The 230686-nt window shown below is 52.7% G+C and carries 220 protein-coding genes and 1 tRNA gene (2 of these 221 running past the window's edge); 149 read left to right on the top strand and 72 right to left on the bottom strand.

The features are described from left to right. The 17 genes from tagF to G006_RS0113360 form a co-directional block, all read left to right on the top strand. Window positions 1–1160 carry the 3' portion of a type VI secretion system-associated protein TagF gene (gene tagF, locus G006_RS27845; RefSeq protein WP_020483723.1) on the top strand. It extends 388 nt beyond the left edge of the window, so 1160 of the gene's 1548 nt are visible here — the last part of the coding sequence; its start codon lies beyond the left edge, outside the window; it ends in the stop codon at window positions 1158–1160. 713 nt (window positions 1161–1873) lie between these two features. Beyond that, window positions 1874–2905, top strand: coding sequence for a type VI secretion system protein TssA (tssA, locus tag G006_RS0113440; RefSeq protein ID WP_020483722.1), 1032 nt, complete (start codon window positions 1874–1876; stop codon window positions 2903–2905). Between the two features lie 45 nt (window positions 2906–2950). Then, the gene (gene tssB / locus G006_RS0113435; RefSeq protein WP_020483721.1) at window positions 2951–3481 is read left to right on the top strand and encodes a type VI secretion system contractile sheath small subunit; all 531 of its coding nucleotides are present in this window, start codon (window positions 2951–2953) and stop codon (window positions 3479–3481) included. 3 nt (window positions 3482–3484) lie between these two features. After that, window positions 3485–4972, top strand: coding sequence for a type VI secretion system contractile sheath large subunit (tssC, locus tag G006_RS0113430; protein ID WP_020483720.1), 1488 nt, complete (start codon window positions 3485–3487; stop codon window positions 4970–4972). 166 nt (window positions 4973–5138) lie between these two features. Beyond that, window positions 5139–5621 carry a type VI secretion system tube protein Hcp gene (locus tag G006_RS0113425; protein ID WP_020483719.1) on the top strand — a complete coding sequence of 161 codons (483 nt, stop codon included), beginning with the start codon at window positions 5139–5141 and terminating at the stop codon, window positions 5619–5621. Window positions 5622–5678: 57 nt separating this feature from the next. Beyond that, window positions 5679–6485: a type VI secretion system accessory protein TagJ gene (locus G006_RS0113420; RefSeq protein ID WP_020483718.1), complete on the top strand. Its 807-nt coding sequence runs from the start codon at window positions 5679–5681 to the stop codon at window positions 6483–6485. Beyond that, entirely contained in the window at window positions 6485–6988 is a 504-nt protein-coding gene (tssE, locus tag G006_RS0113415; RefSeq protein WP_020483717.1) for a type VI secretion system baseplate subunit TssE, read from the top strand. The genes G006_RS0113420 and tssE overlap by 1 nt, the downstream gene beginning before the upstream one ends. Window positions 6989–6990: 2 nt before the next feature. Further along, entirely contained in the window at window positions 6991–8877 is a 1887-nt protein-coding gene (gene tssF / locus G006_RS0113410) for a type VI secretion system baseplate subunit TssF (protein ID WP_020483716.1), read from the top strand. Continuing rightward, window positions 8859–9914, top strand: a complete 1056-nt coding sequence (gene tssG, locus G006_RS0113405) for a type VI secretion system baseplate subunit TssG (protein WP_020483715.1) — start codon at window positions 8859–8861, stop codon at window positions 9912–9914. Before tssF ends, tssG begins: the two co-directional genes overlap by 19 nt. Before the next feature lie 33 nt (window positions 9915–9947). Further along, window positions 9948–12638: a type VI secretion system ATPase TssH gene (tssH, locus tag G006_RS0113400; protein ID WP_020483714.1), complete on the top strand. Its 2691-nt coding sequence runs from the start codon at window positions 9948–9950 to the stop codon at window positions 12636–12638. Window positions 12639–12887: 249 nt separating this feature from the next. Then, window positions 12888–13475 (top strand): M35 family metallo-endopeptidase, encoded by a 588-nt coding sequence (locus G006_RS0113395; protein ID WP_020483713.1) that lies wholly within the window; start codon window positions 12888–12890, stop codon window positions 13473–13475. Window positions 13476–13878: 403 nt separating this feature from the next. Continuing rightward, entirely contained in the window at window positions 13879–14472 is a 594-nt protein-coding gene (locus G006_RS0113390; RefSeq protein ID WP_020483712.1) for a DUF6931 family protein, read from the top strand. 10 nt (window positions 14473–14482) lie between these two features. After that, complete coding sequence (locus G006_RS0113385; RefSeq protein WP_026147045.1) at window positions 14483–14776, top strand: PAAR domain-containing protein; 294 nt, start codon at window positions 14483–14485, stop codon at window positions 14774–14776. A gap of 46 nt (window positions 14777–14822) precedes the next feature. Beyond that, entirely contained in the window at window positions 14823–16775 is a 1953-nt protein-coding gene (locus tag G006_RS0113380; protein ID WP_020483710.1) for a type VI secretion system Vgr family protein, read from the top strand. 151 nt (window positions 16776–16926) lie between these two features. After that, the gene (locus G006_RS0113375; protein ID WP_020483709.1) at window positions 16927–21303 is read left to right on the top strand and encodes an RHS repeat-associated core domain-containing protein; all 4377 of its coding nucleotides are present in this window, start codon (window positions 16927–16929) and stop codon (window positions 21301–21303) included. Continuing rightward, a complete protein-coding gene (locus G006_RS0113370; RefSeq protein WP_152428861.1) occupies window positions 21293–21931 on the top strand; it encodes a hypothetical protein in 639 nt (212 codons plus the stop codon). The genes G006_RS0113375 and G006_RS0113370 overlap by 11 nt, the downstream gene beginning before the upstream one ends. A gap of 326 nt (window positions 21932–22257) precedes the next feature. After that, the gene (locus G006_RS0113360; protein ID WP_026147043.1) at window positions 22258–22536 is read left to right on the top strand and encodes a hypothetical protein; all 279 of its coding nucleotides are present in this window, start codon (window positions 22258–22260) and stop codon (window positions 22534–22536) included. Here G006_RS0113360 and G006_RS0113355 read toward each other — a convergent pair. Both G006_RS0113355 and G006_RS0113350 read right to left on the bottom strand, forming a co-directional pair. Beyond that, a complete protein-coding gene (locus G006_RS0113355) occupies window positions 22533–23729 on the bottom strand; it encodes an iron-containing alcohol dehydrogenase (protein WP_020483706.1) in 1197 nt (398 codons plus the stop codon). The genes G006_RS0113360 and G006_RS0113355 overlap by 4 nt on opposite strands. A gap of 2 nt (window positions 23730–23731) precedes the next feature. Next, the gene (locus G006_RS0113350) at window positions 23732–24028 is read right to left on the bottom strand and encodes an antibiotic biosynthesis monooxygenase (protein ID WP_026147042.1); all 297 of its coding nucleotides are present in this window, start codon (window positions 24026–24028) and stop codon (window positions 23732–23734) included. 237 nt (window positions 24029–24265) lie between these two features. On the opposite strand from G006_RS0113350, the gene tssJ reads away from it, so the two are divergent. Further along, entirely contained in the window at window positions 24266–24772 is a 507-nt protein-coding gene (gene tssJ / locus G006_RS0113345; RefSeq protein WP_020483703.1) for a type VI secretion system lipoprotein TssJ, read from the top strand. A gap of 63 nt (window positions 24773–24835) precedes the next feature. Here tssJ and G006_RS0113340 read toward each other — a convergent pair whose 3' ends face one another. The 8 genes from G006_RS0113340 to hemB form a co-directional block, all read right to left on the bottom strand. Continuing rightward, window positions 24836–25123, bottom strand: a complete 288-nt coding sequence (locus tag G006_RS0113340; RefSeq protein ID WP_020483702.1) for a hypothetical protein — start codon at window positions 25121–25123, stop codon at window positions 24836–24838. Between the two features lie 60 nt (window positions 25124–25183). Beyond that, window positions 25184–27223, bottom strand: coding sequence for an oligopeptidase A (gene prlC, locus G006_RS0113335; protein WP_020483701.1), 2040 nt, complete (start codon window positions 27221–27223; stop codon window positions 25184–25186). Window positions 27224–27257: 34 nt separating this feature from the next. After that, window positions 27258–28622, bottom strand: coding sequence for an HDOD domain-containing protein (locus tag G006_RS0113330; RefSeq protein ID WP_020483700.1), 1365 nt, complete (start codon window positions 28620–28622; stop codon window positions 27258–27260). Window position 28623: 1 nt separating this feature from the next. Further along, on the bottom strand, window positions 28624–29913 hold the full coding sequence (locus G006_RS0113325; RefSeq protein ID WP_020483699.1) for an HDOD domain-containing protein: 1290 nt from the start codon (window positions 29911–29913) through the stop codon (window positions 28624–28626). Between the two features lie 4 nt (window positions 29914–29917). After that, window positions 29918–31198 (bottom strand): HDOD domain-containing protein, encoded by a 1281-nt coding sequence (locus tag G006_RS0113320; RefSeq protein WP_020483698.1) that lies wholly within the window; start codon window positions 31196–31198, stop codon window positions 29918–29920. A gap of 73 nt (window positions 31199–31271) precedes the next feature. After that, window positions 31272–32120, bottom strand: a complete 849-nt coding sequence (gene aroE, locus G006_RS0113315) for a shikimate dehydrogenase (RefSeq protein WP_026147041.1) — start codon at window positions 32118–32120, stop codon at window positions 31272–31274. Further along, the gene (locus G006_RS0113310; RefSeq protein WP_020483696.1) at window positions 32107–32682 is read right to left on the bottom strand and encodes a hypothetical protein; all 576 of its coding nucleotides are present in this window, start codon (window positions 32680–32682) and stop codon (window positions 32107–32109) included. The genes aroE and G006_RS0113310 overlap by 14 nt, the downstream gene beginning before the upstream one ends. A gap of 22 nt (window positions 32683–32704) precedes the next feature. Further along, a complete protein-coding gene (hemB, locus tag G006_RS0113305; RefSeq protein ID WP_020483695.1) occupies window positions 32705–33721 on the bottom strand; it encodes a porphobilinogen synthase in 1017 nt (338 codons plus the stop codon). A gap of 139 nt (window positions 33722–33860) precedes the next feature. Between hemB and G006_RS0113300 the strand changes: the two genes are divergently transcribed. From G006_RS0113300 to G006_RS0113285, 4 genes are all read left to right on the top strand, one after another. Continuing rightward, on the top strand, window positions 33861–34508 hold the full coding sequence (locus tag G006_RS0113300) for an MlaC/ttg2D family ABC transporter substrate-binding protein (protein WP_026147040.1): 648 nt from the start codon (window positions 33861–33863) through the stop codon (window positions 34506–34508). 63 nt (window positions 34509–34571) lie between these two features. Then, entirely contained in the window at window positions 34572–35303 is a 732-nt protein-coding gene (cmoA, locus tag G006_RS0113295) for a carboxy-S-adenosyl-L-methionine synthase CmoA (RefSeq protein ID WP_020483693.1), read from the top strand. Continuing rightward, the gene (cmoB, locus tag G006_RS0113290) at window positions 35300–36271 is read left to right on the top strand and encodes a tRNA 5-methoxyuridine(34)/uridine 5-oxyacetic acid(34) synthase CmoB (protein WP_020483692.1); all 972 of its coding nucleotides are present in this window, start codon (window positions 35300–35302) and stop codon (window positions 36269–36271) included. The genes cmoA and cmoB overlap by 4 nt, the downstream gene beginning before the upstream one ends. A 132-nt stretch (window positions 36272–36403) precedes the next feature. After that, window positions 36404–36730, top strand: coding sequence for a ComEA family DNA-binding protein (locus tag G006_RS0113285; protein WP_020483691.1), 327 nt, complete (start codon window positions 36404–36406; stop codon window positions 36728–36730). A 96-nt stretch (window positions 36731–36826) separates the two neighbouring features. Here the strand turns inward: G006_RS0113285 and G006_RS0113280 are convergent, their stop codons facing one another. Continuing rightward, window positions 36827–37174, bottom strand: coding sequence for a phenylpyruvate tautomerase MIF-related protein (locus G006_RS0113280; RefSeq protein ID WP_020483690.1), 348 nt, complete (start codon window positions 37172–37174; stop codon window positions 36827–36829). Between the two features lie 28 nt (window positions 37175–37202). After that, entirely contained in the window at window positions 37203–37709 is a 507-nt protein-coding gene (thpR, locus tag G006_RS0113275; RefSeq protein ID WP_020483689.1) for an RNA 2',3'-cyclic phosphodiesterase, read from the bottom strand. A 425-nt stretch (window positions 37710–38134) separates the two neighbouring features. On the opposite strand from thpR, the gene hxlA (G006_RS29160) reads away from it, so the two are divergent. The 29 genes from hxlA (G006_RS29160) (at window position 38135) to G006_RS0113125 (ending at window position 64371) form a co-directional block, all read left to right on the top strand. Next, window positions 38135–38782 (top strand): 3-hexulose-6-phosphate synthase, encoded by a 648-nt coding sequence (gene hxlA, locus G006_RS29160; RefSeq protein WP_026147039.1) that lies wholly within the window; start codon window positions 38135–38137, stop codon window positions 38780–38782. Between the two features lie 3 nt (window positions 38783–38785). Continuing rightward, window positions 38786–39319: a 6-phospho-3-hexuloisomerase gene (gene hxlB / locus G006_RS29155; RefSeq protein ID WP_020483686.1), complete on the top strand. Its 534-nt coding sequence runs from the start codon at window positions 38786–38788 to the stop codon at window positions 39317–39319. 202 nt (window positions 39320–39521) lie between these two features. Beyond that, window positions 39522–41537 carry a transketolase gene (gene tkt, locus G006_RS0113255; RefSeq protein WP_020483685.1) on the top strand — a complete coding sequence of 672 codons (2016 nt, stop codon included), beginning with the start codon at window positions 39522–39524 and terminating at the stop codon, window positions 41535–41537. A gap of 71 nt (window positions 41538–41608) precedes the next feature. Next, entirely contained in the window at window positions 41609–42289 is a 681-nt protein-coding gene (locus G006_RS0113250; protein ID WP_152428860.1) for a hypothetical protein, read from the top strand. 284 nt (window positions 42290–42573) lie between these two features. Continuing rightward, window positions 42574–43560 carry a transaldolase gene (locus G006_RS0113245; protein WP_020483683.1) on the top strand — a complete coding sequence of 329 codons (987 nt, stop codon included), beginning with the start codon at window positions 42574–42576 and terminating at the stop codon, window positions 43558–43560. Between the two features lie 103 nt (window positions 43561–43663). Beyond that, window positions 43664–44743 (top strand): class II fructose-bisphosphate aldolase, encoded by a 1080-nt coding sequence (fbaA, locus tag G006_RS0113240; RefSeq protein WP_020483682.1) that lies wholly within the window; start codon window positions 43664–43666, stop codon window positions 44741–44743. Window positions 44744–45026: 283 nt separating this feature from the next. Then, the gene (locus tag G006_RS0113235; protein WP_020483681.1) at window positions 45027–45575 is read left to right on the top strand and encodes a flagellar basal body-associated FliL family protein; all 549 of its coding nucleotides are present in this window, start codon (window positions 45027–45029) and stop codon (window positions 45573–45575) included. Beyond that, on the top strand, window positions 45576–46556 hold the full coding sequence (gene fliM / locus G006_RS0113230; RefSeq protein ID WP_020483680.1) for a flagellar motor switch protein FliM: 981 nt from the start codon (window positions 45576–45578) through the stop codon (window positions 46554–46556). Window positions 46557–46574: 18 nt separating this feature from the next. After that, entirely contained in the window at window positions 46575–47027 is a 453-nt protein-coding gene (fliN, locus tag G006_RS0113225) for a flagellar motor switch protein FliN (RefSeq protein ID WP_020483679.1), read from the top strand. Then, window positions 47027–47470, top strand: a complete 444-nt coding sequence (gene fliO / locus G006_RS0113220; protein ID WP_020483678.1) for a flagellar biosynthetic protein FliO — start codon at window positions 47027–47029, stop codon at window positions 47468–47470. Before fliN ends, fliO begins: the two co-directional genes overlap by 1 nt. A gap of 19 nt (window positions 47471–47489) precedes the next feature. After that, complete coding sequence (fliP, locus tag G006_RS0113215; protein WP_442785764.1) at window positions 47490–48209, top strand: flagellar type III secretion system pore protein FliP; 720 nt, start codon at window positions 47490–47492, stop codon at window positions 48207–48209. Between the two features lie 9 nt (window positions 48210–48218). Further along, window positions 48219–48491 carry a flagellar biosynthesis protein FliQ gene (gene fliQ / locus G006_RS0113210; protein ID WP_020483676.1) on the top strand — a complete coding sequence of 91 codons (273 nt, stop codon included), beginning with the start codon at window positions 48219–48221 and terminating at the stop codon, window positions 48489–48491. Beyond that, entirely contained in the window at window positions 48488–49264 is a 777-nt protein-coding gene (fliR, locus tag G006_RS0113205; RefSeq protein WP_020483675.1) for a flagellar biosynthetic protein FliR, read from the top strand. The genes fliQ and fliR overlap by 4 nt, the downstream gene beginning before the upstream one ends. Further along, on the top strand, window positions 49265–50392 hold the full coding sequence (flhB, locus tag G006_RS0113200) for a flagellar biosynthesis protein FlhB (protein WP_020483674.1): 1128 nt from the start codon (window positions 49265–49267) through the stop codon (window positions 50390–50392). It begins immediately after the preceding gene. Window positions 50393–50411: 19 nt separating this feature from the next. Then, window positions 50412–52517 carry a flagellar biosynthesis protein FlhA gene (gene flhA / locus G006_RS0113195; protein ID WP_020483673.1) on the top strand — a complete coding sequence of 702 codons (2106 nt, stop codon included), beginning with the start codon at window positions 50412–50414 and terminating at the stop codon, window positions 52515–52517. A gap of 15 nt (window positions 52518–52532) precedes the next feature. Continuing rightward, window positions 52533–53939, top strand: a complete 1407-nt coding sequence (gene flhF / locus G006_RS0113190; protein WP_020483672.1) for a flagellar biosynthesis protein FlhF — start codon at window positions 52533–52535, stop codon at window positions 53937–53939. A 31-nt stretch (window positions 53940–53970) separates the two neighbouring features. Then, window positions 53971–54804: a MinD/ParA family protein gene (locus G006_RS0113185; RefSeq protein WP_033193931.1), complete on the top strand. Its 834-nt coding sequence runs from the start codon at window positions 53971–53973 to the stop codon at window positions 54802–54804. Then, complete coding sequence (locus G006_RS0113180) at window positions 54801–55547, top strand: RNA polymerase sigma factor FliA (RefSeq protein WP_020483670.1); 747 nt, start codon at window positions 54801–54803, stop codon at window positions 55545–55547. The genes G006_RS0113185 and G006_RS0113180 overlap by 4 nt, the downstream gene beginning before the upstream one ends. Window positions 55548–55646: 99 nt before the next feature. Then, window positions 55647–56021, top strand: a complete 375-nt coding sequence (locus G006_RS0113175) for a chemotaxis response regulator CheY (protein ID WP_033193930.1) — start codon at window positions 55647–55649, stop codon at window positions 56019–56021. 17 nt (window positions 56022–56038) lie between these two features. Continuing rightward, the gene (locus G006_RS0113170; RefSeq protein ID WP_020483668.1) at window positions 56039–56761 is read left to right on the top strand and encodes a protein phosphatase CheZ; all 723 of its coding nucleotides are present in this window, start codon (window positions 56039–56041) and stop codon (window positions 56759–56761) included. Window positions 56762–56771: 10 nt separating this feature from the next. Then, window positions 56772–58991: a chemotaxis protein CheA gene (locus tag G006_RS0113165; protein WP_020483667.1), complete on the top strand. Its 2220-nt coding sequence runs from the start codon at window positions 56772–56774 to the stop codon at window positions 58989–58991. A gap of 9 nt (window positions 58992–59000) precedes the next feature. Next, window positions 59001–60095, top strand: a complete 1095-nt coding sequence (locus G006_RS0113160) for a protein-glutamate methylesterase/protein-glutamine glutaminase (protein WP_020483666.1) — start codon at window positions 59001–59003, stop codon at window positions 60093–60095. Then, window positions 60095–60841, top strand: coding sequence for a flagellar motor protein (locus tag G006_RS0113155; RefSeq protein ID WP_020483665.1), 747 nt, complete (start codon window positions 60095–60097; stop codon window positions 60839–60841). The genes G006_RS0113160 and G006_RS0113155 overlap by 1 nt, the downstream gene beginning before the upstream one ends. 10 nt (window positions 60842–60851) lie before the next feature. After that, window positions 60852–61733 (top strand): flagellar motor protein MotD, encoded by an 882-nt coding sequence (gene motD, locus G006_RS0113150; RefSeq protein WP_020483664.1) that lies wholly within the window; start codon window positions 60852–60854, stop codon window positions 61731–61733. Continuing rightward, window positions 61730–62533 carry a ParA family protein gene (locus G006_RS0113145; RefSeq protein WP_020483663.1) on the top strand — a complete coding sequence of 268 codons (804 nt, stop codon included), beginning with the start codon at window positions 61730–61732 and terminating at the stop codon, window positions 62531–62533. The genes motD and G006_RS0113145 overlap by 4 nt, the downstream gene beginning before the upstream one ends. Beyond that, a complete protein-coding gene (locus tag G006_RS0113140; protein ID WP_020483662.1) occupies window positions 62530–63261 on the top strand; it encodes a chemotaxis protein CheW in 732 nt (243 codons plus the stop codon). Before G006_RS0113145 ends, G006_RS0113140 begins: the two co-directional genes overlap by 4 nt. 21 nt (window positions 63262–63282) lie before the next feature. Continuing rightward, window positions 63283–63756 carry a chemotaxis protein CheW gene (locus G006_RS0113135; RefSeq protein ID WP_020483661.1) on the top strand — a complete coding sequence of 158 codons (474 nt, stop codon included), beginning with the start codon at window positions 63283–63285 and terminating at the stop codon, window positions 63754–63756. Between the two features lie 28 nt (window positions 63757–63784). Continuing rightward, window positions 63785–63949: a hypothetical protein gene (locus tag G006_RS28640; RefSeq protein WP_020483660.1), complete on the top strand. Its 165-nt coding sequence runs from the start codon at window positions 63785–63787 to the stop codon at window positions 63947–63949. Next, entirely contained in the window at window positions 63949–64371 is a 423-nt protein-coding gene (locus G006_RS0113125; protein ID WP_020483659.1) for a DUF2802 domain-containing protein, read from the top strand. The genes G006_RS28640 and G006_RS0113125 overlap by 1 nt, the downstream gene beginning before the upstream one ends. On the opposite strand, the gene G006_RS0113120 is transcribed toward G006_RS0113125, so the two are convergent. The 5 genes from G006_RS0113120 to G006_RS0113100 form a co-directional block, all read right to left on the bottom strand. Continuing rightward, the gene (locus G006_RS0113120; RefSeq protein WP_020483658.1) at window positions 64368–65201 is read right to left on the bottom strand and encodes a glycosyltransferase family 2 protein; all 834 of its coding nucleotides are present in this window, start codon (window positions 65199–65201) and stop codon (window positions 64368–64370) included. The genes G006_RS0113125 and G006_RS0113120 overlap by 4 nt on opposite strands. Next, window positions 65198–65947, bottom strand: a complete 750-nt coding sequence (locus G006_RS0113115) for a glycosyltransferase family 2 protein (protein WP_020483657.1) — start codon at window positions 65945–65947, stop codon at window positions 65198–65200. The genes G006_RS0113120 and G006_RS0113115 overlap by 4 nt, the downstream gene beginning before the upstream one ends. Next, complete coding sequence (locus tag G006_RS0113110) at window positions 65940–67109, bottom strand: O-antigen ligase family protein (protein ID WP_020483656.1); 1170 nt, start codon at window positions 67107–67109, stop codon at window positions 65940–65942. The genes G006_RS0113115 and G006_RS0113110 overlap by 8 nt, the downstream gene beginning before the upstream one ends. A 62-nt stretch (window positions 67110–67171) precedes the next feature. Next, complete coding sequence (locus tag G006_RS0113105; RefSeq protein WP_020483655.1) at window positions 67172–67897, bottom strand: glycosyltransferase family 25 protein; 726 nt, start codon at window positions 67895–67897, stop codon at window positions 67172–67174. 90 nt (window positions 67898–67987) lie between these two features. Then, entirely contained in the window at window positions 67988–69112 is a 1125-nt protein-coding gene (locus G006_RS0113100) for a glycosyltransferase family 9 protein (protein WP_020483654.1), read from the bottom strand. 57 nt (window positions 69113–69169) lie between these two features. Between G006_RS0113100 and msbA the strand changes: the two genes are divergently transcribed. Then, complete coding sequence (gene msbA / locus G006_RS0113095; RefSeq protein ID WP_020483653.1) at window positions 69170–70942, top strand: lipid A export permease/ATP-binding protein MsbA; 1773 nt, start codon at window positions 69170–69172, stop codon at window positions 70940–70942. Window positions 70943–70991: 49 nt separating this feature from the next. Here the strand turns inward: msbA and pqqE are convergent, their stop codons facing one another. From pqqE to G006_RS0113065, 7 genes are all read right to left on the bottom strand, one after another. Beyond that, the gene (gene pqqE, locus G006_RS0113090; protein WP_020483652.1) at window positions 70992–72116 is read right to left on the bottom strand and encodes a pyrroloquinoline quinone biosynthesis protein PqqE; all 1125 of its coding nucleotides are present in this window, start codon (window positions 72114–72116) and stop codon (window positions 70992–70994) included. After that, window positions 72094–72366: a pyrroloquinoline quinone biosynthesis peptide chaperone PqqD gene (gene pqqD, locus G006_RS0113085; protein WP_020483651.1), complete on the bottom strand. Its 273-nt coding sequence runs from the start codon at window positions 72364–72366 to the stop codon at window positions 72094–72096. The genes pqqE and pqqD overlap by 23 nt, the downstream gene beginning before the upstream one ends. Window positions 72367–72399: 33 nt before the next feature. Next, entirely contained in the window at window positions 72400–72963 is a 564-nt protein-coding gene (locus G006_RS0113080) for a Uma2 family endonuclease (protein WP_020483650.1), read from the bottom strand. Window positions 72964–72968: 5 nt separating this feature from the next. Beyond that, a complete protein-coding gene (gene pqqC, locus G006_RS0113075) occupies window positions 72969–73694 on the bottom strand; it encodes a pyrroloquinoline-quinone synthase PqqC (protein WP_020483649.1) in 726 nt (241 codons plus the stop codon). Between the two features lie 12 nt (window positions 73695–73706). Further along, entirely contained in the window at window positions 73707–74618 is a 912-nt protein-coding gene (gene pqqB / locus G006_RS0113070; RefSeq protein ID WP_020483648.1) for a pyrroloquinoline quinone biosynthesis protein PqqB, read from the bottom strand. Window positions 74619–74727: 109 nt separating this feature from the next. Beyond that, entirely contained in the window at window positions 74728–74802 is a 75-nt protein-coding gene (pqqA, locus tag G006_RS27835; protein ID WP_054760176.1) for a pyrroloquinoline quinone precursor peptide PqqA, read from the bottom strand. A gap of 154 nt (window positions 74803–74956) precedes the next feature. After that, window positions 74957–75745 (bottom strand): sulfite exporter TauE/SafE family protein, encoded by a 789-nt coding sequence (locus G006_RS0113065; RefSeq protein WP_020483647.1) that lies wholly within the window; start codon window positions 75743–75745, stop codon window positions 74957–74959. Between the two features lie 93 nt (window positions 75746–75838). On the opposite strand from G006_RS0113065, the gene G006_RS0113060 reads away from it, so the two are divergent. Genes G006_RS0113060 through pmbA form a run of 6 tightly spaced genes read left to right on the top strand, consistent with a single transcriptional unit; the run spans window position 75839 to window position 81677 of the window. Further along, entirely contained in the window at window positions 75839–77086 is a 1248-nt protein-coding gene (locus G006_RS0113060) for a multifunctional CCA addition/repair protein (RefSeq protein ID WP_020483646.1), read from the top strand. After that, entirely contained in the window at window positions 77083–77433 is a 351-nt protein-coding gene (locus G006_RS0113055; protein WP_020483645.1) for a DMT family protein, read from the top strand. Before G006_RS0113060 ends, G006_RS0113055 begins: the two co-directional genes overlap by 4 nt. 38 nt (window positions 77434–77471) lie before the next feature. Beyond that, window positions 77472–78338 (top strand): 23S rRNA (adenine(2030)-N(6))-methyltransferase RlmJ, encoded by an 867-nt coding sequence (locus tag G006_RS0113050; RefSeq protein ID WP_020483644.1) that lies wholly within the window; start codon window positions 77472–77474, stop codon window positions 78336–78338. Window positions 78339–78340: 2 nt separating this feature from the next. Further along, the gene (locus tag G006_RS0113045) at window positions 78341–78805 is read left to right on the top strand and encodes a hypothetical protein (RefSeq protein WP_020483643.1); all 465 of its coding nucleotides are present in this window, start codon (window positions 78341–78343) and stop codon (window positions 78803–78805) included. 43 nt (window positions 78806–78848) lie between these two features. Further along, the gene (gene tldD, locus G006_RS0113040; protein WP_020483642.1) at window positions 78849–80288 is read left to right on the top strand and encodes a metalloprotease TldD; all 1440 of its coding nucleotides are present in this window, start codon (window positions 78849–78851) and stop codon (window positions 80286–80288) included. 57 nt (window positions 80289–80345) lie between these two features. Continuing rightward, window positions 80346–81677, top strand: a complete 1332-nt coding sequence (gene pmbA, locus G006_RS0113035) for a metalloprotease PmbA (RefSeq protein ID WP_020483641.1) — start codon at window positions 80346–80348, stop codon at window positions 81675–81677. Window positions 81678–81779: 102 nt separating this feature from the next. On the opposite strand, the gene G006_RS0113030 is transcribed toward pmbA, so the two are convergent. Continuing rightward, window positions 81780–82259, bottom strand: a complete 480-nt coding sequence (locus G006_RS0113030) for a tautomerase family protein (RefSeq protein ID WP_020483640.1) — start codon at window positions 82257–82259, stop codon at window positions 81780–81782. Window positions 82260–82690: 431 nt separating this feature from the next. Between G006_RS0113030 and G006_RS0113020 the strand changes: the two genes are divergently transcribed. Next, on the top strand, window positions 82691–83647 hold the full coding sequence (locus tag G006_RS0113020; RefSeq protein ID WP_020483638.1) for a LysR family transcriptional regulator: 957 nt from the start codon (window positions 82691–82693) through the stop codon (window positions 83645–83647). Here G006_RS0113020 and G006_RS0113015 read toward each other — a convergent pair. After that, window positions 83608–84333 (bottom strand): glutathione S-transferase family protein, encoded by a 726-nt coding sequence (locus tag G006_RS0113015; RefSeq protein WP_020483637.1) that lies wholly within the window; start codon window positions 84331–84333, stop codon window positions 83608–83610. The two genes, G006_RS0113020 and G006_RS0113015, sit on opposite strands and share 40 nt — an antisense overlap. A 92-nt stretch (window positions 84334–84425) precedes the next feature. After that, window positions 84426–84869, bottom strand: a complete 444-nt coding sequence (locus tag G006_RS0113010) for a winged helix-turn-helix transcriptional regulator (protein WP_026147034.1) — start codon at window positions 84867–84869, stop codon at window positions 84426–84428. Window positions 84870–84971: 102 nt separating this feature from the next. Between G006_RS0113010 and G006_RS0113005 the strand changes: the two genes are divergently transcribed. From G006_RS0113005 to G006_RS0112975, 7 genes are all read left to right on the top strand, one after another. After that, window positions 84972–85787, top strand: a complete 816-nt coding sequence (locus G006_RS0113005) for an oxidoreductase (protein WP_020483635.1) — start codon at window positions 84972–84974, stop codon at window positions 85785–85787. 96 nt (window positions 85788–85883) lie between these two features. Further along, window positions 85884–86339: a PaaI family thioesterase gene (locus tag G006_RS0113000; protein ID WP_020483634.1), complete on the top strand. Its 456-nt coding sequence runs from the start codon at window positions 85884–85886 to the stop codon at window positions 86337–86339. A gap of 144 nt (window positions 86340–86483) precedes the next feature. Next, window positions 86484–87665 (top strand): efflux RND transporter periplasmic adaptor subunit, encoded by a 1182-nt coding sequence (locus tag G006_RS0112995; RefSeq protein WP_235048856.1) that lies wholly within the window; start codon window positions 86484–86486, stop codon window positions 87663–87665. Beyond that, window positions 87662–90748 (top strand): efflux RND transporter permease subunit, encoded by a 3087-nt coding sequence (locus G006_RS0112990; RefSeq protein ID WP_020483632.1) that lies wholly within the window; start codon window positions 87662–87664, stop codon window positions 90746–90748. Before G006_RS0112995 ends, G006_RS0112990 begins: the two co-directional genes overlap by 4 nt. A gap of 120 nt (window positions 90749–90868) precedes the next feature. Continuing rightward, complete coding sequence (locus G006_RS0112985) at window positions 90869–92326, top strand: efflux transporter outer membrane subunit (protein ID WP_020483631.1); 1458 nt, start codon at window positions 90869–90871, stop codon at window positions 92324–92326. Window positions 92327–92434: 108 nt separating this feature from the next. Then, complete coding sequence (locus G006_RS0112980; RefSeq protein ID WP_020483630.1) at window positions 92435–93379, top strand: ABC transporter ATP-binding protein; 945 nt, start codon at window positions 92435–92437, stop codon at window positions 93377–93379. Then, window positions 93376–94137 carry an ABC transporter permease gene (locus G006_RS0112975; RefSeq protein ID WP_020483629.1) on the top strand — a complete coding sequence of 254 codons (762 nt, stop codon included), beginning with the start codon at window positions 93376–93378 and terminating at the stop codon, window positions 94135–94137. The genes G006_RS0112980 and G006_RS0112975 overlap by 4 nt, the downstream gene beginning before the upstream one ends. Window positions 94138–94219: 82 nt before the next feature. On the opposite strand, the gene G006_RS0112970 is transcribed toward G006_RS0112975, so the two are convergent. Then, window positions 94220–95233, bottom strand: a complete 1014-nt coding sequence (locus G006_RS0112970) for a quinone-dependent dihydroorotate dehydrogenase (protein ID WP_020483628.1) — start codon at window positions 95231–95233, stop codon at window positions 94220–94222. Then, the gene (gene thiO / locus G006_RS0112965; RefSeq protein WP_020483627.1) at window positions 95230–96333 is read right to left on the bottom strand and encodes a glycine oxidase ThiO; all 1104 of its coding nucleotides are present in this window, start codon (window positions 96331–96333) and stop codon (window positions 95230–95232) included. Before thiO ends, G006_RS0112970 begins: the two co-directional genes overlap by 4 nt. A gap of 314 nt (window positions 96334–96647) precedes the next feature. On the opposite strand from thiO, the gene G006_RS0112960 reads away from it, so the two are divergent. From G006_RS0112960 to G006_RS0112925, 8 genes are all read left to right on the top strand, one after another. Beyond that, the gene (locus G006_RS0112960) at window positions 96648–97547 is read left to right on the top strand and encodes a hypothetical protein (protein WP_020483626.1); all 900 of its coding nucleotides are present in this window, start codon (window positions 96648–96650) and stop codon (window positions 97545–97547) included. 68 nt (window positions 97548–97615) lie between these two features. After that, window positions 97616–98560, top strand: coding sequence for a prolyl aminopeptidase (gene pip / locus G006_RS0112955; protein WP_020483625.1), 945 nt, complete (start codon window positions 97616–97618; stop codon window positions 98558–98560). 11 nt (window positions 98561–98571) lie between these two features. Further along, window positions 98572–99153 (top strand): UbiX family flavin prenyltransferase, encoded by a 582-nt coding sequence (locus tag G006_RS0112950; RefSeq protein ID WP_020483624.1) that lies wholly within the window; start codon window positions 98572–98574, stop codon window positions 99151–99153. 221 nt (window positions 99154–99374) lie between these two features. After that, the gene (hxlA, locus tag G006_RS0112945; RefSeq protein WP_026147033.1) at window positions 99375–100022 is read left to right on the top strand and encodes a 3-hexulose-6-phosphate synthase; all 648 of its coding nucleotides are present in this window, start codon (window positions 99375–99377) and stop codon (window positions 100020–100022) included. Between the two features lie 151 nt (window positions 100023–100173). Further along, complete coding sequence (gene tkt / locus G006_RS0112940) at window positions 100174–102189, top strand: transketolase (protein ID WP_020483622.1); 2016 nt, start codon at window positions 100174–100176, stop codon at window positions 102187–102189. 77 nt (window positions 102190–102266) lie between these two features. After that, entirely contained in the window at window positions 102267–102551 is a 285-nt protein-coding gene (locus G006_RS0112935; RefSeq protein WP_020483621.1) for a hypothetical protein, read from the top strand. A 79-nt stretch (window positions 102552–102630) separates the two neighbouring features. Then, entirely contained in the window at window positions 102631–104028 is a 1398-nt protein-coding gene (locus G006_RS0112930) for a hypothetical protein (protein ID WP_020483620.1), read from the top strand. Between the two features lie 125 nt (window positions 104029–104153). Continuing rightward, the gene (locus tag G006_RS0112925) at window positions 104154–104543 is read left to right on the top strand and encodes a DUF2782 domain-containing protein (RefSeq protein WP_020483619.1); all 390 of its coding nucleotides are present in this window, start codon (window positions 104154–104156) and stop codon (window positions 104541–104543) included. 59 nt (window positions 104544–104602) lie between these two features. Here the strand turns inward: G006_RS0112925 and G006_RS0112920 are convergent, their stop codons facing one another. Further along, a complete protein-coding gene (locus G006_RS0112920) occupies window positions 104603–105013 on the bottom strand; it encodes a hypothetical protein (RefSeq protein ID WP_020483618.1) in 411 nt (136 codons plus the stop codon). A 175-nt stretch (window positions 105014–105188) separates the two neighbouring features. Here G006_RS0112920 and G006_RS0112915 point away from each other — a divergent pair, with 175 nt between their 5' ends. Both G006_RS0112915 and G006_RS0112910 read left to right on the top strand, forming a co-directional pair. After that, the gene (locus G006_RS0112915) at window positions 105189–105476 is read left to right on the top strand and encodes a hypothetical protein (RefSeq protein ID WP_020483617.1); all 288 of its coding nucleotides are present in this window, start codon (window positions 105189–105191) and stop codon (window positions 105474–105476) included. After that, window positions 105477–106208 (top strand): pteridine reductase, encoded by a 732-nt coding sequence (locus G006_RS0112910; protein WP_026147030.1) that lies wholly within the window; start codon window positions 105477–105479, stop codon window positions 106206–106208. 13 nt (window positions 106209–106221) lie between these two features. On the opposite strand, the gene folK is transcribed toward G006_RS0112910, so the two are convergent. After that, a complete protein-coding gene (folK, locus tag G006_RS0112905; RefSeq protein WP_020483615.1) occupies window positions 106222–106704 on the bottom strand; it encodes a 2-amino-4-hydroxy-6-hydroxymethyldihydropteridine diphosphokinase in 483 nt (160 codons plus the stop codon). 2 nt (window positions 106705–106706) lie between these two features. After that, window positions 106707–107060, bottom strand: coding sequence for a dihydroneopterin aldolase (gene folB, locus G006_RS0112900; RefSeq protein ID WP_020483614.1), 354 nt, complete (start codon window positions 107058–107060; stop codon window positions 106707–106709). Between the two features lie 89 nt (window positions 107061–107149). Here folB and plsY point away from each other — a divergent pair, with 89 nt between their 5' ends. Further along, window positions 107150–107722: a glycerol-3-phosphate 1-O-acyltransferase PlsY gene (gene plsY / locus G006_RS0112895; RefSeq protein WP_020483613.1), complete on the top strand. Its 573-nt coding sequence runs from the start codon at window positions 107150–107152 to the stop codon at window positions 107720–107722. Here the strand turns inward: plsY and tsaD are convergent, their stop codons facing one another. Beyond that, window positions 107723–108733, bottom strand: coding sequence for a tRNA (adenosine(37)-N6)-threonylcarbamoyltransferase complex transferase subunit TsaD (gene tsaD, locus G006_RS0112890; RefSeq protein WP_020483612.1), 1011 nt, complete (start codon window positions 108731–108733; stop codon window positions 107723–107725). 104 nt (window positions 108734–108837) lie between these two features. Here tsaD and rpsU point away from each other — a divergent pair, with 104 nt between their 5' ends. From rpsU to G006_RS0112835, 11 genes are all read left to right on the top strand, one after another. Next, window positions 108838–109071 carry a 30S ribosomal protein S21 gene (gene rpsU / locus G006_RS0112885; RefSeq protein ID WP_020483611.1) on the top strand — a complete coding sequence of 78 codons (234 nt, stop codon included), beginning with the start codon at window positions 108838–108840 and terminating at the stop codon, window positions 109069–109071. Between the two features lie 8 nt (window positions 109072–109079). Beyond that, entirely contained in the window at window positions 109080–109529 is a 450-nt protein-coding gene (locus G006_RS0112880) for a GatB/YqeY domain-containing protein (RefSeq protein WP_020483610.1), read from the top strand. Between the two features lie 15 nt (window positions 109530–109544). Beyond that, the gene (gene dnaG / locus G006_RS0112875) at window positions 109545–111284 is read left to right on the top strand and encodes a DNA primase (RefSeq protein ID WP_020483609.1); all 1740 of its coding nucleotides are present in this window, start codon (window positions 109545–109547) and stop codon (window positions 111282–111284) included. Between the two features lie 76 nt (window positions 111285–111360). Next, complete coding sequence (rpoD, locus tag G006_RS0112870; protein WP_020483608.1) at window positions 111361–113172, top strand: RNA polymerase sigma factor RpoD; 1812 nt, start codon at window positions 111361–111363, stop codon at window positions 113170–113172. Between the two features lie 33 nt (window positions 113173–113205). Then, window positions 113206–113282: transfer RNA gene (locus tag G006_RS0112865), tRNA-Ile, on the top strand. 68 nt (window positions 113283–113350) lie between these two features. After that, window positions 113351–114511, top strand: coding sequence for a methionine adenosyltransferase (metK, locus tag G006_RS0112860; RefSeq protein ID WP_026147029.1), 1161 nt, complete (start codon window positions 113351–113353; stop codon window positions 114509–114511). 19 nt (window positions 114512–114530) lie between these two features. Next, the gene (ahcY, locus tag G006_RS0112855) at window positions 114531–115823 is read left to right on the top strand and encodes an adenosylhomocysteinase (protein WP_026147028.1); all 1293 of its coding nucleotides are present in this window, start codon (window positions 114531–114533) and stop codon (window positions 115821–115823) included. Window positions 115824–115876: 53 nt separating this feature from the next. Further along, a complete protein-coding gene (locus G006_RS0112850) occupies window positions 115877–117247 on the top strand; it encodes an adenosylmethionine--8-amino-7-oxononanoate transaminase (RefSeq protein ID WP_026147027.1) in 1371 nt (456 codons plus the stop codon). Then, window positions 117247–117975, top strand: coding sequence for a 16S rRNA (uracil(1498)-N(3))-methyltransferase (locus G006_RS0112845; RefSeq protein ID WP_020483605.1), 729 nt, complete (start codon window positions 117247–117249; stop codon window positions 117973–117975). The genes G006_RS0112850 and G006_RS0112845 overlap by 1 nt, the downstream gene beginning before the upstream one ends. Next, window positions 117972–118868 (top strand): CPBP family intramembrane glutamic endopeptidase, encoded by an 897-nt coding sequence (locus tag G006_RS0112840; RefSeq protein WP_020483604.1) that lies wholly within the window; start codon window positions 117972–117974, stop codon window positions 118866–118868. The genes G006_RS0112845 and G006_RS0112840 overlap by 4 nt, the downstream gene beginning before the upstream one ends. A 101-nt stretch (window positions 118869–118969) precedes the next feature. Continuing rightward, window positions 118970–119275, top strand: a complete 306-nt coding sequence (locus tag G006_RS0112835; RefSeq protein ID WP_020483603.1) for a hypothetical protein — start codon at window positions 118970–118972, stop codon at window positions 119273–119275. Between the two features lie 109 nt (window positions 119276–119384). Here the strand turns inward: G006_RS0112835 and G006_RS29540 are convergent, their stop codons facing one another. Continuing rightward, on the bottom strand, window positions 119385–119603 hold the full coding sequence (locus tag G006_RS29540) for a TraR/DksA C4-type zinc finger protein (protein ID WP_442785763.1): 219 nt from the start codon (window positions 119601–119603) through the stop codon (window positions 119385–119387). A gap of 322 nt (window positions 119604–119925) precedes the next feature. On the opposite strand from G006_RS29540, the gene atpD reads away from it, so the two are divergent. The 6 genes from atpD to G006_RS0112805 all read left to right on the top strand — a co-directional run bounded on the left by atpD (window position 119926) and on the right by G006_RS0112805 (window position 124318). Further along, window positions 119926–121284 carry a F0F1 ATP synthase subunit beta gene (gene atpD, locus G006_RS0112830; RefSeq protein ID WP_020483602.1) on the top strand — a complete coding sequence of 453 codons (1359 nt, stop codon included), beginning with the start codon at window positions 119926–119928 and terminating at the stop codon, window positions 121282–121284. Further along, the gene (locus tag G006_RS0112825) at window positions 121281–121691 is read left to right on the top strand and encodes a F0F1 ATP synthase subunit epsilon (RefSeq protein WP_020483601.1); all 411 of its coding nucleotides are present in this window, start codon (window positions 121281–121283) and stop codon (window positions 121689–121691) included. Before atpD ends, G006_RS0112825 begins: the two co-directional genes overlap by 4 nt. 2 nt (window positions 121692–121693) lie before the next feature. Beyond that, entirely contained in the window at window positions 121694–121969 is a 276-nt protein-coding gene (locus G006_RS0112820) for an AtpZ/AtpI family protein (RefSeq protein WP_020483600.1), read from the top strand. Between the two features lie 136 nt (window positions 121970–122105). Next, entirely contained in the window at window positions 122106–123185 is a 1080-nt protein-coding gene (locus tag G006_RS0112815) for a lytic transglycosylase domain-containing protein (RefSeq protein ID WP_026147026.1), read from the top strand. A 174-nt stretch (window positions 123186–123359) separates the two neighbouring features. Then, complete coding sequence (locus tag G006_RS0112810; RefSeq protein WP_033193929.1) at window positions 123360–124049, top strand: F0F1 ATP synthase subunit A; 690 nt, start codon at window positions 123360–123362, stop codon at window positions 124047–124049. 2 nt (window positions 124050–124051) lie between these two features. Then, window positions 124052–124318 carry a F0F1 ATP synthase subunit C gene (locus G006_RS0112805; protein WP_020483596.1) on the top strand — a complete coding sequence of 89 codons (267 nt, stop codon included), beginning with the start codon at window positions 124052–124054 and terminating at the stop codon, window positions 124316–124318. A 33-nt stretch (window positions 124319–124351) separates the two neighbouring features. On the opposite strand, the gene G006_RS0112800 is transcribed toward G006_RS0112805, so the two are convergent. Then, window positions 124352–126460, bottom strand: a complete 2109-nt coding sequence (locus G006_RS0112800; protein ID WP_020483595.1) for an acyltransferase family protein — start codon at window positions 126458–126460, stop codon at window positions 124352–124354. A gap of 267 nt (window positions 126461–126727) precedes the next feature. On the opposite strand from G006_RS0112800, the gene G006_RS0112795 reads away from it, so the two are divergent. From G006_RS0112795 to G006_RS0112785, 3 genes are read left to right on the top strand one after another with little or no spacing between them, the layout of a single operon-like run. Next, the gene (locus tag G006_RS0112795) at window positions 126728–127483 is read left to right on the top strand and encodes a F0F1 ATP synthase subunit delta (protein ID WP_020483594.1); all 756 of its coding nucleotides are present in this window, start codon (window positions 126728–126730) and stop codon (window positions 127481–127483) included. Continuing rightward, window positions 127443–128912 (top strand): F0F1 ATP synthase subunit alpha, encoded by a 1470-nt coding sequence (locus G006_RS0112790; RefSeq protein WP_020483593.1) that lies wholly within the window; start codon window positions 127443–127445, stop codon window positions 128910–128912. Before G006_RS0112795 ends, G006_RS0112790 begins: the two co-directional genes overlap by 41 nt. Then, complete coding sequence (locus tag G006_RS0112785; protein WP_020483592.1) at window positions 128909–129697, top strand: F0F1 ATP synthase subunit gamma; 789 nt, start codon at window positions 128909–128911, stop codon at window positions 129695–129697. The genes G006_RS0112790 and G006_RS0112785 overlap by 4 nt, the downstream gene beginning before the upstream one ends. Window positions 129698–129737: 40 nt before the next feature. On the opposite strand, the gene G006_RS0112780 is transcribed toward G006_RS0112785, so the two are convergent. From G006_RS0112780 to G006_RS0112770, 3 genes are all read right to left on the bottom strand, one after another. Next, complete coding sequence (locus G006_RS0112780) at window positions 129738–130034, bottom strand: type II toxin-antitoxin system RelE/ParE family toxin (protein ID WP_020483591.1); 297 nt, start codon at window positions 130032–130034, stop codon at window positions 129738–129740. Continuing rightward, window positions 130028–130213: a hypothetical protein gene (locus G006_RS0112775; RefSeq protein WP_020483590.1), complete on the bottom strand. Its 186-nt coding sequence runs from the start codon at window positions 130211–130213 to the stop codon at window positions 130028–130030. Before G006_RS0112775 ends, G006_RS0112780 begins: the two co-directional genes overlap by 7 nt. A 108-nt stretch (window positions 130214–130321) precedes the next feature. Then, a complete protein-coding gene (locus G006_RS0112770; protein ID WP_020483589.1) occupies window positions 130322–131677 on the bottom strand; it encodes a sigma-54 interaction domain-containing protein in 1356 nt (451 codons plus the stop codon). A 295-nt stretch (window positions 131678–131972) separates the two neighbouring features. Here G006_RS0112770 and G006_RS0112765 point away from each other — a divergent pair, with 295 nt between their 5' ends. From G006_RS0112765 to G006_RS27115, 6 genes are all read left to right on the top strand, one after another. Further along, window positions 131973–132665: an MBL fold metallo-hydrolase gene (locus tag G006_RS0112765; RefSeq protein ID WP_020483588.1), complete on the top strand. Its 693-nt coding sequence runs from the start codon at window positions 131973–131975 to the stop codon at window positions 132663–132665. Between the two features lie 13 nt (window positions 132666–132678). Next, window positions 132679–133605: a sulfite exporter TauE/SafE family protein gene (locus tag G006_RS0112760; protein WP_020483587.1), complete on the top strand. Its 927-nt coding sequence runs from the start codon at window positions 132679–132681 to the stop codon at window positions 133603–133605. A 101-nt stretch (window positions 133606–133706) separates the two neighbouring features. Next, complete coding sequence (locus G006_RS0112755) at window positions 133707–135548, top strand: multicopper oxidase family protein (RefSeq protein WP_020483586.1); 1842 nt, start codon at window positions 133707–133709, stop codon at window positions 135546–135548. A 31-nt stretch (window positions 135549–135579) separates the two neighbouring features. Then, complete coding sequence (locus G006_RS0112750) at window positions 135580–136611, top strand: urease accessory protein UreH domain-containing protein (protein WP_020483585.1); 1032 nt, start codon at window positions 135580–135582, stop codon at window positions 136609–136611. 205 nt (window positions 136612–136816) lie between these two features. Next, window positions 136817–137329, top strand: a complete 513-nt coding sequence (locus G006_RS0112745; RefSeq protein ID WP_020483584.1) for a hypothetical protein — start codon at window positions 136817–136819, stop codon at window positions 137327–137329. A 180-nt stretch (window positions 137330–137509) separates the two neighbouring features. Beyond that, window positions 137510–142231, top strand: coding sequence for a YCF48-related protein (locus G006_RS27115; protein ID WP_081607935.1), 4722 nt, complete (start codon window positions 137510–137512; stop codon window positions 142229–142231). Window positions 142232–142547: 316 nt separating this feature from the next. Here the strand turns inward: G006_RS27115 and G006_RS0112735 are convergent, their stop codons facing one another. The 6 genes from G006_RS0112735 to G006_RS0112710 are packed head-to-tail and all read right to left on the bottom strand — an operon-like array spanning window position 142548 to window position 150234. Beyond that, entirely contained in the window at window positions 142548–144644 is a 2097-nt protein-coding gene (locus G006_RS0112735; protein ID WP_020483582.1) for a two-component system response regulator, read from the bottom strand. Further along, the gene (locus G006_RS27110) at window positions 144641–146293 is read right to left on the bottom strand and encodes a sensor histidine kinase (protein ID WP_020483581.1); all 1653 of its coding nucleotides are present in this window, start codon (window positions 146291–146293) and stop codon (window positions 144641–144643) included. Before G006_RS27110 ends, G006_RS0112735 begins: the two co-directional genes overlap by 4 nt. Beyond that, complete coding sequence (locus G006_RS0112725; protein WP_020483580.1) at window positions 146290–146910, bottom strand: DUF1638 domain-containing protein; 621 nt, start codon at window positions 146908–146910, stop codon at window positions 146290–146292. Before G006_RS0112725 ends, G006_RS27110 begins: the two co-directional genes overlap by 4 nt. Then, a complete protein-coding gene (locus tag G006_RS0112720) occupies window positions 146907–147935 on the bottom strand; it encodes a uroporphyrinogen decarboxylase family protein (RefSeq protein ID WP_020483579.1) in 1029 nt (342 codons plus the stop codon). Before G006_RS0112720 ends, G006_RS0112725 begins: the two co-directional genes overlap by 4 nt. Then, on the bottom strand, window positions 147932–148597 hold the full coding sequence (locus tag G006_RS0112715) for a cobalamin B12-binding domain-containing protein (protein ID WP_020483578.1): 666 nt from the start codon (window positions 148595–148597) through the stop codon (window positions 147932–147934). Before G006_RS0112715 ends, G006_RS0112720 begins: the two co-directional genes overlap by 4 nt. Beyond that, window positions 148597–150234, bottom strand: coding sequence for an ASKHA domain-containing protein (locus tag G006_RS0112710; protein WP_020483577.1), 1638 nt, complete (start codon window positions 150232–150234; stop codon window positions 148597–148599). The genes G006_RS0112715 and G006_RS0112710 overlap by 1 nt, the downstream gene beginning before the upstream one ends. Before the next feature lie 395 nt (window positions 150235–150629). Between G006_RS0112710 and G006_RS0112700 the strand changes: the two genes are divergently transcribed. Further along, a complete protein-coding gene (locus G006_RS0112700) occupies window positions 150630–151919 on the top strand; it encodes an ATP-binding protein (protein ID WP_020483575.1) in 1290 nt (429 codons plus the stop codon). A gap of 93 nt (window positions 151920–152012) precedes the next feature. Further along, entirely contained in the window at window positions 152013–152552 is a 540-nt protein-coding gene (locus G006_RS0112695; protein WP_020483574.1) for a response regulator, read from the top strand. Window positions 152553–152645: 93 nt separating this feature from the next. Here G006_RS0112695 and G006_RS0112690 read toward each other — a convergent pair whose 3' ends face one another. Beyond that, on the bottom strand, window positions 152646–153422 hold the full coding sequence (locus G006_RS0112690; RefSeq protein WP_020483573.1) for an ATP-binding protein: 777 nt from the start codon (window positions 153420–153422) through the stop codon (window positions 152646–152648). Between the two features lie 348 nt (window positions 153423–153770). Between G006_RS0112690 and G006_RS0112685 the strand changes: the two genes are divergently transcribed. Continuing rightward, window positions 153771–154652, top strand: a complete 882-nt coding sequence (locus G006_RS0112685; RefSeq protein WP_020483572.1) for a LysR substrate-binding domain-containing protein — start codon at window positions 153771–153773, stop codon at window positions 154650–154652. 434 nt (window positions 154653–155086) lie between these two features. Beyond that, window positions 155087–155755 carry a laminin B domain-containing protein gene (locus G006_RS0112680; RefSeq protein ID WP_020483571.1) on the top strand — a complete coding sequence of 223 codons (669 nt, stop codon included), beginning with the start codon at window positions 155087–155089 and terminating at the stop codon, window positions 155753–155755. 901 nt (window positions 155756–156656) lie between these two features. Here the strand turns inward: G006_RS0112680 and G006_RS0112665 are convergent. Together G006_RS0112665 and G006_RS0112660 are read right to left on the bottom strand one after the other, a co-directional pair. Further along, complete coding sequence (locus G006_RS0112665; RefSeq protein ID WP_081607933.1) at window positions 156657–157382, bottom strand: DUF2971 domain-containing protein; 726 nt, start codon at window positions 157380–157382, stop codon at window positions 156657–156659. A 39-nt stretch (window positions 157383–157421) separates the two neighbouring features. Next, window positions 157422–157988 (bottom strand): hypothetical protein, encoded by a 567-nt coding sequence (locus tag G006_RS0112660; protein WP_020483567.1) that lies wholly within the window; start codon window positions 157986–157988, stop codon window positions 157422–157424. Between the two features lie 478 nt (window positions 157989–158466). On the opposite strand from G006_RS0112660, the gene G006_RS27820 reads away from it, so the two are divergent. Both G006_RS27820 and G006_RS0112655 read left to right on the top strand, forming a co-directional pair. Then, window positions 158467–158745 carry a BrnT family toxin gene (locus G006_RS27820; protein WP_020483566.1) on the top strand — a complete coding sequence of 93 codons (279 nt, stop codon included), beginning with the start codon at window positions 158467–158469 and terminating at the stop codon, window positions 158743–158745. Next, on the top strand, window positions 158720–159016 hold the full coding sequence (locus G006_RS0112655) for a BrnA antitoxin family protein (RefSeq protein WP_033193928.1): 297 nt from the start codon (window positions 158720–158722) through the stop codon (window positions 159014–159016). Before G006_RS27820 ends, G006_RS0112655 begins: the two co-directional genes overlap by 26 nt. Window positions 159017–159066: 50 nt before the next feature. Here the strand turns inward: G006_RS0112655 and hisD are convergent, their stop codons facing one another. Genes hisD through G006_RS0112620 form a run of 7 tightly spaced genes read right to left on the bottom strand, consistent with a single transcriptional unit; the run spans window position 159067 to window position 164711 of the window. Further along, window positions 159067–160368, bottom strand: coding sequence for a histidinol dehydrogenase (gene hisD / locus G006_RS0112650; protein WP_020483564.1), 1302 nt, complete (start codon window positions 160366–160368; stop codon window positions 159067–159069). 2 nt (window positions 160369–160370) lie between these two features. Next, window positions 160371–161000: an ATP phosphoribosyltransferase gene (gene hisG / locus G006_RS0112645; protein ID WP_020483563.1), complete on the bottom strand. Its 630-nt coding sequence runs from the start codon at window positions 160998–161000 to the stop codon at window positions 160371–160373. 15 nt (window positions 161001–161015) lie between these two features. Then, a complete protein-coding gene (murA, locus tag G006_RS0112640; protein WP_020483562.1) occupies window positions 161016–162281 on the bottom strand; it encodes a UDP-N-acetylglucosamine 1-carboxyvinyltransferase in 1266 nt (421 codons plus the stop codon). 34 nt (window positions 162282–162315) lie between these two features. Continuing rightward, window positions 162316–162627: an STAS domain-containing protein gene (locus G006_RS0112635; protein WP_020483561.1), complete on the bottom strand. Its 312-nt coding sequence runs from the start codon at window positions 162625–162627 to the stop codon at window positions 162316–162318. After that, window positions 162627–163091: an outer membrane lipid asymmetry maintenance protein MlaD gene (gene mlaD, locus G006_RS0112630; protein ID WP_020483560.1), complete on the bottom strand. Its 465-nt coding sequence runs from the start codon at window positions 163089–163091 to the stop codon at window positions 162627–162629. Before mlaD ends, G006_RS0112635 begins: the two co-directional genes overlap by 1 nt. Window position 163092: 1 nt before the next feature. Further along, window positions 163093–163875 (bottom strand): lipid asymmetry maintenance ABC transporter permease subunit MlaE, encoded by a 783-nt coding sequence (mlaE, locus tag G006_RS0112625; protein WP_020483559.1) that lies wholly within the window; start codon window positions 163873–163875, stop codon window positions 163093–163095. A gap of 17 nt (window positions 163876–163892) precedes the next feature. Then, complete coding sequence (locus tag G006_RS0112620) at window positions 163893–164711, bottom strand: ABC transporter ATP-binding protein (protein WP_020483558.1); 819 nt, start codon at window positions 164709–164711, stop codon at window positions 163893–163895. Between the two features lie 144 nt (window positions 164712–164855). On the opposite strand from G006_RS0112620, the gene G006_RS0112615 reads away from it, so the two are divergent. The 16 genes from G006_RS0112615 to G006_RS0112540 all read left to right on the top strand — a co-directional run bounded on the left by G006_RS0112615 (window position 164856) and on the right by G006_RS0112540 (window position 181767). Continuing rightward, window positions 164856–165830 (top strand): KpsF/GutQ family sugar-phosphate isomerase, encoded by a 975-nt coding sequence (locus G006_RS0112615; RefSeq protein ID WP_020483557.1) that lies wholly within the window; start codon window positions 164856–164858, stop codon window positions 165828–165830. 13 nt (window positions 165831–165843) lie between these two features. Further along, entirely contained in the window at window positions 165844–166377 is a 534-nt protein-coding gene (gene kdsC / locus G006_RS0112610; RefSeq protein ID WP_020483556.1) for a 3-deoxy-manno-octulosonate-8-phosphatase KdsC, read from the top strand. Beyond that, window positions 166374–166940: an LPS export ABC transporter periplasmic protein LptC gene (gene lptC, locus G006_RS0112605; RefSeq protein WP_020483555.1), complete on the top strand. Its 567-nt coding sequence runs from the start codon at window positions 166374–166376 to the stop codon at window positions 166938–166940. Before kdsC ends, lptC begins: the two co-directional genes overlap by 4 nt. After that, the gene (lptA, locus tag G006_RS0112600; RefSeq protein WP_020483554.1) at window positions 166927–167427 is read left to right on the top strand and encodes a lipopolysaccharide transport periplasmic protein LptA; all 501 of its coding nucleotides are present in this window, start codon (window positions 166927–166929) and stop codon (window positions 167425–167427) included. The genes lptC and lptA overlap by 14 nt, the downstream gene beginning before the upstream one ends. After that, on the top strand, window positions 167427–168152 hold the full coding sequence (gene lptB, locus G006_RS0112595) for an LPS export ABC transporter ATP-binding protein (protein ID WP_020483553.1): 726 nt from the start codon (window positions 167427–167429) through the stop codon (window positions 168150–168152). Before lptA ends, lptB begins: the two co-directional genes overlap by 1 nt. Before the next feature lie 13 nt (window positions 168153–168165). Further along, window positions 168166–169602, top strand: a complete 1437-nt coding sequence (locus G006_RS0112590) for an RNA polymerase factor sigma-54 (RefSeq protein WP_020483552.1) — start codon at window positions 168166–168168, stop codon at window positions 169600–169602. A 39-nt stretch (window positions 169603–169641) separates the two neighbouring features. Next, entirely contained in the window at window positions 169642–169932 is a 291-nt protein-coding gene (hpf, locus tag G006_RS0112585; protein ID WP_020483551.1) for a ribosome hibernation-promoting factor, HPF/YfiA family, read from the top strand. 56 nt (window positions 169933–169988) lie between these two features. Further along, window positions 169989–170846, top strand: coding sequence for an RNase adapter RapZ (gene rapZ, locus G006_RS0112580; protein WP_020483550.1), 858 nt, complete (start codon window positions 169989–169991; stop codon window positions 170844–170846). Window positions 170847–170881: 35 nt separating this feature from the next. Further along, window positions 170882–172240, top strand: coding sequence for a magnesium transporter (mgtE, locus tag G006_RS0112575; RefSeq protein WP_020483549.1), 1359 nt, complete (start codon window positions 170882–170884; stop codon window positions 172238–172240). A 68-nt stretch (window positions 172241–172308) separates the two neighbouring features. Continuing rightward, window positions 172309–173049, top strand: coding sequence for a septum site-determining protein MinC (gene minC, locus G006_RS0112570; RefSeq protein WP_020483548.1), 741 nt, complete (start codon window positions 172309–172311; stop codon window positions 173047–173049). A gap of 21 nt (window positions 173050–173070) precedes the next feature. Continuing rightward, on the top strand, window positions 173071–173883 hold the full coding sequence (gene minD / locus G006_RS0112565) for a septum site-determining protein MinD (protein WP_026147021.1): 813 nt from the start codon (window positions 173071–173073) through the stop codon (window positions 173881–173883). Beyond that, window positions 173883–174137: a cell division topological specificity factor MinE gene (gene minE / locus G006_RS0112560; RefSeq protein WP_020483546.1), complete on the top strand. Its 255-nt coding sequence runs from the start codon at window positions 173883–173885 to the stop codon at window positions 174135–174137. Before minD ends, minE begins: the two co-directional genes overlap by 1 nt. A 101-nt stretch (window positions 174138–174238) precedes the next feature. Further along, window positions 174239–174436: a winged helix-turn-helix domain-containing protein gene (locus G006_RS0112555; RefSeq protein WP_020483545.1), complete on the top strand. Its 198-nt coding sequence runs from the start codon at window positions 174239–174241 to the stop codon at window positions 174434–174436. 304 nt (window positions 174437–174740) lie between these two features. Beyond that, window positions 174741–177542, top strand: coding sequence for a glycosyltransferase (locus G006_RS0112550; RefSeq protein ID WP_020483544.1), 2802 nt, complete (start codon window positions 174741–174743; stop codon window positions 177540–177542). A 415-nt stretch (window positions 177543–177957) separates the two neighbouring features. After that, window positions 177958–180387 (top strand): TonB-dependent receptor, encoded by a 2430-nt coding sequence (locus tag G006_RS0112545; protein ID WP_020483543.1) that lies wholly within the window; start codon window positions 177958–177960, stop codon window positions 180385–180387. A gap of 135 nt (window positions 180388–180522) precedes the next feature. Beyond that, on the top strand, window positions 180523–181767 hold the full coding sequence (locus G006_RS0112540; RefSeq protein ID WP_020483542.1) for a sialidase family protein: 1245 nt from the start codon (window positions 180523–180525) through the stop codon (window positions 181765–181767). A 59-nt stretch (window positions 181768–181826) separates the two neighbouring features. Here G006_RS0112540 and G006_RS0112535 read toward each other — a convergent pair whose 3' ends face one another. Next, complete coding sequence (locus tag G006_RS0112535) at window positions 181827–182723, bottom strand: phosphoribosylaminoimidazolesuccinocarboxamide synthase (RefSeq protein ID WP_020483541.1); 897 nt, start codon at window positions 182721–182723, stop codon at window positions 181827–181829. Between the two features lie 69 nt (window positions 182724–182792). Between G006_RS0112535 and djlA the strand changes: the two genes are divergently transcribed. After that, window positions 182793–183593 carry a co-chaperone DjlA gene (gene djlA / locus G006_RS0112530; protein WP_020483540.1) on the top strand — a complete coding sequence of 267 codons (801 nt, stop codon included), beginning with the start codon at window positions 182793–182795 and terminating at the stop codon, window positions 183591–183593. 84 nt (window positions 183594–183677) lie between these two features. On the opposite strand, the gene G006_RS28855 is transcribed toward djlA, so the two are convergent. From G006_RS28855 to G006_RS0112475, 11 genes are all read right to left on the bottom strand, one after another. Then, window positions 183678–183839, bottom strand: a complete 162-nt coding sequence (locus tag G006_RS28855; protein ID WP_020483539.1) for a hypothetical protein — start codon at window positions 183837–183839, stop codon at window positions 183678–183680. Between the two features lie 157 nt (window positions 183840–183996). Continuing rightward, the gene (locus G006_RS0112520) at window positions 183997–184557 is read right to left on the bottom strand and encodes an IMPACT family protein (RefSeq protein WP_020483538.1); all 561 of its coding nucleotides are present in this window, start codon (window positions 184555–184557) and stop codon (window positions 183997–183999) included. Window position 184558: 1 nt separating this feature from the next. Further along, the gene (locus G006_RS0112515; protein ID WP_020483537.1) at window positions 184559–185302 is read right to left on the bottom strand and encodes an ABC transporter ATP-binding protein; all 744 of its coding nucleotides are present in this window, start codon (window positions 185300–185302) and stop codon (window positions 184559–184561) included. Beyond that, entirely contained in the window at window positions 185299–186060 is a 762-nt protein-coding gene (locus G006_RS0112510) for an ABC transporter permease (RefSeq protein WP_020483536.1), read from the bottom strand. Before G006_RS0112510 ends, G006_RS0112515 begins: the two co-directional genes overlap by 4 nt. Beyond that, window positions 186060–187019, bottom strand: coding sequence for an ABC transporter substrate-binding protein (locus G006_RS0112505; RefSeq protein WP_020483535.1), 960 nt, complete (start codon window positions 187017–187019; stop codon window positions 186060–186062). The genes G006_RS0112510 and G006_RS0112505 overlap by 1 nt, the downstream gene beginning before the upstream one ends. A gap of 364 nt (window positions 187020–187383) precedes the next feature. Further along, window positions 187384–190683 carry an EAL domain-containing protein gene (locus G006_RS0112500; protein ID WP_020483534.1) on the bottom strand — a complete coding sequence of 1100 codons (3300 nt, stop codon included), beginning with the start codon at window positions 190681–190683 and terminating at the stop codon, window positions 187384–187386. A gap of 51 nt (window positions 190684–190734) precedes the next feature. Further along, on the bottom strand, window positions 190735–191214 hold the full coding sequence (locus tag G006_RS0112495) for a HugZ family pyridoxamine 5'-phosphate oxidase (RefSeq protein WP_020483533.1): 480 nt from the start codon (window positions 191212–191214) through the stop codon (window positions 190735–190737). Beyond that, window positions 191211–191789 (bottom strand): DNA-3-methyladenine glycosylase I, encoded by a 579-nt coding sequence (locus tag G006_RS0112490; protein ID WP_020483532.1) that lies wholly within the window; start codon window positions 191787–191789, stop codon window positions 191211–191213. The genes G006_RS0112495 and G006_RS0112490 overlap by 4 nt, the downstream gene beginning before the upstream one ends. After that, entirely contained in the window at window positions 191789–192148 is a 360-nt protein-coding gene (locus G006_RS0112485; protein ID WP_020483531.1) for a YajD family HNH nuclease, read from the bottom strand. Before G006_RS0112485 ends, G006_RS0112490 begins: the two co-directional genes overlap by 1 nt. A 15-nt stretch (window positions 192149–192163) precedes the next feature. Further along, window positions 192164–193168: a GTP 3',8-cyclase MoaA gene (gene moaA, locus G006_RS0112480; protein ID WP_033194217.1), complete on the bottom strand. Its 1005-nt coding sequence runs from the start codon at window positions 193166–193168 to the stop codon at window positions 192164–192166. 117 nt (window positions 193169–193285) lie between these two features. Continuing rightward, entirely contained in the window at window positions 193286–193732 is a 447-nt protein-coding gene (locus tag G006_RS0112475; protein ID WP_020483529.1) for an arsenate reductase/protein-tyrosine-phosphatase family protein, read from the bottom strand. Between the two features lie 118 nt (window positions 193733–193850). On the opposite strand from G006_RS0112475, the gene G006_RS0112470 reads away from it, so the two are divergent. Then, window positions 193851–194249, top strand: coding sequence for a putative toxin-antitoxin system toxin component, PIN family (locus G006_RS0112470; protein WP_026603171.1), 399 nt, complete (start codon window positions 193851–193853; stop codon window positions 194247–194249). Further along, window positions 194246–194482, top strand: coding sequence for a toxin-antitoxin system HicB family antitoxin (locus tag G006_RS0112465; protein ID WP_020483527.1), 237 nt, complete (start codon window positions 194246–194248; stop codon window positions 194480–194482). Before G006_RS0112470 ends, G006_RS0112465 begins: the two co-directional genes overlap by 4 nt. 93 nt (window positions 194483–194575) lie before the next feature. On the opposite strand, the gene G006_RS0112460 is transcribed toward G006_RS0112465, so the two are convergent. Then, a complete protein-coding gene (locus G006_RS0112460; protein WP_020483526.1) occupies window positions 194576–195571 on the bottom strand; it encodes a lysozyme inhibitor LprI family protein in 996 nt (331 codons plus the stop codon). Between the two features lie 174 nt (window positions 195572–195745). Here G006_RS0112460 and G006_RS0112455 point away from each other — a divergent pair, with 174 nt between their 5' ends. Next, the gene (locus tag G006_RS0112455; protein WP_020483525.1) at window positions 195746–196165 is read left to right on the top strand and encodes a DUF1801 domain-containing protein; all 420 of its coding nucleotides are present in this window, start codon (window positions 195746–195748) and stop codon (window positions 196163–196165) included. Window positions 196166–196179: 14 nt separating this feature from the next. On the opposite strand, the gene G006_RS0112450 is transcribed toward G006_RS0112455, so the two are convergent. Beyond that, on the bottom strand, window positions 196180–197202 hold the full coding sequence (locus G006_RS0112450) for a hydrolase (RefSeq protein ID WP_020483524.1): 1023 nt from the start codon (window positions 197200–197202) through the stop codon (window positions 196180–196182). A gap of 157 nt (window positions 197203–197359) precedes the next feature. Here G006_RS0112450 and G006_RS0112445 point away from each other — a divergent pair, with 157 nt between their 5' ends. Then, the gene (locus G006_RS0112445) at window positions 197360–198433 is read left to right on the top strand and encodes a lytic transglycosylase domain-containing protein (RefSeq protein WP_020483523.1); all 1074 of its coding nucleotides are present in this window, start codon (window positions 197360–197362) and stop codon (window positions 198431–198433) included. Between the two features lie 36 nt (window positions 198434–198469). On the opposite strand, the gene G006_RS0112440 is transcribed toward G006_RS0112445, so the two are convergent. The 4 genes from G006_RS0112440 to G006_RS0112425 form a co-directional block, all read right to left on the bottom strand. Beyond that, complete coding sequence (locus tag G006_RS0112440) at window positions 198470–198772, bottom strand: hypothetical protein (protein ID WP_020483522.1); 303 nt, start codon at window positions 198770–198772, stop codon at window positions 198470–198472. Window positions 198773–199010: 238 nt separating this feature from the next. Further along, a complete protein-coding gene (locus G006_RS27105; protein ID WP_020483521.1) occupies window positions 199011–201758 on the bottom strand; it encodes an EAL domain-containing protein in 2748 nt (915 codons plus the stop codon). Window positions 201759–201760: 2 nt separating this feature from the next. After that, complete coding sequence (locus G006_RS0112430) at window positions 201761–202672, bottom strand: phosphate/phosphite/phosphonate ABC transporter substrate-binding protein (RefSeq protein ID WP_020483520.1); 912 nt, start codon at window positions 202670–202672, stop codon at window positions 201761–201763. 229 nt (window positions 202673–202901) lie between these two features. Next, window positions 202902–203357: a sterol desaturase family protein gene (locus G006_RS0112425; protein WP_020483519.1), complete on the bottom strand. Its 456-nt coding sequence runs from the start codon at window positions 203355–203357 to the stop codon at window positions 202902–202904. A gap of 328 nt (window positions 203358–203685) precedes the next feature. Here G006_RS0112425 and G006_RS0112420 point away from each other — a divergent pair, with 328 nt between their 5' ends. From G006_RS0112420 to G006_RS0112330, 19 genes are all read left to right on the top strand, one after another. After that, a complete protein-coding gene (locus G006_RS0112420) occupies window positions 203686–204273 on the top strand; it encodes a DUF4255 domain-containing protein (protein ID WP_020483518.1) in 588 nt (195 codons plus the stop codon). Next, window positions 204270–205049: a hypothetical protein gene (locus G006_RS0112415; protein ID WP_020483517.1), complete on the top strand. Its 780-nt coding sequence runs from the start codon at window positions 204270–204272 to the stop codon at window positions 205047–205049. Before G006_RS0112420 ends, G006_RS0112415 begins: the two co-directional genes overlap by 4 nt. A 62-nt stretch (window positions 205050–205111) precedes the next feature. Next, window positions 205112–207289 (top strand): phage tail sheath family protein, encoded by a 2178-nt coding sequence (locus tag G006_RS0112410; protein WP_020483516.1) that lies wholly within the window; start codon window positions 205112–205114, stop codon window positions 207287–207289. A gap of 21 nt (window positions 207290–207310) precedes the next feature. Then, entirely contained in the window at window positions 207311–207772 is a 462-nt protein-coding gene (locus tag G006_RS0112405) for a phage tail protein (RefSeq protein ID WP_020483515.1), read from the top strand. A gap of 15 nt (window positions 207773–207787) precedes the next feature. Further along, entirely contained in the window at window positions 207788–209287 is a 1500-nt protein-coding gene (locus G006_RS0112400; protein ID WP_020483514.1) for a hypothetical protein, read from the top strand. After that, the gene (locus G006_RS0112395; protein WP_020483513.1) at window positions 209280–209792 is read left to right on the top strand and encodes a phage tail protein; all 513 of its coding nucleotides are present in this window, start codon (window positions 209280–209282) and stop codon (window positions 209790–209792) included. The genes G006_RS0112400 and G006_RS0112395 overlap by 8 nt, the downstream gene beginning before the upstream one ends. After that, entirely contained in the window at window positions 209789–211045 is a 1257-nt protein-coding gene (locus G006_RS25530) for a CIS tube protein (protein ID WP_020483512.1), read from the top strand. Before G006_RS0112395 ends, G006_RS25530 begins: the two co-directional genes overlap by 4 nt. A 13-nt stretch (window positions 211046–211058) precedes the next feature. Next, window positions 211059–211226, top strand: coding sequence for a hypothetical protein (locus tag G006_RS28635; protein WP_020483511.1), 168 nt, complete (start codon window positions 211059–211061; stop codon window positions 211224–211226). 465 nt (window positions 211227–211691) lie between these two features. Continuing rightward, entirely contained in the window at window positions 211692–212738 is a 1047-nt protein-coding gene (locus G006_RS0112380; RefSeq protein WP_020483510.1) for a phage late control D family protein, read from the top strand. After that, complete coding sequence (locus G006_RS0112375; protein ID WP_020483509.1) at window positions 212735–213376, top strand: phage baseplate assembly protein V; 642 nt, start codon at window positions 212735–212737, stop codon at window positions 213374–213376. The genes G006_RS0112380 and G006_RS0112375 overlap by 4 nt, the downstream gene beginning before the upstream one ends. Window positions 213377–213382: 6 nt before the next feature. After that, window positions 213383–215047: a hypothetical protein gene (locus G006_RS0112370; RefSeq protein WP_020483508.1), complete on the top strand. Its 1665-nt coding sequence runs from the start codon at window positions 213383–213385 to the stop codon at window positions 215045–215047. A 2-nt stretch (window positions 215048–215049) separates the two neighbouring features. Continuing rightward, entirely contained in the window at window positions 215050–215445 is a 396-nt protein-coding gene (locus tag G006_RS0112365) for a GPW/gp25 family protein (RefSeq protein ID WP_020483507.1), read from the top strand. Between the two features lie 19 nt (window positions 215446–215464). Beyond that, a complete protein-coding gene (locus tag G006_RS0112360) occupies window positions 215465–217636 on the top strand; it encodes a putative baseplate assembly protein (RefSeq protein ID WP_020483506.1) in 2172 nt (723 codons plus the stop codon). A 9-nt stretch (window positions 217637–217645) separates the two neighbouring features. Beyond that, window positions 217646–220072 carry a phage tail protein gene (locus G006_RS0112355; protein WP_020483505.1) on the top strand — a complete coding sequence of 809 codons (2427 nt, stop codon included), beginning with the start codon at window positions 217646–217648 and terminating at the stop codon, window positions 220070–220072. A gap of 291 nt (window positions 220073–220363) precedes the next feature. Then, window positions 220364–221269: a hypothetical protein gene (locus tag G006_RS0112350; RefSeq protein WP_020483504.1), complete on the top strand. Its 906-nt coding sequence runs from the start codon at window positions 220364–220366 to the stop codon at window positions 221267–221269. A 13-nt stretch (window positions 221270–221282) separates the two neighbouring features. Then, window positions 221283–222974 (top strand): hypothetical protein, encoded by a 1692-nt coding sequence (locus G006_RS25525; protein WP_020483503.1) that lies wholly within the window; start codon window positions 221283–221285, stop codon window positions 222972–222974. 494 nt (window positions 222975–223468) lie between these two features. Further along, a complete protein-coding gene (locus G006_RS27100) occupies window positions 223469–227143 on the top strand; it encodes a hypothetical protein (RefSeq protein WP_020483502.1) in 3675 nt (1224 codons plus the stop codon). Between the two features lie 9 nt (window positions 227144–227152). Further along, window positions 227153–228769: a hypothetical protein gene (locus G006_RS0112335; RefSeq protein WP_020483501.1), complete on the top strand. Its 1617-nt coding sequence runs from the start codon at window positions 227153–227155 to the stop codon at window positions 228767–228769. Further along, a protein-coding gene (locus G006_RS0112330; protein ID WP_020483500.1) for an ATP-binding protein crosses the window boundary here: on the top strand, window positions 228762–230686 show its 5' portion. It continues 55 nt past the right edge of the window; the window shows 1925 of its 1980 coding nt (coding positions 1–1925); the start codon lies at window positions 228762–228764; its stop codon lies off the right edge, out of view. The genes G006_RS0112335 and G006_RS0112330 overlap by 8 nt, the downstream gene beginning before the upstream one ends.

Genomic DNA, 230686 nt, shown 5'->3' with positions numbered 1-230686 from the left:
CCTGCGATCTGGATCGGTTTGATAAGGGGCTGATGGAAATCGGTTCGGCTGACAGCCTGACGCCGCAGCGTTTTCAAGCTGATTCTAACGGCGGCTTGGCTGCATCCAACGGCAAGCTCGCGTTTCGTTTCGATTTGGAGGGCCTGGATCAGATGGATGCAATGTTTCCACGCTTGAGTCAGAGTTTGCTGGAACGCTTTATGCCCGGTTACAGCATTTGGGCGAGTGAAGGCGGCCAGACGAATCGTCCGAGTTTGCTGGTTTGCGAAGGCTTGCCGCCTATCGATGCTTACGCGAGTTTTTTGCAGGGTATGCCGCAGGCTGGCAGATCTTGGTATGTGCAGAGTTATCGGCAAGACCAAAGTGTCAAAAAAATCGAGAGAGAGTCAAGTGCATCTGCAGTAGGCGCTGCGGCGAGTCAGGTCTTAACAACGCCTAACTCGACAATGTGGGCGTCCTACGGGGTTACAGTGGTCGGCAATAAGCGTAAGCATAATGAAGATGCCTTGCTCGATTGCCCGTCACTGGGCTTATGGGTGGTTGCTGATGGCATGGGTGGGCATCAATCCGGCGATGTTGCCAGCCGCTTGGTGGTGGATTCTTTATCGACGTTGGAATTTACCGAAAACCTGGATAATCAGGTCGAAGCGGTTTCCCGCAAATTACATAAGATCAACGAAGATTTATGCCGCTTTGCCTCGGGCATTCAGCAAGGCAGTATTGTCGGAACCACGGTAGTGGCCTTGCTGGCTAAGGGAGACAAGTGCGCGGCGATTTGGGCTGGTGACAGCCGCTTATACCAATTGCGCCAAGGCGAGTTTACGCAGATTACTCGCGACCATACCCTGATAGACGAATTGATGGATTCCGGTGTGATGACCCGGGAAGTCGCGGCCCAACAAGTTGGCGCGAATGTGATTACCCGCGCGGTGGGCGGGCAATTGACGCTGGCATTGGATGTGCTGCGCTTTCAGGCGGCCGGCGGTGATCGTTATCTGCTATGCAGCGACGGCTTGGATAAAGAGTTATCGGAAGCCGAGATTGCGGAATTGATGGGCTTAGGAAGTTGTCAGTCGGCCGCCGAAGCCCTGATTAACCAGGCGTTAAGCAGAAGCGGCCGAGATAACATTACCGTATTAGTCGCCGAATTTAGCGGTTAAGCCGAAATCAGGATGCTGTCCTTAAGTCCGGAATCTTAGGTTTCAAGTATCTTTGGGAAAATACGATTCAACAATTGTATAAACGCGTGAATTCCCGAACGGGCGGCGGTGTTCGGTGGTGTCTTTGGGTAATGTCTGTCAATGAGTGCTTAGTACCGATAGACCAAATGATGTGAAGAAGCCGATGTGATCATTAGGCGACGCTAAGACCGCGAGGTTTTAGCGCCACGAAACACTAGACGGATTTTCTCAATGGAAAACGGTATTTCCCATCTCGGTAGCCCATCCGCAAGTACCGAATATCGTATCCGTTACGAAATATCGTGCCGACTTGTCTTTGCAATGGTGTGTCCATGTTGCGATTTAATACGCTGATTCAGTTGTAAGTTATTTTATTTCAATGTCTTATAGTTTGCTTGGCGATGGGTTCATAAGTTGGCATGTTAAATGATAAAGATGAGTTACCTATTGATGAGCAAATGCAAATTGATAGGTATAAGATTCTGCGACATTTAGGGTTGTTTTAGTTTAAAGCGTGACATGAAAAACCGACTAGACTAATGCGAATTAGTTTTGGGCTTAATAAAGGCGTAACAAGTCCGGGGCAGTATAGAATTGGGTCGATTGTAAGAAACGGGGCGCCAGGCACAAGGTTTCGTTGCAGCTTTTCAATCGGTTGATGTTAACAATTGCATGACCATAGAGGCGTAAAAATGGCGGATTTGTCCGGATTACTAGAACCTGTTTCGGCCGAGCAGCCTTGTGGCGATAACCTTGAGTATGACAATGCCAGAGTGGCGTTGGACACCAATATTTTAGGGACCCCGGAAAATCAGTTTTCTGGAGAGAAAGCGCTACCGCCTAACTGGCGCGAGGTCTATAAAGAGGCCTTGGCGTTGTTGCAACGTTCCAAAGATTTGCAAGTCATTTTGTACTTGATCCGGACACTGATCAACGTTGAAGGTTGGAGAGGTTTTCGCGATGGACTGGGCTTTCTGGAAGAATCTTTGACTCGTTATTGGGATTCCATACACCCTCAGCTTGATCCCGACGACGGTATGGATCCGACGTCGCGAATCAATATTTTGGAAGAGCTTGCCAGCTTCGACCTGATAATCAGGCCTCTAAGTTTGGCGGTGCTGGTTGAGTCGAAAGCAATCGGTAGGTTTTGTTTGCGTGACATTCAGTATGCAACCGACCGGCTGGAAGTGCCCAAGGGCCTTGCAAAGCCAGACAACGGCGCTATCAACGCGGCTTTTCTGGATATGGATGACGCGGCGTTAACCGATAATTATCAGGCGGTACTCGATAGCATCAAAATTGTCGAGCGGATCGACGCTTTCGTTAACGAAAAAGTCGGAGCCAGCCAAGGCGCGGTATTGACGCCGTTGAAAGCTTTACTGAAGGAAGTCCGGGATGATTTCGATCATTACGCCGGGTCGCGGTTGTCTAGCGACGTCGAGAGCGAGGCAATCGACGATGGCAGCACGGCCGAGGCAGGTAATGATGTAAAGCCAGTTAAATCCAAAGCAGTGGGTGGTGCTATTGAGTCGCGTCAAGATGTGGTGAGAACTTTGGATGCGCTTTGTAAATATTATGCGGATTACGAGCCGTCTAGTCCCGTGCCCATTTTGTTGCGCCGGGCCAAGCATCTGGCAAACGCGGATTTCCTGGAAATCGTCCAAAACTTAATGCCGGATGCGCTTTCCCAAATAACTGCGATAAAGGGTCCCGACCCGAGTTAGAAACTGATTTTTGGTAGTCCTTCTTAATGTCAAGCGGAGAATACAATGGCTGAAAGTAGTCAGAAGTTTATACAAAGAAACCGGGCTCCCCGGGTACAGATTGAATACGATGTCGAACTCTATGGTTCCGAGAAAAAGGTGCAGTTGCCGTTCGTGATGGGCGTTATGTCGGATTTGTCCGGCAAGCCGGCTGAACCGTTGGCGCCGGTGGCTGATCGTAAATTGTTGGAAATCGATGTCGATAATTTCAACGATCGATTGAAATCGATGAAGCCGCGGGTCGCGTTTCAAGTTGCCAACACCTTGACAGGTGAAGGCAATTTGAACGTCGACATTACGTTCGAAAGTATGGATGACTTTTCTCCGGCCGCCGTTGCCAAAAAAGTGGCAGGCTTGGACAAAGTGTTGGAAGCCAGAACCCAATTGTCCAATTTGATTACCTATATGGACGGCAAAACCGGTGCCGAGGAATTAATCGCGAAGTTAGTTAACGACCCAGCATTGTTGCAAACCTTGGCTGCTTCGGCGAAACCGACGGAAGCCGGCGGTGATGCTGCCGAAGGAAAAGGGGAGTAAGCCATGGCCGAATTAGAAACTCAAGGCGGACAGGGCGCAACTCAAACTCTGGAATTGGACGATTTTTCCGCATTATTGTCCAAGGAGTTCAAGCCAGGAACAGAAGCTGCCAATCAGGTCAATACTGCGGTAACTACCTTGGCGCAATACGCATTACAGGATGTTTCAAAAGTATCCGACGACGCAATTAAAACTATCCAGTCGATTATTGCCAGCCTTGACCAGAAGATCACCGAGCAATTGAATTTAGTCATACATCATCCTGATTTTCAAAAACTGGAAGGTGCTTGGCGCGGCTTACATTACCTGGTTAACAACACCGAAACCGACGAAATGTTGAAAATTCGGGTGTTAAATATCACTAAAAATGAGTTGGGTAAAACCCTGAAAAAATTCAAGGGTACGGCTTGGGACCAAAGTCCGCTATTCAAAAAACTGTACGAAGAAGAATATGGCACGTTTGGTGGCGAACCGTTCGGTTGCTTGGTGGGCGACTACCATTTCGACCACAGTCCGCAAGATGTGGAATTGTTGGGCGAGATGGCGAAAATCAGCGCCTCTGCGCACACTCCGTTCATTTCCGGTGTGGCGCCATCCGTGCTGCAAATGGAGAGTTGGTCTGAATTGGCGAATCCACGCGATCTGACCAAAATTTTTCAAACGCCCGAATATGCGGCCTGGCGTTCATTGCGGGAATCCGAAGATTCGCGTTACCTCGGTTTGGCTATGCCGCGCTTCCTCAGCCGGTTACCGTACGGTTCGAAAACCGATCCTGTCGAGGAGTTTGATTTCGAGGAAGATACCTCGGGCGCCGACAGCAGCAAATATACATGGTCCAACGCGGCTTATGCCATGGCGGTCAATATTAATCGTTCTTTCAAGTTATACGGCTGGTGTTCGCAGATTCGCGGTATCGAGTCCGGTGGCGCGGTGGAAGGCTTGCCGGTGCATTCCTTCCCGACCGACGACGGCGGAGTCGACATGAAGTGCCCGACCGAAATCGCTATTACCGACCGGCGCGAAGCAGAGTTGGCGAAAAGTGGCTTCATGCCCTTGCTGCATAAGAAAAACACCGATTTTGCCGCGTTTATTGGTGCGCAGTCCTTACAAAAACCATTCGAGTACCAAGATCCGGATGCCAGTGCCAACGCTAATCTGGCCGCGCGTTTGCCTTATTTATTTGCGACTTGCCGTTTTGCGCATTACCTCAAATGTATCGTGCGCGACAAGATCGGTTCGTTTAAGGAGCGGCAGGATATGGAAGCTTGGCTGAATACTTGGATTAGCCAGTATGTACTAAGCAACCCGGCGGTGGCGACTGAAAAAGATAAAGCCCGGCGGCCGTTGGCTGGGGCAGAGGTGGTGGTAGAAGAGGTGGAAGGCAATCCTGGATATTATCAATCCAAGTTTTTCCTGAGACCGCACTATCAGTTGGAAGGGTTGACGGTTTCCTTGCGGCTGACGTCTAAATTACCGTCGCAAAAAGGTTAAGCCCTGTTCGCTGAATAAGGCTAGGAAGTATGCTAATTGTCGGGTCGGTAATGCGAATTTCCCGGGACTGGCGATGGTTGTTTTATATGCCGGCTTGCCGGCGCTGTAAATCTTTGGGTGAGTACCCGTTTATGTTTTTTATCAGTAACTTAGAAAGGAGAGCATTATGATCTTATTAAATTTCGCAACAGCAATTAAAGGCGATAGCACAGTCGAAGGGCACAAAGATTGGATTACCCTCGACTCTTTGCAAATGGGCGTCGGTCGCGCCATCTCAACCAGCGGTACCGGCAAAGACCGTGATACCAGCAATCCTTCGTTTTCCGAAGTGACTATTACCAAAAGTATGGACATTGCCTCCACAGAGCTTTGGAGACAAGCCATCTGCGGTAAAAGTTTGGGCACCGCTACAATACATTTCATCCAAACTGCGGGCTCAGATTCCAAGGTTCAAGTCTATTACGAAATCGAATTGGGTGAAGCCATTATTAGCGGTTACAGTGCCTCTAGTGGCGGTGATCGTCCCAGCGAGAGCATTTCCATCAACTTCAACAAGATCACTACCAAGTACAGCACTTTTGGCGAAGGCACGGCGCCGGTGGCTGGAGAACTAAAAGCTTGGGACTTGAAGCTAAACGCAGCTCCTTAAAGCGTGACCCCGGCTATTTCCTGATAGCCGGGGGTTTTTTATTTATCGGAGATTCCCATGCAGGACGTTTCACGGTTGATTGCCGACGGCGAATTGGACGCGGCATTGCAGCAGACCCAGCAACATATCAGGCAAAACCCGGCCGATCCTAAATCCCGTATCCTGCTGTTTCAGTTGTATTGCGTGCAGGGCCTATGGGACAAGGCGCTAAATCAACTCAATGTGCTGCGTGATTTGGATGCCTCCACCTTGCTGATGGTTAGTACTTACGAACAAGTTTTACTCTGCGAAGCGCTACGTAAGGATGTCTTCGCTGCGCGCAAAACGCCGCTGATCTTTGGAGAACCACCTGCGTGGTTGGCCTTGCTTCTCGAAGCGCTTATGCGGGAAAGCAGCGGTGATTTTCAGCAAGCCGTGCAGTTACGAACTCAGGCCTTGCAACAGGCGCCGGCTACTGCTGGAACGCTCGACGGCACGCCGTTTGAATGGATGGCGGATGCTGATAGCCGTTTGGGACCCGTCTTGGAGGCCATTGTCAACGGTCGATACTATTGGGTGCCGTTTATGCAGATCAGCAAGATTCAGTTGGAAAAACCCACCGATTTACGCGATTTGGTATGGATACCGGCGCAATTTACCTGGATCAATGGCGGTGAAGCAAGCGGCTTGATACCTTGCCGTTATCCGGGCTCTGAAACGGCTTCGGACGCCCGCATCCGCCTGTCCCGTTTAACCGAATGGAACGAAGTCGCCGATGGCGTAATGCATGGCACCGGACAGCGCTTACTGGCCACCGACGTCGACGATTACGCCCTGCTGGATGTCCGCACTATCGAATTTAACCCGGCGGCAGGGCTTGAATAATGGCCGATTTACTGCACGCGGAACGTCTCCAACCATCCTTGTTGGATCGGTTGACTGATGAAGCGCCGGAAAAACGCGCGGAAACCCGCGAACAACGCGTTATGTCCTTACGTCAATTACGGCAGAGCGTCTTGCGCGACTTAAGCTGGCTACTTAACACCGCAGCGTTTGAGAGCATGGTTAATTTGGCCGACTATCCGTTTGTAGCTCGGTCGGTACTGAATTACGGGACGCCGGTCTTGTCCGGCGTATCGCTGACCGGGATTGACGTTAAAAAGATTGAACGCAAAGTCAGGCAGGCGATTAACGATTTCGAGCCGAGAATCTTGGCGGATTCGCTGTCGGTGGAATTGGCGAAAGCCGATGATCAAATGAATCACAAGGCGCTGTCCTTTCGAATCGAAGGCGATTTGTGGGCGCAGCCGTTGCCGGTACATTTATACATTCGCAGCGACCTGGATCTGGAAACCGGCGAAATCAGCGTGAAGGAATTGGACGGTTAACGATGGATCCCCGGCTGCTTAAATACTATAACCGCGAATTGCAATACGTCCGCGAAGTGGGCGCGGAGTTTGCCGCCGAGTTTCCGAAAATAGCCAATCGCTTGGGTTTGGATACGTTCGAATGTTCCGACCCCTATGTAGAGCGCCTATTCGAAGGCTTTGCCTTTATGGCTGCTCGGGTGCAATTGAAGGTCGATTCCGAATTCCCCAGCTTTACCCAGCAATTATTGCAGATTATCTATCCGCACTATTTGTCGGCTACGCCATCGATGACCGTGGTGGAGTTGAAACCGGATTTTGCCGAAGCGGCTCTGGCTGACGGGGTAACGATAGCCAAAGATACGGTGCTGCGTAGTCAGATTGCCAGAGGCGAACAAACCGCCTGCGAGTACCGTACTGCGCAAGCCTTGCAACTGTTGCCGTTGCAGATTGGTCAGATTGAATATCTACCGAGTCTGGCCGCCGTTTCCAGTCGTGGCCTGACGGCTAAGCATTTTCGTGGGCCGGTGAAGGCTGCGCTGCGCATCGTCCTGAACTGTGTGGGAGGTTTGAAGTTTAATGAAATCGCCTTGGGCCGGCTGCCGCTATTTCTGCGTGGCGTCGGCAATATCCCGTATCGCTTGTATGAACAAATGCTGGCGAATACAACCGGCATCGTCGGCAGCTTCAATAATGGTGTCTCGACCGAAATTCGTGCGCTGCCCGGTGGTGCAATCCGCGGTTTGGGATTCGAGCCGGATGAGGCATTACTGAGACAGACACCGCGCTCGTTCGACGGTTATCGAATATTGCAGGAATATTTCGCTTTCCCGGATCGCTACCTGTTTGTCGAGCTCGGCGGACTGGAAGAGCTAGCGTCCACCTGCGACAGCGAACAGATTGAATTGTTCGTGCTGTTTGATCGCAGCGAACCGCAATTGATCAATGTACTGGATCAGAATAATTTGGCTTTGTTCTGTGTGCCGGCCATCAACTTGTTTCCCAAGCGCGCTGATCGGATCCATATCGACCAGCGCCAATCGGAATATCACATCGTGGTGGATCGTAGCCGGCCAATGGATTATGAAATCCATAGCGTCAATGAAGCCGTCGGATTCGGGGCCGACCAAGGCAACGAGCAAACCTTTCTACCCTTTTACGGTTCCAAGGCGTCCTATCAGCATGCCGGTGAGACCGCGTTTTTCAGCGTACGGCGCGTGAATCGTGTGTTGTCGTCGAATCAGCGTCGTAAAGGGGTGCGTTCCAGTTATATCGGTAGCGAGGTTTTCATTTCATTGGTCGATGCGGCGCAGGCGCCGTATTCCAGCAAATTGGCGCAATTGGGCCTGGATACCCTATGTACCAACCGCGATTTACCGCTGGTGATGCCTGTAGGCCAGGGTGAAACCGATTTTACCTTGCAGGTAAGTGCTCCGGTAAAATCCGTGCGCTGCATCGCCGGCCCAACTCGGCCGCTGCCGGCAGCTTATGAGGCGGATACCGTGTGGCGCCTGATCAATCATTTGTCACTGAACTATCTGTCGCTGCTGGATACCGATGCCAAGACCGGCGCGGCGGCATTGCGGGAATTATTGGGCCTGTATGCCGATCAACGTGAACCGGCCATCAAGAAGCAGATCGAGGGCGTGATTTCCGTAGCCTCCAAAAATGTAGTCAGACGCATCGATGCCAAGGGGCCGATGGTGTTCGGGCGCGGTTTGGAAATTACTGTCACGCTGGACGAGTCGGCGTTTGAAGGTGGCGGCTATTTTCTGTTGGCAACGGTATTGGAGCGCTTTTTCGCTCGGTATGTATCGATCAATTCTTTCGTCGAGACGGTGGTTCGTACCACCGACCGCGGTGAAGTGGCGCGCTGGCCTGCGAGGATGGGATGTCGGCACACGATTTAATCGGTGAATTGACGAAGGATGCGTCGCGCTTCGATTTTTTTGAGGCGGTGCGCTTGATCGAATGCATGAACAGGGACAAACCGCGTTTCGGTACCAGCGTCAAAGCGGTTGATGACGCAGTGCGTTTTTCCCAGGAGCCGGAGCTGGAATTTCCTGCTACCGCAGTCGATTACTATTCTCCAGCCGGCATCGGTTCCGCTAAACCGAGATTAGCAGTCAATTTTATGGGTTTGTTCGGTCCGAATGGTCCGCTGCCGCTACATTTGACCGAATATGCCCGGGAGCGGCAGCGCCACCATCACGATCCGACTTTCTCTCGTTTCGCCGATGTATTCCATCATCGGATGATTAGTTTGTTTTACCGGGCTTGGGCCAACGCCCGGCCTGAAGTGCATTACGACCGGCCGGACTCCGATCGCTTCGGGTTTTACGTTGGGGCCATGCTGGGTCTTTCCGGTGCGCCGTTTCAGAATCGGGACGCATTGACAGACCGGGGGAAATTGTTTTATGCCGGGCATTTTGCCGCACAGACCAAACATCCCGAAGGTTTACAGGCCATTGTCTCGGATATTTTTAAAGTGCCGGTCCGCGTTGCTGAATTCGTTGGCGAGTGGATGGACATTCAGCCCCGTGAGCAAACGCGTTTGGGCTGGAGCACAGACACCTGTTCTCTGGGGAGCTCTGTCGTAATCGGCGCCAGCGTCTGGGGTTGCCAACATAAATTTCGTGTCGTGATAGGGCCGTTGCGCCGTAGCCTGTATTTGGCGTTGCTGCCGGGAGGGGCGCTGTTGCCCAAATTGGTGGCTATTGTCCGTAATTATGCCGGTGACGAAATGGTCTGGGACGCACAATTGATTCTGGAAAAAACCGAAGTACCGGAAGAGCTGGCCTTAGGAAAACCTGAAACGACTGGTGCGAATAGCATGAACGGTGATGCTCAATTGGGTTGGAGTACTTGGTTGGGGCCGCGTCGCGATGAAAGCGATGCCGATGATTTAACGCTTAATCCGTTTATACAGGCTGATGCTGCCTGCTGAACCACACTTAAACTTTAGCGAGGAATAAACACCATGGCGGAAATTAGCCGAGTCAAGTTGTTTGGGAAATTGAACAAGGTTTGTTACAAAGCCGTCGAGGGCGCGACGGTGTTTTGCAAACTGAGAGGCAACCCCTATGTCGAGCTGGTGCATTGGTTGAGCCAACTGTTGCAACTGCAAGACTCCGATTTGCACCGCTTGGTCAAACATTACGGTTTGGATGCCTCGGTGATTGCCAAGGACGTGACGACGGCCCTGGATCGCTTGCCGCGGGGCTCCACCGCTATTTCCGACTTTTCGCCGCACATCGAAGATAGCGTAGAACGTGGCTGGGTATTCGGCACGCTGATGTTCGGCGAAGCCCAAGTACGTAGCGGCCATTTGTTGGTCGGTATGTTGAAAACCAAATCCTTGCGCAACGAGTTGCTAGGCATTTCCAAAGAGTTTGAGAAACTCAAACCGGATACCGTTTCCGACGAGCTGCCGAAGATTGTGTCGGGTTCACCGGAAGACGGTTTGGTCGCCAATGATGGTTCGTTGGTCGGTGCTACCCCCGGTGAAGCCAGCGGCGCGATTGCGCCGGCGGCGATGGGTAAGCAGGAGGCGCTGAAACAATTTACGGTCGACCTGACCGAGCAGGCGCGTAACGGCAAAATCGATCCTATCGTCGGTCGCGAGGAAGAGATTCGACAGGTCATCGATATTCTGATGCGCCGTCGGCAGAATAATCCGATTCTGACCGGTGAGGCCGGCGTCGGCAAAACTGCGGTAGTTGAGGGTTTTGCTTTGAAAATTGTCGCCGGCGATGTGCCACCGTCGTTGCGCGATGTGAGCTTGCGCACCTTGGATGTCGGTTTATTGCAGGCCGGCGCCAGTATGAAAGGCGAATTTGAAAACCGCCTGCGGCAAGTGATTGAAGAAGTGCAAGCCTCGCCCAAACCCATCATTTTGTTTATCGATGAAGCCCATACCTTGGTCGGCGCCGGCGGCGCGGCCGGTACCGGCGATGCCGCCAATCTATTAAAACCGGCGCTGGCGCGTGGACAATTGCGTACCGTGGCAGCTACGACCTGGGCGGAATATAAAAAGCATATCGAAAAAGACCCGGCTTTGACCCGGCGTTTTCAGGTCGTGCAAGTGTTGGAGCCTAGCGAAGCCAAAGCGATCGGCATGATGCGCGGCGTGGTCTCGGTGCAGGAAAAACATCACCAGGTGTTGATTCTGGATGAAGCGCTGGAAGCTGCCGTCAAATTATCCCACCGCTATATACCGGCCCGGCAATTACCGGATAAGGCCGTCAGCTTGTTGGACACCGCCTGTGCACGGGTCGGCATCAGCCAACACGCGGTGCCCGCCGAAGTGGATGACTGCCGTAAACGCATAGAAGCCTTGGAAACCGAGTTGGCGATCATCGGCCGGGAAAAAGCAGTAGGTGTCGAAGTGACTGCGCGGGAGCAGGTGGCGAATGAAAAACTGGCAGCTGAACAACAGCGCCTAAGCGGTTTGGAAGAGCGTTGGAATGCCGAGAAAGAGTTGGTCGGAAAAATTTTGGAATTGCGCGGCAAACTCAGATCGGCTGGACATGCCGTTGATGCAGCCGAGCCGTCCGGAGATGCCGATACCGCGGCCAATGACCGCGATGCCTGGCTATCTGAATTGAAAGCTTTGCAGGCCCAACTCCATGCACAACAAGGCGAGTCACCGCTAATTTTGCCAACCGTCGATCAGCAGGCTGTAGGCGCTGTTGTGCAAGATTGGACGGGCATTCCGGTTGGGCGCATGGTCAAAAATGAAATAGAAACCGTGTTGAAACTGCCGGATTTGCTGGAGCAACGCATCATTGGCCAACGCCATGCGCTGGAGATGATTGCCAAGCGCATCCAGACTTCCCGAGCCGGCCTGGATAACCCGAACAAACCCATTGGCGTATTCATGTTAGCCGGCACCTCAGGCGTCGGTAAGACCGAAACCGCGCTGGCGCTGGCCGAAACCTTATATGGCGGCGAACAAAACGTCATCACCATCAACATGAGCGAATACCAGGAAGCGCATACCGTTTCCACCTTGAAAGGTGCGCCTCCGGGCTATGTCGGTTACGGCGAAGGCGGGGTGTTGACCGAAGCGGTGCGCCGCAGGCCTTATAGCGTCGTGTTGCTGGACGAAGTGGAAAAAGCCCATCCCGACGTCCATGAAATTTTCTTCCAGGTGTTCGACAAAGGCTGGATGGAAGATGGCGAAGGCCGGGTCATCGATTTTAAAAATACCTTGATTTTGCTGACCACCAACGCTGGCACCGACCTGATCGCCAACTTGTGCAAAGACCCGGATTTAATGCCGGAGCCGGAAGGTATCGCCAAGGCTTTGCGCGAACCTTTATTGAAAGTCTTTCCGCCGGCATTGCTGGGCCGTTTGGTAGTGATTCCGTACTACCCGCTCAACGACGAAATGATAGGCGCAATCGCCCGTCTGCAATTAGGCCGGATCAAGAAGCGCGTCGAAGAATCGCACAAAGTACCGTTCACTTACGACGACGAGGTCATCAAACTTATCGCCAGCCGTTGTACCGAGTTGGAAAGCGGTGGCCGGATGATAGACGCGATCCTGACCAATACTGTGTTGCCGAAGATCAGCGAGGAATTTTTGACAAGGATGATGGAGGGTGCCGCGATTGGGCGCGTGCATGTGAAAGTCGAGAATGGAGAGTTTGGGTATGGGTTTGAATAAATATAGTACGTGATTTGCGTTACTGCGCGAATAACACCTAGCATCATTTTTGCCAGATGGTTTCTCCTTCTCGAGATTTTGTAGCTAGTCAGGTGTAGATCGGATAGAGATTTGCAAATTTTGATGCCGTTAAGTAACAAAAAAATGATAGGACTGCTTAATAATCTGCGAGGTTATGTGCATTTTATTACCTCACAAACTAGCTCCCCCTTGTCTGGAGCGGGATATTACTTCTTGGAGATTTGAATTATGTATACATTAAATTTTGAAGGCCTTAGTGAAAAGGAAATAGCTGCAATCAAAGTTTTTGTTCCAAAAGAGCTGAATGCGGTCGTTACCGCTGCTAACAGCGTTGGGGAAGCTTTAATCCAACGGTGGTTTGGATCAGAAGCAACACCAGGGCATTCTAGATACGCTGAGTTCGATTTGAAACGTAAGACCATGTCTACCTATTTGAATAATAAATGTACTCGCTTGACTTATGTTAAAAAACAAGTAGGGCAATACGTGGATAGCTGTGAAGTAGAGAATGGTGATCTTGCTCAAGTTATAAGTTCCGCTTTTGAAGATCATCCAGCTGGTTCTGTGCCCGATTTTGTTCCATCAGGTCTTCGCGTCTTTATACTAGGAGATACATTGGTTGAGCAGGTTACTCCTCGAAGGAGGTTTCACACTATGGCGCATGAGGTTACTCATCGAGTGATATCAACTTCAGATCATTGGTACGGTGAACAGAATTGTTTAGATAAGGCGAGTAAAAATTCGCCTAAGTGTTTGAGTTGCGCGGCAAACTGGGGATGGTTTTATGCCGACGTTAGGGATGCGGTGGCCAAATAGTATATTGAGAGGAATTATGCTACTGGGGGGGCAATCATTTGGGATGTGACGAGAGTATCAACCTGACAAATATTTGAGCATTATGGATCTTAATTATAAGCGAGTCACATTATCCAGCTCATTCTACGGGATATGTAAAAAATGCTAGTTGGGCTAAAGCATGGGTGGTGTGTTTCAGGTGGATGGTATACGAATCGCTTAAAAGTGCGCCGCAACATTCGAATACCGCAGTTCGTCGAAATCATCAGGTCTATGATGAATAAAGTAAGACTCCATATGGTTAATGCTTGGATATAAAAAGGAACAGAATGACGATAGCAATACTCTGCAATGAGAGAGTCGGCATAATAAGCGAGCTGTTTTTTGATTTAAATTGATAAGGTGAACGGAAAGTGGGGAATACATGGCAGGCGCGGCATCTTTAACAAAAGTATCAATTCCTAAAGCTTCGGCGATTTGCCGGGATATTCAATTGGATCAGCAGGCAGTTGCAGGTCTGGTTGCCGATCCTGCTCCGGTTGACTTTTTGAATACGCTGCTCGAGCAGAAACTTTATCCCGATGCAGTGCGGTTTTTGGCCAGAGCGTTACCCAAGCGGGAAGCGACCTGGTGGGCCTGTCTTTCCGCGCGCAGTGTGGTTAGCCCGCAAACTGCCCCTGAAGTCGTTAAAGCGCTTGATGCTGCGGAGTTATGGGTATTTAAGCCAACCGAACCGAATCGCCGGGCCGCCAACGCTGCCGCGCACAGTGCGTCGTTCGAAAATCCTGCCGCATGGGCAGCCATGGCCGCGTTTTGGAGCGACGGCAGCATGGCACCGGAAGATGCGCCATCGGTTCCGCCGGCGGACAATCTGACGGCCAAGGCGGTGGCCGGTGCGGTGATGTTGGCGGCGGTATTGACCCAGCCGGAAAAAGCCTATGAGAAATACCAGTTTTTTATCGATCAGGCTATTGATATTGCCAACGGCGGTAACGGCCGACTTTGGCAGGCCGCTTAAGGAGATTGCGATGGGACAGCCAGCTGCACGTATAACTGATATGCATGTTTGTCCGATGTTTACCGGCCCCGTGCCGCACGTCGGTGGCCCGATTTTGCCTCCTGGTGCGCCCACGGTGATGATAGGCAAAATGCCGGCAGCACGCGCTACCGACATGGCGACTTGCGTCGGTCCGCCGGATACTATTGCCAAAGGCTCGGCGACGGTTTTGATAGCCAATATGCCGGCCGCCAGGATGGGCGATATGTGCGCCCATGGCGGCACCATTGTCCTTGGTTACCCTACGGTATTGATCGGTGGCTGACGCCGGCTTTATCAAAAAATTATCGTTTTAGCGTTAGGATTTCACCATGCCACTTTCTCAAGAATCTCGCACCGCTTCGGTGGTTACGGCCGCCGGTGCGGATACCTTTGTGCTGTATCGGATGACTGGTAAAGAACAATTGAGCAGTTTGTTTGAGTACGAGTTGGAATTGCTGAGCGAGAACGGCGATATTGATCTGCAAACGGTGTTGGGCACCAGCATTACCGTCAAATTGCAACTTGATAACGGCGCGCTACGCCCGTTCAACGGCATTGTCACGCAGATTAACCAATTCGGCATGCTCGGCGATCTGTATTTCTACCGGGCTATTGTGCATCCGAAAGTGTGGTTACTGACGCAAGCCAGTAACTGCCGAGTATTATCGCCGGCGCCGGCAACAAAAAACGTGCCGGACATGGTCAAGGCTGTTCTCGCCGAGCACGGTTATACCGACGTGACGACAAAATTTTCCACCACTTACCAGCCCCGCGATTTTTGTGTGCAATACCGGGAAACCGACTTCAATTTCATTAGCCGGCTGCTCGAAGAAGAAGGTATCTACTATTACTTCACGCATACCGACAGCATTCATTCCCTGGTTTTATGCGACGACATTACCAAGTTGACGGCAGCGACACCGGCCACGGTCAAATACTACCCAGCCGCAAATCAGGGCGGGCGCGACGAGGAGCATTTTTACCAATGGCGGCTCGGACGGCAAATTCGTTCCGGCAGTTACCGCTTAAAGGATTTCGATTTCGAGGCGACGACCGCGCCTTTGGATAAAGTCACAGAGCTGCCTGGCGAACATGCTCAAGCCAGTAAGTCGGTCTACGACTATCCGGGGGAGTTCAAAGTGGATAGCGAAGGTGAACGTTACTCGCGCCTGCGTATGGAAGAGCTACGCGCGGAGCACGAGCAAACCGTTGCCCTCGGCAATATACGCACGCTGGCCGTGGGGCAAAAATTCACCTTGTCGGAATTTCCGCGCGCCGATCAAAACCGCGAATACCTGACGGTATCCACCCAATTCCAGATTCAAAATAATGATTATGGTATTGCCGAAGCGGGCGGCATGGACGAGTTTCAATGTACCTATTCCGTTATCAGTACCGAATATGCCTACCGTCCGCCGCGGCGGACCCGTGTGCCGGTGGTGCAAGGGGTGCAAACCGCGATTGTCGTCGGGGCGAGCGGCGACGAAATACTGACCGATCAATATGGCCGGGTTAAGGTGCAATTTCACTGGGATCGGCTCGGCACAAAAAATGAAAATAGCTCATTTTGGGTGCGGGTTGCGCAGATTTGGGCCGGCAATAATTGGGGGTCTATGTTTATTCCGCGCGTCGGCCAGGAAGTAATCGTCGATTTCCTGGAAGGCAATCCGGATAACCCCATCATCACCGGGCGAGTTTATAACGCCCAACAAATGCCGCCGTATGCCTTGGATGCCAACAAAACCCAAAGCGGTATCAAGACCCGCAGTACGCCGAATGGGGCTGCTGAAAACTTCAACGAAATTCGTTTCGAAGACAAAAAGGATAGCGAAGAGCTGTATATCCACGCCGAGAAAAACTTTACGCGTATCGTTGAAAACAACGATGTGCAAAAAATCGGCTTCGAGAAAAAAGATGCCGGCGACCAAACCGTGGACATCTACAATCACCGTACCATCACGTTGGACCAAGGCAACGATAAATTGACGGTCAAAACCGGCAATCACACCGTTGAAATCGACAAAGGCAACGATAGTTTGACAGTCACTCAGGGGAACCGGACCATCAAAGTCAATGCCGGCAGCATTTCCGAGGAAGCCGGGCAGTCCATAGAGCTTAAAGTGGGCTCCAACAGCATCAAAATCGACCAAAGCGGCGTAACGATCAAAGGTATGACCGTTAAAATCCAGGCAGACACCCAGGCCGAATTGAAGGGCTTGCAGACCACGGTGAGTGGTGATGGCATGCTGACCCTTAAAGGCGGGATGGTCATGATTAACTGATGGTCATTTTGCCTCCGCGCAGAACAATACGGATTGAGTAAGGATTATGCTGGGATACTTTAGGGATAAGCGGCGCCGGACCGGCGTCAGGCTGGAGCGCGAGGAGGCTTCGTCAGTCTTCTCTATCGCATTGCCTCCGAGGACGGCATAGATGGCCGGATGGAAAGACCCCAGGCCAACGGGTTCCGAGATCAGGCCGCGCAACATCGACGCCGGCACGACGATCCGCGATGCTTCGCCACGGCCGACACCCATAGGCGTATTACCCGGCCAACCGGCCAAGGCCGCGCCGCGTATAGTACCGACTCGTAGCGGTTTACCGACATTAAAGCCGGGCTCGCAAGGTGCCGAGGTTCGGCAGTTGCAAAGCTTACTTAACGCCTGTCTTAGTCCGTCGCCAAACTTGGTCCTTGATGGGCGGTTTGCTCAGGCTACTGCGAATGCCGTGCGCCAGTATCAACAAAGCGTCGGCATTAATGCCGACAGCATCGTAGGCAAAGACACCTGGTTTTATCTGCTGAAGGGGGATAAAGCGAAAGTCGCTGCACCGATGCCTCCACCGCCACCCGCAAGTGCCAGTAGTAGCGCGGTCCAACCGGCTCCCGCGCCTAACATGCCTATGCCGATACCGGTGGAAACGGTGGGGAGCTGGACGCTGGAGCGCAAATTCTCCGAAGCCTTGCGTTTAACCGCGCCGAAACTGCCCGGCAGTATGCGCCGCGAGTTTGAAGTGCTGCTCAGTCCGGAAAGCTTGGCGATCATGGCCGCAACATTGGTTATTTGGGCTGGCGCCCACGTGTTTGGGGTTGGCGAAATCGTCGATATTCTGATGCTGGTCGGCGGCATCCTGATGTTCGGGCTCGCGGTATTCGGTGTCGCCCGCGATTTGGGCGAATTTTTGGCGATCACGGCCACTGCCGGCAATGAACAAGATCTAGACGAAGCTGCCACGCATCTGGCGGACGCAATCGCGGTGATCGGTGTTGCGGCCTTCGTCGCGCTGTTGGCAAAAGTGCGTTCTTTACGCGGAAAAAAAGGCTTGGCCCGCGAATCGGGAGCCGCCTCGGAAGCAGTAACGCCATCGCAAGCAACCGGCAAATCGGCATCCGGTAAAGCGCCGGCACGCGCGGGCGCGGCGGCGGAGGGGGAAGCCGCTGGCGGGGCCTCCACCTCCAAACAAACCGCATGTCCGGGTAAGGATTGCAAAACCGCCGGCGAGCCGATCAGCATGCTCACCGGCGAGGAAATGCTGGAAAAAATCGACTTTACTTGGGATGGCCCATTGCCCTTGGCTTGGCGGCGTTATTACCGTAGCAGCCAATCCGATGTCGATCATCAATTGGGCTATGGTTGGCTGACGCCGTTGGACGAATGGCTGGAAATCGGCGAGCGCGTGACGTTCTGCAATGCCGATGGTCAGCGTATCGATTTGCCGTTGCCCAAGCCCGGAGCCTATAGCATTAATCTACCGGAACAGGTTCGCCTGTACCGGGAAAACGGCCAGTATCGCATCGTCGATCCTAGCGGTTTGGCGAAAACCTTCACCGGTCGGTCTGGCCGTTGCCCTCTGCGGGCCTGGCACAACAGCCAGGGCCAAAGCCTGTATTTTCACCGCGACGCCAACGGCGACGTCGAGCGCATCTCCGCCAGCTGGAACAAACATTTACTGTTCGAGCGCCAAGGCCGGCGCATTGTCGCGATTCGTCCCGGCAAACGTGTCGGAAGCGGATTCGAAGCGGCCGGCGAGCCGCTGGTGAGCTATCTGTATAGCGACGCAGGCGATTTAATCGGTGCTCGCGACCGGCTCGATCAAGGCGAAACCTACGCCTATCAAAACCATGTCATCGCCCGTCGCACCCTGCCCAGCGGCTTTAACTTTTATTTCGAATGGGATCAAGACACGCCGCAAGGCAAATGTCTGCACAACTGGGGCGATAACGGAATCTACGATTACCGCTTCGAATGGTTGCCGGACGGCGTCAGTCATGCCATTGACTCGCGCGGCGGCGTCGCGATTTATCGGCACGACCCGCAAGGCCTGTTACTCTCGGAGCGTAGCCCGGAAGGCCGGGAAACCCGCCACAGCTACAATGCCGATAACCAACTGGCGCAAACCGTGGCGCCCGACGGCGGTATCACGCGTTTTAGTTACGATCAGGAAGGCCGCTTGACCGGTGTGTCCGATGCGCTGGGTTTTAGTCAGCGCGTCAAGTACGACAAACAAGGCAACGCGGTCGAGTTAATCGATGCCTTGGATCAGCGTTGGCTACGCCGCTACGACGCTAATGGCCGTCTGGAAGAAACCGTCGCCGCCAATGGCGCGGTCACCCAGTATCAATACAACGCTCAAGGCGTGCCGGTGCGCATCACCGATGCGCTGGGCCGGACTCGCTCGCTGTTGTGGGACGAACAGTTGCGCCTGGTCGGCGAGATCGGCTTCGACGGCATCAAGACCCGCTACCAATACGACGATGACGATCGTGTCGTCGCGATTATCGATCAAGACAAACGCACCACCCGTTACGGCTACGATGCCGCCGGCCGGGTCACGGCCGTGCAACACGCGGACGGCAGCACTGTGCAATTGCGCTACAACGCTGCCGGCTTGTTGACTCATTACATCGACGGCCTGGGCAACACCACTGAATATCGCTACGACGACGGCCTGTCCCAGCCCACCGCCCGCATCGATCCGCTGGGTCATGAAATGCGTTATCGCTACGACAGCGAACGCAATCTGATCGGCCTGATCAACCCGAAAGGCGAAACCTACAGCCTTAACTACGACCGCGACGAAAATCTGGTCGAAGAAATCGGCTTCGACGGCCGTATCCAGCGTTACCGCTACAACGCCGCCGGTGCGCTGGAAGCCTACCTGCAACCCGGCGCCGACGGCGATTGGAGCGTCACCCACTTCGAACGCGACCGTCTCGGCCGGCTGCTAAAAAAGCATGCCGCCGACGGCAGCCTGAGCCAATACGGCTACGATCCGCTGGGCCGCTTGCAACTGGCCAAAAATGCCGACAGCCTGGTGCTGTTGGGGTACAACGCACTGGGTCAGATCAACCAGGAAAACCAGAACGGTGCCATCGTCCGCCACAAATACGACCTGCTGGGCCGGCGCATCCACACCGAAACCCCGGACCGGCATCGCATCGACTACCGTTTCGGCGAGCGCTACCTGGACAGCATCGAATTCGACGGCCAAACCCTGACCAGCCACCGCTACGACGAACTGGGCCGGGAAATCGGCCGTAGCCAAGGCCAACTCAACACCGACTACGACTACGATCCGCTGGGGCGCTTGTTGCGGCAACGCGCCGCGCTCAAAGGCCAAGCGGCGCTCATCGGTCGCCAGTACAACTACGATGCGGCCGGTAAGCTCCGCGAACTGGACGACCTGCGCCAGGGCCGCAGCCAATACCACTACGACCCCGCCGCCCGGCTGATACGCAGCGAAGGCCTCAGTCCGGAAAGCTTCGTTCACGACCCAGCCGGCAACCTATTGGGCGCCAGCGCGGAAGGCGGCCGAATCGAAGGCGACCGCTTGTTGATGATGGGCGACCGCCACTATGCCTACGACGCCGCCGGCAACCTGATCGAGGAAAAACGCGGCAAAGCCGGCCAAATCGTCACCCGTTACCAATACGATGGCGACAACCGCCTGATCCGCGCCGAAACCCCAAACTGCGTCAGCCATTATCGCTACGACGCCTTGGGCCGGCGCATCGCCAAGCACACCGCGCAAGGCGAAACCCGTTTTCAATACGACGGCCCGCGCCTGCTGGCGGAAACCGACCGCCAGCGCAGCCGCACCTACTTATTCGAACCCGGCAGCTTCCGACCCTTGGCGCTGCACGAACAGGACCACACCCAAGCCGGCGGAACCACCTACCACTACCACCTGGATCATCTCGGCACCCCTAGGGAGCTGACCGACAGCCAAGGCCACATCGTCTGGTCTGCCAGCTACCGCGCCTACGGCAACCTAGCCCTGGCAGATATTGAGGAAATCGACAATCCGCTACGCTTTCAAGGCCAGTACTACGACGCCGAAACCGGTTTGCATTACAACCTGAACCGGTATTACGATCCTAATGCGGGGCGGTTTATTCATCAGGATCCGATTGGGTTGGCCGGTGGAAGTAATCTTTACCAATATGTTCAGAATCCAGTGAACTGGATTGATCCTTTAGGATTGACCGGAAAGGATTGCGGGCTTCAGAACGAGACAAGGCCTCCCAACATGAGCCCCCGTGGTTCAGGACGGAGCGGCGCTTTCAATGAGGCTAAGCGTCAATCGGGTGTTCCGACGAGTCAACAACCGAGCCGGGTACTGCCGAATGTGGATCGGCGGGGTAACACCCAACCAGGTCGGATATACGAATATGAGGTTCCCACATCGGGTGGAGGTACTAAAACCGTTAGGATTCGTGATGACGCAGGTGGTCATGATTTCGGAGTTGGCAACTCTCAAAATCGGGGGGCGCACTTCAATGACGAAGCAGGTAACCATTATGACTACTGAAATCATGGTTGGGGTTACTGATGATCTATCAGAAAAAAACGAAGTTTTTAATTTCAAGGAAGGTGTATGGCCGAGCGACCATGTTGTTGCAGGGGCCAGTTGGACTGTTAAGAATGTTCCTTCCCGTGACTCGCTTTGTATGATTTTGCGCTTTATTTTTGGTTTATTTTCGAAAAATATTCCGGAATACGGTGTTTGGCTATTGATCGGTAATTCCGCTTGGCAGCCCGATACGCGTGTTGTTCGTTATCGAAAGCTTTGGGGAGCACTGAAAGCTAGGGGAATGGTTATACCTGATTCAGAAAATTCACTTGAGATTCTCATGGAAAGCAATGGGAAAGTGAAATTTTTTGGAGCAACTCAATTCTATGAACATGCAATCGAGGATGTTATTAAGGCTATTGCGGATGAGCGTTGCGCTTATATTGTTGCCTTCCCTGGTCATTGTGGAATTCGAGATGTGCTAGAAATGGGATGGAGCGGTGACCTTAACGAGGATTCTAAAATGCTTGTTTCCTTACAAAATAAGGGTGCATTGATTTTTAAGAAAATTGGTGAATTTGATGATTGCGAGGTCGGGTTTTTGGTGCTTGGTAATCCGGAACTTGTAAGAACATTGCTGAATTAATTCAGACCTATAATTTGTAGTGGTTGAAACTTAATCTGGTAGTTACTGGATTTTTATAGGTGTCTGTCAGGCTAAGGGGATATTCGGCTCACCTTGTGCTTTAGATTGTAGCTATGTAAGCCTCCATCTGCCCCACCTCGCCAGGCATTCAGCCCGCAGGTACGGTTAGCGTCAGCGTAATCGTGCGCAAGGAAGTGCACTGATTCGCAGTTAAGCCCTGAATCAGAAAGCTTGGTTCTCGTTCGGACGGCAACCGAATATAAGAAAAACGCGGCAAGGCCGGCCACATTGTCACCCGCTACCAATACGACAGCGACAACCGCCTGGTGCGCGTCGAAACCCCGCAAGGCGCCACTCATTACCGCTACGACGCCCTGGGCCGGTGCATCGCCAAGCACACCGCGCAAGGCGAAACCCGTTTTCAATACGACGGCCCGCGCCTGCTGGCGGAAACCGATCACCAGCGCAGCCGCACCTATCTATTCGAACCCGGCAGCTTCCGGACCTTGGCGCTGCACGAACAGGACAACACCCAAGCCAGCGGGAATGCCTCTACCACTACCATCTGGATCATCTCGGCATTCATCAAGGCTAGCCAGAATTAAAGTCTTTTTCGTAAAATTTCACCAATCTCCTCATCCGCCAACACAATCGGATTGGTCTGCATGCTGCTGCCGCGCGCATTGGCGATGACGTGCGGGAAGTCGGCCTCGGTAATACCGTAGACGCTAAGACGGTCCAGTTTCAGCCTATTACTCCAGTCGGCCAGCAGCGCGATCAATGCGTCGCGGGCCAATTGGTCGTCTAGTTCGTTTTGGCCGCTTAGTAACCGGCCGACTGCGGCGTATTTGGCGAGGGCCGGATTGGCCGGTTCGCGGGCTTGCATTGCGCGGATGTTGACGTCGGTTGCGACAGCGACTAGCGTGCCGCATACCACGCCGTGCGGGATCGGGAAGAAGGCGCCCAGGGGGGATGCCAAGCCGTGCACGGAACCCAAGCCCACTTGTGCCAACGTGATGCCGGACAACAGCGCGGCGTAAGCCATCGCAGCGCGGCCTTCGCCGGCTTCCGGTTCGGCTCCGTGCCAGGCTGCGAAAAAGCCGTCTTTGACGGCCTGCATGCCACTCCAGGCCAACGCGTCGGTGAACGGATTGGCCTTGGCCGAGACGTAGGATTCCAGCAATTGCGTCAATGCGTCCATGCCGTCGGCGGCGAGTAGTGCCGGCGAACAGCTGGCCAACAAGTCCGGGTCGAGGATGGCGTATTCTGGTACCAGGCATTCGTCGCGGAACGATTTTTTGAAGCCTTGCGGGCCTTGCACACTGAGCACCGAATTTTTGGTGGCTTCGCTGCCGGTGCCGGCGGTGGTCGGCACCGCGATGAACGGTGTGCTGGGGCCGCGATACGGTTTGTTGCGGCCTACGCCTTCCAAATAATCCATCACCGAGTCACCACTGGGGAGCAAGCCGGCGATGGCCTTGGCGGCATCCAATACGCTGCCGCCGCCAATAGCGACCACGACTTCGATATGCTCGTTACGGAATTGGTCCACCGTGTCGTCGATCAATTGCGGCGAGGGTTCGCCGGACACTATGCAATGCCGCCATTCGACGCCTTGCCCGGCCAAATCGTCAATAAAGCGTTGCCAGCGCTGCGTGCCGAAAAACGACTGCTTGCCTGTGACCAGCAGTGCTTTGCGGCCGTATCCGGCGATCAGCGCCGGCGCTTCGTTTAAACGGCTGCGGCCGAACAAAATCCTGGGCAAGCGGGCAATATAAAACGGTTTGAAAGCCTGCATGCTCAAGCCTCCGGAAACAAGGCTTTATATGGAACGCCTTGGCGCGGCTGGGCCATCCAGTCGGCGACCGCGTCGCGCCAGGCCAGATAATGTTCGGTTTGTTTGTGCGCCGCCGCATCTTCCGCGGTTGCGTAGACTTCGTACAGGATAAACTGGCTGGGGTTGTCCGGGACTTGCAGTACATCGAAGCGGCGGTTGCCGGATTCCCGTACCGAAGCTAAATGGTTCAAGCGGGTGGCGGCGATGAAGTCGTCGATATGCTCGGGTTTGACGTGGACGTGAACGAGGGTAACGTGCATGGCTTAACGAATGAAGAAGTGATACCAGCCGCTAAGCATAGGCCAAAACTGGCGGCGATGGCAATGCTAGGCTGGGTATTAGGGTTTTGGGCGAACTCTAATTTGCAGGCTGCCCAAGCCCCGATCTTGCAATAATTTTGAATACGGTTGTTTGTGGATCCTTTGATCGAATCCTTACGCCAACTACGGACGTCTATGGCAGAATGTATTCATTTATGTTTTTTAAGGGATGATCGTATGTTGTTAACCAGAATACTGCCGATTTTGTTTGCTTCCATCCTGGCGTCGTGTGCGGATGTGCCCGAGCAGCCGGCCCCACCACCGCCTACTGTTGTTGAGTTGACGCTAAACAGCACCGCTTCTATTAACCCCGATGCCGACGGTAAGGCGTCGCCGGTGGTGCTAAGAATCTATGAGTTACGAGAGCAAAGCGGTTTTAACGGTGCCGATTTTTTTGCCATATTCGATAAAGAGCAGGCCACATTGGGCGCGGATTTGGTACGTAAGCAAGAGTTGGTGTTAAAACCCGGCGAGAATAAAACCTTGCGGATCGAACCAGCCGCCGATACCCGGATACTGGGTTTTTTCGCGGCTTTTCGTAAACTGGATAATGCCGGCTGGCGCACGTTGACCGAGTTGAAGGCGCATCAGAACAATGCGGTTGTACTGAAACTGGATGCGAATGCTTTAACCGTCACCAATACGCCAACCGAGCCACCGCCCCCCGCACCTAAGGAAGACTAACCGAAGAAAAAATTTGCGGGACTATGGGTTGCCAAATCCTTAGTCCCTGATCGTTGAAAGTGCTTAAAAAATCGGCACGACCAGCACAAATACGAACGCTACTACCGTCCAAATCACGATCTTGGTTTTTAAAGGGGTGTGGCGCCACAGGGTTTTCAGTTCATCTCGCATAGCTTGCAAGCGTTCTTCGGCGGCGCGAATGCGTTTAAACGCGCCTTTTAGCGTCTGGCTTTCCTGTTTTTGCTGTTCTTCATACAGCAATTCGTCGAGCTGGGAATAGAACACATCGCAATGCGGACACTTAAACTCCTCGCCTAATCTGGGCTGGCCGCATTGCGGGCAGTTTTTCATGCTAACTCCTTAGAAACTCGCTTGCCTTGATGGCCCCCATCAAGGCAATGCGGGAAAAATTTACGCAGCGATACCGTTATGTCTGAGCAGGGCGTCGATATTGGGTTCGCGGCCGCGGAAGTTTTTGAATAGTGTCATCGCGTCGCTACTGCCACCTTGCTCCAGGATGTTGTGCAAGAACGCCTCGCCTGTGGTTTGGTCGAAGATACCTTTTTCTTCAAACAAGGAAAACGCGTCCGCCGATAACACTTCCGCCCATTTGTAGCTATAGTATCCGGCCGCGTAACCGCCGGCGAAAATATGCGAAAAGCTGTGGGCGAAGCGGTTGAAGTCCGGGACCTTGACTACGGCCACTTGATCGCGCACCTGTTTCAGGATGCTGTAAATCTGGCCGCCCTTGGCCGGGTCGTAATGTTGGTGCATCTTGAAATCGAATAAGCTAAATTCCAATTGGCGCACCATCATCATGCCGGCTTGGAAGTTCTTGGCGGCCAGCATTTTGTCGTACAAGGCATCGGGCAGAGGTTCGCCGGTTTGGTAATGGCCGGAGATCAGGCCCAGTGCTTCTTTTTCCCAGCACCAGTTTTCCATGAACTGGCTGGGCAGTTCCACCGCATCCCATTCGACGCCATTGATACCGGATACGCCAAGATGATCGATTTGGGTCAACATATGATGTAGGCCATGGCCGAACTCGTGAAACAGGGTTTCTACTTCGTCGTGCGTCAGCAAAGCCGGGTCGTTGCCGGTCGGTGGGGTAAAGTTGCAAGTCAGGTAAGCCACTGGTGTTTGCAATTCGTCGCCTATTTTTTTGCGGCAGACACAATCATCCATCCAGGCGCCACCACGTTTTTTGGCGCGGGCGTATAAGTCCAGGAAGAAGCGACCGCGCAATTGGCCGTTTTTATCCAGGATTTGGTAAAAGCGCGCGTCTGGGTGCCAGGTGTCGAAATCTTTGATTTCACTGATTTGCAAGCCGTAGAGTTTCTCGACTATGGCAAACAGGCCGGGTACGGCCTTGCTGTCGGGGAAATAGGCTTTCACTTCTTCTTGCGATAGTTGGTAGAAATGCTGACGCATTTTTTCCGAGTAATAACCGATGTCCCAAGCTTGCAAGTCGTTTAGGCCGTGTTCGGCGGCGGCAAACTCTTTTAGTTCGGTCAAATCTCGGCGGGCCTGGCGCCAGGATTTGTCGGCCAGGTCTTCCAAAAACTTCACGACGTCGTCGGTAGATTTGGCCATTTTGGTGGCCAGCGAATATTCGGCGTAGTTGTTAAAGCCTAGCAGTTGGGCTTTTTCGTGGCGCAAGGCCAGAATTTGCTCCATGATCTCCGAGTTGTCCCATCGGCCGGCATGTGGACCTTGATCGGAGGCGCGGGTGCAAAAGGCTTCGTAGTGTTCGCGGCGCAGTTCCCGATTATCAGCGTAGGTCATTACCGCCAGGTAGGATGGAAATTGCAGATTGATCAGCCAACCCTCCTTGCCTTCCGCTTCGGCGGCTTGTTTGGCTTGTGCCAGGGCCGATTCCGGCAGGCCCGCCAAGTCGGCGATATGGGTAATCTGCTTGTGCCAGGCATTGGTGGCATCCAGCAGATTTTCTTCGTACTGGCTGGCCAGCTTGGATAATTGCTGATTGATGTCTTTGTAGCGAGCTTGTTGCTCGGTAGGCAAGTCCACGCCGGATAAATGAAAATCGCGCAGGGCGTTATTGACGATTTTTTGTTGGGCACGGTCGAGTTCGGCAAAGTCGGCGCTGTCGTGGATGGCCTGATAAGCCTCGTATAAAGCCCGGTTCTGGCCGGTTTCGGTGGCATATTCGCTGAGTTTGCCCAGGCAGGCATTGTAGGCGTCGCGCATCGCTTCGCTGTTGACCACCGAATTCATGTGGCTGACCGGCGACCACGCTTTGTTGAGGCGGTCCTCGGCGGCTTCGATGGGCTCGATCAGGTTTTGCCAGGTGTAAGGGCCGCCGGCTTCCAGCTGGCGTGCGATGGTTTGCCGGGCGTCGCTCAGCAACTGATTGATCGCAGGTTCTACGTGTTCGGGCAGGATTTTAGAAAATTGCGGCAGTTCGGTGTTTTCTAGCAAGGGATTGGTCATGTCGGCAGCCAGTCTGATATGAATATCGGGATGATTAGGATAATAAATGCATGGCGGCGTTGACCCGGTTTTGGGCTTTTTTCAACACCATCAAGGAAAAGTCAGGATTCAGTTTACCGTGATTTAGTTTGCTGTAAGCCGGAATCGAGTTGATATAAGGCAGATCCCGGGCATTGCCGGAACCGAAATAGCTGTGCAATTTGGCGAGGATGACGATGTCGGTCATCGTTAGTTCCGGGCCGCTGTCGTACAGCCAGTTTTCTGCTTGATGCGGAATGTTGCCCAGTTGTTCGGGAAATCCGAGGGTATGCAGCATCAGCACACCTACCGGGCCGCGCAAATAGGGCAGCGCGGTTTTTAGTTCCTGAAAGCTGGGGCCGCCGTCGGGAAATTGTTCGGCAAAATGCAGTAAGGGAATCGCGCCGATGTCGGCAATCAAACCGCCCAGCAGGGCGTCCTCCGGGTTGATGTTGCTGCACTCCTGTGCCAACACGAAGCTTAAACTTGAGACATACAGGCTGTTTTTCCATAATGTCTGCATGCCTTTCATGAGTTCCGGGTCGGTGCAGCTGAATAATTGTTTCATGCTGATGCCCATCACCAGATTCCGCGTCGCATTCAGGCCGATGCGGGCTACCGCGTCATGGCAATTGTTGATCGGTATTTCTGTGGCATACAAGGGGCTGTTCGCCACCTGGATTAATTTTGCCACGATAGGCGGGTCCAGTTGAATAATGTCAGCGGCCCCACGGATACCGATGTCTTTTTGCACCGCATCTTTCAGTTTCAGTGCTACGTCAGGTAAGGAGGGCAGGCGGAGTTTGTTTTCCCGATAGGCTTGGGCGAAGCTGTTGAAGAAGCGGCTGCCATTAATCGGTTCCGGCAGTTGAATATCGACCAGCTCCACGCAATTGGCGCTTTCCTGGCTTTTATCCGTCCACAAACGGTTGAGTTGGATAGGGATTTCCAAAATGCGCACATCGCTGAGCGCCGTGGCGGTAGCGCCGCAGCGGCTACCGCTGTTCAGCGGCAGATTGGCTAACGTGGAATCGGCGTCGATTTGATAGCGGCTAGCACTATCCGGCTGCATAGACAGTTGTCCGGCCAACAAATACAGGACGCTGCTGGTCGGTTGCCCCAGGGTAAAAATAATCGCCCCCTTGGCGTAGGCCAAACTGAGATGCGGCAATGAGCTTAAGGCGGCGTCATCCAGATCACGCAAGGGAGCGAATTTTTTCAGTTGTGCGACTGTAAGAGTTTGCTGATGGGTGGTGTTGGGTTTGGATGCCGCGCTGTCGGTTGGCTGACTATACGGTTGTTCAGCGCCAGATGTCACTGCTCTCGGGGTTGACTTTTTGGCGGCGGTATTTTTTTCCAGTAGCTTGGAAAACCAGTTCATCTTATGTCCTGAAAAAGTTTATGGCCTCGGCAATTTGTTGTTTTGCGTCCTGTAGTGCTTTCAGCGACATGTCTGGCGTCAGTGCGCTATCGTCCAGTTTTTGAAAGGCAGGCAAGGTGTTGAGTGGCGGCAGTTTTTGGGTGTTGGCACCGCCGAGTTGGCTGTGAAATTTGGCTAACAAAACGACGTCATACAACTGCAAACCCTGGCCGTCGTCGAAGTACCAATTTGTGGTATTGACGGGAATTTGCTGAAAACTATCGGGGAAATGCCATTTTTTCAAAATATAGGTGCCTAACAAACCTTGCAGACAGGCGATGCTGGCCTGTAATTCTTCTTCGGTATACTTTGAAATATCAAGGCTTTCGGCAAAGGTGACGATAGGTAAAGCACCAATATTGTGAATTAACCCGGCCAGTAAGGCTTCGTCGGCGTTTACTTTTCGGGTTAGTCCGGCCAAGGTGTGGCTGAGGCTGGCAATCTGGATGCTTTGTTTCCAAAGTGTCTGAATAATGTTGTTCAATTGCCGGTTGCGGCTTCTGAACAACTGGTGCAGGCTGATGCTGGTCACCAGGTTTTGCGTGGTTTTAAAGCCTAGCCGATTCACTGCATCATGACTGCTGGTGATCGGGTTGCTGCCACGGTAGATCGGGCTATTGGCCACCTGAATCAGTTTGGAGGATATAACCGGGTCCAGGTTTAAAATCTTCACCGCATCGGCGATGCTGATGTCTTTTTGCAAGGCGCTGCGCAAACGCAAGGCAACATCCGGTAGGCTGGGAACATGCAGATTGTCGGCTCTGAACGCATCGCAAAAGCTGTCGAAAAAAAAGCTGTCTCGCAGCTTGGGCGGAATGCTCTCCGGGTTGATCAGCGGATTGTTGATGGGTTTGCTGCTGCGCTGCAAGTTGGACAGCGGCATGTAGATGATTTGGGTCGGTGATTTGGCAATCGCGCTGAAGGCGTGTTCGCCGGATGTTGCCAGCGGATAACAGGCTTTAAAAGTATCGGCTTCGACCGTATAACCGGCGCCATTATTCGCTTCCAGATAGACGTTGCCGGTGTACAGATAGCTTAATTGTTCGGCCTCGGCGCCGCGGTTAAATATGATGTCGCCGGGGTTGAAGTTCCGCATGGTCACCGGTATTGCCAACAAGTCCGCCGCCGGCAAGTCCCCCAGCGGGATGAGCTTTTGCAGGTAGCTCAAGGGCAATTGGTTGACGGTTGCTGCGGGGGGGCTGCTCTCTGTCGGCGTTTTGTCCGGTGATTTTTTTAAAAATTTCCAGATCATGCGGCTAGGACGAAAAGATGCTCAATGCTTCGTGAATTTTAGTTTTGGCATCGTGCAAGATTGCCAGCGTATTTTCCGGAGACAAAGAGAAGTTTTTCAATTTGGCCGCGGCGGGGATGGCGGTAATCGCCGGCAGATCGGCGGTGGCTTTTTTGCCGATCAAGGCATGGAGTCTGGACAGGACTACTATATCGGTCACCGTCAAGGTATCGCCGCTGTTTTGAAACCAGTCGCTGGACGACTTGGCCACGTCGATGAATTCTTCGGCAAAATCCCATTCTTTCAACACCACGGCGCCGACCGGGCCTTTGATGATGGGCATGGCTTCCATGATTTCGGCGTCGTTATGGTATTCGGGTGGTAAGTTGGCGGTAAAACTCAGAAAGGGAATCACGCCGATGTCGCAGACCAATCCGGCCAGTAAGGCATTCTCAGGATTTTGCTGCATGCTGTGGCTGGCCAGCACATGGCTCAGGCCGGACAGATAAAGGCTTTGCTTCCACAGATCTTCCAAATGATTTTTAATCAGCGGCGATTTGCTTTTGAAAATCTGCTTCATACTCAGCGCGGTTACCAGGTTGCGCGTGGCATTCAAGCCGATACGCACGACAGCGTCCTTACAGTTTTTCGCGGGTACGTTGGTTAGATATAGTGGACAATTGGCAACTTCGATCAATTTGGCGGAGATGGCCGGATCCAGCTGGATGATCTTGACTGCTTCGTCGATGTTGACATCTCTTTGGATGGCTTTGCGCAAATTGATCGCCACTTCAGGCAGCGAGGGGATTTCTATCTCGTGGTCGTTATTCTCAAAGTGTTCGACGAATAAGCTCAATAGCCGGTTGTCATGCAAACCTTCCGGAATGGACAATTTGCCGTGGTCTTGGCGGCTCGGCGTCAGCATGATTTTCAGGGATACCCGCAACAGGTCTATCTCGGTTTTGGCGGTCGCGGTGGCGGTGTGCTTGATACCGCTGCATATCGGGAATTTGGCTTGTGCGCTGCCTGCCGATATTTCATAGCTTTTGCCGTTGTGGTCGGCCAGGATCACTGTGCCGCGCAACAAATACATTGCGCAAGTCGCCTGCTGATTGACGCTGAACAAGGTGCTGCCGGCTGGCAGGGTTTCGACGTGATTTTCAGTGGCGAAAGTTTGTAATATCTCGTCGCTTAAATTCCTGATGGGGAATAACTGTTTTAGAGTTTCCGGCGTAATGCGTTGCCCACCGCTCTGCGGTTTGCCTTTAGCTTGGGATTTTTCAAAAAAAGCTCTAATTCCACTCATAGTATTCCAGTAAACGTTAATGGCGGGCGGTTTGGGGAGATTGTTACCATGGACATCGCCCCGGTCAATAATTTCATCCGTTCGTGTTGTGCAATTCTCTTTCGGCGTTTAACAGGCCAATTACGGGCGATGTGTGCGGACGCACGCCTCGCCAAATAAAGAACGCTTCGGCGGCCTGCTCTACCAACATGCCCAAGCCGTCCAGGCTGTGCGCGGCGTTATTCGCCAAGCCCCATGTCACAAATGCGGTGGCTTGGTTGGCATAAGCCAGATCGTAGCAACTACCGCCCGCTTTCAACAGCGCGGCGGGCAAGGGCGGCAAATCGCCGCTGAGGCTGGCCGACGTGGCGTTGATGATCAAATCGAATTGGCGATCTATAAGATTAGCGTAATCGCAAGCTTGCACCGCGCCTAGTTCCGCGAAGTCCTCGGCAATAGCTTGGGCTTTGCCCGCATTGCGATTGACGATGACCAATGTCGATGGCCGTTGTTCCAGTAGGGGAGGGACGATGCCGCGTGTGGCGCCTCCTGCCCCTAGAATCAAAATCTTGGCGTCCTTCAGCGTGATGGCATGGTTTATTGTTAAGTCGTTAAGCAAGCCGATGCCGTCGGTGTTGTCGCCCAAAATGCTGTCATCCGCTTGGCGGACTAAGGTGTTGACGGCTTTTGCTTGACGAGCGCGCTCTGTCAGTTGGTCGGCATATTGCCAAGCCAGTTCCTTGAGCGGGACGGTGCAATTCAGGCCTTTGCCGCCTTCGGTGAAAAAATGGGTGGTAGCCGCTGCAAAAGTTTCCGCAGGGACCTCCTGGGCGACGTAGTCCATGAGTTGGCCGGTTTGCTCGGCAAATAATTTATGGATGCGCGGTGATTTACTGTGGCTGATCGGTTGGCCGAATACCGCGTAATTATCAATTTTCATCATCGGTACTGTATTTGCTGCGCCAATATTCCCAGAGGAAGGTGCAGGCTGTCACCAGCACACCCAGTCCTATACTGATAGGCATAAAGTTCTCAAAATAGGCGACGATCAGCGCGCAGGTCGCGAGGAAAAAGCCGAGTAAGCTGTATTGCCAGCCGATGCGTATGCCATCCAGCATCGTCGCCAAGGCCAGGATCAACAAAATCACCAAGCTGGCGCTTCTGTCGGACAACTCTTCGGATTTGTTAAGCAATGCGGCGGCTATCACCACAACCAGTGTATGCAGCCAATGCAGGCCTTGGGCTTTGACGATGTCGCCAAAGTCGTTGTCGTTGGTTCTGGTTTGCAGCCAGGACACGAAAATAGATAGCATGCCAAACACGATCACCATAAATAACCAATAGCCATAGCCATCGTGCGGGTTGAATTCAGTGATAGCGATGCCTAACAGCGACAAAACGACCAGTAGGATAAATACCGCCTGTTCCAGGCCGAAGTAACGTCGGCGCTGTTCAGGCGGTTCGTCGGTCGAGTTGTTGTCATCGAAATCTAGGTCGTCGTTCATGCCGAGTCCATTTGTGTAGTTGTTATTGTTGTTTTAGCCACTGGGCAGCGGATTTGGCGTAGTAAGTCAGTATGGCGTCGCAGCCGGCACGCTTGAATGCTAGCAGGGATTCCATCACCACTTGTTGTTCGTTTAGCCAGCCGTTTTGCGATGCCGCTTTCAGCATCGCATATTCGCCGCTGACCTGATAGGCAAAGGTCGGTACGCCGAATTGATCCTTGGCGCGGCGGATGATGTCCAGATAGGGCATGCCGGGTTTGACCATGATCATATCGGCGCCTTCGCGTAAATCCAGAGCAATTTCCCGCAAGGCTTCATCGGAATTGGCCGGATCCATTTGATAGCTGTATTTATTGCCGCCGCCGAGATTACCGGCTGAGCCAACCGCATCGCGGAACGGGCCGTAGAAGCTGGAGGCGTATTTGGCCGAATAGGCCAGAATTCGGGTGTTGCTATGGCCATGCGATTCCAGGGCGGTTCTGATTGCACCGATGCGGCCGTCCATCATGTCGGAAGGGGCGACGATGTCGGCGCCGGCTTCGGCATGCGACAAGGCCTGTTTGCAGAGAACTTCAACAGTTTCGTCGTTGACGACGTAGCCTTGGTCGTTTAGCAATCCATCCTGGCCGTGTGAAGTAAAAGGGTCTAGCGCCACATCGGTGATTACCCCCAATTCCGGCAGCGCATCTTTCAAAGCCCGAACGCAACGTTGTGCCAGGCCGTGAGGGTTATAAGCTTCTTCCGCGCTTAAGGATTTTTTGTCCGGATCGGTCACCGGGAATAGGGCAATGGCGGGTACGCCCAGATTTAATAAGGTTTCGGCTTCGCGTAGCACCAGGTCGATGGATAATCTATTGACGCCCGGCATGGAAGCGACGGCTTCTTGTTTATTATTGCCCTCGATAACAAATAGCGGGCAGATTAAGTCGTCGCTACTTAAGCGATTTTCCCGCATCAACCGTCGGGAAAATGCCTGATAACGCATCCGGCGCATCCGGGTGGCCGGGAAAAAGTCGTTAGGGTATGACATCTCTTCCATAGTAATATAGTGGGGTACTTGCCGGCCCCGTGGGCTGGCTAGAATCTGGAGCCGGTTTAGTGCTTCGGCCTTTATTTTAGCAGTGTATCGAATGAAGGCGGTTGAAATTAGCCGGCGATACTTTTTTGAGATGGTTTTTATGAATATCAAACGTCATATGCATTTTATATTTGTAGTGGTTTTTAGCTTGTTTGTCGGCATGTTTTTGTCTTTGCCTGCTGCCGCGGCTGATCTGAGCGAGCCGCAACGCACTATTGAGGAGGCGTCCAACAAGTTGAAGCAACGCTTGCAGGATCCTGCATTTCCACACGATTTCCAAAAAATCAATGCCTTCGTCCAGGAAGTGATTTATCCAAATGTGGATTTCGATCTGATTTCTTCGCTAGTGTTGGGGAAAATGTGGAAGGATGCTTCCCCGGCCGAAAAAGAAAGCTTTAAAAAAGAGTTTCAGGTGTTGTTGATCAGGACCTATTCCCGAGCTTTCTTTGAATTTAAAGATTGGTCCGTGCGGTTTTTGCCGATCACCCCGGAAGAAGACGAAAGAAAAGTTCTGATCAAAACCGAAGTGCTGCAACCCGGGTTGCAGCCTATCGCTGTTAACTATCGGATGCTGAACGTCAAAGGCCAATGGAAAGCTTACGACATCATGATCGAAGGCGTAAGTTTGGTGACCAACTATCGCACCAGCTTCAAAAACGAAGTGGAGCGCACCGGTTCGTTGCAAGAGGTTATCAACCAATTGGCCAAGCGTAATACCGAAGCGTTAAACAGCAAGAATAATTCATAAGTTTTTCCCCTTCTTAAATGTTCCCGGTTGTGCTGTTCACGGCAGCCGGGAATCGCCATCTGTATGCAATCCGCTAAAGACTCTCTGTACGCCAGTCCGCTGGGCGAAATTGGCGCTTTTTCCTTCGACGAAGCTGTCGTCAAAGTCTTTCCAGACATGATCCAGCGCTCGGTTCCCGGTTACAGCACCATCATCTCGGCTATCGGTTTATTGGCGGCACGCTTTGCCAAGGAAGATAGCGTTTGCTACGATTTGGGCTGCTCGTTGGGGGCGGCGACCTTGGCTATGCATCAGCAAATCACCACTAAGAATTGCCGAATCGTTGCTGTGGATTGTTCGGCTGCAATGGTTCAGCAATGCCGACAAAATCTGTCGGGTGTGTCCGGCGGAGCCGAGATAGAAATCGTCTGTGCTGATATTCGCGACATGGCGATTAGCAATGCCTCGGTGGTTGTGCTGAATTTTACGTTGCAGTTTATTCCGTTGGCTGATCGGCAGGCTTTTTTGACCACGATCTATCGCGGTTTGTTGCCGGGCGGGATTTTGATTTTGTCAGAAAAGCTGGCGTTCGACGATGCTCGACAGCAGGCTTTGCAGATTGATATGCATCATTTATTTAAAAAAGCCCAAGGCTATAGCGAGCTGGAAATCAGCCAAAAGCGCAGCGCCCTCGAGAATGTGTTGATACCGGAAGCCTTTGCTGCGCATCAACAGCGCCTGAAAGCGGCGGGGTTCGCCAGCGCGGAAGTTTGGTTTCAGTATTTCAACTTCGCTTCGATGATTGCATTGAAATGACGCTTTACGAAGGTCTTTATCAAACATTGGCGGCGGCCGGCGACGAAGTCTGGGTAAACCGTTTGCCTGAGCAATTGGCGGCGGCTTTTGCGGATTCGTCGCATGGCGATCTAAAGCGCTGGCAACAGGCAGTAGAGGATTTGCCGGACTTGATGCCGTCCAGTGTCGATTTGTTGGAGAGTGTCAGAATAGGTCAGGCAGAGGATATTTCCGAAGAGGTGCGGGCCGGTTTACGCGAACAATTGATGCAGCTGCATCCTTGGCGGAAAGGGCCTTATCGGATATTTGGCATCGACATCGATACCGAATGGCGCTCGGATTGGAAATGGAATAGGCTGAAAGAACAGATTGCACCACTACGGAATCGACTGGTTTTGGATGTCGGGTGTGGCAATGGTTATCATTGTTGGCGCACGCTCGGTGCGGGAGCGAGACTGGTGGTTGGCATTGACCCTACTTTGCTCAGCGTGATGCAGTTTCAGGCTATCCGTAAGCTGCACGGCGAAGCGCCGATTTATCTATTGCCGCTGGGGATAGAAGATGTGCCGCCCAACATGGGGTTGTTCGATACGGTGTTTTCGATGGGGGTGTTGTATCACCGTCGCTCGCCTATCGATCATTTGCTGGAATTAAAGGGCTGTTTGCGTTCGGGCGGCGAATTGATTTTGGAGACTCTGGTGGTTGAAGGCAATTCGGAACAAGTGTTGGTGCCGGAGGGGCGTTATGCGCAAATGCGCAATGTGTGGTTTTTACCTAGCTGCGCAGCTTTGATGTTATGGATGCGTCGTTGCGGATTTAAAAATATTCGCCTAGCCGATGTTTCCAAAACCTCTGTCGAGGAGCAACGCAGTACCGAATGGATGCGGTTTCATTCTTTGGCGGAATTTTTGGATCCGCATACTCCGGATTTGACTTGCGAAGGCTTGCCGGCGCCGGTTCGGGCGGTGATTGTGGCTAGCGTCGACTAATCAGCGGATTTTTGTTTTTGAATTGTAAAATTGAAAGAAAGGGCTAAGATTGCCTAGCCCACAAGATCAGCTGATTTTTCATGAGCTGATTCGTCCGGGCGTTCTTTATTTATCTTAAGTCGGAGAAAATCCATGAAAAAGTTATTTATGCTTTTAATGCTGTGTTCTTTTGTCGTTTTGGCCGATCCTATCAATATCAACCAAGCTGATGCTGACACTATTGCCAAGACGCTGACCGGCATAGGTCCGAAGAAGGCCGAGGCCGTGGTCCAATACAGGAAGGAGCATGGTGATTTTAAATCATTGAAAGATCTGGAAAATGTGCCGGGAATTGGTGAGAAAACCATCCAGCAGAATGAAAAGAATATCTTGATTGGCGATCCTGCCCCCGCTACTGCAGTGAAAACCGATAAGCCAGAGAAGCCGGAAAAACCCCAAGAAGCCAAAAAATCAAAATAAGGCGACTGAGTTGGCGTGCTTGGGTTTGGCCTGCCAACTCATTTGAGTCTGTTTTGTCTGAAATACACACTCGTACATATTCGACGTCCGGGTGGTTTAGCCAAATGTCGAGCCGTTCCAGCCCCAAAAATCAGCCGGACAGTTACTGAACTCGATATATATCCGATCTTGAGGGATTGAAAGCCGGGTATTGAGCAATTGGCATATTGATGCGGACAAGTTTTTGGCTTGGCTACTGCTCAGGCCAATGCTCTTGCATTCCAGATATGCTAGGGGCGATGTGTTGCCGGCAAACAGCATGGCGTTGTGTTCCTCAATACTAATCATGACATAGCGCTCTGGTTTGCCTGTCTCTTTGGACACCAGTTGCGATAGCTCGCCTAGCAATTTTGATTTCAGTTCCTTGTCCAGCGTTGAGTTGGTGTTCAATTTTAAAAAGGGCATGATTAGTCTCCTGTTTTTTTATGGGGGGCTAGATTGCCGGCCAGTGCTGAATGATCCGGTATTCGACACCATCCGATCCTGAGCAGGATTCTACCAAGCAGAAGCCGTTTGATCGCCAAAGAATGGGGACGAAATCGAGATCGATTGCCGAATTAGCCTTTTTAACTAAAGTGACGTGCGGCTTGAATGGTCTGTTTTCGATGGGTATGCCTTGTTGTTTGGCTATGCGGGCCAAGTTTTTGTTTAATATCGACACGCTTTGATCGAATTGACAGGCAGTCAGGCATAGTACGGCAGGTTTTTTCCAGAAACTCAGGCGGTCAAAACTCAACGTTATCGGCGGCGATGGCAGTTTTCCCGCTTCCCCGGTGATTCCGGCCTGTTGTTCTGGAGAAATTCTCCCTAAAAACAACACGGTGACATGTAAATTTGCTTCTTTAACAGGTTTTCCGGTCCGGTTTAGTTTGTTGATTAACGCCGCGCATTGTTGTCTGCCGTTTTGTTCCGGCCATAAGGCAAAAAAGAGACGTTTCAAGCTGTCCTTCTCCGGTTGTTGTTAGATGGAGGTATGACTTTTTCATATTTTCGATGGTAGGTAAAATACTGGGGTTTGGGTGCCGAGAGCAGGCTAAAGGGGGCTGTTTTATTGCTACGAGGATAGGCAATTAGCCAAAAAAAAATCAAGATTTATCAGCTCGTAAGCGGTGAATCCTAAAATGGAAATTGAATTTTGCTCGGCTTGCCTTTGGGTTTGTTCAGCTTTAGGTTCCGTCGCGGAATTGTCTAGTAACAATTTGTCCGCATAAGCTATAGACTGCGCGTAGTTGCTAAGCATTGACATATATCCCATTTCTACCTTACAGTTACAAATGCATCACACGTACGTGACAAGCCTAGCGGGTTGTGGCAATTTGCAAGAATCGGCTATTACTAAAAATTAAAACTTTCGGAGCACATCACATGGCAAGACCATTAATTCAAATGGCGTTGGATTCACTGGATTTCAACCAAACAGTTGCATTGGCAGATCAAGTAGCACCCTATGTCGACATTTTTGAAATCGGCACTCCTTGCATTAAATACAACGGTATCAACTTGGTTAAAGAACTGAGACAACGCTACCCAGATAAATTGTTGTTGGTTGACCTGAAAACCATGGACGCAGGCGAATACGAAGCCGGTGCTTTTTATGCTGCTGGCGCGGATATCTGCACCGTGTTGGGCGTATCCGGTTTGGCTACTATCGCAGGCGTTATCAAGGCTGCGAAAAAACATGGCGCTGAAACTCAAATCGACTTGATCAACGTGGCCGACAAAGCCGAATGCGCGAGAGAGTCTGTTAAATTGGGCGCGCAAATCGTTGGTATTCACACAGGTCTCGACGCACAAGCAGCCGGTCACACGCCATTTACCGATCTGAACGACATCGCTCGTTTGGGCCTGAATGTGCGTATCTCTGTCGCTGGCGGTATCAAACAAGCGACTGTACAACAAGTCGTTGAAGCTGGCGCCAACATCATCGTTGTTGGTGCTGCTATTTACGGTGCTCCTTCACCTGCTGAAGCTGCTCGTGAAATCCGTGAATTGGTTGACGCAGCGGCGGTATAAGTCATGCATCAGCAGTTAATTATTGACAAAATCTCAGGGATTCTGGAAGCGACACCCGACTCGCATGACAAAACCTTGGTGGACATGCTGGATCAGGCTAAGCGCATTTTTATATCGGGCGCTGGCCGTTCAAAGCTAGTCGGCAATTTCTTTGCTATGCGTTTGATGCATGGCGGCTATGACGTTAGCGTTGTCGGTGAAATTGTTACGCCAAGCATCAAAGCTGGCGATTTGTTGATCATTATTTCCGGCTCTGGTGAAACCGAGCAGTTGATTGCCTTTACCAAAAAAGCCAAAGAAGTCGGCGCAAAGATTGTGTTGATTTCGGCTAAGGACGATTCAACGATTGGCGACATGGCTGATGTCACTTTGCAAATCGGCAGATCCGAACAATACGGTAAAGTCAAAGGCATGCCTATGGGTACTGTGTTTGAATTGTCTACCTTGTTTTTCCTGGAAGCGACAATTTCGCATGTAATCCATGACAAAGGCATTGCAGAAGAAGAGATGAGATCAAGACACGCCAATTTGGAATAACTTAGCGTGTGAACCTGTGGCCGGAGAGATTCGGTCACGGGTTTTTTACATTACATTCGGGTGTCAAGGCGATACCGATTCCAGCAGTCTGAATGAACGAGAGTGTGGTTTTGGTCTTCCTTGTATTTACCAGCCTCAGCCAGAGTGATGTTTGAGTAATCAAATGTCGCAACTAAAATAACAAAATAAAAAGGAGACCAACATGCCTTCGCGCCGAGACTTAGCGAACGCCATCCGCGCACTTAGCATGGACGCCGTACAGAAAGCCAACTCCGGGCACCCCGGTGCACCGATGGGGATGGCCGACATCGCAGAAGTATTGTGGAACGATTTTCTGCAACACAACCCCAGCAACCCCAAATGGCCCAACCGCGACCGCTTCATCCTGTCCAACGGTCATGGCTCCATGCTGATTTATTCCTTGCTGCACTTGGCCGGCTACAATCTGCCGATTGAAGAACTGAAACAGTTCCGCCAACTGCACTCGCAAACCCCAGGACACCCTGAATACGGTTACACCGACGGCGTCGAAACCACCACGGGTCCCTTGGGACAAGGTATCACCAACGCGGTCGGTTTTGCCCTGGCAGAACGCACCCTGGCCGGTCAATTCAACCGTCCGGGCCACGACATCGTCGACCACCACACCTACGTCTTCCTGGGTGACGGCTGCTTGATGGAAGGTATCTCCCACGAAGCCTGCTCCCTGGCCGGCTCCATGAAACTGGGCAAACTGATCGCCTTCTACGACGACAACAACATCTCCATCGACGGCGAAGTCCGCGGTCATGGCAACGTCGCCGGCTGGTTCCTGGACGACACGCCCAAACGTTTCGAAGCCTACGGCTGGCACGTCATCCCCAAAGTCGACGGTCACGACGCCGATGCAGTGAAAGCTGCTATCGAAGCTGCGAAAAAAGTCACTGACAAACCGAGCATCATCTGCTGCCAAACCACCATCGGTTTCGGTTCGCCGAACAAACAAGGCAAAGAAGAATGCCACGGTGCGGCCTTAGGTGAAGCGGAAATCGCCCTGACCCGTGAAAATCTGGGTTGGTCGCATGCGCCGTTCGACATTCCTGCCGACATCAAAGCCGGTTGGGATGCCAACGCCAAAGGTGCCCAACTGGAAAGCGCCTGGAACGCCAAATTTGCTGCGTATCAAGCCGCACATCCGGAATTGGCAGCCGAATTCGAACGTCGGGTCATCAAAAATGAACTGCCGGCCGATTGGGCGGCAAAATCCAACGCCTTCATTGCGGCCGTCAACGAAAAAGGCGAAACCATCGCCAGCCGTAAAGCGTCGCAAAACACCCTGAACGGCTTTGGCCCCTTGTTGCCCGAACTGCTGGGCGGCTCTGCCGACTTGGCCGGCTCCAACCTGACCCTGTGGTCCGGCTGCAAAGACGTCAACCAACCGGGCTTCGACGGCAACTACGTCTACTACGGTGTGCGTGAATTCGGTATGTCCGCCATCATGAACGGCATCACCCTGCACGGTGGCTTCAAACCCTACGGCGCTACCTTCCTGATGTTCAGTGAATACGCCCGTAACGCCCTGCGCATGGCCGCGTTGATGAAAATTCCGACCATCTTCGTTTACACCCACGACTCTATCGGTCTGGGCGAAGACGGTCCGACTCACCAACCCGTCGAACAAACCGCCACCCTGCGCATGATTCCGAACATGCAGGTCTGGCGCCCTTGCGACGCCGTCGAGTCGGCCGTGTGCTGGAAAGCCGCGATCGAACGTCAAGATGGACCGAGCACCCTGATCTTTTCCCGGCAAAACCTGGCGCACATGGCGCGCAGCCAAGCCCAGATTGACGGCATCAGTAAAGGTGGCTACATCCTGAAAGACAGTGCCGGTACCCCGGATGCCATCATCATTGCCACCGGCTCTGAAGTGGAATTGGCGGTTAAAGCCGCTGAAGCGCTGGAAGCCAAAGGCAAAAACATCCGCGTGGTGTCCTTGCCATCGACCAATGTCTTTGAAGCGCAAGACCAAGCGTACAAAGACAGCGTATTGCCGCCAAGCGTTACCAAGCGCGTGGTAGTAGAAGCGGGAGTAACCGACAGCTGGTGGAAATATGCCGGCAGCGCGGGTAGAGTCGTAGGATTGGACCGTTTCGGCGAATCGGCCCCGGCAGGTCAACTCTTCAAAGAGTTCGGCTTTACCGTGGACAATGTCGTCGCTAATGTGGAAGCCGTTCTTTAATTTTGTAAACTTAGGTGAGGCTTGGGTTAAATGACCGAAGCCTCACGTTTCTAACAGCATAGGTGATAGACGTGAAAAGAAATGAATTAACGAAAGGCGTGATGGCAGCTCTAATGCTGACCAGTTCCTTAGCTATGGCGGGATCGGATTATCCGGCGGCTGATTATCAGCCAAAGGTGCTCTATACCAATCCTGAATATAACGACAGCAAATCGGCGCCAGTTGCTGCTCCAGCACCAGCGGCGAAACCTGCTGCAAAAGAAGTTGAAGCGGATCCAGCTTTCCCTGCGACGAATTTTCAACCTAAAGTGTTATACAGCGATGCTGAGTATAAGCACAGCGCAGCAGCGCCCAGTGCGGCTAAATCGTCAAGCTCATCTGCCTCCACAACTTCTGCGGAAGCAGCGGTAGATGTTATACAAACGGAAAAAGCTGCGTCCTCAGATTTTTCCTACATTGGCTTGGTTTTGCTGGCGGTAGCAGGATTTTTTATTTACAACAAAAAATCGCCTAAAAGTGCCAAAGGTTCTTCAGCTAATGATTACCAAGTTGCATCTGGTGCAACCGGCGTGGAAAAGTATTTGGAAAAGATGGGTGCGAATAAAACCGGTGTTGCCAAATACTTGGAAAAACAAGATTCCAATCCTGCTACAGGCGTTGCCAAATACATGGCAAAGCAAATCGTAAGAGATCGGGAAGCTGCCGCTGCGAAAGCGACTGGCGTGGAAAAGTATTTACGTGATAAAGCTTAATAGCATCTGATTTATGATGCTGATCGCGGGAACTTAAGGGTTAAGCGTTAACTCTTATCCGGCAGATTTAAATGATCGCCACTTCGTATGTTTTAAAGCGTTTGTTTCGGCTTTGAATATATGCCAAGTGGCGATTCAGTCTTATCAAAATATCTAAAAATAGAGTTTCATCACCAGGGACTCTTTTGCAATCAATCTCCTGCAAGAATTGCTGAACATCTTTTACTTGTAAAGCTCGGTTCAAACGAGGGGGAAAAATTAACAACACATCTGAGGATAATCCTATGGCAAAAAATTTACTCGAACAACTCCGCGAAATGACTGTTGTTGTTGCCGACACCGGTGACATTCAAGCGATTGAAACATTTAAACCACGCGATGCGACCACTAATCCATCATTGATTACCGCTGCCGCGCAAATGCCGCAGTATCAAGGTATCGTTGATGATACGTTGAAAGGTGCAAGAGCAACCTTGGGTGCTGCCGCCGCTGCCGCGGATGTCGTTTCTTTGGCATTTGACCGTTTGGCGGTATCTTTTGGCCTAAAAATACTGGAAATCATCGAGGGTCGTGTATCAACCGAAGTAGATGCGCGCTTATCTTTCGATACTGAAGGTACCATTGCCAAAGGCCGGGACCTGATTAAACAATACGAAGCCGCCGGTATTTCTAAAGAGCGCGTGCTGATCAAAATTGCTGCAACATGGGAAGGTATCCAAGCTGCTGCTGTATTGGAAAAAGAAGGCATTCACACCAACCTGACGCTGTTGTTTGGCTTGCACCAAGCGATTGCTTGCGCAGAAAACGGCATCACACTGATTTCGCCATTCGTCGGTCGCATTCTGGATTGGTACAAAAAAGACACCGGCCGCGACTCTTATGCCCCGACTGAAGATCCAGGGGTATTGTCAGTAACTGAAATCTACAACTACTACAAAAAGTTCGGTTACAAAACCGAAGTAATGGGTGCAAGTTTCAGAAACATCGGTGAAATTACCGAACTGGCCGGTAGTGATTTGTTGACTATTGCTCCGTCGCTGTTGGCTGAACTGCAATCCGTTGAAGGTGACCTGCCGCGTAAACTGGATCCTGCTAATGCAGCAAACGCCGCAATCGAAAAAATCACTGTCGATAAAGCAACTTTTGAGCGGATGCACGAAGAAAACCGTATGGCCAAAGAAAAATTGGCTGAAGGTATCGACGGCTTTGCCAAAGCTTTGGAAGCTTTGGAAAAATTGTTGTCAGAGCGTTTGGCTAGTCTGGAAGCTTAAAAAGATAGCTGGCAGCGAGTTGGTCTCGTTGCCAGCGTTCCATTACGAATTTCTCGGGTTGCCTGTTTATTGAGCAACCCGATTTCTAAGCAGGATTTATGGCATGTCTCAAAAAATATTAGATGTTGTTAAGCCCGGTGTCGTAACCGGTGAAGATGTACAAAAAATCTTTGCAATTTGCAAAGAAAATAAATTTGCTTTACCTGCTGTGAACGTGATCAGCACCGATACTATCAATTCGGTGTTGGAAGCGGCGGCGAAAGTAAGGTCGCCGGTTGTGATTCAGTTCTCCAATGGTGGTGCGGCATTTGTTGCCGGTAAAGGCTTGAAGTTGGAAGGGCAAGGTTGTTCAATTGTTGGTGCGATCTCTGGCGCTCATCACGTGCATGCTTTGGCTGAGCATTATGGCGTACCGGTTATTTTACATACCGACCATGCTGCGAAGAAATTGCTGCCGTGGGTTGATGGCATGTTGGATGCGGGCGAAAAGCACTTCGCTGCAACCGGCAAGCCATTGTTCAGCTCGCACATGCTGGATCTTTCCGAGGAAAGCTTGCAAGAAAACATTGAAATCTGCGGTAAATATCTGGAGCGCATGTCCAAAATGGGTATGACTCTGGAAATCGAACTGGGTTGTACCGGTGGTGAGGAAGACGGTGTCGACAACAGCGGTATGGATCATTCTGCTTTGTATACCCAGCCGGAAGACGTTGCTTACGCTTACGAGCAACTGAGCAAAATCAGCCACAGGTTTACTATTGCTGCGTCGTTCGGTAATGTTCATGGCGTTTACTCTCCAGGCAACGTTAAATTGACGCCGACAATTTTGGCTAACTCGCAAAAATACGTTTCAGAAAAATTCGGCTTGCCGCAAAATTCATTAAACTTCGTGTTCCATGGCGGATCAGGCTCCTCTCCAGAAGAGATTAAAGAATCTATCAGCTACGGCGTCGTTAAAATGAACATCGATACCGACACACAATGGGCATCTTGGGCTGGCGTGATGGAGTTTTACAAGAAAAACGAAGCTTATTTGCAAGGCCAAATCGGTAACCCGGAAGGTGCCGATAAGCCGAACAAAAAATACTATGACCCACGGGTTTGGCAACGTGCCGGCCAAGTTGGCATGGTGACTCGTTTAGAGCAAGCCTTCCAAGAATTAAACGCCGTTAATTCGCTGTAATATCTTGATAAAACTGCAAAGGCCATGAGGTCTTTGCAGTCCTTTCTGTAAAACATTCACAATCTGAGTCAAAAATTTGACTTAGGAGCTACAATTCTTCCAGGTATATTTTGCATACCTGAACTCCGCTTTATGCCTAACTGCTTTCAAGTGACGGCTATACTATTATTCTAAAACGATGTTTTTTCTTGTATGATCAAATCCAGCTGTTTTTAGGGCTGTGGTCTGATTGAACTTGAGTATTTTGGCGCGTATTGTGCTGTAAAAATTTAAAAGGTGGAAAATGGCAGAAGCCCATGGGAAAGACGAAGGTAAGAAGTCTTCCAAGAAAATAATCATAATAATCGCTGCGGTTATATTGATTTTGGTTGGCGCAGGAGGTGGGGCTTATTTCTTTCTGAATAAGCCAGCTGACGCCGAGCATAAAGAAGAAGGTGATGCCAAGCACGGCAAGGAGGAGCACAAGGAAGAAGCCGCGCATGAAGAAGAAGCCGACCATGAAAAAGTCGCTGAGCCTGATGTTTATTATGATTTACCAAGTCCCTTATTGGTTAATTTTCCCGCCGGCTCTGGCGCAAAAGTGATCAGAATTTCCCTGACAATACTGATGAAAGGCGAGGCGAGTAAGGATGCAATGAAAAAACATGAGCCGATGATACGCAATAACTTGTTGATGGCCATTAGTGCGGTGGGTGCGGAAAAAGCGAAAACCTTGGAAGGAAAGCAAGAACTAAAAGCTATGATGCAGGCAGAAATTGGCAAAGTTTTGGAAAAAATGGCCGGTAAAAATACCGTTAAAGATGTGTACTTCACTGAATTTGTAATGCAATAAATGTCAACCGCCGATCTATTATCACAAGACGAAATCGATGCGTTACTGCATGGCGTGGACGACGGTGATGTCGATACAGGAGTTGATGATGACTATAGTCGGGGCACGGCTAGAGTCTACGATTTTAATAGTCAGGAACGGATTGTCCGGGGGCGGATGCCCACCTTGGAAATGGTCAATGAGCGTTTTGCTCGCCATTTCCGGATAGCGTTATTTAATTTTTTAAGGCGCGCTGCGGAAATCTCCGTTTCCGGGATTCAGGTACAGAAGTTTTCTGAATTCATTCAGGGCTTATTCGTACCCACAAATTTGAATGTTATTCGGATGTCGCCTTTACGCGGCCGGGCATTAATCGTAATGGAACCGCGTTTGGTTTTTACCGCTGTCGATAACTTTTTCGGCGGTGGCGGTCAGTTTTATAACAAGGTTGAGGGCAGGGAGTTTACCCCAACCGAAATGCGCATTATTCGGCTGATTATCGATATGATTTTCAAGGATTTGGCTGAAGCCTGGAAGCCGGTAATGGATATCGACTTTGAATACATCAATTCGGAAGTGAATCCGCAGTTTGCTAACATCGTCAGTCCTTCGGAAATTGTGGTGATTTCCACTATCCATGTGGAATTGGAAGGCGGCGGCGGCGATATCAATATTGCGATGCCTTATTCCATGATTGAGCCGATTAGAGAGTTGCTGGATGCTGTAACCAGCGACCGAGGTGAGGTCGATGGCCGTTGGCAAGATTCGCTAAGAGTCGAAATTATGCGTAGCGAAGTGATCGTCAACAGTAAACTGATAGAAAAAGAAATGTCTATCAGTGAAGTGATTGAACTTAAAAAGGGCGACGTGATTCCTATAGAAATGCCGGAAACCGTATTACTCGAAGTTGAAGACGTACCGGTTTTTCGAGGCAAATTGGGTCTTTCGGATGGTAACTACGCCATCGAAATTACAGAAAAAATGACGCTGGATAATATTTAACAGCAGGGAAGGATAAGCATGAGTGAAAACGACGAAATCGGCGACGACTGGGCCGCAGCGATGAACGAGCAAGCCGATGCTGAAGCTGATTGGGGCGACGCGCTGAAGGAACAAGCAAACGCCGCCAAGAGCTCTCAGCAAGGTTTTGCCGCCGCCGAGTTCCCCGAGTTTAGCGAGCAAAAATCCAGAAATAACGGTCCTAGCAGTGATGAAGTCAAACTGGACGTCATTCTCGATGTGCCGGTGACGGTGTCGCTGGAGATCGGTCGAACCAAAATCAATATCCGAAATTTGTTGCAGCTAAACCAGGGCTCAGTTGTGGAGTTGGATCGTTTTGCCGGCGAACCGATGGATGTGCTGGTGAATGGTACTTTAGTCGCTCACGGCGAAGTAGTGGTGGTCAACGACAAGTTTGGTATTCGGCTGACCGACATTATCAGTCCGTCGGAACGGGTCAGAAAGCTAGGCTGATGTCTTTATCTCGCTTGGCTACCCAAATTATTTCGGTATTAATTGCACCTGCTGTATGGGCTGACGAAACCGCTACGTTGCCCAGGCAGACCGCGAAAGTAGTGACTTCCGGAGATGTCGCACAATGGCTGTTGGCATTGTTATTGGTATTGGCGCTATTTTTTCTGTCGGTGTGGCTATTACGTAAAAGCGGTAGTTTGGCTTTTGTCGGTAAAAGTCAGCTAGCGGTGTTGGCCGGATTGTCGTTGGGTATGCGCGAAAAATTGGTGTTGGTTAAAGTCGGTGAGAAACAGCTACTGTTAGGTGTTAGTAGCGGACGTATCGATAAACTGCTTGAGCTCGAAGGCGACCAGCGCTTGTTTATGAATAGCGCAGAGGGGCAGGAAACCAGCGTATTTGCCAAGAAATTGCTGCAAGTCATGCAAAGTAAGCACCATGATTAAGTTGATTTTTTCGTGCCTGATGATCGGCTTACTGTTTTTACCGGAAGTTGTTTACGCCGCAGTAGGCATAGATGCCATTACGGTGACCAGCAACGCTAAAGGCGGCGAAACCTACACGGTCACCATCCAGATTTTAGCGTTGATGACGATGCTGACCTTGTTGCCGGCATTGTTATTATCCATGACTTCGTTTACTCGCATCATGATCGTACTGGGCCTGCTGCGCCAAGCCATAGGTGCCGCGCAAGCGCCAAGCAATCAAGTGTTATTGGGGCTATCTCTATTTCTAACTATTTTCATCATGATGCCGGTGTTGGAAAAGGTTAATGAAACGGCCGTGCAGCCTTACATGGAAGAAAAAATTGACGCCGTGACCGCTTTGCAAAAAGCCTCGGAGCCGTTCAAACAGTTTATGCTCAAACAAACCCGCGAGGCGGATTTGGATACTTTTGTGCGCATCTCGGGCCGTGAGCAAATCGATAAACCGGAAGATGTGCCGTTTTCCTTGTTGGTGCCGGCTTATGTGACCAGTGAGTTGAAAACTGCTTTTCAGATAGGATTCCTGATTTTTCTGCCGTTCCTGGTCATCGATCTGGTGGTAGCCAGTGTATTGATGTCCATGGGTATGATGATGCTGTCGCCGATGATCGTCTCGTTGCCGTTCAAGATTATGTTGTTTGTGCTGGCGGACGGCTGGACCATGGTGATGGAAATGCTGGCAGCCAGCTTTTACGTATAGGCCAAGCCGATGATGACACCGGAAACCATCTCGGCAATAGCCCAGGATACCGTATTGATTTCCTTGAAATTAATGGGACCCATCCTGATTGCTTCCTTGGTTGTTGGCTTGCTGGTGTCCATGTTTCAGGCCGCAACCTCGATTCAAGAACAGACTCTGACATTTATCCCCAAACTGGCGACGATTATCGCGGTGTTGATGATAGCCGGTCCCGGCATGTTGCAAATGCTCATCGATTATTTCCAAGATTTGATGCGCGATATTCCTACACTAATAGGATGAACTTCGGCGAAGACGAGTTACTGCGGTATCTTGCTTCGTTTGTCTGGCCATTCTTTCGCATCAGTTCCATGTTCATCACGGTGCCGGTTTTTAGCGTCAAAGCGGTGCCGGCCAAAGTAAGATTAATCGCCAGCCTATTGATTACCTGGGTAATTATGCCAACCTTGCCGACAATGCCGGATATTGAAATGTTCGGCTACCAAGGGTTTATGGTGGCTGTACAGCAGGTCGCCTTGGGCTTGACCACAGGCTTTATCCTACAAATGGTGTTTTCCATTATGTTATTTGCCGGGCAGACTATCGCTTACAGCATGGGTTTGGGCTTTGCATCCATGGTCGATCCGGCAACTGGGGTGCAGGTGCCGGTGATTGCCCAATTATTTGTAATTAGCGGCAGCTTGTTATTTCTCGCGGTGGATGGTCATTTATTGCTGATCGAGATGTTGGCGCAAAGCTTCCATACTTTGCCGGTGGGTAGTATCGGTATGGATAAGACTGACTTGTGGCGCGTAATCAGTTGGAGCAGTCTGATATTTGCTGACGGCCTGCTGCTGGCCATGCCGGTGATGGCGACATTGTTATTCGTCAACATCAGTTTCGGCGTTGCGTCAAAAGCGGCGCCGCAGTTACAGATATTCGGTGTCGGTTTCCCAATCACCATCATGCTGGGTATGGGCTTAATCTGGATTGGCCTGCCGACCATGCTGGAAGGCTTTAGCGATATGCTGCACAAAGGCTTCGCGCTGGTCGGTGCATTGTTGAGGTTGCAATAAATGGCAGAAGATTCCGGTCAAGATAAAACCGAAGACCCCACCGGTAAGCGACTTACCGATTCACGTAAAAAAGGCCAGGTTCCGCGGTCCAAGGAACTCAACACCTTTGTGACCTTAATTACCAGTGCCGCGCTGTTTTTCTATTCCGGTCAAGGTATGTGGCGCAGCATGCTGGAGATGATGAGGCATCCTTTACAGTTGTCGCGGGAGGCCGTGTTCGATCCGGCGACGCCTTTGATTTATTTGAAGGCGGCGTTTGCCGAAGGTTTGTGGGTAATTCTGCCGTTTTTGGTGGTATTGGTGGTTGCCGATTTGGCGGCGGCGATGATGTTGGGCGGTTGGAACTTTACCAGCGAAGCCTTCGAGGTGAAGTTTTCCAAGCTCAATCCGCTGACTGGGATAAAAAAAATCATCGGAATTCAAGGCTTGGTCGAACTGGTCAAGGCCATCATCAAAACCTTACTGGTTGCGATTGTCTCCTGGAATTTGTTCAAACTGTACTTCGACGATTTTATGGGCTTGAGCCGCTTGCCCCTCGATCAAGCCATCCATCATGTCGGCGATATTATTTCCTTCTGTTTGGTGATTTTAAGCGCTACCTTTTTGCTGTTGGTGATGCTGGATGCGCCCTATCAATTGTGGAATCACCAGCGCCAATTGAAAATGACCAAGCAGGAGGTTCGCGATGAAGCCAAGGATCAAGAGGGTAATCCGGAAGTTAAAGGCAAAATTCGCAGGATGCAGATGGAGGCCGCACAACGGCGGATGATGGATGCAGTGCCTAGTGCCGATGTCATCGTCACCAACCCCACCCATTTCGCGGTAGCCTTAAAATACGATCAGAGCGGCAATGGCGCACCCTTGCTGGTTGCCAAAGGTACCGATTTAGTTGCCGCGCAGATTCGGCAGCTGGCAATGGCCTCGCAAGTACCCTTGGTTGCAGCCCCTTCGCTGGCGAGAGCTTTATATTATTCCACCGACCTGAATCAGGAAATACCGCGCGGCTTATTCTTGGCGGTCGCCCAAGTATTGGCCTACGTTTTTCAATTACGGGCTTCGACGCAATACGGCTGGAACAAACCGGTTCCGCCTACCGATGTGCAAGTACCCGACGACTTTAAGCAATAGCCCGGTATCGAGCTGAATTATGGATTTTACGAAACTACTCAACGCACTTAAAGCACTGACAGGCTTGGGCTTGGGCGCGCCACTATTGATTGTGATGTTGCTGGCATTGTTGATTTTGCCGCTGCCGCCGTTTGTGCTGGATTTGTTTTTTACCTTCAATATTGCGTTCTCGCTGATTATCCTGCTGGTGGTGATTTACACCCTCAAGCCGCTGGAGTTTGCGTCCTTCCCCACTGTGATTTTGGTGGCAACCTTGTTGCGGCTGTCCTTGAACGTGGCTTCCACCCGGGTGGTGTTGATTCGCGGCCATGAGGGCGGGGATGCCGCCGGCAAAGTCATCGAAGCCTTCGGTTCATTCGTCATCGGCGGCAATTTTGCGGTGGGTATCGTAGTGTTTGCGATCTTGGTGGTCATCAATTTTATGGTGGTAACCAAAGGTGCCGGACGGGTAGCGGAGGTGAGCGCCCGTTTTACTTTGGACGCGATGCCGGGCAAGCAGATGGCTATCGACGCTGATTTGAATTCCGGGTTGATCAACCAAGATGAAGCTCGTGCCCGCCGCGAAGAAGTGGCTGCCGAAGCCGATTTTTACGGATCGATGGATGGCGCCAGTAAATTCGTGCGCGGCGACGCGGTAGCGGGCATCATCATTTTGTTCGTGAACATGATAGGCGGTTTGGCGATAGGCGTGGGTCAACACGGCATGAGCTTTGCCGACGCCGCCAATGTTTATGTGTTGCTGACTATCGGTGACGGGTTGGTGGCGCAGATTCCGTCGCTGCTATTATCGGTCGCTGCCGCGATGGTGGTCACGCGGGTCCGCGGCAGCAAACAAGACATTGGCAAACAGTTGAGTTCGCAACTGTTTGAAGATCCCCGAACGCTGCTGGTGACTGCGGCGGTTATGGGCATCTTAGGCATCATTCCCGGCATGCCGAATCTAGTGTTCATCTTGCTGGCGTTGACACTGGTCGGCGGTGCTTATCTTATCGATAGGCGGCGTAAGCTGGAGGAAGAAAAAGCCCTGGAAATGGAGCGCATCGTCTCGCCGCAACAACTAGCCAAAACCGAAATCAAGGAATTAGGCTGGGACGATGTGATGCCGGTCGATGCGATTGGTCTGGAAGTGGGGTATCGCTTGATTCCGCTGGTGGATAGGAATCAGGGCGGCCAATTGATGATGCGCATCAAGGGTGTGCGCAAGAAATTGTCGCAAGAGCTGGGTTTTCTAATTCCTTCGGTGCATATTCGGGATAACCTGGATTTGTCGCCTACCGAATACCGGATTTCCTTGATGGGCGTGAGCGTCGGCGAAGCCAATATCATGCCCGAGAAAGAAATGGCGATTAACCCAGGCCGGGTGTTCGGCACATTGCAAGGCGCGCCGTGCAAGGATCCTGCGTTTGGTTTGGATGCGATCTGGATCGATGCCAATCAAAAAGACCAGGCGCAAACCCTGGGTTACACGGTAGTCGACCCCAGCACGGTGGTGGCCACGCATCTCAGTCATATTCTACAAAGCAATGCGCACGAATTATTTGGTTACGAAGAGGCGCAGCAGTTGCTGGACAATCTATCGAAAGTGGCGCCGAAGCTGGTCGAGGATTTGGTACCGAAAACCTTGCCCTTGGGTATTTTGGTGAAGGTTTTACAAAATTTGCTGCAAGAGCGGGTTTCGATTCGCGATTTACGGACCATCGCCGAAACTTTGGCGGAGTACGGGGTGAAGAGTCAAGATCCGGACATCTTGACTTCGGCGGTACGGGCGGCCTTGGGACGCTCAATTGTCCATGAAATCAATGGGGTACAGACAGAGATTCCGGTTATAACCCTAGATCCTGGGTTGGAACAGATATTGCATAGGTCATTGCAGACGGCGGGCGAAGGTGGTGCCGGTTTAGAACCGGGCCTGGCTGAGCAGATGCACAAATCCTTGGAGGAAAGTGCGCAAAGGATGGAAATGGAAGGACAGACCGCAGTGTTGTTGGTGTCTTCTTATATTCGTCCCTGGTTGGCTCGCTTCGTTCGTCATTCGATATCCGGCTTACATGTGCTGGCCTATAATGAAATCCCCCAAGATCGGCAGATCAGGGTGGTTTCCACAGTGGGACAGCGTGGACAATAAAATAGAGGTTGCGCGATGAAAATTAAACGCTTTTTTGCAGCAGACATACGGCAGGCCATGCGCATGGTCAAAGAAGAATTGGGCGCCGATGCAGTGATTATGTCCAACCGTTCGGTGGATGGCGGCGTGGAAATCGTTGCGGCCCGCGACTTTGACGAGCAAGTCATTCATAAAAATCTCAAGCAACGCGAAGACGAAAAATCGCCGCCCAATGAAGTTAAAAAAGTCGATTTGCCAGATCTCGAAGCCGAAAAAAAATCGCTGCATGTTTTAAGCAGCGCCAGAAAACGCGGCGCGGAAGGCAGTATTCCGGAAAACCCGATCCGCCGTAACCTGGATCAATACGTCGGTTATGCCGAAAAACTCCAGGTTGGTCATAACAACGCGCAGAAAATCTCCGAAAAAGTTCGCCAAGTCGAAAAACCAGCGTGGGCGAATGCCGATCCAAAATTAAAACCGTTAACCGAGCCTCGGCCGGTTCAAGCGCACAATGGCGATAAATTCATCGACGAAATGCGTGCGGAAATGAAAGAACTGCGGACCATGTTGGACAGTAAGTTGTCGAATATAGTCATGCAAATGCCGCAACACGGGCTACCTTTACACGATGATTTGCGCGACCGGATGTTGGAGTGCGGTTTTTCGAAAAATTTGGCGGGCAAGATAGCCAATCGGCTGGGCAGCCATAAACAATTCGATTTGGCTATTGGCAAAGCTCAAGAAATGTTGGCCAGACTGGTGCCGATAGCCGACGACAATTTGCTGGATCAAGGCGGGATCGCCGCATTGGTCGGCTCGACCGGCGTTGGTAAAACCACCACAGTCGCTAAATTGGCTGCGCAGTTTATTTTAAAACACGGCTCCCGGCAGATCGCGCTGATTACCACGGACAATTATCGGATCGGTGCGCACGAGCAAATCAATACTTACGGCAGAATTCTGGATGTGCCGGTCAGAGTGGCGGGCGATGCGGAGGAATTGCGCAGGCATATCAACAGTTTTTCCGATAAACGCCTGATTTTGATCGACACCGCAGGCATGAGTCAGCGCGATATGCGCTTGGCGGAGCAGCTGAAAACCTTGCAACACGGCGATTTGCCTATACGCTCCTATTTGGTGATGTCCGCAACCACGCAATATAAAGCAATGCTGGAAATTATGGACGCGTTCCGAATACTCGAACCACAAGCGACTATACTAACCAAGTTTGATGAGGCAGTTAGCAAAGGTACCGCGTTGTCGGCGATTATCGAGCGGCGCATGCCATTGTCATTTATCACTGACGGTCAGCAGGTTCCGGAAGATATTTACTTACCCGATGCCGATGCCTTGATTCAGCAGTGTATGGAAAGTGTCGATCAGGACCGTGGCTATGGCGACGATGTGAATGTTGAAGACTGGCTGGCGGAAAGTCATGCATAAGTCATTCGATCAGGCAGCTGGAATTAGACAAATGAGACATATGAAACCGGTGCGAGTAATCGCGGTAACAAGTGGCAAGGGTGGGGTTGGTAAAACCAATCTTTCCGTGAATATCGGTGTAGCGCTGTCCAAAATGGGCAGGCGGGTGGCGATACTCGATGCCGATATGGGTTTGGCCAATGTCGATATTTTGTTGGGCATGTTTCCCGAATTCAATTTGTCGCATGTATTGAGCGGCGAAAAAAGCTTGAAGGACATCATGATGACCGGGCCTTCCGGGCTAAAAATCATTCCGGCTTCGTCGGGTATTCAGCGGATGTCCGATTTGTCGAGTATCGAGCAAGCCGGCGTGATACGGGCTTTTAGCGAAATCGACCGAGAGTTGGATGTGTTGATCGTCGATACCGCTGCCGGTATTTCGGCAAGCGTGGTGAATTTTGCCCGTGCTTGTCAGGAAATCATTGTGGTGGTTTGCGATGAGCCGACTTCACTGGCCGACGCCTATGCTTACATCAAATTGTTGAATAGAGATTACGGGCTTAACAGCTTTCACATCATTACGAATATGGTGCAGTCCGCAGAACATGGACAGGCTTTGTTCAATAAGTTGAGTAAAGTGACCGACCGTTATTTGGACGTCGCCTTGCATTTTGTCGGCGCAGTACCGCAGGACGAATATTTGAAAAAGTCCGTGCAAAAGCAAACCCCGGTGGTGGAAGCGTTCCCGCAAAGTAAAGCGGCACTGGCCATCAAGAATCTGGCGCGGAAAATCGACAGCTGGCCCATCAAGCCCAAAGCGGGCGGCTACCTGGAGTTTTTTGTCGAACGGATGATCCAGTACAGCGCGAAAGAGGATGTTGCATGAGCGGAGCGGCAATGTATGCTGCCGTGCAGGCTGGAAATGTTGATGCTTTAGTCATTCAACATGCGCCGCTGGTAAAACGCATTGCCTACCACTTGATGGGCCGGTTGCCCGATACGGTGCAGCTCGATGATTTGATTCAATCCGGCATGCTGGGGTTGCTGGAAGCGCTGAAACATTATGACGCCGGCCAGGGTGCCAGCTTTGATACTTACGCCGGCATCCGCATTCGCGGGGCTATGCTGGATGAATTGCGCCGTTCGGATTGGACGCCTCGTTCGGTGCACAAGAAAGCCAGGATGGTGGCGGAGGCGATACGCGAGGTTGAAAACCATCTGGGTCGCGACGCCAAGGATACCGAAGTGGCCGGGCATATGGGTATCGATCTGACCGAATACCATCATATTCTGCAAGACGCGGTGTCTTGCAAGACCTTTAGCGTCGAAGAATTGGTGCAAGGCGAAGACAGCGTCATTGACGATGTGCACGGCAATCAGCAGCCGGATGAGGTGCTGATCCAACAGCATTTTCAAAAAGCCCTGGCCAAGGCCATCTCGGAATTACCGGAGCGCGAACGCCTAGTCATATCGCTGTATTACGATGAAGAGCTGAATTTGCGTGAAATTGGCAAGGTGCTGGATGTTAGCGAATCGCGGGTTAGCCAAATTTGTAGTCAGGCGATGTTGCGCTTACGCGCTAGACTTGCGGATTGGGTGGAAGGGAAAGATAATGAAAAGTGCAGCTAATATGTGGTTATTGCAGGAATTTTTCGCAATTATTAGCCACAAATTAGAGGTTTCTTAACAATAAAGTAATCTGGGTGGAGATTATCCTTGGATAAAAATATGCGTATTCTGGTTGTCGATGACTTTTCGACAATGCGGAGAATAGTAAAAAACCTGTTGAAAGATCTGGGTTTTACCAACACTGTGGAAGCTGACGACGGTAAAACGGCACTGCCTATTTTGGAAAAAGGCGGTATCGATTTTTTGATTACTGACTGGAATATGCCGGGTATGACCGGCATCGATTTATTGAAGGCCGTCAGGTCTACTCCCAGTTTGGCCAATCTGCCGGTGTTGATGGTCACAGCCGAAGCCAAGCGCGAGCAAATCATTATGGCTGCGCAGGCCGGTGTAAATGGGTATGTCATCAAGCCTTTTACTGCTGCTACGCTTAAAGAGAAAATCGAAAAGATTTTTGAACGCATCGACGGCTGAAGCACAGGGAGATTACGATGAATACTGACCTGCTGAGTTTGGCCCGAGATTTGGTCGCAGCATTAGAAAAATGCGACGAAGCGGCTGCCGACGAAATTCTCGATCAAGTAGCCGGATTAAGAGAAACACAATTGTTTAAAGAAATTGGCCGCCTAACTCGCCAATTGCACGACACCATGGTTAGTTTTTCCGTCGATTCTAAAATAGCGGCCATGGCTGAGCACGATATCCCGGACGCCAAGGAGCGCCTGCATTATGTGATCGCCATGACCGAACAAGCCGCGGATCAGACGCTAACCGCCGTTGAAGAGTTGTTGCCGGTATCGGATGAGCTGAACGGGCAGGTTAAACAATTGTCGGCGCAATGGAATCGCTTTTTGGATCGGGAAATGCCGTTCGACGAGTTTAAGGCGATGAGCGCCGACCTCAGTCAATATTTTGAGCAATCGCAAGTGTCTCTGGAAAAAATCCAGGCGGGTTTAAACGATATTTTGATGGCGCAAGGGTTTCAAGATATTACCGGGCAGATTATCCGCCGGGTTATCGATTTGGTGCAGGATCTAGAAGGCAGCATGGTTAATCTGATCAAAATTTCCAGTCGCAAAATCACGCCAAGCAGCGGAGCGGCGTTGCAGCCCGAAGTGCCCGGACCGGTTGTCCCCGGAGTAGATGACAGAGCCGGCGATGTCGCCACAAGTCAGGTCGATGTTGATGATTTACTGTCTAGTCTAGGTTTCTGAGGAAAACAACATGGCGATCGATCTGGACGACGAAATATTGCAGGACTTTCTGGTCGAGGCCGGGGAGATTCTCGATTCACTGGGTGAACAACTGGTAGAACTGGAGCAATCACCCGGCGATCTTGATCTCCTCAACTCGATATTTCGCGGGTTCCACACCATAAAGGGCGGTGCCGGTTTTCTGGCTATCAGCGCTCTGGTCGATGTTTGTCATAACGCCGAAGACGTTTTTAACGTGCTCAGGCAGGGTGATCGCCAAGTCACCCCGGATTTGATGGATGTGATTTTGCAAGTAGTTGACATCGTCAACGAGATGTTTGGGCAAGTCCGTTCGGGCAATACGCCAAAATCGGCGGATCAAGGTCTATTGAAACGCTTGAAATCTTACGCGGGGCCGGCCGAAGTTGCTGCATCCGCGCCTGCTGAGATTGCGGTTGAAACCGCTGTAATTAACGAAACTTACGAATCCACTCGGCAGCAGCTATCCCCTCAAGAATCCGCAGCTCAAGACTACGATGCGATGCTCGATCCCGAGGAGTTATTGGCTAGCGAATCCGCCTCGGAAGATGCCGACGAAATTACCGAACAGGAATTCGAAGATTTGCTGGATGCTTTGCATGGTAAAGGTGGTTCTCCTACTGTACACATAGCGCCGCAATCGGCAGCCCCGGCGGCGGATGACGAAATTAGTGAAGACGAGTTTGAAAATTTACTCGACGAGTTGCATGGCAAAGGCAAGTTTTCGGTAAAAGCCGAGGCGCCTGTTCAAGCCAACGATTCGGGGGATATTACCGACGAGGAGTTCGATAAAGTACTCGATGCTTTACACGGTAAAGGTAAGTTCGATGCTGCCAATTTGGGCAAGATTGACGAGCAAGCTGCGGGTGAAAAAGACGCACCAATTAAAAATGTGGCGGCGCCTGTCGAGAAACCGGTGGTGGCTGCTAAACCCGAGCCGGTCGAGAAACCGCCCGCCGATGTGGAGCCCGAAAATAACCTCGGCAAAGTAGCGCCGGTAGTAGATTCCGTTTCCGACAAAAGTAAAGCCGCAACACCGCAAGCCGATACCACGGTCAGGGTAGATACCCAGATTTTGGACGATATTATGAATATGGTCGGGGAGTTGGTGCTGGTACGCAATCGCTTCCAAACCCTTAAAGCCAATGCCGAAGCTGGCGAACAGTTGTCCAAGGCTATATCCAATCTGGATGTGGTGACCGCCGATTTACAACTGGCGGTGATGAAAACGCGGATGCAGCCTATCAAAAAAGTCTTCGGGCGTTTTCCGCGTGTGGTACGCGATTTGGCTAGAAGTCTGAAAAAAGAAATCAGGCTGGAGTTGGTGGGTGAAGAAACCGATCTCGACAAAAATCTGGTCGAGGCCCTGGCGGATCCTTTGGTGCATTTGGTCAGAAACGCGGTAGATCACGGTATCGAATCGCCGGATGAGCGCGAAGCCAACGGCAAACCTCGGGAAGGCGTGGTGATATTGAAAGCTTCTCAGGAAGGCGATCATATCCAGTTGTCCATCAAAGACGACGGCAAAGGTATGAACCCCGACATACTGCGCGCCAAAGTAGTGGAAAAAGGCTTGATGGATGAAGAAAGCGCCGCCCGTCTTGACGATAAGGAATGTTACAACCTGATTTTTCTACCCGGCTTTTCCACCAAAACCGAAATTTCCGACGTATCCGGTCGCGGTGTCGGCATGGACGTGGTGAAGACCCGTATCGCGCAAATGAACGGCGTGGTGGAAATCGATTCGGTGGAAGGCAAGGGCAGCACTATTCTGATCAAGGTGCCTCTGACTTTGGCTATCATGCCGACCCTTATGGTGAAGCTGCGCGGACAGGCTTTCGCGTTGCCCTTGGCCAGCGTTCTGGAAATACTCGATCTGGATTTGAGCAAAACCAATAAGGTAGATGGTCAATTGGTGGTAATGGTCAGAAACAAGGCCTTACCGCTGTTTTATTTAAGCGAATGGCTGGTCAGAGGTTCTTATTTCACAGGCGAAACGCAGCCGACCAATCATGTGGTGGTGGTGAACGCCGGCGGCAGGCATGTTGGTTTTGTGGTGGATCAATTGATCGGTCAGGAAGAGGTGGTGATTAAAGCGCTGGGTGCCAAGTTACATGGATTGGAAGGGCTGGCGGGAGCCACCATTACCGGTGACGGCAAGATAGCGCTGATACTCGATGTGCCGGGTCTGATGAAGAAGTATGCGATGTGACGCGGCAATATGACCATTCGGGTGCTGATCGTCGACGACTCCAATTTTATCTGTAAAAGAATTCGGGAAATTTTAGAAGAGGATCAAGAGTTTAAAGTGATAGGCGTCGCCCATGACGGTCGCGAAGCCATAGAGCTTGCGGCAAGTCTGCAACCGGATGTTATAACCATGGACGTGGAGATGCCAATCATGGATGGTATCACGGCAGTCAAAAAAATCATGGGTACCCGGCCCTGCCCGATTCTGATGTTTTCGGCAATGACACAAGTCGGCGCTCAAGCCACTCTGGATGCGTTAAATGCCGGCGCTATCGACTTTTTGCCCAAGCAGTTGGAAGACATCGATGCTAATCGTGAAACGGCCCGCTACTTGCTGAGATATCGGGTGAGGATGGTGGCTTCTCAGGCGACTAGAATGACTTCCCCTAGACCTCTGGCGCGCACGAGCCTAGAAGAGCATCAGAGCTCAACCGCAGAAAAACCCGTAGCCAAGCCGATGCGCGCTGCGTCGGCATGGTCCAAGACAGCAACTAGTGGCAAAATCGAGCTTTTAGTGGTTGCCGCCTCGACCGGCGGTCCGGTCGCCATGCAATACGTGCTGAGCAAAATTCCGGCTGAGTGTTCGATACCCATATTGCTGGTGCAACACATGCCGCCTAATTTCACCAAAAGCTTTGCCGAACGCTTGAATTTGCTGTGCAACATTAATGTCAGGGAAGCGCGAGATGGTGACGTATTGCAGCCGGGTACCGCATTATTAGGGCCAGGGGCAATGCAGATGCAAGTAAAGCAAGTAGCCGGTGAGCGGCGGATTGCATTGAGGGCCAAGCAAAGCGGGGAAATTTATAGTCCCAGCGTCGATATTACTTTTGACTCGCTTGCCGAGGTGTTCGCCGGGCATGTGTTGGCGGTGGTGTTGACCGGCATGGGGGCCGACGGCAAGGCTGGTGCTATGAAGTTAAGGCAGCGCGGCGCGCAAATTTGGGCGCAGGACGAGGCGACAAGTACTATCTATGGCATGCCGAAAGCCATCGCAGAAGCCGGTCTGGCGGATCATATTTATTCTCTGGAAGAGATTGCCAACCAATTTAAAAAATTACATTGATGGATATTCTCAGTATTTTGGGCGTGTTGATAGGTTTTTCCGCGATTATCGGCGGTAACCTAATGGGCGGAGGAGAGCTCGGGTCCCTAATCAATTTTCATGCCTTCATTATTGTGGTGGGGGGTACGCTGGGAGCCACGCTGTTGCAATTTCCGCCCAAGGTATTTCTGCGCAGTTTACGAATTTTGAGTTGGATCTTTGTGCCGCAAAATTTGCAGCTTAAAAAGCAAATCGACAAGATCGTACGCTGGAGCTCTCTGGCGCGCAAGGAAGGCTTGCTGGGGTTGGAATCCGTTATCGAAACCGAAAAAGACAGTTTTGCCAAAAAAGGTTTGCAGTTGCTGGTCGATGGTAACGAGCCGGAAGTGATACGCGATTGCCTTGAGGTTGAGCTAACGACAAAAGAGCATCTGGATATCCAGGCTGCCAGGGTTTTCGAGGCAATGGGCGGGTATGCGCCGACTATCGGCATTATCGGCGCGGTAATAGGCTTGATTCATGTCATGCAGAATTTAGCCAAACCGGAGTTGTTGGGTAGCGGCATCGCGACAGCCTTCGTCGCGACTATTTACGGTGTCGGCCTAGCCAATCTATTGTTTATTCCCATAGCCAATAAGCTGAAGAGTCTGATTTTCGAAGCATCGCAAGCCAGGGAGATGGTGATAGAAGGCATTTCCTCGATAGCCGAGGGCGAAAACCCGCGTAATATCGAATTGAAATTATCCGGTTTTTTATTGGAAAAATAATGGAGGCCTTATGAGTCGGCGCAGACGCAGGCCATTGCAAGAGGCCGATAATCACGATCGCTGGATGGTGTCTTACGCTGATTTTGTGACCTTGCTCTTTGCCTTTTTTGTGGTGATGTATTCGATTTCTTCGGTTAATAAGGGTAAATACGAAACATTCTCCGAATCGCTGGACCAGGCCCTGTTTCACAACGAGAAGATTCAAAAGGAAGCCGAGCCGATTCAGATCGGTGTGATTCCTACTACGATCCAACCTATCGAGCTGCCTAATTTGGCTACAGCCGAAGAGCGTGAACTAAGCGAGGAGATTTTGCAAGAAAAGCAGCGGCTTAGCGAAGTCTCCGAACAGTTTCAAGGCGCTTTGCAGCCTTATGTCGAAAGCAAGCTCGTCGGTATTAAAAAGCACGATTTCTGGGTGGAATTGGAAATGAACAGCGAATTGCTGTTCGCCAGCGGCAAGGCCGAACTGTCCGCTAAAGCGCTCCCCGTGCTGGCAAAAGTCGCGGAAGTGATACGAGATGTGCCTAATGTGATTAACGTGGAGGGTTACACGGATAACGTGCCTATTTCCACCGGCTTTTACCCGTCCAATTGGGACTTATCCTCGGCCAGAGCGACCAGCGTGGTCAAGGAGTTGGTAAAAAACAATATTCCGGCGACAAGATTATCGGCGGTGGGCTATGGAGAATTTCATCCGATCGCCGATAACAAAGACGAAGAAGGGCGCTTTAAGAATCGGCGAGTTGTATTAGTGCTGATGTCGCAAGCCTTTGCTCGTTACGGCATGACTGACGACGAACGCGCGAAAGTGCTGAATTTGGCGCCGTCGCAGCCCAGCTCGCCACCTGAAACCGCAGTTGAAAAGACGCCGGAACTGCCGGCTCAGTTATGAAAATATGGTCAGTTTCCAATCAAAAAGGCGGAGTCGGTAAAACGACTACCGTGGTGACGCTGGGTGGCTTGCTGTCTTCCTGGGGGTTTAGGACTCTGCTGGTCGATTTGGATCCGCACGGTTCGTTGACCAGCTATTTCAAGATGAATCCAGATGAGATCGAGCTTGGTGTTTACAATTTATTTCTCGATGCCAGCGAGAAAAAGAAAAACATCGATCCTCAGGTCTATATCGCCAAGACCGACTTTGATGGAATCGATGTCTTGCCCGCATCGACTGCTATCGCCACTTTGGATAGGCAGGTCGCCGCAATCGGCGGCATGGGCTTGGTGGTTGCTACCGCATTAAACAAAGTGGCCGACCAATACGATTACGTGATTATCGATAGTCCGCCGATGTTGGGGGTTTTAATGATCAATGCGCTGGCGGCTTGCGATCATTTAATTATTCCGGTTTTAGCCGAATTTCTGGCCTTAAAAGGTCTGGATAGAATGGTGCACACCATAAAAATGGTGTTCCATTCCCGGAAAACGCCGCCTAAATTCACTATCGTGCCGACCATGTTTGACAAACGCACCAAGGCGGCCCGTGACAGTTTAGCGGCGTTACATCAGCAGTACCCGGACAATGCCTGGAGTTCGGTGGTACCGGTAGATACTAAAGTGCGGGATGCTAGCCAGGCCGGTATTCCATTACCCCTGTATGACAAAAGTGCACGTGCAGCGGAAGCGTATGCCGAATTGTTGGAACTGTTATTGCTTGATAAGAGTCCAGACAAAAACTTGGCGCCGCATAAATGACTCAGGCAAAACCACCCCCCAGTATCGTTCATCAACAGTTAGCGCTCGATGTTTACTTACAGACGCTGTTGGATGAGGTGCCCGAAGCAGAGGAAACTGTTAGCGTAAAACCGGCGATAGCGCGGGAACCGCTTGTCGTTGAGGAGCCGATCAAGTTGCCGGATCCTGTTCCGATCTTGACCGGCAGTCCGAAATCAACTTCCAAATCACTGGTTAGGAACCGACAAACCAAGCTTGTAGAGCCGGAAATCCCGGCTAAACTACAGGCACTGTCTATAATGCCGGATTGGTCGCAGTACGAGTTTCAGGCTTTGTTTTTTAAGGTTGATAAGCTGATATTGGCAACGCCGCTGATCGAGTTGTCGAGAACTATCAAAATTGATCGCAAACCCACGAAAATTCCCGGACAACCCTCTTGGTTCTTGGGTTTGCTGGACGAGCATGATAGCCGTATCGGCGTGCTTGATACTCGGCAGTTGATTTTCGGCAAAAGCCGAGGCTTGCAGCCCGATAGTGAAGAATATCCGTTCGAGCGCATTTTAATAACCCAGGATAAAAAATGGGGTTTGGTGTGTGATGAAATTCTCTCCATCGGAAAAGTTAAGCCCGATGGGGTCAGATGGCGAACGGCCAGACAAAAAAAGCCATGGTTAATCGGTACGGTAATAGACGAGTTGACAGCGATTATCGATGTTAAACAGCTAGTACCGCATAGAAAAAATAGTTAAACAGCATCTGGATACAGCAAAATGAGCGAAGATAAAAAACAAGGCGACCCTATCATGCAATGGGTGACTTTTTGTCTAGGCGACGAAAAGTACGGCATCAATGTCATGCAAGTGCAAGAGGTGTTGCGTATTACCGAGATTGCCCCGGTGCCCGGCGCGCCTTCCTACGTATTGGGGATCATCAATTTACGCGGTAATGTGGTCACCGTCATCGATACGCGTAACCGTTTCGGCTTGCCGTCCAAAGACACGGACGATGCGTCGCGGGTAGTGATCATCGAAACCGACCGGCATATCATCGGTATTTTGGTGGATAGCGTCGCTGAAGTCGTGGAAATGCGCGCTTCCGAGATTGAAACCGCGCCTAACGTCGGTAATGAAGAAAGCTCAAAATACATTCAAGGTGTCACCAGTCGCGACAATCATTTGTTAATTCTGGTAGATTTGAATAAATTCCTTAGCGACGACGAAAAAGCCGAGCTGGATATGTTTTGATTGCCTAACTAGGTATGCGAGGTGCAACATGGCCGAGATAACACCGATCACGCCTTTTTCTCCAGTGCATACGATATACAAGGTCGAGCGGGAAGAGCGCGAAAAACGCCCTCCGCAAAAACAACCGCAAACCAAGCCCGACCCGAACAAAGACAATAAACAGCCTGCCGAGCATGTTGACGAAATAGTGTGATGAGCGAATATTTATTGCTGGTTTTGGCGGGGGTAGTCGTATTTGTCTTAGCGATGTTAGTGTGGCTGTTGCGGCAGCAGCAAACACTAAAACAACAGTTTCAAAGCCTTGACGAGCGGGTACAGCGTAGCAACGAGGACGTCGCCGGCCTTTGTTCCGCCGCGGTGGCTGTTGATCGGCGGCTGGCCGCGAACGACTCGCGCCTAAATAGCATTGTGGATCAAGTCAATACGCAGCGGCAAACTGTTACTAACGTCGCGCCCGCAGAACCTATCCCCGCAAGCGGCTATGAAGATGTGATCCAAAAAATCCGCAATGGCGTCGGTATTGAAGAATTGGTCAGGGATTGCGGGCTAACCCGCGACGAAGCGGTTTTATTGATGCGCTTACATGGCGGAGGTAGGCGTTCCGGCTTGGGTTAGCTGCGGATCGTTTCCATATACTGATCCACCCCCAGTTCCGCGCGAATCATCGTTGTATCCGCAACTCGCTGTAATAAACGCTGATAGTTTTCATCGTGTTGGCTTCTATCGTTATGTCGGTGCCAAAGATGTAAAACCGGCACCGCGAAGCGGCCCTCCTTGCGTTTGACGCCGTAATGAATCAAACGGATCACCAGATCCGAGTCTTCATATCCCCAGCCTTCGAAGACTTCATCAAAACCATTTGTTGCCAGGAAATCGTCTTTCCAGACCGCCAGATTGCAGGTCATGGCTTTTTGCCAATTCTGCGGTTGCCAAGAACGCCAGCCGTATAGCGGTAAATACAGCAAAGGCAACAGACGATTGATGCGGCCTCGCAGCCATTGGCGTAAAAAAAAGCCAAGGGACTGTTCATGCAGCGGTATTTTTTGCCCTAATACCAGTGATGTGTAAGCTTCGTTCAATAACACCCGGTTGCCCGGAACGAAATAACCGGTTTCCGCCAATTGTCGATGATGACTAATAAAATCCGGTAGCGCTACGCAATCGCCGTCCATAAATAGCAGATAATCGCCGCGACTGTCGGCAACCGCCTTGTTACGAATGGTGCCGGCCCTAAATCCCTTATCCTCATGCCAAACGTGCCGTACTGGAATTTCGCAGGTTTCGATAAAGTCTTTGATCAGTTCCTGCGTTGCAGTGCCGGAACCGTCGTCGGCGACGATGATTTCAAACCGGCGATCTTGTTGAGCCATCAGCGCGAGTAAGCAGGTGGAAAGCGCTTCCGGCCAGTTATAGGTGGTGACGATGACCGAGATCAAGCCGTTCATTTGCTTGCTGTTTTGCGGCAAAGCTGGCGTAGTTTCAGGTATTTGTAATAACTGCCCTCGGCGTTGGAGATGGCAAGAGTCAGGCCTTCCGCACCATCCAAAATGGCTGCCTGGATGAAGTAAGTGCGGATGAACGTCCACAAACCCTTGCCAATGGCTTTACCCAAGCTGGCGCGCTTACCGTTAGTGAACAGTTTCTCGGCGCCCAGCGAAGAATAAGCGTTGATCTTATGCAGTACCTCCGCCGGGTCTACGAAGGCTTCATGCAAGAGTGGATTGTTAAGTTGACGGATAGTCCCCTTAACTTCAATACGCTCGTGCACGACTTCGCTACTGAAATGTCCGGCATCGCGGCGAAATAGTCGTAACACATAATCGGGCCACCAACCGCCATGCTTGATTTGCTTGCCGCAGTAGCTGGATAAACGCGGAATTTCGAAGCCTTGCACCTCGTTTTGCTGCATGGCTTGCAGGATTTCGGCTTTTAGCGCCGGGCCGACTTCCTCGTCGGCATCAATAGATAACACCCAGTCTCCTTGTGCCTTGTCCAATGCCCGCTGCTTTTGCGGCCCAAATCCAGGCCAGTCGGTAATGAAGACTTTATCGGTAAATTGTCGGCAAATCGCCACGGTTTCGTCGCTACTACCCGAGTCGAGCACGATGATTTCATCGGCCCAAGCTACCGATGCCAGACAGCGGCCGATATGTTGCGCCTCGTTTTTGGTGATGACGATAACGCTAAGCATCGGCCTGACGAAGGCTGGAATCGGCTGGACGACTTAGCAAGGCGCCGAGAAAAAACGCCAGCAAATAACCTTCAGCAAAAGTTTTGAAATGCGAGTTGAACAGGCTTGAAGCACAGATGGCTACTAAAAAACTGGCGGCAATTGGACCGTAGGGTAGGTTATTCATACCTTGGCGCAATGCGACATAAATGTAAGCAAAAAACAGCAGTAAGCCGACCAAGCCATTTTCCAGCCAAATGAACAGGTATTGATTATGCGGATCGCTGGTGCTGGTACCCTGCCATCCCTGGCTTTTGGCCGAGGCATAATTACTGTAAGTCGCTTTGAACGATGAGGTGCCGTACCCGAACCAAGGCGCTTTCTCGATGAGTTCCACGGTGTTTTGGTAAAAGACCACTCGAATGCCTACTGAGGTTAAATCCTGGCTGCTTTGATAACTAGCTTGTTCGTCCCAAGCCAGTCTGAATCGTTCTTGCAATGTGCTGGAACTAAGGCCAAATGCCACCAGCACGATGGCGGCTATCCCAATAATCTGTGGTAGTTTGCTGTAGCCATATATTGAGCCCAATGCAAAAACTGCGGCGATGGGTACGGCTAAATAGCCACTTCTACCCGTACTAACGAAGAAAATATTGAATAGAAAGATGGCTATTCCGGCCCAAACTGCATATTTTTGCCGGGTGTTTAGCGGTTCTTGCACCAGGAAGATAGCGCAGAGCAGGGCTGCCACAAAAGCAGTGCTCTGTGTGGCATGATTGGTCATGAAAATACCTGCTTCCCGGCCGTCCCTAACGATAAGATCCATGCCCCAAAGTGGTATCGCAACAATGCCGGCTACCACCATGGCGATGAAATAGCTGTAGATAAAACGTTTTTGCCATTCCGATTGCTGAAAAACGCCAAGTAGAAGGAATACATAGAGCAGTTTTTTCCAGCTGGATAAAGTCTCCAATTTGCTGTGCCAGTCTGTATCCGCGTAAAGAGTGCCGATCAGCAGCCAGGCAATGAATAGCAAGATCATTTTTCCAACAGGCTGTTGCCAGGATAACTTAAGGGTCTGCACTGCCTGGCCTGAGAGTAGCCAGAATACTAACAAAGCCACACTGGCTATGCTCGCGATGGCCGTGGAAATGGGCGCGGCGATGGCTGCAACAATAGTCATGCTGCGACAGATATTGAGTGATGTCTCGGACGTCTGGGGGGATGCAAACATGTTTTGTGGTCTTAACGCCATAATTGGTAGATATGTTTACGCTTGAGTTTTTCCCAGCGGAAAAACAGTCCTTTCAGCCAGGTGGGCGGATCGGCTTCCAATGCGCTTTTGAATAAGCCGTTTTTGCTGCCTTGTTCGATGACCGGTTCCTCCAGCCAAATCATTTGAATGCCGAGCTGTTTGTCGATCTTTTCGAATTGATTGTCTATCGGTTCAGCGATTTTGTGAGCTTTAATCCAGTCCAGTCGCCGGCGAGCGGTACTGGCATCGATCAAGTACGAGTCGGCAAAACGACCGCGATGACCTAGATAAAGGTATTGACCGGGTTTGCGTTGGCTCTTGGGGGTAAAAAAATTACCGCCGGAGCCAATGTAGATCACTTTGTCACCCGGAAAGCGAGCGCTTTGGGCGATAGCCCGCTCTAAACCAAGCTTAATATCCTTGCCAAACACCGCGTCGTCTTCCAGCACTAATGAATAGCCCTGTCCGCCAGCATCGGCAATTTTTTGTAAAGCTGCCACATGTTTTAATGCGCAGGATTGTTGGCCGGCCGTAAGCTGGTTGTCGCGGAAAAATTCGGCCATTACGCTGTCAGTCAAGTCGTCAATGTCCCAGTCGAAAATAAATTCGGCCGATAAGCCGAATTTGCGCAACTGTTGTTCCATGAAAATACGGCGTTGAGCGAATTTCTTAACATTCAAAACCAAAATGCGGTCAAGGCTTGGCGATAGCATCATGCGAATTTGGAATCAGGTAGCTGACGAAAAGCCGCGATTATCGACGGTTTTGCGGAAAATAACATCATCGTTCTTACTGTTAAGCGGTAGTCAACCTGATGTTACGGGTGGTTTGGCTTGTAAAGCCTGAGCGATAACGTCGATTACTCGGGCCCCGGATAACTGATCGAGGCAGGCACTGTGACTATTGCGGTTCCTATCGCAACCTTCCAGTTGGCAGGGTAGGCAATTTTGTTCGGTTTGGCCTTGCAGCAGATACACATTATGTACTTGGCCCGAACCACGAGACGGGAAAGGCGTTTTATTCTCACTGTATCCATACGGCCAGGGTGCCCATTTCTCCGGGTCGGTGGGACCGAACAAGGCAAAAGTCAGTGTGCCGGTGGCCGCAGCCAAGTGGGTGATACCGGTGTCGGGACCCACGAATAATCTGGCTTTGCCGATCAAGGCGGACAATTGCCCGAGTGACAGTTGACCGGCAAGATTGATTACATCCGATGGCAGTCGTTGCTGTAATTCTCGCAACGCGTCGAGTTCGGCGGGGTTGCCACTGCCGGTCAATACGATTTGGAGGTCTTGCCGGCCTAAAAAGGCGACGAGCTCCCGCCAGCCGTCGGCATGCCACTGTTTATAGCGCCATTGCGGCATAATATGCAGAACGGCATAGGGATTGGTTATGCTGGGTATCGGCGTCGAACTTTGCGGCGGGGTCAGTCGATAGCAAGGTGCTATTCCGAGTAGTTTGCAGAAGCGCAAATTCTCCAGTACGGCATGATCGTAATCGGCACCAAATACCAGCCAGCGGTTTAGCAGCACTTTTTTCCACCAAGCCTTAGTCGCATCGTCAGGCACAAAGCCGATGCCGGTCTTGCCGGTTATCGCCGCGCACAAAGTTGGCCGGTCGCCAGCCTGGGTGGAAATGGCTAAATCGTAACGGCGAAACAGGCTAAGTAACAATTTCCCGAAGGCCAAGCCGCCGAGTTTACCCGTCACGGGCAGTAAGCGATGGATGTCGGGATTGCCTTCCAGCATGCCCGCGTTACTTGCCGGCAATAAAACATCGATTTCCGCATCCGGATAGGCTTGCTTCAGCGAAGAAATTAATGGCGTCACCAGTAGGGTATCGCCCAGATAACGCAGCGTTATCACCAAAATGCGTTTAGGTTGTATATTGAGCGGTTTTTGGTTGGGCATGGAGCGCTGGCTGATCAACATGGCTTTACATTTTAAAGGTAAACAGTATTGAACACGTTAGAAAATTCGCGCAAAACAATGACGGACAGCCAGGTGTACAAGCGTTTGCTGGCGTTTGTGGTGCCGTATTGGCGTTTATTTGTGGTCTGCGCCATCGGTTTTGCGATCTACGCCGCGACCGAGCCGGCGGTGGTGATGATTATTCAGCGTATCATCGACAGCTTTGGCGCGCCGGACAGGAGTGATATTCAGTATTTGCCGCTGGCCTTCGTGGTGTTGTTTTTGGTACGCGGTATAGGCTCATTTTTGGGCAATTACTATCTGGCACGGATTTCCGGCAATTTGATTCACAAGCTGCGTTGCGAGATTTTTAATCAGTACACCCGTTTGTCGGTGCAATATTTCGATGCGCATAACAGCGGCTACATGATTTCGCGGATTACCAATAATATTGGCGAAGTCACGCGTGCTACATCCGATTCGATCCGCTCTTTCGTGCGGGAAGGCTTTACGGCAGTGGGTTTGCTGGGTTATCTGGCTTATACCAACTGGCAGCTATCCTTGGTTTTTTTGGCGATTGCGCCAGTAGTCGCGGTGATGGTGCGTTATGTTGGCAAGCGCTTGAAAAGATTGAGCCGCAACATGCAAGATACCGTCGGCGATTTGACTCACATCACTTCGGAAATGGTCTCCGGAAACCGCATCGTGAAAAGTTTCGGCGGTGAAAATTACGAGCGGCAGCGTTTTAAATCGGCCAGCCTGGATAACCGTACTCAGTACCGCAAGCTGATCATGACGGTGTCGCTGAATAACCCGCTGATGCAGCTAGTCATTTCTTTCGCGCTGGCCGGCATGATGTATCTGGCCTTGATCATGATGAAATCGTCCAGTCCGGGCGAATTTGTCGGTTTTTTTACAGCCGCGTTCTTATTACCCAAACCGATCCGCCAATTAAGCGATGCGAATTCCGAGATCTTGCGCGGCATCGCGGCGGCTGAGTCTTTGTTTGAAGTGTTGGACGAGCCGGCCGAAATCGACGGTGGTGATTATCAGGTCGAGCGCAGTCAGGGGCGCATCGAATTCAAAAATCTCAGTTTCAGTTATCCCGGCAGCGAAACGCCGGCATTGAATAATATAAACGTGACTATCGAGCCCGGTCAGACTGTGGCGTTGGTCGGTGCTTCGGGTGGTGGCAAAAGCACGATGATTAACTTGTTGCCACGTTTTTACGAGTACGAGCAGGGCGAGATTTTGATTGACGGCGTGGAGTTAAAACGCTACCGCCTGGACAGTTTGCGCCGGCAGATTGCCTTGGTCACGCAGAACGTCACCTTGTTCAACGCCTCCGTCGCGAACAATATCGCCTATGGCGCGTTACAAGGTGCGGCCAGAGAGCAAATAGAGCAGGCCGCGGTCGATGCTTATGCGATGGACTTTATCAGCAAAATGCCGCAAGGGCTGGAGACAGAAATTGGCGAGAATGGCGTTAAATTGTCCGGCGGCCAGCGTCAACGCTTAGCGCTGGCGCGAGCATTATTGAAGGATGCGCCGATTTTGATTTTGGATGAGGCGACTTCGGCCTTGGACACCGAATCCGAACGTTACATCCAGGCCGCGCTGAATCGCGTGATGCAGGGCCGTACTACCTTGGTGGTGGCGCATCGCTTATCCACTATAGAAAGTGCTGACGTGATTTTGGTGATGGATAAGGGCCGGATAGTCGAACAAGGTTCGCATCGCGAACTCTTGGCGCGTGATGGTGCCTACGCCAAATTGCACAAGATGCAGTTTCAGGATGTCGGCCAAACTAAACCAGTGGAGCAATCGGCAAGCCTTGCTTCGCCAGAGTGATGAATCAGTCAGTGACTCGGCTTATCCGATCCGCCGACTGAGATAGGTATTAAAATTGTTTGGAATTTTTGCTATTGCGAAACACCAGCGGTTTTTCTCGGTCCGACAGGGCCAGTTCGCGCGCTGAATTGATCGCCGCGTCAATTCGGTGCCGTTGCGGAGATTTGCTGCATACCGGATCGGTGCTGTACATATCGCCGTTGAACAAGAACGCCTGGCAGCGACAGCCGCCAAAGTCTTTGAGTTTCTCGTCGCAGCTGCGGCAAGGCTCCTGCATCCACTCAGTGCCGCGGAAGAAATTGAAGGTTTTCGATTCGTTCCAGATTTCGGCTATGCTGAAATCCTTCACGTTGGGGCAATCCAGGCCGGGCAGTTCGCGCGCTGAATGGCAGGGTAGCGCCGTGCCATCCGGGGCGATGGTCAAAAATGTCGTGCCCCAACCGTTCATGCAGGCTTTCGGCCGGTCTTCGTAGTAATCCGGCACCACGTAATAAATCTTCATCTTGCCGGCCACTTTTTCTTTATAAGCCTGGGCAATTTTTTCCGCTTCTTCGAACTGCTCGCGTGTGGGTAGCAAGGCGTCACGATTCAAATGGGCCCAGCCGTAATATTGGGTGTTGGCCAGTTCCAGATAATCGGCGCCGAGGTTTTCGGCCATCTCCAAAATTTGCGGCATTTGGTGAATGTTTTCGCGGTGGATTACCACACACAGCACCATCGGATAGCCGTGTTTTTTAATCAGTTTCGCCACGTCCTGTTTGTGCTGGTAAGTGGCGGTGCCGGCGATATGATCGTTCAGTTCCTGGGTGCTGGCCTGGATGCTGATTTGGATATGGTCTAAACCGGCTTGCTTTAATTCGACGATTTTTTCTTCGCTCAAGCCGTAGCCGGAAGTGATGAGGTTGGAGTAATAGCCCAGTTCGCGCGCGTATCCGACCAGTTCAGTCAAATCCTGGCGGGTCAGAGGTTCGCCGCCGGAAAACCCCAACTGCACCGCACCCATTTTGCGGGCTTGGCTTAATACGCGTTTCCAATCCTCGGTACTTAATTCGTCCGGATATTTAGCGTAATCCAGCGGATTGGAGCAATACGGGCATTGCAGCGGGCACTTGTAGCTCAGCTCGGCCAACAGCCAGCGGGGCGGGGTGATATTAAGCTTGCTTGATCCAGCCATTTTGTAATGCTACGTTTAAAAAGTTAGTGATGTCATTGGTCAGTCCGGACGTGGCGAATTTTTCTTCCAATTCGGCGACGATTTGCCCCAACATCCGGCTACCGTCGCACAGCTTGAGTATTTCCGCCGAGCTTTGGTTCAACTCGACCATACCTTCGGGATACAGAATCACGTATTTTTGCTGGGCTTCTTCCCACTGCAGCCGGTGCAGCGGCGAGAATTGGATAAGTTGATCGGGGGTGATGGTCATAGAGTTCCGGTATGTAAGCAAACGGCTGGGGAATCAAGCGGTTTCGATGTCTTCAAAAATTTCCGCCAGCGGCAGGTTGAGGCTCAAACTATGCAGTTGGCAATCCACGTCGCCTATGTAGTCGTGCAACAGCCAATCGTTGTCTGGAGTGCGGCGGAAGCATTCCACTCGGCGGGCGTCGATGTCAACGATCAGATACTCTTGAAGCGATTCCAGCTTGCGGTAAGCGACGAATTTGCCGCCTCTGTCGTAGTCTGCTGTTGAATCGGACAGTACTTCGACAATTAATGTCGGCTGCGAAATAAATTGTTTGGCTTTGTTATCTTCCGGGTGACAGGACACCATCACGTCCGGGTAAAAGAAAGCATCGGCGGCCTCGACACGTAGTTTCAGATCGGCAATGTAGGCTTGGCAGGGTGAACCGCGTAATCTCTGTTTTAAGGCCGAGGCAATATTTAGGCTGACGACAACATGTTCACGCCGAGCGCCCGTCATCGCAAACACTTCTCCCGCGACGAACTCGTGCTTTTCGGTTTGGGATTCCTCCCAAGCCAAAAAGTCGGCGGCGCTAAAACGAAGCTGTTCGGCGGTTTGCATTTCTATCACTCGATATTGAAATACGGCGGCATATCCGCCACATAAGCCAGATACATCGCATCGGCCATGCTCCACAACACATCCAGTTTAAATTTCAGAATTTGCACCATGCGTTCTTGCTGCTCGCGGGTTTTGTACCAGTCCAACGTCAGTTCCAGGCCGTGTTCCACGTCGCGGCGGGCTTCGGTCAGGCGCTTGCGGAAGTAAGTGTAACCCTCTTGTTCGACCCATGGATAGACATCTGGCCAGTTATCCAAGCGTTGTTGATGAATTTTGGGGGCGAATAGTTCCGTCAGTGATGAACTGGCAGCTTCGTGCCATTCGGCGCGGCGGGCGAAGTTGACATAGGCATCGACTGCAAAACGCACGCCGGGTAGCACGTATTCCAGGGAAGTGATCTCTTCGCGGGTTAGCCCAACTGCGATGCCCAGACGTATCCAGGCTTCGATGCCACCGGGGTCGCCGGGGTGGCCGTCGTGGTCGAGAATGCGTTGTACCCATTTGGCGCGAGTTTCGCGGTCCGGGCAATTGGCCATGATGTTGGCGTCTTTGATCGGAATCATCACCTGGTAATAAAAGCGATTGGCGACCCAACCTTGCAATTGCTGTTTGGTCAGCTTGCCTTCATTCATCAATGTGTGCATCGGATGATGAATGTGGTAGAACTTTTCCATGCCGCGCAGTTTGGCTTCGAATTCTTCGCGGCTCCAGGGTTGATTATCAGCAGTCATGTAACACCTTTGTTATAAGTCAATTTCCAGTCCGTCGTAAGCCACTTCGATGCTGTTGGCATCCAGGGTTTTACGCTCCGGCGAATCTTCGTCGAGAATCGGGTTGGTGTTGTTGATATGAATCAAAATTTTCCGGGCGCTTGGTACGCCATTCAAAACTTCAATCATGCCGCCAGGGCCGGATTGCGGTAGATGGCCGATTTCCCGAGCATGTTTGTGGCTGATGCCGCGCGTAACCATTTCATCGTCGGTCCAAAACGTGCCATCTACCATTAGGCAATCTACATTCAGCATGGCTTGCAAAACATGTGGCTCGATTTCGCCAAGGCCCGGCGAGTAATACAGTTTTTTGCCGGTGGATATTTGTTCGACGATCACGCCGATGTTGTCGCCGTCGTGCGGGTCGTGGCGGTGCGGTGAATAGGGCGGCGCTTTGCTTTTCAGGGCATGGGCATAAATGCGGATGTCATCAATGCCGGGAATCTCGAAGGGTGTTTCGTCGCAGGCAATCGGATGATGATTGACTGTGCAATAGTCTTTCAGCATATTGAATAGCGGAAAGCCGCTGGTCAGATCCTGCTTGACCATGTCGGTGCAGTACACGTTTAACGGTTTGCCTTCGCGCAGCATCAGCATGCCGGTGGTGTGGTCGATTTGGCTGTCGATCAACAGTACAGCCTTGATGCCGGTATCGCGGATACCTTCTTTGGGCTGTATGGCAGGAAAGGCTTCCAATTGGGCGCGAATGTCTGGTGAGGTGTTAAACAGCAGCCAGTTGCGGTTGTCGGTGCTGATTGCTATGGACGATTGGGTGCGGGCTTTGCCGTTGAATTGGCCGTTACGCAAGCGTCGGCAATTGTCGCAGTTGCAGTTCCATTGCGGAAAACCGCCGCCGGCACCGGCGCCGAGAACTCTTATCTTCATGTTCGCTTATAAGGGTTGGTGAACGAGCGAGGCATGATACGGGATTAAAAAACGCCAGGCAAAAAAAAGGGGCAGGAAAATGCCCCTTTCTTATCGTCAACCCTAAGGATTAACGGTTGTAGATGTACATGGTAACTTCAAAACCGAAACGCATGTCGTTATAAGCTGGTGTTTCCCATTTCATTTATATACCCTCCAGAGGTTTTGTTGTTGTGTGCGATAGCTTGATCGAGAAAGCTGCGCCGAAGTATACGATGAAGTTTTTCTTTGCGCAACAGAGCAATCAAACCGAAACTAGCGGTGATGTGAGCTGTGTCTCGGCGCTTTAGTTCCCTAGCTTACCAAGCCATTTTTAAAGCAAGTGCCAACAGCACAATCGCAAAGTAACGTTTCAATTTTTGCGCCGGCAAACGGTGGGCTAACTTGGCACCCAAAGGTGCGGTAAATATGCTGGTCAAAACGATGCCGGCGAAGGCTGGGAGATACAGGTAGCCGAGGCTGCCAGCCGGTAATTGATCTTCTTGCCAACCCAAGATGGCATAACTGGTTGCAGCCGACAGGGCGATGGGGATTGCGCAAGTGCTGGAGGTGGCGACCGCGTTTTTCATGATCAGACCGTTGTTCACTAGGTAAGGTACGGTCATGGTGCCGCCGCCGATGCCTAAAATAGCCGATAACACACCAATCAACAGACCCATCGGATAATCCAGAAAGGATCTGGCGGGGTGGGATGAGGCTTTGATTGGCTTGGGCATTGCCATTTGTACGCTGGTATAAAGTAGATAGGCAACGAAAAACCAGCGCAGTAAATCCGCGCTGATATATTCGGCCAACACCGCGCCGCCGCCGGCGCCCAGCAGCATGCTTGGGGCTAAGTGCCTTGCTCGTCGCCAATCGATATTGCCTAGTTTATGGTGCGTGCGCACCGAAGCCACCGACGTAAATATCGCGGTTGCCAAGGACGTAGCGACGGCAATCAGCATGATTTGCTCTGTATTGAATTCTTGAGCCTGGAAGAGCCAGACCAGGACCGGCACGATCAATGCGCCGCCGCCTATACCGAATAAACCGGCGGAGAGTCCGGCGAGAATGCCCAATAAAAGGCTGGCTAAAAAAATTTCCGTCATGATGAATAATGGCTGGGGAATAAGCAAAGCACTATGATAGCGACTCATTTATACTGTGTCTTTTGATCCATTTAGCAGGCGAGTTAGTAAGGCATGAAAACGTATCTGGTCGGCGGCGCAGTTCGCGACCGTTTGCTGGATTATCCGGTTAAGGAGCGTGACTGGCTGGTGGTCGGTGAGACTGTGGACAGCATGCTGGCCGCCGGTTTTCGGCCGGTTGGCAAAGACTTTCCGGTATTTTTGCATCCTATCGATCACGAAGAATATGCCTTGGCGCGCACCGAACGTAAAACTGCCCCCGGTTACAAGGGATTTGCGGTGCATGCGGCTACGGATGTGACATTGGAAGAGGATCTGTTGCGACGGGATTTAACCGTCAATGCAATGGCAATTGATGCCGACGGCGCATTGATCGACCCCTACAACGGGCGGCGGGATTTGGATAGTCGGATTCTGCGACATGTGTCTGCGGCATTTGTGGAAGATCCTGTGCGGATTTTGCGCGTGGCCCGCTTTGCGGCCCGGTACGCCCATTTGGGCTTTTCTGTCGCTGAGGAAACACTGCAACTGATGCGCGAGATGGTCTCCGCTGGCGAAACTGATTTTTTGGTTGCCGAGCGAGTGTGGGCGGAATTGCATAAAGCCTTGCTGGAGCGGACGCCGGCGGCATTTTTTCAGGTGTTGAGAGATTGCGGCGCCTTGCAGGTGGTTTTTCCGGAGATCTATGCTTTATTCGGGGTGCCGCAACCGGAGAAATATCATCCGGAAATCGATACCGGCGTGCATTCATTGATGGTGCTGGAGCAAGCCGCGCGGCTTTCCGATAAGGCCGAGGTGCGCTTGGCGGCCTTGTTGCATGATTTAGGCAAGGCCTTGACGCCCAGCCAGCATTGGCCTAGCCATCACGGCCACGAGCAAAAAGGTTTGCCGGTGCTGACCAAACTGTGCGAAAGATTGCGGGTGCCGAATCATTTTAAATCGCTGTGCGGGCAGGTCATGCAATATCACACACATTGCCACAGGGCTTTGGAATTACGTGCGGATACCTTGGCCGATATGTTGCAAACCCTGGGCGCGTTCAAGCCCGATAGTCGCTTGGAGGAATTTTTGCAGGCTTGCGAAGCCGACGCGCGCGGCCGAACCGGATTCGAAGACAGGCCCTACCCGCAAGCTGAATACATTCGTTCGGCGGCCATGGCGGCCTTGGCTGTCGATACCTCGGCGGCTTTGCTGAAAGGCTTGCAAGGCGAACAGATTGGTATCGCCATCCGCAAGTTGCGGTCCCAAGCCATCAGCGATTACAAGCAAGGCTATCAGCACCTAACAGTAGAATCAGCATGAATGCCATCCTGATCTCCGCCGGCTTATTGATTTGCAGCAATGTCTTTATGACTTTTGCCTGGTACGCGCACCTGAAGGAACTGAATAACAAACCCTGGTTGTTGGCGGCACTCGTCAGTTGGGGGATAGCTCTATTCGAATATTTGTTACAAGTACCGGCCAATCGTATCGGTTACACGCAGTGCAGTGTGGCGCAGTTGAAAATTATGCAGGAGGTGATCGCGCTTAGCGTATTCGTACCCTTCTCGGTTTATTACATGAAAGAACCGCTGAAACTGGATTATCTCTGGGCCGGTTTATGTTTGCTGGGTGCGGTGTTTTTTATGTTCAGGGCCAAATTAAGCTGAATTTGAACGGATTGGAATAATAAAAATGGGTAGACAGCATGCTTAGTTATCGTCACGGGTTCCACGCCGGCAATTTTGCCGATGTGTTAAAGCACAGTCTGCTGACGCTGGCGATCAACGCACTAAAGCAGAAAGATAAGCCTTTTGTTTACATCGATACCCACGCCGGCGCCGGTAAATATTCTTTTAAATCCGAATTTGCCCAAAAAACCGGCGAATATCAGCAAGGCATAGCCAAGCTTTGGGATATTCAAAGTGCGCCGCCGGAATTAAAAGATTATCTGTCCGCGGTGCGCGCGGAAAATACCGGTCAGCAACTGGTGCGCTATCCCGGCTCGCCGCAATTGGTTAAACGCTTGGTCAGGGCGCAAGATCGCTTAGTATTGTCGGAATTGCACAGTAGCGATGTCGAAGCCCTTCAGCAATTATTTGCCGGCGACAAACAGGTGAGTGTCGCCAAGGAAGATGGCTTGCAAACCTTGAGCAAGAAATTGCCGCCTATCCAAAAGCGCGGTTTGATTTTGATTGACCCCAGTTATGAAATGCGAGACGAATATAAAAAAATCGTAGCGGCTCTGACAACCGCATACAAGCACTTCGCTACCGGTGTCTATGTGCTGTGGTATCCGGTCATCGACCGCGCGGCGACCGAAAACTTTATGCGGCAATTGGCGCAAACCGGCATGCCTCGCCAGTTGCGGATCGAGCACTGCATAGCCCACGACGGGCCGGGACGCGGCATGACCGGTTCCGGCATGTTGTTCATCAATCCGCCGTGGCAGTTGGATAGTCAAGCGGAAGCCCTGCTACCTTGCTTGAATCAAGCCTTGGCGGACGGTAAGGGGTCTTGGAAAGTCGAATGGCAGGTGCCGGAGTCGATAGCGGTGAGTGCGGTAAGGAATTAGCCATGATTAGAAAGAATCTCGACTTGATCATCGTCGGTTTTGTGGTACTCGCTATCGTCATGTACGATGTGACGCTGGAACTGCTGGGTGAATTGATGCATCTGGTGTTCGAAGGTTTTCACGTGGCCTTCGAGTATGTCGAATTAGGTATTGAAGAAGCGGTAGAACTGGTATTCCACGTTTTGGATATCGGTGAAATCATCGAGTATCTATTCGAATCCGACCGCCACGGTAGCCAGGTGGTGACGTTCTATATATTGGTCACCATCGCCTGGTTTGGTTTTTATCGACTCTCAAAATTAGTACCCCGGCTTTGGGCATCTTTTAAACAAATGGTGCTGAATACCTGGGTGCGGCGGAAAACCGAGTTAGAGTTGTATTGGTTGTCACTTACCATAAGGGATAAGGTGACTCTTGCCGTCACTGCCGTGGCCGTTGCTTATATCGCTTCATTTTTCGTGATGTGATTGTGCGCATCCTTGACGAAACCGTTTTATTTTTAATTTTCTTATGCCATTACTAGAACAAGTTACCCAATCCATTCTTGCCGTCAATGGCTTGCAAACCCAGGATATAGATCGAGTGATGGCCGCGCTGCTCAGCGTGCCGGTCGATGCGGCGGACATTTATTTTCAGTCCAGCCATTTCGAATCCTGGTCCATGGAAGGCGGGATTATCAAGGAAGGTAGTCATTCCATAGAGCACGGTGCCGGTGTGCGCGTCGTCAGCGGCGACAAAACCGGCTTTGCTTACAGTGACCGCATCGAATTGCCGATTTTGCTGGAAGCCGCTAACAATGTAAAAGCCATTGTCAGGCAAGGACAGCAGGCGCAGCGCCAGATCGAAGTCGCCAAGAGCTGGCCGCAGCTGTACCAGCCGCTCAATCCTTTAAAGTCCCTGGACGATCAGGAAAAAATCGATTTACTGAAGCGCGTCGACAGCGAAACTCGCAAGCTGGACAGCCGCATCGAAGAAGTGATGGTCAGCCTGATTGCGGCTTACGACAGTGTCTTGATTGCCAATCAGGATGGTTCTCTGGCTGCGGATGTGCGGCCCTTGGTGCGGATGAACGTGACGGTCATCATGGTCGAAAATGGCCGGCGCGAGCAGGGTAGCATGGGCGGCGGCGGGCGCAGCGATTACAGTTTCTTTCTGGACAACGACCGAGCTTTTGAATACGGCCGCGAAGCGGTGCGTTTGGCTCAGGTTAATCTACAGGCCCAGGAAGCGCCGGCCGGTAATATGACCGTGGTGTTGGGTCCGGGGTGGCCGGGGATTTTGCTGCACGAAGCCATTGGTCACGGCTTGGAAGGCGACTTCAACCGCAAGGGCACTTCCGCATTTAGCGGTCGGGTCGGCGAGCGGGTGGCGTCGGATTTATGCACCGTAGTCGACGACGGCACCTTGGTTGGACGGCGCGGTTCCTTGAATATCGACGACGAGGGCACGCCCACCGAAAACACCGTATTGATTGAAAAAGGCATTTTGAAAGGCTATATGCAGGACAAGCTCAATGCCCGCTTGATGGGCGTGAAACCCACCGGCAATGGCCGCCGCGAATCGTATGCGCATTTGCCGATGCCGCGCATGACCAATACCTACATGTTGCCCGGCAGCAGCGATCCGGAGGAGATTATCCGCTCGGTCAAAAAAGGTTTGTATGCGCGTAACTTCGGTGGCGGGCAGGTGGATATTACCTCCGGCAAATTTGTGTTTTCCACCAGCGAAGCCTATTTGATCGAAAACGGCCAAATTACCCGGCCGGTAAAAGGTGCGACGCTGATCGGTAACGGTCCCGACGTATTGACGAAAGTATCGATGGTCGGCAACGACATGGCCCTGGATAGCGGCGTCGGCACCTGCGGCAAGGATGGGCAAAGTGTGCCGGTCGGCGTCGGTCAGCCCACCTTGAAAATCGACGGCTTGACCGTCGGCGGCACTAGCGTTTAATGCCTCGGGCCGTTATGTTGCGGCCCACACAAGTAATCGAATTCTAAGAGACTTACCGTGCAAAATCAGGAAGAAATTAATCGCTTAAAAAATGTCGTTCAGCAATTATTGGACGAAGCCAAACAACAAGGCGCAAGCGGCGCCGAAGCGGCGTTCAGCGTTGATAACGGTTTGTCCGTGTCGGCACGTCTGGGTGAAGTGGAAACCGTAGAATATCACTGCGACCAAGGTATAGGGGTTACCGTCTATTTCGGCCAGAAAAAGGGCTCGGCCAGTACCAACGATATCTCTTCTGATTCATTGAAAGAAACCGTCAAGGCCGCCTGTAGTATCGCCCGTTACGCCAGCGACGACGCCTATTCCGGCTTGCCCGATGCCGAATTATTGGCAACCGAGTTTCCGGATCTGGACTTGAATCATCCTTGGGGTATTAACGCCGAACAAGCCATAAACATCGCCATCGAATGCGAAAATATCGCGCGCGGCTACGATAAGGCGATTAGCAATTCCGAAGGTGCTTCGGTCAATACGCATCAAGGTACGCGGGTATTCGGTAATTCGCTGGGCTTTTTACAAGGTTACCAGTCAAGCAGGCATTCTTTGAGCTGTTCGGTGCTGGCCGGCAGCGGCGATGCGATGCAGCGCGATTATTGGTATAGCGTGGCCCGCAATGCGAACGGTCTGGAATCGGCTAGACAAGTCGGCGAAAAAACCGCGCAACGCACCATAGCCCGCCTCAATGCGCGTAGTCTCAGTACACGGCAATGTCCGGTATTATTCGCGTCGGAAATGGCGTCCGGTTTGATCGGCGCGTTGATCGGTGCGATCAGCGGCGGCAGTTTATATCGCAAATCCTCGTTTTTGCTCGATACGCTGGATACGCAAATCTTGCCGGACTTCGTGCGGATTCATGAGCAACCGTTCCTGCGCGGTGCGCTGGGCAGTGCCAGTTACGACTCCGAAGGTGTCGCGACCAGGGCCAGAGATATTGTCAGCGACGGTATTTTAAGATCGTACGTGCTCAGCACCTACTCGGCCCGTAAGTTGGGCATGCAAACCACCGGCAATGCCGGCGGGGTGCACAATCTGACCGTCGAGCCCGGCAGTCAGGATTTTGCCGGCATGCTGAAATTGCTGGATACCGGTTTGTTGGTGACCGAATTGATGGGGCAGGGCGTAAATCGCGTGACCGGCGATTATTCGCGCGGCGCTTCCGGCTTTTGGGTGGAAAACGGCGTAGTCCAGTATCCGGTGCAAGAGATTACAATCGCCGGCAATTTAAAGTCCATGCTGCGCAATATCGTCGCCATCGGCAACGATGTGGATTTGCGCGGCAATATCCGGGTTGGTTCGATCTTGCTGGAGCGGATGGCGATTGCGGGCGAGTAAATGTCCTCTGGGTTCTCTGTGCGGCCGATAATATATGTCTAAGCGCCCCAGCCCCCTTTGGAATTATTTACCCAGCCCTATTTATCACGGGTTAATCATCAATCAACCCGTTACGCCTGGGGTCAATAAAAAGTGACCTGAGGGTAGTTTTTCTTGGTACGTGTAAGGGCTGGCCTTGTTTTCTTCAACCCAGCGCTTTTCCGCTATCGATTCGAAGGGCGGAGGCAATTCGCCCTGTAGTGACCAAAGATCAAATGGGGTTTCGTCAATCGAAATTTCCCAATCGAAACCGCGTTCTTTAACAAAGGGTGCAATGACTTCGTCAAGCGTTCGCATCCACCATTCTCGTATGATGGGACCCGGTAGCGTTCGAGCGATTTGGTCGACCTTGAAGCGAATAAACTTGTCATTCCGCACACCACCGACGAAACAATTGCCTTTAATCACTCCTTCGAAAATGACTACCGCGTAAAATCTTGGGATTGGTACAGCCGCATATATGTTTACGATGCGTTCAGCCAGCTCTTGTTTGTCGTCCGCGCTGAAGGCTGCGCTGGGATGATAGACTTTCCACAAAGGCATGATGATTCTCCTGTATTTGAAATTAAGTTTTGGCGATCTTACTGACCACCTTGTTTTTCTGAATTGGCGTTCCGGCAAAACCCGACGCTGATCGCCAATGTTTTGCTAGCGCCATCTCTTCGCCCATCGTCTCAACATCATGATTGGCAAATGCGTTTGCCAAATACCGCCCGGCAATATCAGACGCTTACTGCACGATAGAGCGCGAGGCGACGCCGCAGCCACGTTAACTTGCAAGTTCCTTGGGGGGAAACTGATGCAGGTTCCTTGGGTAGAAACTAAACGTCGGCGGCTGCGTCGGGGATAAATCTATGCCTGAGAAGGCAAACGGTAAAATGCTTTCTATTCATGCGCCTATGAAAATATTTGATGCCAAACACCCCAGGTATTTTCGATAACATAACCCGCGTTTACATTTTGGAATCCCAGCCATGGCCAACTTAAAAACGTTTGATATGAATCTATTGATCGCCTTCGATCTGCTGATGAAGGAACGCAATGTGTCGCGGGCGGCGGAAAAAATGTTTATTAGCCAATCGGCGATGAGCCACGTACTACAGCGTTTGCGGCAACAATTGGAAGACCCGTTGTTGGTAAAAACTCCGGCGGGCATGACGCCGACGCTGCGGGCCCTGTCTTTGGTGGAACCCGTGGCGGCGGTACTTAAAGAGGTGGAAAGTTTGATTCGCGCGCCGGCGCCGTTCGATCCCGCCACTTGCCGGCGCGCCTTTAATATTGCGGCGACGGATTACGTGGAAGCCTTGTTGTTGCCCATACTGGCGCCGCGTATTGCCAGACAAGCACCGGGCGTGGATATCCACTTCAAACGCACCAGCAGCCGTTTTCCTTTCAATGCACTGGAGCAAGGCGATATAGACCTGATACTGGGTTTTGACGTGATGCTGAATGCGCCCAAGCATCTAAATTCCGAACGCTTGTTCGACGATTTCATGGTCTGCATGGCTCGCATTGGTCACCCCCGGGTCACTGCGGCATTAGCGCTGGAAGACTATATAGATCTGCCGCATATTCTGGTATCCAGAACCGGGGCCAGCACGGGGCAAGTAGACGCCTGGTTAGCGGAACACGGTCGCGAGCGGCGTGTGGCGCTGACTGTGTCGCATTTTCTGTCCGCGTTGTTGATCGTGGCGCAAACGGATATGGTCATGGCTTTTCCTAAACGCACTGCCGAGCAATTCGCCCGGAACTTGCCGCTACAATTGGTGCCCTTGCCGTTAGATTTGCCGCATTACGACACGGTCATGGTCTGGCATCCGCTACAAGACCAGGATCTTGCCAATCGTTGGCTACGCGATGAAATTCGCGCCGCTTGCGCCGCGCTGGACCATCATTCGCCAAACTTCGGTTCGCCCAGCTCGGGAAAATAGCGAGTCTGGATGTGCCGGCAATAATCGACTAACGAAGATTGCGTTAAGGCATAGTCCTTAACCGGCGAGCTGACTGGACAGGCCAATAGATTGATCAATACGCCGAAGGCCGAGGCATCGATACTGCTGGGCCGGTTTCCCAACAAAAACGTCTTGCCGTCAAGCGCGGCGGAAAGAGCCGCCACATCGTGCTTGCCCAATTCGAAAATGTCGGCGGCGGCTAGCCGGCCAATCCCATGGCCGCGTATCTGTCCGCGAATCCGCAGCCTATAGATCGCGGCTACCATGTCCGCCATGGGTTGCGGCAGGCCTTGGAAGATCGCCTGCTTATTGATTTGCCAGTTCTCCGCTCCGTATTGCCAACGGCTATACATGCATACCCAATACAAATGTTCTTCCAATAAGCGTTGCCAAGCCAGGGCCAGGGCGTTTTGCTCGGCTGACAGATGCGCATCCAGGCTATCGCCATAATGTTGTTGCAGATAGCGGATAATCATCCGGCTATCGGCAAGTTTATAGCCGTTGTCTTCTATGAAAGGTAGCTTGCCCAAGGGCGCATAAAGCGGCAGGGTTTCGGCGATTCGATATTCGATGCCGACCATGCGCAGATACGTTTCCAGCTTTACGCAAAACTGGCCCGGATTGGGAATGCTCCAGGCTCTGGGAAATTGATACAACGTAATCATGCGGAACTTTGTTTATGCCTCTCTAAAAATCGGCGACATGTCTCTTAGAAATGTTAGACATAGCCAGCCAATACTGAAAAATCGGCCAAAAATTAGCCATTTTCCGGCAGCACAAAGCGTATCGGCCGAGAACCGATCTTTGCGCCCGTGACCTCGTCGATGGCCACCGGTTTAATTTCCTGCCCGGTTTCGGCGTCCTCGATATATACCAGCTTGCCGCCGCTACGGTATTGGCGACCCCAGGCGCCTATCATGATCAGCACCGGCAGGAAATCGCGGCCGGCGGCGGTCAACACATACTCCTCACGCGGCGGCCGCTCCGAATACAGCCGTTTTTCCAACATGCCTTCCTCCGTCAGCGTCGCCAAGCGCCGGGTCAGCATCGTCGGTGCGATGCCGAGACTTTTCCGAAATTGATCGAATCGGGTTAAACCGAAATGGGCGTCTCGTAGGATTAATAAGCTCCATTCATCGCCGAGGAAAGTCAGGCAACGCGCGATTGGACACGGCTCATCACAAATATTTTTATCGTTCATACGTTTTTAGTAGTGACTTGGTTTCATTTTGATAGTAACATTGCTTTCAAAATGATAGTAACACTTAGTCGGCAGACTATCCACCCCACAAGGAGATTTGATATGAGCAATAAAGACATTGGCGTAGCCCTGATCACTGGCGCATCGTCGGGCATTGGGCTGGTAACCGCCAAGGCCCTGCAACAAGCAGGTTATCGAGTATTTGGAACCAGCCGCAAAGCGCTTGCCAGCGCTGACGGCATCACGATGTTGACCTGCGACGTCACCGACGAAGCGTCGGTAAGCAACATGGTCGCCGAGGTCATGAAGCAGGCCGGACGCATCGATCTGCTGGTCAACAATGCCGGTGTCGGCCTACTCGGCGGCGCGGAAGAGTCCTCCACCGCGCAGGCTCAGGCTTTGTTTGACGTGAATGTGTTCGGCATAACCCGCGTCACTAATGCCGTGTTGCCGACCATGCGCAGGCAGGGGAAAGGCCGCATCATCAATATCAGCTCGGTATTGGGTCTGATTCCGTCTCCCTACAACGCTCTGTATGCCGCCACGAAGCATGCGGTCGAAGGTTACTCCGAATCGCTAGACCACGAACTGCGCACCTTCGGCATCCGGGTGGTGCTGGTTGAACCGGCGTTTACCCGCACCGCATTCGAAGCAAGCTTAACCAAGCCCGATCAACCGCTTGCCGTCTATGACTCTGTGCGTAGCGACATGGCGGCACTGATGCATAAAGGGGTGAATGCGGGCGATGCGCCGGACGTAGTGGCCAGTACGATATTAAAAGCCGCGACTGACGCACTACCCAGAAGACGTTACACCGCCGGAAAACAGGCAAGCCAAGTGCGTTTCCTGCGTCGTTTCCTCCCGGAAGCCTTGGTAGACAAGAGCTTACGCAAGTTTAACCAACTGCCGATAGTCTGAATAACGGAAGGATAAGGACATGATTCATCGTTCAAACAATGCCAAGTCGACTGTACCCGCCACGGTCCTGCATATCGGAGAAGGGACGGTAGCTATATGAATTTTCTGATCAAAACCGATGTTGAGCGCAATGGCCTTGACCAGTTGCGGGCGCTGATGGTCTCGGGGCATAAGCCAGGGATACTGGTGTCGCTGGATTTTGAGCTGGTGGAAGTCGACTTGGGCAAAGCCGTGTTTGCCGGCAAGCCCGGCGAACATGCTTATAACCCTCTGGGCACCGTTCACGGCGGCTATGCGGCCACATTGCTGGATTCCGCCTGCGCCTGTGCCGTCCATTCCAGACTAACCGAGAGACAGGCCTACACCACCTTGGAGTTGAAGGTTTCCTATCACAAGGCCATGACCAAGAACACGGGCTTAGTCAGAGCGGAAGGCAGGGTTTTGTCGTTAGGGAGGCGGGCTGCTTTTGCGGAGGCACGTCTCATTGATACTGAAGACCGACTCTATGCCTCGGCCACATCGACATTATTGATCTTCGGGCGAAGAGGCTAAGTGATGACCATTTCTTTTCCGAACAATTACAGCGCCATTTCGGCGCGGCTATTGATGCCAGTTGGCCGCCGAGATACTGATAGCAAACAGCATCGAATGATTATTTCGAATAGTACCGAACCTTTTGTCGAAGGAGGAAGCAACATGCCGAAACCCAACATCCCGTTAATGCCCACCCGCCGTGACCGGCTTCAGTTCCGATGCACAGCCAATGCCCGGTTGTTGGCCGTGTTGTTGCTGCCACTGACGATTAGCGTCGGATGCAGCGATCAGGACAAACCAGCGCCAGCGGTTGCCCGCCCGGTGAAAGTGTTTCGGATCGAGGACCATGCCGTTGCAGATGCTAGAAGCTTTGCCGGCGAAGTTAGAGCAAGAATCGAGACGCCGTTATCCTTCCGGGTGGGCGGTAAACTGCTGGAGCGCAAAGTTGATGTTGGCGACTCGGTACGTAAAGGCCAACTGCTGGCCATACTGGACGGCAACGATTACCACCTTGCCGTGCAAGGTCTAAAGGCTCAACTGGCTGCCGCGCAGGCCGACAGCACTTTCTTGCGGGACGATCTGGTGAGATACCGCGAATTGCTGACCCAGCAAGTCATCAGTCCGCCGGAGTTCGAGCGGCACGAAACCGCGTATACCACGGCGCGGGAGCGGGCGGCGGCGCTGGAAACGCAATTGGCCGAGGCGAACAACCAGCTGAGCTATACCGAATTGCATGCCGACCGCGACGGTGTGGTCACGGCCTTGGCTGTCGAGGCCGGGCAGGTGTTGGCTGTCGGCCAGGCAGTGGTGACACTGGCCCAGCTGGAAGAAAAGGAAATCCATTTCGACGTGCCCGAGCATCGCCTGACGGAAATCCAACGCCAACAAGAAGTTAATGTTTCGTTGTGGGCCGACGAAGATAGGCTACTCAAGGCTAAAATCCGCGAAATCGCCTCGTCCGCCGACCCGGTCAGCCGCACCTATCGCATCAAGGCCACCTTGCTGGAAGACCCGGACGCCGCGCAATTGGGCATGACGGCGACCGTTCATGTCGCGGCGAACACTGCTTCCCGCATCGCTGTCCCGCTTTCCGCCGTCTATACCCCGCAAAATCAGCCGGATCATCCTTTAGTCTGGTTGGTCGACGAGCAGGCGGCCACCGTCAAATCAGCGCCGGTGCGGCTGGGAGAAACATTGGCCGGCGAACGCATTGCCGTCGAGGGCCTCGCCGCCGGCCAATTGCTGGTCAGCGCAGGCGTGCAACGTCTGGCCGAGGGGCAAGCTGTTCGGTTGCCGGATCAACAGGGGCTGCCTAAGGGGCGCGGTAGCGAGGGGCAGCTATGAAATCATTCAACCTCAGCGAATGGGTGCTCAAGCATCGTTCTTTCACCGGCTTTATGCTGGCATTGGTGGTGCTCGGTGGGCTATTCGCTTATTTCAAGCTGGGTCAGCAGGAAGATCCGCCGTTCACGTTTCGAATCATGGTGGTTAAAACCCTCTACCCCGGCGCCACTGCGCTGGAAGTCGAGCAACAGTTGACCGACAGGCTGGAAAAGAAAATTCAGGAGCTGCCCAATCTGGATTATCTGCGCAGTTACTCCAAACCCGGCGAATCGGTGATTTTCGTCACCCCTCGAGAGGATACGCCGCCCAAGGACATTCCCGAGCTTTGGTATCAGGTGCGCAAGAAGGTCGACGACATTCGCATGACCTTGCCGCCCGGCAGCATAGGGCCGTTTTTCAACGACGAATTCGGCGATACCTACAGCCTGATCTACGCATTCTCCGGCGAGGGTTTTAGTTATGCCGATCTGAAACAGGCGGCCGATTCGGTCCGGCAACAGCTGTTGCGGGTCAAGGCTGTTGAGAAGGTTGATCTGATCGGCGTACAGGACGAAAAGATTTTCGTCGAATTTTCGGACAAAAAGCTGGCCGAACTGGGCCTGGATACGGCGGCGGTTGCCCAGGCCTTGCAGGCGCAGAACGGCATGGCACCGGCCGGCACGGTATTTTCCGCGCAGCGCAACCTGCCGATACGCCTGACCGGCTCGTTCGACTCGGAAGATAGCGTCGCCAATATGGCGGTGCGCATCGCTGATCGCACCTTCAAGGTCAAGGATTTCGCCAAGGTGACGCGAGGCTATGTCGATCCTGCCGAGTTCAAGATGCGTTTCAACGGCAAACCGGCCCTTGGCCTAGGCGTGACGATGAACAAACAAGGCAACGTTATAGCCCTGGGAAAAAACCTGGAAGACGCGCTGGCCGTCATCAGAAACGAGTTGCCGTTGGGCATGGACGTAGAACCGGTAGCCAATCAAGCGCACGTCGTTAAAAACCAGATGGCGGAATTCGGCCAAACCTTCTTCGAAGCCCTGGCCACCGTGTTGGTGGTCAGCTTCTTGAGCCTGGGTTGGCGCACCGGGTCCGTGGTGGCGCTGACCGTGCCGCTGGTGCTGGCCGCCACCTTGCTGGTCATGCTGCTGTGCGGCATCGATCTGCAACGTATTTCCTTGGGGGCTTTGATTCTGGCGTTGGGCCTGTTGGTGGACGACGCGATGATTGCCGTGGAGATGATGGCCCGCAAGCTGGAAGAAGGTTGGGACCGGATGCGCGCCGCGACCTATGCCTATACTGCCACGGCCTTTCCGATGCTGACCGGCACCTTGATCACCATCGCCGGTTTCCTCCCGGTGGGTTTGGCGCAATCCTCGGCCGGCGAATATACCGTGGCGATTTTTCAGGTGGTCGGCATTTCGCTGATACTGTCGTGGATAGGCGCGGTGGTGTTCACTCCGTATTTGGGATTTTTGATTCTTAAGGTGCATGCCAACGGCGACCAAGCGGCCCACGACTTGTTCGACACGCCGTTCTACAACCGCTTGCGGCGTTGGGTGGATGCCTGCGTGGCGCACCGTAAGAAAGTGATTGTCGCCACGCTGGCCTTGTTCGGTCTCGGTGTAGTGGCTTTAACCCATGTCCCCGAGCAGTTTTTCCCGTTGTCCAACCGCCCGGAAGTCATCGTCAATCTGTGGCTGCCGGAGGGCAGTGCCTTCGAGCAAACTGAAGCCGCCGCCAAGCGCATGGAAGCGCTATTAGCCAAGGACGAGGACGTGGAACACGTCGCCAGCTATGTCGGCAGCGGCACGCCGAGATTTTTCATGTTGATCGTGCAGCAATTGGCAAACACTAATCTGGCCGAATTGGTGGTGATGACCAAGGATAACGTGGCCCGCGAACGGGTGATGCAGCGCGTCCGGCAGATTCTTGAGACGGATTTTCCGAATGTCAGAGGCCGGGTGAAGCGTCTCAATGTCGGGCCGCCGATGGATTATCCCTTGGCGTTCAGGGTGCTCGGCGAAAACCCCAACATCGTACGCGACATTGCCGAGCGGGTGGCCGAAGTCGTGCGTAACCATCCCGGCACCGTGGATGTCAACGACGACTGGCATGACCGCGTGCCGTCGTTCCGCCTGGCATTGGATCAGGACAAGGCACGCGCGCTCGGCGTTTCGACGGCCAGTCTGTCGCAAGCCTTGCAGGCGCATTACGCCGGCATCCCGGTCGGGCAATTGCGCGAGCAGGATAAATTGATCGACATCGTCTGGCGAGCCAGCCCCGAACTGCGCACCGCCGCCGACGAATTGCCGGATGTCGCGGTTCGCACCGCTAATGGCAAGTCGGTATCGCTGTCGCAGTTCGTCAAGTTCGAAACCGTGTTCGAGGACGGCGTGCGTTGGCGGCGCAACCGCTTCCCGGCCATTTCGGTGCGCGCCGACGTGGCCGACGGCAAGATGGCCCCGGACGTGGCGGCGGAAATCGTCCCGAAATTTAAATCCATACAGGATAGCCTGCCGGCCGGTTATTTCATCGAAACCGGCGGCTCCAAGGAAGATGCGGTGACCGCGCAGAAGTCGATTCTGATCTGGATTCCGCTGGTGCTGATCGTCACGCTGATCTTGTTGATGATGCAGTTGCAGAATCTGTCCAGGACTTTCATGGTGTTCAGCACCGCGCCGCTGGGCGTGATCGGCGCGGCCTTCGCCTTGCTGTTGTTCCGGGCGCCGTTCGGCTTCGTGGCCTTGCTCGGCATCCTGGCGCTGGCCGGCATGATCATGCGCAACTCGGTGATCTTGGTGGATCAAATCGATCAGGACGAACAATCAGGACTCGACACCTGGTCGGCCATCGTCGAATCGACGGTGCGGCGTTTCCGGCCGATCATGCTGACCGCAGCGGCGGCCATCCTGGCGATGATACCGCTGTCGCGCAACGATTTCTTCGGCCCGCAGGCCATCGCGATCATGGGCGGGCTGACGGTGGCGACCGCGCTGACGGTGTTCTTCCTGCCGGCGTTGTATGCGGCTTGGTTCAGGGTGGAGCGTACCGACGCAAAAACTCCCTCTCCCGCCGGGAGAGGGTTGGGGTGAGGGGATAAGGCTTTGTTTTATATGCCCTCATCCTAACCTTCTCCCAAGGGGAGAAGGAATAAACCCCGCTTTTACGATAATCCTCGCGGGTACCGCGCGATGCGACCACGGAGTTTTACAATGAATAATCGATATTTAACACCACTGACCATACTGTCCCTGGCTAGTCTAATCGCCTGTACGCCGACCCGCGTCGGGGACCAGGTAGCGCTCAACAGCCCGGCAACATGGCAACACGCGCCCAATGCCCAAACCGCCGAAACGGCGGACCTGAAGACTTGGTGGCAAGGATTCAACGACCCCTTGCTGAACGAGTTGATAGACAAAGCCTTGGCCGCCAACCACGATCTGAAGATCGCCTCCGCTCGCGTCCGCGAAGCCAACGCGATGGTCACCGTCGCCGAAGCCGCGCTGTATCCCAGCCTCGATTTCTCGCTGTTCGGCGGTCGGGAAAAACGCATCGACCGCATCGTCGGCGTACCGAGCGAGCAAGGTATCAAATTGATTACACCTACCGCCGATGCGGTCAGCGGCGGCTTGGCGGCGCGCTGGGAAATCGACTTGTTCGGCAGTCGGCATTTGGAAGCGGAAGCCGCCGCCGCACAAGCCAAAGGCAGCCAGGAAGGCTTGCATGCGGCGCAAGTCGGTCTGCTGGCCCAGGTGGCGACCCACTATCTGGAGCTGCGCGGCGTGCAGCAACGTACCGGCATTCTGCAAAAAAACATAGCCTTGCAACGCGAACGATTGAGGACTTTACAGGTATTTCTTAAAGCCGGACTGGCTAACGAGGCAGACCTTGCCCGCCAGCAATCGCTCTTACAGGGCACCGAAGCGACGCTGCCACAACTGGCCAACGCCGAGCAAAACCTGATCCATCGTTTGGGCGTGTTATTGGGCGAGCCGCCGGAAAGCCTAGGAAACCGTTTGGCGGCTGTTGGCCCGTTACCGAAACAAGCGCCGGTCCTGCCAAATCTGCTGCCGGCCGATATACTCGCGCAACGTCCCGATTTACGCCTGGCACAAACCGAAGTCAGTGCGGCAGCAGCCAGCCTGGGTTCGGCGCAGGCCGATCTCTATCCCAAGCTGGTGCTGTCGGCCAGCGGCGGTGTCGGCGCGCTGGCGGTCGGCGGTTTTCCGAGTCTGGCCGATAGCGTTTATGCGCTGGGCTCTGGCCTTTCGGCGCCGATCTTCAACGCCGGACGCATCCGCGCCCATATCACCGCCGCAGATGCGCGGCTGGAGCAAGTCGCGGCCAATTACGAGAAGACTTTTTTGTTGGCTTTGGAGGATGTGGAAAACGCCTTCGTCGCCCATCGTGCCGCGACCGATAGCTTCGGCCGATTGACTGAAGCGGAAGCCTCGGCGGAAAAAGCTTACCGGCTGGTCGATGCGTTGTATAGTCGCGGAGCGGGGAATTATCTGGCCGTTCTGGATGCCCAACGCGGTAAGCTCGCCGCCGGCGACGAACGCGCCAAAGCCGAAACCGCGGTCGGTGTAGCGATGGTGTCGCTGTACCGAGCTTTTGGGGGTGGTTGGACGGTCGATTCATCGGTGGGCGGATCGACAAGGTCTCGATAGCTAGCCGTTACCAGTAATAGCAATATCAACGAAAGTCATCTCAAGATCATATATACAGGAAAACCACATGACGAAACCTTATCGGCAACCCTTAAACTCGAACTGTCCATGAATGCCGACCCCATTATTTCCATACGCGGCGTAAACAAGACCTATGCCGGCGGTTTTCAAGCCCTGAAAAACATCAACCTGGACATAAAACGCGGTGAGATATTTGCTTTGCTCGGCGCCAATGGCGCTGGCAAAACCACGTTGATCGGCGTCATCTGCGGCATCGTCAACGCCAGTGCCGGCAGCATCATCGCCGACGGCCACGACACCGTGCGGGACTACCGCGCCGTGCGCGCCGCCATCGGCCTGGTGCCTCAGGAACTGCACACCGACGCCTTCGAGTCGGTGTGGGCCACGGTTAATTTCAGCCGCGGACTGTTTGGCAAGCCGCCCAACCATGCTTATGTGGAAAAAGTGCTGCGCGATTTATCGTTGTGGGACAAGCGCGATGCGAAAATCATGTCGCTGTCGGGCGGTATGAAACGCCGCGTGCTGATCGCCAAGGCTCTGGCGCATGAGCCGACGATATTGTTTTTGGATGAGCCTAGCGCCGGCGTCGATGTGGAGTTGCGGCACGACATGTGGCGCATGGTGCGCGAACTGCGCGCCAATGGCACTACCATCATTTTAACTACCCACTACATCGAAGAAGCCGAAGATATGGCGGACCGCATCGGCGTCATCAATAAGGGCGAACTGATCGTCGTGGAAGACAAAGCCGTACTGATGCGTAAGCTTGGCAAGAAACAACTCACGCTGACTTTGCGCCAGCCCATGACCGAGATCCCGGTTGAGCTTGACGCCTGGGCGTTAACGCTGACAGAAGACGGCCAACGCTTAGTCTATAGCTTCGACACTCAGGAAGAAGAGACCGGTATTGCCGAACTGCTGCGCCGGCTAAGCGAGCACGGTATCGATTTCAAAGACCTTAGCTCCAGCGAAAGCTCGCTGGAAGACATTTTCGTCAGCCTGGTCCACCAATCACAAGGGACGCAATCATGAACATCTACGGCATCCGCGCCATTTACCGCTTCGAAATGGCCCGCACCTTTCGTACGCTGGCGCAAAGCATCGCCGCGCCGGTGTTGACCACCTCGCTGTACTTCATCGTCTTCGGCAAAGCCATTGGCTCGCGGATGGGCGACATCGACAGCGTTAGCTACGGGGCCTTCATCATTCCCGGCCTCGTGATGCTGAATCTGCTCAACGAAAGCATCTCCAACGCCTCGTTCGGCATTTACATGCCCAAATGGGCGGGTACGATATACGAGTTGCTGTCGGCACCGGTGTCCTGGATCGAAGTGCTGTTGGGTTACGTAGGGGCGGCGGCGACCAAGTCGGTGCTGTTGGGTCTGCTGATTTTGGGCACAGCCCGCCTATTCGTGCCCTACGAGATAGCTCATCCGCTGTGGATGATCGGCTTTTTGCTGCTGACGGCCGTGACTTTCAGTCTGTTCGGTTTCATTATCGGCCTGTGGGCCGACAGTTTTCAGAAGCTGCAGGTGGTGCCGATGTTGGTTGTGACTCCGCTAACTTTCTTGGGCGGCGCGTTTTACTCGATCAATATGCTGCCGCCCTTGTGGCAGAACGTCACCTTGTTCAATCCGGTGGTGTATTTGATCAGCGGCTTTCGTTGGAGCTTTTATGGCATGGCCGATGTGGATGTGGCGATGAGCATAGGCATGACGTTTGGTTTTCTGACCGTTTGTTTGATTTTTGTCTGGTGGGTATTTAAAACCGGGTACAAGATCAGAAATTAAGTCTGAAGCAACCTAGACGGTGCTTCATCACTCCATCAAAGAATAGCTTGTTAGGGTACGCAGCCGCGTACCCTTTGACTGATCAGATTACGCTCAATATTTCTTCGATCAACGCCGGGCCTTTATAGATCAAGCCGCTGTAGATTTGCACCAGGCTGGCGCCGACTGCGAGCTTTTCCTGGGCGTCTGCGCTACTGAGAATGCCGCCGGCCGCGATAATCGGCAGTTTGCCGTTCAATTCCGCCGCCAAGCCTTTCACTACCCGAGTCGAACTGTCTTTAACCGGTGCGCCGCTCAAGCCGCCGGCTTCGTTGGCGTGGATATGGCCCTGGATTTTATCGCGGGCGATGGTGGTGTTGGTGGCAATCACCCCGTCCATGGCAAATTCCACCAGCAATGCCGCGATGTGGCTAATTTCCTCATCGCTTAAATCCGGCGCGATTTTCACCGCGATGGGTGTGTATTTGCCCAGCGCCGTCTGAAGTTTCAGTTGTTCTTCCTTCAAAGCGTTTAACAATTGCTTGATCTCGTCACCTTGCTGCAATTGGCGCAAATTCTTGGTGTTGGGCGAGGAAATGTTGATGGTGATATAGCTCGCCGCCGCGTAGCTTTTCCTTAGACCGATCAAATAATCTTCAGTGGCGTTTTCCAATGGCGTATCGGCGTTCTTGCCGATATTAATTCCCAAAATGCCGCGATACTGGCAGGTGCCGACTTGTTCCAGCAAATGTTCGATACCCAGATTGTTAAAGCCCATCCGGTTAATGATGGCTTGATGTTCTGGTAGGCGGAATAGGCGTGGCTTGGGGTTGCCGGGTTGCGGGCGCGGGGTGACGGTGCCGATTTCGATAAAGCCAAAACCCAGCTCGGCCAAGGCGTCGATATAGTCACCGTTTTTATCCAGGCCCGCCGCCAGTCCTAGCGGGTTTTTAAAGTCCAAGCCCATCACCTTAACCGGCTTTCCGCTGGATCTTGGTCTGCTCAAAGCCGACAAGCCGGTTTGCTTGGCCAGCTTCAGTAAATCCAGCGTCACATGATGCGCTGTTTCCGGGTCTAAGGAAAAAAGTAACGGGCGTAAAATAGGGTATAGATTCATGGCGCGCTTGCTCGAGTTAGCGAATACGGTGTCGGGTCTATTTCGGTGGGGCGATGCAGAATCAGGTCGGCCAACAATTTTGCGGATGCCGGGCCCATCACTAAACCATTTCTGAAGTGGCCGGCGTTGATGCTGAGGTTATCAATGTCGGGATGCTGTCCAATAGTGGGTATGCCTTGCGGACTGCCGGGGCGCAAGCCTGCCCAATGATGGCAAACCGGATAGTTTTTCAAGGTCGGCAGCAATTCGGTGGCGAATTGGTAAAGCTGTTGTTTGGCGTCTTCGGTGGTGATCTTATTAAAGCCGGCTTGCTCCACGGTGCTGCCCGCCAGGATTTTCCCATCTCGGCGGGGGATCAAATATTGATCGCCGTCCAACACCATGTAAGGCAAGGTGGTTGGTGTGGCGTCGAACAGCAGCATTTGGCCTCTGACCGGCTTGATGTGCAAGTCTATCGGCCAATCCGGCAATAAATCCCGCATCAAATCGGTGGTCCAGGCGCCGGCGCTAACGATCAGGTGCTGAGCGGTGTAGCTACCGTTGCTGGTTTCAATGCTCTCAACTTGGCGGTTGGCGATGCCGATCTTGCGAACTTCGGTGCTATCCAGAAATTTCACGCCTGATTGTATTAGGTAAGCGAGGAGCGATTTTAATAATCTGGGATTGCGGGCTTGGGCAATTCCCGGCAGCCACAGCGCTTGGTCGAGATCGCTGGTAAACGGCTCGGTCAATTCTGTTGCTGCCGGCTGGTAGTCGATGTGGTACTGCTCGCACCACTGTATAGCTTGTTCGTAGTCCGGGTTTTTGCAGATCAGCATGCCGCAGGCATACCATTCCGGATCGATACCGGTAGCGGCGAGCAGTTCCTGGCTTAAGGCAGGGTATTTTTTTAAGCTATTGACGGCTAATTCGGAGATCGCTGCGGCTTGGCGCCAGGGATAAATCGGCAGCAAAATGCCGCCGCCGGCCCATGAGGATTCCAGAGCCGGTTTGGATTTGTCGAGGATCGTCACGTCGCGGCCGGCAAGGCGCAGTTCTCGTGCGGCTAATAGGCCGCTGATACCGCCGCCGATGATCAGAATATCCAGGTGTTTGGTCATGCAAATGCTGAGGAAAACGGGTGTAAGAAGGCTTTTTTAAGGTAACACGAAGCCGGCGTATTTAGATAGGGTTTGCCGATTGTCGATGGGTGTGTAAAAAAGCAAATGGCTGTTGTTAGTTTTTGACAAACATGGATTATAGTTTACAAAGTATTCGTATCTTATTGATATAAAACAATGTTTTTGATGAAAAAAAATAGACTTAAAACTTGTAAGGCTAGTGTTTTGCTGCTATTATTGCCCACGTGAAGAAATCCTGTGTTGCTATAAAGCCAATTCAGTCTTAACAATAACTACCCTTGGGGGGAACAACAATGAGTTTTACTAAAACCAAATTAGCGCTGGGCGTTGCCGCGGCGACTTTGACAATGGCTGGAGCATTCATTGCCCCACAAGCCCAAGCTGCTGGTTCCAGTGCCGAGCGCGTAGCCGACGCTGCCGCCAGAAAAACCGAAGCTCTGGAAGCGCAAATGCAACAAATGGCCGAGCAAATGCAAGCCATGCAAGCAGAATTGAGCCGGGTTAAATCTTCATCTGCCAGCTCCACTGCTGCGAATGCGAAAGTTCAAGAGCTGGATCAATGGATGGCGTCTGTTAAATCAACTCCAGCGCAAGCGTCTGCAAAAGACAATTTGGTTGCGGTTCGTGGCGGTTGGTCAGCGCTGGATCATGCACGTGGCAGTTCAACAGGACCTTTAGGCGGTGCTACTCAAAACGGTGCGTTGTTGTCCAACAATCCAAATGGTGACGGTTTTTACTTCGGTGGTGCGTTCGACTTTAACGTCAACAATGATTTGTTCGGCCTAATGGACGATACCTCCTTCGGAATCGAGCTTGGGGTTGAATATGCCGAATACGGTACCGGTAAAAACTCAGCTGCCACTCTTTGGGGGGTGGCGGGGGTGCCTAATACCGAAACATCAACAGATGCCCGCTTGAGAATCAACGCTTCGCCAAAAATCAAATTTATGCATGACAGCAAGCTGCGTCCATGGATTATTCCAGTGGGTTTAGATATCAACATCTTAGGCGTGCCTTCCAACGCGGTTTCTGTGTTGAACGCCGGCATGAACTTTGGTGCCGGTGTCGAGTATGACCTGTTCAGAGGTATCGTATTGGGTACCGATGTGCGCTACCACTACTCCACCAGCAAAACGGACGCTACACCAACCGACGGTTTCAACGCTGGCGGTTACTTAGGTTTCAAATTCTAAGTTGACGCTTAGTTAGCACGCAAAAGGGAAGGCGTAACAGCCTTCCCTTTTTTTATGGATGAAAAATAATGAAAACCCTCTATCCGGACATTTCGCCGTTCCATACCTTTTTTCTGGAAACCGATAGCGAGCATCGCGTTTATGTCGAGCAATCCGGCAATCCGGCCGGTATTCCGGCGATTTTTTTGCATGGCGGCCCGTGTTCCGGCACCAAGCCGGATCATCGGCGTTTTTTCGATCCCGATCGCTACCACATCATCTTGATGGACCAGCGCGGTTGCGGGTTGTCGGAGCCGTTTGGCGAATTGCAAGGCAATACCACTCAGGATTTGTTGGCGGATATGGAGCGCATCCGCCAACAATTACGTATCGAAAAGTGGTTGTTATTCGGCGGTTCCTGGGGCGGCACCTTGGCATTGCTTTATGCGCAGCAGTATCCGCAACAGGTATTAGCAATGATTTTGCGCGGCGTGTTTTTAGCGAGGCAGGCCGATATGGAGTGGTTTCTGGGAAACGGCGTCAATAAAATCTATCCCGAGCGTTGGCAAATCTTGTTGGATAATTTACCCAATTTGCCGGACGCCAATGTTTTGGAGCGATTGGTGGAGGCCATTTTCGGTGCCGATCAGGACGCCGCCAGGCGCGCTGCTCAACAATGGCAGGCTTGGAGCGGACAAGTGGCTCTGGGGAATGACTATTTGGAGAGTATGGAGTCGGTCAGCGAGCAGATGTTGCGGCAAGTAAAAATGGAATTGTCTTATGCCATCCATGATTATTTCATCCGCGAAAATCAAATCCTGGAAAACTGTGCAGGGTTACAGGCGATACCGACTATCATCATTCACGGCCGAAACGATTTGACCTGTCCTATAGAAGCCGGCTGGCGCCTGCATCAGGCCTTACCGCAATCTCGTTACGTAGTGTTGCCGAATGCCGGGCACATTGCGCGGGGCGACGAAATGATCGATGCTTTGGTATCCGCGACCGATGAAATGGCCAAGCTTTTAGCGTAGACAAGGGCATTATGAGCAACAAAAAACGACTGGTTATTGCCATGACCGGCGCTACCGGGGCCATCTACGGCGTCCGGATGCTGCAAGTGTTGCGGGAGCGAGACGAATGGGAAACTCATCTCGTGGTATCGACAGCTGGTTTCGTTAATCTAAAATACGAGCTGGATATGGATCGCGCTACCTTGTATGAGTTGGCGGATGTTACGCACGGCATAAACGATATTGCTTCGTGTATTGCCAGCGGCTCTTTCAAGACCGAGGGCGTGGTGATTGCGCCGTGTTCCATGAAAACGCTGGCGGCTGTGGCGCATGGGTTTGGCGACAACTTGATTTCTCGGGCGGCAGACGTAGCATTGAAAGAGCGCCGCAAAACAGTGTTGGTGCCCCGCGAGACACCGTTAAATTTGGCGCATATCCGCAATATGGCCAGCGTCACGGAAATGGGCGGGATTATCTATCCGCCGATGCCGGCTTTCTACAACAAGACCGATTCCGTAAGGGCGATGGTTGATGAGGGTGTGGGTCGAATCCTGGATATGTTCGGGGTGGATGCGACGGGGCTATTCAAGCCTTGGACCGGTCTGGATGGTTAAGTTTTTATCGATCCGGACTGAATACAGGGTTTTTACTGAGTAAATAGTCGGTCTTCAATTGACAGGGTGCCTTATTCTGATTTAGAGTTGCCGCACTCGCGAAAACTGCCCATCGACAAAGGCTTGCGGCGCTCTCGACTTAAAGACCTGAAAATGGCGTTTTGGTCGGGGGGTGGGTCTTAAAACAATAACTGTAACTATAACAATCGGAGCACATAAATATGGCAAGACCATTAATTCAAATGGCGTTGGATTCACTGGATTTCAACCAAACTGTCGAATTGGCTGATAAAGTAGCGCCTTATGTTGATATTTTTGAAATCGGCACTCCTTGCATTAAATACAACGGTATCAACCTGGTTAAAGAACTGAGACAACGTTACCCAGACAAATTGTTGTTGGTTGACTTGAAAACCATGGACGCTGGCGAATACGAAGCCGGTGCTTTCTACGCTGCTGGCGCGGATATCTGCACAGTATTGGGTGTTTCCGGTTTGGCCACTATCGCTGGCGTTATCAAAGCCGCGAAAAAACATGGCGCTGAAACTCAAATCGACTTGATCAACGTTGCCGACAAAGCAGACTGCGCTAGAGAGTCAGTGAAATTGGGCGCACAAATCGTTGGTATTCACACAGGTCTGGACGCGCAAGCAGCCGGTCACACACCGTTTACCGACCTGAACGACATCGCTCGTTTGGGCTTGAATGTTCGTATCTCTGTTGCCGGCGGTATCAAACAAGCGACTGTACAACAAGTCGTTGAAGCTGGCGCTAACATCATCGTTGTTGGTGCTGCGATCTATGGCGCGCCATGCCCAGCAACAGCTGCTCGCGAAATCCGCGAACTGGTTGACGCTGCTGCTGCATAAGCCAGTTTTGGCAATACCTAGTTATTAGGAAATATTAAGGACGGGTGGTTAGCGCCACTCGTCCTTTCGTTTGTTATAACCCCCCCAGTTTTTACCGGGCACGGCCGATCATGAGCCGGCTCGCACTACCAGATTCAAAGGAGAACTAAACATGCCTTCGCGCCGAGACTTAGCGAACGCCATCCGCGCACTCAGCATGGACGCCGTACAGAAAGCCAACTCCGGGCACCCCGGTGCACCGATGGGGATGGCCGACATCGCAGAAGTATTGTGGAACGATTTTCTGCAACACAACCCCAGCAACCCCAAATGGCCTAACCGCGACCGCTTCATCCTGTCCAACGGCCACGGCTCTATGCTGATTTATTCCTTGCTGCACTTGGCCGGCTACAATTTGCCGATCGAAGAACTGAAACAGTTCCGCCAACTGCACTCGCAAACCCCAGGACACCCTGAATACGGCTACACCGATGGCGTCGAAACCACCACGGGTCCCTTGGGACAAGGCATCACCAATGCCGTGGGTTTTGCCCTGGCAGAACGCACCTTGGCCGGTCAATTCAACCGTCCGGGCCACGACATCGTCGACCACCACACCTACGTCTTCCTGGGTGACGGCTGCTTGATGGAAGGTATCTCCCACGAAGCCTGCTCCCTGGCCGGCTCCATGAAACTGGGCAAACTGATCGCCTTCTACGACGACAACAACATTTCCATCGACGGCGAAGTCCGCGGTCATGGCAACGTCGCCGGCTGGTTCCTGGACGACACGCCCAAACGTTTCGAAGCCTACGGCTGGCACGTCATCCCCAAAGTCGACGGTCACGACGCTGATGCAGTGAAAGCTGCTATCGAAGCGGCGAAGAAAGTCACCGACAAACCGAGCATTATCTGCTGCCAAACCACCATCGGTTTCGGTTCGCCGAACAAACAAGGCAAAGAAGAATGCCACGGTGCAGCCTTAGGTGAAGCCGAAATCGCTCTGACCCGTGAAAACCTGGGTTGGCCTCATGCGCCGTTCGACATTCCTGCCGACATCAAAGCCGGTTGGGATGCTAATGCCAAAGGTGCCCAACTGGAAAGCGCCTGGAACGCCAAATTTGCTGCCTACAAAGCCGCACATCCGGAATTGGCAGCCGAATTCGAACGTCGGGTCATCAAAAATGAACTGCCGGCCGATTGGGCGGCAAAATCCAACGCCTTCATCGCCGCTGTCAACGAAAAAGGCGAAACCATCGCCAGCCGTAAAGCCTCACAAAACACCCTGAACGGCTTTGGCCCCTTGTTGCCCGAACTGCTGGGCGGCTCTGCCGACTTGGCCGGCTCCAACCTGACCCTGTGGTCCGGCTGCAAAGACGTCAACCAACCGGGCTTCGACGGCAACTACGTCTACTACGGTGTGCGTGAATTCGGTATGTCCGCCATCATGAACGGCATCACCCTGCACGGTGGCTTCAAACCCTACGGCGCTACCTTCCTGATGTTCAGTGAATACGCCCGTAACGCCCTGCGCATGGCCGCGTTGATGAAAATTCCGACCATCTTCGTTTACACCCACGACTCTATCGGTCTGGGCGAAGACGGTCCGACTCACCAACCCGTCGAACAAACCGCCACCCTGCGCATGATTCCGAACATGCAGGTCTGGCGCCCTTGCGACGCCGTCGAGTCGGCCGTGTGCTGGAAAGCCGCGATCGAACGTCAAGATGGACCGAGCACCCTGATCTTTTCCCGGCAAAACCTGGCGCACATGGCGCGCAGCCAAGCCCAGATTGACGGCATCAGTAAAGGTGGCTACATCCTGAAAGACAGTGCCGGTACCCCGGATGCCATCATCATTGCCACCGGCTCTGAAGTGGAATTGGCGGTTAAAGCCGCTGAAGCGCTGGAAGCCAAAGGCAAAAACATCCGCGTGGTGTCCTTGCCATCGACCAATGTCTTTGAAGCGCAAGACCAAGCGTACAAAGACAGCGTATTGCCGCCAAGCGTTACCAAGCGCGTGGTAGTAGAAGCGGGAGTAACCGACAGCTGGTGGAAATATGCCGGCAGCGCGGGTAGAGTCGTAGGATTGGACCGTTTCGGCGAATCGGCCCCGGCAGGTCAACTCTTCAAAGAGTTCGGCTTTACCGTGGACAATGTCGTCGCTAATGTGGAAGCTGTGCTTTAATAAGCGCTATGTAAAAGGCCTGCCGGTGACAATGTTGCCGGCAGGCTCGTCTTTAATCAATAGAGTAAGGTGGAATCATGATAAACACGCAATTGATTAAGAAGTTTTTAACGGGCTTGCTGTTAGCCGTATCGGCCGCGGTCAGTGCTCAAGATTATCCTGCTGCGGATTTTCAACCTAAGGTTCTCTACAGAGATCCGGCTATTGCTGAAGTAGCCAAGGCCAGCTCTCCGGTCGCCGCTACCATTAGTTCTAGCGCGCCTTGTGCCGAAACAAAGCATGAGCAGACCTCAGAAATTGACGCCAAGTACCCGGCAGCCAGTTTTCAGCCTAAAGTAGTATTCAGCGCAGCGGGTTCCTAGTATTTTTAGGCTATACCGTGAATTTGATGAACTCGTCGTCTAGACACATAACAATTATTACATTCAGGAGTATTCTCAAATGGCAACAAACAGTTTGATGAATAGCTTATTCGGCTTTTTGTTCGACAATTCGAGCAGTAGTGATAGTCGGTCAGAAGCTTATTCTCGTGTCGACAGCGAAGACGCGCAATTGACCGGTGTAGCCCGTTATCTGCAAAAACTTGAGCCGCCTAAGCCGGAACTGGACGAAAATGGCCAGCCGTTGACCGGGGTGGCTAAATATTTAGCCTTGCAGGCGCAATTGGAAAAAGCCCGGCAAGCCGCCGAAGAGGCGGCTGTCGTGGAGCCGGTTGTCGAGGAAACAATAGAAGAAGAAATTGAAGAAGTTGCCGAAGTAGTAGAAGAGCTTGTTGAAGAAGTGACCGAAAGCGAGCCGGTTGCGACGGGTGTCGATAAATATCTGACTCAACAAGCGGAAAATCCGGTTACTCGAGTTGCCAAATACCTGATCAAGCAGTCGATTTTGTCTAAAGAAGCGCCGGTGACTGGGGTTTCTAAATACATTACCAAAAATGATCGCGAAGACCATGCGGTGACCAATGTCGCTAAATACGTCATTCGGCAAAATATGCAGATCGGTTCGACGCCATTGGTTACAGGCGTTGCCAAATATGTATTGAAGCAAGATGTATTGGCAAAAGAAGCGCCAATAGCAACTGGTGTGAGCAAATACGTCACCAAACAAGCTTTGTTGGCAAAAGATGCGCCATTAGTAACCGGTGTGGCTAAGTATGTCGCTCAACAGGAACGCTTATTGAAAGAGCAAGCGCCTTTAACCGGTGTGGCTAAATTTTTGGCGGAGCAGGCGGCGGCAGATAGAAAAGCGGCCGCTGCGGCTTTGATTGCACGATATGTTGCAGCGGAAGCGCTAGCTCAACAGGAAAAAGCGGAGGCCCAGTTGAATCAAGAACAGAATGCTCAGCAAGAATTGGCCGAGGAATTGGCATTTGAGGGTTCCGCTGTAGAGCGTTACCTTGCCAGGCAGGCGGCGTCTGCTCAGCAAGCGCCAAAGCCAACCGGTGTTGCCAAATATCTGGCGAAACAGTTGCAATTGCAAAGTCAGGCAGAGCCTTTAACCGGTGTCGCCCGTTATCTTGCCAAGCAGGCAATATTGACCAGACAGTTGCCGCCGCCTACTGGTGTCAGCAAGTATTTAGCCAAGCAAATATTAGCGCAAAAACCTGTTGCCGAAGTGAGCTCGGTTAGCCGATATGTCACTAAACATGAGTTGCTGGATAAGGATTCGAAAGAACTCACTGGTGTAGCCAGATATATGTCCAAACAGGATGCATTAGCGAAGGATGCGCCTGGCGTGTCGGGTGTTGCGCGTTACATGGCAAAGCAAGCTTTGCAGTCCAAGGACGAGGTTGTGGCTAGAACGACGGGTGTAGAGAAGTACTTACGTAAACAAGCCTAAAGTCTAGCTGATTAAGCCGGCACTTCCTTTTGGTAGTGCCGGCTTTTTTATGCCAGCTAGTTTTAGTGCGTCGAAGGGCGTCGGCAAGCCAGGGATTTATACGGTTTTACCGAATCTGTATTATTATGACCGCCCACATTCAAATTTTTGCAGGGATCTTGATGTCTCGTTTATTGGGTTTTAGCTTGATGCTGTTTTTACCGATCTTTGCTTTTGCCGCAGGCCCTGATGCCAATGAATTGGCGCCGGTTCCGGAGCCTCCTGATTTGCCGGCTCCGGTTCAGTCCGGGGAAGAGATGGAGCCCGACATTACCATTATTCGTAAAGGCAAAGACACTATCCAGGAGTTTCGCCGCAACGGCAAACTATACATGGTGAAAATCCAGCCCCAGGTAGGGCCTGCCTACTATATGTTGGATACTAACGGTGATGAGCAGATGGATGTGAAGAAAAATGATTTGGACGAAAATACCAATATCAACAAGTGGACTCTGTTCGAATGGGATTTCAACTGATCTTTTGAGCGAAAACAATCTGTCTAATTGAGTTTATGCTGCTGATATGGCCTTTGGGATTACTCGGACACTTTTAGCAGCCAGCCGCCGTCCGCATCGCATTTGCTGACTTTTGCCTTAGCTTTTACCGAGATTCTAACGACGGTGTTTTTCAGGTCGTCAGGCAGTTTACCTTTTACCAAATAGAACGTGTCCTTGTCTTCAATTTGAACTGAGACAGGTTGCTGTTTAATGCTGACGTGAATGTGGCCTGGGCCATTGCTGCCGGAAACCGCGAACGAAAACTCCGAACCCGGTCTGACCGTGGCTAAATGTTCCGGCGTATAGCGGCTAATTTTAGCATTGATGCATCCGCCAGCATCTCCGCCGCTCGCTCCGCCGTGGCCGCCATGGCTCGGTGTGGATTGCGACCAAGCAGAATTGCCAAAACCGATAGTTAGCAATGCTACGGCAAAAAGACGTGCGTGCATGGGTATTCCTCATGTTCTTGTTTTAGGATGGCGGCGATTATATGTTCTAAGTCTGCAAGTTTGAAGCACAAGCTATAAGCGGTCTGATGGTATTGATTTGATCTTTCTGCCGGGATTGGTTTACATTGAGTTACGGTCTGGTTTGCTTTTTACAACAATAAAAATGGGGGAGAAGATGTTATTTCTGGCTAAGTTATGCGGTATTTTGACCTTGGTTTGGTTTTATTTGACGGCTAAAAATCACGGCGGTCCGTTAATTAATTGGTCTGTGATTGGTCTGATAGGGTACTGGCTGACTTGGTGGTTATCCAAGATGCTGATCGTGGTGCCTCTGGCTGGCATGGTAACCAAGCATTCGGTGACTGAATTTTTGCTAACCCAATTACCGGTGTTCGTCGCGCTGGCTGCTTGTTATCTGATCAGAAAAAAATTGATCTCCAGTTTGCCGGCCGCTGGTCAATAAGTGTCTAAAAATGTGCTGATTACCGGTGCGTCAAGACGCATCGGCGCGGCGTGTGTCCGGTTACTGCACGGTGAGGGGTGTAATGTGATTTTGCATTACAACCGCTCCGATGCAGACGCTTTACGTTTAGCCGCCGAGTTGAATGCCTTGCGAGCCGATTCGGCAAGGTTATTAAACGCCGATTTATCGGTATTCAGTAGCATCCAGAAGTTGGCTGAAGAAGCGCTTACTCAATGGGGTGATGTCGATGTCTTGGTGAACAACGCGTCCTTGTTTCAATCCGTGCCCATCGGGCAGGTTACGGAACAGGATTGGGATTTGACAATGGCCAGCAATCTGAAAGCGCCGTTCTTTTTGTCGCAAGCGTTGTGGTCGTCACTAAAAGCTAAACGGGGCTGTATCGTCAATATCGCCGATATTCACGCGGAAACAGGATTGCCGGGCTATCCGGTATACAGTATGGCTAAAGCCGGCTTGGTGGCGATGACGAAGATATTGGCCAGGGAAATGGCGCCGGAAGTTCGCGTTAATGCGGTGGCGCCGGGGGCCATTTTATGGCCGGAACAAGATGTAGCTGACGCGGAGCGGGTGGAAATCTTAAAAAAAATTGCCTTGCAGCGTTGCGGCGAAGCAGACGATATTGCTAAAGCAGTAAGGTTTTTGGTTGGAAACGCCGATTATATTACCGGTCAAGTATTGACTGTGGATGGTGGACGGACTCTGTTTCGGTAAAGGTTTCAGAGCGTTATTTCTCGAGTTTGGTTTGGCGTAAATCGCGTTTGTCGAATTCATGCCACAGATCTTTGTAACAACGCTTGCTTATCGGATGAGTGGCGTTTGGCGCAATTTCCGCCAAAGGTTCCAGCACGAAGGCATAGTGTTCTATTTCATCGCGTGGAATTTGTAGTCTGCCGTCGCTGATAATTTGGTCGCCGTATAAAATCAAGTCCAAATCCAGCGTTCTGGCAGAAAATTTTTGGCTCTCCCTGCTGCGGCCATGGTCCAATTCGATTTGTTTTAGCAATTTGGCGACTTCTTTCGCGGATAATGTCGATTCGAATTGCACGACTAGGTTATGAAAGCTGTCGCCAACAAAGCCCACCGGCTCGCTTTCGAAGATGCTGGAAATTGTCAGTTCTCCGAACAGTTCACGTAGTGTTTCCAGGCTGGAGGGAATGTGGATTTCCTTATCTATATTGCTGCCGATGCTGATAAATCCGGTAGGCATGACTATCTTTCGCCACGTTCGATGATGATGCCGACGTCACGAGCGCGGCTAATGGCGCCTTTTTTGTTTAGGGTGATCTTTACCCACGGAATCGCAAATTCGCTGCGTAAAATTCCGGCAATTTCTTCTATCAGCTTTTCCACCAAATAAAATTCGCTGTGCTCGACAAAGCTGACAACGCGATCCGAAACGGCTTTATAGTCCAGTGTGTGTGCGATGTCGTCGCTGGCGGCGGCTTTTTGGATGTCAAAGCCCATTTCGATGTCCAGGATGATTTTTTGTTTGATCTTCCTTTCCCAGTCGTAAATACCGATTACGGTATCGATTTCAAGCCCGCCTAAAAAGATGATGTCCATCGTTGCTTTCCGGTTATTATATTTCTTGAAGAGGCGGCAGTATCGAGTAAATAGCGCCGCTGTACAAGTATTGACGAGAGGTTGATTAAATGATGGATTGGTTGTTGGTGCCTTTGGCCTACTTAACCGGCTCGGTGTCGAGTGCGATTATCGTATGTAAGATGATGGGTTTGGCGGATCCTCGGGAAAACGGTTCCGGTAATCCGGGGGCAACCAATGTGATGCGTATCGGCGGTAAGAAGGCTGCGGCGATTACCTTGGTGGGTGACGCTTTAAAAGGGCTGCTGCCGGTGTTGTTGGCGAAGGCGTTGGGGGTCGACAGCCTGGTGCTGTCCTTGGTGGTGTTTGCCGCTTTTTTGGGACATCTTTATCCGATTTTTTTTGAATTTAAAGGTGGCAAAGGCGTGGCAACATCGCTGGGTGTGACGCTCGGTGTTGCTTGGCTGCTGGGTTTGGTGGTTGCCGCCACCTGGTTTGTCGTTTACAAAATAGGCAAAATTTCGTCGTTGGCCGCTTTGGTGGCGGCAACATTAACGCCTCTGTATGTTTGGCTGATTGTCGGCGATGTCAATTTGACCACTACCTTCACCATTATTTCTCTGATTTTGCTGTGGCGGCATAAAAGTAATATTCAGCGGCTACTGGCTGGGCAAGAGTCTTGATCAAAGGCTGATTAGCTGCTCCATCGGCCACCGCGGCCGGGCAAAGATTTCCAGATTTTGGGTTTGCCCCGCCATTAATCGTTGGCATCCCGCATAGGCAATCATCGCGCCGTTATCGGTGCAAAATTCCGGGCGGGGAAAGCGTATTTCCACCCTTTCTTTTACGGCCATCTGTTGTAATTGTTTCCGAATTTCGTGGTTGGCGCTCACGCCGCCAGCCACTACCAGTGTTTTCAACTGCGTCTGTTGTAAAGCCCGTTTGCATTTGATGCTTAATGTTTCCGCGACGGCTTGTTGAAATGCAAAAGCGATATCCGCTTTGTCCTGCTCGGTTTGCTCGGTGGCATGCAGGGCGTTCATTGTGAAGGTTTTTAGGCCGCTAAAACTAAATTCCAATCCTGGTCTGTCGGTCATTGGTCTTGGGAATTTAAAGCGGTTTTGGCCGCTGCGCGCTAACTCAGCCAATTTGGGGCCGCCCGGATAGTCCAGGCCTAATAGCTTTGCGGTTTTGTCGAAAGCTTCGCCCGCGGCATCGTCCAGCGATTCCCCGAGTAAGCGGTATTTGCCAATCGCGCGGACTTCGATAAGCAGGGTATGGCCGCCTGAAATGAGTAATGCGACGAACGGGTAGGCGGGCGGATTATCCTCCAGCATCGGTGCTAATAAATGGCCTTCCATATGATGCACGGCAATAGCAGGTATTTGCCAGGTCCAGGCTAAGCTTTGAGCTGTGGCGGCGCCGACTAGTAGCGATCCCATTAGGCCGGGGCCGGCGGTATAGGCAATGCCGTCGATGTCGTTGGCGGTTAATTTGGCTTCTTTTAATAGCGTTTTGATCAGCGGGACCAATTTGCGGATATGGTCTCTTGAGGCTAGCTCAGGAACGACGCCGCCATACTCGGCATGCGTGGCAATTTGGCTGTATAAGGTGTGGGCAATTAAGCCCTTGCTAGCATGGTACACGGCGACTGCCGTTTCGTCGCAAGAGCTTTCTATGCCTAAAACGTACATTAGTTTTTGAATAAAAGAATTTTATGAGTATAATCGGCCGTTTTCGGCGGGCTTGCTATCGCCGATAGCGTCAAAAGATACTAACATAAATCGGATTATTGATAATGCCATCAGTTAAAGTTAAAGAAAACGAACATTTTGACATCGCGATTCGTCGCTTTAAACGTGCGTGCGAAAAAGCCGGTGTTTTGGCTGAAGTACGTCGTCGCGAGTTTTATGAAAAGCCAACCACCGAGCGTAAGCGCAAAGGTGCTGCGGCAGTTAAACGTCATTTGAAAAAGCTGGCACGCGAGCGTTATGCGTTGAAAAACTTACGTCGCGGTCGTCCGCAAATTTAAGGAAGACAATGGATGCGTTAAAAAAACGTATCACGGACGATATGAAAGCCGCGATGAAAAGCGGCGAAAAAGCTAGGTTGGGCGTGATCCGCATGATTTTGGCTGCCATCAAGCAAGTTGAAGTCGACGAGCGTATCGAGTTAAGCGATGAGAGAATCATACTGGTGCTCGACAAAATGCTGAAGCAGCGGCGCGAGTCCATCAAGCAATTCCGAGATGCCAGTCGCAACGATCTGGCGGAAATCGAGGAGGCTGAAGTGTTGGTTATTCAGGATTTTCTTCCGCAACCGCTTAGCGATGCTGAAATCGATGGCATGGTCGCCGATGCTATAGCTGAAGTGGGCGCTACATCGGTAAAAGACATGGGTGGTGTGATGGCTTTGCTTAAGCCGCAAATGCAAGGTAGAGCTGACATGGCGAATGTCAGTGCGAGAATTAAGGCCTGTTTTATCGCTTAATATCTTGTCGGTAACATGTCCGGCAGGATACCTCGTCAATTTATAGATGATCTATTGGTGCGGGTCGATATTGTCGATCTAATCGATTCGCGCGTCCCCCTTAAAAAATCCGGCAGCAATTTTACGGCGCGCTGCCCATTCCACACGGAAAAAACTCCAAGCTTTTCAGTCAATCGCGGTCGGCAGATTTATCACTGTTTCGGTTGCGGCGCCGGCGGTAACGCGATCAGCTTTTTGATGGAATTTAATCATCTGGGCTTTGTCGAGGCGGTCGAAGATTTGGCGGCCTTTGCAGGCGTGGATGTGCCTAGGGATTTGATTGATGGCGAGTCTGGGCTGCCGGATAAAAAAAGTGTGTTGCATATTTACGAGGTTTTGGCGGGGGTTGCCGGGTTTTATGCGGAGCAATTGCGCGGAAATCCGGAAGGTCGGCAAGCTCTAGAGTATATGAAAGCCAGGGGCATTAGTGGTGAGGTAGCGCGAGATTTTTCCCTGGGTTATGCGCCGAATAAATGGGATGCTCTGGTGGCGCGTTTCGGTCAAGCGGAGTTGATCGACGCTGGTATGCTGGTGGTCAGGGATGATGGCAAGGTTTACGACCGCTTTCGGGGGAGATTGATGTTTCCGATTCGAGATAAACGGAAGCGGGTAGTGGGGTTTGGTGGCCGAGTACTGGATGACTCTTTGCCAAAATACCTTAATTCGCCGGAGACTGCGGTTTTTTCTAAAAGTAAGGAGCTTTATGGGCTTTGTGAGCTTTTAGAAAAGAATAGTAAGCCCAGCCGGATATTGGTGGTAGAGGGCTATATGGATGTGATTGCCCTGGCTCAGTTTGGTATTTTCAATGCGGTCGCTGCCCTGGGTACTGCGACGTCGAAAGCGCAAATCGATTTATTGTTCCGATTTACCTCCGAATTGGTGTTTTGTTTCGATGGTGACAATGCCGGTAGGCAGGCGGCCTGGAAGGCTACCGATGCTGCTTTACCTTGTTTGCGTGATGGTAGGCAAATCAAAATAATGCTATTGCCGCAGGGGCAAGATCCGGATTCTCTGTTGCGCGCTGAAAATTTATCCGCGTTTATGGAACGAATTGGTAATGCGCAGGTCTTGTCTGATTACTTTTTCGAGAATATTGTCGGTCAATTGGAATTGACAACCGTTGAGGGGCGGTCTCAGTTGCTGGCTGCGGCAACACCTTTACTGGAAAAGGTCCCTGCCGGGTTTTTTAGGGAAATGATGTTTACCCGTTTGCAGGAGTTGTCGGGTTCCCGAATTGCTGTGGATGTTGTCGAAAATCAGGCTAGACTTAAGTCTAAATTTAATGTTGGCAAAAAAGGCATCTCCTCGCCAAGAATCAGTTTGGCGCGCAAGGTCTTAGGGTTGTTACTTCAACACCCGCATTTTGCAAGTTTGATTGAGCGTGAGGGAGTCGTGCTCGATGATCTGAGTTTTGCCGGGGTCGAGTTATTAAGAGAGGTTTTGCAGCGGATCGCCCTTGAAAAGCCGGAAAATAGCGCCATCTTGTTGGAGTCTTTCCGAGGAACATCCCAGGAAAAAGCTGTAAAAGCTTTAGCTAGTTTAGATCTCGATGTGCCGGTGGGCGGGGAAGAGTCCGAGTTTTGCGGTGCGTTGCAACAACTTTGCAAACAGGCCAAGGAAGCTATGCTAACTCGATTGATCGAGAAGGAGAGTCGAGAAGGCTTAATGATTGAAGAAAAAGAGGTACTGCGGAAGCTTTTAAGGGACAAGGCTTAGGTGACCGCATTAATTTTTGCCGTTATAATTTCCTGTTCTGCGGCGCTTGGTGCTGAAAACGTATTGTGAGTAAAGAATGAATCAAGAACAACAGCAATCCCAACTGAAACAACTGATAGCAAAAGGTAAGGCGCAGGGTTATTTAACTTATGCGGAAGTCAACGACCATTTGCCCAGCGATATTATCGATCCAGAGCAAATCGACGATATTATCGGCATGATTAATGATATGGGGATTCAGGTTTACGAGGTGGCGCCGGATGACGACGACTCACTGATCACCTCTGATGCCGTAGTCACTGCAGATGACGACGAGGAAGTGGCTGAAGTCGCGGCCTTGGCGTCTGTCGATAGCGAGTTCGGCAGAACTACCGATCCCGTGCGCTTATATATGCGCGAAATGGGTTCGGTCGAGTTGTTGACCCGTGAGGAAGAATTAAAGATTGCAAAACGGATTGAAGAAGGGCAGCGCCAAGTAGTAGGTGCTATTGCTCGCTCCGGATTCATCGTAGAGTCTTTTATAGACGCCTTTGATTCCGTTCAGGTTGAAGACTCTGGCGTGCGACTCAACGATTTGGTGTTGGGTTTTGTCGATCTCACTGAGGTTGAGGACATTGACGTCAGCGGCATTGAGATTGAAGAGCCCGCTGAGGATGCAGAAGAAGAGAGCAAAACAGTCGATTATGAAGAGGTTAAGCAAAAAGTCGATTTACTCAGAAAGGCTTTAAAAGCCGCGACAACCTCAGTTAAAAAGCATGGTTACGGCCATGACAAAACCGAAAAACTGTTCGATGCGATAGACGAAATATTTTGCGAGTTTAAATGGACGCCGCAGTATTTGAAAAAAATGGTATCGATTTCTGAAGAGTTGATTTCAGCTATTCGCGAAGAAGAGCGTTTTATACTGGATGTTTGCGTTAAGAAAGCAAAAATGCCGCGTAAGGACTTTATCAACGCTTTTGCGGAGAATGAGGCTAACCTTGAGTGGCTGGATCAGTTTATCGCTGCGAGGCCTAATTTTTCCGAGGTTTTCAGCAGTCACCGCGATAATATTAGGGCTGCACAGCAGCGATTGGCCGATATCGAGTCTCGCTACGGCTTGAGTATTGCGGTCCTGAAAAGTATTTGTCGTAGTATCTCCCTAGGGGAAGCTAAGGCGAGACGCGCTAAAAAGGAAATGATCGAAGCTAATTTGCGTTTGGTTATTTCTATCGCCAAAAAATACACCAATCGCGGCTTGCAGTTTCTGGATTTGATTCAGGAAGGTAACATCGGATTGATGAAGGCGGTCGATAAGTTCGAATATCGGCGCGGCTACAAATTTTCGACTTATGCAACTTGGTGGATTCGTCAGGCGATTACCCGTTCCATAGCTGATCAGGCCAGGACTATTCGGATTCCTGTGCATATGATCGAAACCATTAACAAGCTGAATCGCGTCTCCAGACAGATTCTGCAGGAGCTGGGTCGCGAGGCCACACCGGAAGAGTTGGCCGAACGCATGGAAATGCCGGAAGACAAAATCCGTAAAGTGCTGAAGATTGCCAAAGAGCCGATTTCAATGGAAACACCGATTGGCGACGACGAAGATTCGCATTTGGGTGATTTTATTGAAGATTCCAAGATGCTTTCGCCGGTAGAGTCTGCTACAATCGCCGGTCTTCGCGAGTCTACTCAGAATGTATTGGCCGGCTTGACAGCTAGAGAAGCCAAGGTGCTCCGGATGCGTTTTGGTATCAACATGAACACTGACCATACGTTGGAAGAGGTTGGTAAACAGTTTGACGTGACCCGTGAGCGGATTCGTCAGATCGAAGCGAAAGCGCTGCGGAAATTAAGACATCCTTCCAGATCAGAGCAGTTGAGATGCTTTCTTGACGGCGAGTAAGATGCTTCCATTGTTCGTAGGCTAGATAATTAAGGGCCCTTAGCTCAGTTGGTTAGAGCTTCCGACTCATAATCGGCAGGTCGTAGGTTCAAGTCCTACAGGGCCCACCACAGATACCAGGCCGTTTGCGCGGCCTTTTTTTATATGCGCAAGTTTTCATTTTGGCGAGGGTCTAACCGTGAATAAAAACTATCTTTTTACTTCAGAGTCTGTTTCGGAAGGACATCCGGACAAAGTTGCTGACCAAATTTCCGATGCTGTTGTTGATGCCTTGTTGGCTCAAGACCCGCGTTCCAGGGTAGCCTGCGAAACATTGGTCAAGACCGGCATGGTGGTTTTGGCCGGCGAAATTACCACGAATGCTTGGGTGGATACCGAAGAATTGGTAAGAAAAGTAGTTTGCGAAATTGGTTACGACAACGGCGAAATCGGTTTTGACGGTAATAGCTGCGCGGTATTGAATGCCATTGGTAAACAATCGGCAGATATCGCGATGGGTGTCGATGAATCCGAAGACCACGAACAAGGCGCCGGCGACCAAGGTTTAATGTTTGGTTATGCCAGCAACGAAACCGATGTATTAATGCCGGCCCCAATCACCTACGCGCATCGCTTGGTTGAGAGACAAGCCTTGGTGCGTAAGAATAAAACCCTGACATGGCTACGTCCGGACGCAAAAAGTCAGGTGACTTTCCGTTACGAAAACAACAAACCGGTCGCCATCGATGCAGTTGTTTTGTCTACCCAGCATTCCCCGGAGATCGGTGGCAAACAGCTTGAAGAAGCGGTGATGGATGAAATCATCCTGCCGACTTTGCCGAAAGAGTGGCTGCACAAAGACACCAAGTATTTCATCAATCCTACCGGGCAATTCATCATTGGCGGGCCTGTAGGCGATTGCGGTTTGACCGGTCGTAAAATTATTGTCGATACTTACGGCGGTATGGCGCGCCATGGTGGTGGTGCGTTCTCTGGTAAAGATCCGTCAAAAGTGGATAGATCAGCGGCTTACATGGGGCGGTATGTAGCAAAAAATATCGTTGCCGCTGGCCTGGCAGAGCGTTGCGAAATCCAGGTGTCTTACGCCATTGGCGTCGCTGAGCCTACTTCCATCAGTATCGAAACCTTCGGTACCGGCAAAATCGAGGAAGAACGTTTAGTGCAAATCGTGCGGGAGCATTTCGACTTACGACCAAAAGGTTTGATTGCGCAATTGGATTTGTTAAAACCCATTTATCGCCCAACCGCCTCTTACGGCCATTTCGGTCGCAACGAAGCCAGCTTCAGCTGGGAAAAAACCGACAAAGCCGAAGCATTGAAAGATGCGGCCGGTATTTAACCAGGATCAGGAAAATATTATGAGCCAAGCCGATTACAAAGTTGCCGATTTAGCCCTGGCGGAATGGGGTCGTAAAGAAATTAATATCGCCGAAACCGAAATGCCCGGTTTGATGGCTTTGCGTGCCGAGTTCGGCGCCCAACAGCCGTTAAAAGGCGCGCGTATCGCCGGTTGTCTGCATATGACCATCCAAACTGCGGTATTGATAGAAACGCTGACGGCGTTGGGCGCAGAAGTCCGCTGGTCGTCTTGCAATATTTTCTCTACCCAGGATCATGCCGCTGCTGCGATCGCTGCCGCCGGTATTCCAGTTTTCGCCTGGAAAGGTGAAACCGAGGCCGAAGCTGAATGGTGTATCGAACAAACCATTATCGGCCCTAACGGCTGGCGTCCGAATATGATCTTGGACGACGGTGGTGACCTGACAACCATGATGCACAATAACTTCCCCGAATTGATGGCGGATGTGAAAGGCTTGTCGGAAGAAACCACTACCGGTGTATTGCGCCTGACTGAAATGGTGGCGAAAGGCACCCTTAAAGTACCAGCCTTTAATGTCAACGATTCGGTCACTAAATCCAAATTCGATAACTTGTACGGTTGCCGCGAGTCTTTGGTCGACGGCATCAAACGGGCTACCGATGTGATGGTGGCCGGTAAAATTGCCGTAGTCTGCGGCTATGGTGATGTGGGTAAAGGTTGTGCGCAATCGCTACGCGGTTTGGGTGCCACTGTTTTGATCACCGAGATTGACCCAATCTGTGCTTTGCAAGCGGCAATGGAAGGTTATCGTGTAGTAACAATGGACGAAGCGGCGCCTATTGCCAACATCTTTGTTACGGCTACGGGCAACGTCGGGGTCATTACTCACGATCACATGAAAGCGATGCGTGATCAGGCTATCGTCTGCAATATCGGCCATTTCGATTCGGAAATCGATATTGCGTCCTTACGCCACTACACCTGGGAAAACATCAAGCCGCAGGTCGATCATGTCATCTTCCCTGACGGCAAGCGAATTATCGTGTTGGCAGAAGGTCGTCTGGTGAATTTGGGCTGCGCCACTGGTCATCCTAGCTTCGTAATGTCCAACTCGTTTTGCAACCAAGTATTGGCGCAGATGGAGCTTTGGAGCAATTCGGCTAGCTACGAAAACAAAGTCTATGTACTGCCGAAAAAACTCGACGAAAAAGTCGCGCGTTCGCACTTGGCGCAAATCGGTGTAAAACTGACGGAATTGACGAAAGAACAGGCTGCATATATTAACGTGCCTGTCGAAGGTCCTTACAAACCGGATCATTATCGCTATTAAGGGTTAAGTCAATCCGACAATAAAGGGGCGTAAGCCCCTTTTTTATGCAAGCTATGAATAATCAAACTATCGTTCAGCGCGACCTCGCCGTACTCTGGCACCCCTGCAGCCAAATGAAGGACCACGATCCTCGGGCCTCTGCGCCAGATGGGTTGCCGCTGATTCCGATCAAATCGGGCCAAGGCGTCTGGCTGCACGATTTCGATGGTAACCGCTATCTGGATGCGATCAGCTCCTGGTGGGTCAACCTATTCGGTCATGCCAATCCCATTATTAATCAGGCGCTTAAAGAGCAGCTTGAAACACTTGAGCATGTAATCCTCGGTGGGTTTACCCATGAAGCTGCGCTAATGCTGGCGGAAAAGCTGGTGGAAATCACGCCACCAGGTTTGGATAAATGTTTTTATGCGGACAACGGTTCTTCAGCAGTAGAAATCGCGTTAAAGATGAGTTTTCACTATTGGCGCAATCTCGGACAAACTCAAAAAACTAAATTCATCACGCTGGAAAACAGCTATCACGGCGAAACCCTGGGGGCTTTGGCGGTTGGTAACGTGGCTTTATACAAGGAAATCTATGCGCCATTGTTGATGGATGTGATTACCGTAGCTGGCCCGGATTGTTACTATCGCGCAGACGGCGAAAGTTGGGAGGCGTATTCTATCCGCCGTTTCGCCATCATGGAGCAAGCTTTGGCGCAACATGCTGCCGAGGTTTGCGCTGTGATTGTCGAACCGTTGGTGCAATGTGCAGGCAGTATGCGCATGTATCATCCGGTGTATTTGAAAATGCTGCGTGAGGCTTGCGATAAATACCACGTGCACTTTATCGCTGACGAAATCGCCGTGGGCTTTGGTCGCACCGGTACCTTGTTTGCTTGTGAGCAAGCGGCCATCAGCCCGGATTTTATCTGCCTATCCAAAGGCCTGACCGGCGGCTATTTACCCTTGTCTGCGGTATTGACCAGCAATCAGGTCTATCAAGCCTTTTACGACGACTATCAAAATCTAACCGCGTTTTTACACTCGCATAGCTATACCGGCAATGCATTGGGATGTCGGGCGGCATTGGCGACGCTGGGGATATTTGAACAGCAAAATGTGATAGCTAACAATCGGTATTTGGCGGGGCTAATGACCAAAGCGGTAGAGCGATTTAACGAGCATCCCAACGTTGCGGAAGTTCGGCAAACTGGCATGATCGTCGCTATAGAATTGGTTAAAAATAAGCAAACCCGGGAAGCCTATCCTTGGCAACAGCGGCGCGGTTTAAAAGTTTATCGCTATGCTTTGAGTCGTGGCGTGTTGTTGCGGCCGCTAGGGAATGTGATTTATTTCATGCCGCCTTATGTCATTAACGAGCAGGAGATACAACTGATGGCAGATGTCGCTTGGCAGGGCATCCAACTGGCGGTACAGGACTAATGCGGGTTTCTCGTTTATATGTTGTCGCACCGCTAAATGTTGGCGGGCGCATTGAACTGGATGAAGACGCGGCCCATTATGTGCGCAGTGTCCTGCGTTTAAAGCAGGACCAGAGCATCGTATTGTTCAACGGGGAAGGCGGCGAATACCTGTGCCGTTTCAGCGAAGTCAGCCGTAAGACTGTTCGCGTCGAAATCGAGCAGTTCGTTGAGCGTAATGTCGAATCCCCTCTGGCGATCAATCTGGGTTTGGGCATTTCTCGCGGTGATCGGATGGACTGGGCGGTACAAAAAGCCGTTGAACTAGGTGTGACGCAATTGACACCCTTGGTAACCGAGCGTTGCGTGATCAAATTCAACGACGATAAAAAACAGCAACGTCTCCTACATTGGCAGCATATTGTCCAGCACGCGGCCGAACAATCCGGAAGAACTTACTGTCCGTCAATTGGCGAGATTGTGAATTTAGGCGATTGGGTGAGCGGGCAGCAAGGATTAAGCGTGTTTCTCGATCCCTATGCCGAGCAATCCCTTGCGGACCTGAAACCGGAAAACTCCCGTGTTACCTTGCTCTCCGGACCCGAAGGCGGCTTTAGCGAGCAAGAACGACAAATTGCCAAGGCAGCAGGATTCGTGCCGGTTCGAATGGGTGCCCGGATATTGCGTACCGAGACCGCGGTGTTATCGGCATTGACCGCTGTGCAAACCTTGTGGGGAGATTTTCGTTGATCCGCTGGTTTGTCTATGCATTGGTGCCGTTGCTTATATTGGTCATTGCTGCCACGATTGCGAGCATGCTGGGGTACGGTTTGCTGTGGCTTGCCGGCGATATTTTGCCGTTGGCAAAAGCCATCAGCAAAATTACGCTGGCGCTGTTACTGCTGAGTATTTTTCCGTTAAAGAACTACCTGCAATTGAGTTGGGCAGACTTCGGATTCGCGCCCAAAACGATATTTTTCAAACAAATGGGGCAGGGTCTGGCGTTGGGCTTATTGACCTTACTGCCGGTGCTATTGACGCTGTATTGGCTGGATGTTCATGTCTGGGACGATACCCGGCATTGGACAGTGGGCAAAATAGCGGAAAAAATCGGATTGGGTTTGTTTTTTGCGATGCTGATTGCGCTCGGCGAAGAAATGTTATTTCGCGGCCTGCTGTTGGGTGCTTTAGGCAGGAAAATGTCAATTATGGCTGCCGTGACCGTCAGCTCAATCTATTATGCGGCGCTACATTTTTTAAAAAGTCAGTCGCAACTGGTTTACGCCGATTTAACGCCGGGCAGCGGTTTAAAATTAATCGCCGAAGCCTTTGCCAACTGGTTGAATCCGCTGATACTCAGCGCCTTGCTGGCTTTATTTGTCGTTGGGGTGTTTTTAGCAATCCTTAGAAGCCGGGTGCCGCAAAGTCTGGGCCTATGTATCGGTTGTCATGCTGCTTGGGTGTGGCAAATTAAGGTGAGCAGAGATTTGTTCAACGTCAATTTGCAAGCCAATTCGCTATTTTTGGTCAACACCTATTACGACGGCGTGGTGGGCCCTTTGGTCAGTAGCTGGTTGGTATTGGCGTTAATCATTTATGGAGTGTGGTTTCAGTGGCAAGCTAAAGCCGCACGCGGCGATTAGACCAAAACGCGATACCAACTTGAAAAAATGATTGCCAGATACCATGGTGTTTTGCAATATTTCTACCCATCATTTCCAGTGCATCATAAGAGGACATATTTATGCGCAGAGTCAGACCGAATACTTCCGTTCTTCTCTTCACTTTACTGGTCGCCGGTTGTGCAAGCGAGCCTGCGGCCCCAACAAAGCAGGCAGACAAAATTCTGTCCGGTGAACAAATGTTGCGGGATAGTCAGGGCATTGCGCAGTTGGGTAGCCGTTGGCAGGAAGGTAAGCAAATGGTCGAACGCGGACAAGTGATGCAACGTGAGGGTCAGATAAAGATCGACGAAGGCCGCAATCTGGTTGAGGAAGGCCAAAAAATCATGCGTGAAAGTGAGGAAGGTTATAAAAACATAAAACAGTAGGCAACCCGAATGCAGTAGCCGGATGCTTTTTGTAAAGTTTAGCGATGATAGAGTTTTTCAGTCCGGTGGCTGCCAGCGTTTAAGTGCTTTTGCTACCGGATTGATGCGGTTAGGCCGCGTTGCTGTCTTGAACCTTTGGGTTTTGCGGGACTAAGGTTAAGACGGGTTGGGATATTTTAGTGCTTGAGTTATGGATATCCCTGCATTCCAGCTGCGTGTTGTAGCAAAAAGCACATAGCGAAGTATTTGGCAAAAATTGCAATTCGTCTGGCGGAATTTCATCCCCGCACCTTGAGCAAAAGCTTAACTGCGTTGCCTTTGGTTTCATGTTTCCCCCTCTTTCTCGTGAAAATCGCTGCTGAGGATAAACGGAATATTTGTTGCCTTCTGTTGGAACGCCGGCATTTTTCAACACTCCGCGGTTAGGGCAATGTGATAAAGTCCAAAGTTCCTGAACTAACACCGGGAGACCGGCGCTAATCGGTGATTGCGACATAGTGCAAATATGCGAAATATCTAATGCGATTATCCAAGCAGTGACGATTCCGTAGCAAGCTTTTTTCGTTGTCGGGCGCAAGAATCTAAAAAATATGCTACTCCAAGTGCTTTAGGGGGATTATGCGTCGAAGTGTGTTGCTATGACAGGTGAGATGAATCAGGTGGGCTGCATTGAGGCCGCGCAGGGGCCGGTGGTCGATGTGCGTTGCGAATATCTACCGCCAATCGGTCAGGCGCTTGATGTGGTGAACGGTGCGGGCCGCTATGTGCTGGTCGTGTTTCAGCATCTGGAGCCTACGCTGATTCGGGCGATTGCTTTGCATTCGGTCTCGGGGTTATTTCGCGGCATGCCGGTGTTCGACCGTGGCGATGCTCTCAATGTGCCGGTCGATCCCAGTTGTTTGGGGCGGATGCTGAATGTGTTCGGCGATCCGCTCGATGGCGGCCAGCCTTTACCGGGTGGCGTTTTCCGCAATATACTCTCTGCTCCCCCCTTACTATCCGATACGTTGCCGGCCTCGCAAATCTTGGAAACCGGCATCAAAGTCATCGATCTGCTTTGTCCGTTTGTGCGCGGCGGCAAAACCGGCTTGTTTGGCGGCGCTGGTGTTGGCAAGACCGTGCTGATGATGGAGTTCATGCATGCGGTCAGCGTGGCGATGCAAGGCGTATCGGTTTACGCCGGTGTCGGCGAACGCATGCGTGAAGGCCACGAACTCTGGCATGAAATGGCCGATGCCGGCGTATTACCCAAAGCACTGCTGGTCTACGGGCAAATGGACGAATCGCCCGGCGTGCGCTTTCATGTGGGTTACACCGCCTTGGCGTATGCCGAATATTTGCGCGATACGCTGGATACCGAAGTACTGTTTCTGATGGACAATATTTTTCGCTTCGTCCAGGCCGGTAGTGAAATTTCCGGTTTGCTGGGACGGATGCCTGCCACGGTCGGTTATCAACCGACCTTGCTGACCGAGGTCGCGTCGCTGGAAGAACGTATCGTCTCTACCAAATCCGGCTCCATTACCTCGGTGCAGGCCGTTTATGTGCCGGCCGATGACATGTCCGACCCCGCAGTTTCTACCATCCTTGGCCATCTGGATAGTGTGGTGATCCTGTCTCGGCAACAGGCCGCCAAAGGCATTTATCCGGCCATAGACCCCTTGCGATCCAGTAGCCGAATCATGGATCACCATATCCTGGGCGACCGACACTATCAGGTGGCCCGTGCCGTGCGCGAGCATTTATCGCGCTATCGGGAATTGGAAGATATTATCGCCATGCTCGGTATCGAAGAGCTCTCGCAGGAAGACCGGCGTATCGTCGAACGGGCGCGCCGCTTACAGCGTTACTTAACTCAGCCTTTTACCACCGTAGCCGACCATACCGGCATGCCGGGCGTACGCGTGCCGCTGGCGCAAACCATCGCCGATTGCGAAGCATTTATGGACGGCAAATATGACCAGCTCAGCGAAGCCGATTGCTATATGAAAGGCGCAATGTCGGCATGAACGGTTTTGCGTTAACTTTGTTGGATAGTCGTGGCGCTGAGCATTTCGATACCGTCACCCAGTTTATCGGCGCCGATGCCGACGGCAGTTTCGGGATTTTGGCCGGACATATTCACTGCGTGGCCTTGCTGAGATACGGGCTGGCCCGTTTCAGCGATCAAGCCGGTGTCTGGCGCTATTTGGCTTTGCCCAGCGGTGTGCTGCGCTTTGCCGACAATCAACTTACTGTGACTACGGTGCGCTATTTTCTCGGCAAAGACCGCGATGCCATCTGCGAACGACTCGCGGCGGAAATGGCCCAGGCCGATTCAGAAGTACATACCGCACGGGCGACGCTGTCGGAAATTGAACATTCTTTGGTGCGGCGCCTAGCCGAACTAAGTAGTCGTGGATCAGCGGGAATATAGCCATGAGTTTTCGCAACAAATTAATCGAACACACCCGCCGTGATCTGCGCCGCCTGGAAGAAAAAACGCGACGTCCAGCGACTTGGGTAGGCATGTTGTTTTATGGCGGCACGCTGGGTTTGCTGTTTGTGGTGCCTATCGTCGCTGGTGCGTATTTGGGACGGTGGTTGGATACTTTGGCTGTCGGTTATTCGGTACGCTGGACGGTCAGTTTGATTGTGTTGGGTATTGTGGTTGGTGCCTATAACGTTTTTCGATTTTTGCAGGAAAAAAGCTGATTTTTTTCGGATTTATTCTTCACGAAAATTCGAAATGAGCGCTATTATTTGTTGAAAATACACGAGGAATATTTTACGACTCTTCGGCGTAGCAAACTTTACATCGATCAATGTTGCATCCAATACCCAGACCAAAATGAAACCACCCTTGCTGCGTTTAACTCTTCCCTTATTAGCCTTGTTGTTACTCAATGCTTGCACCAGCAGTTCGCCGGTAAAGCGAGATAAAATGGTTTCGGTTAGGCCGAATATCGCTCAACAACGACCGGCTTATCAATCGCAACCGACCCCATATAAACCAGCGTTTTATACGGGGACTTTCCCAAAACCCGCAGCGTTAGAGCCGGCGGTGGATTTCTGGCGAAAAACCTATGCGGTCTGGCAACGTTCCGAAGTGGCTTTTCACGATGATCGTTATCTGGATGTCGTCTACGAAGTGATGACCTTGCCGGGCTATGTCGGGGAAGGCCTGACATCAGAGCAAAAAGACATCATCAGCCAGCGGCGCGAATACTGGAAAGCGCAACTGGCCGAATTGGAAAGTAAAGTGCGTTACGGTGCGGCGTTGAACGCCAACGACAGGCAATTGATAGCCAAACTGGAAAGTAACGGCAGATCACTTAACAGCGTATTGCCTGGCCTTAGCGACAGACTGCGTTCGCAGCGCGGCACGCGTGAGCGCTTTAAGCGCGGATTGGAGATCAGCGGCCGCTATGATTTGCAGTTTAGAAAAACCTTCCGCGATGCCGGCTTGCCGGAAGACTTGGCTTATCTGCCGCACGTAGAATCCTCGTTTCAACCGTCCGCAAAATCCTCCGCCGGTGCGGTCGGCATGTGGCAGTTTACCAAAGCCGCCGCCAAAACCTTCATGCCCGGTGGCGATCGCGTCGATCAACGTTACGATCCTTTCGTCTCCGCCAACGGCGCGGCCCGTTACCTGAGTTACGCTTACGGTAAGCTTGGCGACTGGCCGGCGGCTGTGACTTCATACAACCACGGCATCGGCGGGATGAAGCGTGCACAAAACCAAGTCGGCAGCGATTTCGTGCGTATCGTAGACTCTTATGACGGTCCCGCCTTCGGTTTTGCTTCCCGCAACTACTATGCGCAATTCCTGGCCGCCCGCGAAATTGCTTCCAACCCCGAACAGTTTTTCCGGGAAGGCGTCCGCTACGAAAGTCCGTTGGCTCCTGGTCAATACCTGGCTGTCGAATAAATTAATCTTGGTGCTCCGGCCGTTTTCCGGGCGGAGCGCAAATGTCCTCTCCAAGAGTGCTATCGTAAGAGTCAAATGTAGCTTGGGCAGAGCAGAGCGCAGCCCAAGAAAATCAAAATGTTGGGTATCTAGGCTGGCTTTCGGCTATGCCCTTACGTTTATCGAGGTGCGGACATGAACAACTCAGAATCTGTCGCCAACACTGTTTTTCAACTCGGCCCACTGGCGATCAGTAACACAGTAGTCACTACTTGGGGGGTGATGCTGGGCTTTGTGCTGTTAACCCTGTTGCTGCGCTTCAGTCGTCAGCCATCCTCATTGCGAAATTTCCTCGAAGCGGTGGTCGTGGCCATAGAAGGCGCGATTGCCGAAGTGTTACCGGCGGTGTCGGTGCGGCGGGTGCTGCCGTTCGTGGCAAGCTTATGGCTGTTTGTACTGGTCGCCAATCTGGTGGGTTTAATTCCGGAACTACATGCGCCCACCCGCGACTTGTCCGCCACCGCCGCTTTGGCGGTGCTGGTGTTCGGTTCCACGCACTGGTTCGGGATTCGAGATCGCGGCTGGCGGCAGCATTTTCGCCATTACGCTGAGCCCAGCATCATCCTGTTACCGTTCCACATCATCAGCGAATTTACTCGCACGCTGGCCTTGGCTATCCGCCTATTCGGCAACATCATGAGCCTGGAAATGGCGGCCTTGCTGGTGCTGTTGATTGCCGGTTTCCTGGTGCCGGTGCCCTTGTTGATGCTGCACGTGATCGAAGCTGTGGTGCAGGCCTATATCTTTGGTATGCTGGCGCTGATTTACATCGCCGGTGCGTTGGAACCTAGCGAATCCGATCCATCCGCCATTCCCGAGGAATAGCCATGAACGACATCCATTTATTCAGCATGATTTCCACCGGCGTGGCCGGTCTGGTGATCGCCCTCGGGACGATGCTGCCGGCCCTGGCAATGGGCAAGGCTATCGCCGCCGCTTTGGAAGCCCTGGCGCGTCAGCCGGAAGCCGAAAAAACCATCACCCGTACGTTGTTCATTGGTTTGGCGATGATCGAGTCGTTGGCGATATATTGTTTGGTGGTGGCCCTGATCGTGTTGTTTAGAAACCCGTTATTGGAATATTTTTTAAAATAACCCACGTCAGATTACATAGAGCGGTCCATTCGGTTACTTGGACTCTTTGCTCAGCCATTCGGCGAATTTGTCGAAAATAAACTTACTGCCGCGCATGGAAAGATGGTCGTCGTCGTAAAAATAAGACATGTCATCGTGCATGCCGCCGCAAGTCGATTCATCGCATAAATATTCGTAGGCGGGAAAAATCTTAATCCGCTTATGCGTGGAGGCATCGATAGCATCGACAGCTCTTCTGTAGTTTATATTCCGCTCTTCAAAAGACTTTCTGGAGACATCGCACTCGGGCAGGGCTCTTTCGGTAATGCGCAGAGGGCGCTCGTCCACACAGTTTTTAGCACTTACCCCAATCTCCGGTACGTCTTCAATAAAAACCACCGATTTGCCCAGCTTTAAAATCTCATTGATGGTTGCGACATAGCCGGAAATAAATTGATTGTAATTTTCCGCCAATACATCATCCGGGCTTTTAATAATCCGATAGACGTTTTTCGTTTCGGTATTGCCGAACCCTGAACCTTCGATGTACATCGCGCCTCTGGTCGCAAACACCACGCGCTGAATTGAAGGGAATTCCTTCAGCAGCTTCAGCACGATAGGCACGACTATCCGGCATCTGGTCGATTTTTCTGCAAATTCTTCCGTGGGATTAATGCTCACCAGATCGATAAACGGCAGGCAGCCATTGACGGCTACCAATGCCAGATCGTTCGAGCCTTTGGTAATCGAATCGTAGACAAATTGCGCAGCATGACTATCGCCGACCACCAGCGTTTTTGGCGTGGCCGTGGTAAAGCGACACATCAAATAATTGTAACTGGCCCCTCCCAATACCCCCTTACAGCGCTCATCGACCCAGTCCTCCGGTGTGTTGTAGAGTACTGTGCCGTTCACATCGGCATACATCTTGGTTTTGGTTTGCGCATCGGCTTTACGAAACTCCAGGCCATCCCGAGAATATGAAGCGTAGCCGACATAGCCGATACCGAGCATCAACAGCAGCAGTACCGCCGTCTTGGCTCTGCTGTGACTACCCAAACGTATCGGTTTTTCCACCAGTCTGTAGGTCAGCCAAGCCAATACCACGGCCAGCAACACTGCAATGGCGCGGATATTCATACTGGGCACTTCGGTCTCGATGATTTGCGCAAAAGATAGGAGGGGCCAGTGCCACAAATACAATGGAAAACTGATCAAGCCGAACCATACCGCTAGCGGGTGGGATAAGACGATGCGATTAACCCAGGCATTGGGTCCGGCCGATATGATCATGACCGCAGCCAACATCGGTATCACCGCCCAACGGCCAGGGAAATTGAAATCTTTATTGATGATGAAAAAGCCGAAGGCCAGCAGCAATATGCCCAGAATAGACAGCGCGTTGGCCAGCGTCTTGCCGTCGGCGGCGTGAGAGTGTCGATAAACCGCGCAAGCCAGCCAACCGTCGAGCTTCAGTTTGATAGAAGAGAACGAATCCTTCTTGTAGAGTGTCATCCAAGCCAGCAAACTACCGCATAACAGCTCCCAAAACCGGGTTTGCGGAGAATAAAACGTCGCGACAGGATGGGCGATGACGCCTGTGATATTCAGGCCGAAAGAGACGATGGCAATCAGAACCGTAATGGTCAGTAGATTGAAATTCCGCTCCCAGGCAAACCAAAGCAACAAGGGCCAGACGATGTAAAACTGTTCCTCAATGCCCAAACTCCACAAATGCAGCAGCGGTTTAGTCTCGCCGGAGTTGTCGAAATAGCCGGCCTCGCTCCACAGCACAATGTTGGAAACGAATCCCGCGCCGGCGGCAATATGCTTGCTCAACTGCTTGTACTCGTCGGCAAACAGCGCGAACCAGCCGAAGACATAACACGCAACTAAGACCAGAATCAGTGCCGGGAAGATCCGCTTAACGCGGCGGGCATAAAATTCGGTGAAGCTGAATGTACCCTTTTCCAGGTTTTGAAAAATGATGGTGGAGATGAGATAACCTGAAATCACAAAGAAGATGTCTACACCTATAAATCCCCCTTGCAAGCTCTTGGGAAAGGCGTGAAAGGCGATAACCGAGAGAACGGCAATGGCTCTCAAGCCGTCAATATCGGGCCGATACTTGGGGTGTGACAGATGTTCTTGCAAAGAGGTCATAGGGTAACGAAATGCTGAGTTGGTTCGGGCTTCCCGTCTTATTTGCCCTGGCTTAGGTGGTCGGGCAGGCTCGAATCCGGAAAGTCGGGCGGTATTCTAAGCCGTAAGTATTCGAGCCTCAAGACGTGCCTAAATGGCAAGCTACGCGGGCTAAATTTTCAGACATCAAAGCCATTGCGGGGTTTAAGATAGCGGAGAAACAAAAAATCGGCGGTTTTTTCGGAACAACGCCGCAAGTTCATATCCAACAAAACGGGTTACCCATCCATGATGCAATTCGACTGGACAACCTTTATCCTGGAAATCCTCAATTTCCTGGTCCTGGTGTGGATACTGCAACGCTTCCTGTATCGCCCGGTGCTGGCAATGCTCGATGCCCGTCAGCGGCGCATCAAAGATGAAACCGAGCAGGCCGCACAGTTGCGCAACGAAGCGGAAGCCCTGCGCCAACAATACGAACAACGGCTAACCGATTGGAATCAACAACAAGAAGCCAGTCGCCGGCAACTAGACGAAGAGTTAACTCAGTTGCGCAATACTGCAACGGAGAATCTGAAACAAACCCTAGCCGATGAAGAAGCCAAATTGCGGGTCCGCAACCAGACGCTGATTGCGGCACGGGAAGCGGCTTTGATAAGGGAAGCAGCGGGCGCGGCTTATGGACAGGCGGCGGCGATGTTGCAACGGCTGGCTTCGTCGCAATTGACGCAGACTATTGTCGAGGTATTTTTGCAGGATCTGCTTAACATGCCGGATAGCGAACAAACTGCACTGCGCAAAGCGGCGGCGATGCTGATTGCCGCTTCTGCGGTCGAGGTGCTTAGCGCGCACCCGTTGAGCGAAGCCGATCAAGCGCGAGTGACGGAAACCCTGTCGAATGCTGCCGGACAAACCTTGCAACTCACGTTCAAGGAAGACCCGGCTCTGATTGCCGGCCTGCGCGCCATAGTCGGCGAATGCCAATTGCACGCTAATCTGGCCGATGAGCTGGCGTTTTTCCGGCGCCAAGCCAATCATGGTTGAGCCGGTTAAAGCCTACCAATTTGGCCTGCGTCTATCCGAGCGCGGTTGCGTGGCCGGCATCGGTGACGGCATCGCCTGGATACGCGGTTTACCCACTGCCCGGCTTGATGAATTGATCGGTTTCGACGACGGCAGTACCGGTCTGGTGTTTCAGTTGGGCAGGGAAGTGCTGGGGGCGATTTTGTTGTCGCAAAACCGTGGCGTCACCGCCGGCATGGCCGTGCAGCATATCGGCCGCAAACTGGAAATTGGCGTTGGCGATACCTTGTTGGGGCGGGTGGTCGATCCGCTTGGCAGTCCGCTGGACGGATTGCCGCCGCCGGAATTGCGCCAATTTCGCTCATTGGAAGCTGCCGCGCCGCCCATCATCGAGCGCGATTTCGTCTCCGAACCTTTGTATACTGGCTGCAAGATTGTCGATACGCTGATTCCGATCGGTAAGGGCCAGCGCCAATTGATCATCGGTGACGACGGCATCGGCAAAAGCGCGCTGGCCCTGGACGCCGTGCTCAATCAACGTGGCCGTAATGTGTTGTGTGTGATGGTGTTGATCGGACAGCCGCGCTCTTCCGTCGCCGGAACGATAGAAGCGCTGCGCCAGGCCGATGCGCTGGCCTATACCGTGGTGGTGGTTGCTGAGGCCAACGCCTTGCCGGGTTTTCGCTACCTGGCGCCATTTGCCGGTTGCGCAATTGCCGAGCACTGGATGCGCATGGGCCGCGACACGTTGGTGGTCTACGACGATCTGACGCGTCACGCCCAGTCCTATCGCGAGCTGTCCTTGCTGTTGCAACGGCCACCGGGCCGCGAAGCGTATCCGGGCGATATTTTTTATCTGCATTCCCGGTTGTTGGAGCGTTCCACCGTGTTGTCGTCGGCATATGGTGGCGGCAGCATGACCGCCTTGCCTATCATCGAAACCCGCCAGGGCGAGCTGTCGGCGTACATTCCCACCAATCTGATTTCGATCACCGACGGCCAGATTTATCTGGAAAGCAAGCTGTTCGCGGCGGGCATGCTGCCGGCCATCGACATCGGCCGTTCGGTGTCGCGCATCGGCGGCAAGGCGCAGCATCCGGCCATCAAAACCGCTTCCGCGCATATTCGGCTGGATTATTTGCAATTTCTGGAGCTGGAGCTGTTCGCCCGTTTCGGTACGCGTTTAGAAGCCGGTGTCGAGGAAAAACTGCAACGCGGCCGATTGCTGCGGGAAATATTGAAACAGGACCGCTTGCAACCTTTGTCCGAACGAGCCCATCTGGCCTGGCTGCTGGCCTATGGCGAGGGCTTGCTGGAAAACCTCAAGCCGGAACAGGCGGCCGGCGTATTGGCGGAGCTGCTTGTAAAATTGCCGGATACCTTGATGTTGGATTCACCTAAAAAGCAATGGTTGTCAGCGTTGCGGCAATTATTGGCGGATAAACCATGAGCCAGCGTCGGGAAGTCGAGGCGCGATTAGCCTTGTTCGACGATTTGTCCGGCATCCTGGGGGCGATGCGCAGTTTTGCCTTGGCCGAGCTACGGAAAGTGGGTAAGCGCGAAGCCGCGCAGCAACAAGTGGTGCAATCGTTGCAGACGGCCTTGACTGATTTGGCCGACAGCTTACCGGAGCCGGTTTCAAGTCGGCCCGCCGACGATATTTGGCTGTTATTCGGTTCGGTGCGCGGTTTTTGCGGCAGCTTTAACGAAGACGTGATGCGCTATTGGCGAACAGAATCCACTCAGCAAGGCCCATTGATTCTCGTTGGTGAACGCCTGCACCAAATGGTTGAGGAGCGCACCGCGCTGCAACGGCTGCGCGGCGCCGACGGCGGCCTGGATGCCCCGGCGGCGATAGATAGTATTCTGACGGCGGTCGCGGAACTGCGAGGTGTCGAGTTCGGCTTGATAGCCTGTGTGCGTGACGAACAAGGTGCGCGCAGCCAACGTCTTTGGCCGCTGTCGGATGTGGCTAGTAGCGCCAGGCCAAACCCGCCGTTGACGTTTGCACCGGCAGCGGAAGTGGCTCAAGGCGTTGCCGAACATTATCTGTTTCACAGCTTGCTGGCCTTATTGTTGCGCTCGATTCGGGTGGAAAACCACATGCGGCTGATGCAGATGGAAACCGCGTTGCGACATCTTGAGCGCGGCGGCGAAGAATTACAACGACAACGCAATCGGCTGCGCCAGGAAGAAATCGTCGAGGAAATCGAGTTGATGGTGGGACGGCGTTAGATAATTCGGCTGTAGTCTAATATGAGCTGTTCAGAGCTTATTAGCGTTGCAGATCTTCCTGTTTGAAGTCTCGTCGCTTGTGGATTACGCCATGGATATAAACAGTTTCGCCGATTATTTCGTAAAGTATCCGGTATGAATATATGCCGATTTCGCGCACATTTTCCTCGCCAATTTCGGAAACTGTCCGGCCCAGCTTTGGCATGGTCGCCAGTACATCCACTTTAGCGAGAATGTCTTGCGTTACGCGGTTTGCGTAGAGTTTGGAATCACGAGCAATAAATTGATGTATCGAGTGGAGGTCTTCGCGCGCGGGTTTTGACCAAACAATCACCATTGTTCGATTTCGCGCTTGAGCTCTTCGTGGTGAATGAATTGGCCTTCAGTGATAGCTTCGCGGCTTTTACGTAACTTGTCGACGACGTAAAGCTGATACATGATTTCGTCAATGTCTGCGTTGTCAGGCAAACGGTCAATCGATTCCAGCGCTTCCTGTTTTAGAGTGGGTGTTTGCATGAATAGACTCCCATTGATGAATGGAGCTACACCATAAGACGCAATCAATAGGACGTCAATACGATATTGGTGTGGCGTTGACGCGATTAACCCGCCAATAAAGCAAATTTATAAACCATACTTCCGCCGCTTCCGCCAAAAAGTCGCCCGACTCATCCCCGCATATTGCGCGGCCTGTTCCAGATTGTCCGGGTTATTTTCCAAGGCTTCTCGGATCAATTCCGCTTCGTTTTGACTTTTTGGGCGCGGTGCAAGGCGCTGGTCAAGCGTTGCTGTCGGTCTAAGCGGTTCGCGGAACTCGGGCGGCAAATCGCCTATGCTCAGCTCGCTGTCGCGGCCGACCGCATAAGCGTATTCGACGACATTATTCAGTTCCCGGACATTGCCCGGCCACCGGTAATCCAGCAGCAGGCGCATCGCTTCCGGCGCGATGCTGTCGATATGGCGATGGCCTTGGGTGTTATGCCGGTCTATCAGATGTTGCAGCAACAGGCTGATGTCCTGGCGACGTTCGCGCAACGGCGGCAGAAAGATCGGCACGACCCGTAAGCGGTACATCAAATCCTCTCGAAACCGGCCGGCCTTGACCTCTTCGCGTAGCGATCTATGTGTGGCGGCGATAATCCGCACATCGACGCTGACCGCGCTATCGCCACCTACCGGGATGAAATTGCGTTCTTGTATCACGCGCAATAGTTTGGCTTGCAGTTCCAATGGCAACTCGGCTATCTCGTCCAAAAACAGCGTGCCGCCGTTGGCACGTTGAAACAAGCCGGCATGGTTGCGCACCGCGCCGGTGAATGCACCTTTCACATGACCAAATAACTCGCTTTCCAACAGGCTGGGGGTCAAGGCCGCGCAGTTGATCGCTAGAAACGGCTGATAGTGACGCGGGCTTTCCAGGTGCAATGCATGCGCCACCATCTCCTTACCGGTGCCAGATTCGCCGCGGATTAGCACGGTGGCTTCGGTTTCGGCGACGTTGCGGATGATTTTGATGGCCTCTTTCATCGCCGGGTCACGCGACAGAATGCCGTGAAAGCTGTCGCTGTCGTCCGGCTTTTGCTCGGGGGGGGTGTCGCTTTGTGGTTGCAAAAACTCAATCGCTCCGGCGAAGCCGCCATTGCTGTCGTAGAAGGCGCGGGCGGTTCGATAACAATTCAGCGTCCGGCCATCCGGGCGATGTATCCGTACCGCTTGCGACTTGACGATGCCGAGTTCGGCCAAGTTGCAGGGGTCGTTGTCGCTGTCGCAATTCAGTGCGGTTTTGCAAGGCTTGCCGATCGTCTCGGTCGCGCTCAAGCCGAACAATTGTTCGGCGCCTTTGCTCCATAGCAAGATGTCGCTATTACTGTCCACGATAAAGGCCGCGCCGCTTTCGAATAAGTCGGTCAACACTTCTACGACTTGATCGGCGCCGATTTGGCCGAGCCAACGTTTGAATAGGGGCGAGGAGGATGCCATGCGCTAAATCTCAGTTTGTTTCATTGGTGTTTCAAGTGTATCAGCATTGTTTCAGTATTTCATATTGAAACATCATCTGTAACCATTGCGAGGCCACCCTAAAAATCTATCGACTTATCACGCTGATCGGTGAAAATAAAATGTTCAGTTAAAACAAATGTATATATGTATTTAGCCCATGTTCTGCAGAGCTGATTTTATAAGTTGTGCGGAGATAAAGGCTGCCGATAAGCTGGCACGAGTATTGATATACAAACACTATATTCTTCTTATTTTGCGATAAACGAGGCAGGTCATGATTTTCAGACAACTCTTCGAAACAGAAACCTCCACCTACAGTTATTTGTTGGGCTGTGAACGTAGCCGTCGCGCCTGCCTGATCGATCCGGTCGCTTCGGAGCTGCCGATTTATATCGATTTACTGCAAAGCTTGGATTTAAAACTGATTTACACCCTGGAAACTCATGTGCACGCCGATCATATTACCGGTGCCGGTTTGTTGCGGGAAAAGCTTGGCAGTAAGAGTGTTGTGCATAGGGATGCAGGCGCGCTCTGCGCGGATTTGCTAGTCACCGACGGCGTGTTGTTGCAAGTGGGCGATCTGGATATTCAGGTGCGGCATACCCCCGGCCATACCGGAGGTTGCGTTAGTTATGTGATGGCTGATCGGGTGTTTACCGGCGATGCCTTGCTGATCGGCGGCAGCGGTCGCACCGACTTCCAGCAAGGCGATGCCGGCCAGCTTTACGACAGTATCACCGGCAAATTATTTACTTTGCCCCCTGATACTTTGGTTTATCCGGGACACGATTACCAGGGTAATACCGTGTCTACTATCAAACAGGAAATGGCTAAAAACCCCCGCGTGGGTCAAGGCCGCACGCGTGCTGAGTTCATAGCGATCATGAGCGAATTGAAGTTGGCTTATCCCAAGTTTATCGATCAGGCGCTGCCGGCCAATCAGTCTTGTGGGACGCTGGCCGAGTAGGCGGAGTTAACCGATGATCCTGACGCTGATCTTGGCAATCTGTATCGGCTTGCTGCTGGGCTTGTTGGGTGGCGGCGGTTCAATTTTGACGGTACCGATGCTGGTATACGTGCTGCATGTGCCGCCCAAGACAGCCATTGTCACCTCATTTGTGGTGGTGGGCGTATCCAGTCTGATGGCATTGCTTCCGCATGCGCGGCGCGGCCATGTTTGCTGGAAAAGCGCGCTGGTATTCGGTTTGGCCGGCATGTTAGGCGCATTTGGCGGCGGTCGCTTGGCCGGGCATTTTTCCGGCGAATGGCTAATGGTGTTTTTTGGAGCGATTACCTTGTTGACCGGCCTGGCGATGATCTTCAAGAAAGCGCCTAGCGAGACAACTATTGAGCAGGCATTACCAATGTGTCCTTTACAGACACCGATATTGCGCTTGTTATTCGATGGGGTTTTGGTCGGCGGTTTGACCGGGTTAGTGGGGGTCGGTGGCGGCTTTTTGATCGTGCCGGCATTGACCTTGTTGGTGGGTTTGCCGATGCCGGCGGCAATCGGTACCTCGTTACTGGTTATCGTGATGAACGCCACCGCCGGCTTGAGCGGATACGCCAATCACGCTCAGTTGGATATCGAGTTGATGATATTGGTCACAGCCGGTGCGGTGTGCGGCAGTTTTCTGGGCGGCTGGTTATCCAATTTTATTAGTGCGGCAGTGTTACGGCGCGGGTTTGGTTGGTTCGTGATGGTGGTGGCGGTTTACGTGTTGTTTAACGCCTTGAGTTGGCAACTGTTGGCATCCTTAGCGGTGTGGCAGGATGGCGAGCTTGCCTGGCGACGGGTGCTGGCCGGCTTAGCCGCCGTCTTGGCGCTAGGCCTAATCGGCAATCGTATTCATAGCCGCAAACCGCATATAGGCGCGGTGCCAATGTCGCCTCGGCAACACCTGTAAATTAGGCTAGACTAATATTGACGGTTGTGTTAGACCGTCACTTTCGTCATCCGGTGTTAACCGCTTGGCGCATAACTATAAAAATCGTTTGAGGAGGGTATATGTCTTATTCATTCAATAAGTCCCGTCGGCGCTTTTTTGCGCAAAGTGGCGCCGGATTAATGGCGTGGGCAGCAACGCCAGCGTGGTTGCGGGCCATGGAAAATATGGGCGACATGCCCAAAATACCGCCGCGAAAAGCCTCGGCCAATTTTCAACCGGATGTGGAATTGGACTTAATCTGCAAACCTGGCTCGGTCGCTATTTTGCCGGGTCAGCCTACGCGGGTGCAGCAATACTTTGCCAAGTTGGTGAAGGGACCGGCGCAAACCTTAACCGAAATTCCGGGTTCCTATTTAGGGCCGGTGCTGCGCTTCGAGAAAGGCCAGAAGATTCGAATCAATCTGCACAATCAGCTTAACGAACCCAGCATTACCCATTGGCATGGTTTGCACGTGCCTGCCGAAGTGGATGGTCATCCGCTGTACACGATAGATAGCGGTCAAGTGTTTGTGTATGAGTTTGAAATGCTCAACCGGGCCAGCATGAATATCTACCACCCGCACCCGCACAACACTACTGCGGAACAGGTTTATCACGGTTTGGCGGGCGCCATTTTGGTCAACGACGAGGAAGAACGGCGTCTGGAATTGCCCCGCGGCGAATACGAAGTCCCGATCGTGATTCAAGATAAATTGTTTGACGACAATAACCAACTCGTCTACGTGCGACACATGCGCGATCGGATGATGGGTTTTTACGGCGACCGGATTTTGGTGAACGGTCGCCCGAATTTTCAGCTCGACGTAGCCAGTCGAGCTTATCGTTTCCGCGTCCTCAACGGCTCAACGGCGCGCATCTACAAACTGGCTTGGGACGACAAATCGCCCGTCACTGTCATCGGCACCGATGGCGGTTTGCTGGAGGCTCCGGTCAATAAACCTTACGTGATGCTGGCCCCCGGCGAGCGTTTGGATATTTGGGCGGATTTCAGCGGGCGTAAAGTCGGCTCTCAGTTGGTGTTGCGCAGCCGTTCTTTTTCCGGCGTATTGCCGGGAATGATGGGCGGTGGCCAAGGTGAACATGGGCGCATGGGCGGCGGCATGGGTATGCACGGCAGTACCTTGCCGGTGGGTAGCGACTATCCAATTTTTACGGTGAAAGTCACCCGGCAAGTAAGCGATAGTCCGAAATTGCCCAACAGTTTGGCGCAAATTCACCATTACGGCTTAAGCGACACGGCCAATCCTGGTAAACCGGTGCCTATCGCTATTTCGGAAGGACCGATGCGCATGGTTTTAAATGGTCGGCCCTATGCTTATAACGATATTTTGCCGAGTGAGCGCATTCCACTGAATACCGTGCAATTGCTGGAGATTTTTCATGCGCACGGTGGCGGCGGTCATGGGGAGAAAGCCAGTGGCGAACACCAAGGTGCAGAGAAGGCCGATTCCGGTAGCCACAAAATGGGCGGCATGGGCATGAGGGGTGGCATGCGACACGATGATGATAACAAGCAAGGCGAGGGTGGTCATCGGCGCATGGGTATGATGGGCATGCGCCATGGCGGCGATAGCGACGACACCGGCGGTCATCAGATGGGTGGCATGGGAGGCATGGGCGGTGGCATGGGCATGATGATGTCTATGGCGCATCCGATTCATTTGCACGGCCAATATTTTCAAATCCTGAGCCGAACCATCGCCAATAACGAAAGTGCAGATTACGCAACGGTTAAAGAGGGTTTTATCGAAGGCGGCTGGAAAGATACAGTGCTGGTCATGCCTGGCGAGCGGGTAAAAATCATCAAGCCCTTTCAGGATTTTAAAGGTTTGTTTATGTACCACTGCCACAACCTGGAACACGAAGATATGGGCATGATGCGCGATTTCTTGGTGGGATGAGCAGACGACGCTAATTGGCAGGGAGCGGGATATGACGGTGATCAACAGGCATTTAACAGTCGAGGGCATGCACTGCCCTGGTTGTGAAGACACCATTCGCCTCGCGCTGATTAATTTGCCGGGTGTGATAAGGGTAGAGGTCAGCTATGCGCGAGCGACGGTTGACGTGCAATTCGACGATCAACTTACCAACGAGGCGGCGCTGCACCAAGCCATTTGCGCCAAGGGTTACGGCGTGGAACTGACGCCACCCGCTGCTAGCGGTAAGCTGAAAGGCCTGTTGATTTTTCTGTTGTTATTGCTAGTGGTCGGTGGCGTGGCATTCTGGGGCAAGAGTTTGATGCCGGGCGTGATGCAACAAATCACACCGCATATGGATCAAGCGGTGTTGCTGGGCATCGGTTTTCTCACGGGTTTTCATTGTATCGGCATGTGTGGTGGTTTTGTGGTGGGTTATACCGATCCCGCCAAACCCCAAACCCGCCAATTGCTGGCGCATTTAAGTTACGCATTCGGCAAGACCTTGTCCTACAGCGCCCTCGGCGCTGGGTTTGGCCTGTTAGGCGCCACCATCGCTATTACCCCGCAGATACGAGGCGGGCTGGCTTTAGCCGCTAGCGTATTTCTGTTGCTATACGGTCTGAAGATGCTCGGCTTCTTTGCCGTCTTGCGCCGCTTTACTTTGCGCATGCCCAAGGCAGTCAATCGCCAGCTTGCAGATGAAATGCGCAAGCCACGCAGTGCTTTGCGTACCGGCTTGTTGACGGGCTTATTGCTGGGCTGCGGGCCGCTACAGGCCATGTATGTGATGGCCGCCGGCAGCGGCGACCCGGTGCAGGGTGCGCTGATCCTATTCTGGTTTGGCCTCGGTACTTTGGCACCGTTGTTGGGCTTTGGGTTTTTCGCCAGCTTGTTGTCGCCGGTTTTTATGCGGCAACTGGTAAAAGTATCCGCAATATTGGTTATCGCGATGGGCGTCATGATGGCGCAGCGCGGCTTGAAAATCGTCCAAGCAGATCCTATGTCTGCGGCGATGCCGGCGCATACCCAGCCCGGAAAGTGAGTTAACGTATTGGATGTTCAAGCCCGTTACCAGCCTAACGTGGCGATTTTGTTGTTCGCCTTATCGACTGTCATTATTCGCAAGCCAAGTGGCGATATCTGAGCAGGCAGGTTTTACGGATAAAGGCGAAGCTTCGCTGTCGACGGTTAAAAGAGCTATTATCAACCTACGCCCCATCAGGATACATTCGCAAAGGACAACAAAGATGCACAGATCTTTATTACTCGCTGTGTTGGTGCTAATCGTACCCATGGTCCAGGCGATCCCGCCTTTCGATCCGGCACGACTGGACGAAGTGCAAGAACGTGGCAGCCATGTCATGCCGTTTGACCTGGAAAAAACCTTACATATTTTTAATAAAACCGACACCGGCGGCATCCAGCAAGTCATTGCCAAAGATGTTGCGGATACTGAGCAAATCGGCTTGGCGCGCAGCCACCTGGCGCAACTGGCTGCGGGGTTTGCCAAAGGCGATTTTTCCGGGCCGCGCCGCATTCATGGTGATGATATGCCGGGGCTTAAAGCCTTGGCGTCCGCTGCCGGAACAGTCAGTTTTGTGTATCGGGATTTGCCGAACGGCGCGGAAATCGAGTATCGAACGGAAGATAAACAGATGATAGCAGCGGTACACAGCTATTTCGATGCCCAACTCAGCGATCACGCCCGTCATGCAGTGCCCGGCGGACAGCATATGCACCACGGCCACCGCCAGCCTTAATCGATAATAAGACGGAAAGTTGTCACTGAACACCTACTGAATAGCCAGGTGTATTCTTGATTCAATCTGCCCGCAAACTCAGGAATCGATTCGCTGTGAAATAGTGCCATTCGATTGGCCTTTCCTTGCGACGATTTTGTTGTTAAAAAGCCCTTATCTAACGGCGATAAGGGGGACGACATGTCCGGACTGGCGACAAAACACGCGTCTTCTACCAAAGGCGCAGCTATAAGCACGGTCCCCCGGCATTGGCTAAGCCGCCCTGGATACTGGTTAGGCTGGGCCTTAATGCTGGCCTTGTTCTCTACCGTCATCGCCTTCCAGCAAGTGCCGCACCGTAACGCCTATCGTCCTGAACCCAAATTGTCGAGTTGGAATTATTGGGGATACCCAATCGAGCGCAACGCTTTTCGGCGATTGCCGGCCATCGCCGGGAATCTCAACGATCTGGCTGTTTCCGAAGATGGTCAGCATATTTGGGCTGTGGGTGATGGCGGTTTGATCATCTACAGTACGGATGCTGGCGTGAGTTGGCAGCAAGGGCAAATTGGGCCTCCTGCGCCAATAACACCTTTGGCGCGAGCCGACGGTTTTTGGATTAAGGCAGCGCAAGCCGAGATGCCGGCGGCCGAGCCGCAACAGCAGCAATCGGTTCCAACTAACCTAGACAATGCACCTTTCAACGTTCGGAATGCCGACGGCGGCGAGGTAAATGCTGCCAGGGTGATAACCCCTGCGCTCGATTACGCAAACCAGTCGCCAGTCCAAAAATCGCCGAGTGCGCCGCAAGAGCAAGACTTAACTGCGGCAAAGACCAATAATGAGCCAGCGACACCCACTCCAAAAAACTCAGCTCAAGCAAGTACAGTCGATAAGACGGGCGAACCCGTTTCGCCGCCACCCGTTCAGAAGCAAACGCCGAGTGGACGGGATCCGAAGCGCGCCAATTTATATTCCGTGTATTTCGTCGACACCTCTCATGGTTGGGCGGTCGGCGAAGATGGTGTGATTCTGGTCACCGCCGATGGCGCCAAAAGTTGGCAGCTCCAAACCAGCGGCACGAAGGAAATATTGAACAGCGTGCATTTTGTCGATCCCGCGCATGGCTGGGCAGTAGGCCAGGCGGGCCTCATTCTGGCTACCGCAGACGGTGGTAAAAGTTGGAAAAATCAGGCGAGTGTTGCCGGGTCACATCTGAATAGTGTGACGTTTTCCGATGAACTGCATGGTTGGGCCGTCGGTGATCTTGGGGTCATACTTGCCACCGCAGACGGCGGTCAAACTTGGCAAGCTCAAGCTAAAAATGCCAATCAAATTTTTCAATCGGTAGATTTTATCGATAATCGGCGCGGTTGGGCCGTGGGAACGGGTGGGCGTATCGTTGCCACCACGGATGGAGGCAACACCTGGCAGTCGCAACCCAACCAGGTGTCGCAATTTCTGCGTAGTGTCAGCTTGCTAAAAGACGGCTTACGGGCTTGGGTGGCTGGCACGAACGGCACCCTCGCAGCGACGACTGACGGCGGACTAAACTGGCGAATACTAACCAGCGGAACTTCCGGTGAGTTGCGTAACGTTAAATTTTCTCAGAACGGTTCGCACGGTTGGGCAGTCGGTGCTGACGGAACCATAGTCGCCAGCACTGACGGTGGCAATAGTTGGCAGGCTGCAAGCCAGAAGGTTTTTAGCAGTGTGCAATTTATGAATAATCGTCAACTTGGCTGGGTAATTGGCGCTGATGGCGCAGTTTTGTCCAGTACCGATGGGGGGCGAAATTGGCGAAGCCAGGAAATTCAAACCCATCAAGACCTATTTGGCATGCACATTTTAGCGGATGGCCAACGTGGCTGGTTGACCGGTGGCAATGGGGTTATTTTTGCTACCAGCGATGCTGGGAAAAATTGGCGTGCTCAAAACAACAACACCAAGATATTCTTATTCAGAGTTCAATTTCTCAATGACGGTTTGCATGGTTGGGCAGTCGGCGACGGGGGGCTTCTGGTAACCCGCGATGGAGGCAAAAACTGGCAACTTGACCCTAATATATGGGGAACACTTTTTGCCATGCATTTTTCGGAGGATGGTCTGCGAGGTTGGCTGGCCGACGTCAGCGGTAAGTCGGACTTTACTGCGGATGGTGGCTTGACTTGGCAATCGCAAGTGATTGGTTCAACGGTAGGTATTCTCGATCTTCAGTTTCAGGCCGACAATATAAACGGTTGGGCTGTCGGCTCTAAGGGGGCAATTTTTTCCACATCCGATGGCGGAAGAAATTGGCACGCTCAAGTGAGTACGACCCAACAGAATCTCAGAGGATCAGCTTTCGCCGGCGACGGCAGTCGTGGTTGGGCAGTCGGTGTCGGCGGCACGGTAGTGTCTACTACAAATAGCGGTGGCACATGGCAGGCGCAAAACAGTAATACCTCAGTAAACTTGATTGATATAGATGCCGACAACGAAGGCCGATATGCCTGGACCGTCGGCACAGCCGGCACCCTACTCGCGACCAGCGACGGCGGCGAACATTGGCAGGATCCGGTATTGCCTTATCAGCGCTATCCGGCACCCTGGTATTACTTGAGTTGGTTGCCGATCATGCTGTTGTTCAGCCGTGGTTTGCGCTTGCAGTTGACCGAACTGCGCGAACCGGAAGCCCATGATCCCAACTTAGGCATCAATCCCACCGCTGCTTCTGATAAACCCACCGGGCCTGGCAGTAAGGACTATCTGGGCAGTTTGCAGTTGGCTCGGGATTTGTCCGCGTTTCTGCGCAACGAAAACACCCAGCCGCCATTGACCCTGGCGATTACCGGCGATTGGGGCTGCGGCAAAAGTTCGGTGATGAATTATTTGCAAGCCGAATTACGGCGGGAGGGTTTGCGGCCGGTCTGGTACAACGCCTGGCACCATCAGGAAGAACAACAGGTGCTGGGTTCCATCCTGGAATGCGTGCGCCAGCAGGCTACGCCGCCGCTATGGCCTTGGCTGTTGCCGGGCCTGTGGTTTCGGTTGCGTTTGTTGACGCATCGGCGATTTTGGCTACAGCTGCTGGCGGCTTTGCTGTTGACCGGATTTTGTTGGTTGGCGGCGTTTGCGTATTTTCATGAAGAGGCGGAAGAAAATCAGGTGTGGCACTTCGCTTCCCATCTGGCTGGCTTGGAGCAACCGGCGGTGCTGACTGCACAAGGCCACGCCCGCTTATGTGCTCAAGTCGATGGTGTCAACAATCCGGCCAAGTCCCCTGCTGACCAGCTGTTTAGCCCTGCCGATTGCGAGAAACTGCAATGTTTAGTGAACGCAGCTGTCTCCGGCGTAACCAAAGATCCGGCAAATTGCAAAGATACCTTAAGCGCCTTCGCCAGCGACGACGAGTTACTGGCTCAAGCCGGGAAAGTACTCGAGCATGAATTAACGCAAGAGCGTAAGCAAGCCATCGTTAAGCAACTGGAACATAGCCCCGGCAAAGCGCCGTTTGCTTTGCCGGCCTGGTTGACAGCTTTGTTGACGGTGCTGACTACCGTGGCTGGTGTGGTGGTGGTCAAGGGGGCGTCGTTGTTTGGATTGGCCAGCACCGATTTGTTGAAAACCGCGATCAGCAAAACCGGCGTTATCGAAGCAGCCGAACCGGTGGGTACCCGGCAAATCTGGGAGCGACGCTTCGAGCGTTTAACTGGGCTTTTAGGCCGGCGCCGCTTGGTGTTATTTATCGACGATCTGGACCGGTGCAGCCGCGAGCATGCGCTGCGGGTGCTGGAAACCTGTAATTTCTTGGTCAGCAGCGGCGAGTTGTTCATCGTCATGGGCATCGCTCCCAAATATGTGCTGGCAAACGTCAAACTGCATTTCAAGGAACTCGCGGAAGCCCTGCACGAATTCGACGACAATGGTCAAACTGGGGTTGGTACAGAGGGCCAGACTCAGCATGCCCCAATTCAAAAACCACGCAGTCTGGCACGCTTTTATCTGCAAAAATTGATCAACATTGAAGTGCCGGTGCCTACCGCCGGTAGCGAGGCCATGTTGAACCTGTTAACCGGCAACGGCGGCGAGGAGGATGGTCTAGGTCAACGCGATCAGCGCTTACAAAAAATTAGCAATGGTCTGGTTTTGACATTGCAGGTTTTTGTCCTGTTGGCCGCGATGGCTTGGGTGGCTTATCACGCCAGTCAGCCTATACCTGGCACGTCAAACCCGCCGGTTTTGGCAACACAGTCGGTGGCAGCAGCGGCTAAGTCAGTGGAGACCAATGCCGAGCCTGTTGCCGATATGTCCGACAAACTTAAAGCCGAATCCGGCATTACTTCGTTTCGCGCCGATTTCAACCTCGAACAACTGACGCCCTGGCCGCAACGCATCGGCTATGGCTTGTTGCTGCTGTTTATGCTGTTGGTCGGTGGTTTGGCGTGGGTAGGTGTCAACGAAAGGGCGCGAAATTGGCTGGTGGATAATCTGGACGTGGCTTACAAAGCCTTTGGTCGGGACTGGTTCGGGCCGAGGCAAACTCAGGATACGCCGGAGTTTGCCTCAGCCTTGCGGATCTGGTACCCGCTGATTCACCAAACCCAGTCACAGCCGCCGGAGATCAATTCGCCGCGTACCGTCAAAGCCTTTTTAAATCGCTTGCGCTGCTTCGCCAGTCGCTGGCCGAAAACGACTGGCGCGCACGGCGAAGCGCAGTTGGTGGCGTTGGCAGCGTTGCATTTTTATTTGGGTGAAGAGGGCTTTGAAAAAGCCGCTAACGATTTAAAACTAGCCGCTACCAGCGGTGCTTATTTGAGTGCGCATCCCAATTCCGCGCAATCCATGACCCAACATTTGCAAGCATTTGGTCCGCCCAGCGACGACGACTGCCGACTGTTTAAATATTTCATCGAAAACCTGGAAATCCATAAGCTGCAGTGAGCCGGAACGGAATACCGGTGAAAAATAGGGCTGGGTTAATAGCCCGAGTATTGACCAAGTTTTGCTGTATCTATTTAGCGATTGTTAAGCGTAGGGTGGATAAGCAGTGCGCATCCACCAAAATTGCCGGATGCGCTTCGCTTACCCCGGCCGGCTCGAGTAGGGGAGAGCCAATGCCTTTAAGTTAAGAACTTGTAGGTGCGAATTTATTCGCGCTATGGGCGCCAAACGTCGAATAAATTCGCGACTACAGTATGGTCAACTCTTAACTCAACGGCGTTTGGAGAGAAACCATGGGATAGATCAGTCCCAACAACTAATTTTTCAGCCATTCCTGATTCGGCAGCCAATTAGTTATCCATCGCGGTAAGTCCGCGGCCGGCATGGGCCGGGCGATGCCGTAGCCTTGGGCGTTGTCGCAACCCAGCTTCAGCAGCAGCAGGCCGTGTTCTTCCGTTTCGACGCCTTCGGCTATTACTTGCCGATGAAAGGCGGCGGTGAGATTGATGATGCCGGCGACGATAGCCAAATCTTCCGGGTCGCCGAGGATGTCGCGAATAAACGATTGATCGATCTTTAAGGTTTCGGCCGGCAAGGCTTTCAGGTAGGTTAGCGACGAATAACCGGTACCGAAATCGTCCAATGCAAAGCCGACGCCCAGTTTTTGGCATTCCTTCATCACGGCGGTGACTCTGCCAATATCCTCCAGCGCTGCTGTTTCCAGTATCTCCAGTTCCAGGCAGTGGGGGCGCAATTGCGGATGGGCGGCAAAGCCGGTTTTCAAGGTTTCGACGAAGTCCTGGTGTAGTAAGTGGCGCGGGGCGATATTGATACTAATGGCAATGTTCAAGCCCATGTCTTGCCAGATTTGCAGGTGGTCCAGGGCGCGGGCCAAGACCCAATTGCCTAGCGCTATGACCAGCTCGGTGCCTTCTGTGTCGGGTAAAAACGCCGCAGGCGACAATAAGCCACGCTCGGGATGCTGCCAGCGAATCAATGCTTCCGCGCCCAGTACTTTACCCAGGCGCATATTAACCTTGGGTTGAAAATACAGCACGAACTGGTTATTCAGCAGCGCGGTTTCGATTTGCGTTAAGGTTTCGCCGCGTATCAGCGCTATCCGATCCAGTTCCTGATCGAACAGGTGGTAGCGATTTTTGCCTCGTTGTTTGGCGACATACATGGCCTGGTCGGCATGCCGCAACAACGTGTCCGCGCTCGCCAGATCGTCGGGGTACAGCGTAAGGCCCACGCTGGCGGAGACGCAGACCAGGTTATCTGCAATCGACATGGGTTCCGCGACTTTGCAAAGCATGCGCTCCAATACCGCCTCGCATTCGCGGCTGTCGTTAAAATCCAGCAATAGCAGCACAAACTCATCGCCGCCGATGCGAGCCACAGTATCGCCGGCGCGCAGGCAGTCGCGGATGCGTAGGGATGTTTCAATCAGCAATTGATCGCCCACTTCGTGGCCGTACTGATCGTTGACCGGTTTAAAACCATCCAGATCCAGATAGCATACCGCCATATGGTTGCCGGCACGGTGCGTGTGGGCCAGTGCTTGTGCGAGGCGGTCGGCCAGCAACACGCGGTTGGGAATGCCGGTCAGCGGATCGAAATGGGCGATGCGTTCCAGGTCGTATTCATGGTTCTTCAGAGGCGTGATGTCCGCCGATAAGCCGATGTAATGATGAATTTGGCCATCGTCGTCCCGCACCACCGAAATTGACGTCAGTGCCGCGAAGACTTCGCCCTTTTTGTTGCGGTTCCACAGTTCGCCGCTCCAATGATCGTGTGTGTTTAGCGATTGCCACATGGATTTATAAAACTCCGCCGATTGCCGACCGGATTTGAGCATGCTGGGGTTTTTACCCAACACTTCTTCGCGTGCGTAACCAGTGATTCGGCTAAAAGCCGCGTTGACATCGATGATGCGATTCTCGCTGTCGGTAATGACTACGCTGTCGTGAGTGTGGGCGAAGACGCTGGCCGCCAAGCGTTGTTCAGCTTCGCGGCGTTGCAGTTCCTGACGAAATTGTTCGCGTTCCAACAGGTTGCGAATCCGCAAGCGGGCAATTTCGATACTGATGGGTTTGGTCAGATAGTCCGCGGCGCCCAAGGAAAAGCCCTGGGCCTCGGCTTGAATTTCGTTCAAAGCGGTAACGAATACAATCGGAATGTCCTTTAATAGCGGACTGGCCTTGATCCGCCGACAGGTTTCGTAGCCGTCCATATCCGGCATCATAATATCGAGCAGAATCAGATTGGGCGGCTCATCCAGCGCCAGTTCCAGGCCTTTACCGCCGGAGGTGGCGATTTGAATTTGATAATCGTCCTGTAATGCCAAGCCCAACAAGGCCAGGTTGGCGGGGCTGTCGTCAATGGCGAGAATTTTCAACTGCTTGCTGTTCATTCGGTTTGTACTCCATCCCAACCCAAGGCTGAATAAAGCTGCCGCAATTGCTGGCGTGCCTGGTCGAATTTCATTTCGTTGACCGATTGAGCTATTTCGGAAAACCGCGGTTCTACCGCACTAGCGCGCAGTAAATTCTGCAATGCTTTAACGTGATTAATGGCATGGAACATGTTTTTGGCAAGTAAGTTGTCGAGTTCGTCCAGTAGCGGCCGTATTTCTTGGTTGCGGTGCAGCAAGGCGATGTCTTCCTTACTGATTGCCGGGTTGGTCACCGCAAAGACGGGTTGCTCCGGATGGATGGGCGTATCTCGATAGTGCCCGGTCTTGACTGCTGCGGAATAGATTTCCGCGCACGGGGCGAGTAAGCGCGGTTGTTCCCGATTGTGGTTATGCAGTTGACAATCAACCAGGTCGCAGCGAATTTTGAACCAGAACCGCGCGCCCATGCCGGGACTACTTTCCACGCCGGCTTCGCCCTGCATCAGCCCGGCAAAACGCTGGACGATGGATAAGCCCAGGCCGGTGCCGGCGTAACGCCGCGTCGAACTGGCGTCGATTTGGGTAAAAGGTTTGAATAGTAGGCTTTGTTGGTCGGCGGCAATACCGATGCCTTGATCGGACACAGAAAATTCCAGTTGTGCTTGCGAACCTTGCCGACGCAACTCCGTTACCTGGATTTGGATCGCGCCATGATTGGTAAATTTGATGGCATTGCTGACCAGATTTGAGAGCATTTGCCTGACTCTGATTTGATCCAGTAGATAGCATTGCTCGCAGGGGCCGAGCCAGACGGTTTCGATTTGCAGGTTTTTCTGAAGCGCGCTTTCCCTGAACAGCGACTGTACTTCGGTGATGATTTGCCGAGGCTGCGCGGCTGAGTAAACCAGCTCCAGCCGATTCGCCTCGATTTTGGACAAATCCAACACATCGTTTAACAGGGTTAACAGGGTTTGTCCGGATGCGAGGATAGTGCGGGCGCATTCTTGATGCCTGCTTGGGTCGCAGTCCGGTAGACTCAGCAGTTGCGCCATTCCCAAGATACCGTTCAATGGGGTGCGGATTTCGTGCGACATGGTGGCCAGGAAATTACTTTTGGCCTGATTCGCGCTTTCCGCGATGCGGGTCTTAATTTCGTTGCTTAAAATCAGCGCCATGTGCGAGAAAAACGGCGATAGATAATCGCGCATTTGCGCAGAGCCCAACATGTCAGTCATTTTGATGGCGCCGATTAATTCTTTGCCCACCTGTAAGGGCATGACCCAGGTGCAGGCAATGGCCGGGGTCATGCCGCGCAGCAGCGTGTGCTGAGAATCTGTGGCTTGTTCGACAAAGCGGCGCTGCTGAAAAACTTCGTTGATCAAGGGGTCGTCGATATGGTCGATAACTTGGCGGTCGCCGGCCAAATTGGCGTAATGGATTGTCCCCGCGTCCAGATAATAAATTTCGATATTGCTGCCGCCCAAACTGCCGCACAAAGCAGTCATTAAGCTCTCCAGCAGCCCTTCGACGCCGGCGATGGGGTTTAACAGCTCCAGCATGTGCAGAATCAAATATAGATTCGCCTTTTCTTCCGAAAGCTTGCGGACGCGGGTTTCCAATTGCTTGACCCGTTCCTGCAACTCTTGATTGGAAGGTGCTTGAGTCATTGTTCCGCGGCAAGCCGGCGTTGAATGGCATCGGCCAAAACGGTTTCCAAATGCTCCAGGCCGACATCCATCCATTCCAGCGGCAAATCCACGAAGCGCGCAGCGGTTTCGGCGGCGGCGCTGAAATCGCCGTTACACGGGGTGCGCAGCGCCAGGATATATTTGTGGCTACTGTGAAATATCTCCCTGATCACCGTCATGTTCGCGCCGAAGCAGGCGGTGATCATCGGTTCCCAGGTCAAGGCCCAGTCTTCCAGTAAAAAATACGCGCCTTTTTCCAGTTCCTGCATGAATAATTCGTAGCCCAACAGCATCACAATACAGTTTTGGCCTTGGGTACGGCAGGTGTGGTGGCCTTCCAGATATTTTTCCATCAACGGGTGGCAGCCGCCGTAAAACACCACGGTTTTCTCGCCGAGTTTTTCGCGCTCTTCCAATGCCTGATTCAATTCCGTCGATAAACGATTCAGGTAATTGTGCAAGGCCGAATCCAGATAATGGGTGTGGACGTTCCAGTGATTTTTCGCGATTAATCTATCCACTTCCTTACGTAAGATGCCGCAGCCTATCATGGTCAGAGGTGTTTGATTTTCCGGCTGTATCGCGAAGGTTTTCATGGCTGTCTCCCATATTCGAATGCGGCAGCGACCATGGCTCTAATATTGGCCTCGGGCACTGCCAATGGCATTACGCCGTTACCGAACAAAAAATGGCCGCCGGTTTTGCCTATTTCGACAATACGCTGCACTTCGGCGCGGGTTTGCTCGGCGCTCCAGTGAATCATTTTTATATCGTCGATTACCCCGCAGGTCAGGCCGCGAGTATTGATCAGGCGTTTGGCTTCGGCAATGTCGGCGAGCGGGCTGATGTGGTGGGTTTTGATGTGAAGTTCATCGAAAACTAAGTCGATCACATCGTTGAATGGCGCCATGCCACAGTAATAGACGATGTCTTCGTTATCGCCAGGCAGCAGGTCTCGCCGCATCCAGGGCATCACGATTTGCTCTATTTGTTTGCGGCTGACGAAATACGGTGAGCCGAATGGCGTGGAATAAATCAGTACATTGGCGCCGAAGGCGCGGAGCGCAGCGATTTCCTTTTGGACGAAATCCGAGCACTTTCGCAGCAATTCGTCGCGGACATCGAATGGCCCGAGCAGGAATAGCTCCATCCATTTATCCATGCCCATCAAGATAGCCGGCAACGTGGTCGAGGCCGTGATGTACGCGCAAATCGGATGCGTGGCGCCGACTTCGCTGCGCAAAATCTTTAGGCTGTCGGCAACGGGTTGCCAGGCTGGTTGTTGGGTAATGTCGGCGGGAATTTCGAGTTTGGCGATGTCGTCCAGGTTTTTGATGATGAAGTCGGCGACATTCGGTACGCCGTCGTCGGCAAACAGGATTTCCCGGCACCCCAACAATTCGGCTTCCTTGCCTACGTAATGCAGGCTCCAGATGTTGTCGTAGCCGTAGCGCTGCAACAGGCGTAATTGACCATCGGCGACATATTCGCCCCTGCTGAAGTATTCCTTGGCGGTCATAGCCAATTCCCGGGCGCCGTGATCGGGCAGATTGCAAAAAACCGGGATGCGCGGCGCGGGGCTGCCGGTCGTCGCGGCGCTGAGAATTTCCAAGGGTGTCATGGCTTAACCTCGCGAATCAAATCGACAATGACTTTGGCGGCGGTGACGCCATCCGGCGCCCAGGCATCCGCGCCGACCTTGATGTACAACTCCGGATCGAAACGGTAGGGAGCGCCGCCTACCGCCAGTTTGATTTGTTGTTCCAAGCCGCGCTCTTGTAAAAGTGCGCGCACACCCAAACTGCCTTTTTCGCTGGTGGCGGTGTGGACCATCATCGCGGATACCGCGATGACTTGAGCGTTCTCGGTCATTGCGGTATCGACGAATTTTTCGGCACTGACATTGGTGCCCAGATCGACCACATCCACCATCAGCGATTTCAAACAGCCGCTGACGATCCGTTTGCCCAAGGAATGCAGGTCGCCGTAAGCGGCGCCGATGACGACGCGACCTATCATTTCCGGCGGTTTACTGAATTTTTCCAGCATTTTTTCGGTGACGTCGGCGGCGATTTGCGCAGTCATGAAATGCTGAGCCAGATTGGCGTCAGGATCCTTTTCGATCAAAGTCATCATCAATTCGACGGCCGGGATGACTAATTTGAAGACGATATCTTCCGGGCTGAATCCGTCGCTCAAGGCCTGATTGACGACATCCAGAGCACCCTGCTTATCGGTCTCGAATACCGCTTGGTTGTAGGATTGAATATAAGCGTCGAGCATTACTGGAATTCCTCGATGGACATGGGCTGCAAGCGTAAATTGTCGATGAAGCGGTTTTCATATTCGAAAACCCCGCCGAGATTGACCACGTGCGCCCGTTGCATAATATTACTTAATAGACTTGGCCCAGCTGGATTCAACAGCAGTTGTTCGCAACCGGCCAAACTGGCATTGGCCAGCAGGCTGATCCGCTCGCGGGGCATTGTCGGCAGTAAACCGACCCGGAACGCGCTGTTTAGGTCCAGATGTTGCCCAAAACTTCCGCAAATCCATAACCTGTCTAAATCGTTTACGGACAAGCGTGCTAAAGCCAGCAATTGTGCCATGGCAGCGGCTGTCGATGCCTTGGCACGCTGGAAAATATCGATGTCGCTCGCAAAAATGGCACTTTTTGGTATGTCGGCTTGCAATAAAAAGCCATGTTCGGTTGGTGGCTCGGCGAAGCGTCCAGACGGTTTCAGGTGCTTTTGGTCCAGCAGCAAGGCAATTGCATCAATGAAACCGCTGGCGCAATAGCCGCGCGCCTGGGCATCTCCTATCGTCTGTAAGCCGTTTGCCGACACTTTGCAAATTGCACCGGCCTCGGCGGTTAAGCCGTTGCGCATGCCCACCCCTTCGAAAGCGGGGCCGCCCGGCACGGAACTGGCCCACAGGTGGGTGCCGTCCCATACCGCGATTTCGGTATTGGTGCCGAAGTCGGCTAACAACATCGGTTGCGATTGTTCGGTAACGCCGGTGGCGAGCAGGTCGGCCAGCAAATCCGAACCAATAAAGCCGGCCAGTGCTTGAGCGATGTCGATGTCGGCATGCGGTGTACGCCATATTTGGCGCCAGGTATCGGCATCCGCGGGCAGGCAGGCGATAGGGCTTTGCCAGTTCTCGGGTTGGTAGAGGCTGTCGCCGCTATTGCCGCAAATCAGTGTCAACATCGCGGTATTGCCGACGATCAACACCTTGCCCAGCTCTGCCAGTATCGGCGTTATTTCGCCCATATCGCGGCTGAGAATATCGCGTATACCGTCCATGATCGCATCGCGCGCTTGCTGGCCTATGCGGCGGCAATCTTGCTCGTCCAGGCGCTCGGCATCCAGCCGGGTCAGAACATCGGCGCCATACGCGACTTGCGGATTGATACTGTAACGGGTGCCGATGCGTCGGCCGGATTGTCGATTCCACAATGACAGGCGGATGTGTGTCGTCCCCAGATCGACCGCCACACCATAGACATATTCGGAAACGGCTGGATTGCCTTGGGCTCGATAAAGCGGGGTTGGATCCAGACTTTTCCATACGGAATGCGGCGCTGGATTTTCCAGGTAAAGCGTGCAGTCGCTGCGCGCCCGCAACTGGCAGGCCAAACGTATGCCGCTAGCCAGATCTTCCGGTAGCAACTTTTGCCGTTCCGCCAGCGTCGGCGGATTAAACTCGCCGTTGACGGTTTGAATCAGACACGCGCCACAGGTGCCCAAACCGCCACAGGCTGCGCGTACGCGTAAATCGGTGGTGTCGAGGGCTTGGCGGACCGACAGAGCAGGTTTAAGCGGTATGCGTAGCGTCTGTTCGTTACTGGCGACCGTCGCCAGCATATCGCCAGTTGGGGGCTCTGGTCGTCCGGCATCGGGTGCGATGGTGATCATTGGCGATGGAAACCTGTATGAGTGATAGCAATTGCGCCTTCGCCTTCGTTAAGGTCTGGCATGATCTGGGTTTTGATCTATTCGGCATTGGCAAAACAGCCAGTGGTTTTCCCCTATCATTTTAGTGCGTATCGGCCGTTTCGCTGGCCCAATCCTGTTGTGTAAGCGATTTGTCTTTATCAGATCGGCTTTTACGGCATAAACTCCCCGATATGCGGCTAAGCTTTGCCGAAAAAGCGCTTTGGGCTAAGGGCACACTGTTCGTGCTGGAATGTCATCGACAATCGGGTAAACTTTGCCGATGCGCCAAAAAGCGGGCTCGTGACTGGAATCCGCCTGCCTGAGACGCTTGCAGTCAATCCTGATTATGGTTTACCCAATCGAACGGAATTTAGATGGAATCCGATAAACAATCGACAGAGCGCCAAGCCACCATTCTGTTAGTCGATGACGAGTCCATCAATCTGTCGGTTTTTGGGCAGTTTCTCGCGCCGTATTATCAGGTTTTGGTGGCTACCAGCGGGCAGAGAGCCTTGCAACTGGCGGGAGGCACGCCGAAGCCGGATTTGATTTTGTTGGATGTGATGATGCCCGATATGGATGGGTATGAAGTCATCGGCCAGCTAAAAGCCGATCCCAAAACCGGCGATATTCCGGTGATATTCGTGACCGCCTTGACCTCTGATCTGGAGGAAGAGCGGGGGCTGTCACTCGGTGCGGTGGATTACCTTTACAAGCCGTGTCATTTGTCGATTCTATTGGCCCGAATCAAAACCCAGCTGGAACTGAAGCATGCCCGCGATTGGCTGAAAGACCAAAATGCCTATCTGGAAACCGAAGTGCAACGCCGGCATCAGGAGAATGAGGCTGTGCATTTGCAATTATTGCAATCGGAAAAATTGGCGGCGATAGGGCAATTGGCGGCCGGCATCGCTCACGAAATCAATAATCCCATCGGTTTTGTCAATTCCAATTTGAATACGCTGAGCGGCTATTTACGCGATGTTTTTTGCGTGATGGATGCCAGTAACGCGGCCTTAGACGAAAATCCCTTATCGGCGGAGACGCTGCAAAGCTTGCGCGAGCTGAAACAAACCAAGCAGCTTGATTATTTACGTAACGATATTCCGGAATTGATCGCCGAATCCATGGAAGGCTTGTCGCGGGTGCGCGACATTATTCAGGATTTGAAGGATTTTGCGCATGCCGACAAAAACGATTGGGAATTGGGCGATTTGCACAAGGGATTGGATTCCACGTTGAATATCATCAACAACGAATTGAAGTACCATTGCACCGTACACAAGCAATACGGCGAGATACCGCAGATTTATTGTTTGCCTTCGCAATTGAATCAGGTGTTTATGAATTTACTGATTAACGCCGCGCACGCTATCGAGACCAAAGGCGATATTCTGATTAGTACGGGTTGCGCGGACCGGGATGTCTGGGTGGAAATCAGCGATAACGGCAAAGGTATTGACCCGGAGAACTTGCCGCGTTTGTTTGAGCCGTTCTTTACCACCAAGCCGGTCGGCAAGGGCACCGGCTTGGGGCTGTCGGTGTCGCAAAATATCGTCCGTAAGCATGGCGGTAGAATCGAAGTGACCAGCCAGCTTGGGCAGGGTAGCCGGTTTCGAGTCTGGCTGCCGATTCGGCCGCCGGAATTGGGGGCCGCCGAATAGTCTGGCTGTCTGGCGGTTTTTTAAAACCGAACTTGCAGAAGGGGCTTTACCTGCCAGACTATCTCATTAATAGATTACTGATATTGCAAAACCATGAACCAGGCAGACATTAAAATACTGATCGTCGACGACGAGCCGAACGTGCTTAAAGCGCTGACGCGTTTGCTGAAACAATACGAGCCTATTACCGCAATCAGCGGCGAGGAAGCGCTGTTGTTAGCGGAGGAACATAGCTTTGATTTGGTGATTTCCGATTACCGGATGCCGGGTATTAACGGTATCGACTTTTTGATTTTATTCAAGCGTATGCAGCCGGATGCAGTGCGCATTGTGTTGACCGGCTTTGCCGATCTGGAAGGCGCGCAGCACGCCATCAATGAGGCGGAAGTGTTTCGCTTTATCAACAAGCCCTGGAGTAATCTGGAAATCGTCAACGTCGTTGAGAATGGTCTGGCGCACAAGCGCATGTTGTTGGAAAACCGCGCCTTGGCCGATCAGGTGCGGGCGCAGCAAATACTCCTGAATGAAAAAGAAGCGATTATCAAAGCGCTGGAAGCCGAGGAGCCAGGTATCACTCAAGTCAATTGGGCGCAGGACGGTTCCATTATTCTCGACGACGAGGATTTGCAATAGTCAGAGGTCTTCCACCGCTCCCTCCTTCGCGTTAACTGAAGATTCTGGCGAATTAGGAGAATTTTTATAACCGGTAGCCCGTTTAGAGCCGAGTTACAGCTGTTCGGTACGTTCGTCATTACTAAAGGCATTGAAAAATTGCTTCGCGGTTCGGCCGTTTTTTGCGGCGTTCTGGTGGGCAAAGTCCAACGCGGCCTTGTGCAAAGCCTCACGGTTGCCGGGATAATCGACGAAATAGCTATCGACAATGTCCAAATAAGTCTGGGTATGTTGCGGATAAAAGGCCAGCCGTAAACCGAAGCGGTCGGACAGAGAGATTTTTTCCTCTATGGTGTCGGAATAATGCACCTCGTTGTCAACCAGCAGGGTATCCAGATTGTCGCGCATATGTTCCGGTAGCAGATGGCGGCGATTGGACGTGGCATAAAACAACACATTCTCAGGCGGCAGTTCGATAGAGCCTTCCAACACGCTCTTCAGCGGCTTGTATAGGGCATCGCCGTGCTCAAAAGACAGATCGTCGCAATAAATAATGAAGCGCTGATTGTGTTCTCGGATGTCATCGACGATTTCCGGCAGATACAGCAAATCTTGCTTATCGACTTCGATGACTCGTAAACCTTCGTGCAAATATTCGTTCAACAGGGCTTTTACCAGCGAAGATTTGCCTGTGCCGCGCGCGCCCCATAACAAGGCATTATTCGCCGGCAGTCCCGCCAGAAAACGCAGCGTGTTGTCTATCATTTGCTGCTTTTGCGGCTCTATGCCCAGCAGTTGGTCCAGCCGGATCGGATCGATTTGCCGAACGGGACGCAGAAACGCCTGGCGCTGGCGCCAAATTGCCGCATAGGTGTGGTTCCAATCTATCATCTGTGATCCTTGGCTGGGGCCGGTCGAAGTGCCGGTTTGTGTAAAGAAATGAATATTGTATAAATTTTAGACAATTTAACACCACTCTAAGCACAGCAACAACTTAGCGCGGCTTTTAACGGGTTGCCAACAGAGTTATCCACAGATTTTGTGGGAAAGTTATAGCTATTGTGGAAATGTGGCTACCCACTGTAGCCAGTATATGCCGCTTGTGCCGGTAACCAAGGACTGCTTAGACTTTATTTTAAGTCGCGGCTTGGGAGGTCGAGGCTCGTTTCTGCGCGATGATCGACTTATAATCGATTGTTATCATTTAAACGATAGCTATTGGCTATTTACGGGGTGGCTATGAATCTGCGGGATTTAAATTATTTAATCGCCGTTGCCGACTTGCGCAGCTTTGTGCAGGCGGCAGACCGTTGCTGCATCAGCCAGCCGACCTTGAGTACCCAGATAAAAAAGTTGGAAGACGAATTGGGTATCCAGATTTTCGAGCGCACCAATAAAAAAGTGCTGCCTACCGAGCTGGGTGAGCAGATCGTGGCGTCGGCAAGGCGCATCTTGAAGGAGCAAGACAATATCAAGGAACTGGCCGCTACAGCCCAGGACCCGCTGGCCGGTAACCTGCGCTTTGGCGCCTTTCCGACCTTGGCGACCTATTTGTTTCCGCCATTGGTACCCTTAATCAAGCAGGATTTACCACGCATCCGCCTGATTCTGGTCGAGGAAAAAACCGAGCAATTGTTACAGCAACTCCGCAGCGGACAGATGGATTGCGCCTTGCTAGCCTTGCCGATTTACGAGGACTTTCTGGAAAGCCAGGCCTTGTTTGAAGATGAGTTTTTGCTGGCGGTGGCGGACGGTCATCCGTTGGCGGCCAAGCCGCAAGTCGAGCCAGACGATCTAAACGGCGAACATTTACTGCTGCTTGAGGAAGGTCATTGCTTACGTGGGCATGCCCTGCAAATCTGCCAAACCATCGGTGCCGACGAAGAACAGGATCTTCGCGCCACCAGTCTGGAAACCTTGCGGCAAATGGTCCACGCCGGCACAGGCATTACCTTTATGCCGCGAATCGCCGTTCGCGAGGAACCGGGTATCCGCTATTTACCTTTCGCGGAGCCGGCGCCGAGCCGGACCATAGGCATGGTTTGGCGCAAAACCAGTGCCAGAGGGGAGCTGATTCGGCGCTTGAGCGGCTTGGTGCGGGATGCGGCTAAGGACATTTAGGTATACACCGCTGGCGTGGCGACTATTTTATTAGCAGTTAGTGAACCGACGGCCAAATGACATTTTCCACGAAAACCTTTGATGTTCTTTTGCTCTGTATGGCAGCCTGTCGGCTGCGAGTATTCGCTAGAAGTAAACTTGTATTTAGCCGAAAAAAGGCGGCCCTTGTCTCGTATGTCCGTTTAAAAACTGAGAGAGGTACATACTGCGGCATACTGGAGTAATCCCCGACGTGAAATTACAAATCGTCTAATATTCGCAAAGTCCTTAACCCTTATCGCGCCTGATAACAGCCTGATGCTTTGAATATTCGAAGGCGGAGATAAGAGGCGCGACAAAAATTGCGACTATTGCCACCAATGCCTTGAGTCTTATGGCCAAGCAAGCACGTTGCCCGATCTCAATGCCGGGCTTTTACCTTAGGAGTACCGACCATGAACAAAAAACAGTTATTACCTGTTGCTATCGCCCTGTTGACTTCGCAGCCGATTCTCGCCAGCGTGTCCAGTTCGTTCGATGTCGACAGCGAGAACTGGCAAATCGTCAGTTTTGCCGATTTCAGCCAGAACAATTATTCGATCATTGGTCAATACCAACCCAGTTACGTGTCAGGTGGTGGCAATCCCGGCAATTATCTCGCCGCCAGTGATCCGGACGGTGGCGATTTTACTTTTTCCGCTCCAGCCGCATTTTTAGGGTCGCAGACCAGCGCTATCGGGCTTTCCTACGATTTGACTTATCGCGATGGCGATGTCAACTGGCAAACCACCGATATTATGTTGGTCGGCAACGGTCTGCGCTTGCTATGGAAACGCAATCCGAACATCGTGCCAAACAGTGGCTGGACCCATATCGCCCTGAACTTCGCGCCCTCGTCGGAATGGCGACTGGACACCACAGACGGGGTGTTCGCCAGCCAAAGTGATTTTCATAATGTGCTGTCCGACTTGAGCGGGCTTTATATTCATGGGGAATATACCAACGGCATTTTTGAAACTGCAGGGCTGGATAATGTGGTATTGCAAACGGTGCCGTTGCCGGGGGCGTTTTGGTTATTTGGCGTGGGATTTGCGGGGTTTGGGTCGCGTATTCGTCGAGCGTAACGCGCTGACTCGTCATGTTGTTGTGTCGCTGGCGCAACGGCTGGTTTTGAAGTCGGGTCTCGGCCCGACAGCCGAGTAACTTTTCTTTGTTTGGCCAAAGAAAAGTCACCAAAAGAAAAGCCACCCGGATGCCGCTTTGGTCCTGCGCACCGAAGCTTTTGGCGGGGGTTGGCGAAAGGGGCTTCCTGCCCCTTCGCCAACGTGCGGCATCCCTGCCGCACCCCTTCGGGCTATTCCCACCAAAAGCTCCGGTGCTCGGCGCGGCATACGGGAGAAAACCCAAGTCGCGAAATTTGAAATTTGATCGGCGGATGGCGCTTCGCTTATCCGTCCGCAATACCTTTTAGCCTTAAGCGCCAAGCAATGCGCAATGCCGGCAAGCCAAAAAGCCGTGCGCGCAAGCTGAATAACTGCAATCGCAAGCCGCGATAATCTTGCGCGCCAGGTAAAAAGCCATTCGGTTAAGCCAATTCGGTTCGAACTCAAACCTACTCGACCTGGCGCGCAGGCCGACAAGCCGGTCGTGCAAGGTAAATAGCTTCAATCGCAAGCCTCGATAACCTTGCTCGCCAGGCAAAAAACTATTAGGGTAAGCCAAATCGCTTCAAACCCGAGCCTCCCGCCCTTGCGCGCAGGCCGACGAGCCATTCGCATACGGCAAATCGCTGCACACTAATAGCTTCCGGCTTTGCGCTAAAAGCCTTACGGCCTTGGGGAGGTAATAAGCAATATGAAATTCAAGGTATCGAGTAACGCGACCGATGCGCCTCCTAATGTCGGCAGTATCCTATGGGCGCATCTTATGGGCTTATTGACGCCCTACGGATTGAGACTTACGGCCTTGGATGAAATCAAAGGTTTGTTGAGAAAAAATAAGTAAAAACCTATTTAAGCGGGTTTTTTAAAGCTTTACCGCTTTAAAGCCCATAGCACTATCATCATGCTGCATTTGATAGAAAGAAGTACAGCCACAATAATCAGATGCTATTTTTTTAATAAAATCGATGTCTGATTTTGGAGTTCGTAGCCCAAAACAAATTTCATGTATTGAACTTGGATTAATAGGAAATGTTCCAGACGAATATTTAAGCAATCTAAACTCTGACTCATATCCCCATTCACTACTTTTATTAAATAAAAAAATATAAAGTAGAGCTTGTGTAATCTTTACAGGATCAAAATTACTACTAAACACCCCTGAAACATCGGGTGCTGCACAATACTGGACCATTCCCTTGGCAAGTAACTCGGCATTAGTAAAGTAATCCCCTGAAAAACTATATGTTACGCATAACCCTCGATGTTCATCAGCATAGTGAGACCACATAAGCGATTGTTTTTTAGTGATTTCACTACACATGGACACTGAAAACACACCAATATTCTCGAATTGGGACTTCCAATTTTCACCAAAACTTTTATTATCTAAAAAAGATAGTAAAAAATCCTTCTGCCTTTGATCTTTTTCCTTATGTATCGCACTAGAAATAATTTTATTGACATCCATTCTACAATCAAATGGGTCATTCAATTGACCTGGATTGGCGAAATAAATACTTGGGTTGACCAATGATTCAATAAGATATTTATTGATCGCTCTAAACTTTAGACAGCAAGCGTCTGACATAATATTAGCATCCCTACCTTATCAGAATTTGTGTATGAATTATTCGGCTGAAACTTGATCGACAGTCATAGTTTTAAGATTAAACAGACATTTTGTAGTTACTTTGACTTTACCACCAAACATATTGGCATATTTCGAGTCGTTATCTTGAATCAATATTTCACCAGTCTTAATATCAGAATCATTTTCGTAGAACGTTCCAAATGCTAGCCAGTTCCAATCGATTTCGAATTTGCTGTTTTTTTCAGCAGCTCGCTTACAAGCTGTTTTCATCGCACGATTTACGGAGGTGTTCAAATTAACAATATCAGCATTACTTTTGCACTTGCGCCAATCTTGGCTACACGATTCATTGTAAATTTGTTCTTCAGTAAGAGCAGGGGTTTCTGGCGTAGCTTGGGTTGATGTTCGATCAGGTGTTCCGAAAAATCCTAACAGGATCGATAGTGCCACAGCACCCCAAATTATCAAACCGCAAATCTTACCCAACCAGCCAACTTTCTGGGGCCGTTTGGTTGGGTTCTTTTCTCCGCAATTTGGACAAACAGTTGCGCTACTCGAAATTTCTTTTTTACAAAGATTACAGGGGGTTAATTTGGACGCCATATACAAATGCAGAAATGAATCAGGATAAAGGGCCGTAGGATTTGCTGAACAACGTGAAGCGCATCGTTCGCGATAGATGCGCCTTCTCACGTCGGCACATCCTACATTATAGAGTGGTATTTTTCATATTGGCGTTTTGCAGAATTCCGGGTTGGTTTTTCTCCCGTTATTCCGCCCCGAGCATCGCAGCTTTTGGCGGGATCAGCCCGTAGGGGAACGGCAGGGATGCCGCTCGTTTTCGGAGGGGCTGGGAAGCCCCTTCTGAAAACCCTCGTCAAAAGCGAGAAGCGCAGGATAAAGGCGGAATGTCGGGTGGCTTTTTCTTTGGATACTTTCTTTTGGCCAAGCAAAAGAAAGTATCTCGGCTGTCGGGCCGAGACCCGACATTAAATAAAACAGTCGCGATAGCGACACAAAATCACAATTTGTATAAACAAAAACTTGCTCTAACCGGTTTTTGTTTATACATTAATGACTCATGATCATTGAATTTGACCCTGCAAAAAGCGCCAGAAATATCCTCGAACGTGGCTTGAGCTTCGAGCGAGTGGCAGATTTTGACTGGTCTAGCGCCATTGCGACGGAAGATGTTCGTAAAGATTATCCGGAGCGACGTTTTGTTGCGATTGGTTATCTGGATGGGCGACTACATGTCCTATGTTTTACTCCCGTGACCGGTGGAATCCGCGTGATTAGTTTCCGAAAAGCAAATTTAAGAGAGGCCCGCAAATATGGCAAAACCATTACCGTTGACTGATGCAGACGGGGAAGTCCGAGAACTGACCGAAACCGATTTTAAACTGATGCGTCCCGCAGGCGAAGTGTTTGCCGAGCTATTTGGGGAGGAGCAGGCGGCTGAAATGCTTAAGTCCAGGGGCGGCCGGCCACGTAAGGATTCACCGAAAGTATTTACCGGGATTAGGCTGGATGTAGAGGTGCTGGAGGCTTTTCGTGCTAGCGGCAAAGGCTGGCAGACTAGGATGAACGATGCCTTGAAAGAATGGCTGAAGGATCATTCGCCCGCATAATTTGCAGGCCGGAAATACTTTCACTTATCCGGCCTCCGCGAGTTTGTTGATTAAATCCTAAACTCCGCCGACCGCGCATGCGCGGTCAAACTCTCCCCCCGCGCCAACACCGAAGCAATCTTGCCCAAATTCTGCGCGCCAACCGCCGAGCAATTGATCAAACTGCTGCGTTTTTGGAAGTCGTAAACCCCTAAAGGTGACGAGTAACGGGCTGTGCTGGAGGTGGGCAGGACGTGGTTGGGACCAGCGCAGTAATCACCCAGCGCTTCGGCGGTGAAACGGCCCATGAAAATGGCGCCGGCGTTATGGATTTGCTCGCACAAGGCTTCCGGTTCCGCTACGGACAACTCGAGATGTTCCGGAGCGATGCGATTGGCGACTTGCGCGGCTTCGGACAAGTTAGCGACTTTGATAAATGCGCCGCGACCGGTCAGCGAGGCGCGGATGATGTCGGCGCGTTCCATTTCCGGCAGCAGTTTATTGATGCTGGCTTCCACTTGCTGCAGAAACGCGGCATCGTCGCTGATCAAAATGGCTTGGGCGTTTTCGTCGTGTTCGGCTTGCGAGAACATGTCCATGGCAATCCAGTCCGGGTTGGTCTGGCCGTCGCAGATGATCAATATCTCGGACGGGCCGGCGATCATGTCGATGCCGACTTGGCCGAACACCAGCTTTTTGGCGGTGGCGACGTAGATGTTGCCGGGGCCGACGATTTTATCCACCGCCGGGATCGACTCGGTGCCGTAAGCCAAGGCCGCGACGGCTTGGGCGCCGCCAATGGTGAATACTTTATCGACGCCGGCGACATGCGCCGCCGCCAATACCAGCGCATTCGTCTCGCCGCGCGGGGTCGGGACCACCATAATCAGTTCGCCGACGCCGGCGACTTTGGCCGGAATCGCATTCATCAATACCGAGGATGGGTAAGCGGCTTTGCCGCCCGGCACATAGAGGCCGGCTTTATCCAGTGGCGTGACTTTTTGCCCCAACACAGTGCCGTCTATCTCGGTGAATTGCCAGGATTGCAGTTTTTGATGCTCGGCATAAGCACGGACTCGGTCGGCGGCGGTTTGCAAAGCAATGGCCTGGGTGCTGGGTAAGGTATCCCAGGCCTGTTGCAACGCAGTTCGGTCCAATTCCAGTTCGGCAGCGGTTTTAAAGGCGGTGCCGTCGAAGCGGTTGGTGTACTCCAGCAGCGCTTTGTCGCCACGTTTTTTTACGTCGGCGATGATGTCCAACACTCGTTTGTGTATTTCCAGATCGTCGCTGGCATCCCAGGCTAAGCGGGCTTGCAGTTGTTTTTCAAAGTCGATTGCCGCGCTATCAAGGCGGAGCATTTTTATAGCAGTCATGATTACGCCCTCTGGGCCAACGTGGTTTCGAACTGATCGATGAGTGCTTGAATGGCTTGATGTTTCATTTTCATCGCCGCTTTATTCACCACCAGTCGAGAGGTGATGTTGGCGATTAGTTCCCGCGGCTCCAGGCCGTTGGCTTTCAGGGTATTGCCGGTATCGACCAAATCGACGATGCAATCGGCCAAGCCGACCAACGGCGCCAGTTCCATCGAGCCGTAAAGCTTGATGATTTCGGCTTGAATGCCTAAGTTGGCATAGTAGCTCTGCGCGGTTTTCACGTATTTGGTGGCGACCCGCAAACGACCTTTTACTTCCGGCGCATTGACCGGGCCTGCAGTCATCAAGCGGCAACCGGCAATGCCCAAATCCAGCGGTTCGTAAAGGCTTTCCGCACCGTGCTCCATCAATACGTCCTTGCCGGCGATACCCATATCCGCCGCGCCGTATTCGACGAAAGTGGGGACGTCGGTGGCGCGGATGATCACCAACTGCACGTCGGGGCGGGTGGTTTGCAGAATCAGTTTGCGGCTTTTGTCCGGATCGTCGATCGGCGTGATGCCGGCCTGTTCCAGGAAGGGCAGGGCTTCTTCGTAAATACGGCCTTTGGATACGGCAATGGTCAACATGGCTTTGCGATAGTGTTAGTTAGGAACGCGGCGAATGGTGGCGCCCAGTTGCGACAGTTTTTCTTCGATGTGATCGTAGCCACGGTCGATATGGTAAATCCGGTCCACCAGGGTTTCGCCTTCTGCAACCAGTCCTGCCAAGACCAGGCTGGCGGACGCCCGTAAGTCGGTAGCCATCACCGGTGCGGCTTTTAACTGAGTACTACCGGTGCAGATAGCGGTATTCGATTCCAACCTGATTTGCGCGCCCATCCGTTGCAGTTCCTGGACGTGCATGAAGCGGTTTTCGAACACGGTTTCGGTGATCAGGCCCACGCCTTCGGCGACGGAATTCAACGCGGTGAATTGCGCCTGCATGTCGGTCGGGAAAGCCGGATAAGGGGCGGTGCGGACGGTAACGGCTTTGGGACGTTTGCCGTGCATATTCAGTTCGATCCAGTTTTCGCCGCAGGTGATGTCGGCGCCGGCTTCTTTTAATTTAACCAGTACTGCGTCCAAGGTGCTGGGGTCGGTGTTTTTCAGTTTGACATGGCCGCGGCTAATCGCGCCGGCCACCAGATAGGTGCCGGTTTCGATACGGTCGGGCAGGATGTCGTAATGCAAGCCTTCCACGCCCAGTCTTTCCACGCCTTCCACCGTCAGAATGTCGGTGCCGACGCCGGTAATTTTCGCGCCCATCTTGTTAAGAAAATGCGCCAAATCGGTGACTTCCGGTTCTTTCGCAGCGTTTTCGATAATGGTTATGCCTTCGGCTAGTGTCGCGGCCATCAGGATGTTTTCAGTACCGGTAACGGTGACTTTATCCAGTACCAGATGACAGCCTTGCAGGCGTTTGACCTTGGCGTGAATATAACCGGCTTCGACGGTAATGTCGGCGCCCATTTTGATCAGCGAGTCGATGTGAATATCCACCGGCCGAGTACCAATCGCGCAACCGCCGGGCAGCGAGACATAGGCTTCGCCGAAGCGGGCCAACAAGGGTCCCAATACCAGAATCGAGGCGCGCATGGTTTTCACCAGCTCGTAGGGTGCTTCGTATTTGTCGATAGTGCTGGTATCGACCTCGATGTTCATCTTTTCATCGACGGTCAGGCGCACGCCCATTTGTCCCAACAATTCCATGGTGGTGGTAATGTCGTGCAAATGCGGAATGTTGCCGACGCTAACCGGTACATCGGACAACAGAGTGGCGGCGAGAATAGGCAGAGCGGCGTTTTTGGCGCCGGAGATTCTCAGTTCGCCGTGCAGCGGTTGACCGCCGGTAATCAGTAATTTATCCATGGATTTTTATTGGTTTGTAAATTTGGAACGCAGCTTAATGCGTGTGGATTGCAAAATATTCGGTTTCGTCCAGGCCGCTGAGTTTGGCTAATGCCAGCAGCTGAGCCGGGATGTTCTTGAAAGACAGCTTGACCCGGCCCATCCGGCTGAGCCTGATCCATTCGATCATCAAGGCCAAACCGGCACTATCGGTGGTCTGTACCTTGGCCAGATCGATGCACATGCTATCCATGCCTTTCAAAAACTTAAAGGATTGCAAAGTTTGTTTGTCGATGCTGGCAAAAGTCAGGCTGCCTTCCACGGTAAAGTGGCCGGGAGACTGTTCGGTTAATGTCAGCTTGGACATTATTTGCCTTCCGCTTTGTTCAGCATGAATTTGCCTATCATTTCTTCCAACACAATCGCGGAGCTGGTGATGTCAATGGTGCTTTTATCCTTCAAAAATTCATCCGACGAACCCGGGTCCAGGCTAACGTACTGTTCACCTAGCAAGCCGGCGGTATAAATACTGACGCCGGAATCGCTGGGTAGGTTGTTGTATTGTGATTCGATGCGCATTTCCACGACGGATTCGTGGCTGTCCTTGTCCAATCGGATTGCTGAGACGCGGCCGATGCGCACGCCGGCTACCGACACCGGGGATTTGACTTTCAGGCCGCCGCTATTTTGAAAGTGGGCGATGACGGTATAGCTGTCGTCGCCGGTGTAGCTGCCGAGATTGCTGACTTGCAGCGCCATGTAAAACAAGGCGGCAATGCCGCTGGCGACAAAAAAACCGACCAGAGTGTCCTGGGTCTTGGAATGCTGCATGTTAAATGTCTCCAAACATGAGTGCGGTTAAAATGAAATCGAGTGCTAGAACCGAAAACGCGGAGTTAACGACAGTGCGAGTGGTGGCGCGGCTGACGCCCTCAGAAGTCGGAATCGCGTCGTAACCTTCGAATAAGGCTATCCAGGACACCACGAAACCGAACACCACGCTTTTCAGGATGCCGTTGATGATGTCTTCTTGAAAATCGATGCTGGCCTGCATTTGTGCCCAAAATGCGCCGTCGTCAACGCCAAGCATGCCCACGCCGACCAGATGGCCACCCATGATGCCGATGGCGCTAAACAAGGCCGCCAATAAAGGCATGGACAGAAAGCCGGCCAGGAAGCGCGGCGAAATAATGCGCTTGATCGGATCGACAGCCATCATTTCCATGCCGGATAATTGTTCGGTGGCCTTCATCAAGCCGATTTCGGCGGTCAAGGCCGAGCCGGCCCGGCCGGCAAACAATAGAGCCGATACCACAGGTCCCAGTTCGCGTACCAAAGAGGCGGCGACCATCACGCCCAGCGATTCCTCGGCGCCGAAGTCGGACAGAATGTTAAAGCCTTGCAAACCTAAAACCATGCCGACGAACAGGCCGGAGATGGTGATAATCAGAAATGACAAAACGCCAACCGAATACACCTGCTTTATCAGCAAGTTGGGGCGCAGCACTACATCACTGATGCCGGTCAAGGTGTGGCTCAGAAAAAACGAGGCGCGACCGAGCTTGGCAAAGCTGCTACGCGTGGTTTTTCCTAGATTTTGCAGAAATTGAAACATTGTTGAATACAAGGTGGTTATTTGCTGGCCAGCAGGTCGTCCAGGTAATCAGGCGCAGGATAGTGGAAGTGTACAGGGCCGTCAGCGTCGCCGTGCATAAACTGTTGCACCCACTCCGAATCGGACTGCTGTAACTCTTGTGGGGTACCCTGACCAATGATTTTGCCTCCAGACAATACATAAATGTAATCGGCGATGGCGGCGGTTTCCTGCACGTCATGCGAAACAATGATGCTAGTCAGGCCTAGAGTGGTGTTCAGCGACTTGATCAAGTGCACCAGTGCGCCCTTGGAAATTGGGTCCTGACCGGTAAACGGTTCGTCGTACATGATCATCAATGGGTCGAGGGCGATGGCTCGAGCCAGCGCAACTCGGCGAGCCATACCGCCCGACAACTCGTTGGGCATCAAATGCCGCGCGCCGCGCAGTCCCACCGCGTGCAGCTTCATCAACACTAAAGTGCGGATCATCGAGTCCGGTAAATGGGTGTGTTCGCGCATGGGGAACGCCACGTTGTCGTAGACGCTCATGTCCGTGAGCAGGGCGCCGCTTTGGAATAGCATGCCCATGCGTTTGCGCAATTCGTATAGTTCGCGAGTTTTCAGGCGGTGAACATTTTGCCCGTCCACATGTATTTGACCGCGATCCGGGGTCAACTGACCACCGATCAATTTCAATAGCGTGGTCTTGCCGGTGCCGCTGGGGCCCATGATAGCCGTGACTTTGCCGCGCTGAATTTCCAGGCTGACGGCGTCGAAAATTTTTCTGGGGCCTCTGGAAAAGCTCAAGTTACTAATCGAAACGATATTGTCTTCAGGACTTGCGCTATTGGCCATCTACCGGAATCAAAAGAGTTTTGGGATTGGGAACAGGCTATTTTCTATGACTGGCCGAGAATAAGTCAATGACTTGGGGTGAAAAGTCGGTTAATAACATGCAATAATGGTTCCTTTTTGTTTCGGTGCGTGGAGTTAATTTGCGTGGGTTGTGATCAAGACATACAGGCGTTGGCGTTGGCGGTGATTCAGACCGAAATGCAGGCGGTTGCCGGCTTGGCTGCACGCATCGATGAGCAATTTGTTAGCGCCTGCCGTTTGCTGCTGGCCTGTAAAGGCCGGGTGGTGGTCACTGGTATGGGCAAATCCGGGCATATTGCCGGTAAAATTGCCGCCACGCTTGCCAGTACCGGCACCCCGGCTTTTTTTGTGCATCCGGGAGAAGCCAGTCACGGCGATCTGGGCATGATTACCCGGCAGGACGTGGTGCTGGCTTTGTCCAATTCCGGCGAGACCGAAGAAATCCTGACGATATTGCCTATTATTAAGCGACTAGGCGTGCCGCTGATCGCGTTGACCGGCAATCCGGAATCGGCTTTGGCCCGGTTTGCCAGCGTACACATTAACGTTGCTGTCGAACAAGAGGCTTGTCCGTTGGGTTTGGCGCCGACCGCCAGCACCACCGCAGCATTGGTGATGGGCGATGCGTTGGCCGTGTCGCTATTGGAAACCAAGGGCTTTACCCGTGACGATTTTGCTTTATCGCATCCAGGCGGTAGCTTGGGTAAGCGCTTGTTGTTACAGGTTAACGACATCATGCACCGCGGTACTGAAGTGCCGGTGGTTACTGATAGCGTTTTAGTGAGCGATGCCTTGCTGGAAATGACCGGCAAGAAGCTGGGCATGACCGCAGTGGTCGATGGCGAAGGCCGGGTCGCCGGGATATTTACCGACGGTGACTTGCGACGCATGCTGGAAAAAAATCTGGATGTGCATGCGACATGCATCGCCGAAGTGATGACCGGTCCTTGTAAAGTGATCGATGTGGATATGTTGGCGGCGGAAGCCATGCAAATCATGGAAAGTAAAAAAATCAATGCCCTGCTGGTCGTCGACAGCCAACAGAAATTGTTGGGCGCGTTGAATATGCACGATTTGCTGCGGGCCGGCATAGTCTGAAGAGTGGCGAGTGATGTTCGATTTAAATTCCCAATTACTGAGTATTGTTAAGCAGCTAAAGCTGTTGATTTTGGATGTGGATGGCGTGCTGACCGACGGTCGTTTGTTTTTCGACGATAACGGCAAAGAATACAAATGTTTTCACGCCCGCGACGGGCACGGCATTAAATTGTTGCGTCAGACCGGTGTGGAAGTGGCGGTGATTTCCGGCCGCAAATCCAATTCGGTCGCGCTGCGTATGCAGAGTCTTGGGGTCGAGCTCGTCTACCAAGGTCACGAGAACAAGCGCGCGGCATTCGCGGAAATTTTGCAGCGTCTGGTCCTAACGCCGGAACAAGTGGCGTATATCGGCGATGATATTCTGGATTTGCCGGTTATGCGGCAAGTGGGCTTTGCGGTGGCGGTGCAAGATGCTAATTTCGTGCTAAAAAATTATGCTCATTGGCAAACCCATACTGCCGGCGGTTTAGGCGCGGTTCGGGAAGTATGCGATTTAATCATGCAAGTCCAAGGTAGCTTTGACGGCGTGCTGCAAACCTATTTATGACCGTACTGAAAAATCTACAGATTTTTATTTATGTCGGCTTGGCCGCATTGTTGTCATGGTGGCTGGTGCAGTTGAATGAGGAACGTGACGCGGAAATGAAAATTGCCGAGAATAGCCCGGATTTTTTTAGTTTGGGTTATTTCAAGAAAGAGATGAATATTGACGGCGTGCCGAAAAGCGAATTGGCCGCGGAAAAAATGCAGCACTTTAAAGCCGACGGCAGTACGCATCTGGAAAAGCCGGTGATGACTTTGTATAACCCCAACCAGATGCCTTGGCTGATCAAGGCCGACAGCGGCGTGATGGCGGCGGACGGCGATAATTTACAACTCAACGGTAGTGCTTATATCAATCGGGAAGCCTCGAAAACCAATTCGGCGCTGACCATCAATACATCGGATTTGCGGGTGAAACTCGCCAGCCATTATGCGGAGACACAGGCGTGGGCGGAGATCATCAGCCCGCCCAACAAAACGGCGGGAGTAGGAATGGAAGCGACTTTTGTTAGTCCGATTCACCTGAAATTGTTGTCCAAAGTGAAAGGTCGCTATGAAATTAAGTAAAATGGTCGGCGTAGGCCTGTTATTCTCGGTACGGATGGCGTTTGGTCTGGAGTCTGATTCCGAACAACCTATCTACATCGATTCGGATAATGCGGTTTACGACGAAAAGGCGCAGATCAGCACCTATACCGGCAATGTGGTCGCTACTCAAGGGACGATCAGAATCGATGGAGACAAGTTAGTGGTTTATCTGAAGGATGGCGCGATTATCAAATTGATTGCCACCGGTAAACCGTCGCGATTCAAACAGTTGCCGGCGGTTGGCAAGGAAGAAATGCACGGGGAAGGTTTGATCAACGAATTTTATCCCGACCAGAATTTGCTGAAATTTATGAAAAATGCCTCGGTCTGGCAGGGTGACGCCAAACAATCCAGTGAGTATATCGAGTACGATACCAAAAACTCCTTGCTGAAGGCTGGTGAGGCGCAATCCGACGGCAAGCGCGTGCACTCGGTTATTAAACCTAAGCCCAAGCAGGCGCAATAATGGCGCGATTGGTTGCGCAACAGCTGTTTAAACGCTACAACAACCGAAATGTGGTCGATGGGGTCAGCCTGCTGGTGGACACCGGGGAAGTAGTAGGTTTGCTGGGCCCGAACGGAGCCGGCAAAACCACCAGCTTTTACATGATGGTGGGTTTGGTCAAAGCCGATAGCGGCGAGATTTTTCTCGACGAGCAGCGCATCACGCATCATCCGATGCACCGGCGGGCGCGCTTGGGAATAGGTTATCTGGCGCAAGAGGCTTCGGTGTTCCGTAAGTTGAGTGTGGCCGACAATTTACGCGCGGTATTGCAGATTCGGGCCGATTTGACCGATGGGCAAATCGAGTTGTTGATTGACGAGTTACTGACAGAGTTTAATATCAACCACTTGCGGAATCAGGTGGCGCTGGGTTTGTCAGGCGGCGAACGGCGCCGGGTGGAAATTGCCAGGGCGCTAGCGAGCGAGCCGCAGTTTATCCTGCTGGACGAGCCGTTTGCCGGGGTCGATCCGATTTCAGTGCTGGAGCTGCAAAAAATCATTGCTCACTTGAAGCACCGTGGTATCGGTATTTTGATTACCGAGCACAAAGTGAGGGAGACATTGGAGATTTGTGATCGCGCTTATATTTTGAACAATGGGAAGGTTATCGCCGAAGGCCAGTCGCGCCAGTTGGTGGATAACGAAGAGGTGCGTAGAGTGTATCTGGGCGAGAAATTTAGTTTATGAAATTCGAATAGTCATGAAGCAATCTCTACAACTCCGTATCGGTCAGAGTCTGACCATGACGCCGCAATTGCAGCAGGCCATCAAGCTGTTGCAAATGTCGACTTTGGATTTACAACAGGAAATCCAGCAAGCCCTGGAATCCAACATGATGTTGGAGATCGATGAAGAGGAGCTGCCGAATCTCGAGTTCAGGGACAAAAAGCTGGAAAACACCGATCAGCAGACCAGCGAAGGGTCGCAAACGGATATGCCGGATGAGCTACCGGTCGATGTCAGTTGGGACGACGTTTACGAAAGTTCGTTGCCCAGCGGCGGCGATGAGGGCGATAGTCCGGAGTTTGAGGCCTTTCGCGGTAAGTCAGAGTCTTTACGCGATCATCTGGTCTGGCAGTTGGAGCTGATTCCGATCTCGGACCGCGACTATGCAATTGCCACCGCTATCATCGACGCCGTCAATGACGACGGTTATGTGACCAGCGAATTGACGGATATTTTCCAGGGCTTGCAGGATCAACTGGAAGGCTTGGAAATGGATGAGGTTTTGGCTGTGCTGCATATGGTGCAAAACTTTGACCCCGTCGGTGTGGCTGCGCTGGATTTGGCCGATTGTCTGGGCTTACAGCTACAGCAATTGCCGGTTACGACGCCTTATCGGTCGGAAGCTTTGGAGTTCGTGCATAGGCATTTGGATTTATTGGCCAGTTGCGACCAAGCCCGGTTGATGAAACGGGTTGGCTTGACTGAGGACGTGATGAAAGGCGTGCTGGCGCTGATTCGCACCCTGGACCCCAAACCTGGAGCACGCTTGCAGGATTCGGACGTCGAATATGTGGTGCCGGATGTGTTTGTTGCCAAAGTGAATGGGCAGTGGCAGGTTAATCTGAACCCGGAGATAGCGCCCAAATTGCGCGTCAATCCTTTTTATTCCGGGATGATCAAACGTGCCGACAATAGCCATGACAATGTCAGCATGAAAAACCATCTACAGGAAGCGCGCTGGTTTATTAAAAGTCTGCATAGTCGTAACGACACCTTGTTGCGCGTGGCGAGAAGCATTGTCGAAAAACAAGGCGATTTTTTCGAGCACGGAGCGATTGCGATGAAGCCGATGGTCTTGCGCGATATTGCCGAGGAATTGGAATTGCACGAATCGACGATCTCTCGGGTCACCACGCAAAAATACATGCACACCCCGCACGGTGTGATCGAGTTTAAATATTTTTTCTCCAGCCATGTCAGTACCGATGGCGGGGGAGAGTGTTCGGCGACCGCGATTCGGGCGCTGATAAAAGAGTTGGTCGGCAGTGAAAACCCGGCCAAGCCATTGAGCGATAGTAAAATATCGGACTTATTGAATGAGAAGGGCATTAATGTCGCGCGCCGCACCATTGCCAAATATCGGGAAGCGATGTCCATTCCTTCAACCAGCCAGCGGAAAAGGCACATTTGATCAATCTGGAAGAATAATTTTTAAAAACAGGAGTATTCCATGCAAGTCAGTATCACAGGTCATCACGTAGAAGTCACCGAAGCATTAAAAGCCTACGTGGATGAAAAAATTAGCAAAATCAAACGTCATTTCGACAATGTCGTTGATGTTCACGTCATTTTGACCGTTGAGAAGCTTGAGCAAAAAGCCGAAGCAGCCGTGCAAATCAGTGGCGCCAAACTGTATGCCGAAGATGTACAAGAAGATATGTACGCGGCTATCGACAATATGGTCGACAAACTCGATAGACAAATCGTCAAACATAAAGAAAAAAATCAGAACCATCGTTAAGTTGAGGTCGAGCGGTACAGAGTGGATAAGGTAATTTGCTCTGTATCGGTTTGGATATGAAACTAGTCATTGTTAGCGGCTTATCGGGATCGGGCAAGAGTATCGCCCTGGATACGTTGGAAGATTGCGGCTATTACTGTATCGACAATCTTCCCGTGACCTTACTTGAGGATTTTGTCGATCATGTGATGCTGAAAGACCCGGCCACCTACAGTAAAACCGCTATCGGTATCGATGCCAGAAACCGTAACCAGAAGTTGGCAGATTTTCCGGATAGTCTGAGTTTTATTCGCAGCAAAGGTATCGATTGCGAATTGGTTTATATGGAGGCAGACGAGAATATTATTCTGAAGCGTTACAGTGAAACGCGCCGCCGCCATCCGTTGACGACCGAAAGCCGGCCGCTGCGTGAGGCTCTGGAAATCGAACGGGAAATGCTGCGGCCGGTGGCGACGCGTGCCGACATAGTCATCGATACCAGTTACACCCACTATCATCAGTTACGGGATTTACTGAAAAACCGTTTGGGTGAAAAGGGCAAAAGTTCTTTGTCGATTTTGTTTCAGTCTTTCGGTTTTAAATACGGTATTCCGTTGGATGCCGACTTTGTGTTCGATGCCCGCAGTTTGCCCAATCCCTATTGGGCGCCGGAGTTGCGAGGATTGACCGGCAAACACACCGAGGTCATCGATTTTTTGCAGAACGAAGTGATCGTCAAAGAGTTTCTGCATGATATAGGTTATTTCATCGGTCGCTGGGCGCCGCGCTTCGAGTCGGATAATCGCAGTTATTTAACCATAGCGATCGGTTGTACCGGCGGTCAACATCGTTCGGTTTACTTGGTTGAGGCATTAAGTAAGCACTTTCAAACTATTACTCCTAACGTTATCGTCAGGCATCGGGAATTGCGTTAACGCAACTATCCAGCCCAATTTCTTGGTTTTTACCCATGACATCAGCAGCAAAGCTTGAAAATACCGAGCATCTTTTAGATCGCGCCATCGAAGTGCTGGCAAAAGACTCTCTGATCGAGATTAGGAACTTAGTTCGTTCCTTATACCCGGCGGAAGCGGCGCATATTCTCGAGTCTTTAGAGCCGGAGCTGCGCGCCAAGCTGTGGGCTGTGATGCCGCCCAGCGTGATCGGCGAAATTCTGGTTGAGATAAATGTCGAAGTGGGCAGCAGCTTGCTGAAAATCACCGATAGAAAAGATTTGATAGCCGCTACCGAATCCATGGGTGCTGACGGCATGGTCGATCTGCTGCATGTATTGCCCGAGCCGTTGCTGTCGCAAGTAATGGAATCGATCGGCGTACATAACCGCAATCGCATCGAAAAGGCGCTTAGCTACGACGAGCATACCGCCGGCGGCTTGATGTCTGACGACGTCTTAACCATTCGCGCCGATGTGACGCTGGATGTGGTGACGCGTTATTTACGCTTGCGCGGGAATATGCCGGCCGCTACAGACAGCCTAATCGTGGTGGATCGCAAAGAGCAGTTTCAGGGCTTGTTGCCGATTAATCAATTGTTGACGCACGACCCGCATACCAAAGTTGAGTCGATTATGGATACCCGTACCTCAGGTATTCCCTACGGTATGCCTAGTCGCGACGTTGCGGGTTTGTTCGAGCGGCGGAAATTGTTGTCCGCGCCCGTATTGGCGGATGACGGCAAGGTATTGGGGCGCATCACTATCGACGATGTCGTCGGTTTGATTCGCGAAGAAGCCAATCACTCATTAATGAGCATGGCCGGCTTGAGCGAAGAGCAGGATATGTTTGCGCCGGTATTTAGTAGCGCCAAGCGCCGTGCGCTCTGGTTGGGCGTGAATTTGCTTACCGCGTTCCTGGCCGCTTCGGTCATCGATTTGTTTGAGGCCACCATTCAGCAGATCGTCGCGTTGGCGGTATTGATGCCGATTGTCGCCAGTATGGGCGGTATCGCCGGCAGTCAGACGTTGACGCTGGTGGTCAGGGGTTTAGCCTTGCGGCAGGTCACTACCAGCAATGCTTTGAGTCTTTTGTTTAAAGAGGTCTCCGTGGGTCTGTTAAACGGTTTGGTATGGGCTGTTGTGGTGGCGGTAGTGGCCGGGCTGTGGTTCCATAATCCGCATATCGGTATGTTGCTTGGTGTGGCGATGTTGATCAATTTGGTATGCGCGGCTTTATCCGGCGTGGCGATTCCGGTGTTGTTGGACAAGATCGGTGTGGATCCCGCTCTGGCTGGCGGTGTGTTACTGACCACCGTTACCGATGTGGTTGGATTCATGGCATTTTTGGGCTTGGCAACCTTGTTTTTACTGTAAGGAACTGTGCTTTTTGTCACGGAAAATGATAGTATTTCGGACATTCAGTAGCGGATTTTCCAAACTCGATGTCAACCGGCGCACCTACTTCGCAAAAAACAGCTTTGGAGTTTAAAAGCACGTCTCTGACGGTGCCGGTGTTGCTGTTAGCCAGTAACGACATCTCTCTGATTGATCAACAGCTCAAGGAAAAGGTGGTTCAGGCCCCCGAGTTTTTTAAAAACTCGCCATTGCTGATCGATCTGCAAAAACTTAACGCTCAAAACCAGCCAATTGATTTCACCGAAATAGTCGCTATCGTGCGGCAGCACGGCTTCATGCCGATAGGGCTGCGTGGCGGTAACGAACAACAGAACGGCGATGCCTTGGCTATGAATTTGCCTCAGCATTCCCTGCACGGCAGCAACGCGCCCCTGGTCAACAAAGCGCCGGCAAAAACGTTGCCGACACCCGCGCCGGAAGAGCAAAAGCAAGCGAGTCAATCAATAGAAAATAAGTTAGTCACCCAGCCGATACGCTCGGGTCAGCGGGTTTATGCCAAAGGCGACTTGATCGTCACCGCAACCGTTAGTGCCGGCGCGGAAATCATGGCGGAAGGTAATATTCATATATACGGCTCCTTACGTGGACGAGCGTTAGCCGGTGTGCTGGGTAACGTCAATAGCCGTATTTTTTGTTCGGATTTGCAAGCTGAACTGATTTCGATAGCCGGCATTTACCAGCTCAGCGACGACTTGAGCAAGTATCCCGCGCACAAGCCGGTACAGATCAGTCTGGATAACCAGACTCTGATTATCAAAGATATTTAAGCTTTTCTTGGAGGAACAACATTGGCCAGAATTATCGTAGTAACATCGGGAAAAGGTGGTGTGGGCAAAACCACAACCAGCGCCGCTATCGCGATGGGCTTAGCGAAGCGTGGGCATAAAACCGCTGTGATCGATTTCGATGTGGGGCTGCGTAATCTCGACTTAATCATGGGATGCGAGCGTCGCGTGGTTTATGATTTGGTTAATGTCATCAACAACGAAGCCACCTTAAATCAGGCCTTGATCAGAGACAAGCGTTGCGACCAGTTATTTATATTGCCGGCATCGCAAACCCGTGATAAAGATGCCTTAACAACAGAAGGCGTCGGCAAGATTCTGGAAGAGCTGTCCAAAGACTTTAAATACATCGTTTGTGACTCACCGGCAGGAATAGAGCGCGGTGCTACACTTGCCATGTACTTCGCTGACGATGCGTTTGTGGTGACGAATCCGGAAGTCTCATCGGTCAGGGATTCAGATCGGATGCTGGGTATTTTGTCCAGCAAATCGCGCCGCGCCGAGAATGGCGAAGAGCCGATCAAGGAATATTTGTTGTTATCGCGCTATTCGCCGGATCGGGTGAAATTGGGCGAGATGCTCAGCGTTGACGATGTACAGGAAATTTTGTCGCTACATTTGTTGGGCGTTATCCCCGAGTCCAAGTCTGTGTTGAATGCGTCAAACTCCGGTACGCCGGTCATTCTCGACGAGCAAAGCGATGCAGGTCAGGCTTATGCGGACATCGTGGCGCGTTACTTGGGCGAAACCAAACCACATCGTTTTATTGAGGAAGAGAAAAAGGGCTTATTGAGTAAGCTATTCGGGAGCAAGTGATGAGTCTCTTAGATTATTTCAGATCCTCGAAAACCAATACGGCATCGCTGGCCAAGGAAAGATTGCAAATTCTGGTCGCGCATGAGCGCGCATCCAGAAATCAGCCGTCCTATTTGCCCGAGTTGCAACAAGAATTGTTGGCGGTGATCCGTAAATATGTCAATGTCGGGCAGGATGCCATTACCGTTAATTTTGAACAGGATGGAAACCAGGAAACCCTGGAACTTAATATTGTGCTGCCTGATGAGCGTTAGTTGTGCTGACTGGTTTTTGCTGCGGCTTATGCCGCGTGAGGCTGGATAGCACGACTAAAACCCCCCGATTTTTTTTGTTGTTTAAATGATGAGGAGTTGAAATGGTGGATACAATTGGCGAAGCAGCTGGAGCAGTCTGGCAATATTTGCATACGCATGGCGAAGCTAGCGTTAATAAAGTCACAACCGAAACCGGCTTGGGTAAGAACGACGTACAGCGAGCTATCGGTTGGCTGGCTAAAGAAGACAAACTTAATATTGAAATGAAAGGCCGCGTAGAAACCCTTTCATTGAAGTAAAAGTTTTCCCGCAACCTGCTTAAGGTTGAGCTAAGCGTGGCGACATTCAATACCGGCTCTTTACCGGTTTGAGCGTCGCCGGGGTTTGCCCTTGGGCGGGTTCCTAAATGCCGCTGTGTTTTGTTGGTAAATCTGTTACCTGACAGGAATGCGTGGCCCGCTTAGACACGCGCCAGGCGCTCTGTCGAAATCAGATACCGTACAAACGCATTTTAATTTGCCGACGGAATGGCTGCGTAATGCCGTAAAAAACTATAAAAATACTGATTCTAATAACCCTCTAACGCGGAGTCTTTCTGTCGAAATGAAAGCCAAAATTGCCACATTTTTCACCTTGGTGCTACTGGTTGTCATCAACCTGGGTATCTGGTCTTACGTCAATAACCCGTTAAAACTGCCATCCTGGAGCGATACCATGATGGGGGTGACCTTTAATCCCAAGGGCCGCGATTTCAATCCTGCGGACGGCGTATTTCCCACCAGGGAGCAAATTCAATCCGATCTGGAGTTGTTGTCCGGTAAAGCCCATTCGATAAGAACTTATACCTCGTTGGAGGGCATGGAGGTTGTTCCTGAGTTGACGGCCAAGAATGCGATCAACCTGGCGATGGGGTGTTGGGTGGATTTGGTTGATGACGACAGCTCCGAGGACGATCCGCAAAAAAAGTTAGAGAACACGCAGAAGCGGCTGGATAAAAATCAGCGCGAAGTCGAAAGTCTGATCAATCTAACCAATCAATATCCAAAAACTATTGTCCGCACGCTGGTTGGTAACGAATCCTTGTTGCGTTACAGAAACAAGGTTAGTGGCCCCATCGCGCAGAAAGTTCGTCAAGAATTTTCTGGCTCAATGAGCGAACAAGATTTGCAACTGAAAATTGAGGCAGACGTTAAAGCCGAGGTGGCCGGCAAAGCCAATGAACTGATCGAATACATTCGTGAAGTGAAAAAGCGCACTTGGAAACCCGTCAGTACTGCTGAAACTTGGGATATTTGGGTTGCCAATCCGGCACTAGCGGCGGAAGTCGATTACATAGCCGTGCACATACTGCCTTACTGGGAAGGTGTGCCGGTTGACTTGCCGCAAGGCGCGGAAGGCGAAAACGCTGTCGAATATGTCTTTAAGCGTTACTACGAATTGCAACAGCTTTATCCCAACAAAACCATCGTGATCACCGAGGTGGGTTGGCCGTCGGACGGTCCGCCGCAAAAAGCCGCCAGCGCATCGTTGGCGAATCAAGCCAAATTCTTACGGGAGTTCCTGAACCGGGCGACGGCGGAAAACGTGATTTATTACGTGGTCGAAGCGTTTGACCAGCCTTGGAAGATCAAGCTGGAAGGTACCGCCGGTGCTTATTGGGGCTTATTCAATGCCGACCGGCAGCCGAAATTCCCGATGGAAGGCGATGTCTTAGCAAACCCGACCTGGCGCAACTGGGCCAGTGGGGCTGCGGTACTCAGTATTATCTTGATGGCGGCCTTCTTGTTCACTCGTAAGAGTCTGAAGCTGCCGGGCAAATTTTTCTTCGGTATCGTTGCCAACTTGGCGGCCTCGGTCTTGTTCTGGTCGGCGTCAATCGCGGCAGCGCAATATCAGACCAGCTTTTCGGTGGTGTTCTGGGCCATTTTGCTGATGATGCAGGCCATGGCTATTCTGGTGTTGTTAACGGAGAGTCTGGAGATTTCCGAAGTTATTTGGCATAGAAAAGGCCGGCGGACGTTTACGCCGTTAACACCTTCGGCGGATTTTCGTTATCCGAAAGTGTCCATTCACTTGCCGATTCATAACGAGCCACCGGAAATGGTGCGCAAAACCCTGAATGCGTTGGCTAAGGTCGACTATCCGAACTACGAAGTATTGGTGATGGATAACAACACCAAGGATCCGACAGTTTGGCAACCGGTGCGTGACGATTGCGACCGCCTTGGCCCGAAATTCCGCTTCTTCCATTTGGATAATTGGCCAGGTTACAAAGCCGGTGCGATCAATTATGCGTTGACCAATACCGCCGAAGACGCAGAAATCATCGCAGTGATCGATAGCGATTACATCTTGAGCCCGGATTGGTTGAAAGCGATGGTGCCGTATTTCGACCAGGAAAATGTCGGCTTTGTGCAGTCTCCGCAGGATTATCGCGATTCCGGTCAAAGTACTTTCAAGGATATTTGCTACTGGGAGTATGCCGGCTTCTTTAATATCGGCATGGTGCAGCGTAACGAATTCAATGCCATCATCCAGCATGGCACGATGACCATGGTCCGCAAGTCGGCCTTCGACAAAGTCGGTCCGTGGGGCGAATGGTGTATCTGCGAGGATAGCGAATTGGGTCTACGTCTTTACGAAGCCGGTTACGATTCGGTGTACTGCAAGGAGTCTTTTGGTCGCGGTCTGATGCCGGACACCTTCTCCGGCTATATGACGCAGCGTTTCCGCTGGGTATACGGCGCTATGCAGATCATCAAAAAGCATTGGCGGCATTTCTTGCCTAACAAAAAGTCTTCGCTTACCTCCGCGCAGCGTTATTACTTTGTGGCCGGTTGGTTGCCCTGGTTTTCCGATGCGTTGGCGTTGTTGTTTACCGGGACCAGTTTGATATTGACCGCACTGATCGTGTCGGATCCTATTCACAGCGAACTGCCGGTAAACGCGTTCTTGTTGCCGACCATAGGCTTGTTTGCATTCAAAATCTTGCGCGGTTTGTGGTTGTACAAAGCGCGGGTGGCTTGCTCGATGTTGCATGCCTTAGGTGCGGCGCTGGCGGGTTTGTCGCTTACACACACGGTGGCTCGCGGTACCTTGCAGGGGTTGTTCACCTCCGGCAAGCCCTTCATGCGCACGCCAAAATACGAGCAACAAGGGCCGTTGGTGGCTGGGTTGTTGATCATTTGGCAGGAGTTGTTACTGCTGACCTTACTCGTCGCCGGTATTCTGGCGATGCGCTCCATCGAGCACTTCGATAACTTGAGCGGCCGGCTGTGGATGGCGGTATTGGCGGTGCAGTCAGTGCCTTATGTCGCCACATTGCTGACGATTCTGATTAGCGTTGCGCCTAATTATTTTCCGGGCAAAAAACTCTCCGCCGATGAATTAGACGCGGACGAATAAGTATTGCTTGCTTAGTCTCTGAAAACCCTTGTCGGCTAAAGCTGGCAAGGGTTTTTTGTTTTGGGGGCGAGGCCGGTTCCAGTTGCTACCTGATGTGTTGCTGAGGTTTTAAGGTTAAGCGCCAAAACAGAGGGTATGGCGGGAGTGAATAAAATAAACTGTGTTATATGGCTTATTTCACATGAGGCATTTGCCACATAAATGGGTTATTTGAGTAGCGTATTTGATGGTGGATTGTATTAATTGATTGATAAAAAAGCATAATTGTATTTAGGGTTGAAAATTGCTTGAGTCTACAAATGGTTGTTTTAAAGTGTGTGAGATCACCCGAAACCCTTGGTGTTTTAAATAGCGCTTTTGCCGACAATTAGCCCTTAGTAATAACAAATCGCATGCCTTCGCAATTTTTTAACCTATGAAACACGCAAAAATCAAACTTAGCGCCAAGCCCTGTTTATTGGGAGCGATGCTGCTCACTGTGTTACCCGGAGCCTCGGCGACTGAAGATGGCAAGCCGGACAACAAAACCGGTAGCAATCAAACCGCAGTATTGCCGGAAATGACTGTTACTGCCGAAGGCGGAAAAGCCGCTACGCAAACGACTACAGAAAAATATAAATTGCCTGCTGTGACCGAAAGCGTTACCCGCGAGAAGATGGAAGATACCATCAACGTGATGAACACCGAGGATGCGATCAAGTATCTACCTAATATTCTGGTGCGCAAACGTTATATTGGTGACAAGGAAATGCCGGTGTCGATGCGTACTTCCGGGACCGGTTCCAGCGCGCGCAGCTTAATTTATGCCGACGGCATTTTGCTGTCGTCGCTACTGGGCAATAACAACGGCATGACCGGTTCTCCGCGCTGGAATATGGTATCGCCATCGGAAATCGAACGGGTTGATGTGATGTACGGACCGTTTTCCGCAGCCTACGGCGGTAACTCGATCGGTGGTGTTATTGATATTACGACGCGGATGCCCGAGAAATTCGAGGCCGGCGGCGGCGTACAGTCGGCGTGGCAGGAATACGATGTGTACGGCCATACAGACGTCTATGATTCGCAACAATACACGGCAAATCTAGGTAGCCGACACGGCGATTTTTCCTGGCGCTTTGATGTCAGTCATTTGGATGCGCATAGTCAGCCGGTCACGTATTCTTATCTTGTGCCTACGGGTACATACAACAGTACCAGAAGTCCAACTGCCCCTCTAAGCAATGCGCAAATTGCAGCTCTTCCAGTGGGAACCGCAATTACTCCGGTAATGGGCGCTGTTGGAGATCTTGATAGGACGAATGTCCCGTACTCAGCGATTGGGGAAGGTAATATCAGGCATACCGTACAAGACAATTTTAAATGGAAGCTGGCCTACGATATCACGCCGACATTGAAGGCTACCTATACACTTGGACTTTGGCAAAACGATGAAAGTGGCGGGTTTAAAAGTTATTTGAACAATGCAGTTACGGGATTGCCGGTTAATAGTGGCTATGCGAGTTTTGGAGGTAAAACTTATAATCTTGACTCTCCATCATTTGCGCAAAATGACTATCAACAAATGCATTGGTCGCACGGCATGGCGCTAAAATCAAACACGGGTGGTATTTTCGATTGGGAATTAACAGGTAGCGTGATCAATTACGGTCAGGATGAGCAAAGAGCTCCGACAGTTGCCCCGAATCGAGCAGATGCCGGCGGCGCCGGTAGAATTACCAGTCTAAACGACACCGGTTGGCATACCGTTGATGCCAAGGGTATCTGGCGTCCTGAGTCGGCATGGGGGCCTCACCATGTGAGCTTTGGTTATCATCACGATTTTTACGAGTTAAATAATCAGCAATACAACACGTCTAATTGGTTATATGGCGGCAAGGATAGTTTATTCACCAATTCACAAGGCAAGACCGAAACCAATGCTATCTGGATTCAAGACGCATGGACATTCGATCCCGATTGGACGTTGACCTTGGGTGGGCGTCTGGAGAACTGGAATGCCTTTGATGGGACCAATACCGGTTCCAACGGCAGAACGATCAATCAATCCAACCGTAGCGATTTAAGATTTTCGCCAAAAGCATCGCTGGCCTGGAAGCCGACCGATAGCTGGAAAATTACCAGCTCTATTGCTCAGGCTTACCGTTTCCCAACGGTGACCGAACTGTTTCAGGGTACGAACGTGGGTTCCGGAGGCACTGCAAATATTGTTAACCCCAATCCAACGCTGAAGCCCGAAGAAGCGCTTTCCTCCGAGCTTTCCGCGCAATATTTTCTGAGCGAAGGTTCATTGCGCTTAAGCTTGTTTCACGAGAAGGTTTACGACGCCATCTACAGTCAAACGACTTTCAGTCCATCCACTAACTCGAGCTTATCGTACGCTCAGAACATCGACCAAATCAGTACCTATGGTTGGGAGTTTTCCGGTGAACACAGTAATGTCGTTATCGATGGCCTGGATTTGGCGGGTAACGTGACTTGGGCGAACTCGCGTATCGATAAAAATGCGGCGTTGCCGGCTTCGGTTGGCAAGTATCAGCCTAGAGTGCCGGAGTGGCGGGCCAGTGCCACGGCCACATACCATGTGACTAAGGATTTTACGTCCTCTATCAGCGGACGCTATAGCAGTCAGCAATATGGACAAATCGATAACAGCGACGTCAATCCGGATACCTACACCGGTACCGGTAGCGCGTTTTTCGTTGTGGATACCCGTGCCAAATATCAACTGACCAAGCAACTGACGCTTTCGGCGGGTATCGACAATATCACCAACGAAAAATATTGGCTGTTCCACGTGTTTCCGCAGCGCACCTATATCGCGGAATTGAAATTTAACTATTAATCGGGTATTGAATGTATCTGCAAGGATACGACAGAGTGCGTCATATCCTTGCTGTGCGTCAAATAACACAGTTTAATTTTATCCTGTCAAACGGGTAAAAATGTTCGTAACTTTCCGGGTGCCTACTAAAAGACGATGATGAAATTTCAACTCCCTTTGGCAATGATTACCTCGTTGATTTTGACCGCATGTGCCAACGAGCCGGTTACAATCCAGCAAGGCGCTGAGTCGGCTAAGCACGAACAGCATGCCGACAAAAAAGCGCTATGCACTGATCTGCAAACCAGTCCGGCCATAGGATGTTCCGAGACGGTCACCGCGACTTTCGACAATAGCGGTGTGCTGTGGTTGGCTTGGGTAGTTCGCGATCATATCTATGTGCAATCGTCTACCGATAAAGGTGCGAGCTTTTCCGCACCGGTTGCGGTAAATGCGGAGCCGGAGTCGATTGCCGCGCGTGGCGAATACCGGCCAAAAATCAAACTCGATGCGCAAGGTAATCTCTACCTAACCTGGACCCAGAACCTGGAAAAACGCCATACCGGCCATATTCGTTTCAGTCGTTCGACGGATCGCGGGAAAAGTTTTTCCACGCCCATTACGGTTAATGACAATCCGGATGTGATCGGTCACCGCTTCGATGCCTTGGCGGTGGGGAAGAATGGTGAGATTTTCGTCGCTTGGCTGGACGCACGCGATAAAGAAAAAGCCAAGGCAGCCAAGCAAGAGTTTGCAGGTACTGCTGTGTATTACGCCTGGTCGGACAATGGCGGTAAAAGCTTTTATCCCAACAAGATCGTTGCACCGCATAGCTGTGAATGCTGCCGCTTGGGAGTGGAAATAGATGCCGACAATTTGCCGGTGGTGCTGTGGCGGCATGTTTATGACGGCAATATCCGCGATCATGCATTGGTTAAATTTAAGGATTGGCACACGCCGGGAGCTGTGCAGCGCGTCAGCCAAGAAAACTGGAAAATCGACGCCTGTCCGCATCATGGTCCGGCCCTGTCAATTGCCGACAATGGCGTTTACCATTCGGTATGGTTCAGCGGAGCCGCTGATAAACAAGGCTTGTTTTACGGCCACTCCAAGGATGGCGGTCTAAGTTATTCGCCGGCCTACCGTTTTGGCAATCAAGGTGCCAAACATCCCAACGTGTTTGCCAAGGGCGAACAAGTAGCAGTGGTTTGGTCGGAATTCGACGGCAGCCATAATCTGTTGCAGTTGATTAAGTCTAATGATGGCGGACTGAGTTGGTCGAAACCCGAAGTCGTCGGTAAATCGGCGGAAAGCGCGGACGACGCTTTTCTGTTGAGCGATGGCGAGAATCTCTATTTGTCCTGGCAAACTGCGCAGGGTTATCAATTCCAGCCGATTTAGGTTTTATTGATCTAAGGCCATCCCGCTATTACCGCGGGATGGCGGCCTGATTGATCAGTTCAATTTCCAATCAGTTTCAATTCCGCTTCCCGATATTTTTCAGCGCATTTTCTGCTAACTTCTTCCGGCAATTTCGGGCCGGGGGCGGTTTTGTTCCAATCCAATGTTTCCAGGTAATCGCGCAGATACTGCTTATCGAAGCTGGGTGGGCTGATGCCGACTTGATATTGTTCGACCGGCCAGAAGCGTGATGAATCGGGGGTCAACGCTTCGTCGATTAAATACAGTGTGCCGTCTCCGTCCAGGCCAAATTCGAATTTAGTATCGGCGATGATGATGCCGTGCTCGCGAGCGTAATCAGCAGCTGTCGTGTATAGCCGCAAGCTGGCCTCGCGCACTTTGCCCGCCAGTTCCTCTCCCATTAACGCCACCGTGTCGGCGAAGCTGATGTTTTCGTCATGCGTGCCCATTTCGGCTTTGCTGGACGGTGTGTAAATCGGCTGCGGCAGTTGTTGCGCTTGTTGCAGGCCGGCGGGTAGTTCGATGCCGCACACTGCTCCGCAACGTTGATAATCTTTCCAGCCGGAACCGATCAGATAGCCACGCACGATGGCTTCGACTGGTAGCGGCTTCAGACGTTTGACGATGATGGCTCGGCCTTCCACTTGTGCTCTTAGATCGGAATCGGGAATCACGTCCGCCAGCGTCAAATCGTTGCTTAAATGATTGGGAATAATATCGCGCATTTTTTCAAACCAAAAATTACTCACCCGGGTCAATACCCGGCCTTTACCGGGGATCGGGTCGGGCATGATCACATCGAACGCCGACATCCGGTCGGAGGTGACGATCAGCAAATGCTTATCGTCTATTTCGTACATGTCGCGGACTTTGCCGCGGCCGAGCAATTTCAAATGCGGCAGAGAGGATTCGTAAAGTGCGGCGGGGGCATTCATAATACGGGTGCGGAGTCAGTGGAAAGTGTCTGCAATTTTATCATTAAACCTGTTGAGGATAGGAAACGCATGAGTTGGCTGGGCAAGTTGGTGGGTGGGGCATTTGGATTTATGTTGGGCGGACCGTTGGGCGCAATTTTCGGTGCGTCGGTGGGGCATCAGTTTGATGCCGGAATGGAAGGGATGGCCGGCGAGTCATTTAATCCGGGCGACCAGCAGCGCGTGCAAATGGCCTTTTTCACCGCCACCTTCGCGGTGATGGGTCATGTCGCCAAGGCAGATGGCCGGGTTTCCAACGAGGAAATCGGGTTGGCGAAACGGGTAATGGACAATATGGAACTCAACCCCGAGCTGCGCGAAGCGGCTGTTCAACTGTTTCAGCAAGGCAAGCAGGTCGATTTTCCGTTAGCGGAAGTGCTACGGCAATTCCGGGTGGAATGCCATCGCCGTACCCATTTGGTGCGAATGTTCGTGGAAATCCAGATTCAGGCGGCTTTTGCCGACGGCGTCTACGATGCCAAGGAAGAAAATCTGTTGCTGGATATTTGCGCGCAACTGGGTGTATCGCGTTTCGAATATCAAATTATTAAAGGGCAAGTACAGGCGCAGCATCGTTTTCAGCAGTCCGGCGAACAGTTCCAGGCTAAGTCCGGCCTGTCAAAATTCGAGGATGCTTATGCCGTGTTGGGCATACCCCCGACAGCCGAGGATGCCGATGTGAAAAAAGCCTATCGGCGCCTGATGAGTCAGCACCATCCAGACAAGTTGGTGGCTAAAGGTTTACCCGAGGAAATGATGCAGATGGCCAAGCAAAAGACTCAGCAAATCAGGAAAGCCTATGAAACGATACGGGAAGCAAGAGGGTTTTAAAAAGAGCCCACCAGCCACAGAGGCGGCTGACGGGCTTGAAATAAACAGATTAACTGCTTAACAACGAGGGAGGTACAACAAAACTTAAGCGCGAAACGAGTCGCTGAAATCCAGATTGCTGGCGATGGTTGCAGCGCCAAATAGCATGGTGGAGATGATGAACTCGCCAGACATGAAGCCAAACACGCCGGTGGTGAAAAACAGGCCGGTGAGTACGTCTTTATAAAGATTGTTCGATTTGTTCATTTTTGCTCCTAGACTGAATACAGTCGATACCAATGAAGACGACTTCACTATAAGCTTTATTTTTTTATTTACAATACCGGCAATAGTGGATTATTTGTTTCCTTTTGAGAAACAAAAGTGAAATAAAGCTGTCATCTAGGCTTGTTATAAGCTGTTTTTAATCCAGGAATGCGCGAAGCGCGGGCAGATTGCTCTTGGGTAGTTTGACGGAGAGCCTTACCGAATCGGAAAAATCCTGGCCGATAATGCTGCCGTCCAGTTTTTTTAACTGGTATTCCAGCGCTTGTAGCCGGTGGTAATCGAGAGTTAATGTCAGTTCGACAAATTCAATGTATTCGACAATGTCGGCGGCCTCTATGACTTGCTTGGCGACATTGCCGTAAGCGCGGGTCAAACCGCCCGCACCCAGTTTCACCCCGCCGAAATAACGAATCACCGCCACGACTAGATTGATTAACTGCTTGCCTTCCAGGTGCTGAAAGATCGGTTTGCCGGCGGTGCCGCTGGGTTCGCCGGCATCGTGAAAGCGACAGATCAGACCGTCCGGCGATTGGATGCGGTAGGCGTAAACTATATGGCTGGCGTCGGGGAAACGCTGATGCAAATCCTTTAATAACAACAAGGCTTCACGCTCGGTCTGGCAAGGGCTGATGACGCCGATGAAGCGGGATTTCTTGATGATTTCCTCCACTTCACAAGTCTTGACGACGACACGCACCTTACAACAGCCCGTTAATCGCCGGATGCTGGTTCAGCAAATGCTCGCGAAACGCTTCGATTTCCGTCTCGTCGTTACGCAGTTCGCGCGGAATGTTTACCGGAATATCGCTGATGATCCGCATCGGCGGCGGCGACAGGAAAATCAAGCGGTCTGCCAACGCAATCGCTTCGCGTAGATCGTGACTGACGAACAATACCGTATGCGGCCGCTGTTGCCACAATGAATACAATAAATTGCGTACCTGCCGGGCGCTGGGCGCATCCAGCGAGACGAAGGGTTCGTCCATCAGCAAAATGTCGGGGTTGATGGCAAAGGCGCGGATGATCGCCACCCGCCGTTGCATGCCTAGCGACAGGCGTTCCGGATACACCTGCTGCACATCGCTTAGTTGCATGTCCGCCAATAAGGCATCGATCAAAGTGGCTGGCGGCGTTTGCGCAAATACCACTTCGATATTCTGGCGGACCGTATACCAGGGCAACAGTCTGGGATTCTGAAACACATAACCGATCTTGGCGGATGCGGCTTGGCTACCAATGCGGATTTGGCCCTGATAATGGCTGTCCAGACCGGCAATCATATTCAATAAAGTGGTTTTGCCGCAGCCGGACGGGCCGAGCAGGCAGACGAATTCGTTACGGCCCACGCTTAGCTGCAAATCGGCAATCGCCTGGTGTTGGCGGTCGTCGACATGCCTGGAGCGATAAGTCTTATCCTGGATGCTGATGGTAATATCGTTCATCGCCGCCACCGTAAGGCTTTGCGGTCCAAGGGGCGGAGCAGCAGCCATTCGATTAGTTGGATGACCGCGACGAAGGCAAAGGTATACGCCAGCAGGCTGGCGACATCGAATAATTGAAAGAACAGATGCAGCTGATAGCCCATACCATTGCTGCGGCCGAGCAGTTCCACCACCAAAATGATTTTCCAGATCAGCGCCAGACCGGAGCGAGTGGCGGCCATCACGAACGGGTGCAACTGCGGCCAGATCACATGGCGGAAGGTTTTTTTGCGGTCGAACCGGTAGCTTTCCGCCATTTCCAGCAAATCCTTATCCAGCGCTCGCGTGCCTTCGCGAATGGTGACAATCACATTCGGCAACTTATTGATCACCACTGCCAGAATCGCCGCCGATTCCGCCAGTCCAAACCAGACATAGCAGAGAATAATGGTGACCAATGCCGGAATGTTCAGGAAAATTACCAGCCAGTGATCGAAGAACGCGTCCAGGGTTTTATTGTTACCCAGCGTCACGCCTATCGCGCAGCCTAATACCATCGCAATCGAGAAACTGACCAGCAGGCGCAGCAGCGTGACGCCCAAATGATAAGGTAGTTCGCCGGATTGAGTCGCCTGCCAAAATACCTGGGCGACATGGGTCGGATAGGGTAGCGTTTGGCTGTTAACCAAGCCAGCCGCCAGCTGCCAGATACCCAGCAGCACTAACAGCGACAGCAGCGTGATGGCGGTGTGATTAAATTTAAAAGTGCCCGTCAACATCAATCGGCCGACCAGAATGTCCCCGCTTGTAGTTGGCCTGATGCGCCTGTCAGCTTGTTATTGCTCAGTTGATGCAGCAGCGTGTAGATTTTTGCTGCAGCGTTTTGTTGAGTGGCGCCCCATTGTTCGACCCGGCCGCGGCAGTAACGCTCCCGCAGTTTCTGTTGTTCTTCTGTGCTGGTTGCGTCGGTAAGCGGCACGATTTTCTGCCATTCCGTATCGGAGTTACACAGCGTGTCGTGGGCTTGTTTACTCAGACTCAAGAATTGTTTGAACGCTGATTTATGTTGATCGGCCCAGTCCTGTTTGAACACATAGCCGATGCTGGGTACTATTTCGCTGATGCCGAGTTGGCGGATGATGTCTTCGCCGGTCAATAACACTCGATAGCCTTGGGCTTCCAGATGCGCGGCGAATTGCCAGAAGGTCAGCAAAGCGTCGACGCGTTTTTCTAGCAGTTGCTGACTCAGTAATGGCGGCGCTCCGTAGATCTTTTCCACGCCGGCGTTTAGATCCAGTTGTTGCTGTTGTCCTAGGGCTTGCAACAACAGCCAGTTTTTATCCAGCTCGCCGCCGGCTATACCCAGTTTTTTGCCTTTTAGATCGGCCAGCGACTTAATCGGGCTATCGGCCGGTACCAGTAATACACCGGAGGTATCGGAAAATGGATAAAAACTCAAATTCGTGCCGGTGCTGCGCATGCTGGAAGTCCAGATCCAATCGGAAACGATTACATCGACCGAGCCAGCTTGCAGAGTAACCTTACCCGCTTGTTGATTGGCAACCGCAATGTTCTCCACACTGAATTCCGCTTTGTCCAATAGGCCTTGGTTACGCATCGCCGCCAGTTCCCAATTTAAGGTACCGGCTGCCATGGTGCCTATACGGATAGTGGGTTTCTCGTTGGTGCTGGCAAACTGCGGCAATAAAGCAGCAATGGCAAACAGGCAAATTTTCATATTCATCTGCAAAGTCCTTAGTCGGATGGTTAACGCGACGATTTTAACGCAGCCGCCGCGAATACGAGAATGTTTGTCGGATTTGCTTGGCGGCGATGTGTTGTCTAGGGTTTAACGGCAAGCCCTTCGACCGATATTCCCAAAAGCCCGAGCCAACTAGACCTCGCGCGTAAGCTTGGGTTCCGGCATTGCAGGTCAGCGGGGAATTCAAGGGCTCCCTTAAACAATCTGATTAGCAAGCTTTAGCCGTGTGCCTTGCAGCCGCAAAATCGTCCTTTCGGCAAGGAATGCTGATAGCTATAGGTTTAGCATTCAGGAAAATTAACGGCTGTGGTGCAGACACTTCCTGGTGCTTATTCGCCTATCACCCGGTGGGAAGTAATCTGTCTTCCCGCTCAAATCTGGCGGCGGCCACCGGCCGGCCGGTGTAATAGCCTTGGTAGGATAGACAGCCTTTATTGCGTAAAAAGATCATTTGTTCCTGGGTTTCCACGCCTTCTGCAATCACATGTAGACCTAAGTTTTTAGCCATATTGATAATGGTCTCCACAATCACCGCGTCGTTGGGGTCGCTGGCGATGTCCCGGACGAAACTCTGATCGATCTTCAATTGGCTGATGGGCAGTTTTTTCAGGTAAGACAGCGATGAATAGCCGATACCGAAATCGTCGATCGAGGTTTTCACGCCTAGGGTTTGCAAGTCGCGCATTTTTTCCACGGTGTCGTCTATGTCACTGATGACGCAGCCTTCGGTCAGTTCGATGACCAGGCGCTCGGCGGGCAGTTCGGCGTCGATCAAAATGCGTTTTACTTGATCGACAAAATCGGCCTGGCGGAATTGCCGGGAACTGACGTTAACCGCCACATGATGAATGGCTAGATTCTGTTCGTCCCACACTTTAATTTGCCGACAGGCCTCGCGCATCACCCATTCGCCTATCGGCAAAATCAACTGGGTATCTTCGGCAATCGGGATAAATTCCGCCGGCGAAACCATGCCTTTTTCCGGATGTTGCCAGCGGATCAGCGCTTCGGCGCTGACCACTTTGCCGAGGTGATCGACCTGAGCCTGATAATGCAGTAAAAACTGCTTTTGTTTCAGCGCCTGACGAATCTCTTTTTCCAACGTCAAACGGCGGTCGGCGGTTTCCTGCATCGATGGACGGTAAAAACTGATGCCGTTACGGCCGCTTTCCTTGGCCCGGTACATTGCGGTGTCCGCTTGTTGAATGACCTCTTCCGGCTGCTCGGCTACCTCTGGAAACAAGGTAACGCCTATGCTGGTGGAAAAGTGATGTTCGCTGCCCTGTACCGTGAAAGGTTGATTGATGGTGTGCAGAATTTTTTCCGCCAGCATCGCCGCGTGACTGGTCGCTTGCGACAGTTGCGCATAGCGGCCCGGCACCATCACGATAAATTCGTCGCCGCCCAACCGACAAGCGGTGTCTTCGTCGCGGATAATCGACTTAAGACGTTGGGCAACCTGGATCAGCAATTCGTCGCCGACTTGATGTCCGCGCGAATCGTTAAGGGTTTTGAAATGATCCAAATCCAGAAAAAACAGCGAACCGTAATAGCTTTGGCGTTTGGCGGCGGCGATTTCCTGTTTCAACCTATCCAGCAGCAAACGCCGGTTCGGCAAGCCGGTCAGCGGGTCGTAAAATGCCAGTTCATGGATTTCCCGCTCGGCGGCTTTTTGCTCGCTGATGTCGGAAAAAATCGCTACATAATTAAGCAGGCGGCCCTGCTCGTCCCGGACGCCGGTAACGGTGAGCCATTCCGGAAATACGTCGCCGTTTTTGCGCCGATTCAAAATTTCGCCCTGCCATTGGTTATCCCTGTCCAAGGCCTGGATCAAGGCTTGAATAAATCCGGGGGCTTGATGAGCCGACGACAGAAAATCCGGCTGGCGGCCAATCACTTCCTCTGCGCTGTAGCCGGTGATTTTGTTAAAGGCGTTATTGACGCGCAAGATCGCCCCATCGGCATCGGTGACGATAATGGCCTCGTGCGACTGGAACGTGGTTGCGGCAATGCGGAGCTCGTTTTCCTGCTGTTTGCGGCGTTCGATCTCGGTATTCAGGGCCTGGTTGCTGCGCAACAAGTCGCGGGTTTTCAAAGCCACCAGATCTTCGATGCGGGCGGTGCGTCCGCTCATCAGCATTAAACCGAAGCTGGTCAGGCCGCAGAGCAAAAAGCTCCCGGAAAGCAGCCACCAAACCGTCCAGGAATGTTGTTGCGCATAAAACTCCGGCAGTGGTTTATATTCAAGCGTCCAGCTCCGGTCGGCAACCGCCAGCGATTGCCGTCTGGTTGGCGGAAAGTAATATTTTTTCGATTCAGCGCCTTCCGGAGTGCTGCGATATAACAGCTGGTCTTGATCATAGATGGCTACGGACAAACTTATGCTTTGCAGGCGTGTGGACAATTCCTGAATTTCGCTGCTTAACTTAAAAACGTTGGCGACCAATCCCAGAAAAAACTGCTGGCGCTGGGCGCTGGTGTTAAGTGATTTTCCTTTTAGATAAACCGGCGAATAAATGGCGAAGCAGGGTTGATTATCGTCGCAGACGATGCCGGCCGTCACCACCGTTTCGCCGGAATTAATCGCTTTGTGGATCGCCGCTAATAGCTGTTGGTTGCTGGCAACATCGAAACCTATGTTCCGCTGATTGCCGAAGGAGTAAGCAATGGGTAAATAAATGTTTCGCTTACCGGCCGGTATCAATTGATGATTGCGGTCGAGTTCGCGGATGGTGGTTTCCGTCTGTTGTTCGAATGCGCTACGGTCTTCGGCATTGACTCTGGGTATCCATTCCAATGCCTCCAACTCGGGATGTTTGGTGAAGATGGTATGGGCAAATAGCCTGAACTCGTTGGGATTGACCGATTCCGAGCTGTCGAACAAGGCTTTCAGCAACTGATTATTCAGAATGTCGTCGCCGAAATGTTCCTGGAGGTTGGTATGGGTCAGATTAATCTGATTTTCGAACAGCCCATTAATGCGTTGATTTTCCAGATTGCGGCTGTAGACAAAGGCGATGACCACCAACAACAGCGAAATCGATAAAGGATAGGCCACGAATTTTTGCCGCTGCCGCCAGATATGGCGTGGTGTACCGATAAACAACAGCAGCAAGGGCGCGAAGATCACCGTGCCTATCGCATCGCCTATCCACCAAGTACACCAGTTCAGGCCGAATTCTTCAGCATCGATGGTGTCGAAAATGTACAGAAAACTAGTGCCGACGCTAGCCGATATTAAGCTACTTGCAATCGCCAACAAGAAAAACCAGACGACATGCCGATCTTCCATCAACGGATTGTGTTTGCCTATCCAGCGGTTGATCAGGGCCGCACCGAGCAAAGGCTGGGCGATGGCGCCTACGCTGGCGGCGGAGCCTACCCAAATCGGGGTAAACCAATCCTCTGGGGTGGCCAGGTCCGCAAAAGCGTAAATTTGCGTGCCCAAGGTGCCGATGATCAGGCCCGGCAATATTCTGGGGCCGTAACCAAGCAACGCGGCCAGAGCTATACCCGCTGACGGCCAGATTGGGCTGGCATGGCTGGGCTGCATCGCCAGCAAATGCCCTAAATAGCCGCCGATAAAATAGGCAAGGGCCAAGGCGCTGTTGATTAGAAAAAGTCTAAAAGCTGTCGGCATGATTAAACAGGCGGACTCTGGTTTTCGCCGACGCTGGGCGAAGCAGTGGCTTTAATGATTTGCGGGTAACAGAACGCCATTCTCGACATCGATGGTAAATGCTTTGCCAAAACCGGCGACATATTGGCCACGCAAAGGGGTTAGCGCCAGTAAATGAAAATCCGCGAGTGAGCGCAAAACCGTAACTGTTTCGCCGAACCGGTCTTGCAGCATATCTAACAACTGGGCATATGCCGCCTGGGGTTTGTCGACTTCACCAACAGCACATTCGAATACCAAGCGACGTCTGGCAAACGGATTGACCGCTTCGGCCTCCGGTTCGATAAACATGATGGATGCCTGGCCTTGGCGCAGCATATTGCCGGTATGCCGGGCTAATTGGCTGACATAGATGTAATAAGTATTTTGGTATTCCAAAAACGGCGCATAACTGACTTCGGCTGTCCCTAGCTCGGAACTGCTGGCGATTATCAGGCTTTGGCTGTTGGCAATTAAAGTCCGGTAATCGGCGGCTAGCGGTTCGGCGCTCATGGTGTTGTGGTAGCTGTCAGTTGCGAGTGGCGGAAACAATCGACGGTGTGATCGTTGACCATGCCCACCGCCTGCATATAAGCATAGCAGATGGTTTTGCCGACAAACTTAAAGCCGCGCTTTTGCAGATTCTTGCTCATCCGTTCCGATTCCGGCGTGTAAGCCGGTAACTGGCTATGTTGCAGCCAACGGTTCTGCCGCGGCTCACCGCCGACGAAGCTCCATATGTATGAGTCAAAACTGCCGAACTCCTGCTGTACCCGTAAAAAAGCCTGAGCATTGTTTACCGCGGATTCAATTTTCAGGCGATTTTTGACGATGCCAGGGTTTTGCAATAACGACGCCAGTTTTTTGTGGTCATAAGCGGCGACCTTAACCGGATCAAAATGATCGAAAGCGGCGCGGTAAGCCTCGCGCTTGTCGAGTATGGTCCGCCAACTGAGCCCGGCTTGTGCGCCTTCCAATATTAGAAACTCGAACAACATCCGCTCGTCGTGTAGCGGCACGCCCCATTCGTGATCGTGATAATGCTCTTCGTTAGCGCTGCCCAGCGCCCACACGCATTTGCTGGGCATCAGTCTTTCTTCATCAGGTTTTTCAAATCGGCGAATGGGTTGAAGGTCGCTACCGGCGCCTTGCCGTCCGATGTGGCTTTGCCGCCGTAACGCACGTGCTCTTCGTAGCGTTGATGCTCGTTGTCGTGGCAGTAAAGGCACAACAACTCCCAGTTGCTGCCGTCGGGCGGATTGTGGTCGTGATCGTGGTTGACGTGATGTACGGTCAGTTCGCGCAGGTTTTTATGATCAAACTCCCTTGAGCAGCGTCCGCAAATCCAGGGATAAAGTTTTAACGCTTGCTCGCGGTAGCCTTTTTCCCGCTCTTCCTTGTAGCGTCGGGCTTCGGCGACGATGTGATAGGCTTTGTTATCCGACATGATGTCCTCCGTATATTAGCCGCCGGTGGCGTTCATGTGCCGCAAAATCACCGGCTGTTCGTGAATGTTAAATTCGTGTTTTTCGGGTTTGATTTGCATGGCTTCGACGATGGCTTGTTTCAACATAGCTTTGTCGCCAGGATGATCTCTGACCACCTCTTTCAGATCAACCGAATGTTCGTTGCCTAAGCAAAGCAATAAGCGGCCTTCGGCGGTCAGGCGCACCCGGTTGCAACTACTACAGAAGTTGGCGCTGTGCGGCGAGATAAAACCGACTTTGCTGTTACTGCCTGCCACCCGGTAATAAGCCGAAGGTCCGCCGGTCGAGTCGGTCACGGCTTCCAGCGTAAATTGCTGCTGCAAATCCTGTCTGATCAACTCGCTGGGATAAAAAGCGTCGCCGCGATGATGGTTGTCCACCGCGCCTAGCGGCATTTCTTCGATAAAGCTGATGTCGATGCCACGCTCGACAGCAAATTGCACCAGATCGCAGACTTCTTGATGATTGCGGTTTTTCAGAATCACCGCGTTGAGTTTGATGCTTTGGAAACCGGCCGTTCGGGCCTGTTCGATGCCTTTCAATACTTGTGCTAAATCGCCGGTGCGGGTCAGTTCCTTGAACTTGGCCGGGTCCAAGGTATCCAGGCTGATGTTGACGCGTTTCACGCCGGCGGCTTGTAAGTCATCGGCCATTTCGGCCAGATGTGAGCCGTTGCTGGTCAATACCAGTTCGTTCAGGCCAGGCACGCGTCCCAGGTTTTGCAGCAAGCCTAATGCGCCTTTGCGCACCAGCGGCTCGCCGCCGGTTATCCTGATTTTGCCCACGCCCAGCTCGACGAAGGTTTCGCAGATAAAACGGATTTCTTCCAGGCTGAGAATCTGGCTACGCGGCAGAAATGTCATATCTTCAGCCATGCAGTACACGCAGCGAAAATCGCAGCGGTCGGTAATCGATACCCGCAGGTAGTTGACCACTCTGCCGAAGCGGTCTATCAGTTGCAACGGTTTGCTAGGCGCCATTACATTCAAACAGAAAAATAAAAGAAGAAAATAGTAACACAGCGCCGCGCTGTGTTATTGCCGTTTGCTAAAAGAGTAGGGTTGAACTGACAAGTTCCTGTGACGGTTTTTACGTGACTATTCGTTGCCCAAGCGCCGCAGCAAAGCCAACACCGCCTCTTCTATCTGCGGCAATGCCTCGCTCGGATGGGCGTCTTCTATATCGTCTACCTGCCAGTATTCTACGCGTTCCACCCAGTCCGGGAAGCGGCTATGCAGCAAGGGTTGATGCTCGGTTTGCTTCAAGGCGACGATATGCCGGGCAACGGCCAAGTCCTCATTGGTCAGTGCAATCGGCGCGCGGATGGGCTCGATGGGAATCTCCCGCAAGGCCAAGCCATGCCGGGTGTGCGGTGAAATCGGCCCGGCATCGTCTTTCAGTAACTCGATAGCCAGCCCGCGCGAAAACGCCCGCCAGGGCAATGAGTAATCCGGTGCATGATGATTGAACAAATACTCGGCAAACCGGCTGCGGTAGTAGTTGCCGGTGCAGAGGAATAGGATTTGGGAGTGGGTGGTGCTCATAAAACTCCTTTTGGTTAGGCGGCTTAAAACGATTGCTTAAATTTGTGCAGAGGGTAAAAAAAAATTTTGTTTAAGCTATCATGGTGGTGATACCGTATATGGTATGCAAGAAATTATAATGGATACCAATGTTCTGTTTGCCGGTTTGTATTCCGCCAATGGCGCATCCTTTAAATTGCTGGAGCTTTTAGCAGGCGGGCAGCTACAAACAGCCATATCGACGCCGCTTTTGTTCGAGTATGAGGATGTTCTGAAACGCAACCGTTCCATGCTGCAACTGACCGATGCCGAAATAGATATAGTGTTGGATAACCTGTGCGGATTCAGTCGCCATCAAAAGGTGTATTTTTTATGGCGACCTTATTTGCCGGACCCGAAAGATGATTTGGTCTTGGAGTTGGCCGTTGCCGCCCGAGTAAACACCATTGTTACCCATAATTTAAAAGATTTTACTCGTATCGAAAAATTCGGCGTTGAAGCTATCACGCCAAAAACCTTGCTGGAGCGTTTACCATGAGTGCATTAAGTTTGAGATTGCCGGACTCCATACACCGCCATATCAAAGAGCTGGCGAGCAAGGAAGGTGTATCGATCAATCAATTTATTGCCAGTGCGGTTGCCGAAAAAGTTTCGGCCATCGCCACCGAAGACTACTTGCAGGCCCGTGCGGAACGTGCCGACAAAGCCGCTTTTCAGACCATTTTGGCTAAGGTGCCCAAGCGTGAGACCTTAGTTGGGGATGAGTTTTAGTGTTGGCGGGCAGCATAGGTCGATATAACTGTTTCGGTAGAAACTACTCGAACTCGGGCTGCTTGATTAGCTCGATGACTTATATCGGCTGGACTAATTTAGAAACTCTTCCAGCATCTTGATCCGTTTTTCCGTTAAATAGGTTTTCCAACTGGTGGCGCTGACTGCCGGGTATTTTATGCTGCCAAACTTCACCCAGGCATCGCGGTACTTGAGCCATTCCCGTTGGGTTTCCTTGATACTGTTTTGGTAGACAGTGCCCCAAGAGAAATTTTTGTCGCCAAGAATCTTTTTATAAATGGCATTTAGTTTGGCGTCGGCTTCCGCGAGCTGTTGGTCGTCAAAGTTTGGAGTATGGCCTTTTTCGAAGCTCTGTAGCGAAGCGAGAAAATCGTCTTGCAGCGAAGCCTCTTCGCCCACCGTCATGGCTAAATGGGCGGCTCCGCTGGCATCCACTTCTTTTTCCGAGCGAGTACTGAAAAAGCGATTGGCAGAGTGCTTAAGTCCATCCAAGGCTTTTTTCTCATTTTCGTTCCAGGATTTGACCATATTAGCCAGTTGCGCGGCTCTTTCTTGCTGCTGGACGCTTTCCTGATGCGATGAACAGAAGTTCATCATCATGCTGCTGGTAATGTCGTCACATAGGTCTATATCCTTTGCCTCCGCCCCCTGTTGTTTCATTTGTAGAAGGTGCTCAAGTCGGCCTTCGATCTCAGCGGGCGCGCCTTCGATCTCACAAGCCAGCTTAATGGCAAGATCGTAATTACGGGTGACGCCTTTGCCGTTGGCGTAAATCATCATCAGTGTCGCCGGGCCTTGGAACGGGCCCTCGGGGCCACGCCGCATTTCTTCATAAGCGCATGCACGGGCTTTTTGCCAATCCGCAGTTTGGCCTATCCCGTAGTAAAGCGCTTCGGAATTGCAGCCGGCGAGCGACTGAATAGTTTTGGCATCGGGTCTATCTTGCGTTGGAAATTCAATAGCTTTTACCTGCTCGCAAATTAGTTCCAGAGAAATCCGCGGCTCGGCGAAAGTTATCAGCGATACTTGGATTAGCAGCACAGACAGCAATAATTTTATCGGTTTCATGGCGTTACGAAGGATGTGGATGAAAAATGGGGCAATACATTAACCGGTAAACAGGCTTCGCTGTCAGGCACCCGGCTAGGAAGTCATTATTGCAGAGCTTTTATTTTTAGCTTAAGTTGACGGCATTGGTATAGCGCTAATTTAATCCAACAATTCCGAGATTTATTGTCCTCTATGAAGCCTTTTCTAAAGCCGACCATCAAGGCTGTGTTCGACGAGTATCCTCCGGAAATTCGCCGGAAAATGCTGGTGCTTCGCGAAGCGATCTTTGCTGTGGCGGCTAGCGAGGGTGTCGGACAACTTGAGGAAACCTTAAAGTGGGGCGAGCCTGCTTATATTACCGCCGAAACCGGATGTGGCAGTACGATCAGAATGGCGTGGAAAAAAGAAAGGCCGACCCAATATGCAATGTATTTCATCTGCACAACGAATTTGGTTGAGACGTTTCGGACGCTTTTTCCGCACCAGTTCATATACGAAGGTAATCGGGCGATTGTTTTTCAAGAAACGGAAGATGTCGATATGGATAGTCTCTCTATTTGTATCGCCGCAGCCTTGACCTATCATAGGAATAAGGGAAGAAAGCAACCTTAGGTGCGTAGTCGGCTTTAGGCTTCTCTGCCAAGGGTATTTTGCCCGGCGGTTGCGGATGGCAGGTGTCGTCGCAAAAACTCGCCAATCCGCTCTTCCACCCAATACTCCGGCCTAAGCAACGATCCACCCACAAACCCCACATGCCCGCCACCGGCGCAAATTTCCAATTGCACTTGATCGGACAGTTCGGCATTGGCCGGCAATACCCGCTCGGTCATGAACGGATCGTCCTTGGCTTGTAAGACCAAGGTGGGGACGCGGATGTGCTTTAAAAATTGCCGGGAACTGCTGCGCCGGTAGTAGTCGTGGGCGTCTTTAAAGCCGTGCAGGCCGGCGACGACTTTATCGTCGTATTGCCAGAAGGATTTGATGCCCGAGAGATCGCCTAGTTTTAGAATTCTGTCCGCTTGTTCGAGTTGACCGATGTGCTGTAAATGCCGGAGTTTTATGCGCATATACTGTTTCAGCTCGCGCAGCAGATAGTCGCGATAGAGTTTCGAGAAGCCACGATCCAGTTTGTCGGCGCATTCGTTCAATAGCAGCGGCACCGATACGGCTATCGCCGCCGATAACTCAAGCTTATCGCCTTGTTCGCCCAGCCATTTTAGTAACACGTTACCGCCCAGGGAAAAACCTATCGCCGCCATCGCTCGATTCGGAAAACGCCGGCGTAAGGTGTTATACAAAAAGTCGATGTCCTCGGTTTCGCCGGAATGGTAGCAACGCGCCAGCCGGTTCATCTCGCCGCTGCAACCGCGAAAATTCAGCGCCACGCTGGCAAAGTCGGCAGCGAGTAAACTGTGTTGCAAACCTTGGAGGTAACCGGAGCGGCTGCTACCGGCCAAACCATGTAACAGAATTACCAGCGGCCGGTCGTCATTGTCGATCCAGTCGATGTCCAGAAAGTCGCCGTCCGGCGTCTCCAGTCTCTCGCGGCGGACGCCATCTGGCGGCGTTATGCGTCGCAAAAAGGCCGGATAGATCGTCTGCAAATGCGGACTGTTCAGCCACCAGGCCGGGCGGAAGGCGTTGTGCATGCTTGTGGACCTGCTTTATAGTAGTTGTTAGGCGATAGTTGGAGAGGAATATACCTTTTGTGTCGCTAAACGCTAGCGCGAGTCTTTGCGGCGGCTGTTTCGCTGTCGCCTGTCTGAGGTTTTCCGGATTATTTCCAACCATGTTTCACTGTTCTTGATGAGTCGGCCAATTCCTATCCCCAAAACACCGGTCAAAGCTGTCCCGCCTAGCCGAGCAAAAACGGGTTCGGGGCGCAAGCCAGGCAAGCCGCGCCGCAAAACCAAGCCCTTGCGCAAACCAAATTGGTGGCTGATCGTTTTGGAAGGTTTGGCACTGATGATTGCTGCTGTGTTGGCGACGATGTTTGTGCTTGGCTACTCGGCCAGTTGGTTATCCGGTCCCGGTTTTTTTACCAGTTTGCTGCCGTTCGCGATTGGCGTGGTGATCTTGATGTTGGCAGCGGCCGCGCTATTGCTGGCGTGGTCGCGCTTGCGCGCTTGGTTGCATGGCCGGTTGGATTATTTGCCTGCCGCATTGGCAGTAGGGCTGGCCGCTTCGACCGGCTGGTTCGTGATGCACGGTGGCTACACCCAAGTCTTCACGCATTTTCGCACCTTGGTCGGCGGCAAGCAGGAAGCCGAAAAAGTCACCCTAGCCCATCAAGTGTACGCGGCGTATCGCCGCCACGGTGTCGGCGGCTTGCAAAAAATGATGCTGCGCGCCGATGCCTTTAATCCGGCGATAGTCGAGGCCGCCAAGGCATTTGATGTCGATGTCAATTTGCTGCAAGGCATCGCCGCGACCGAGTCCTCGTTTATGCCACGCGACAGTTTTGATGGCGGCAAAGGCTTGTTCCAGATTACCGCCGTGCCCAAAGCCATTACCCGCGAGGCAGCCGATGAGTTGGATGTGGCGGAAGTGCAAGTCAACGATCCCAGGCACAATGCGTTTGTCGCCGCCGCTACCTTTAAACATTATCTACAAGAAATGAACGGCGATTTGTTTTTAGGTTTACTGGCTTACAACATCGGGCCGCGCAACGGCGGTTTGCGTTTCATCATGCAGCAGTATGGCGCCACCGACTTTGTGACGATGCAGCCTTACTTGCAAACCTTGCCGCGCGATTATCCGATTCGGGTATTGTCCTATGCCCTGGCTTTCAAGCTTTATCAGCATGACGGCAAACTGCTGGCGTATGAAGAAGGCGATAACGCCATGCGGATTCAGCAGATGGGGATCCCGGGTTTGTAAGAATTCTGCCAAGTGTCAGCCTCTAGTGGCCACCCCTTACAGCCAGGAAAATTTGACTATGATGTCTTGTTGAATATGGCGAACCATGTGATGGAGCTTTTCCGATTTAACCGGGATATGTCTCAGCGGATCATGTTGGCGCAGTACGAATTCCTGAATGGCTTCATCGTTCCAGGTCTGATGGTTGTCATGCACCATACGTAGTACAGCATTCAATTTATTGGCGGTGTAAATCACATCGTCTTCGTTATCGTCATAATCCGAGTGGATCAAATCCTTTATCGCGTACTTAACTTGAGCAAGGGCATTATTTGCATCCAATGGTGTGGCTTGTCTCACGATTATTTCTCCGGCTTTCAGTTTGGGATGGCGATCACTATCACCTCAAGCCCTTAAATTAAACTTAATAAAACCGCTGATGAAAGAAGTGATGTCAAAACATGGATGAGGGCGACGAGTGCTGAGGTGCGTGGCGTTGATCAGCTACAAGATATTTATCGTCTGGATTGGACTCATAGGCTTCAACCTTTGGCTGGTCACAACGCATAACCGGCAATCCCGGGGTAATGCTGACTTTTCAGTCCAAAAGCATTTCGAACTGTTCAAGTGGTAACGGCTTGCTAAATAAATAGCCTTGAAAGTGTGTGCAGCCGTTGTCGATCAGAAACTGTTTTTGTTCCTCGGTTTCCACACCTTCGCCGATTACGTTCAGATTTAGCGTGCGAGCCATGGCAATGATAGTGCGCACAATTGCCTGATCACTGGCGTCTGTGGCAATGTCGCGTACAAAGGATTTATCGATCTTGAGTTGATGCAGCGGTAAACGCTTCAGATATTGCAGCGATGAGTAGCCGGTGCCAAAGTCATCCAATGAGAAGTAAACGCCTAGGGCATTCAATGCTGTCATTTTTTTGATGGTGTCTTCTATATCACCCAGTAACATACTTTCGGTCAATTCCAGTTTTAGCCGACCAGGCGCAATTGCATGACGTTGCACTACTGTCTCCACTTTGGCTACAAAGTTAGTTTGCTGGAATTGTTTGGCGCTGACATTGATGGACAGAACTAGATGCTTGGTTATCTCGTTTGCCTGCCATGCATTGATTAACTTACATGACGTTTCAAAGATCCATTGGCCGATGGGCAGAATCAGACCCGTCTCTTCTGCCAGTGAAATAAATTCATTTGGGAGTAGCAAGCCACGTTTCGGATGCTGCCAGCGAATCAAGGCTTCGGCACCATTAATATTCCCTAAATGATCGATTTGAGCCTGATAAAAAAGCGTGAATTGCTTATCCTCGATCGCATTGCGCACTTCCGACTCTAGGACGGCACGGGCGGAAATATTGTCCTGCATTTGTGGGTCGAAGAAGCAGATGCCGTTGCGCCCGGACTTTTTGGCTTGATACATGGCGATGTCTGCTTGTTTCAGCAGTTCGTCATTCGATTGTTGCTCTCGCCCATTGAAAAGGACGATACCAATACTAGGAGTATTCCTGTAGGGATGTTGGCCCAACTGATACGGCTCATTGAGTGCTGCCAGGATCTTATTGGCAATAAATTCAGTTTTTTCGGCCGCTTCCATGGCATGTTCGCTCAGATCTTCAAGCATGACAACGAACTCATCCCCGCCTAAACGGGCAACGGTGTCGCATTCTCGAACGCAGCTCGTAAGGCGCGTTGCCACCTGTTCAAGTAACAGGTCGCCAATGTCGTGACCCAAGGTATCATTCAAGGTTTTGAAATTATCGAGATCCAGAAACAGCAAGGAAGCGGTTTTTCCGTTGCGCATACTGGAATTGACGGCCTGTTTGAGCCGGTCGGAGAGCAGGCGACGATTGGGCAGGCCTGTGAGCGGATCGTAAAACGCTAGGTTTCTGATCTCGGTTTCTGCAGCTTTAATCTGGGTGATGTCGGTGAAAGTAGCCACGTAATTGGTCACCGTGCCTTTGCTGTCTTTCACTGCCGTAATGTTAAGGTATTCAGGAAAAACGTTCCCATCTTTTCGCCTGTTCCATATTTCACCTTCCCACATGCCCTGAGTATTGATGGATTTCCACATGGCATCGTAGAAACTTGCATCGTGCCTGCCTGATTTAAGTAGGCGAGGATTTTGGCCGATGACCTCTTCTTGGCTGTAGCCCGTGATTCTTGTAAAGGCGGAATTTACTCGTAAGATCAATTCATTGGCGTCCGAAACCAGCATGCATTGCTGCGAATCGAAGATGGTTGCAGCGATGCCAATCTCCCGCTCTGCGTTTTTACGATCAGTAATGTCTTCAACCATAGCCGTTAAATAATCCACTTCTTGATTGGGTTTGCGAACACATCCCGCTACCAATTTTGTGGGTATGATTTTGCCCGTCCTGCTTATAAAGCGTTTTTCTAAGCTATAGCCATCAATTTCATTCGCTAGTACTCTGTTGAATTGTTCTAAATCGGCAGCCAAGTCTTCTGGATGGGTTAACTGCGCCCAATTCATGCTTTGCAATTCTTGTTCCGAATACTCCAGCATGCGACACAAACAATTATTCACGCGAATCCAGCCTTGGTCGGGTGAGGTAATCGTCAAGCCCACCAGGTTTAATTCGTAAAAGGATCGAAGTTGTTGTTCTCGCTCATTCAAGCTGTCCAACATGACGTTAAACTGTTTGGCCAGTCTGGCGGCTTCATCAGTGCCGGAAAGTGCCACGCGCATATCGGCACTTCCGGTCTGCACGGCGTCAGCTACTTTTTGGATGGCATAAAGTCGACGGGTCAGAATACGGCTAGTCAGTGCGACTAACAACACACTCAAGCCGATGGCTGCCAGCACATAACTGAAGGCACTTTGTTTTATAGTGGCTAATTGGGAGGTGAAAGACTCAAGATTTAAGCCGATCCGGACCCAGCCCACATGCTTTTGGCCCAGTATGATGGGGGTGATGACGTCAAGCGATCTTGCGGTCCGTTTCAAAACAGGCTCAGCAATACCCTGAGGCAGGTCGTTCAGATAAAGGCCAATCTTGCTGGGGTCATTGTGGGCTAATATATGGCCCGACAGGTCAAGCACGATAACGTAAGTTAAATTGGGATACTTTGAGGCGCCCAGGACGATTTCTTGCAGGCCACTAAAATCGCGGGACATCACCCATACCGCCGAGGATGTTGCCAAACTGCTGGCAAGGGCGCTACCTTGTTCGTAATTGTGCGCCAACTCGAGTTTCTCTTGGCGTCTAGTCGTATCCCAGACGAATAGAGACATCATCATGGAAACAGTGATCGTCATGCCAACTATCAATTGCTTGCGGAGGTTGCCAAATAATAGATTTTTCAGTTTACCCATGATTATTGAAGCTCCACCGGGCGCACGTCTTTCTCAAAGCGCTTGATATAGTCAGCCACAACCGCGTAGCTGGCATCGTCGGCGGCCTGGAATCTGGCAGTGCCCATGTCTGAAAGGATGATTTTTCCCTCCGGCGACTGAGCCAAATCAAGCAGTGATTTTCTGACGTATTCGCGAACGCTTTCCGGCACATCATCCCGCACCATTACGGAATTATTAATCAGCGATGGGGTTTCCCAGATTAACTTGAGTTGTGCTGCTTCTGTTGGATGGTCTGTTTGAAATGATCGCCAGGGTGGCGGCCATGTGGCGCCCGCTGCAGAGTTACCCAGATAGACATTCATTATCGATGATTCCTGCGAACCAACGTAAATATTCTGAATGTCTCGATTAACATCGATGCCATGTGCATAAAGAAAATATTGCGGCATGATGGCGGCCGCCAATGCGGAGGGTGAAGGATAGCTCACAACCTTGCCTTTTAAATCGCTAGGTTTTTCAATCCTGCTGTCCCGCCGAACGATAAAGATACCTTTGAAGTCTTCTGCGCTGCCTGCCATTGCTATGACGTGGTATCCAACCTTCTGTGCCTGGAGGGTTTGCCAGGGATTGGGCAGCAAAAACGCGGGGCTACGTTCACGGAATTTTTGCTCGTAGGCTTGGTAATCGCGGGAGGCTTCCAGCTCCAATCGCACGCCCTGCAATTGGCTATTGAGATGGTCGATAAGAGGCTGATAGGTCTCGCTAAGCTTTTCAGGGTTATGCAGGGGATGAATGGCAAAGCGATAGATTGGCGCGTTCGGCTCCAAAGGGCTGCTGGAATATTGCAGGGGGGTGTCCTCGGGAATTTGTTGCTCACAAGCCGTCAATTGAAAAATGATAAATAGGCCTACAAGTGTCAGCAAAACATTCATATCTGTATACGTATTTGATCTTGATACTGGGTAAAAAATAAGGGCTAGAGAATTTCCCATATGCCATAGCTTGCTATGACAGCCATTTGCCTGATAGCCGGCAATCAAATGACGAATTCTTCTTTCAATTTACTATTTATTATTGGCTGCTTGCCAATCAATCATAGATGCAAGCTTTAAATTCCGAATTTCCTGGAGAGGAAATTTTTTTCAATTGGATGTGCGCAAATCATTTATTGCGAGTTCCCAACAGATAATCAAACCCCGGCCAGGTGACGCACCAGTTACCGGAGCCTGGTTGGGTATGATGTTGGTAGTGCCAGGGTAAATGCTGTTTAGCCCAGTCCGGATCGAGATGAGCCTTGCGATGCCGATGGTAATAAAGCGTCAACGAGCCGTACAAACCCATCACGAAAGCCGGCCAGTACCAAAGTATCGGCAGATGCGCCAATACAATCGCGGCCAACACCGCCAATTCCTTGGTTTGTGCATTCCAGGTCGAAAAGTCCAACTGGCGATAGCCGGGGTCCAGCATATGGTGTTTGGCGCATATCGCATGGTGCTCATACCAATGGTAGGCCCAGATGCTGCCCGGCTGTTTGCCTAAACGATGCAAGATGAATTTGTGCATTAGCCATTCGCCGAGATTGGCGTACAGCAGAGCTAATATAAGTTGCAGCGTCATTGAGAGCATGGATGTGTTTGTTCGACGGATGGCGAGGCGTTTATCTTCGCCCGGTTTACCGTATCCGGCATAGTTGTTTTAAGCGCAAGCTTTGCTCAGCAGCAAGTTGTCCTCGTTTTTAATTGGATTTTAATCAATTCCGCCCCGGCAAATTTCAAAAACTCTGCTAAAAATTAAAGCCATTATTTGATTGAGGCACGGAATTTAGCCGGTTAGTTTGCTGACTATCGCTTTTTCGATTTTTATAGGCGAATAGCTTCACAAAATCGACTTGCGTACAGTAGACCTATGTACTAGGCTATGCTACCGCTCAAGTAGGGGAGGAGAAATGGCTTCGTACCGGGGAGTAACCGGCGCGCTTTTGGCGTTGGAATCGTTCTTGACCAGCAGATTGCCTGCCGAGCTGAGCAGCGAGCCCACCAATGCCCAAGCAAAACTGTTGGGTAGCGCCGACATCGCCAATATCCTCACCGGCAACCTGCTGGGTATCTACCTGCACCGAATTACCATCGATCCGCACGGCCGGCAGCGCTCCTTTGCGCAGCGCGGCAGCGATCAAAGCGCTCCGCAGGCCGAGCTGCCAGTCAATCTGCATTTCCTGTTAATCGCCAACGCCGCCAGCGCCACCATCGAAGCCGACTTGCTGAGTTGGGCGATGGTCGAGCTCGCCAACCAATGTCAGCTCGACATCTCGCATATTCAAGACATCGACGACGAATGGGGCCAGGCCGAAGTGCTGAATATCGCCCCGGACGAGATGACTACCGAAGATTTGATGCGCATCTGGGATGTCTTCAAATCGCCTTACACCAGCACCGTACCCTATGTGGCGCGCACGGTGCGCTTGCGCTTGCAACGGCCGCGTTCGGAAGGACCGCCGGTTTCGACGCGGATATTTCCCGGAGGCACGGTATGAAAGCCGTCAAAGTTCTGGAAACTAATGTTCTTTACGCCAGCGACGTGATCTATTGGCTGGACGGCAGCAGCGCCGCACAGGAAGCGGATATGCGGCGGCTGAGCGAAGCCGTTGTTTTGCAACTCGATACCCGTCCCGCCGATCTGCAATTTTTACACACGCCAGGCAAAACGGCCTTGTGGCGGCGCTCGGCCGGCAAAACGGTGCAAGGCCCGCCCAGTGAGGCGGACAAGCTGCGTCCGGCAGAAGCAGCTTACGTCATTGCCGGCTCGGTGGCCGACAGTCAACGCCGCTATGTCCCGCGCCGCTTCGAGATTCAAGCCGGCAATGCCGCCGGGCACAGCGTAGTGCTTTATCCAACACCTTTCGGTACCAAACTCGGTCGCGGCGGCGGATTGCGCGGCACACTACGATTTGCCGGTAGTAATGCGCCGGCCGTTTGGGCGTTGCTGACACTGACTGTCAATCTGGGCGTCGGCGGCAATTTGATCTGCCGCGCCCAAGCCGACGCCAACGGCGATTTCATCATCGCGATGCACCGCTTGCCGCCCTTGCCGGAAGGGGTAACCGAGTACACCGCCACACTAAATATCCGCGCTCTTGCCGCTGCCAATGCCGCCGACGCTATCGATCCGGACGATCTAGTAGCGATGACACTGGGGGCGTTGAATACCGACAACAGCTTTGCCGCCGAGCTTGCCCTGGCCGTGGTGCCCGGCGAAATTGGTTTAATCCGGTCCTTTAATCGGGATCATCTCGCCGTTCAACCCAATTGAGTCAAACATGAGTTGAGTTCGTTCTTTAAACGCTGGTCCACATAAAAATTAAGGAGGGGAGCATGCCTGAATATCTTGCACCGGGTGTGTTTGTAGAAGAAGTTAGCTTTCGCGCCAAATCGATCGAAGGGGTGGGGACCAGCGTTGCGGCTGTGGTCGGTCCCACGCGTTTCGGGCCGTTGCGGGGTAATCCCGAAGTCGTGACTAGCTTTGGCGAATTCACCCGCATCTACGGCGATATCCAAGATCTCACTCTGGCTGGCGCAGCGGTTCTTAACCATACCGCTATTGCCGCGAAAGCCTTTTTCGACGGCGGTGGCAAACAGCTCTATGTGTCGCGGGTCGGCAATTTTCCGCAAAACGCGCCAGGTTTGTCCGCGCGTTCTGTGCCAAACGTGCTGAGCTTCAACAGCCGCTTTCCGGGAACGATGGGCGATTTCACGCTGGAAGTGCTGTGGCGCGATAGCGAAAACCTGCTAAAAACCGAGGCTACTTCGGCGCCCGCCGAAGGCGAAGAGGTGTTTCTGAATGCCACCGGCTTGACCAATGCGGTGCGCTCGGCTGGCATCGCCGCGCAATTTCCGGATGAACGTTTCCCTTTGAATGTTCGCGCATTGGTGCGACGCGAAGGCAATCATTTTGTCATCGTCGACAACCGCTGCGAACTGGATACCGCCGACGATGTCGCGGCGGGCGGCACTGCTTTGCGTCCAAACGGTCAGGCCGACGGCAGTCAGGGCGTATTGATGACGGCCGGCTTGGTGAACGGTCCCGGCGTTTCGGTGAGCTATACCCGGGTGTTTGCGAAAAACCCCAGCAGCGGCTCCTTGGCTAACGGCACGTCGGCGGTGTTAACCCTTAGCGCGGAAACCAATTTGTCGGTGTATACCGGCGCGGCGCATTGGGGCACTCTAACCGCGTTGCGCGGCACGCTGAATGCGGCCGGCAGCGAGTTTGTGGTGGACGGCGGCGGTTTGAATGCGGGTGTCAACGCCGACATCACCCTGCCTTTAGCGGCTTTGGCCGCTGCACCGAATACGGTGCGGGCGGTGGTGGTGCAGCGCAATTTCGATATTTCCGTGCATACCGGCGGCCGCGACGGTCCGGTGATTTACAGTTACGGCGATATTTCCAGCGCCCCCGACGCGAAAAACAGCCTCAGCGCAATGCTGCCTGTCGCTCCCGACAAACGTTACGACCAATTGACCAGTCCGGTCAGTTGTACCCTCAGTGCCGGGATTAGCGGGGCCGACGTGGTAGCAGCCTTGTACAGTCTGTTTGAAGCGGATGGTTTAAACCCCGGTCCGATGTCGGTCCAAGGTCCGCGCTATTTGATTAACCTGTCCGGCGGTAGTGATGGCAATCTACCTGTGGCTTTGCATTACGGCGGCGTGGAAGACGAGGTCAACGGCAGCAGCGGTTTCGTGGCCTTGGAAAATATCGAGGATGTGTCCATCGTAATGACCCCGGCCGCCGCAGCCGATGCCGTCAACCATCAAGCCATCGTCGCCGAAGTGCAAAAACACTGTCTGAAAATGCGTTATCGGGTCGGCATTGTCGATAGCCGCGACGGCATGGCGCTGTCGGAAATACGCGAGTTCCGTTCCAACTTCGACGATTCGCGGCTGGCACTGTACTACCCCTGGGTGGTCATCGCCGATCCGCGCGGTCTGCTCAGTACTATCAACGTGCCGCCGTCCGGCTTCGTCGCCGGCGTCTATGCCAACACCGATGTGCAGCGCGGCGTGCATAAACCGCCGGCCAACGAACCGGTGATCGGCGCCTTGCGTTTTGCCCAGGAAATCAACCGCTTCCAGCAGGAGTTGCTGAATCCCAACGGCATCAACTGTCTGCGATCATTTCCGGGACGCGGGCATCGGGTTTGGGGCGGGCGGACTTTGTCCAGCGATCCGGAATGGAAATACGTCAACGTCCGCCGCTACTTTTTGTACCTGGAACGCTCCATCGACAAATCCACGCAATGGGCGGTGTTCGAGCCCAACGGCGAGCGCTTGTGGGACAACATCCGCCAGACCGTGGAAAGCTTTTTATACAACGAATGGGTCAACGGGCGGCTGTTGGGTAGTGCTAAAACCGCTTATTTCGTGCGTTGCGACCGCAGCACGATGACCCAAAACGATCTGGACAACGGCCGCTTGGTCTGCGAAATCGGCGTGGCGGCTTTGAAGCCGGCCGAGTTTGTGATTTTCCGCATCGGCCAAAAAACCGCCGACGCCTGAACCCTGGACTGGAGATAAACCATGGCTACATATCGCGAAACGCCCTATGGGGTGTTCAATTATCTGGTCAACCTGGGCGACGGCAGCGAAGGCGAAGTGCAGGGCGGCTTTTCAGAAGTATCCGGGCTGAACGCCGAAGTGACGGTTGCGGAATACCGTAACGGCAACGAAGCGGTGAACTATGTGCGCAAGATTCCGGCCATCAACAAGGCCGGCGATGTGACGCTGAAGCGCGGCGTGATCGGCGCGGAAAACATTTATAACTGGCTGGAGCAAATTCGCGGCGGCGATGTGACCGCCAAGCGCGACGTGGTGATCAAGCTTAAAAACGAAGATCCCACCAGCGCCAGCGCTGTAGTCACCTGGAAACTGGTCAGGGCCATGCCGATCAAATGGACCGGGCCGACATTAACGGCCAAGGGCGGCAGCGATGTGGCGATGGAAGAGTTGGTGCTCTCTGTAGAAACCATCATCCAAAGCTAGGCGGAGCGACAGAGGATGGAATTGCTAGCGGGAGCGCGTATCGCCTTGACGCCACGGCCGGTCGAACGCCGGATCGCGGCGCTGGAGGCAGCCATGCTTGGTCATTGTCCGGGCCGAGTCAGGGTTGAGCGCCTGCTGCAATTGCCGGCGGCGCTGGCGGACATGCGCGCTGTTGGCTACGGCCAGGCGGTCGATGCCTTGTCGCCTGGTGCTGCCAGCGAACTTTACCATCTGCCGATACCCCTGCAATCCAGCGCCGAGTTTCACGACATTTTCCCGGATGCGCTCACCGCCACTACCGAATACGTCAGCCTATTGGCCGGCAATAAAGCCTGGTTAGGCTTGGCGGTTGACGATTTTTTCGCCAACGGCGGCGAAAAGCTGTGGGTGGTGCGGATACCTGAAAGTGCGGGGCAAGCCGGCTTTCTGCCGACTGATGCCACGCAATTGCACGATATTGCTACTCTCCAAGGCTTGGCCTGTGTGTTGGTGATTCCGGCTTTGGGCGTAGTCGGTTTTCCCGATTTGGAGCGTCTGCAAATACCACCGCGCTTGCCGGATATTCCCAGGGTACGCCTGGAAAACAACGATCCGCAGTTTCTGCCTTGCACGCAAAATTCCGATGACGATCACCGCGAACGCCGGTACAGCACCGAGTTAAGCGACATGCCGCCGCCTTGGCAATTGCCGCAGGTGCTGCGCGGCATGCTGCAATTCATCAGCAGTCATCGGCCGGATTTGCAATGTCTGTTCACCTTGCCGCTGTCCTACTCCGGCGAACTGGATAGCCCGGTACTCGACCCTGCGGCTTTGAGCGCACTTTCGGGGTATAAACAGCTTCCGGATAGCGCACAAGCGCTAAGGCATGTGCAGTTTTTGTTTCCCTATTTACGCGGACCGCGTTTTGCTTTGCATACCCCCGTTGGCTTGATCGCCGGTCAGCAGGCGGCGGTCGCGCGCCGCGACGGCCCTTGGCGCTCGATGGCGGCCAAGCCCTTAAACACTGATGCCTTGCCGTATCCGCGCTTGTCCATTGCTCAAACCCTGGTGTTACGCGATAAACCCGGTATCAGCGTTCTCAACTATCGCAATTCGTTTAGCGGTGGCGCGCAACTCAGCCTGGACGACGAACGCTTGGTGGTGCCAGCCCTGCCTGTCGCCGATTATCCGGTCGACCGCCAGCGTTACGATGGTTTTCGCTCGGCGGAAGTGATGCGCTTCCTGGGCTTTTTGCGTCGGCAATTGCAGGCCTTGGGTGAGCAATTAATCTTCAATCTGGATTACCGCGATCCCCGCCCGCGCTTGTTACTGGAACAGTTTTTTCGACGCTTGTACAGCCAGGGCGCCTTGCGCGGCGCGTCTGCCGAGCAAGCCTTTTCGATCAGCGAATCGATACCGCAGGAAGGGGCGATGCTCTTCGAGATCATGCTGGCGCCGGCGTTTCCGATCGACAAGCTGTTTCTGACCTTCGCCAATCTGAATGGCGAATGGCGCTCGGAGGTGGTCGATGGCTGAAATCAGCGAATTCGTCGCCTTCCGTTTCAAGGTCAATCTGTATAACAGCGATCAGAGCAGCCTGTTGTGCAGCGGCTATTTCAGTGAAGTGACCGGTTTCGAAGCAACGATGGAACCTAAGGTCATCAACGAAGGCGGTCATAATTGGGGCGAACATCACCGCTCCGGGCCGACCAAATTCGCGCCGATTATTTTGAAACGCGGTGTCACCGACATCAACGATTTATGGTCCTGGTTCGACATCACTACCAGCCAAGCCAACTACGGTTACCGGCTGAGCGGCGAGATTATCGTGTTCGGCAATCCCAGCGTCAGCGGCGGCAACGTCACCGATAATGCGGTGCTGGTCTGGAAACTCAGCGGGGTGTTGCCGACCAAATTCAAAGGCCCGGATTTGTCCGCCACCGCCAGCCAGGTAGCCATAGAAGAACTACATCTGGTGCATCAAGGTCTAGAATTGCAAAGGCCGGCTCCAACCAGCACGCAAGGCAGGGGCACGGCATGATAGCCATAGAACGCGGCAAACTGATCCCTGTCAACGGCGACAACGACAGTCCTGATCTGGATAACGCCATCGACGTGCAATTCAATCCGTCCAGCCTGAAAGTCAGTCTGTCGAACACCTTGAAAGAAAACGCCCGCAACGGCAATAGCCGCGCCGCACAGTTTGTCGATAAGAGCTCGTCCAACTTGACCATAGAACTGATTTTCGACACCACGTATATCGAAGCGCCCGGCGGCGGACAGGGCGGCGGGCAGACCGCCAGCAGTGCCGGCAGCAACAGCAGCTCCATGAAAGCCATCGAGCAGGGCTCGGACGTGCGGTTGGAGACCAAGAAAATCGCTGATACCTTTATTAAGCCGGTAGAAGACGGCAAAAAAATGAAGGCGCCTAAGCGCTGTTTATTTCAATGGGGGGCGTTTGAGTTTTTGGGCCTGGTGCAGAGCTTTGACGAAACCCTGGATTTCTTCTCGCCGGAAGGACGGCCGCTGCGCGCCACCGTGTCCTTAAAGCTCAGCGAAGACCGCTACCAATTCCGTAACCGTGCTGTGGAGCAAGCCGCCCGCAACACGCCCAGTCTTAGTTCGACCGGCGCCGGTCCGCAAGGCGGTTCCGGACAGAATGCCGCGCCGGTGCCAGGCGGCAGCGGCGAAGAGGCCGGTAACTGGCGGGACACCTCGCTGTTTAACGGCATAGAGTCACCCAGAATGCCGTCTCTATCGGTGGTGGCGGTGCCCAGCTTGAGTCTGAGCGCTTCGGTGGGGATTAGCGGCGGCGTGGGATTTGGGGTAAGTGCCGGTGTCAACATCAGCGGCGGTATCAGCGCCAATGTTTCGGCAAGCCTGACTGCCTCAGTCAGTGTCGGTGGCGGCGCTGTCGCCGGTTCGACCAATAGTGCCGGCGTGGCAAAAGCAGCGCCACAAGCGGTGCCGCCGGCAAGTCCGGCGTTTAAATTCGGCAATTCCGCTAGTTTGGGTACAGGCATAGAAGGGGCATTCAGCCCGGCTGGAAAAAAGGGCAGCTTGAATGCAACTAACATTCAGACAGGCAGCGTGCCGCTAAGAGTCGACACTGCGCAAACCGGGATTGGCGGCGTGCAAAACGAACAAGCGGTAACTGCGGTGACCGGAGGGAGACTCTTATCAACAGCCGCAGCTAACCAAGCCGGTTCGGCAACTGTGATTCGCAAAATCAGTGGCGTATCGGTAAGCAGTTTGTTAAAAGCCGCCGCCGACAGCGGCGTTGGTTTCGATTGAGCGGGAATTACAAATGCCGGTATTAATAGACGAAGTGATATTGGACGTGCAAGACGGCGTCACCGAATCCGCCGAGCAACAACCGGCTGCCCAGCAGACGCCGTTGTCGCCCGCGGAACTCGAATTGACGCAAATGTTGGAATTGACTCGGCAGCGGCAGGAGCGGTTGAGGATTGATTGAGAGGAGAAAGTTGAGAACATAGATTTTAATCCCCTCACCCTAGCCCTCTCCCGGAGGGGGAGGGGATTTGTAAAAGGGTTTTAGGAGACTTTGAGTTGCGGAAGCGGTTTCTTCCCGTATGCCGCGCCGAGCACCGGAGCTTTTGAACGGACAAATCGGCAGGATAGCCGATTTGCATGCGCAGCACCCGTGAGGGCGAGGTACAGGGACGTACCGAGTGAGCAGCCCGTAGGGGTGCGGCATGGATGCCGCACGTTGCCGAAGGGGCAGGAAGCCCCTTTCGGCAACCCCGTTCAAAAGCGAGGAGCGCAGGGGTAAGCGGCATCCGGGCCGCCTTTTCTTTGGATACTTTCTTTTGGCGGAGCAAAAGAAAGTATCGCGGTTGTCGGTCCGAGAACCGACATTAGAAAAACCGTCGCGATAGCGACTCATAATAATTAAACGACAACAATTAAAAACAACACTATGCCCGACACCGCCTTCACCAGCTCCCGCCCGACGATCAAAATCGACGGCGAACAACGCGATGACCTGCAACAGGCCTTGCTGGCGATGCAGGTTAATCTGCCGTTGCACGGCTGCGCGCATGCCGAATTGCAGTTGTCCAACTGGGGCAGGCCGGAAGGTGGGCAAGATCCCGACTTTACCTTGAACGATATTGCCTTAGGCGCCGGCGTCGAGATCGACATGGGCAGCGACACCCCGCAACACCTGTTCAGCGGCGAGATTACCGCCATCGAGGAAAGCTACGGTGAAGGCGCACCCAACATCGCACTGCTGTTGCAGGACAAACTACATCGACTGGCGCGCAGCCGGCATAACCGCAGTTTCGAGGATCAAAGCCCGGACGATTTGGTGCAAGCCATCGCCGGCGAGGCGGGCCTGCAAACGGATGCGTCACTATCTAATATCACCGCCACCTGGCATCAACTCAACGAAAGCGATCTGGCCTTTCTGCTGCGCATCGGCAACCGCTTTGATATAGCCGTGCGGCTGGACGGCAATACGCTGCGGGCCAAAGTTGAGGAAAGCGATCCTAACCCAGTCGAGCTCAGTGCCCAGGACAGCGCCTTGAAAGTACGCTTGATTGCCGATTTAAACCATCAACAGCTTAGCAGTCAGGCCAACGGCTATAACCTGGCTAGCGCCGAAGCGGTGGATTTTACGGCCGACACGATGACGCCGGGACCCAGCGGCACCAGTGCGGCGGCGGCTTTAGGCAAGCTGAGCTGGCCCGGCCCGGAAATTGTCCCGCAGCCGTTTCCCGGCACCAGCAGCGAAGCTGAAGCCTACGCCAAGGCCGCGTTCAAACGCCAAGCCAAACGCTTTATTCAAGGCGAGATTGTCTGCCAAGGTGAGGCGACTTTAAAACCTGGCCGGGAGATCGAGTTGGACGGCGTGTCGCCTCGCCTGAAAGGCCGCTACCAGATTGTGCATTGCGTGCATCGCTTCGATAACAACAGCGGTTTCGAAACGCATCTTAAAGTCAATAAAGGCGGGTGGCAGTCATGAACAGTCACGCCTTGGGCAATCTGCACAGTTTGCAACTCGGCCAAGTCACCGACAACGCCGACCCGGATAGCCGTGGCCGCATCAAGGTACGCTTGCTGGCGACGCAGATGGAAGTTTGGGCCGGCGTCGTCGCGCCCTCAGCCGGCCAGGGTTACGGCGCCAGTTTCGTGCCGCGTCTGGAAGAAATCGTGGTGTTGGCCTTCATCACCCCGGAAATGCCGCTGGTATTGGGTAGCGTCTGGGCCGGTAGCAGCAGCGTGCCGACCGAGGCCGATCCGCAGGAAGATCATTACGTAATCCGCACCCCGAAGGAAACGGTGTTGGATTTCGACGACGGTAACGGCCCGAAAGTGGAATTGCGTACCCGCTCCGGTTACAAGATTTCGATAGACGAAGCCGGCGGCGGGGAAATTGTTATCGAGCGCGCCGACCAGAGCGTCACCCTCAACAGCAGCGGCATCGCGGTGCGCAGCAGCGGCAGCGTCACGGTCGATGCCAGCACGGTCACCATTAACGCCAGCATGGTGACGGTGAATGCCAGTATGTCTAAATTTAGCGGCGTGGTGCAAGCCGATACGGTGATCGCCACTTCGGTGGTCGGCAGTTCTTACACGCCGGGCGCCGGCAACATTTGGTAAGGGATTATGAAAGTAGAGCAGACTCTGCATCGGATTAAATTGAAACCGCCGTTTTATCAGGAGGGCGGACAATGCGGCTTGCATCGTTATCTGGATGCGGAGTTTATTAATCGCTTCAAGCAGGACATGCAGCGCCGCCAGTTCGATTTGCCGCAGTTCAGCGCCTGGCAGCAGGAAGAGCGTCACAGCCGCCACGGCCAACAGCCGGTGTTACGGCTACCGCTGCATCGGGCCTTTCACATAGTCAGTTGCGAAGTGGTTTGCGACCGTTTCGGCGAGCCGGAGCTGGATCCGCAAAAAATCAGCTCGGCGGGCTTCGTAATTCGTCGGCTGAGCGGCGGTCGCGAGCAGGCCTGGATGCTGGAAGACGGTGAGGCCTTGGGCTGGCAGGACGCGCCCAGCGTAGCCGGCGATCCTGATTTGCATCGCCGGTTGTGCGCCAACGGTGTGCTGCACAAACGCGACGATCAGGCGGCCTACAGCGGCGAGGAAGTGCATCCCCTGCATGTGTTAAAAACCAGCGATGCCAACCGTAAAACCCACACGCTACTGTTCGGGTATCTGCCGCTGGGCGGTTTTTATTATCTGCGCGATGTCAGTCAGGCGTTTGATAGCGCCGACCAAGCGCAAACCGCCAGCATCGCGGAGGCGATGTTGCCGTGGCCGTTCGGTTATCGGCAGCCGCTGAATCAAACCTGGCTGGCCGAACACAGCAAACCCTTGGCGCAAGGTCTGCCTAGCAAAGCCTGTTTCGAATTGCTCAGAATGCTGGTCAACCGATATCACCTAGGCGAAGCCGGCATTGCCGAGAATGTCGCGCTGGAAAATAAATCCCAGCAGCTATGGTTGTACGACGAAGCCAAGTTTCCAGCCGGTTTGCAAGGCCAAGCCTATACGGAAACCAGCCAGGGCTTGTTCGCGCCTTATCGGCAACAAACCTTTAATAGCTATCTGCAAGCCTGCTTTGCGATGGGCGGCGATAACCCGCTGGTGCGCTGGCTGATTCAGCAAGAACAATTGATAGATGCGGTCGGCGGCTTGGACAAATTAGGAGCATTACCGGCTTTGCCGAATGCCAATGGCGTCGGCAGTCTGAATATGACCCTGTTGCTGCTGGCCGCCGATGCCCAGGAAATCCGCGTTTTGTTGGGCCAGCGCCTCAGCGATCAAGCTCTGAGTAAGGTCAAGGAAATTCCGTTGCCCAAGTTCGCGCAAAATGCCGGCGATGTCTATCAGGCGGTGGCCTTCGTCCGCGCCAAAAACGATCAGGGGCAAGAACAGATTCAATGGGCCAATGCCGACACCCGCAGCATTCAGTTCCGCGTCGCCGCGCCCTTCGATCCGGATGCCAGCCGACCGGCCTTGATCCAGATGCCGTCGTTGGCCGATCTGCGCCGCGGGCTCGTCAAAGGTGCGGCGATGATTACGCCGGCTGATACCTTCGATTTGATGAATAAATTGAAGTTGAACAAAGGCGCCAGCGAAGACACCGTAAAGGATACTTCCGGCCCGGATTTTGGCATTCAATGGATTTGTTCGTTTAGCTTGCCGGTGATTACGCTGGTGGCGATGATTTTGCTGATGATCATGATCTCGCTGCTGAACATCGTATTCTTCTGGCTGCCGTGGGTACGGATTTGCTTGCCGTTTCCAAAAATCAAAGGAGATTAAGGATGCGTACGCCGGTACCGGAAATTTTGAGTTGGCCCCTGGGAAATATCGACTCCGACGGGCGGCTGAGCTGGACCCGCGACGATCAAAGCATCCGCGAAGTGATGCTTAACATCCTGCTGACCCGGCCCGGCGAGCGTTTGCAACGGCCAAACTTCGGTGCCGGTTTATTAAACTTCGTGCATCAACCCAATAACGAAACCACCCGGCATTTGATCGCGGGTGTGGTGCGCAAATCGCTGGAGACCTGGGAGCCTAGAGTGGAAATCGACGAGGTGCAAGTGCAGGGCAGTCCGGCCAGCGTCGCCGATGTGCATATCAATATCCGCTACCGGCTGCGTAACAGTCAGCGTCCGGCGGAACTGGGATTCACGCTAAACCTGAGCCTGCCGGCTTGAGGCTGCAAGAGAGGCCGTTATGCCATTACCGGTACCGAATTTAGACGACAGACGCTTCGACGATTTGGTCGCCGAGGCCAAAGCCCGGCTGGCCAATCATTTGCCGGAGCTGACGCAGATTGCGCCGGGCGATCCTTTGCACAGCTTCGTCGATTTGTTCGCCTGGCTGACCGAAACTATTTTGTACCGCGCCAATTTAATCCCGGAGCGCCAGCGCCGGGTATTTTTGAATTTGCTGCAAATTCCGGTGCGCGCCGCTCGGCCTGCCAAAGGTATAGTCAGTATAGACGCCGGGCCGACCAGCGTGTTGCCGGCACCCTTGTTGTCTGACGGTAGTCAGCTTAGGGCCGGCAAACAGATCTTGACGGCGGTTGGCGAATTGCAACCCACCTGCCTGAGTTTGCAGGTGTTGATCAAGCAAAAGCTGGAGGCTAGCGAGCTGGCTGCGCTGGGTTTGACCTTGCAGGACTTACAGGAGCAGTACGGTTTGCGCAACGGTCAAAGGCCGGAACCGTTTCAACCGCGCCGTTTCGAGCCGGTTAAGGAAGTGCTGGATTTAACCGTTAGTCTGGATCGTAGCTTTTATCTGGCTTGCATCGCCCCGCGCCAATTGGAAGGCCAAATTGCCTTGCTGCGCAGCCATCTGGCCGGCATCGCCTTTAACATTGGCATCGCGCCGGCCGACAATGTGGATGGCGAAGCGATCAACGAATTGAATCCGCGCAAGCTGATCTGGGAGCTGGTTTCCACCGGCGAGGCCGGCGAAACGATTTATCTGCCGTTGGACGTGCTGGCCGACAGCTCCAAAGGCGGTCGGCAGACCGGCGTGGTGCGCTTGCGCTTACCGAAAAATCCGGCGCTGTTCCAGGCTTTCGTGCCCACCGATCCGATGTTCAGCGGTGTCGGCGATAGGCCACCGGAACTGGCCGATCAAGTCGAAGCCGGTCGGGTGGCGTTTTGGTTGCGCTTACGCTGTCCGGAATATCCCAACTTGCAACTGGGTTATTTGGCGCTGAACGCCGTTGATGTGCTTGCCCAAGGTTTGCAGCAGGATTTGCTGGTCGGCATGGGCACTGGTCAGCCCGATCAGGTGGTGGTATTGCCTGATCAGAATATCGAGGCGGCGACCTTGCAATTGGATGTCGAGGAAAACGGCGCCTGGGTGCGTTGGCAACAGGTGGCTTTTCTGGCGGGTCAAGCCGCCGATGCCAGGGTGTATCGGCTCAATCCGCAGTCCGGTTATGTGTATTTTGGCGACGGCACGACCGGGCGCCGGCCGCCGTCGGGCAGTCGGATTCGTATCGCGGCATATCTGTTTGGTGGCGGTAGTGCCGGCAATCTGCCCGCCGGCACCATCAAGGAAGTGGTCAACGGCAGCTCGCGCTATAAAATTCGCCATGAATGGCCTTTGCAAGGTGGTTTGGATGCGGAGACGGTCGAGCAGGCCGAAAAACGTATCCCGCAGTTTCTGACCCATCGCAACCGGGCGGTGACCCAGCAGGATTTCAAAATCATCACCGAGGCCAATCCGCTCAATCCGGTAGCCCGCGCTGAAGTATTGGTCGGTTTTCTGCCCGGCGCCAGCATCCGCGCGGCGCGCGACGGCGTGCCGGGCGTGGTCAGCGTGTTCGTGCTGCCGCCGGCCGAAACGGCGTTGGGCCACACGCCCAAACCCAACCAGGGCTTGTTGAAGGACGTGTTTGCCTATCTATTGCAGCGGACCATGGTCGGCACCGAGCTATATGTGTTAAGTCCGGAGTTCGTGCCGATTGCCGTCAGCGTGAAAGTGCAGGTGCGGGATATCGAAACCGAGCAACAAACCCTGCGCGATGTGCAGCAGACTTTGCTGGAATATCTGTGGCCCCTGGCGCCCGGTGGCGCGCGCGGCGCGGGTTGGCCTTTAGGCGGCGCGGTGCGTGCCAATGAATTACTGACCCAGGCTGCGCGGGTGGCCGGAGTGCAAGCCGTGAATGCCTTGAGCCTGTTTCAACGCGGCAGCAATGGCTGGCGCCGCTTGTCGGCCGATGAAACGATCAGCCTGACTAAATACCAGTTGCCCGAGCTGCTGGGCGTGCGCGCCGACAGCGGTTCCGGCACACCGGCCTTGCCGGACGGCATTGGTTTGCTGGAAGGCCAAACCCCGGACGACAGTCTGGGCGTGGCTGTACCGGTAATACCGGACATTTGTTGAGGGTGAGCGATGGACGTCAATAACACCCCGTATTTTTTACTGAAAGGCCAGGCCGACTTCGAGCAAGGCTCCAGTCATTTGAGCTGGAATACCGGTTTGCAGGCGCTGACGCTGGCACAAAACCAGGTCTTGCGCTTGCCAGCTGCCGATCCGGCGGTAGCCTTGCTAGCATGGCAGAACAGCGCGCCGCTGGCCTTGGACAGTTTTAATCAGATTGGCCGCTTGAGTGCCGACGACACTCGCGTCGAATTCAATAGCGGTCGCGGCTATCTGACTTTGCAGGACAATGAGTTGCGGGATGTCACTGCGCCGCAGGGCCGGTTTACCGATATGGCTTTCGCGGCGGTCGCGACCAGCGGCAAGCCGGGGTTCGGGCAGCCGGCCGGTGACGGTAGACTGGCCCTGCCGTTTAGCGATGGCAATAATCAGCATGGCTTGCTGCTGTTTCATCTGGCCCGGCGCTGGCAAACCTTTTGTGCATGGGGCAATGCCGAAGGCGAAGATGCTGAGTCGCAAATGCCGCTACGCGCCTGTGTCGATGCGGAACAACGGGTTTGGCTAATTTCGGCTACGGGTTTGATGTTATGCACTGGCGAGCCTCTGCCCTTGCCGTACACACCGCAACCGGTGCGCTTCGAACCCGAGCAAGCCAATCCGCATCCCTTAAACCGTATCTGGCAGCAAGCCTTGCCCGAAGGCTTGCAGGCTCTGGCGTTGTGTTGCGATTTGCAGCAGCTTTATATCTTGTGCCACGCCGGCGCCGGCGCGCAGGCCATACTGACCCGGCCTCTGTCGACGTTACCTGATGCGCCATTCAAATCCTACGCCTGTCCGGCGGAATTGCCGTTCGCTATTGATCTGGCTCTAGCTGCCGATTCTGCTTTGCAGGACAACGGCCGGCTGGCGGCTTTGGTGCCGCGCGCGGCTGACGACGTGAATTTCACGCAACGCGATTGCCCGGTATTAACGCTACATGGGGATAACGAAACCAACACCGGCCAAGCCCGCTTGCTGCACGAGCGTTATCCTATGCTGTCGCAAGCCGTGCCGCGTTTTGTGAGTAGCGCCGACGGCCAGTTGCGTTATCAAGCCGAGGCCGATGCGGATTTTCCTAAGATTGTGCCGCGCCCCAGAGAACTGCACGCCTTGCGCCGCCCGCAGTTTCATCTGGAAGGTACGGCCTTGCTGCACGAACTGGATTCCGGCCAAGTCGATACCCAATGGCACCGGCTGTATCTGGATGCCTGCATCCCTCCCGGCTGCGACATTCAGATTGCGGTGCGGGTATTTGCCAGCAGGCAGGCGGTTCGGCCCAAGCCTATCGAGCAACCCGCGCCGTTATGGAACCCGTTGCCGTCCGAATTGCCGTTCGCGCCCAGCTTGGCCGGGCAGCAAGCCGGTACTAGCGGTTTGTTCGAAATTTTGTTGCAACAACCGACGGGGCTGGTGCGGCAATTGCGCGGACGTTATCTACAAATTCAAGTGACCTTGCGCGGCGACGGCCGGCAAAGTCCGGCATTGCATGCCATCAGAGTCTATTACCCGCGGTTTTCCTATCAGGAAGCCTATTTTCCGGAATTTTACCGGCAGGAGCTCAGTTATGACCCGGCCCAAGCCGTCGGTCCGGCCAATGGCGCCGATGTCCGCGAGCGCTTGCTGGCGGCCTTCGAAGGCGTTTTAACGCCGCTGGAAGGCCGTATCGCCGCCAGCGAGCAATTGCTTGCTCCAGAGGCGACGCCCGCCGCTAATCTGCCCTGGCTGGCCGAGGCGGTGGGCGGCCGCCTGCCAAGCCACTGGCCGGAAGGCCGTCAGCGGCGCTGGTTGCGGGACTTGACCTTGATTCAACAATACAAAGGCACGCTGGCGGCGTTGAATCTTGCCTTGGACATCGTCAGCGACGGCGGTGTGCAGCGAGGCGAAATCGTGGTTTTAGAGAATTTCCGCTTGCGGCGGACCATGGCGACGATACTGGGCATAGACATGGATGACGGCGATCATCCTTTAACTTTAGGCACCGGCATGAGCGGCAACAGCATCGTCGGCGACAGCTTGATTCTGTCGGAAAGCGATGCCCGGCAATTTCTGGCTTTGTTCGCCCCGGAGTTGGCGACAGTTGACGAGGCGGCGCAGGTCAAAGCGTTTTTCGAGGAATACGCGCACCAAGTCAGCATCTTGCTGCACGGGCGGGCGGTGAGTTTGCGGACTGCTGTGGAAGACATTTTGACGGAACAACTACCGGCGCATTTGCAATACCGGATTATCGAAACCGAACATCCTTTCGTGCTGGGTATTGCGCCGTTGCTGGGCATGGATACCTTCATAGAGACCGCGCCGCCGTTCCGCCGCGTGACGCTGGACGACACTTATCTGGGCCGCGAGGGGATCTTGAAAAACCCGGCGGCGTTTTCACCGGAGGATATCAATGCGCAGGCATAGCGGTTTTATTGGTTTGGTTAACAACCCGGCCCTGTTTATCACAGTGCTTCCGTTTGGGCTGAGTCCTTCGACTGGCACGGCGCAACCGGCTTGTCTGATTCCGGTTCCTGTCAGCGGCAGGGGAAGAAGCTCCCTCTCCTCGCGGGAGAGGGTTGGGGTGAGGGGGATCGATCAATGTGATCTAACTGTTTTTAGGCCCTCACCCTATCCTCTCCCGAAGGGCGAGGGGATTTATGCTGCCGGATACCGAGATTTTGGCATTTCCTATTGGGCACCACACACGGAGGCCGCATGGATACCCTAGACGATTTCACCACGTTGGAACAGGATGCTACTTTGGCAGAGCCCCTGCGCCGCGTCGCTTACGAGGCCGGGATGATGCTGGGTCTGGAAGCCACCCGCGACGAGCAGGCTTACCATCGCCGCCGCCTGACGCGGCATCAATATTGGTTGCAAGGTTACGGCACGCTAGCGGGCATGGCGGTCAGCATGGCACCCATGACGCATCCCAACAATACCGACAATCTGACGGTGCGCCTGCTGGTGAGTCCCGGCATTGGTATCGATGGCCTGGGCCGCGAGGTGTTGATTCACGAGCCTTATTGCATCAATCTCGGCGACTGGCTGGCGGCGCAATCCGAAAGTCATCTGCGCGAAGGTTACAGCGATGCCGATAATCTGCTCTGGCTGAAAATCTGCGTGCGGCAAAAAGACTGCCCGGTGGCGATGCAGCCGGTGCTGGCGCGCAAGCTGAATCTCAGTACCGACGCGGTGCAACCCAGTCGCACTGCCGACAGTGTGCGTCTGGAATTGATTCCGCAATTGCCGCCGCCAGCGGCAGACGATGATTATCAACCCTGGGCTTGCCATCAGGAGCTGCCGACGGCGATGCCGACACTGTCGGCCGCCGAACAGGCCTTGTTGCAGCAAGTGCAAAACGATAACTCTCAGGCCGGTGCGCAACTGGCGCTGCATGCCCGTTTGCTGCACGCGCTGGTGGATGGCAACGGCGTTAATCCCCAACAACTGCAAGACGAGTTGGAGGAGGGCGCCCGCTTGCTGCTGGCCAGGATTAGCATCAGCGTCGCCGACATCAACGCCATTCTGGTCAACCCGCAATTAATCTCGATCAACAACTTGGTGCGGCCGTTCCTGGCCACCGCCAGCCAATTGGCCTGGCTGGCGCGCCAGCCCTGATCATGGAGGGACTATGAGCGAAATTTTATTTCAACCTCTCGGTAATCCGATTGCCGCCGGGCTGGCGCTGGATCAGGTCGCCGACATCGACCCGCGTCTGACCCGCAGCCATTATTTCGACGGCCGCTTACTGACCGCCGAAGACCTGACCCGCGATCAAGTCTATCTGGATCAGCGCTTGCGCGAACTCGGCCGCGTGCTGGGTAGCGGCATCGTCGCCGGTTTGGCATTGAGCTTTGACCGCTTCACCGGTTTGCTTACGCTGGAGCCGGGTTTGGCAATGACGCCAGCCGGCCGGGTGCTGGAGCTGGGTAGTCGGCTGATCGTCAATCTGCGCGACCGGGCCTTGATCAGTGGGCTAAACGACGGCAATTTCTCCAACTTGAACCGGGGTTTGTATGCTGTAGTGCTGCGCTATGTCGATGTCGGCACCGACATCGCCGAGGTGTTCCCGAAAGATTTGAGCGCCAAACGCGGGTTTCAATTTGCGATGATTACCGAGTCGGTGCAGATGGGCCTAGTGCCCTTGCCGATTCCGCTGCCGCAACAAAGTCCGTTGCAGATACGCGCACGCCTGATGCGCGAGTTGCTTGGCGACGATCAACTGCATGGTTTATTGCCGGAGGACGCCGTGGCCTTGGGCTTGGTGGCGATTCAAGAAGGCGCGCCGCAATGGCTGGACGCACAATTGCTGCGGCATCCCTTGCGCGCCGAGCCGGGCATAGACTCATTGCAAAGCGATTTGTCGCGGCAATACGAGTCCTTACTAGCCGACATCTTGAGTAACCGCCGCAGCGGTGGTTTGACCGGTGATTTTCATGCCAGCGATTACTTTTCCCTGTTGCCGCCGGTCGGCAGTTTACCGAAGGAAGCGGTCGATCCGGTCAATGGTCGGCAAGGCTATTTTCCGGAAAACTACCAGGTTGCGATTGCGCCGTTACGGCAATCCGACCTGGAACAGCTCCGCGCCGAATCCCTGGCCTTGCCGCCCATCGATTTAAGCAACGGTGAGCCGGTGGACATCGTCGTGCTGGTGCCGCTGTCCAATCTGGATTACGGTCATTACGCCGCGCAACTGGAGCGCAATTTTGACCCGAACAAACGCCTGCTGCCGCAACTGGATTTGCTGCGCTTGAAACTCTATCCCGTAAGGCCGGTGCACGCGCTGGACACCGATCAGGCCGCGTGGCAAGCCATCTGGGACCGCTTCGGCAGCAACGCGCCGCTGTATGTGCGCCGGCCCAGTCGTGCGGCGGAAACTTCGATCAGCGGTATCGTGTTAGCGCTAGGAACTTCTTTGCCGGCACCGCCTGAAGTAGTGGGAGGCCCAGCCGACGGCGGCGGCTTGATCGATGACGAGGACAGCGTGTTTTTGAAACGGGTCAATTATCCGATGTTGGCTGAACTTCGCGTTCCCACCGACGATGCCGGCCGCGCCGCATTGGCGACTTTGGTGGAGTCTTTCACTGAATCGGCATTGGTTGCCGCCAGCCAACGCATCCTGCTATTGGTGGAACGCCAATACGACCCGGTAATCTGGCAATCCCTGCAACAACTGGCTGCTGCTAACAATCTGGATGCATTTTTGGCTGTATTGCGAGCCAAGCCAGTCAACCAGACAACCCGCGAATTGGTTGTTGCAGGTGGTGCGGCGTTGGGTTTGGAGAATGGTTTAATCGGGCAATGGGCGGCGTTGTTGCCGTGATGGGGAGTTTGAGAAACGTTTAGTTGCTTTGCCACGCTTTAAGAAGATGTGGAAATTGGCGGTTTTAAATCCCCTCACCCTAGCCCTCTCCCGGAGGGAGAGGGGATTGTTTCGACTTTTGATGAGTACTCAATAGCTTCGAGTTGGAGACGGGATTTATCCCGTATGCCGCGCCGAGCACCGGAGCTTTTGAACGGATTAGCCCGAAGGGGCGATGCAGGGATGCATCGCGTTGACGAAGGGGCAGGAGCCCCTTTCGGCAACCCCGTTCAAAAGCTTCGGCGCGCAGGGAGCAAGCGGCATCCGGGTGTCTTTTCTTTTGGATACTTTTCTTTGGACAAGCAAAGAAAAGTATCTCGGCTGTCGGTCCGAGAACCGACATTAGAAACATCCGTCGCGCTAGCGACACAATAAAAGCTGTTCCAGGTCGGGGAAGGTTTATGCAAACAAAATTTCCCCAACAGATATGGAAAGAAGAGTAAGGAGTAGCCATCATGTCCATGATCCTGCTGCATAACCCAATCGCCAGCTCCCGCAGCTTGCAGAGGGTGCACATGTTTCCCGGCCGGCATTTGGGCGAGGAAGAATTCGACCGCGAGCAGGCGTATGCCGATGCGCGCCTGGCTACTGTTTTACAGAGCAGAACCGCCGGTATCGTCCATGGCCTGGATTTACAATTGGGACCGAACGGTCTATCCGAACCCGGTTTTAGCGTCAGCGCCGGCTTGGCTTTGGCCGCCAATGGCCAGGCTTTGGGTTTGTATTATCCGCTACGCGCCGAGTGGCAGGATTTGATCGACGCCTACCTAATCCGCAACCAGGTCACCAGCGCGGTCGGCGTTTATTATCTAATGCTGACGCGCGGCGACCGGCAAATCGACGGACCGGGCGTCGATCCTTGCCAGCGTACCGAACTGGACCCGACCCGCGATACCCAGCGGGTATTGGCCGGTAGTCTGGCCTTGCAGCGCATTAATATCAGCGACGCCGCCGTCAACACCTGGCCGCGCGAACGCATCGAAAACTGGGTGGCCGCCGACCGGGTCGATGCCGGATTCATGGCCAAGTTAGGCCATGCCGTGCCGCTGGCCTTGCTGGCAGTGGTGAGCAACGAGGATGCCAGCTACCGAATCGCCTGGCTGTCGCAAGAAGCCGGCCGCTACGAAGCCGTGTCGAACAGCGGTTACCGGGTTTTACTGAATCAAACCGGCGTGGCGATGCGCCGAGTCATGCAAGCGGCAGGATTGCCGGCTAATGCTGAAATTCCGTTGCCGCAATTTCTACAAGACAATCTGCATCTGGATTTCTTGCCGGCCGCCGGTCAGTTGCCGTTGGACTGGCTGCAAAGTCCAGCAGAGCCCGCGCCGAATCTGCTTTGGCTGCCCACGCATCTGGGCATAGACATGGTGCCGGTGCCGGAAGACGCGGTGATCGAATTGTTAAACGGCCATATCGCTCGGCGAGTAATCGATCTGCGCCAGCCTGCCGGCGACAAGATTCGCTTGCTGTTGGCGGTGAACGAGCCGGATTATCGGCCTAATTTATTGGACATTCCGCAAACCGACAGCGTGCTGGAAAGCGACATTTTCCGGTTTTACATGCGTGCTTACGAGGCTTGGCGCAAGTGGCGGCAACAATTCGATGCGCTGTATTTTGTTGAACCGTCCAACACCCCGCCTTTGGCTGGCGGCATAGGCGTGACAGAACACGCGGTACTCGATCCGGCGCAATTCAAAAACCTGGATTTGCCCAAGCCGGAAATGCCGCCGGCCTTGCCGTTGACGATTTTCGAGAAAGTCATCGCCCGCGCCAACAGCGAACAACAAGATCCGCAAAATCCCGGTACGCCTTATCCCTACAGCAAGGGCGTGCCTGCCTTACCCAATTTTTATAGTAACTGGCTGGGCGCAGACGGCAATCCGCCGCCGGTCGCCACGCCCAGCGACGACGGCTTGGTGGTGCAATATGCGGTGGCCTTGGTGGAACTGGAAGCTATTGAAAACCAGATTCGAGCCATACGCAGCCGGGTCGAGAAAACCCGCGACTTTTTATTGTTACAACGTCAGCAACTGGATTCGCAAACCGTGGCCTTGGCCGCGCTGGCCGGCGGCGTGGCCGGCGACGGTACCGGCTTACAGGTCGCGCGCTGGTTGCCGTACGCCAATCTCAACGCTACCGAAATTCCCAATAATGTCGAAAAAGCCGTCAGCACGGAAAGTGTGGTCAGCAATGCGCCTAAAGCCGTTTTTGCCACCGCGTCCGCGGGCCTATTCAACAGCGCGATCAGGCAGATGGCTGCGCCGAAAATCAGCGCCAGTAGTGCCTTGAGCAACAATCTTTTGAGCAACGCGCTGGCGTCCACGTCATCGGTGTCCAAGTCGGCGTTTTTATTGACCAGCAAGCCGCAAACCTATTCGGCGTTTGAATTGGGCATCAACAAAAACCGCCTGGATATGTTGTCGCGCATTACCAAGGAAGCGGTCAGTAAGCCGGCCTTCGAAGCCAAGGAATATCGGTTCGGGGTGATCGATCATATCAGCCCGGAAATCAACGAATACGCCAAGGCCTATTACGGGATGAAGGAATTGCTGGCTACGCTTACCGATCTGTTCGACCCAACCGACGCCGCGACCTTGCGCAAGCAGATGGAAAAAATCGGCGTGGTGGAAGACGATCAGGCCGGCGCCAATGCCAGCAACCCGTTCGAGCGCAGCGGCAAACTGGAGTCTCCGGCGGTGCTGGATAATCTGGCCGACAAAAACGCCCCGAACAATCCGCAGCGTTCCAGCCTGTTGAAGACCCAATATCGCTATCATGCCTTGTTCAAAGCCGGGCGGATTTTGACGCAATGGATTGCGATTTTCGAGGCGCGTTACAACAATATCGAACGCAAACTGCAAGGCAAATTACGCGAACAAGCCAATAAACTAGCGCAGATCGACAAATTGGCCGGGCTGATCCGGGTGGCGCGGGAAACCCTGGAAGGTATGGACAGATTCCGCGTCGAACAGCTCGGCGACTACGGAGTCGCGCAGCGCTTGCTGGAAGAAGACTGGCGGCAAGTATGGGCTCTGAACAACGAACGCACGCGAATTTTGACCAAAGCCTTGCGCGGCTTGTATTACGTCAGAGTACGCGGCACGCCGGTCAGCGCCGCCTTGGCGGACCCGTTGGCTTTGCGTTACGGCAGCAGTAGGGACATCGTCCCCGGCTGCGATTGGGAAGAGGAAGTGGATTTGCCGGCGGCGCTGGATCCGTTTTTCGCGGCGATCTGCGAGATTCCGATGGACGACTGGGCCGGCTTAAAACCCTTGCGGCCCAGGCTGCCGCCGTTTCAACAATTCGATTATCTGGGGCAATTGCGCCAGGCCCGCTTCAAAGCCAGACCCGCCAGCCTGCTGACGCCGGCGAATACCGATACCTTGCAGGCCCGCCTGCAAACCGTGCACCTGCAAACCCAGATCGTGATGCAGCAGTGGGCGAGTTTCAGTTTGCCGGCTTTTACCGTCAGCAGTTTGCAAACCCAGGCCGCAGCCGCCAAGGTGTTGGCTTTGGAAGATCTGGCCGGCGTCGCTGGACCGCTACGCAAACCCGCCCACGAATTGCGCGAGCAGCTGGAGCATTGCCAGTCTTGTTTGCTGGAAAAACTCAATCTGCTGCCGCCGTCCTTGCGTTTGCAATGGGGGCAACTGGCCGAGGACGATCAGATTCGCGTCGAAGATGTGTCGTGGTGGCCGGGTATGGATAGAGCGGAAGCCGACGATTTCAATGCCGCGCGCACGGTGTCGGAATTGATTGCCTGGTGGTTTCGGCAATTGGACCGCGATGCCTCCGCTGCCAGTCGCAGCGCCATGCGCAATATGATCCGGGCGGTGCTGATTCATGCCTCGCTGGGCGATCCGCAGGAAATCATTCGCGGCAATGTGCATGTGCCGCCGCGCTTGGCGGCTATCGGAGAGCGTTTGCAGGTCAAACTAAACCGGCCGCCGTTGCCGGGTACCCGGCTGCAATTGCTGGATACCGAACAACGCGTGGTCGCGGTGCTGGCGGTGGAAGATCACAGTCCGCAAAGCACCCAGGTCACCATCGTCGATATACTGCAATGCGGCGTGAAGATTAACACCCGATTTAGCGTGGTGGCGAATAAGCTGACGCAGCAGCGCTTGTAACTTGACGATATGAGCACCCTGGCCGCCGATACCGTTGCGATACACCGTCTGACCGTCCGGGCCGGACAGCAGCGGGCGGCGGATAGCTTACGCGACAGTTTGCAAAGTGCAGATTGGCCGCACACCGAGCGCGACAGCTGGGTTTTTATCCGCCGCCTGCAAGTCAGCGGTGCAGCGCGACAACTGCCTAGGCAGTTGCTTGAGCAAACCCGGCAATATTTAACGCAAAGCAATAATCCTGAACAGGTGATGCGCTTTGCCAGCTTGGCCGAGTTACTGGCGGCCTTGCTGGCGGATTTGCTGCGCGGCCGCGCCGGTTTTAAGTGGTATTGGCGGCGGTGGACGCATTGGTTTGATTTGCCGGTGTCGCGAGCCATATCCGGCATATTGTCGGAACATCTGGCCTTGCTGCCGTCAGTTACTGCGCGGTTGGCGCAACGGGGTGGCTTAGCCGCCGTCTGGTTGAGTCTGAACGACAGCGATGCTCGACAATTGGCGGTTGAACTAGCGGGGCTGAGCGGTTTTCGGTTGCCATCTAGTCTGGAAATAGCCGAGCTGCTTGGCTCTGAAATCGATGGCACAGAAAGGTCACATCCCTTGGCTGCCGGAGCTCAGGCTTGGGTTGAACAACTGTATCGGCGGCCCGGATTCTTGGCGCAATGGCGAACGCTGTTGCAAGAGCTGAAAGTCAGCGATGGCCGTTATCAATTGGCCTTGTTGCTGATCGGTCAGGAAGCGGCGCCGTTGCTGTTGCAACAACAGCCGGCTAAGGTGCTGGCGTTTTTATCCAGCTGTTTTGCGTCTCCGCTACAAGTTAAGCCAAAGCACGCGATTGCTGAGTTATCGTTGCCAGTCTTGGTTGATACGATCCAGGGAGCGGTTCAGCCCCAGCAAGCTAAACCCCTTCCGCAAGCGCCGCCGGCTAGCCAAGCCGGCCAGACGCAAGCGCAGGCAGATGTAAAGTTAAAGTCCAATGTCGGTGTCGAAAACCAAACGCCTTTGTCGTCCGATGTTCGGCGCTATATCGCGCAAAACAACAAAAATGTCCGGCAACAACCTTCGCAAGCCCCCATTGCGGCAGACGCGTCATTTGCCGATTCTTCTATCCGCGCCTTGGAGCCTCAACAAAGTCTGAAACCCAAGCTAGCCATGGAACGCCCGGAATTTGCCGAATTCCTTACCCAGCAAGGCGGCTTGCTGTATTTACTAAATATGCTCAACCGGCCAGAAATGCGCGGCTTGATGCTGGAACATGCCGAAACATTGCCTAGCGGCTGGGCCTGGTTGTATCGGTTGGGGCAAGAATTGCAGTTGGAAGAGGACGACGCGCTGGTCGATTTCATCGCGCTGCAATTGGGTCTGGATGATAGCGCCGAACTGGTCCAATTGCCGCCATTGCCGGCCCGCGCACAGGTGTTGAGTCTGGCCGAGCGCTGGTATGGCAAGACCGGCGTTTGGCAGCCTGAGTTGTTGGCGCTTGCCGGGCAAATTCACTACAGCCCCAGCCATATCGATTTGTACGCGCCGATGTCGGCGATCCGATTGCCGGTGCGTCTGGCCGGGCTGGACATCAATCCGGGCTGGCTGCCGTGGCTGGGCCGAGTCGTGAGTTTTCATTATGACTAAGCCGCCGCAGCCCTTTGCCGAATCGCTAAATCTACAAACGCCTGGCCGGCAGCAACCGCTGGCGGCCTTGGTGCGTGTTGGTTTGGCCGAGTTCTGGGAACGGATGATGCCGGGCGACACCGAGCTGTCCGAGCAATTGCGTCAGCAAGCCGCCCGGCAGTTAAACGTGGAAGTTCTGCCGAGTTGGATACAAATGCGCGAACACGCAGCATCCCAGATACGGGCCTTGCCCGGTCCCTTTGGTCAGTGGTTGCACGAACAACATATTGGCTTGCCGCAAGCCTTTTTGTTGGCCTTGGTCGGCAGCGCCGAGACTGACTATCTGGTGACCCTGACGCTCAGCGAGTTGCAGGCGCCCAATCCCGGCAACCGTTTGGCCGTGCATTTGGCGCTAACGATGCTGGACGAATTATTCGGCGCCGGTACGCTGGATGCGCTGGATTTGCATGCTACGCCGTTGGTGCAACAACAGGTGTTATTACTCGAAGGATCGGGGCCGTTGTCGCTCAGGCAATTGCGTATCGAGCCGGCCTTGTGGTCGGTATTGTGCGGCAGACCGGCTATTTGGCCGGGCTGTCGGGCGATTGCGCTGACTGACCGCGAGTTGTTGCCGTTGCGCATCCGCAAACAATTGCCGCATCTGGCAACATTATTGGCGAAAGGCGAGGTGCGCGGCCTGGCGATACGCGGCAACAGCGGTTGCGGTCGGCGGGCCTTGGCCGCCGAATTGGCGGGCTTGTTGGGATTAACGGCCATCGAAGTGCCGAGCGAGTTGTGGCAACAGCAGCCGGCCTTACCGCTGGCCTGCCAACTGGCCGGCTGGCTGCCGGTAATCAAGGTGCAGGTCGTGGCCGGCGAAAGCTGGCAGCTGCCGGCAATCCAGCCCAATATTGCGCATGTGATTGTGTTGGGGATGACCGATGCGGTGTCCGGTCAGGATTTGCTGGAACTGGAAATGGGCGTACCTGACGAAGCCGAGCGCCGCCAGCTTTGGACCCGTTATCTCGCCGATCCCGAATTGGCCGGCCGTGCCGCCAGTGCTTTGCTAAGCGGGCCGGTGATTCAGAAGGTGGCGCGCAATGCGGTACTGCGCGCCGAACAAAGCCGTAGTGCGCTGACTGTCGAACATATTGCCCAAGCCCGTCGTGACTTGGGCGCGGAACGCCTACGATTATTGGCAGAGCCGGTACGGCGGCGGGTCGAACGCGAGGCGGTGGTATTTCCGCCGTTGGTCGAACAATATCTGCACGACTTCATCGCCCGTGCCCACAGCCGCGAATCGTTGTGGGAAGCTTTGGGCGTAACCTTGCAAGCCTCGCGCAATGCCGGCCTGCGGGCCTTGTTCGTCGGTGACAGCGGCACCGGCAAGACCCTGGCCGCCAGTTATGTCGCGACCGCGCTGGGCGCGCCGCTGTACCGCGTCGACTTGGCGGCGATCATGAACAAATACGTCGGCGAATCCGAGAAAAATCTGGGTAGTTTGCTGGATTTGGCCGCCGCCGCCGATGCGATATTGTTGTTCGACGAAGCCGACTCGTTATTTGGTCGGCGCACCGACGCCCAGCAAAGCGGCGAACGTTACGCCAATATGTTGACTAACTTTTTATTGACCCGTATCGAAAACCACCCCGGCATCACCATTCTGACCACCAACAGCCGCGAGCGCATCGACAACGCCTTTACTCGTCGTCTGGACGCAATCGTTGACTTTCCAATGCCGGGTTTTCAGGAGCGTCTGGATTTATGGCGCAGCCATTTCGGGCAGCGTAGCCCCAGCGATGATTTGTGCAAGACCTTGGCCAGTTATTGTGACATTAGCGGCGGGCAGATCAGGAATGTGGTGTTGACCGCTGCCGGTTGCAGTCCGGCGGATCAGCCTATCGGCATTGAGCCGTTGTTGTCGGCCTTGCAGCGCGA

The sequence above is a fragment of the Methylomonas sp. MK1 genome (assembly GCF_000365425.1).
Lineage (GTDB): Bacteria > Pseudomonadota > Gammaproteobacteria > Methylococcales > Methylomonadaceae > Methylomonas.
This window is presented reverse-complemented; position numbering and strand designations above follow the sequence as displayed.

Excerpts from the sequence above, each read along its gene's own strand:
- G006_RS0112545 (WP_020483543.1), top strand. The coding sequence starts at position 177,958 with ATGAAACACGCAAAAATCAAACTTAGCGCCAAGCCCTGTTTATTGGGA.
- cmoA (WP_020483693.1), top strand. The coding sequence starts at position 34,572 with ATGCAATCCGCTAAAGACTCTCTGTACGCCAGTCCGCTGGGCGAAATT.
- G006_RS0112980 (WP_020483630.1), top strand. The coding sequence starts at position 92,435 with ATGAATGCCGACCCCATTATTTCCATACGCGGCGTAAACAAGACCTAT.
- G006_RS0113005 (WP_020483635.1), top strand. The coding sequence starts at position 84,972 with ATGAGCAATAAAGACATTGGCGTAGCCCTGATCACTGGCGCATCGTCG.
- cmoB (WP_020483692.1), top strand. The coding sequence starts at position 35,300 with ATGACGCTTTACGAAGGTCTTTATCAAACATTGGCGGCGGCCGGCGAC.
- G006_RS0113120 (WP_020483658.1), bottom strand. The coding sequence starts at position 65,201 with ATGAACGGCTTGATCTCGGTCATCGTCACCACCTATAACTGGCCGGAA.
- G006_RS0112800 (WP_020483595.1), bottom strand. The coding sequence starts at position 126,460 with ATGACCTCTTTGCAAGAACATCTGTCACACCCCAAGTATCGGCCCGAT.
- G006_RS0112535 (WP_020483541.1), bottom strand. The coding sequence starts at position 182,723 with ATGAATGCCCCCGCCGCACTTTACGAATCCTCTCTGCCGCATTTGAAA.
- tssJ (WP_020483703.1), top strand. The coding sequence starts at position 24,266 with ATGTTGTTAACCAGAATACTGCCGATTTTGTTTGCTTCCATCCTGGCG.
- fliM (WP_020483680.1), top strand. The coding sequence starts at position 45,576 with ATGTCAACCGCCGATCTATTATCACAAGACGAAATCGATGCGTTACTG.
- G006_RS0113280 (WP_020483690.1), bottom strand. The coding sequence starts at position 37,174 with ATGCCCTTTTTAAAATTGAACACCAACTCAACGCTGGACAAGGAACTG.
- G006_RS0113340 (WP_020483702.1), bottom strand. The coding sequence starts at position 25,123 with ATGAAAAACTGCCCGCAATGCGGCCAGCCCAGATTAGGCGAGGAGTTT.
- hxlA (WP_026147039.1), top strand. The coding sequence starts at position 38,135 with ATGGCAAGACCATTAATTCAAATGGCGTTGGATTCACTGGATTTCAAC.
- G006_RS0112635 (WP_020483561.1), bottom strand. The coding sequence starts at position 162,627 with ATGTCCAAGCTGACATTAACCGAACAGTCTCCCGGCCACTTTACCGTG.
- G006_RS0112985 (WP_020483631.1), top strand. The coding sequence starts at position 90,869 with ATGAATAATCGATATTTAACACCACTGACCATACTGTCCCTGGCTAGT.
- G006_RS0113390 (WP_020483712.1), top strand. The coding sequence starts at position 13,879 with ATGGCAGGCGCGGCATCTTTAACAAAAGTATCAATTCCTAAAGCTTCG.
- rpoD (WP_020483608.1), top strand. The coding sequence starts at position 111,361 with ATGAATCAAGAACAACAGCAATCCCAACTGAAACAACTGATAGCAAAA.
- fliP (WP_442785764.1), top strand. The coding sequence starts at position 47,490 with ATGATCGGCTTACTGTTTTTACCGGAAGTTGTTTACGCCGCAGTAGGC.
- motD (WP_020483664.1), top strand. The coding sequence starts at position 60,852 with ATGAGTCGGCGCAGACGCAGGCCATTGCAAGAGGCCGATAATCACGAT.
- tssG (WP_020483715.1), top strand. The coding sequence starts at position 8,859 with ATGTCGGCACACGATTTAATCGGTGAATTGACGAAGGATGCGTCGCGC.
- hxlB (WP_020483686.1), top strand. The coding sequence starts at position 38,786 with ATGCATCAGCAGTTAATTATTGACAAAATCTCAGGGATTCTGGAAGCG.
- G006_RS0112415 (WP_020483517.1), top strand. The coding sequence starts at position 204,270 with ATGAAAGCCGTCAAAGTTCTGGAAACTAATGTTCTTTACGCCAGCGAC.
- rpsU (WP_020483611.1), top strand. The coding sequence starts at position 108,838 with ATGCCATCAGTTAAAGTTAAAGAAAACGAACATTTTGACATCGCGATT.
- G006_RS0113375 (WP_020483709.1), top strand. The coding sequence starts at position 16,927 with ATGGCCGGATGGAAAGACCCCAGGCCAACGGGTTCCGAGATCAGGCCG.
- G006_RS0112815 (WP_026147026.1), top strand. The coding sequence starts at position 122,106 with ATGAAACCACCCTTGCTGCGTTTAACTCTTCCCTTATTAGCCTTGTTG.
- pqqB (WP_020483648.1), bottom strand. The coding sequence starts at position 74,618 with ATGAAGATAAGAGTTCTCGGCGCCGGTGCCGGCGGCGGTTTTCCGCAA.
- G006_RS0112500 (WP_020483534.1), bottom strand. The coding sequence starts at position 190,683 with ATGCCGACAGCTTTTAGACTTTTTCTAATCAACAGCGCCTTGGCCCTT.
- G006_RS0113105 (WP_020483655.1), bottom strand. The coding sequence starts at position 67,897 with ATGATGCTATCGCCAAGCCTTGACCGCATTTTGGTTTTGAATGTTAAG.
- moaA (WP_033194217.1), bottom strand. The coding sequence starts at position 193,168 with ATGGCGCCTAGCAAACCGTTGCAACTGATAGACCGCTTCGGCAGAGTG.
- G006_RS0113010 (WP_026147034.1), bottom strand. The coding sequence starts at position 84,869 with ATGAACGATAAAAATATTTGTGATGAGCCGTGTCCAATCGCGCGTTGC.
- G006_RS0112720 (WP_020483579.1), bottom strand. The coding sequence starts at position 147,935 with ATGACACCCTTGGAAATTCTCAGCGCCGCGACGACCGGCAGCCCCGCG.
- tsaD (WP_020483612.1), bottom strand. The coding sequence starts at position 108,733 with ATGTACGTTTTAGGCATAGAAAGCTCTTGCGACGAAACGGCAGTCGCC.
- G006_RS0112745 (WP_020483584.1), top strand. The coding sequence starts at position 136,817 with ATGCACAGATCTTTATTACTCGCTGTGTTGGTGCTAATCGTACCCATG.
- G006_RS0112395 (WP_020483513.1), top strand. The coding sequence starts at position 209,280 with ATGGCTGAAATCAGCGAATTCGTCGCCTTCCGTTTCAAGGTCAATCTG.
- G006_RS25530 (WP_020483512.1), top strand. The coding sequence starts at position 209,789 with ATGATAGCCATAGAACGCGGCAAACTGATCCCTGTCAACGGCGACAAC.
- G006_RS0112370 (WP_020483508.1), top strand. The coding sequence starts at position 213,383 with ATGAAAGTAGAGCAGACTCTGCATCGGATTAAATTGAAACCGCCGTTT.
- G006_RS0113045 (WP_020483643.1), top strand. The coding sequence starts at position 78,341 with ATGATTAGAAAGAATCTCGACTTGATCATCGTCGGTTTTGTGGTACTC.
- G006_RS0112765 (WP_020483588.1), top strand. The coding sequence starts at position 131,973 with ATGATTTTCAGACAACTCTTCGAAACAGAAACCTCCACCTACAGTTAT.
- G006_RS0113310 (WP_020483696.1), bottom strand. The coding sequence starts at position 32,682 with ATGAACGACGACCTAGATTTCGATGACAACAACTCGACCGACGAACCG.
- tssF (WP_020483716.1), top strand. The coding sequence starts at position 6,991 with ATGGATCCCCGGCTGCTTAAATACTATAACCGCGAATTGCAATACGTC.
- G006_RS0113015 (WP_020483637.1), bottom strand. The coding sequence starts at position 84,333 with ATGATTACGTTGTATCAATTTCCCAGAGCCTGGAGCATTCCCAATCCG.
- hisG (WP_020483563.1), bottom strand. The coding sequence starts at position 161,000 with ATGTTGACCATTGCCGTATCCAAAGGCCGTATTTACGAAGAAGCCCTG.
- fliR (WP_020483675.1), top strand. The coding sequence starts at position 48,488 with ATGAACTTCGGCGAAGACGAGTTACTGCGGTATCTTGCTTCGTTTGTC.
- G006_RS0112425 (WP_020483519.1), bottom strand. The coding sequence starts at position 203,357 with ATGACGCTGCAACTTATATTAGCTCTGCTGTACGCCAATCTCGGCGAA.
- G006_RS0113140 (WP_020483662.1), top strand. The coding sequence starts at position 62,530 with ATGACTCAGGCAAAACCACCCCCCAGTATCGTTCATCAACAGTTAGCG.
- G006_RS0112880 (WP_020483610.1), top strand. The coding sequence starts at position 109,080 with ATGGATGCGTTAAAAAAACGTATCACGGACGATATGAAAGCCGCGATG.
- G006_RS0113420 (WP_020483718.1), top strand. The coding sequence starts at position 5,679 with ATGCAGGACGTTTCACGGTTGATTGCCGACGGCGAATTGGACGCGGCA.
- thiO (WP_020483627.1), bottom strand. The coding sequence starts at position 96,333 with ATGACCAAACACCTGGATATTCTGATCATCGGCGGCGGTATCAGCGGC.
- G006_RS0112380 (WP_020483510.1), top strand. The coding sequence starts at position 211,692 with ATGCCCGACACCGCCTTCACCAGCTCCCGCCCGACGATCAAAATCGAC.
- G006_RS0112975 (WP_020483629.1), top strand. The coding sequence starts at position 93,376 with ATGAACATCTACGGCATCCGCGCCATTTACCGCTTCGAAATGGCCCGC.
- G006_RS0113050 (WP_020483644.1), top strand. The coding sequence starts at position 77,472 with ATGCTTAGTTATCGTCACGGGTTCCACGCCGGCAATTTTGCCGATGTG.
- G006_RS0112930 (WP_020483620.1), top strand. The coding sequence starts at position 102,631 with ATGGCAACAAACAGTTTGATGAATAGCTTATTCGGCTTTTTGTTCGAC.
- hisD (WP_020483564.1), bottom strand. The coding sequence starts at position 160,368 with ATGACTGCTATAAAAATGCTCCGCCTTGATAGCGCGGCAATCGACTTT.
- G006_RS27105 (WP_020483521.1), bottom strand. The coding sequence starts at position 201,758 with ATGGGTAAACTGAAAAATCTATTATTTGGCAACCTCCGCAAGCAATTG.
- G006_RS0112695 (WP_020483574.1), top strand. The coding sequence starts at position 152,013 with ATGAACCAGGCAGACATTAAAATACTGATCGTCGACGACGAGCCGAAC.
- G006_RS28635 (WP_020483511.1), top strand. The coding sequence starts at position 211,059 with ATGCCGGTATTAATAGACGAAGTGATATTGGACGTGCAAGACGGCGTC.
- G006_RS0113370 (WP_152428861.1), top strand. The coding sequence starts at position 21,293 with ATGACTACTGAAATCATGGTTGGGGTTACTGATGATCTATCAGAAAAA.
- pip (WP_020483625.1), top strand. The coding sequence starts at position 97,616 with ATGAAAACCCTCTATCCGGACATTTCGCCGTTCCATACCTTTTTTCTG.
- G006_RS0113125 (WP_020483659.1), top strand. The coding sequence starts at position 63,949 with ATGAGCGAATATTTATTGCTGGTTTTGGCGGGGGTAGTCGTATTTGTC.
- G006_RS0112360 (WP_020483506.1), top strand. The coding sequence starts at position 215,465 with ATGCCATTACCGGTACCGAATTTAGACGACAGACGCTTCGACGATTTG.
- G006_RS27820 (WP_020483566.1), top strand. The coding sequence starts at position 158,467 with ATGATCATTGAATTTGACCCTGCAAAAAGCGCCAGAAATATCCTCGAA.
- G006_RS0112920 (WP_020483618.1), bottom strand. The coding sequence starts at position 105,013 with ATGCACGCACGTCTTTTTGCCGTAGCATTGCTAACTATCGGTTTTGGC.
- G006_RS0113330 (WP_020483700.1), bottom strand. The coding sequence starts at position 28,622 with ATGAACTGGTTTTCCAAGCTACTGGAAAAAAATACCGCCGCCAAAAAG.
- G006_RS0112420 (WP_020483518.1), top strand. The coding sequence starts at position 203,686 with ATGGCTTCGTACCGGGGAGTAACCGGCGCGCTTTTGGCGTTGGAATCG.
- ahcY (WP_026147028.1), top strand. The coding sequence starts at position 114,531 with ATGAGCCAAGCCGATTACAAAGTTGCCGATTTAGCCCTGGCGGAATGG.
- G006_RS0112780 (WP_020483591.1), bottom strand. The coding sequence starts at position 130,034 with ATGGTGATTGTTTGGTCAAAACCCGCGCGCGAAGACCTCCACTCGATA.
- G006_RS0112725 (WP_020483580.1), bottom strand. The coding sequence starts at position 146,910 with ATGAAAACCTTCGCGATACAGCCGGAAAATCAAACACCTCTGACCATG.
- G006_RS0112755 (WP_020483586.1), top strand. The coding sequence starts at position 133,707 with ATGTCTTATTCATTCAATAAGTCCCGTCGGCGCTTTTTTGCGCAAAGT.
- folB (WP_020483614.1), bottom strand. The coding sequence starts at position 107,060 with ATGGACATCATCTTTTTAGGCGGGCTTGAAATCGATACCGTAATCGGT.
- pqqE (WP_020483652.1), bottom strand. The coding sequence starts at position 72,116 with ATGGCTGGATCAAGCAAGCTTAATATCACCCCGCCCCGCTGGCTGTTG.
- G006_RS0112475 (WP_020483529.1), bottom strand. The coding sequence starts at position 193,732 with ATGAGCACCACCCACTCCCAAATCCTATTCCTCTGCACCGGCAACTAC.
- G006_RS27100 (WP_020483502.1), top strand. The coding sequence starts at position 223,469 with ATGTCCATGATCCTGCTGCATAACCCAATCGCCAGCTCCCGCAGCTTG.
- G006_RS0113355 (WP_020483706.1), bottom strand. The coding sequence starts at position 23,729 with ATGCAGGCTTTCAAACCGTTTTATATTGCCCGCTTGCCCAGGATTTTG.
- G006_RS0112430 (WP_020483520.1), bottom strand. The coding sequence starts at position 202,672 with ATGAATGTTTTGCTGACACTTGTAGGCCTATTTATCATTTTTCAATTG.
- G006_RS0112735 (WP_020483582.1), bottom strand. The coding sequence starts at position 144,644 with ATGAACAGCAAGCAGTTGAAAATTCTCGCCATTGACGACAGCCCCGCC.
- G006_RS27115 (WP_081607935.1), top strand. The coding sequence starts at position 137,510 with ATGTCCGGACTGGCGACAAAACACGCGTCTTCTACCAAAGGCGCAGCT.
- G006_RS0113115 (WP_020483657.1), bottom strand. The coding sequence starts at position 65,947 with ATGCTTAGCGTTATCGTCATCACCAAAAACGAGGCGCAACATATCGGC.
- fliQ (WP_020483676.1), top strand. The coding sequence starts at position 48,219 with ATGATGACACCGGAAACCATCTCGGCAATAGCCCAGGATACCGTATTG.
- atpD (WP_020483602.1), top strand. The coding sequence starts at position 119,926 with ATGAATCAGGTGGGCTGCATTGAGGCCGCGCAGGGGCCGGTGGTCGAT.
- G006_RS0112655 (WP_033193928.1), top strand. The coding sequence starts at position 158,720 with ATGGCAAAACCATTACCGTTGACTGATGCAGACGGGGAAGTCCGAGAA.
- G006_RS0113110 (WP_020483656.1), bottom strand. The coding sequence starts at position 67,109 with ATGACTATTGTTGCAGCCATCGCCGCGCCCATTTCCACGGCCATCGCG.
- tssB (WP_020483721.1), top strand. The coding sequence starts at position 2,951 with ATGGCTGAAAGTAGTCAGAAGTTTATACAAAGAAACCGGGCTCCCCGG.
- G006_RS0113325 (WP_020483699.1), bottom strand. The coding sequence starts at position 29,913 with ATGATCTGGAAATTTTTAAAAAAATCACCGGACAAAACGCCGACAGAG.
- G006_RS0113385 (WP_026147045.1), top strand. The coding sequence starts at position 14,483 with ATGGGACAGCCAGCTGCACGTATAACTGATATGCATGTTTGTCCGATG.
- G006_RS0112620 (WP_020483558.1), bottom strand. The coding sequence starts at position 164,711 with ATGGCCAATAGCGCAAGTCCTGAAGACAATATCGTTTCGATTAGTAAC.
- G006_RS25525 (WP_020483503.1), top strand. The coding sequence starts at position 221,283 with ATGAGCGAAATTTTATTTCAACCTCTCGGTAATCCGATTGCCGCCGGG.
- folK (WP_020483615.1), bottom strand. The coding sequence starts at position 106,704 with ATGCCTACCGGATTTATCAGCATCGGCAGCAATATAGATAAGGAAATC.
- tssH (WP_020483714.1), top strand. The coding sequence starts at position 9,948 with ATGGCGGAAATTAGCCGAGTCAAGTTGTTTGGGAAATTGAACAAGGTT.
- G006_RS29540 (WP_442785763.1), bottom strand. The coding sequence starts at position 119,603 with ATGAAACCAAAGGCAACGCAGTTAAGCTTTTGCTCAAGGTGCGGGGAT.
- G006_RS0112465 (WP_020483527.1), top strand. The coding sequence starts at position 194,246 with ATGAGTGCATTAAGTTTGAGATTGCCGGACTCCATACACCGCCATATC.
- tkt (WP_020483622.1), top strand. The coding sequence starts at position 100,174 with ATGCCTTCGCGCCGAGACTTAGCGAACGCCATCCGCGCACTCAGCATG.
- G006_RS0112845 (WP_020483605.1), top strand. The coding sequence starts at position 117,247 with ATGCGGGTTTCTCGTTTATATGTTGTCGCACCGCTAAATGTTGGCGGG.
- G006_RS0113395 (WP_020483713.1), top strand. The coding sequence starts at position 12,888 with ATGTATACATTAAATTTTGAAGGCCTTAGTGAAAAGGAAATAGCTGCA.
- G006_RS0113145 (WP_020483663.1), top strand. The coding sequence starts at position 61,730 with ATGAAAATATGGTCAGTTTCCAATCAAAAAGGCGGAGTCGGTAAAACG.
- G006_RS0112665 (WP_081607933.1), bottom strand. The coding sequence starts at position 157,382 with ATGTCAGACGCTTGCTGTCTAAAGTTTAGAGCGATCAATAAATATCTT.
- G006_RS0113320 (WP_020483698.1), bottom strand. The coding sequence starts at position 31,198 with ATGAGTGGAATTAGAGCTTTTTTTGAAAAATCCCAAGCTAAAGGCAAA.
- G006_RS0112750 (WP_020483585.1), top strand. The coding sequence starts at position 135,580 with ATGACGGTGATCAACAGGCATTTAACAGTCGAGGGCATGCACTGCCCT.
- G006_RS0112445 (WP_020483523.1), top strand. The coding sequence starts at position 197,360 with ATGAGTCGGCCAATTCCTATCCCCAAAACACCGGTCAAAGCTGTCCCG.
- G006_RS0112495 (WP_020483533.1), bottom strand. The coding sequence starts at position 191,214 with ATGAGCGCCGAACCGCTAGCCGCCGATTACCGGACTTTAATTGCCAAC.
- G006_RS0113175 (WP_033193930.1), top strand. The coding sequence starts at position 55,647 with ATGCGTATTCTGGTTGTCGATGACTTTTCGACAATGCGGAGAATAGTA.
- G006_RS0112685 (WP_020483572.1), top strand. The coding sequence starts at position 153,771 with ATGAATCTGCGGGATTTAAATTATTTAATCGCCGTTGCCGACTTGCGC.
- flhA (WP_020483673.1), top strand. The coding sequence starts at position 50,412 with ATGGATTTTACGAAACTACTCAACGCACTTAAAGCACTGACAGGCTTG.
- G006_RS0113100 (WP_020483654.1), bottom strand. The coding sequence starts at position 69,112 with ATGTTGATCAGCCAGCGCTCCATGCCCAACCAAAAACCGCTCAATATA.
- G006_RS0112760 (WP_020483587.1), top strand. The coding sequence starts at position 132,679 with ATGATCCTGACGCTGATCTTGGCAATCTGTATCGGCTTGCTGCTGGGC.
- lptC (WP_020483555.1), top strand. The coding sequence starts at position 166,374 with ATGACCGTACTGAAAAATCTACAGATTTTTATTTATGTCGGCTTGGCC.
- G006_RS0112960 (WP_020483626.1), top strand. The coding sequence starts at position 96,648 with ATGAGTTTTACTAAAACCAAATTAGCGCTGGGCGTTGCCGCGGCGACT.
- hpf (WP_020483551.1), top strand. The coding sequence starts at position 169,642 with ATGCAAGTCAGTATCACAGGTCATCACGTAGAAGTCACCGAAGCATTA.
- G006_RS0112820 (WP_020483600.1), top strand. The coding sequence starts at position 121,694 with ATGAGTTTTCGCAACAAATTAATCGAACACACCCGCCGTGATCTGCGC.
- G006_RS0113300 (WP_026147040.1), top strand. The coding sequence starts at position 33,861 with ATGAATATCAAACGTCATATGCATTTTATATTTGTAGTGGTTTTTAGC.
- G006_RS0112680 (WP_020483571.1), top strand. The coding sequence starts at position 155,087 with ATGAACAAAAAACAGTTATTACCTGTTGCTATCGCCCTGTTGACTTCG.
- G006_RS0112550 (WP_020483544.1), top strand. The coding sequence starts at position 174,741 with ATGAAAGCCAAAATTGCCACATTTTTCACCTTGGTGCTACTGGTTGTC.
- tkt (WP_020483685.1), top strand. The coding sequence starts at position 39,522 with ATGCCTTCGCGCCGAGACTTAGCGAACGCCATCCGCGCACTTAGCATG.
- G006_RS0112795 (WP_020483594.1), top strand. The coding sequence starts at position 126,728 with ATGATGCAATTCGACTGGACAACCTTTATCCTGGAAATCCTCAATTTC.
- G006_RS0112555 (WP_020483545.1), top strand. The coding sequence starts at position 174,239 with ATGGTGGATACAATTGGCGAAGCAGCTGGAGCAGTCTGGCAATATTTG.
- G006_RS0113020 (WP_020483638.1), top strand. The coding sequence starts at position 82,691 with ATGGCCAACTTAAAAACGTTTGATATGAATCTATTGATCGCCTTCGAT.
- G006_RS0113030 (WP_020483640.1), bottom strand. The coding sequence starts at position 82,259 with ATGCCTTTGTGGAAAGTCTATCATCCCAGCGCAGCCTTCAGCGCGGAC.
- G006_RS0112835 (WP_020483603.1), top strand. The coding sequence starts at position 118,970 with ATGCGCAGAGTCAGACCGAATACTTCCGTTCTTCTCTTCACTTTACTG.
- mgtE (WP_020483549.1), top strand. The coding sequence starts at position 170,882 with ATGACATCAGCAGCAAAGCTTGAAAATACCGAGCATCTTTTAGATCGC.
- G006_RS0113350 (WP_026147042.1), bottom strand. The coding sequence starts at position 24,028 with ATGCACGTTACCCTCGTTCACGTCCACGTCAAACCCGAGCATATCGAC.
- mlaD (WP_020483560.1), bottom strand. The coding sequence starts at position 163,091 with ATGCAGCATTCCAAGACCCAGGACACTCTGGTCGGTTTTTTTGTCGCC.
- dnaG (WP_020483609.1), top strand. The coding sequence starts at position 109,545 with ATGTCCGGCAGGATACCTCGTCAATTTATAGATGATCTATTGGTGCGG.
- G006_RS0112365 (WP_020483507.1), top strand. The coding sequence starts at position 215,050 with ATGCGTACGCCGGTACCGGAAATTTTGAGTTGGCCCCTGGGAAATATC.
- G006_RS0112935 (WP_020483621.1), top strand. The coding sequence starts at position 102,267 with ATGATAAACACGCAATTGATTAAGAAGTTTTTAACGGGCTTGCTGTTA.
- prlC (WP_020483701.1), bottom strand. The coding sequence starts at position 27,223 with ATGACCAATCCCTTGCTAGAAAACACCGAACTGCCGCAATTTTCTAAA.
- G006_RS0112785 (WP_020483592.1), top strand. The coding sequence starts at position 128,909 with ATGAGCCAGCGTCGGGAAGTCGAGGCGCGATTAGCCTTGTTCGACGAT.
- G006_RS0112970 (WP_020483628.1), bottom strand. The coding sequence starts at position 95,233 with ATGAATCTATACCCTATTTTACGCCCGTTACTTTTTTCCTTAGACCCG.
- G006_RS0112450 (WP_020483524.1), bottom strand. The coding sequence starts at position 197,202 with ATGCACAACGCCTTCCGCCCGGCCTGGTGGCTGAACAGTCCGCATTTG.
- G006_RS0112375 (WP_020483509.1), top strand. The coding sequence starts at position 212,735 with ATGAACAGTCACGCCTTGGGCAATCTGCACAGTTTGCAACTCGGCCAA.
- rapZ (WP_020483550.1), top strand. The coding sequence starts at position 169,989 with ATGAAACTAGTCATTGTTAGCGGCTTATCGGGATCGGGCAAGAGTATC.
- flhB (WP_020483674.1), top strand. The coding sequence starts at position 49,265 with ATGGCAGAAGATTCCGGTCAAGATAAAACCGAAGACCCCACCGGTAAG.
- G006_RS0113425 (WP_020483719.1), top strand. The coding sequence starts at position 5,139 with ATGATCTTATTAAATTTCGCAACAGCAATTAAAGGCGATAGCACAGTC.
- mlaE (WP_020483559.1), bottom strand. The coding sequence starts at position 163,875 with ATGTTTCAATTTCTGCAAAATCTAGGAAAAACCACGCGTAGCAGCTTT.
- hemB (WP_020483695.1), bottom strand. The coding sequence starts at position 33,721 with ATGGAAGAGATGTCATACCCTAACGACTTTTTCCCGGCCACCCGGATG.
- G006_RS0113155 (WP_020483665.1), top strand. The coding sequence starts at position 60,095 with ATGGATATTCTCAGTATTTTGGGCGTGTTGATAGGTTTTTCCGCGATT.
- G006_RS0113245 (WP_020483683.1), top strand. The coding sequence starts at position 42,574 with ATGGCAAAAAATTTACTCGAACAACTCCGCGAAATGACTGTTGTTGTT.
- G006_RS0112660 (WP_020483567.1), bottom strand. The coding sequence starts at position 157,988 with ATGGCGTCCAAATTAACCCCCTGTAATCTTTGTAAAAAAGAAATTTCG.
- tldD (WP_020483642.1), top strand. The coding sequence starts at position 78,849 with ATGCCATTACTAGAACAAGTTACCCAATCCATTCTTGCCGTCAATGGC.
- G006_RS0112715 (WP_020483578.1), bottom strand. The coding sequence starts at position 148,597 with ATGCTCGACGCTTATATTCAATCCTACAACCAAGCGGTATTCGAGACC.
- G006_RS0112915 (WP_020483617.1), top strand. The coding sequence starts at position 105,189 with ATGTTATTTCTGGCTAAGTTATGCGGTATTTTGACCTTGGTTTGGTTT.
- G006_RS0113160 (WP_020483666.1), top strand. The coding sequence starts at position 59,001 with ATGACCATTCGGGTGCTGATCGTCGACGACTCCAATTTTATCTGTAAA.
- fbaA (WP_020483682.1), top strand. The coding sequence starts at position 43,664 with ATGTCTCAAAAAATATTAGATGTTGTTAAGCCCGGTGTCGTAACCGGT.
- G006_RS0112690 (WP_020483573.1), bottom strand. The coding sequence starts at position 153,422 with ATGATAGATTGGAACCACACCTATGCGGCAATTTGGCGCCAGCGCCAG.
- G006_RS0113285 (WP_020483691.1), top strand. The coding sequence starts at position 36,404 with ATGAAAAAGTTATTTATGCTTTTAATGCTGTGTTCTTTTGTCGTTTTG.
- pqqC (WP_020483649.1), bottom strand. The coding sequence starts at position 73,694 with ATGACTGCTGATAATCAACCCTGGAGCCGCGAAGAATTCGAAGCCAAA.
- G006_RS0112825 (WP_020483601.1), top strand. The coding sequence starts at position 121,281 with ATGAACGGTTTTGCGTTAACTTTGTTGGATAGTCGTGGCGCTGAGCAT.
- plsY (WP_020483613.1), top strand. The coding sequence starts at position 107,150 with ATGATGGATTGGTTGTTGGTGCCTTTGGCCTACTTAACCGGCTCGGTG.
- G006_RS0112540 (WP_020483542.1), top strand. The coding sequence starts at position 180,523 with ATGATGAAATTTCAACTCCCTTTGGCAATGATTACCTCGTTGATTTTG.
- G006_RS0113135 (WP_020483661.1), top strand. The coding sequence starts at position 63,283 with ATGAGCGAAGATAAAAAACAAGGCGACCCTATCATGCAATGGGTGACT.
- G006_RS0113055 (WP_020483645.1), top strand. The coding sequence starts at position 77,083 with ATGAATGCCATCCTGATCTCCGCCGGCTTATTGATTTGCAGCAATGTC.
- G006_RS0112805 (WP_020483596.1), top strand. The coding sequence starts at position 124,052 with ATGAACGACATCCATTTATTCAGCATGATTTCCACCGGCGTGGCCGGT.
- G006_RS0112710 (WP_020483577.1), bottom strand. The coding sequence starts at position 150,234 with ATGATCACCATCGCACCCGATGCCGGACGACCAGAGCCCCCAACTGGC.
- G006_RS0112925 (WP_020483619.1), top strand. The coding sequence starts at position 104,154 with ATGACCGCCCACATTCAAATTTTTGCAGGGATCTTGATGTCTCGTTTA.
- hxlA (WP_026147033.1), top strand. The coding sequence starts at position 99,375 with ATGGCAAGACCATTAATTCAAATGGCGTTGGATTCACTGGATTTCAAC.
- G006_RS0112995 (WP_235048856.1), top strand. The coding sequence starts at position 86,484 with ATGCCGAAACCCAACATCCCGTTAATGCCCACCCGCCGTGACCGGCTT.
- flhF (WP_020483672.1), top strand. The coding sequence starts at position 52,533 with ATGAAAATTAAACGCTTTTTTGCAGCAGACATACGGCAGGCCATGCGC.
- tssA (WP_020483722.1), top strand. The coding sequence starts at position 1,874 with ATGGCGGATTTGTCCGGATTACTAGAACCTGTTTCGGCCGAGCAGCCT.
- lptB (WP_020483553.1), top strand. The coding sequence starts at position 167,427 with ATGGCGCGATTGGTTGCGCAACAGCTGTTTAAACGCTACAACAACCGA.
- G006_RS0113235 (WP_020483681.1), top strand. The coding sequence starts at position 45,027 with ATGGCAGAAGCCCATGGGAAAGACGAAGGTAAGAAGTCTTCCAAGAAA.
- G006_RS0112810 (WP_033193929.1), top strand. The coding sequence starts at position 123,360 with ATGAACAACTCAGAATCTGTCGCCAACACTGTTTTTCAACTCGGCCCA.
- G006_RS0112400 (WP_020483514.1), top strand. The coding sequence starts at position 207,788 with ATGGAATTGCTAGCGGGAGCGCGTATCGCCTTGACGCCACGGCCGGTC.
- msbA (WP_020483653.1), top strand. The coding sequence starts at position 69,170 with ATGACGGACAGCCAGGTGTACAAGCGTTTGCTGGCGTTTGTGGTGCCG.
- G006_RS0112485 (WP_020483531.1), bottom strand. The coding sequence starts at position 192,148 with ATGTCGGATAACAAAGCCTATCACATCGTCGCCGAAGCCCGACGCTAC.
- fliN (WP_020483679.1), top strand. The coding sequence starts at position 46,575 with ATGAGTGAAAACGACGAAATCGGCGACGACTGGGCCGCAGCGATGAAC.
- G006_RS0113000 (WP_020483634.1), top strand. The coding sequence starts at position 85,884 with ATGAATTTTCTGATCAAAACCGATGTTGAGCGCAATGGCCTTGACCAG.
- G006_RS0112990 (WP_020483632.1), top strand. The coding sequence starts at position 87,662 with ATGAAATCATTCAACCTCAGCGAATGGGTGCTCAAGCATCGTTCTTTC.
- G006_RS0113180 (WP_020483670.1), top strand. The coding sequence starts at position 54,801 with ATGAGCGGAGCGGCAATGTATGCTGCCGTGCAGGCTGGAAATGTTGAT.
- pqqD (WP_020483651.1), bottom strand. The coding sequence starts at position 72,366 with ATGACCATCACCCCCGATCAACTTATCCAATTCTCGCCGCTGCACCGG.
- G006_RS0113165 (WP_020483667.1), top strand. The coding sequence starts at position 56,772 with ATGGCGATCGATCTGGACGACGAAATATTGCAGGACTTTCTGGTCGAG.
- G006_RS0112505 (WP_020483535.1), bottom strand. The coding sequence starts at position 187,019 with ATGAAAATTTGCCTGTTTGCCATTGCTGCTTTATTGCCGCAGTTTGCC.
- G006_RS27110 (WP_020483581.1), bottom strand. The coding sequence starts at position 146,293 with ATGACTCAAGCACCTTCCAATCAAGAGTTGCAGGAACGGGTCAAGCAA.
- minE (WP_020483546.1), top strand. The coding sequence starts at position 173,883 with ATGAGTCTCTTAGATTATTTCAGATCCTCGAAAACCAATACGGCATCG.
- G006_RS0112510 (WP_020483536.1), bottom strand. The coding sequence starts at position 186,060 with ATGTTGACGGGCACTTTTAAATTTAATCACACCGCCATCACGCTGCTG.
- tssC (WP_020483720.1), top strand. The coding sequence starts at position 3,485 with ATGGCCGAATTAGAAACTCAAGGCGGACAGGGCGCAACTCAAACTCTG.
- G006_RS28640 (WP_020483660.1), top strand. The coding sequence starts at position 63,785 with ATGGCCGAGATAACACCGATCACGCCTTTTTCTCCAGTGCATACGATA.
- fliO (WP_020483678.1), top strand. The coding sequence starts at position 47,027 with ATGTCTTTATCTCGCTTGGCTACCCAAATTATTTCGGTATTAATTGCA.
- G006_RS0112335 (WP_020483501.1), top strand. The coding sequence starts at position 227,153 with ATGAGCACCCTGGCCGCCGATACCGTTGCGATACACCGTCTGACCGTC.
- G006_RS0112950 (WP_020483624.1), top strand. The coding sequence starts at position 98,572 with ATGAGCAACAAAAAACGACTGGTTATTGCCATGACCGGCGCTACCGGG.
- minC (WP_020483548.1), top strand. The coding sequence starts at position 172,309 with ATGTCAACCGGCGCACCTACTTCGCAAAAAACAGCTTTGGAGTTTAAA.
- lptA (WP_020483554.1), top strand. The coding sequence starts at position 166,927 with ATGAAATTAAGTAAAATGGTCGGCGTAGGCCTGTTATTCTCGGTACGG.
- G006_RS0113170 (WP_020483668.1), top strand. The coding sequence starts at position 56,039 with ATGAATACTGACCTGCTGAGTTTGGCCCGAGATTTGGTCGCAGCATTA.
- G006_RS28855 (WP_020483539.1), bottom strand. The coding sequence starts at position 183,839 with ATGAACAAATCGAACAATCTTTATAAAGACGTACTCACCGGCCTGTTT.
- kdsC (WP_020483556.1), top strand. The coding sequence starts at position 165,844 with ATGTTCGATTTAAATTCCCAATTACTGAGTATTGTTAAGCAGCTAAAG.
- G006_RS0112775 (WP_020483590.1), bottom strand. The coding sequence starts at position 130,213 with ATGCAAACACCCACTCTAAAACAGGAAGCGCTGGAATCGATTGACCGT.
- G006_RS0112405 (WP_020483515.1), top strand. The coding sequence starts at position 207,311 with ATGGCTACATATCGCGAAACGCCCTATGGGGTGTTCAATTATCTGGTC.
- G006_RS0112455 (WP_020483525.1), top strand. The coding sequence starts at position 195,746 with ATGAAGCCTTTTCTAAAGCCGACCATCAAGGCTGTGTTCGACGAGTAT.
- G006_RS0112790 (WP_020483593.1), top strand. The coding sequence starts at position 127,443 with ATGAGCTGGCGTTTTTCCGGCGCCAAGCCAATCATGGTTGAGCCGGTT.
- G006_RS0113185 (WP_033193931.1), top strand. The coding sequence starts at position 53,971 with ATGAGACATATGAAACCGGTGCGAGTAATCGCGGTAACAAGTGGCAAG.
- G006_RS0113065 (WP_020483647.1), bottom strand. The coding sequence starts at position 75,745 with ATGACGGAAATTTTTTTAGCCAGCCTTTTATTGGGCATTCTCGCCGGA.
- G006_RS0112515 (WP_020483537.1), bottom strand. The coding sequence starts at position 185,302 with ATGAACGATATTACCATCAGCATCCAGGATAAGACTTATCGCTCCAGG.
- G006_RS0113080 (WP_020483650.1), bottom strand. The coding sequence starts at position 72,963 with ATGCAAACCGCCGAACAGCTTCGTTTTAGCGCCGCCGACTTTTTGGCT.
- G006_RS0112700 (WP_020483575.1), top strand. The coding sequence starts at position 150,630 with ATGGAATCCGATAAACAATCGACAGAGCGCCAAGCCACCATTCTGTTA.
- G006_RS0112850 (WP_026147027.1), top strand. The coding sequence starts at position 115,877 with ATGAATAATCAAACTATCGTTCAGCGCGACCTCGCCGTACTCTGGCAC.
- G006_RS0113380 (WP_020483710.1), top strand. The coding sequence starts at position 14,823 with ATGCCACTTTCTCAAGAATCTCGCACCGCTTCGGTGGTTACGGCCGCC.
- G006_RS0112490 (WP_020483532.1), bottom strand. The coding sequence starts at position 191,789 with ATGCCCAGCAAATGCGTGTGGGCGCTGGGCAGCGCTAACGAAGAGCAT.
- djlA (WP_020483540.1), top strand. The coding sequence starts at position 182,793 with ATGAGTTGGCTGGGCAAGTTGGTGGGTGGGGCATTTGGATTTATGTTG.
- G006_RS0112590 (WP_020483552.1), top strand. The coding sequence starts at position 168,166 with ATGAAGCAATCTCTACAACTCCGTATCGGTCAGAGTCTGACCATGACG.
- G006_RS0113060 (WP_020483646.1), top strand. The coding sequence starts at position 75,839 with ATGAAAACGTATCTGGTCGGCGGCGCAGTTCGCGACCGTTTGCTGGAT.
- G006_RS0112350 (WP_020483504.1), top strand. The coding sequence starts at position 220,364 with ATGGATACCCTAGACGATTTCACCACGTTGGAACAGGATGCTACTTTG.
- aroE (WP_026147041.1), bottom strand. The coding sequence starts at position 32,120 with ATGATGAAAATTGATAATTACGCGGTATTCGGCCAACCGATCAGCCAC.
- murA (WP_020483562.1), bottom strand. The coding sequence starts at position 162,281 with ATGGATAAATTACTGATTACCGGCGGTCAACCGCTGCACGGCGAACTG.
- tssE (WP_020483717.1), top strand. The coding sequence starts at position 6,485 with ATGGCCGATTTACTGCACGCGGAACGTCTCCAACCATCCTTGTTGGAT.
- G006_RS0112470 (WP_026603171.1), top strand. The coding sequence starts at position 193,851 with ATGGATACCAATGTTCTGTTTGCCGGTTTGTATTCCGCCAATGGCGCA.
- G006_RS0112460 (WP_020483526.1), bottom strand. The coding sequence starts at position 195,571 with ATGAAACCGATAAAATTATTGCTGTCTGTGCTGCTAATCCAAGTATCG.
- G006_RS0112355 (WP_020483505.1), top strand. The coding sequence starts at position 217,646 with ATGGACGTCAATAACACCCCGTATTTTTTACTGAAAGGCCAGGCCGAC.
- G006_RS0112770 (WP_020483589.1), bottom strand. The coding sequence starts at position 131,677 with ATGGCATCCTCCTCGCCCCTATTCAAACGTTGGCTCGGCCAAATCGGC.
- G006_RS0112410 (WP_020483516.1), top strand. The coding sequence starts at position 205,112 with ATGCCTGAATATCTTGCACCGGGTGTGTTTGTAGAAGAAGTTAGCTTT.